The sequence below is a fragment of the Thermopetrobacter sp. TC1 genome, assembly GCF_000746275.1.
Taxonomy (GTDB): domain Bacteria; phylum Pseudomonadota; class Alphaproteobacteria; order Rhizobiales; family Aestuariivirgaceae; genus Thermopetrobacter.
This window is the reverse complement of record NZ_KN050828.1, coordinates 387,676-618,361: the sequence shown is the minus strand read 5'-3', so window position 1 is coordinate 618,361 and position 230,686 is coordinate 387,676. Positions and strand designations below refer to the sequence as shown.

General features: G+C 61.9%; 191 protein-coding genes, 8 tRNA genes and 1 riboswitch (2 of these 200 running past the window's edge). Of the genes, 100 read left to right on the top strand and 99 right to left on the bottom strand.

Features of this window, described 5'->3' with window-relative positions; genetic code table 11:
- The 3 genes from leuC to EK16_RS06470 form a co-directional block, all read right to left on the bottom strand.
- Positions 1 to 629, bottom strand: the start of a protein-coding gene (gene leuC, locus EK16_RS06480) for a 3-isopropylmalate dehydratase large subunit (protein ID WP_038035411.1). The gene continues 775 nt to the left of window position 1, outside the view; only the first 629 of its 1,404 coding nucleotides appear in the window; it begins with the start codon at positions 627 to 629; its stop codon lies beyond the left edge, outside the window.
- 229 nt (positions 630 to 858) lie between these two features.
- Positions 859 to 1,332, bottom strand: coding sequence for a 50S ribosomal protein L19 (gene rplS / locus EK16_RS06475; protein WP_038035409.1), 474 nt, complete (start codon positions 1,330 to 1,332; stop codon positions 859 to 861).
- Positions 1,333 to 1,522: 190 nt separating this feature from the next.
- The gene (locus EK16_RS06470) at positions 1,523 to 2,674 is read right to left on the bottom strand and encodes an outer membrane beta-barrel protein (RefSeq protein WP_038035407.1); all 1,152 of its coding nucleotides are present in this window, start codon (positions 2,672 to 2,674) and stop codon (positions 1,523 to 1,525) included.
- A 205-nt stretch (positions 2,675 to 2,879) separates the two neighbouring features.
- Between EK16_RS06470 and EK16_RS06465 the strand changes: the two genes are divergently transcribed.
- From EK16_RS06465 to EK16_RS06455, 3 genes are all read left to right on the top strand, one after another.
- Positions 2,880 to 3,932 (top strand): KpsF/GutQ family sugar-phosphate isomerase, encoded by a 1,053-nt coding sequence (locus EK16_RS06465; RefSeq protein WP_081910324.1) that lies wholly within the window; start codon positions 2,880 to 2,882, stop codon positions 3,930 to 3,932.
- A gap of 57 nt (positions 3,933 to 3,989) precedes the next feature.
- Positions 3,990 to 4,505 carry an MmcB family DNA repair protein gene (locus EK16_RS06460; protein ID WP_081910323.1) on the top strand — a complete coding sequence of 172 codons (516 nt, stop codon included), beginning with the start codon at positions 3,990 to 3,992 and terminating at the stop codon, positions 4,503 to 4,505.
- Between the two features lie 329 nt (positions 4,506 to 4,834).
- Positions 4,835 to 6,247 carry a TAXI family TRAP transporter solute-binding subunit gene (locus EK16_RS06455; protein ID WP_197059632.1) on the top strand — a complete coding sequence of 471 codons (1,413 nt, stop codon included), beginning with the start codon at positions 4,835 to 4,837 and terminating at the stop codon, positions 6,245 to 6,247.
- 57 nt (positions 6,248 to 6,304) lie between these two features.
- Here the strand turns inward: EK16_RS06455 and ccrA are convergent, their stop codons facing one another.
- Complete coding sequence (ccrA, locus tag EK16_RS06450; protein ID WP_038035404.1) at positions 6,305 to 7,576, bottom strand: crotonyl-CoA carboxylase/reductase; 1,272 nt, start codon at positions 7,574 to 7,576, stop codon at positions 6,305 to 6,307.
- Positions 7,577 to 7,798: 222 nt separating this feature from the next.
- Between ccrA and EK16_RS06445 the strand changes: the two genes are divergently transcribed.
- Positions 7,799 to 9,811 (top strand): methylmalonyl-CoA mutase family protein, encoded by a 2,013-nt coding sequence (locus EK16_RS06445; protein ID WP_038035401.1) that lies wholly within the window; start codon positions 7,799 to 7,801, stop codon positions 9,809 to 9,811.
- Between the two features lie 43 nt (positions 9,812 to 9,854).
- On the opposite strand, the gene EK16_RS06440 is transcribed toward EK16_RS06445, so the two are convergent.
- The 8 genes from EK16_RS06440 to mnmE form a co-directional block, all read right to left on the bottom strand.
- A complete protein-coding gene (locus EK16_RS06440) occupies positions 9,855 to 10,364 on the bottom strand; it encodes a disulfide bond formation protein B (protein WP_051929017.1) in 510 nt (169 codons plus the stop codon).
- 70 nt (positions 10,365 to 10,434) lie between these two features.
- Complete coding sequence (locus tag EK16_RS06435) at positions 10,435 to 11,013, bottom strand: YqaA family protein (RefSeq protein WP_038035399.1); 579 nt, start codon at positions 11,011 to 11,013, stop codon at positions 10,435 to 10,437.
- 63 nt (positions 11,014 to 11,076) lie between these two features.
- Positions 11,077 to 14,517 (bottom strand): indolepyruvate ferredoxin oxidoreductase family protein, encoded by a 3,441-nt coding sequence (locus EK16_RS06430; RefSeq protein ID WP_038035398.1) that lies wholly within the window; start codon positions 14,515 to 14,517, stop codon positions 11,077 to 11,079.
- Between the two features lie 210 nt (positions 14,518 to 14,727).
- Positions 14,728 to 15,639 carry a ParB/RepB/Spo0J family partition protein gene (locus EK16_RS06425; protein WP_038035396.1) on the bottom strand — a complete coding sequence of 304 codons (912 nt, stop codon included), beginning with the start codon at positions 15,637 to 15,639 and terminating at the stop codon, positions 14,728 to 14,730.
- A 100-nt stretch (positions 15,640 to 15,739) separates the two neighbouring features.
- A complete protein-coding gene (locus EK16_RS06420) occupies positions 15,740 to 16,546 on the bottom strand; it encodes a ParA family protein (RefSeq protein ID WP_304413568.1) in 807 nt (268 codons plus the stop codon).
- 40 nt (positions 16,547 to 16,586) lie between these two features.
- The gene (gene rsmG / locus EK16_RS06415) at positions 16,587 to 17,243 is read right to left on the bottom strand and encodes a 16S rRNA (guanine(527)-N(7))-methyltransferase RsmG (protein ID WP_051929016.1); all 657 of its coding nucleotides are present in this window, start codon (positions 17,241 to 17,243) and stop codon (positions 16,587 to 16,589) included.
- A gap of 131 nt (positions 17,244 to 17,374) precedes the next feature.
- Complete coding sequence (gene mnmG / locus EK16_RS06410) at positions 17,375 to 19,279, bottom strand: tRNA uridine-5-carboxymethylaminomethyl(34) synthesis enzyme MnmG (protein ID WP_081910322.1); 1,905 nt, start codon at positions 19,277 to 19,279, stop codon at positions 17,375 to 17,377.
- Between the two features lie 256 nt (positions 19,280 to 19,535).
- Complete coding sequence (gene mnmE / locus EK16_RS06405) at positions 19,536 to 20,945, bottom strand: tRNA uridine-5-carboxymethylaminomethyl(34) synthesis GTPase MnmE (protein WP_038035392.1); 1,410 nt, start codon at positions 20,943 to 20,945, stop codon at positions 19,536 to 19,538.
- A 106-nt stretch (positions 20,946 to 21,051) separates the two neighbouring features.
- Between mnmE and EK16_RS06400 the strand changes: the two genes are divergently transcribed.
- On the top strand, positions 21,052 to 23,091 hold the full coding sequence (locus EK16_RS06400) for a thioredoxin domain-containing protein (RefSeq protein ID WP_038036128.1): 2,040 nt from the start codon (positions 21,052 to 21,054) through the stop codon (positions 23,089 to 23,091).
- A gap of 86 nt (positions 23,092 to 23,177) precedes the next feature.
- Here the strand turns inward: EK16_RS06400 and rho are convergent, their stop codons facing one another.
- The 3 genes from rho to hemE all read right to left on the bottom strand — a co-directional run bounded on the left by rho (position 23,178) and on the right by hemE (position 26,388).
- Positions 23,178 to 24,470 (bottom strand): transcription termination factor Rho, encoded by a 1,293-nt coding sequence (gene rho, locus EK16_RS06395; RefSeq protein WP_038035390.1) that lies wholly within the window; start codon positions 24,468 to 24,470, stop codon positions 23,178 to 23,180.
- Positions 24,471 to 24,843: 373 nt separating this feature from the next.
- Entirely contained in the window at positions 24,844 to 25,284 is a 441-nt protein-coding gene (gene hemJ / locus EK16_RS06390) for a protoporphyrinogen oxidase HemJ (RefSeq protein ID WP_038035388.1), read from the bottom strand.
- 27 nt (positions 25,285 to 25,311) lie between these two features.
- Entirely contained in the window at positions 25,312 to 26,388 is a 1,077-nt protein-coding gene (hemE, locus tag EK16_RS06385; protein WP_231573625.1) for a uroporphyrinogen decarboxylase, read from the bottom strand.
- 368 nt (positions 26,389 to 26,756) lie between these two features.
- Here hemE and EK16_RS06380 point away from each other — a divergent pair, with 368 nt between their 5' ends.
- The 6 genes from EK16_RS06380 to EK16_RS06355 all read left to right on the top strand — a co-directional run bounded on the left by EK16_RS06380 (position 26,757) and on the right by EK16_RS06355 (position 31,773).
- The gene (locus tag EK16_RS06380) at positions 26,757 to 27,608 is read left to right on the top strand and encodes a pyruvate, water dikinase regulatory protein (RefSeq protein WP_038035387.1); all 852 of its coding nucleotides are present in this window, start codon (positions 26,757 to 26,759) and stop codon (positions 27,606 to 27,608) included.
- On the top strand, positions 27,605 to 28,204 hold the full coding sequence (locus EK16_RS06375; protein WP_038035386.1) for a Maf family protein: 600 nt from the start codon (positions 27,605 to 27,607) through the stop codon (positions 28,202 to 28,204). The genes EK16_RS06380 and EK16_RS06375 overlap by 4 nt, the downstream gene beginning before the upstream one ends.
- 37 nt (positions 28,205 to 28,241) lie before the next feature.
- Positions 28,242 to 29,093 carry a shikimate dehydrogenase gene (locus EK16_RS06370; protein WP_038036126.1) on the top strand — a complete coding sequence of 284 codons (852 nt, stop codon included), beginning with the start codon at positions 28,242 to 28,244 and terminating at the stop codon, positions 29,091 to 29,093.
- Complete coding sequence (gene coaE / locus EK16_RS06365; protein WP_231573624.1) at positions 29,090 to 29,713, top strand: dephospho-CoA kinase; 624 nt, start codon at positions 29,090 to 29,092, stop codon at positions 29,711 to 29,713. The genes EK16_RS06370 and coaE overlap by 4 nt, the downstream gene beginning before the upstream one ends.
- Before the next feature lie 123 nt (positions 29,714 to 29,836).
- Positions 29,837 to 30,391, top strand: a complete 555-nt coding sequence (locus EK16_RS06360; protein ID WP_038035385.1) for an ActR/PrrA/RegA family redox response regulator transcription factor — start codon at positions 29,837 to 29,839, stop codon at positions 30,389 to 30,391.
- A gap of 461 nt (positions 30,392 to 30,852) precedes the next feature.
- Positions 30,853 to 31,773, top strand: a complete 921-nt coding sequence (locus tag EK16_RS06355) for a LysR family transcriptional regulator (protein WP_038035384.1) — start codon at positions 30,853 to 30,855, stop codon at positions 31,771 to 31,773.
- 65 nt (positions 31,774 to 31,838) lie between these two features.
- Here EK16_RS06355 and EK16_RS06350 read toward each other — a convergent pair whose 3' ends face one another.
- From EK16_RS06350 to EK16_RS06335, 4 genes are all read right to left on the bottom strand, one after another.
- On the bottom strand, positions 31,839 to 33,164 hold the full coding sequence (locus EK16_RS06350) for a cation:proton antiporter (protein WP_038035383.1): 1,326 nt from the start codon (positions 33,162 to 33,164) through the stop codon (positions 31,839 to 31,841).
- A 55-nt stretch (positions 33,165 to 33,219) separates the two neighbouring features.
- Positions 33,220 to 35,547 (bottom strand): excinuclease ABC subunit UvrB, encoded by a 2,328-nt coding sequence (gene uvrB / locus EK16_RS06345; protein WP_081910321.1) that lies wholly within the window; start codon positions 35,545 to 35,547, stop codon positions 33,220 to 33,222.
- Between the two features lie 90 nt (positions 35,548 to 35,637).
- A tRNA-Arg gene (locus tag EK16_RS06340) sits at positions 35,638 to 35,714 on the bottom strand.
- Between the two features lie 36 nt (positions 35,715 to 35,750).
- Positions 35,751 to 37,220, bottom strand: coding sequence for an ActS/PrrB/RegB family redox-sensitive histidine kinase (locus EK16_RS06335; protein WP_156098507.1), 1,470 nt, complete (start codon positions 37,218 to 37,220; stop codon positions 35,751 to 35,753).
- Between the two features lie 134 nt (positions 37,221 to 37,354).
- Between EK16_RS06335 and EK16_RS06330 the strand changes: the two genes are divergently transcribed.
- Positions 37,355 to 38,026 (top strand): SCO family protein, encoded by a 672-nt coding sequence (locus EK16_RS06330; RefSeq protein WP_051929012.1) that lies wholly within the window; start codon positions 37,355 to 37,357, stop codon positions 38,024 to 38,026.
- Between the two features lie 93 nt (positions 38,027 to 38,119).
- Here EK16_RS06330 and EK16_RS06325 read toward each other — a convergent pair whose 3' ends face one another.
- The gene (locus EK16_RS06325; RefSeq protein WP_038035382.1) at positions 38,120 to 39,205 is read right to left on the bottom strand and encodes a YeeE/YedE family protein; all 1,086 of its coding nucleotides are present in this window, start codon (positions 39,203 to 39,205) and stop codon (positions 38,120 to 38,122) included.
- Positions 39,206 to 39,413: 208 nt separating this feature from the next.
- On the opposite strand from EK16_RS06325, the gene EK16_RS06320 reads away from it, so the two are divergent.
- Complete coding sequence (locus EK16_RS06320) at positions 39,414 to 40,406, top strand: M48 family metallopeptidase (RefSeq protein ID WP_038035379.1); 993 nt, start codon at positions 39,414 to 39,416, stop codon at positions 40,404 to 40,406.
- A gap of 107 nt (positions 40,407 to 40,513) precedes the next feature.
- On the opposite strand, the gene EK16_RS06315 is transcribed toward EK16_RS06320, so the two are convergent.
- Positions 40,514 to 40,589, bottom strand: a tRNA-Gly gene (locus EK16_RS06315).
- 214 nt (positions 40,590 to 40,803) lie between these two features.
- On the opposite strand from EK16_RS06315, the gene EK16_RS06310 reads away from it, so the two are divergent.
- From EK16_RS06310 to rimI, 4 genes are all read left to right on the top strand, one after another.
- Complete coding sequence (locus tag EK16_RS06310) at positions 40,804 to 41,376, top strand: NifU family protein (RefSeq protein WP_038035378.1); 573 nt, start codon at positions 40,804 to 40,806, stop codon at positions 41,374 to 41,376.
- 54 nt (positions 41,377 to 41,430) lie between these two features.
- The gene (locus tag EK16_RS06305; RefSeq protein ID WP_038035375.1) at positions 41,431 to 42,036 is read left to right on the top strand and encodes a malonic semialdehyde reductase; all 606 of its coding nucleotides are present in this window, start codon (positions 41,431 to 41,433) and stop codon (positions 42,034 to 42,036) included.
- Between the two features lie 102 nt (positions 42,037 to 42,138).
- Positions 42,139 to 42,807 carry a tRNA (adenosine(37)-N6)-threonylcarbamoyltransferase complex dimerization subunit type 1 TsaB gene (tsaB, locus tag EK16_RS06300; RefSeq protein ID WP_038035372.1) on the top strand — a complete coding sequence of 223 codons (669 nt, stop codon included), beginning with the start codon at positions 42,139 to 42,141 and terminating at the stop codon, positions 42,805 to 42,807.
- 92 nt (positions 42,808 to 42,899) lie between these two features.
- The gene (rimI, locus tag EK16_RS06295; protein ID WP_038036118.1) at positions 42,900 to 43,391 is read left to right on the top strand and encodes a ribosomal protein S18-alanine N-acetyltransferase; all 492 of its coding nucleotides are present in this window, start codon (positions 42,900 to 42,902) and stop codon (positions 43,389 to 43,391) included.
- Positions 43,392 to 43,473: 82 nt separating this feature from the next.
- On the opposite strand, the gene can is transcribed toward rimI, so the two are convergent.
- The 9 genes from can to EK16_RS06250 form a co-directional block, all read right to left on the bottom strand.
- A complete protein-coding gene (gene can / locus EK16_RS06290) occupies positions 43,474 to 44,139 on the bottom strand; it encodes a carbonate dehydratase (RefSeq protein ID WP_231573623.1) in 666 nt (221 codons plus the stop codon).
- 65 nt (positions 44,140 to 44,204) lie between these two features.
- A complete protein-coding gene (gene lepA, locus EK16_RS06285) occupies positions 44,205 to 46,007 on the bottom strand; it encodes a translation elongation factor 4 (protein WP_038035368.1) in 1,803 nt (600 codons plus the stop codon).
- A 55-nt stretch (positions 46,008 to 46,062) separates the two neighbouring features.
- Positions 46,063 to 46,872, bottom strand: a complete 810-nt coding sequence (locus EK16_RS06280) for an undecaprenyl-diphosphate phosphatase (RefSeq protein ID WP_038035366.1) — start codon at positions 46,870 to 46,872, stop codon at positions 46,063 to 46,065.
- A 97-nt stretch (positions 46,873 to 46,969) separates the two neighbouring features.
- Positions 46,970 to 48,592, bottom strand: a complete 1,623-nt coding sequence (locus tag EK16_RS12590) for an ABC transporter ATP-binding protein (RefSeq protein ID WP_051929011.1) — start codon at positions 48,590 to 48,592, stop codon at positions 46,970 to 46,972.
- Positions 48,589 to 49,395 (bottom strand): ABC transporter permease, encoded by an 807-nt coding sequence (locus EK16_RS06270; protein WP_231573622.1) that lies wholly within the window; start codon positions 49,393 to 49,395, stop codon positions 48,589 to 48,591. Before EK16_RS06270 ends, EK16_RS12590 begins: the two co-directional genes overlap by 4 nt.
- A 152-nt stretch (positions 49,396 to 49,547) precedes the next feature.
- Positions 49,548 to 50,531 carry an ABC transporter permease gene (locus tag EK16_RS06265; protein ID WP_369793087.1) on the bottom strand — a complete coding sequence of 328 codons (984 nt, stop codon included), beginning with the start codon at positions 50,529 to 50,531 and terminating at the stop codon, positions 49,548 to 49,550.
- A gap of 67 nt (positions 50,532 to 50,598) precedes the next feature.
- Positions 50,599 to 53,223: a fimbria/pilus outer membrane usher protein gene (locus EK16_RS06260; protein ID WP_197059630.1), complete on the bottom strand. Its 2,625-nt coding sequence runs from the start codon at positions 53,221 to 53,223 to the stop codon at positions 50,599 to 50,601.
- A gap of 16 nt (positions 53,224 to 53,239) precedes the next feature.
- Complete coding sequence (locus EK16_RS06255; RefSeq protein ID WP_038035364.1) at positions 53,240 to 53,956, bottom strand: fimbrial biogenesis chaperone; 717 nt, start codon at positions 53,954 to 53,956, stop codon at positions 53,240 to 53,242.
- Positions 53,957 to 54,084: 128 nt separating this feature from the next.
- On the bottom strand, positions 54,085 to 54,570 hold the full coding sequence (locus tag EK16_RS06250; RefSeq protein WP_038035362.1) for a Csu type fimbrial protein: 486 nt from the start codon (positions 54,568 to 54,570) through the stop codon (positions 54,085 to 54,087).
- A gap of 515 nt (positions 54,571 to 55,085) precedes the next feature.
- Between EK16_RS06250 and EK16_RS06245 the strand changes: the two genes are divergently transcribed.
- Positions 55,086 to 55,745, top strand: coding sequence for a response regulator (locus tag EK16_RS06245; RefSeq protein WP_038035361.1), 660 nt, complete (start codon positions 55,086 to 55,088; stop codon positions 55,743 to 55,745).
- Between the two features lie 77 nt (positions 55,746 to 55,822).
- Here EK16_RS06245 and EK16_RS06240 read toward each other — a convergent pair whose 3' ends face one another.
- From EK16_RS06240 to EK16_RS11495, 7 genes are all read right to left on the bottom strand, one after another.
- Positions 55,823 to 56,743: a DMT family transporter gene (locus EK16_RS06240; RefSeq protein WP_197059629.1), complete on the bottom strand. Its 921-nt coding sequence runs from the start codon at positions 56,741 to 56,743 to the stop codon at positions 55,823 to 55,825.
- Positions 56,740 to 57,651, bottom strand: a complete 912-nt coding sequence (locus tag EK16_RS06235) for an SDR family oxidoreductase (protein ID WP_038036110.1) — start codon at positions 57,649 to 57,651, stop codon at positions 56,740 to 56,742. Before EK16_RS06235 ends, EK16_RS06240 begins: the two co-directional genes overlap by 4 nt.
- Before the next feature lie 2 nt (positions 57,652 to 57,653).
- Positions 57,654 to 58,811 carry a tRNA epoxyqueuosine(34) reductase QueG gene (gene queG, locus EK16_RS06230; RefSeq protein ID WP_051929009.1) on the bottom strand — a complete coding sequence of 386 codons (1,158 nt, stop codon included), beginning with the start codon at positions 58,809 to 58,811 and terminating at the stop codon, positions 57,654 to 57,656.
- A gap of 61 nt (positions 58,812 to 58,872) precedes the next feature.
- Complete coding sequence (locus tag EK16_RS06225) at positions 58,873 to 59,559, bottom strand: glutathione S-transferase family protein (protein WP_038035358.1); 687 nt, start codon at positions 59,557 to 59,559, stop codon at positions 58,873 to 58,875.
- 124 nt (positions 59,560 to 59,683) lie between these two features.
- Complete coding sequence (locus EK16_RS06220; RefSeq protein ID WP_051929008.1) at positions 59,684 to 61,105, bottom strand: leucyl aminopeptidase family protein; 1,422 nt, start codon at positions 61,103 to 61,105, stop codon at positions 59,684 to 59,686.
- A 226-nt stretch (positions 61,106 to 61,331) separates the two neighbouring features.
- A complete protein-coding gene (locus EK16_RS06215; RefSeq protein ID WP_038035357.1) occupies positions 61,332 to 61,787 on the bottom strand; it encodes a DsrE family protein in 456 nt (151 codons plus the stop codon).
- A 295-nt stretch (positions 61,788 to 62,082) separates the two neighbouring features.
- Positions 62,083 to 63,549, bottom strand: a complete 1,467-nt coding sequence (locus EK16_RS11495) for a PhnD/SsuA/transferrin family substrate-binding protein (protein WP_197059628.1) — start codon at positions 63,547 to 63,549, stop codon at positions 62,083 to 62,085.
- A gap of 348 nt (positions 63,550 to 63,897) precedes the next feature.
- Between EK16_RS11495 and cobS the strand changes: the two genes are divergently transcribed.
- The 3 genes from cobS to EK16_RS06195 all read left to right on the top strand — a co-directional run bounded on the left by cobS (position 63,898) and on the right by EK16_RS06195 (position 68,546).
- Complete coding sequence (gene cobS, locus EK16_RS06205; RefSeq protein ID WP_038035356.1) at positions 63,898 to 64,890, top strand: cobaltochelatase subunit CobS; 993 nt, start codon at positions 63,898 to 63,900, stop codon at positions 64,888 to 64,890.
- A gap of 64 nt (positions 64,891 to 64,954) precedes the next feature.
- Positions 64,955 to 66,844, top strand: coding sequence for a cobaltochelatase subunit CobT (cobT, locus tag EK16_RS06200; RefSeq protein WP_051929006.1), 1,890 nt, complete (start codon positions 64,955 to 64,957; stop codon positions 66,842 to 66,844).
- A 112-nt stretch (positions 66,845 to 66,956) separates the two neighbouring features.
- The gene (locus EK16_RS06195; RefSeq protein ID WP_051929005.1) at positions 66,957 to 68,546 is read left to right on the top strand and encodes a sensor histidine kinase; all 1,590 of its coding nucleotides are present in this window, start codon (positions 66,957 to 66,959) and stop codon (positions 68,544 to 68,546) included.
- Between the two features lie 74 nt (positions 68,547 to 68,620).
- Here the strand turns inward: EK16_RS06195 and EK16_RS06190 are convergent, their stop codons facing one another.
- Complete coding sequence (locus tag EK16_RS06190; protein ID WP_038035354.1) at positions 68,621 to 70,906, bottom strand: NADP-dependent malic enzyme; 2,286 nt, start codon at positions 70,904 to 70,906, stop codon at positions 68,621 to 68,623.
- A 216-nt stretch (positions 70,907 to 71,122) separates the two neighbouring features.
- Here EK16_RS06190 and mutS point away from each other — a divergent pair, with 216 nt between their 5' ends.
- A complete protein-coding gene (gene mutS, locus EK16_RS06180; protein WP_038035348.1) occupies positions 71,123 to 73,996 on the top strand; it encodes a DNA mismatch repair protein MutS in 2,874 nt (957 codons plus the stop codon).
- 51 nt (positions 73,997 to 74,047) lie between these two features.
- Positions 74,048 to 76,912, top strand: coding sequence for a [protein-PII] uridylyltransferase (locus EK16_RS06175; protein WP_081910314.1), 2,865 nt, complete (start codon positions 74,048 to 74,050; stop codon positions 76,910 to 76,912).
- 88 nt (positions 76,913 to 77,000) lie between these two features.
- Here EK16_RS06175 and trmB read toward each other — a convergent pair whose 3' ends face one another.
- Positions 77,001 to 77,732 (bottom strand): tRNA (guanosine(46)-N7)-methyltransferase TrmB, encoded by a 732-nt coding sequence (trmB, locus tag EK16_RS06170; protein WP_231573621.1) that lies wholly within the window; start codon positions 77,730 to 77,732, stop codon positions 77,001 to 77,003.
- Positions 77,733 to 78,050: 318 nt separating this feature from the next.
- A complete protein-coding gene (gene metK, locus EK16_RS06165; RefSeq protein ID WP_038035345.1) occupies positions 78,051 to 79,244 on the bottom strand; it encodes a methionine adenosyltransferase in 1,194 nt (397 codons plus the stop codon).
- 266 nt (positions 79,245 to 79,510) lie between these two features.
- Here metK and EK16_RS06160 point away from each other — a divergent pair.
- Positions 79,511 to 79,586 (top strand) — tRNA-Ala (locus EK16_RS06160).
- A gap of 51 nt (positions 79,587 to 79,637) precedes the next feature.
- On the opposite strand, the gene EK16_RS06155 is transcribed toward EK16_RS06160, so the two are convergent.
- A complete protein-coding gene (locus tag EK16_RS06155) occupies positions 79,638 to 80,540 on the bottom strand; it encodes a zinc ABC transporter substrate-binding protein (protein WP_197059627.1) in 903 nt (300 codons plus the stop codon).
- A gap of 161 nt (positions 80,541 to 80,701) precedes the next feature.
- Here EK16_RS06155 and EK16_RS06150 point away from each other — a divergent pair, with 161 nt between their 5' ends.
- The 8 genes from EK16_RS06150 to EK16_RS06115 all read left to right on the top strand — a co-directional run bounded on the left by EK16_RS06150 (position 80,702) and on the right by EK16_RS06115 (position 91,551).
- Complete coding sequence (locus EK16_RS06150) at positions 80,702 to 81,628, top strand: metal ABC transporter ATP-binding protein (RefSeq protein ID WP_081910313.1); 927 nt, start codon at positions 80,702 to 80,704, stop codon at positions 81,626 to 81,628.
- Positions 81,625 to 82,434: a metal ABC transporter permease gene (locus EK16_RS06145; protein WP_231573620.1), complete on the top strand. Its 810-nt coding sequence runs from the start codon at positions 81,625 to 81,627 to the stop codon at positions 82,432 to 82,434. Before EK16_RS06150 ends, EK16_RS06145 begins: the two co-directional genes overlap by 4 nt.
- A gap of 135 nt (positions 82,435 to 82,569) precedes the next feature.
- On the top strand, positions 82,570 to 84,381 hold the full coding sequence (locus EK16_RS06140; RefSeq protein ID WP_051929002.1) for a 2-oxoacid:acceptor oxidoreductase subunit alpha: 1,812 nt from the start codon (positions 82,570 to 82,572) through the stop codon (positions 84,379 to 84,381).
- The gene (locus tag EK16_RS06135; RefSeq protein ID WP_038035343.1) at positions 84,378 to 85,202 is read left to right on the top strand and encodes a 2-oxoacid:ferredoxin oxidoreductase subunit beta; all 825 of its coding nucleotides are present in this window, start codon (positions 84,378 to 84,380) and stop codon (positions 85,200 to 85,202) included. Before EK16_RS06140 ends, EK16_RS06135 begins: the two co-directional genes overlap by 4 nt.
- A gap of 139 nt (positions 85,203 to 85,341) precedes the next feature.
- Positions 85,342 to 85,878, top strand: a complete 537-nt coding sequence (locus EK16_RS06130) for a ferritin family protein (RefSeq protein ID WP_038035340.1) — start codon at positions 85,342 to 85,344, stop codon at positions 85,876 to 85,878.
- A gap of 204 nt (positions 85,879 to 86,082) precedes the next feature.
- The gene (locus EK16_RS06125; protein ID WP_038035339.1) at positions 86,083 to 87,255 is read left to right on the top strand and encodes a ketose-bisphosphate aldolase; all 1,173 of its coding nucleotides are present in this window, start codon (positions 86,083 to 86,085) and stop codon (positions 87,253 to 87,255) included.
- 171 nt (positions 87,256 to 87,426) lie between these two features.
- Positions 87,427 to 89,199, top strand: a complete 1,773-nt coding sequence (locus EK16_RS06120; RefSeq protein WP_081910312.1) for a heparinase II/III family protein — start codon at positions 87,427 to 87,429, stop codon at positions 89,197 to 89,199.
- Between the two features lie 279 nt (positions 89,200 to 89,478).
- Positions 89,479 to 91,551, top strand: coding sequence for a transglycosylase domain-containing protein (locus tag EK16_RS06115; RefSeq protein ID WP_156098505.1), 2,073 nt, complete (start codon positions 89,479 to 89,481; stop codon positions 91,549 to 91,551).
- A 42-nt stretch (positions 91,552 to 91,593) separates the two neighbouring features.
- Here the strand turns inward: EK16_RS06115 and EK16_RS06110 are convergent.
- Positions 91,594 to 91,683, bottom strand: a tRNA-Ser gene (locus EK16_RS06110).
- Between the two features lie 491 nt (positions 91,684 to 92,174).
- Here EK16_RS06110 and EK16_RS06105 point away from each other — a divergent pair.
- The 8 genes from EK16_RS06105 (at position 92,175) to EK16_RS06070 (ending at position 99,525) form a co-directional block, all read left to right on the top strand.
- Positions 92,175 to 92,861 (top strand): 50S ribosomal protein L21, encoded by a 687-nt coding sequence (locus EK16_RS06105; RefSeq protein ID WP_038036089.1) that lies wholly within the window; start codon positions 92,175 to 92,177, stop codon positions 92,859 to 92,861.
- 187 nt (positions 92,862 to 93,048) lie between these two features.
- Entirely contained in the window at positions 93,049 to 93,306 is a 258-nt protein-coding gene (rpmA, locus tag EK16_RS06100; protein ID WP_038035335.1) for a 50S ribosomal protein L27, read from the top strand.
- 245 nt (positions 93,307 to 93,551) lie between these two features.
- Entirely contained in the window at positions 93,552 to 94,604 is a 1,053-nt protein-coding gene (gene obgE, locus EK16_RS06095; RefSeq protein WP_038035334.1) for a GTPase ObgE, read from the top strand.
- Positions 94,601 to 95,734 carry a glutamate 5-kinase gene (gene proB / locus EK16_RS06090; protein WP_038035333.1) on the top strand — a complete coding sequence of 378 codons (1,134 nt, stop codon included), beginning with the start codon at positions 94,601 to 94,603 and terminating at the stop codon, positions 95,732 to 95,734. Before obgE ends, proB begins: the two co-directional genes overlap by 4 nt.
- Positions 95,731 to 96,993, top strand: a complete 1,263-nt coding sequence (locus EK16_RS06085) for a glutamate-5-semialdehyde dehydrogenase (protein WP_038035332.1) — start codon at positions 95,731 to 95,733, stop codon at positions 96,991 to 96,993. The genes proB and EK16_RS06085 overlap by 4 nt, the downstream gene beginning before the upstream one ends.
- A gap of 111 nt (positions 96,994 to 97,104) precedes the next feature.
- On the top strand, positions 97,105 to 98,457 hold the full coding sequence (locus EK16_RS06080) for a TldD/PmbA family protein (RefSeq protein WP_038035331.1): 1,353 nt from the start codon (positions 97,105 to 97,107) through the stop codon (positions 98,455 to 98,457).
- 10 nt (positions 98,458 to 98,467) lie between these two features.
- Entirely contained in the window at positions 98,468 to 99,292 is an 825-nt protein-coding gene (locus EK16_RS06075) for an inositol monophosphatase family protein (RefSeq protein WP_156098504.1), read from the top strand.
- Positions 99,289 to 99,525, top strand: coding sequence for a DUF4170 domain-containing protein (locus EK16_RS06070; protein WP_038035329.1), 237 nt, complete (start codon positions 99,289 to 99,291; stop codon positions 99,523 to 99,525). The genes EK16_RS06075 and EK16_RS06070 overlap by 4 nt, the downstream gene beginning before the upstream one ends.
- Before the next feature lie 307 nt (positions 99,526 to 99,832).
- On the opposite strand, the gene purH is transcribed toward EK16_RS06070, so the two are convergent.
- On the bottom strand, positions 99,833 to 101,413 hold the full coding sequence (purH, locus tag EK16_RS06065) for a bifunctional phosphoribosylaminoimidazolecarboxamide formyltransferase/IMP cyclohydrolase (protein ID WP_038035328.1): 1,581 nt from the start codon (positions 101,411 to 101,413) through the stop codon (positions 99,833 to 99,835).
- A 267-nt stretch (positions 101,414 to 101,680) separates the two neighbouring features.
- The gene (locus EK16_RS06060) at positions 101,681 to 102,262 is read right to left on the bottom strand and encodes a DJ-1/PfpI family protein (protein ID WP_038035327.1); all 582 of its coding nucleotides are present in this window, start codon (positions 102,260 to 102,262) and stop codon (positions 101,681 to 101,683) included.
- A gap of 228 nt (positions 102,263 to 102,490) precedes the next feature.
- Here EK16_RS06060 and alr point away from each other — a divergent pair, with 228 nt between their 5' ends.
- From alr to radA, 4 genes are all read left to right on the top strand, one after another.
- Positions 102,491 to 103,672, top strand: coding sequence for an alanine racemase (gene alr, locus EK16_RS06055; RefSeq protein WP_081910311.1), 1,182 nt, complete (start codon positions 102,491 to 102,493; stop codon positions 103,670 to 103,672).
- Positions 103,673 to 103,765: 93 nt separating this feature from the next.
- Positions 103,766 to 104,539 carry an MlaE family ABC transporter permease gene (locus tag EK16_RS06050; RefSeq protein WP_038035325.1) on the top strand — a complete coding sequence of 258 codons (774 nt, stop codon included), beginning with the start codon at positions 103,766 to 103,768 and terminating at the stop codon, positions 104,537 to 104,539.
- Positions 104,540 to 104,563: 24 nt separating this feature from the next.
- Positions 104,564 to 105,370, top strand: coding sequence for an ABC transporter ATP-binding protein (locus tag EK16_RS06045; RefSeq protein WP_051928999.1), 807 nt, complete (start codon positions 104,564 to 104,566; stop codon positions 105,368 to 105,370).
- Positions 105,371 to 106,077: 707 nt separating this feature from the next.
- Positions 106,078 to 107,466: a DNA repair protein RadA gene (gene radA, locus EK16_RS06040; RefSeq protein ID WP_038036078.1), complete on the top strand. Its 1,389-nt coding sequence runs from the start codon at positions 106,078 to 106,080 to the stop codon at positions 107,464 to 107,466.
- 55 nt (positions 107,467 to 107,521) lie between these two features.
- On the opposite strand, the gene EK16_RS06035 is transcribed toward radA, so the two are convergent.
- The 3 genes from EK16_RS06035 to panB all read right to left on the bottom strand — a co-directional run bounded on the left by EK16_RS06035 (position 107,522) and on the right by panB (position 110,544).
- Positions 107,522 to 108,820 carry an outer membrane protein assembly factor BamB family protein gene (locus EK16_RS06035; protein ID WP_081910310.1) on the bottom strand — a complete coding sequence of 433 codons (1,299 nt, stop codon included), beginning with the start codon at positions 108,818 to 108,820 and terminating at the stop codon, positions 107,522 to 107,524.
- Positions 108,817 to 109,587: a tetratricopeptide repeat protein gene (locus EK16_RS06030; RefSeq protein WP_051928997.1), complete on the bottom strand. Its 771-nt coding sequence runs from the start codon at positions 109,585 to 109,587 to the stop codon at positions 108,817 to 108,819. The genes EK16_RS06035 and EK16_RS06030 overlap by 4 nt, the downstream gene beginning before the upstream one ends.
- A 141-nt stretch (positions 109,588 to 109,728) precedes the next feature.
- Positions 109,729 to 110,544, bottom strand: coding sequence for a 3-methyl-2-oxobutanoate hydroxymethyltransferase (gene panB / locus EK16_RS06025; RefSeq protein WP_038035324.1), 816 nt, complete (start codon positions 110,542 to 110,544; stop codon positions 109,729 to 109,731).
- A 196-nt stretch (positions 110,545 to 110,740) separates the two neighbouring features.
- On the opposite strand from panB, the gene EK16_RS06020 reads away from it, so the two are divergent.
- The 3 genes from EK16_RS06020 (at position 110,741) to EK16_RS06010 (ending at position 112,274) form a co-directional block, all read left to right on the top strand.
- Positions 110,741 to 111,301, top strand: a complete 561-nt coding sequence (locus tag EK16_RS06020; RefSeq protein ID WP_038035323.1) for a biotin transporter BioY — start codon at positions 110,741 to 110,743, stop codon at positions 111,299 to 111,301.
- Between the two features lie 44 nt (positions 111,302 to 111,345).
- A complete protein-coding gene (locus EK16_RS06015; protein WP_038035322.1) occupies positions 111,346 to 111,813 on the top strand; it encodes an NUDIX hydrolase in 468 nt (155 codons plus the stop codon).
- 188 nt (positions 111,814 to 112,001) lie between these two features.
- Positions 112,002 to 112,274 (top strand): hypothetical protein, encoded by a 273-nt coding sequence (locus tag EK16_RS06010; RefSeq protein ID WP_369793086.1) that lies wholly within the window; start codon positions 112,002 to 112,004, stop codon positions 112,272 to 112,274.
- Positions 112,275 to 112,374: 100 nt separating this feature from the next.
- Here EK16_RS06010 and EK16_RS06005 read toward each other — a convergent pair whose 3' ends face one another.
- From EK16_RS06005 to EK16_RS05995, 3 genes are all read right to left on the bottom strand, one after another.
- Complete coding sequence (locus tag EK16_RS06005; protein WP_038035320.1) at positions 112,375 to 113,037, bottom strand: hypothetical protein; 663 nt, start codon at positions 113,035 to 113,037, stop codon at positions 112,375 to 112,377.
- Complete coding sequence (locus tag EK16_RS11490) at positions 113,034 to 113,600, bottom strand: DUF1214 domain-containing protein (protein WP_197059626.1); 567 nt, start codon at positions 113,598 to 113,600, stop codon at positions 113,034 to 113,036. The genes EK16_RS06005 and EK16_RS11490 overlap by 4 nt, the downstream gene beginning before the upstream one ends.
- Positions 113,601 to 113,781: 181 nt before the next feature.
- Positions 113,782 to 116,280: a transglycosylase domain-containing protein gene (locus EK16_RS05995; protein ID WP_197059625.1), complete on the bottom strand. Its 2,499-nt coding sequence runs from the start codon at positions 116,278 to 116,280 to the stop codon at positions 113,782 to 113,784.
- Positions 116,281 to 116,624: 344 nt separating this feature from the next.
- Between EK16_RS05995 and EK16_RS05990 the strand changes: the two genes are divergently transcribed.
- The gene (locus EK16_RS05990) at positions 116,625 to 117,335 is read left to right on the top strand and encodes a phosphoribosyltransferase (protein WP_051929122.1); all 711 of its coding nucleotides are present in this window, start codon (positions 116,625 to 116,627) and stop codon (positions 117,333 to 117,335) included.
- Between the two features lie 41 nt (positions 117,336 to 117,376).
- Entirely contained in the window at positions 117,377 to 118,138 is a 762-nt protein-coding gene (locus tag EK16_RS05985; RefSeq protein ID WP_038035319.1) for a DUF72 domain-containing protein, read from the top strand.
- A 106-nt stretch (positions 118,139 to 118,244) separates the two neighbouring features.
- Here the strand turns inward: EK16_RS05985 and EK16_RS05980 are convergent, their stop codons facing one another.
- Entirely contained in the window at positions 118,245 to 119,408 is a 1,164-nt protein-coding gene (locus EK16_RS05980) for a PA0069 family radical SAM protein (RefSeq protein ID WP_051928994.1), read from the bottom strand.
- A gap of 232 nt (positions 119,409 to 119,640) precedes the next feature.
- Between EK16_RS05980 and EK16_RS05975 the strand changes: the two genes are divergently transcribed.
- Positions 119,641 to 120,183, top strand: coding sequence for a PAS domain-containing protein (locus tag EK16_RS05975; protein ID WP_051928993.1), 543 nt, complete (start codon positions 119,641 to 119,643; stop codon positions 120,181 to 120,183).
- Positions 120,184 to 120,274: 91 nt separating this feature from the next.
- Here EK16_RS05975 and EK16_RS05970 read toward each other — a convergent pair whose 3' ends face one another.
- Positions 120,275 to 122,371 carry a S9 family peptidase gene (locus EK16_RS05970; protein ID WP_038035317.1) on the bottom strand — a complete coding sequence of 699 codons (2,097 nt, stop codon included), beginning with the start codon at positions 122,369 to 122,371 and terminating at the stop codon, positions 120,275 to 120,277.
- Positions 122,372 to 122,390: 19 nt separating this feature from the next.
- Complete coding sequence (gene msrB / locus EK16_RS05965; protein ID WP_051928992.1) at positions 122,391 to 122,810, bottom strand: peptide-methionine (R)-S-oxide reductase MsrB; 420 nt, start codon at positions 122,808 to 122,810, stop codon at positions 122,391 to 122,393.
- A gap of 2,441 nt (positions 122,811 to 125,251) precedes the next feature.
- Here msrB and EK16_RS12415 point away from each other — a divergent pair.
- The gene (locus EK16_RS12415; RefSeq protein ID WP_197059624.1) at positions 125,252 to 126,628 is read left to right on the top strand and encodes a DUF2336 domain-containing protein; all 1,377 of its coding nucleotides are present in this window, start codon (positions 125,252 to 125,254) and stop codon (positions 126,626 to 126,628) included.
- A gap of 158 nt (positions 126,629 to 126,786) precedes the next feature.
- Complete coding sequence (locus EK16_RS05945; protein ID WP_081910306.1) at positions 126,787 to 127,725, top strand: LOG family protein; 939 nt, start codon at positions 126,787 to 126,789, stop codon at positions 127,723 to 127,725.
- A 67-nt stretch (positions 127,726 to 127,792) separates the two neighbouring features.
- Here the strand turns inward: EK16_RS05945 and rnhA are convergent, their stop codons facing one another.
- The 4 genes from rnhA to EK16_RS12240 form a co-directional block, all read right to left on the bottom strand.
- Complete coding sequence (rnhA, locus tag EK16_RS05940; RefSeq protein ID WP_038035311.1) at positions 127,793 to 128,263, bottom strand: ribonuclease HI; 471 nt, start codon at positions 128,261 to 128,263, stop codon at positions 127,793 to 127,795.
- Positions 128,260 to 129,246, bottom strand: coding sequence for a 4-hydroxy-3-methylbut-2-enyl diphosphate reductase (gene ispH / locus EK16_RS05935; protein WP_051928991.1), 987 nt, complete (start codon positions 129,244 to 129,246; stop codon positions 128,260 to 128,262). The genes rnhA and ispH overlap by 4 nt, the downstream gene beginning before the upstream one ends.
- A gap of 163 nt (positions 129,247 to 129,409) precedes the next feature.
- On the bottom strand, positions 129,410 to 130,606 hold the full coding sequence (locus EK16_RS05930; RefSeq protein WP_197059623.1) for a GNAT family N-acetyltransferase: 1,197 nt from the start codon (positions 130,604 to 130,606) through the stop codon (positions 129,410 to 129,412).
- 187 nt (positions 130,607 to 130,793) lie between these two features.
- Positions 130,794 to 131,783: a cupin-like domain-containing protein gene (locus EK16_RS12240; protein WP_038035307.1), complete on the bottom strand. Its 990-nt coding sequence runs from the start codon at positions 131,781 to 131,783 to the stop codon at positions 130,794 to 130,796.
- A gap of 187 nt (positions 131,784 to 131,970) precedes the next feature.
- A riboswitch (glycine riboswitch) is annotated at positions 131,971 to 132,103 on the top strand.
- 256 nt (positions 132,104 to 132,359) lie between these two features.
- Here EK16_RS12240 and gcvT point away from each other — a divergent pair.
- From gcvT to EK16_RS12230, 5 genes are all read left to right on the top strand, one after another.
- Positions 132,360 to 133,499, top strand: a complete 1,140-nt coding sequence (gene gcvT, locus EK16_RS05920; protein ID WP_051929121.1) for a glycine cleavage system aminomethyltransferase GcvT — start codon at positions 132,360 to 132,362, stop codon at positions 133,497 to 133,499.
- Positions 133,500 to 133,751: 252 nt separating this feature from the next.
- Positions 133,752 to 134,129 (top strand): glycine cleavage system protein GcvH, encoded by a 378-nt coding sequence (gcvH, locus tag EK16_RS05915; RefSeq protein WP_038035305.1) that lies wholly within the window; start codon positions 133,752 to 133,754, stop codon positions 134,127 to 134,129.
- 238 nt (positions 134,130 to 134,367) lie between these two features.
- Entirely contained in the window at positions 134,368 to 137,274 is a 2,907-nt protein-coding gene (gcvP, locus tag EK16_RS05910; protein WP_038035304.1) for an aminomethyl-transferring glycine dehydrogenase, read from the top strand.
- Between the two features lie 25 nt (positions 137,275 to 137,299).
- Entirely contained in the window at positions 137,300 to 137,668 is a 369-nt protein-coding gene (locus EK16_RS12235) for a hypothetical protein (protein WP_156098501.1), read from the top strand.
- Between the two features lie 92 nt (positions 137,669 to 137,760).
- Entirely contained in the window at positions 137,761 to 138,123 is a 363-nt protein-coding gene (locus EK16_RS12230) for a hypothetical protein (protein WP_156098500.1), read from the top strand.
- 372 nt (positions 138,124 to 138,495) lie between these two features.
- Here the strand turns inward: EK16_RS12230 and EK16_RS05905 are convergent, their stop codons facing one another.
- Positions 138,496 to 138,816, bottom strand: coding sequence for a hypothetical protein (locus EK16_RS05905; protein ID WP_038035302.1), 321 nt, complete (start codon positions 138,814 to 138,816; stop codon positions 138,496 to 138,498).
- Positions 138,817 to 138,994: 178 nt separating this feature from the next.
- Positions 138,995 to 139,069: transfer RNA gene (locus EK16_RS05900), tRNA-Gln, on the bottom strand.
- A 162-nt stretch (positions 139,070 to 139,231) separates the two neighbouring features.
- On the opposite strand from EK16_RS05900, the gene EK16_RS05895 reads away from it, so the two are divergent.
- The 3 genes from EK16_RS05895 (at position 139,232) to EK16_RS05885 (ending at position 140,767) form a co-directional block, all read left to right on the top strand.
- A tRNA-Pro gene (locus tag EK16_RS05895) sits at positions 139,232 to 139,308 on the top strand.
- Between the two features lie 203 nt (positions 139,309 to 139,511).
- Entirely contained in the window at positions 139,512 to 140,129 is a 618-nt protein-coding gene (locus tag EK16_RS05890; protein ID WP_038035301.1) for a DNA-3-methyladenine glycosylase I, read from the top strand.
- 23 nt (positions 140,130 to 140,152) lie between these two features.
- On the top strand, positions 140,153 to 140,767 hold the full coding sequence (locus tag EK16_RS05885) for an HD domain-containing protein (RefSeq protein WP_038035299.1): 615 nt from the start codon (positions 140,153 to 140,155) through the stop codon (positions 140,765 to 140,767).
- Positions 140,768 to 140,853: 86 nt separating this feature from the next.
- Here EK16_RS05885 and yacG read toward each other — a convergent pair whose 3' ends face one another.
- The 6 genes from yacG to ligD all read right to left on the bottom strand — a co-directional run bounded on the left by yacG (position 140,854) and on the right by ligD (position 145,201).
- Positions 140,854 to 141,096, bottom strand: a complete 243-nt coding sequence (gene yacG, locus EK16_RS05880) for a DNA gyrase inhibitor YacG (RefSeq protein ID WP_038036058.1) — start codon at positions 141,094 to 141,096, stop codon at positions 140,854 to 140,856.
- 79 nt (positions 141,097 to 141,175) lie between these two features.
- The gene (locus tag EK16_RS05875; RefSeq protein WP_038035298.1) at positions 141,176 to 141,823 is read right to left on the bottom strand and encodes a Maf family protein; all 648 of its coding nucleotides are present in this window, start codon (positions 141,821 to 141,823) and stop codon (positions 141,176 to 141,178) included.
- Between the two features lie 115 nt (positions 141,824 to 141,938).
- Entirely contained in the window at positions 141,939 to 142,157 is a 219-nt protein-coding gene (gene infA, locus EK16_RS05870) for a translation initiation factor IF-1 (protein ID WP_038035296.1), read from the bottom strand.
- A gap of 208 nt (positions 142,158 to 142,365) precedes the next feature.
- Positions 142,366 to 143,004: a protein-methionine-sulfoxide reductase heme-binding subunit MsrQ gene (gene msrQ / locus EK16_RS05865; RefSeq protein WP_051928990.1), complete on the bottom strand. Its 639-nt coding sequence runs from the start codon at positions 143,002 to 143,004 to the stop codon at positions 142,366 to 142,368.
- 78 nt (positions 143,005 to 143,082) lie between these two features.
- Positions 143,083 to 144,054, bottom strand: coding sequence for a protein-methionine-sulfoxide reductase catalytic subunit MsrP (gene msrP, locus EK16_RS05860; RefSeq protein WP_038036056.1), 972 nt, complete (start codon positions 144,052 to 144,054; stop codon positions 143,083 to 143,085).
- A gap of 187 nt (positions 144,055 to 144,241) precedes the next feature.
- Positions 144,242 to 145,201: a non-homologous end-joining DNA ligase gene (gene ligD, locus EK16_RS05855; RefSeq protein ID WP_197059622.1), complete on the bottom strand. Its 960-nt coding sequence runs from the start codon at positions 145,199 to 145,201 to the stop codon at positions 144,242 to 144,244.
- Positions 145,202 to 145,649: 448 nt separating this feature from the next.
- Here ligD and EK16_RS05850 point away from each other — a divergent pair, with 448 nt between their 5' ends.
- The 3 genes from EK16_RS05850 (at position 145,650) to EK16_RS05840 (ending at position 152,379) form a co-directional block, all read left to right on the top strand.
- Positions 145,650 to 147,725, top strand: a complete 2,076-nt coding sequence (locus EK16_RS05850) for an ATP-binding protein (RefSeq protein WP_038035295.1) — start codon at positions 145,650 to 145,652, stop codon at positions 147,723 to 147,725.
- A gap of 74 nt (positions 147,726 to 147,799) precedes the next feature.
- Entirely contained in the window at positions 147,800 to 149,245 is a 1,446-nt protein-coding gene (locus EK16_RS05845) for an efflux RND transporter periplasmic adaptor subunit (RefSeq protein ID WP_038035294.1), read from the top strand.
- Complete coding sequence (locus tag EK16_RS05840; protein WP_051928988.1) at positions 149,242 to 152,379, top strand: efflux RND transporter permease subunit; 3,138 nt, start codon at positions 149,242 to 149,244, stop codon at positions 152,377 to 152,379. Before EK16_RS05845 ends, EK16_RS05840 begins: the two co-directional genes overlap by 4 nt.
- An 87-nt stretch (positions 152,380 to 152,466) precedes the next feature.
- On the opposite strand, the gene EK16_RS05835 is transcribed toward EK16_RS05840, so the two are convergent.
- The 6 genes from EK16_RS05835 to EK16_RS05810 all read right to left on the bottom strand — a co-directional run bounded on the left by EK16_RS05835 (position 152,467) and on the right by EK16_RS05810 (position 156,406).
- Positions 152,467 to 152,556: transfer RNA gene (locus EK16_RS05835), tRNA-Ser, on the bottom strand.
- 218 nt (positions 152,557 to 152,774) lie between these two features.
- Positions 152,775 to 152,984: a hypothetical protein gene (locus EK16_RS05830; RefSeq protein WP_156098499.1), complete on the bottom strand. Its 210-nt coding sequence runs from the start codon at positions 152,982 to 152,984 to the stop codon at positions 152,775 to 152,777.
- Between the two features lie 57 nt (positions 152,985 to 153,041).
- Positions 153,042 to 153,461, bottom strand: a complete 420-nt coding sequence (mutT, locus tag EK16_RS05825; RefSeq protein ID WP_038035291.1) for an 8-oxo-dGTP diphosphatase MutT — start codon at positions 153,459 to 153,461, stop codon at positions 153,042 to 153,044.
- A gap of 227 nt (positions 153,462 to 153,688) precedes the next feature.
- Positions 153,689 to 154,087 carry a TIGR02300 family protein gene (locus EK16_RS05820; protein ID WP_038035289.1) on the bottom strand — a complete coding sequence of 133 codons (399 nt, stop codon included), beginning with the start codon at positions 154,085 to 154,087 and terminating at the stop codon, positions 153,689 to 153,691.
- A gap of 238 nt (positions 154,088 to 154,325) precedes the next feature.
- Positions 154,326 to 154,832: an ankyrin repeat domain-containing protein gene (locus EK16_RS11485; protein ID WP_051928987.1), complete on the bottom strand. Its 507-nt coding sequence runs from the start codon at positions 154,830 to 154,832 to the stop codon at positions 154,326 to 154,328.
- Between the two features lie 134 nt (positions 154,833 to 154,966).
- Entirely contained in the window at positions 154,967 to 156,406 is a 1,440-nt protein-coding gene (locus tag EK16_RS05810) for a mannose-1-phosphate guanylyltransferase/mannose-6-phosphate isomerase (protein WP_081910302.1), read from the bottom strand.
- Positions 156,407 to 156,677: 271 nt separating this feature from the next.
- Here EK16_RS05810 and EK16_RS05805 point away from each other — a divergent pair, with 271 nt between their 5' ends.
- Together EK16_RS05805 and EK16_RS12225 are read left to right on the top strand one after the other, a co-directional pair.
- Positions 156,678 to 158,147: an MBOAT family O-acyltransferase gene (locus EK16_RS05805; RefSeq protein WP_038035282.1), complete on the top strand. Its 1,470-nt coding sequence runs from the start codon at positions 156,678 to 156,680 to the stop codon at positions 158,145 to 158,147.
- A complete protein-coding gene (locus EK16_RS12225; RefSeq protein ID WP_156098498.1) occupies positions 158,122 to 159,450 on the top strand; it encodes a DNA polymerase III subunit alpha in 1,329 nt (442 codons plus the stop codon). Before EK16_RS05805 ends, EK16_RS12225 begins: the two co-directional genes overlap by 26 nt.
- 23 nt (positions 159,451 to 159,473) lie before the next feature.
- On the opposite strand, the gene EK16_RS05795 is transcribed toward EK16_RS12225, so the two are convergent.
- The 3 genes from EK16_RS05795 to EK16_RS05785 all read right to left on the bottom strand — a co-directional run bounded on the left by EK16_RS05795 (position 159,474) and on the right by EK16_RS05785 (position 164,387).
- Positions 159,474 to 161,240, bottom strand: a complete 1,767-nt coding sequence (locus tag EK16_RS05795; protein WP_231573619.1) for an extracellular solute-binding protein — start codon at positions 161,238 to 161,240, stop codon at positions 159,474 to 159,476.
- 305 nt (positions 161,241 to 161,545) lie between these two features.
- Complete coding sequence (locus tag EK16_RS05790; protein WP_156098497.1) at positions 161,546 to 162,460, bottom strand: hypothetical protein; 915 nt, start codon at positions 162,458 to 162,460, stop codon at positions 161,546 to 161,548.
- Between the two features lie 49 nt (positions 162,461 to 162,509).
- Positions 162,510 to 164,387 (bottom strand): extracellular solute-binding protein, encoded by a 1,878-nt coding sequence (locus EK16_RS05785; RefSeq protein WP_038036044.1) that lies wholly within the window; start codon positions 164,385 to 164,387, stop codon positions 162,510 to 162,512.
- 346 nt (positions 164,388 to 164,733) lie between these two features.
- On the opposite strand from EK16_RS05785, the gene EK16_RS11900 reads away from it, so the two are divergent.
- Entirely contained in the window at positions 164,734 to 165,786 is a 1,053-nt protein-coding gene (locus tag EK16_RS11900) for a DUF805 domain-containing protein (protein ID WP_197059620.1), read from the top strand.
- A gap of 127 nt (positions 165,787 to 165,913) precedes the next feature.
- Here the strand turns inward: EK16_RS11900 and EK16_RS11895 are convergent, their stop codons facing one another.
- On the bottom strand, positions 165,914 to 166,561 hold the full coding sequence (locus EK16_RS11895; protein ID WP_231573618.1) for a c-type cytochrome: 648 nt from the start codon (positions 166,559 to 166,561) through the stop codon (positions 165,914 to 165,916).
- A gap of 232 nt (positions 166,562 to 166,793) precedes the next feature.
- On the opposite strand from EK16_RS11895, the gene EK16_RS05760 reads away from it, so the two are divergent.
- Both EK16_RS05760 and EK16_RS05755 read left to right on the top strand, forming a co-directional pair.
- Complete coding sequence (locus EK16_RS05760; RefSeq protein WP_038035268.1) at positions 166,794 to 167,549, top strand: 3-deoxy-manno-octulosonate cytidylyltransferase; 756 nt, start codon at positions 166,794 to 166,796, stop codon at positions 167,547 to 167,549.
- A 68-nt stretch (positions 167,550 to 167,617) separates the two neighbouring features.
- A complete protein-coding gene (locus EK16_RS05755) occupies positions 167,618 to 168,484 on the top strand; it encodes a prephenate dehydratase (protein ID WP_038035266.1) in 867 nt (288 codons plus the stop codon).
- Between the two features lie 38 nt (positions 168,485 to 168,522).
- On the opposite strand, the gene EK16_RS05750 is transcribed toward EK16_RS05755, so the two are convergent.
- Together EK16_RS05750 and EK16_RS05745 are read right to left on the bottom strand one after the other, a co-directional pair.
- Positions 168,523 to 169,155 (bottom strand): S24 family peptidase, encoded by a 633-nt coding sequence (locus EK16_RS05750; RefSeq protein WP_038036040.1) that lies wholly within the window; start codon positions 169,153 to 169,155, stop codon positions 168,523 to 168,525.
- 264 nt (positions 169,156 to 169,419) lie between these two features.
- The gene (locus tag EK16_RS05745; protein WP_051929120.1) at positions 169,420 to 170,442 is read right to left on the bottom strand and encodes a complex I NDUFA9 subunit family protein; all 1,023 of its coding nucleotides are present in this window, start codon (positions 170,440 to 170,442) and stop codon (positions 169,420 to 169,422) included.
- A 174-nt stretch (positions 170,443 to 170,616) separates the two neighbouring features.
- Here EK16_RS05745 and EK16_RS05740 point away from each other — a divergent pair.
- The 3 genes from EK16_RS05740 (at position 170,617) to EK16_RS05730 (ending at position 172,845) form a co-directional block, all read left to right on the top strand.
- Positions 170,617 to 170,704: transfer RNA gene (locus EK16_RS05740), tRNA-Leu, on the top strand.
- Between the two features lie 142 nt (positions 170,705 to 170,846).
- Positions 170,847 to 171,461 carry a ribonuclease D gene (locus EK16_RS05735; protein ID WP_038035264.1) on the top strand — a complete coding sequence of 205 codons (615 nt, stop codon included), beginning with the start codon at positions 170,847 to 170,849 and terminating at the stop codon, positions 171,459 to 171,461.
- A 52-nt stretch (positions 171,462 to 171,513) separates the two neighbouring features.
- On the top strand, positions 171,514 to 172,845 hold the full coding sequence (locus EK16_RS05730) for a bifunctional folylpolyglutamate synthase/dihydrofolate synthase (protein ID WP_038035262.1): 1,332 nt from the start codon (positions 171,514 to 171,516) through the stop codon (positions 172,843 to 172,845).
- Between the two features lie 36 nt (positions 172,846 to 172,881).
- Here the strand turns inward: EK16_RS05730 and rlmH are convergent, their stop codons facing one another.
- The 9 genes from rlmH to rph all read right to left on the bottom strand — a co-directional run bounded on the left by rlmH (position 172,882) and on the right by rph (position 179,604).
- Entirely contained in the window at positions 172,882 to 173,364 is a 483-nt protein-coding gene (gene rlmH, locus EK16_RS05725; RefSeq protein ID WP_038035259.1) for a 23S rRNA (pseudouridine(1915)-N(3))-methyltransferase RlmH, read from the bottom strand.
- Positions 173,365 to 173,397: 33 nt separating this feature from the next.
- The gene (gene rsfS / locus EK16_RS05720) at positions 173,398 to 173,778 is read right to left on the bottom strand and encodes a ribosome silencing factor (RefSeq protein WP_051929119.1); all 381 of its coding nucleotides are present in this window, start codon (positions 173,776 to 173,778) and stop codon (positions 173,398 to 173,400) included.
- A gap of 161 nt (positions 173,779 to 173,939) precedes the next feature.
- Complete coding sequence (nadD, locus tag EK16_RS05715) at positions 173,940 to 174,641, bottom strand: nicotinate (nicotinamide) nucleotide adenylyltransferase (RefSeq protein ID WP_081910299.1); 702 nt, start codon at positions 174,639 to 174,641, stop codon at positions 173,940 to 173,942.
- A gap of 173 nt (positions 174,642 to 174,814) precedes the next feature.
- Complete coding sequence (locus EK16_RS05710; RefSeq protein WP_038035257.1) at positions 174,815 to 175,432, bottom strand: J domain-containing protein; 618 nt, start codon at positions 175,430 to 175,432, stop codon at positions 174,815 to 174,817.
- 174 nt (positions 175,433 to 175,606) lie between these two features.
- A complete protein-coding gene (locus EK16_RS05705) occupies positions 175,607 to 176,251 on the bottom strand; it encodes a phosphoribosylanthranilate isomerase (protein ID WP_038035256.1) in 645 nt (214 codons plus the stop codon).
- 75 nt (positions 176,252 to 176,326) lie between these two features.
- Positions 176,327 to 176,686 carry a hypothetical protein gene (locus EK16_RS05700; protein ID WP_038035255.1) on the bottom strand — a complete coding sequence of 120 codons (360 nt, stop codon included), beginning with the start codon at positions 176,684 to 176,686 and terminating at the stop codon, positions 176,327 to 176,329.
- Between the two features lie 263 nt (positions 176,687 to 176,949).
- Positions 176,950 to 178,221 carry a radical SAM family heme chaperone HemW gene (gene hemW, locus EK16_RS05695; protein ID WP_081910298.1) on the bottom strand — a complete coding sequence of 424 codons (1,272 nt, stop codon included), beginning with the start codon at positions 178,219 to 178,221 and terminating at the stop codon, positions 176,950 to 176,952.
- Complete coding sequence (gene rdgB / locus EK16_RS05690) at positions 178,211 to 178,861, bottom strand: RdgB/HAM1 family non-canonical purine NTP pyrophosphatase (RefSeq protein WP_231573617.1); 651 nt, start codon at positions 178,859 to 178,861, stop codon at positions 178,211 to 178,213. Before rdgB ends, hemW begins: the two co-directional genes overlap by 11 nt.
- The gene (gene rph, locus EK16_RS05685; protein ID WP_038036028.1) at positions 178,858 to 179,604 is read right to left on the bottom strand and encodes a ribonuclease PH; all 747 of its coding nucleotides are present in this window, start codon (positions 179,602 to 179,604) and stop codon (positions 178,858 to 178,860) included. Before rph ends, rdgB begins: the two co-directional genes overlap by 4 nt.
- Before the next feature lie 261 nt (positions 179,605 to 179,865).
- Between rph and EK16_RS05680 the strand changes: the two genes are divergently transcribed.
- From EK16_RS05680 to EK16_RS05640, 9 genes are all read left to right on the top strand, one after another.
- Entirely contained in the window at positions 179,866 to 180,564 is a 699-nt protein-coding gene (locus tag EK16_RS05680; RefSeq protein ID WP_038036025.1) for a response regulator transcription factor, read from the top strand.
- A gap of 93 nt (positions 180,565 to 180,657) precedes the next feature.
- Positions 180,658 to 182,625, top strand: coding sequence for a sensor histidine kinase (locus tag EK16_RS05675; RefSeq protein WP_081910297.1), 1,968 nt, complete (start codon positions 180,658 to 180,660; stop codon positions 182,623 to 182,625).
- Between the two features lie 111 nt (positions 182,626 to 182,736).
- Complete coding sequence (locus EK16_RS05670) at positions 182,737 to 183,285, top strand: HPr kinase/phosphorylase (protein ID WP_051928984.1); 549 nt, start codon at positions 182,737 to 182,739, stop codon at positions 183,283 to 183,285.
- 262 nt (positions 183,286 to 183,547) lie between these two features.
- Entirely contained in the window at positions 183,548 to 184,807 is a 1,260-nt protein-coding gene (locus EK16_RS05665) for a murein hydrolase activator EnvC family protein (RefSeq protein ID WP_038035253.1), read from the top strand.
- 5 nt (positions 184,808 to 184,812) lie between these two features.
- A complete protein-coding gene (locus EK16_RS05660; RefSeq protein ID WP_369793085.1) occupies positions 184,813 to 186,228 on the top strand; it encodes a S41 family peptidase in 1,416 nt (471 codons plus the stop codon).
- Between the two features lie 206 nt (positions 186,229 to 186,434).
- Positions 186,435 to 186,953, top strand: coding sequence for a 3-hydroxyacyl-[acyl-carrier-protein] dehydratase FabA (fabA, locus tag EK16_RS05655; RefSeq protein ID WP_038035252.1), 519 nt, complete (start codon positions 186,435 to 186,437; stop codon positions 186,951 to 186,953).
- Between the two features lie 122 nt (positions 186,954 to 187,075).
- A complete protein-coding gene (gene fabB / locus EK16_RS05650; RefSeq protein ID WP_038035251.1) occupies positions 187,076 to 188,293 on the top strand; it encodes a beta-ketoacyl-ACP synthase I in 1,218 nt (405 codons plus the stop codon).
- A 55-nt stretch (positions 188,294 to 188,348) separates the two neighbouring features.
- Positions 188,349 to 189,110 carry a M48 family metallopeptidase gene (locus EK16_RS05645; RefSeq protein WP_081910296.1) on the top strand — a complete coding sequence of 254 codons (762 nt, stop codon included), beginning with the start codon at positions 188,349 to 188,351 and terminating at the stop codon, positions 189,108 to 189,110.
- A gap of 26 nt (positions 189,111 to 189,136) precedes the next feature.
- Positions 189,137 to 190,324 (top strand): murein transglycosylase A, encoded by a 1,188-nt coding sequence (locus EK16_RS05640; RefSeq protein ID WP_051928983.1) that lies wholly within the window; start codon positions 189,137 to 189,139, stop codon positions 190,322 to 190,324.
- Positions 190,325 to 190,392: 68 nt separating this feature from the next.
- On the opposite strand, the gene EK16_RS05635 is transcribed toward EK16_RS05640, so the two are convergent.
- From EK16_RS05635 to EK16_RS05625, 3 genes are all read right to left on the bottom strand, one after another.
- Positions 190,393 to 191,190 (bottom strand): tetratricopeptide repeat protein, encoded by a 798-nt coding sequence (locus EK16_RS05635; RefSeq protein ID WP_051928982.1) that lies wholly within the window; start codon positions 191,188 to 191,190, stop codon positions 190,393 to 190,395.
- A gap of 360 nt (positions 191,191 to 191,550) precedes the next feature.
- On the bottom strand, positions 191,551 to 192,558 hold the full coding sequence (locus EK16_RS05630) for a YfdX family protein (RefSeq protein WP_038035250.1): 1,008 nt from the start codon (positions 192,556 to 192,558) through the stop codon (positions 191,551 to 191,553).
- Between the two features lie 323 nt (positions 192,559 to 192,881).
- Complete coding sequence (locus EK16_RS05625) at positions 192,882 to 193,493, bottom strand: hypothetical protein (protein WP_051928981.1); 612 nt, start codon at positions 193,491 to 193,493, stop codon at positions 192,882 to 192,884.
- A 149-nt stretch (positions 193,494 to 193,642) separates the two neighbouring features.
- On the opposite strand from EK16_RS05625, the gene polA reads away from it, so the two are divergent.
- Positions 193,643 to 196,612 (top strand): DNA polymerase I, encoded by a 2,970-nt coding sequence (gene polA / locus EK16_RS05620; RefSeq protein WP_081910409.1) that lies wholly within the window; start codon positions 193,643 to 193,645, stop codon positions 196,610 to 196,612.
- A gap of 117 nt (positions 196,613 to 196,729) precedes the next feature.
- Here the strand turns inward: polA and trxB are convergent, their stop codons facing one another.
- Positions 196,730 to 197,680 carry a thioredoxin-disulfide reductase gene (trxB, locus tag EK16_RS05615; protein WP_038035249.1) on the bottom strand — a complete coding sequence of 317 codons (951 nt, stop codon included), beginning with the start codon at positions 197,678 to 197,680 and terminating at the stop codon, positions 196,730 to 196,732.
- 172 nt (positions 197,681 to 197,852) lie between these two features.
- Positions 197,853 to 198,626, bottom strand: a complete 774-nt coding sequence (locus tag EK16_RS05610; RefSeq protein ID WP_038035247.1) for an ABC transporter substrate-binding protein — start codon at positions 198,624 to 198,626, stop codon at positions 197,853 to 197,855.
- Between the two features lie 336 nt (positions 198,627 to 198,962).
- Between EK16_RS05610 and EK16_RS05605 the strand changes: the two genes are divergently transcribed.
- Both EK16_RS05605 and EK16_RS05600 read left to right on the top strand, forming a co-directional pair.
- Positions 198,963 to 200,327 (top strand): TrpB-like pyridoxal phosphate-dependent enzyme, encoded by a 1,365-nt coding sequence (locus EK16_RS05605; protein ID WP_038036008.1) that lies wholly within the window; start codon positions 198,963 to 198,965, stop codon positions 200,325 to 200,327.
- Between the two features lie 130 nt (positions 200,328 to 200,457).
- Positions 200,458 to 200,988, top strand: a complete 531-nt coding sequence (locus EK16_RS05600; protein WP_038035246.1) for a YcxB family protein — start codon at positions 200,458 to 200,460, stop codon at positions 200,986 to 200,988.
- 35 nt (positions 200,989 to 201,023) lie between these two features.
- On the opposite strand, the gene EK16_RS05595 is transcribed toward EK16_RS05600, so the two are convergent.
- A complete protein-coding gene (locus EK16_RS05595; RefSeq protein ID WP_038035243.1) occupies positions 201,024 to 201,980 on the bottom strand; it encodes a LysR family transcriptional regulator in 957 nt (318 codons plus the stop codon).
- 214 nt (positions 201,981 to 202,194) lie between these two features.
- On the opposite strand from EK16_RS05595, the gene EK16_RS05590 reads away from it, so the two are divergent.
- The 3 genes from EK16_RS05590 to EK16_RS05580 all read left to right on the top strand — a co-directional run bounded on the left by EK16_RS05590 (position 202,195) and on the right by EK16_RS05580 (position 206,819).
- Positions 202,195 to 203,574, top strand: coding sequence for a ribulose-bisphosphate carboxylase (locus EK16_RS05590; RefSeq protein WP_038036007.1), 1,380 nt, complete (start codon positions 202,195 to 202,197; stop codon positions 203,572 to 203,574).
- 188 nt (positions 203,575 to 203,762) lie between these two features.
- Positions 203,763 to 204,581 carry a CbbQ/NirQ/NorQ/GpvN family protein gene (locus EK16_RS05585; protein WP_038035240.1) on the top strand — a complete coding sequence of 273 codons (819 nt, stop codon included), beginning with the start codon at positions 203,763 to 203,765 and terminating at the stop codon, positions 204,579 to 204,581.
- A 6-nt stretch (positions 204,582 to 204,587) separates the two neighbouring features.
- Positions 204,588 to 206,819: a nitric oxide reductase activation protein NorD gene (locus EK16_RS05580; protein ID WP_038035237.1), complete on the top strand. Its 2,232-nt coding sequence runs from the start codon at positions 204,588 to 204,590 to the stop codon at positions 206,817 to 206,819.
- Between the two features lie 63 nt (positions 206,820 to 206,882).
- On the opposite strand, the gene EK16_RS05575 is transcribed toward EK16_RS05580, so the two are convergent.
- Complete coding sequence (locus EK16_RS05575; RefSeq protein ID WP_038036006.1) at positions 206,883 to 207,554, bottom strand: YiaD family glycine zipper/OmpA-like lipoprotein; 672 nt, start codon at positions 207,552 to 207,554, stop codon at positions 206,883 to 206,885.
- A gap of 232 nt (positions 207,555 to 207,786) precedes the next feature.
- On the opposite strand from EK16_RS05575, the gene ribB reads away from it, so the two are divergent.
- On the top strand, positions 207,787 to 209,094 hold the full coding sequence (gene ribB, locus EK16_RS05570; protein ID WP_038036005.1) for a 3,4-dihydroxy-2-butanone-4-phosphate synthase: 1,308 nt from the start codon (positions 207,787 to 207,789) through the stop codon (positions 209,092 to 209,094).
- 83 nt (positions 209,095 to 209,177) lie between these two features.
- Here ribB and scpA read toward each other — a convergent pair whose 3' ends face one another.
- From scpA to EK16_RS05555, 3 genes are all read right to left on the bottom strand, one after another.
- A complete protein-coding gene (gene scpA, locus EK16_RS05565) occupies positions 209,178 to 211,343 on the bottom strand; it encodes a methylmalonyl-CoA mutase (protein WP_038035234.1) in 2,166 nt (721 codons plus the stop codon).
- The gene (locus EK16_RS05560) at positions 211,340 to 213,265 is read right to left on the bottom strand and encodes a methylmalonyl-CoA mutase family protein (RefSeq protein ID WP_051928980.1); all 1,926 of its coding nucleotides are present in this window, start codon (positions 213,263 to 213,265) and stop codon (positions 211,340 to 211,342) included. Before EK16_RS05560 ends, scpA begins: the two co-directional genes overlap by 4 nt.
- 270 nt (positions 213,266 to 213,535) lie before the next feature.
- Positions 213,536 to 213,946 (bottom strand): DUF2780 domain-containing protein, encoded by a 411-nt coding sequence (locus EK16_RS05555; RefSeq protein ID WP_038035230.1) that lies wholly within the window; start codon positions 213,944 to 213,946, stop codon positions 213,536 to 213,538.
- A 158-nt stretch (positions 213,947 to 214,104) separates the two neighbouring features.
- On the opposite strand from EK16_RS05555, the gene recQ reads away from it, so the two are divergent.
- The 9 genes from recQ to coaA all read left to right on the top strand — a co-directional run bounded on the left by recQ (position 214,105) and on the right by coaA (position 222,199).
- Positions 214,105 to 215,961 carry a DNA helicase RecQ gene (gene recQ, locus EK16_RS05550; RefSeq protein WP_231573616.1) on the top strand — a complete coding sequence of 619 codons (1,857 nt, stop codon included), beginning with the start codon at positions 214,105 to 214,107 and terminating at the stop codon, positions 215,959 to 215,961.
- Positions 215,958 to 216,749 (top strand): ABC transporter ATP-binding protein, encoded by a 792-nt coding sequence (locus EK16_RS05545; RefSeq protein ID WP_369793084.1) that lies wholly within the window; start codon positions 215,958 to 215,960, stop codon positions 216,747 to 216,749. The genes recQ and EK16_RS05545 overlap by 4 nt, the downstream gene beginning before the upstream one ends.
- A gap of 645 nt (positions 216,750 to 217,394) precedes the next feature.
- The gene (gene hisB, locus EK16_RS05540) at positions 217,395 to 217,982 is read left to right on the top strand and encodes an imidazoleglycerol-phosphate dehydratase HisB (protein ID WP_038035228.1); all 588 of its coding nucleotides are present in this window, start codon (positions 217,395 to 217,397) and stop codon (positions 217,980 to 217,982) included.
- 25 nt (positions 217,983 to 218,007) lie between these two features.
- Positions 218,008 to 218,433, top strand: a complete 426-nt coding sequence (locus tag EK16_RS05535; protein WP_051928979.1) for a DUF2628 domain-containing protein — start codon at positions 218,008 to 218,010, stop codon at positions 218,431 to 218,433.
- Complete coding sequence (hisH, locus tag EK16_RS05530) at positions 218,433 to 219,083, top strand: imidazole glycerol phosphate synthase subunit HisH (RefSeq protein WP_038035999.1); 651 nt, start codon at positions 218,433 to 218,435, stop codon at positions 219,081 to 219,083. The genes EK16_RS05535 and hisH overlap by 1 nt, the downstream gene beginning before the upstream one ends.
- A gap of 81 nt (positions 219,084 to 219,164) precedes the next feature.
- Positions 219,165 to 219,920, top strand: a complete 756-nt coding sequence (gene hisA / locus EK16_RS05525; RefSeq protein ID WP_038035226.1) for a 1-(5-phosphoribosyl)-5-[(5-phosphoribosylamino)methylideneamino]imidazole-4-carboxamide isomerase — start codon at positions 219,165 to 219,167, stop codon at positions 219,918 to 219,920.
- Positions 219,921 to 219,941: 21 nt separating this feature from the next.
- Complete coding sequence (hisF, locus tag EK16_RS05520; protein ID WP_038035224.1) at positions 219,942 to 220,727, top strand: imidazole glycerol phosphate synthase subunit HisF; 786 nt, start codon at positions 219,942 to 219,944, stop codon at positions 220,725 to 220,727.
- Positions 220,727 to 221,068 carry a phosphoribosyl-ATP diphosphatase gene (locus EK16_RS05515; protein ID WP_038035222.1) on the top strand — a complete coding sequence of 114 codons (342 nt, stop codon included), beginning with the start codon at positions 220,727 to 220,729 and terminating at the stop codon, positions 221,066 to 221,068. Before hisF ends, EK16_RS05515 begins: the two co-directional genes overlap by 1 nt.
- 108 nt (positions 221,069 to 221,176) lie before the next feature.
- Positions 221,177 to 222,199, top strand: coding sequence for a type I pantothenate kinase (coaA, locus tag EK16_RS05510; protein WP_081910291.1), 1,023 nt, complete (start codon positions 221,177 to 221,179; stop codon positions 222,197 to 222,199).
- Between the two features lie 108 nt (positions 222,200 to 222,307).
- Here coaA and EK16_RS05505 read toward each other — a convergent pair whose 3' ends face one another.
- The 3 genes from EK16_RS05505 to EK16_RS05500 form a co-directional block, all read right to left on the bottom strand.
- Positions 222,308 to 222,760 carry a helix-turn-helix domain-containing protein gene (locus EK16_RS05505; protein ID WP_051928978.1) on the bottom strand — a complete coding sequence of 151 codons (453 nt, stop codon included), beginning with the start codon at positions 222,758 to 222,760 and terminating at the stop codon, positions 222,308 to 222,310.
- Between the two features lie 9 nt (positions 222,761 to 222,769).
- On the bottom strand, positions 222,770 to 223,024 hold the full coding sequence (locus EK16_RS12645) for a type II toxin-antitoxin system RelE family toxin (RefSeq protein ID WP_081910290.1): 255 nt from the start codon (positions 223,022 to 223,024) through the stop codon (positions 222,770 to 222,772).
- Positions 223,025 to 223,174: 150 nt separating this feature from the next.
- Complete coding sequence (locus tag EK16_RS05500) at positions 223,175 to 228,043, bottom strand: NAD-glutamate dehydrogenase (RefSeq protein WP_051928977.1); 4,869 nt, start codon at positions 228,041 to 228,043, stop codon at positions 223,175 to 223,177.
- On the opposite strand from EK16_RS05500, the gene EK16_RS05495 reads away from it, so the two are divergent.
- The 4 genes from EK16_RS05495 to EK16_RS05480 form a co-directional block, all read left to right on the top strand.
- The gene (locus EK16_RS05495) at positions 228,042 to 228,278 is read left to right on the top strand and encodes a hypothetical protein (protein WP_038035220.1); all 237 of its coding nucleotides are present in this window, start codon (positions 228,042 to 228,044) and stop codon (positions 228,276 to 228,278) included. The genes EK16_RS05500 and EK16_RS05495 overlap by 2 nt on opposite strands.
- A gap of 17 nt (positions 228,279 to 228,295) precedes the next feature.
- Positions 228,296 to 228,871, top strand: coding sequence for an ATP-dependent protease subunit HslV (hslV, locus tag EK16_RS05490; protein WP_038035995.1), 576 nt, complete (start codon positions 228,296 to 228,298; stop codon positions 228,869 to 228,871).
- A 160-nt stretch (positions 228,872 to 229,031) separates the two neighbouring features.
- A complete protein-coding gene (locus EK16_RS05485) occupies positions 229,032 to 230,150 on the top strand; it encodes a microcin C ABC transporter permease YejB (protein WP_038035217.1) in 1,119 nt (372 codons plus the stop codon).
- Between the two features lie 4 nt (positions 230,151 to 230,154).
- Positions 230,155 to 230,686: the 5' end (the start) of an ABC transporter permease gene (locus EK16_RS05480; protein ID WP_231573615.1), read on the top strand. 692 nt of this gene lie beyond the right edge of the window; the window shows 532 of its 1,224 coding nt (coding positions 1-532); its start codon is at positions 230,155 to 230,157; the stop codon falls past the right edge of the window.

Genomic DNA, 230,686 nt, shown 5'->3' with positions numbered 1-230,686 from the left:
TCAAAGACCTTGCCGGCGTATTCGATGACATAGCCGGTACCGCCGGCTGTGCCGATCTCGCCGATGATGGCGAGAATGACATCCTTCGGGGTGACGCCATCGGGCAGGGTGCCGTTGACCCATACCCGCATGTTCTTCGCCTTTTTCTGAATCAGCGTCTGGGTGGCGAGCACGTGTTCCACCTCGGAGGTGCCGATGCCATGAGCAAGCGCACCGAAAGCGCCATGGGTGGAGGTGTGGGAATCGCCGCAGACGATGGTGGTTCCGGGCAGGGTGAAGCCCTGCTCGGGGCCGACGATATGCACGATGCCCTGCCGCGGGTCATGCTCGTTGAAATAGGTGATGCCGAATTCCTCGCAGTTCTTGCGCAGGGTCTCGATCTGCAGGGCGGATTCGGGATCGTCGATGCCCTTGCTGCGATCGGTGGTCGGCACGTTGTGATCAACGACCGCCAGGGTCTTCTCCGGATGCCGGACACGGCGGCCGCTCTGGCGCAGTCCTTCAAAGGCCTGCGGGCTTGTGACCTCATGAATGAGATGGCGATCGATCCAGATCAGGGACGTGCCGTCGTCCCGGTTCTCAATGACATGGGCATCCCAGATCTTGTCATAAAGCGTACGGCCGGTCATGTCGCTCCTGCCCTGATCGCGAGATCTGTTCTATGCGTTTCCCCGTGCTGCAGCGCATGCGGGAAACGGTTTTCAACCTTTCCGTTGAGAGAAATTAGGAACGATGGGCATGCCTGTCCATCGTTTCCGAATGCAAAAGAGGCGGATGACGCTTTTCGCATCCGCCCCTTTCTCATTGTTTCATTTTGCCTGTTTCATCTTGCCGGCAAACATCGGCGAAAAGGAGCGGTCAGCCCTCGTTGCCCTCTTCCTGCGCATCGCCGTTGTCCGCCTGCGCCGCTGCAGCCTTCTCGGCGTGGGCCTTGAGGATCTCCTCGTTGCGGGCGCGGCGCTTGCTCATGCGCTGCGGGCCGGGCTCGGGGATGCGTGCGGCCTTGCCGGTGCGGCCGCGGAGGTAATAGAGCTTGGCGCGGCGCACCTTGCCATAGCGCACCACCTTGATCTCCTCGATATTGGGAGAATAGAGCGGGAAGACACGCTCCACACCCTCGCCGTAGGAAATCTTGCGCACGGTGAAGCTCTCGTTGAGGCCGGAGCCGTTGCGGGCGATGACCACGCCTTCAAAGTTCTGAATGCGGGAGCGGTCACCTTCCTTCACGCGCACGGCCACCACGACGGTATCACCGGGGCGGAAATCCGGGATCGGGCGCTTGGCGGCGATCCGTTCCGCCTGCTCCTTCTCGATCTGTTCGATGATGTTCATGGCGCTGTCCTCGAAAAACGTGTTGCGGGCAGAAAAACTGCCACCGTGCCGCTATCCGCCCGGAAATGTCGGGCTCTTGCGGCGCGGTGGGTGCCATTCCTGCCGGAAATCCGTTCTGGCGCGATATAGACCGCACCTTGTGGAAAAGTCAACGGCCTTGCGCGCATTGGCGTGCGGGTTCTCGCAACCATCAGGGTTTCCAGCGCAAGCCGAGAGTGAAGCGGTTTTCCAGATAGTCTCCGCCCTTTTCGGTGCTGAACTGGCGTTCCAATGACCAGGCGGCAATGAGGGCAAGACCGTCATAGAAGCTGAGAGAGGCATCCAGCCCGGTTCGCAACACGGTTTCGCGCAAGGCGCTGCCCACGTAGTCATCATGCTCGATACCGAAGTTTCCCCCCACTTCGAAGTTTTGGCGCAGCGCATGGGTTATGCGGATGTTGGCGGTACTGCGCTTTACGGCGCGGGCGCCGGCAGTGGTGGTTTCATCGATGGCGAAACCGGCGGAGAAGTCCACGGTGGTCAGCCGCGTGGGGCGCCAGGCGAGTGCGGCATTGAGGCCCAGGCCACGAATGTCGGCATAGGCATCATCCTCATAATGGCGGATGGCGCCGCGCAGGCCAATGCGACCGCTCCAGACAGCATCGTCGAAGACAAGGCCGATTTCGCCATACATGCCATGGGTGTCGCGCTTATTGCCGCTGGAATCACGGGAGCGGTCATGCAGGCGCATATCCCCACCGGTTTCCACATAGGGGCGGATCATGGCGCCGGTGTCCCATTCCAGCCTCAATGCGGCGGAAGGCTCTATGTAATCCTCGTCACTCGGGTTGCGCAGCCGCCCCTCAAGGCCACGATCGTCATAGAACACGCGCATGACGCCCAGAGTCAGGGCCGGACGCAGGCGGCCTGCGCCGAATTCCGTTTCCACGGCGCCGGTGAGCGTATGAATGAGGCGTTTGGGACTGTCCTTCTCATGCCCGAGATCATATCCGGCGCGCAGGGTTGTTTTCAGATTGCGCCGGACATCGAGACGAAGCGCGGCAGTTGAGGAAAGCGTAAGTTCGTCCAGCCCGATGCGGGACCAGACGATATCCTGTCCCGTCAGGGAGAAGGAGAGGGCATGGCGCGACCAGTTGCTGTTCAGGCGCAGGCCGATGCTGGTGCGCTCGCCAATATCCGCCTTGCGGCCATGTTTTGTCTGGTTGACGTTATCGGTGACGATGGCATCGGCTTCAAGCTCGGGATAGAGAAGGAACGCGCCAGCGCGAAGCCCCAGGGGACGCACGCTTCCGGACGGAGAGCTCGCCTCCTGCGCGATGGCGGAAGACGAAGCAGCAATCATCACCCCTGCCGAAAGCAGCAAAGGCCTTAGCGCGGAATATGCCCTGATTGCGTGAACGTGCCGAAAGGTCATGCGTCGTTCCCGGATGCCCTGATTGTGCGAACGCTGCCGGTTGCCACGGCGAGGCGCGCTCTTTATCAATGCGGCCATGATTGCCCGTCATGGTTAACGGCCGGTTTAAGGCGCGACCGGGAACGGGACGGCCATGACGAGAACGCCCGATTTCGGAGAGGAAAGGATGAACGAGCCGAAACCTTCTGTGAGGACGGAAGAGGATGCACGAATCATCAATGCCGCGGTTCGTGCAGTAAAAGCAGAGTGCAAAGGCCTGCAGGACCTTCTTTCCGCCCTTGGCGATGGCATGGGGCATGTCTTTGCAGACGTGGTGCGGCTGATCCTGTCCTTACAGGGGCGCGTCATCCTCTCCGGCATGGGCAAGAGCGGCCATGTGGCGCGCAAGATTGCCGCCACGCTCGCCTCCACCGGCACGCCATCCTTCTATGTTCATCCGGCCGAGGCCAGTCATGGCGACATGGGCATGATCACCAACAAGGATGCGGTGCTCATGATCTCCAACTCTGGCGAGACGCCGGAGCTTGCCCCCATGATCCAGTATGTGCGCCGCCGTTCGATCCCCCTGATCGCGATGACAGCGCGGGCAAACAGCGCTCTGGCCAAGGAGGCGGATCATACCCTTCTGCTGCCCAAGAGCCCTGAGGCCTGTTCCATTGGCCTGGCGCCGACCACATCCACGACCATGCAGATGGCGCTGGGCGATGCCCTGGCCGTGACTCTGGCGGAACTTAAAGGTCTGACGAAGGAGGAATTTCATTCCTTCCACCCCGGGGGGAATCTCGGCGCGCTGCTGCAGCATTTGCGGGATATCATGCACACGGGAAAGGAGCTGCCGCTTGCCGGTCCTGAAACGCCCATGCGCGAGGCCTTGCTGGTCATGACCGGGCATCGTTTCGGCACGCTGGGCATCGTTGATGACAAGGGGCGGCTCATCGGCATCATCACTGATGGTGACCTGCGCCGGGCCATGGAACAGAACCCGGATCTGCTCTCGCGCACCACTGGCGAGATCATGACGAAAAATCCCAAGACCCTGCCACCGGACACGCTGGCGGTGGCGGCGCTGGATTTTCTGAACCGCAACAAGATCACGGTGGTGTTCGTGGTGGATGATGCCGACCGACCGATCGGCATTGTGCATGTGCATGATCTTCTGCGCCTTGAAGGCAGCGGAAGTGCCTGAGACGGGATCACATCCGACAGGCAATCGGGAAGAGACCAGTTCAGGTGGAATCATCTCATGGCGCGGACGGGCCGCAATAACGGCGATGGCACTCGTGCCTGGCTCACACGGGAGACCTGTGCCGGCGTGATGCGCCTGCTTTCGGCGGCGGGGCAGGCTGTGCTTTCGGAGGTGCCGCTTGCCAATGGTCGCCGCGCCGATGTCATGGCGGTGACCGCTCGCGGTGAAATCACGATCGTGGAAGTGAAATCCTCGGCGGAGGATTTCCGGGCCGATGGCAAGTGGCCCGACTATCTGCCCTTTTGCGACCGGTTTTACTTTGCCGTACCTGCGCACTTGCCGCATGATCTGACCCCTGTGGATGAGGGCCTGATCGTGGCCGACCGCTGGGGCGGCGAGATCATCCGTAAGGCCGTGCGCCGCACTCTGCCGGCGGCCCGGCGCAAGGCGCTGCTTATTCAGTTTGCCCATGTCTCGGCCACGCGCCTGCAACGGCTGCAGGACAGTCTGATCACTCAAAACAGGGAAAATGGAAAAACAGGGGCATTCCCCATACCTCGCGAAGAAATCTGACTCTTGCCGACAGCCGGATCTTGAAAAGGATCACATGCGTATTGCTTGACGCAAAACCGGCCCACACACAACAAAACCGCTTCAACATACCGTCGAAAAACAGAAAGTCGAATTATTCACCCCCGCGTTTTAAGGACAGAGCTTTCGGCCAAGGTTTGCGGTGGCGAGTAAAATGATGATGCCGCATCAGGGGCTGCAAAACCTATTGCGAAAATATCCACGCCTTTGACAGACTGGGGCTTTTGCAGCAAATTCGGCCCACTGAACCATCCCTGAAAACGATGGGTTCCCTGTCCGATGAAGATGCGGCAATTCGGCAAACGGAATTCATGACCGAACGCAGGCAAGAGCCCGCTCCTGCCGAGCCTGAGGATTCGGTTGAGGAGCATGAGCGCATAGAGGATACGGTCAATCGGCGCGGTCTTTTCCTTGCGCTGATTCCACTCATCCTGTCGCTGATGCTGGCGGGCGGGCTCTATTATTATTTCCATTATGTCGAAGGCGGCCCCATTACCGTCCGCATCGCTGCCGATCGCACGGGCAGTGACGTGCGCGAGCTTCTTGAGGCCGTTGCCAAGCTCGCCCACAAGCGCGATCCGGATGTGAACGTCGTTCTCATCCCCAGCGAGGATCCCGCCCACAACATCCAGCTTCTGGAAGACGGCGCGGTGGATTTCGCTGCCATTCCTTCCGATGCCGTCACCCGCCCGAGCTTCTCGCTCGTCGCCAATCTCTATCCCGATACCTATCATCTGGTGGTGCGGACCGATTCCGGTATCAAGTCCATCTACCAGCTGGAAGGACGGCGCATGGCGGTGCCCTCTTACAAGACCAGCGCCTTTCGCTCCTTCTGGTTTCTGATCGGGCAATATGGCCTCAACCCGGAAAAGATGCGGCCGATCACGCTTTCGCAGAAGGATGCCCTGCGCGCCCTGCGCCGCGGCGAGGTGGCCGGCATGTTCATGATGCTCCCGCCCGGCGACCGGCACATTCGCTGGCTCGCCGAAAGCACCGACATCCGCATCCTGCCCATCGAGCAGGCCGAGGCCATGACCAAGCGCCGCGCATCCTTGCAGGTGGTGGAAATCCCCGCCGGCCTTTACGCAGGCAAGCCGCCTCTTCCCGAAACGACAATCCCTTCCGTTGCCGCGCAGCGCATGCTGGTAACGCGCTCAGATGTCGATCCGGATATCGTGCGCCTGATCACCGCGGTTCTTTTTGAAAACCGCCGCGACCTGTCCATCTACTCCCATCTGGCCAACCTCGTCACCAAGCCGGATCTGGATGGCGGCACCATTCTGCCCGTGCACGAAGGCGCTTTGGCCTATTACAACCGCGACCAGCCTTCGTTCCTGCAGGAAAACGCCGAGGTCATCGGTGTGCTCTTCTCCATCGCCGCCGTTATGTTCTCATCCCTCATGTGGCTGCGCCGCCGCTGGCTGGAGCGCCAGAAAGGCCGTGTGGACGTCTATAACCTGGATCTCGTGCGGATAGCCGAACAGGCGAGAAAGACCGATGATCCGGACAAACTCGCCGCCCTGCGACAGGAGCTCTACGGCCTGTTGCAGAAGGTTGTGCACGATCTGGACGAGGACAAGATCGAGGGCGAGGGTTTCCACTATTTCTCCTTTACCTGGGAAGCCACCCTCAATGCCATCCGCGAAGCCGAGGAGCGTTTGGGCATTACGCCCTCCAACTGCCCTCCGCCCATGCCGCAAGAGGCCAAGGCGCCGGCATCCTGACCACGGCACCGCCCCCGCCGGAACCCGGCCTATTCATGCATGCTTGACCGGCCTTTTTTATCCGAAGCGGGCGCGCGAGGCCTCCAGCACGTCCTCGAAGGTCTTCAGCCCCGGCCGCGGTGATCCCACGAGCACGGCCATGTTTCCGGGCTTGTGCTCGTTGCGGTACATCTTCATGTGAGCCGCCGGGATCTGCTCCCAGGGAAACACCTCGGACATGCAGGGATCGATTCGCCGCTGGATAACGAGACGGTTGGCGCTGGCTGCCTGTTTCAGATGTGCGAAATGCGAGCCCTGGATGCGTTTCTGATGCATCCAGACATAGCGGGCATCAAACGTGATGTTATAGCCCGTGGTGCCCGCACAGAACACGACCATGCCGCCGCGCTTCACCACATAGCAGGAAACAGGAAACGTCGCCTCGCCCGGATGCTCAAAGACGATATCCGGATTGACTCCCTTGCCCGTATATTCCCAGATGGCCTTGCCGAACCGCCGTGTTTCCTTCAGCCATTCGGCATATTCCGGCGTGTTCACGTCCGGCATTCGCCCCCAGCAGGAGAAATCCCGCCGGTTGATTACGCCGCGCGCGCCTAAGGACAGCACGTAATCGCGCTTGGATTCATCGGAAATGATGCCAATGGCATTGGCGCCCGTGGCGGCGCACAGCTGTACCGCAAAGGAGCCCAGCCCGCCCGAGGCGCCCCAGACCAGCACGTTCTGTCCGGGCTTTAAGGTATGCGGCCTGTGTCCGAACAGCATGCGATAGGCCGTGGCCAGGGTTAGCGTATAGCAGGCGGATTCCTCCCAGGTGAGGTGCTTCGGCCGCGGCATCAGCTGGCGGGACTGCACCCGGGCGAACTGTGCAAAGGAGCCATCCGGCGTCTCATAGCCCCAGATGCGCTGGCTTGGCGAAAACATGGGATCGCCGCCGTTGCATTCCTCATCATCGCCGTCATCCTGGTTGCAGTGAACGACGACTTCATCGCCCACTTTCCAGCGCTTCACCCGCGAACCCACTTTCCACACGATACCCGCCGCATCCGATCCGGCAATGTGATAGGGATGCTTGTGCACGTCCAGAACCGAAATCGGCTTGCCTAAAGAGGCCCAGACGCCATTGTAATTGACGCCGGCAGCGAGAACGAGGATGAGCACCTCATCCTCGGCAATGTCCCACGTGGGCACGACCTCCACCTGCATGGCCTTGTCCGGCTCGCCGTGGCGCTCCTTGCGGATCGTCCACGCATACATTTTTTCCGGAACATGCCCCAGAGGCGGAATTTCGCCGATCTCGTAAAGATCCTTCTTCTCTCCCTCGTGCATCATGGCGGCGTTTTCTCCCGGCTTTGGCGCGCAAAATGGCTCCTTTGTCTTCCTCGGCCGGGAATATTAGGCAATCGGGCGGGGCTTGGTCAGCGCAACCTTCGTCGAGCCTTTTAATGCGCCTCTCCCTTCAGTGACGACGGAATACCAATGGCCGTCTTGCCGCATCTTGGTCCGCATGCTTGCATGAACGAGACAGGATGAACGAAAGACACGCGATCCATCATGAGCAGCGCGCGCCCCGACGAAAAAGAGAAAAAACGCGATCGCCCCTGGATCTTCCGCACCTATGCCGGACACTCCACTGCGGAAGCCAGCAACCGGTTGTTCCGCAAAAACCTGGCCAAGGGGCAAACGGGCCTCTCCGTGGCCTTCGATCTGCCAACGCAGGTGGCCCTCGATTCCGATCATCCCCTCGCACGGGGCGAGGTGGGCAAGGTGGGTGTACCCATCTGTCACATCGATGACATGCGCGCCCTTTTTGACGGCATTCCCCTTGCACGCATGAACACGTCCATGACCATCAACGCCCCGGCCGCCTGGCTGCTGGCGCTTTATGTGGCCGTGGCCGAGGAACAGGGCGCCTCCCGCAAGGAGCTTGCCGGCACCACCCAGAACGACATCGTCAAGGAATACCTCTCCCGCGGCACCTACATCTTTCCGCCCGGCCCCTCCCTGGAGCTCACGCGCCAGATCATCACTTGGTGCTATGCCGAAATGCCGAAATGGAACCCCACAAACGTCTGCTCCTATCACCTGCAGGAGGCAGGCGCGCGCCCGGAACAGGAGCTTGCCTATGCCCTGATGACCGCGATCACCGTGCTCGACATGGTGCGGGATTCCGGCACCGTGCCCGAGGCGGACTTTCCGCGCGTAGTGGGGCGCATTTCCTTTTTCGTCAACGCCGGTCTGCGCTTCATCACCGAGGTGTGCAAGATGCGCGCCTTCACCGAGATGTGGGATGAGATCTGCAAGGAACGCTACGGCGTTGAGGATCCGAAGTACCGTCGTTTCCGCTATGGCGTGCAGGTCAATTCCCTCGGCCTCACCGAAAGCCAGCCGGAGAACAACATTCACCGCATCCTTATCGAGATGCTGGGTGTTGTCCTTTCCAGGAAGGCGCGCGCCCGTGCCGTGCAGCTTCCGGCGTGGAACGAGGCCCTTGGCCTGCCGCGCCCGTGGGATCAGCAGTGGTCCCTGCGCATGCAGCAGATCATGGCCTTCGAGACCGACCTGCTCGAATACGACGACATTTTCGATGGCTCGCCTGTGATTGCCGAAACGGTGGAAAGCCTGAAAGCCGCCGCCAGGGAAGAGATACGCCGCATCGAGGAAATGGGCGGCTTGCTTCCGGCGCTGGAAAGCGGCTGGATCAAGCAACGGCTCGTTTCCGCCAATGCTGAACGCATGGCCGCCATCGAGACCGGCGAAATGACAGTTGTGGGTGTGAACGCCTTCACAGAAACCGAACCCTCGCCTTTGAACCCCGGCGAGGATGATGCAGCCATTCAGACCGTGCCCGAACATGTCGAGGCCGAACAGATCGCCCGCCTGCGCGCTTTCCGTGAGCGCCGTGATCCAAAGGCGGTAAAAAAGGCTCTTTCCGAACTGCGTCGCGCCGCAACGGAAGGCCGCAACATCATGGAGCCTTCCATCGCCTGCGCCCGCGCCGGCGTGACCACCGGCGAATGGGGCGAGATCTTGCGCGAGGTCTTTGGCGAATATCGCGCACCCACCGGCGTGACCACGGCCCCTGCCCGTGGCGAGGGCATGGAGCGGCTTAAAGAGCGCATCGCCGCCTGGAGAGAGCGTCACGGCCGCCCGCCGCGCCTGCTTGTGGGCAAACCGGGGCTGGATGGTCATTCCAACGGTGCGGAACAGATCGCCGCCCGTGCCCGGGCCGCCGGCTTTGACGTTCGCTATGACGGCATCCGCTTCACGCCGGAAGAGATCCTCGCCCAGGCCCGGGAACATGAGGCCGATGTCATCGGCCTGTCCATCCTCTCCGGCTCGCACGTGCCGCTAGTGCAGGAAATCATGGCGAAACGCCATGTCTTCGGCCTTGAGAACGTGCCTGTTGTGGTGGGCGGCATCATCCCGGCGCCAGACCGGCTGATCCTGAAGCAGTGCGGCGTCTCCCGCATCTACACGCCCAGCGACTATCGCATCAGCGACATCCTTCTGGAAATCCTAGACGAGCTGGAAAGCAAGGAAGAAAAGGAAGACGCCCCGGTCTGATCCACGCCGTTGCACCTCACGGCGCAGAAGGGGAGAAAAGGGATCACGCCTTTCTGTTGTCAAACGCGCCCCAGAAGGCAATGCCGGCACCAATCAGGGACATCACGAAATTCCAGCCGGCAAACGACAGGCCGAGAAAACGGAACGGAGCCTCGTCACACAGCACCACGCGCTGGTTCAGATCCGGCAGCGTGCCCAGTTGCAAACCGCCGCCACTCGTGCAGGAGGCCGGCCCCGGCCACCATTTCCATTCGATGCCCGCATGCCAGGCGCCCAAACCGGCGCTGATGAGCAGCACCACGCCTATGAGCATCAGGCCATAACGCACCCATGTTTCGCCCTTGCTGGCGAAAAAGACCATGAGAAGCCCGAAAGAAACAGTGAAATACCACGGCTTGCGCTGCAGAAAGCACAGTTCGCATGGCTGATATTTCATGATGTGCTCAAAGAACAGTGCCGTGAGAATGACGGCCGTGGCCAGCAAGAAAACGCCGACAGCGGCAAGAAACACTCTGTCCTTCACCATGGGCAGGTCGGAAAGCTTCTCGGCCATCTCTCTTAAAGCTCCTTAAAGAGACATCTGCGCCCCGCCCTGCCGGGGCTCCGAATTTCATTCCGGCCGATCATATATAGCGCAGAATGAGAAAACCACCGACCAGAAGAATTCCGGCCGCCAGCGTGATCCAGCCGAGATAGCGTTCGATGAAAACCCGCGCCTTCGGCCCGAACCAGTAGAGCAGCGCCGCCAGCAGATAGAACCGCGCCGCCCGCGCAACAACGGACGCAATCATAAACACCCAGATATTCAGCGCCACCGCCCCGCTGGCGATGGTGATCACTTTGTAGGGAAAGGGCGTGATCCCGGCGAAGAGAACAATTGCCGCGCCATTGTCCTGATACCACTGCGTGAAGGTGGCGAATTTCTCTTCCATTCCATAGAAGGCAAGCAGCGGCTGCCCGATGGCATCGAACAGAAAGTATCCGATCATGTAGCCCGCCAGCCCGCCCAGCACCGAAGCGATGGTGGACACGGTGGCATACCACCACACGCGCACATGCCGCGCCAGGCCCATCGGAATGAGCAGCGCATCCGGCGGGATGGGAAAGACGGAACTTTCGAGAAAGGCGACGACGAACAGCACCCACGTGGCGTTGTGGTGGGCGGACAGTCGCATCACCCAGTCATATGCGGCGCGAATCATGGGCCCGGTTTTAGCGCGAGAATATGAACGGAGAAATAAGAGACCCGAAATGTCATCCGGCATTCAAGCGCCGATGTGTTGCAATTGCTTCTCCGCTTCCGCCCGCCAGCGCTCGAACGCCTGCAACCGCACCGGCCCAAAACCGCGAATGCGATCGGCATCTGCCGCGATCTTCAAGACCGTCTCGTGCGTGTCAGAACCAAGAACCTTCATTGCGCGCCGGATAGCCTCCCGATAAACCTCGGCGATGCGCCTCTCTGCCCGCCGCTCTTTTGACCATCCGAACGGATCCAGCCTGCTGCCGCGCAAACTTTTCATGCGGGCAAGCAGCGGCATGACCTTCCAGATCCAGGGGCCAAACGCCCGTTTTTGCGGTCTTCTATTTTCATCACGCCGGCTCAGAAGCGGCGGCGCCAGCCAGGGCCGCACTTTCGCCTCTTCGCCAAACTGTTTCGCTATCGAATCGAAAAATGCGCGATCTTCTGTATATAACCGTGCCACTTCATATTCATCCTTCAGCGCCGTCAGACGGGCAAGCTGCCGCGCCACCATTCGGGCAATGTCATCCCGTCCCGTGCGCGCCCGCTCCTGCTCGGCCACGTTCGTCACGAAAGCGGCATAAGACTCGGCCACCTGCTCATCCTGCCATGCGGTCAGCAGCTTGCGTCCCTCTTCGAGAACATCCTTGAGGGAAAGCGCCTCGTCCTTATCGGTTTCAGGAATGAAACGCGTCCGCAGATCCGAATCATGCGCCAAAGCCCGCCCCCAGTGGAAGGCGGCGATGTTGCGGTCCACCGCCCGGCCGTTGAGACGGATCGCATCCTCAATGCTCTCCGCATCCACCGGCACCAGCCCCATTTGCCAGGCCGCACCCAGCAGCATCATGTTTGCAAAGATGCCATCCCCGAGCAGATCCTTGGCCGCCTTGGTCGTATCCACGGCCGTAAGCATATCGTTTCGGACATGACTCGATATGCGATTCAACAGGTCTGACACGGAAAAGTCCAAATCCGGGTTCGTCGCAAACTGACCCGGCATGACCTTGTGAAGGTTGACGGCAGCACCCGTGCGCTCATCATGAGCCATGCGCAAAATACGGCGCGAGGCCGTGGTCAGCACATCACAGCCCAGCAGAAGATCGGCCGATCCATCCGCGATACGAATGGACGGCACATCCTCCGGCCGCGCCGCGATCTTCACATGGCTGATCACCGTACCGTTCTTTTGCGAAATGCCCGACATGTCGATGACACCGGCGCCCAGGCCCGCGATATGGGCAGCATGGCCGATGATCTGCGAGATGGTGACAACGCCGGTGCCCCCAATGCCGGCGATGGCAATGGCCCACGGCCGTGCAAGCGATGGCAGGGCAGGGGCAGGCACTGGCGGTGGCGCAGGAATATCTCCCGATCCGGTTTTTCTGGCTTTCCTGCCCTCGCCCTGCGGCACCTCCACCGTGACCATGGCCGGACACAGGCCGTCCAGACAGGTATAATCGGCATTGCATACTGACTGATCGATCTGCCGCTTGCGCCCCCAGGACGTTTCCACCGGCACAATGGCCACACAGTTCGACTGTACGCCGCAATCGCCGCAGCCCTCGCACACCCGCTCATTGATCACCACGAAACGGGAAGGCTCGGGATAGGTGCCGCGCCGCCGCCGCCTGCGCTTCTCCGCTGCACAGACCTGATCATGAATGAGCACGGACACGCCCGGCACCTGCATCAGCTCCTTCTGCAGGGAATCCAGTTCGTTACGCTGATGAAACGTCGTGCCCGGCGGAAAGGCCGCCCGCGACCAGCGGCCGGGTTCTTCCATGACCACCGCAATGCGCTCAATACCTTCGGCCCGCACCTGCCAGGCAATATCCGGCACCGTGATCCCGCCATCGATCGCCTGACCGCCGGTCATGGCCACGGCATCGTTGTAGAGGATCTTGAAGGTAATGTTCACGCCGGCCGCCCGCGCCGCCCGGATGGCAAGAATGCCGGAATGGGCATAGGTACCATCACCCAGGTTCTGAAACACATGCGTTCTGCGCGAGAAGGGCGCCTCGCCAATCCAGTTCGCCCCCTCGCCGCCCATTTGCGTCGCGCCGAGAGTTCTGCGCTCCGGCATCAACTGCACCAGCCAGTGACAGCCAATGCCGGCATAACCCCGCGCCCCTTCTGGCAAACGGGTTGAGGTATTGTGCGGACATCCTGCACAGAACCACGGGCTGCGCGCCAGATCATCCGGAATGCGCTCAGCCCTCTCCTGCCGCCTTGCGATGTTCTTGAGCGCCTGCTCAAGATCGGTATCCAGTGCCCCCCGCAGGGAAAGAAGCGCGCCAATGGCCTGTGCCACCATGTTGGCATCAAGAATGCCATGCGACGGCAAAAGCGCCGCGCCTGCAGCATCCCGCTTGCCGATCACCACCGGCCTGTCATCCAGGCCATAGAGAATGTCGCGCACCTGCGGCTCCATGATGGCGCGCTTTTCCTCCACCACCAGGATCGCTTTCAGGCCCCTGGCAAATGCGCGTATCGTCTGTTCATCAAGCGGCCAGATCATGCCCGCCTTCAACAGACGCAGGCCTAAGGAACGCGCCCGCGCCTCGTCAATGCCGAGATCGATCAGCGCCTGGCGCACATCCAGCCAGCTCTTGCCAGCGGAAATGATGCCGATGACATCTCCATCACCGGCAGACCACACGGTGCGATACAGGTCATTGGCCCGGGCGAAAGCTTTCGCCGCCTCCAGCTTGTGCACATGCAGCCGCTTCTCTGCCGCCAGTCGTTCATCCGGCCAGCGTATGTTCAGGCCATCCGGCGGCAGGGCATGATCATCCGGCAGCACATAGCGCCCCCGATCCGGACCGGCATCGACAACGGCGGTGGATTCCACCGTATCATGCAGACACTTCAGCCCCACCCAGCAGCCGGAATAGCGCGACAGGCCATAGCCCAGCAGCCCAAAATCGATGATTTCCTGAACGCCACTGGGGTTCAGAATGGGGATCATGGCATCGATGAGCGCAAAATCGCTCTGATGCGCCACGGTGGAGGATTCTGCGGCATGATCATCCCCCATCAGCACGAGCACGCCGCCATGGCGCGCCGTGCCGGCAATGTTGGCATGACGAAACACATCGCCCGAGCGATCAACACCCGGCCCCTTGCCGTACCAGGCACAGAAAACGCCGTCCTTCGCCCCCTCGCCGAACAGATTGATCTGCTGCGCGCCCCAAATGGCCGTTGCCGCAAGCTCCTCGTTCAGTCCTGGCTGAAAAAGGATGTCCTTCGGCCGAAGCAGATCCTCGGCCTGCTCGAAATGCACATCCAGCGCCCCCAGAGGCGAACCGCGATAGCCGGTTACATAGCCGCCCGTATTCAGCCCGGCCGCCTCATCACGCGCCTTCTGCATGAGCATCAGACGCACGATCGCCTGCGAACCATTGAGCATGACCCGCGTCTTGCTCAGGTCATACCGATCGGAAAGCGAAACCACATGCCGGGCCATGGCCGACCTCGTTGTTGCAGCTCCTTGAAGGAGAGATGTGCTTGCAATAAAGGTCAGAATTATTGACCTGATAGTAGGTCCGAACACCGGCTCCTGTCAAAGCACATGATCACATGGATAAAATGGAAAGAGCCCGTTCCGCATAGAACGGGCTCTTGGTCGTTACGTTCATGAATCGATCCGGGCGCCTCGCTTATCACGCGTTAGCGCTTATCCGGCAAAGGCGCCCAGCAACCGGCGGCAGATTTCATCCAGCTGATCCATGCTGCGATAGGAGATGATCATGCGCCCGCCCTTGCGCCCCTTGTCCACGATTTCCACGGAAAGGCCAAGCGCATCCTCAATCTGTCGCTCCAGGGCCTTGATGTCCGCGCTTTTCGTCTCCAGCGGCGGCATTCCATCATCGGGCGCCGGCTGCTGGGGCTGCTTCTCTTCCTTTTTGCCTTCCTCGCGGGCCAGCTTTTCCGCCTCGCGCACGGAAAGACCCAGCTTGACGATCCGCCTCGCCAGCGCCGAGGCATCGCGCGTGGCAATCAATGCCCGGGCATGTCCGGCAGAGAGCTGCCCTTCCCGGATCATGGCCTTTACGTCATCGGGCAGATTGAGCAACCGCAAGGTATTGGCGATATGACTGCGGCTCTTGCCGATCACGTCGGCCAGCTGCTGCTGCGTATAGCCAAACTGCTCCATGAGCTGCGCATAGCCCATGGCCTCTTCCAGCGGATTGAGATCGGTGCGCTGAATATTCTCGATCAGCGCCACTTCGAGCGCCTCCGCCTCGGTAAGCTCGCGCACTACGACGGGCACCTCATGCAAGCCCGCCTTCTGCGCCGCACGCCAGCGCCGTTCACCGGCCACGATCTCATAGCGCCCGGGGCTATCCGTCGGCCGCACGACGATGGGCTGCAACACGCCCTTGTCCCGGATCGAGGCCGCCAGCTCGTTGAGCTCTTCCTCATCGAAGAACTGGCGCGGATTGTGCGGATTGGGGGAGAGATCGGCGATGCTCACCATTTTCAGCCCGCCGCCCCGCGCAGCCTCGATGACACTCTCTTCGCTCACGTCATCGCCGATAAGGGCGGCAAGCCCCCGTCCCAGCCGTTTCTTTGGTGCAGCGCTCATGATGAACGTCTCTCCTTCCTGCCCCTCGATTTTTCCTGCCTCAATTGCCCCGCATCTAGCTGCGGCATGATCATGTGATGGCGAACGGGCCCTTAAGTCGTCAGGCCGCGCGCAGATCGTTCTCCCGCCGGATGATTTCGGAAGCCAGCCGGATATAGGCCTGCGAACCGGCGCAGCGGCTGTCATAAAGCAGAACCGGCTTGCCATGCGACGGCGCCTCGGAAACGCGCACGTTTCGTGGAATGATCGTCTGATACACCTTGTCCCCCAGCACGGAGCGCACATCCTGCGCCACCTGCTCGGAGAGGGAATTGCGGCGGTCATACATGGTCAGGACCACGCCCTGGATCGTCAGCCGCGGATTGAGCGAATTGCGCACGCGCTCCACCGTCTTCAAAAGCTGCGACAGCCCCTCCAGCGCGAAATACTCACATTGCAGCGGCACCAGAACGGCATCCGCCGCGGCCAGGGCGTTGATCGTCAGCAAATTCAACGAGGGCGGGCAATCAACGAGAATGTACGTATACTGACGATTACCGTGTTCTACCATGGTTCTGATTGCATCGGCCAGGCGAAAGGCCTTGCGCGGAAAATCGGCCAGCTCCAGCTCCGCACCGAGCAGATCAAGAGAAGAAGGCGCGCAATCCAGCCCGGGAATGCCCGTTTCGCACACCACGAGATCCAGCGTCACCTCGCCGATGAGCATCTCGTAAGTGGAATGCACAAGCCGCCGCCGATCCACGCCAAGCCCCGTGGTGGCATTGCCCTGCGGATCCATGTCGATGACCAGCACCGTTTCGCCCACCGCCGCCAGGGCCGTACCGAGATTGATGGCTGTGGTCGTCTTGCCCACGCCACCCTTCTGATTGGCGATGGCCAGGATCCGTGGCATCTTCCGTTCGCTCATGACCCCCATCTCCCTGCCTCATGCTCAAGGCTCTTTCGACTCATGCCTGCGTCTGTGCGCGCCTCTTGGCCGATCGAACATGAAGGAGCACGCCACCTCCTTCGATCTCCGAAGGCAAAATATCCACATCCAAGTCCCAATATCTTGTGGCTTCCTTCAGTTCTTTATCAAAATCTTGACCCTTGTGCCAGAGGGCTTCCGCCCCCATTGCAAACCAGGGCGCGGCGAGCGTCAAAAGCCGCGTCAGCGGCGCAAGCGCCCGCGCCAAAAGCACGATCCGTTTCGCGCCCGTACAAACAGTCGCCGGATCCAAGGCCTCCACCCGCGCCTGCCTCACCTCGACACGGATCCCACACGTACGCGCTACATGACGCAAAAAGGCCACCTTCTTTGACGAACTCTCCACCAGCACCACACGCCCGCTGTTCACGACGGCCGCCACCACCAAACCCGGCACACCGCTGCCCGAACCGAAATCGACGAGGCAATCCGCATCCCTGGGCAGATGCGGGATCACTTGCAGCCCATCCGCCACATGCCGCGCCCAGACCCGGTCCAGCGTGCCCGGTCCGACCAGATTGATCCGGCGCTGCCATTTCTTCAGTTCGGATACGTAACAATGCAGGCGCGCGCATGATTCACGTGAAACATCGAAATGGCGGCACACCGCATCAGCATCCGAATCGGAAGAAAGCATAGCGACCTTCGTGACACTTGTGAATCGATTGCCTCTGCGCATCCGTTGACAACAGGGACTGTGCCGCGCGCCACGCCCCTTGCCAAGGGCGGGCACATGGCTCTTCCACAGGCTTGGCGCAAAGGAAGAAATCACGCAGCAGGATGTTTGGCTACAGGATGCTGTGTTTTGCTGCCCTGCCCCCGTGCCTCCCGCTTTACGGCGGCATAGATGAGCGCAAGCGCTGCCGGCGTCATGCCATCGATGCGCGCAGCCTGCGCCAGTGTTTCCGGACGCGTGGCCTCCAGCTTTTCCCGCAGCTCATTGGACAGGCCCGGCAGGGCTGCATAGTCAAACCCCGGCGGGATGCGCACGGCATGGTCCTTGAGATAGGCGGCGATATCCGCCTCCTGGCGTTTCATGATCCCGGCATAAACGGCCTCCACCTCCAGCCGCTCCAGCACATCGGCGGGAAAGCGGCCAAACTCCGGCCAGATACGCATGATCGTGCCGAGATCAACGGACGGCAGGGCCAAAAGGGCGATCACATCACGCCGCCGCCCGTCCTGATTGACCGCAATACCATGACGCTGCGCCTCGCCTGGCGTGAGCGTCCGCGCCCGTGCCATCTCGTGCACGGCCCTGATCATCTCCATCTTGCGCCGAAAAAGGCGCTGCCGCTCCGGCCCCACGATGCCGGCTGCAATACCGAGCGGCGTTAGACGCTCATCGGCATTGTCCGCCCGCAATTTCAGGCGATATTCCGCCCGGGACGTGAACATGCGATAGGGCTCCGTCACCCCGCGCGTGATCAGATCATCCACCATGACACCGAGATAACCATCCGCCCGCGAGACGGTCACGAACCCCTTGCCAGACGCAAACCGTGCCGCGTTCATCCCGGCTAGGACTCCTTGCGCCGCCGCTTCCTCATACCCGGTGGTGCCGTTGATCTGACCGGCCAGAAACAGGCCCGGCGCCTTCTCCACCATCAGCGCCGCATTGAGCACGCGCGGATCGACGTAATCATATTCGATGGCATAGCCCGGCCGGATCATCACCGCATTTTCCAATCCGGGGATCGACGCCACATAGGCCCTTTGCACCTCTTCCGGCAGGGACGTTGAAATCCCGTTGGGATAGACCGTGTGATCATCAAGCCCCTCCGGCTCCAGAAAGATCTGGTGCGAGGGCTTTTCGGCAAAGCGCACGATCTTGTCCTCGATCGAGGGACAATAGCGCGGCCCCCGGCTTTCGATACGGCCGGAATACATCGCCGAACGATGCAGATTGTCGCGGATGATGCGGTGAGTCTCTTCCGTCGTATGCGTGATGTGACAGACCACCTGCTCCCGCTCGATCCGCTCCGTGAGAAAGGAAAACGGCACCGGGTCCTCATCTCCCGGCTGTTCCTGCAGCCGCTCGTAATCAATGGTGCGGCCATCCAGCCGCGGGGGTGTTCCCGTTTTCAGCCGCCCGAGCGGCAGTTCCAGCCGGCGCAGGCTTTCCGAAAGCATCCGCGCCGGGGGATCGTCCATCCGCCCCGCCGGCCAGCTCTTTTCGCCAAGATGGATGAGCCCGTTGAGAAACGTGCCTGTGGTCAGCACCACCGCACGCGCATCAAGCAGACGCCCGTCAGCCAGTCTGACGCCCGTGACATGATCCTGAGGCGAAAATTCCAGCGCGGCCACCTCTCCCTCGATGACCGTCAATCCATCCTGCTCACGAATGGCCTGCTGCATGAAACGCCGATAAAGCGCCCGGTCCATCTGTGCCCGCGGCCCGCGCACCGCCGGCCCGCGCGAACGATTGAGCAGGCGAAACTGGATCCCGGCCTGATCGGCCACCCGGCCCATCAGCCCGTCGAGCGCATCCACCTCACGCACGAGATGCCCCTTGCCCAGGCCGCCGATGGCCGGGTTGCACGACATCTCGCCTATGCGATCAAACCGGTGCGTGATCAGCGCCACGTCCGCCCCGGCGCGCGCAGCTGCCGCCGCCGCCTCACATCCGGCATGACCACCACCAACGACAATGACGTCATAACCTTCTTTCATGCTGTCTCTGCCATTCATCCATTCACTGGATCAGGGCCGAATCCATTCGATGGCCTTAGGAGCATTTTGCAGGCCCCGGCACGCAATACCCGATTGCCGATCACAAGCCACGTTGTCCTGAGAGCATCATCTGTCCCCAAAATCCACAGATCATGGACTGTGGAAAAGAGGGGAAAACGCATTTTCCGCTTGACTCTCCGGATTTGTGTTTCACGTGAAACACTTCTCTAACCATCCGGCAACCATGCCCGGAAAATCATTTTCCGATGCAGAATTCTGAAAAGATTGAATCCAACAGGTCTTCCACATCTATCCGCCCAATCAGCCGCTCCAGCGCCCGCACTGTCAGGCGCACGTTTTCCGCCGCCAGTTCCAGCAGGCCGGCCTTCAGATCCTCCCGCGCCTGATCAAGCCGCGCCAGAGCCTCCTCCAGCGCCTGCTTCTGGCGTGCCCGTGTGATCAAGGAAGGCGCTTCCAGCACAAAACGATCCCGCAGGCAGGCGCCAATTCGCTCCTCCAATGCGCGCAAGCCTGTGCCCGTTTTCGCCGAGATCACCACATCCCAGTCCTGCCGATATCGTTCCGCATCAGAATCGATAAGATCGGCCTTGTTCAGAACCCGGATCGTTTCCGAATCCATGTGCGGCACATCGATGCCTTCCACATCTGGCGCTGACAGCCACAAGACAAGATCGGCCCGCTCAAGCACTTCCCGCGCCCGTTCCTGTCCGATCCGTTCGATATCCTCATGAGACAAAGGCTCGTCTGTTCCGCCCTCATTTTCAGCGTTTCGATCGCCATCATCGTCCCTGTCGGGCCATGCACTCAATCCCGCGGTGTCAACCAGCGTGACCGGAAGCCCGCCAATATCCAGCTGCACTTCGATCACATCCCGCGTCGTTCCCGCCAGCCTGGAAACAATCGCCACATCCCGGCGCGCCAGTGCGTTCAACAGGGAAGACTTGCCCGCATTACGCGGACCGGCAATGACCACGGTAAACCCTTCGCGCACCCTCTGCCCGCCTTCCGCCTCAGCCAGCGCCTTTTTCAAAGCGGCATACAGCGTCTCCAATTTGGCGTCGATCCCTTCCAGCGCCTGTTCCGCGATATCCTCTTCCTCGCAAAAGTCGATGGCCGCTTCCAACCGCGAAAGAATGTGGATCAGATCTTCCCGCCATCCCTCGAAAGTCTCCCGCCCCTTGCCGCGTGCCGCCAGCAGGGCCTGCCGCCTTTGCAGTTCTGTCTCCGCCTTGACAAGATCGGCAAGCCCTTCCACCTCATGCAGACTCAAGCGCCCGTTCTCGAAGGCGCGTCGGGTGAATTCTCCCGCTTCCGCCAGACGCAGGCCCGGCATGCCTTGCAGAATGCCCAGAACCCGGCGCACCACCGCCGGTGACCCATGCACATGAATTTCCGCACTGTCCTCGCCCGTAAAACTGCCCGGCCCCGGAAACCACAGCACCAGCGCCTCATCCACCACCTCACCAGTTTCCGGATCACGGATCGATCGCACCACGGCCTTGCGCGCCTCGGGCAAATTCCGGCCTGTGAGCGATCTTAAGACATCACCGGCCCGTGGCCCGCTGATGCGGATCACGGCGATTGCCGCCGCCCCCTGCCCCGTAGACAAGGCAAAAATCGTGTCCCGTTCCCGATCCTGCTGCATGCTGCCTGGTCCTGACTGATGAAATGACCCTTGTGCCCGCAAGCCCGCCATGCTCACCATGGCTGCCGTTTACAGGGATTCACGTGAAACGCTTGACACGCGCGCCATGACAAAAAACCGCCTCGCCAATGAAACCAGCCCATATCTGCGCCAGCATGCGGATAATCCCGTTCACTGGTACCCCTGGGGAGAGGAGGCATTTGAAGCCGCCCGCCGCCTCGATCGCCCCATTTTTCTCTCCATCGGCTATGCCGCCTGCCACTGGTGTCATGTCATGGCGCATGAAAGTTTCGAGGATCCTGAAACCGCCGCGGTGATGAACGAGCATTTCGTCAACGTCAAGGTTGATCGCGAGGAACGCCCGGATGTTGACCGCTATTACATGAAAGCGCTCCATCTCATGGGACTGCAGGGTGGCTGGCCCCTTTCCATGTTTCTGGCACCGGACGGTCGCCCGCTTTGGGGCGGCACCTATTTCCCTCCAAAGCCGCGGTTCGGCCGCCCCTCCTTTCGTCAGGTGCTTGAGGAAGTCGCCCGCCTCTGGCGCGAGGATCGCGACAAGCTTCTCAACAATGCCGAGGCCCTCACCAATGCCTTGAAACAGCGCGCTACAGAAGGACGATCGCAGCGCCAGCTCCCGCAGGATTTTCCTGCGCGTGCCGCCTATGCCCTGGCTGATCTTTATGATCATGACCATGGCGGCCTGCAAGGCGCACCAAAATTCCCGCAGGTGCCCTTGCTTGATCTGCTCTGGCGTGCCGGACGCAGCCATGAGCGTGCACTTGTGCTCCTCACCCTGCGCCATATCTGTCAGGGCGGCATCTATGATCATCTCGACGGTGGCTTTGCCCGTTACAGTACCGACTCGATCTGGCTGGTGCCACACTTCGAGAAGATGCTCTATGACAACGCCCTGCTGACGGACATGCTCGTGCGCGCCTGGCTGGATACGGGCGATGAACTGTTTCGTCAGCGAATCGAGGAAACGGTCTCCTTTGTCTTTCGTCGTCTGCTCATTCCCGGCGTCGGTTTTGCCTCCAGCCTCGATGCCGATTCCGAAGGCGAGGAAGGCCGGCATTATGTCTGGTCCTACACGGATCTGAAAAAAGCTGTTTCGGAAGAGAATCGAGACCTGTTTTTCCGCACATACGGCGTAACCCGTTCAGGAAACTGGGAAGGCAGGATCATTCTCAACCGCCTCAATGCCATGTCCCTTCTTGAAGAAGAGCAGGAAGAGCGCCTCGCCGCGGAGCGCCGCAGGCTTCTTGAAAGACGCAACCAGCGCCCTTTCCCCGCCCGTGACGACAAGGTTCTGGCATCCTGGAACGGCTTGATGATCAGCGCGCTCGTTCATGTCGCTTCCGTCTTCGATGACCCCGACCTGCTCAATCGAACGCAGGACATCATGACCGCTCTCATCGATCATCTTCAGGATGATGATCTCGGTCTTTGTCAGGCCTGGAACGAACGGCGCCTGACCTTCCCCGCCACCGCCGATGGTCTCGCCGCTATGATCCGTGCCGCCCTGGCATTGCATTCGGCCACGGGAAAATCAGACTGGCTTATCCGGGCCCTGTCCTGGCAGGAGGATTTGGACCGCTATCATTTCGTGCCCGAGGAAAACGCCTATGCCTTCGCCCGCCGTGGGGCAGATCCTCATATGGCGGACCAGATCTTCGCCGAAGATGATGCCTTGCCCAATTATCATGCGCTGATCATCGAAAATCTTGCCCATCTCGCCTTCGTGACCGGCAAGGCCGAATATCGCACCCGCGCCTTGGCATTGCTTGAGCGCTTTGCCCACGAAACCGCGCAAAATCCCCTTTCCCATGCCGCACTGCTTTCCGCCATGCATGCTTTGCTCAACGGCAGTCGCATCACCCTCTTTCTGCCTGACGATTCACGTGAAACGCGGCAGAAAGCCAATACACTTCTCTCTGCTGCCCTTTCGGCACTGACGGAATGTCCGCCCATTCTTCGCCTCTCACCACAGAAAACGCTCCCGGAACATCACCCGGCAGAATCCATGCTCTCTTCCCTCACAGACAGGAAAACACCGGCCCTTCTTCTCTGCAGGGGCGAAACCTGTTCGATCCCGGCGGAAACGCCTGAACAGGTCAATGACATCTGCGCCATGCTTACCTGATCATATGAAAAAGGGCACCCGATGCTTTCCAACGGGTGCCCCTTGAAGGCCTGACAACGGCCATGCATTCGGCAACGGCCAAATGCTTATGTGTTCATGGATTCGAAGAATTCCGCGTTGTTCTTGGTCTGCCGCAGCTTGTCCAGCAGGAACTCGATGGCGCTCACCGTGCCCATCGGCTGCAGGATACGCCGAAGCACATAGGTTTTCTTCAGGATGTCCGGCTCCACCAGCAGCTCTTCCTTGCGGGTACCGGAGCGGATGATGTCCACCGCCGGGAAGATGCGTTTGTCGGCGATCTTGCGATCCAGGACGATTTCCGCATTACCCGTGCCCTTGAATTCCTCAAAGATCACTTCATCCATGCGCGAGCCGGTATCAATCAGCGCCGTGGCGATGATGGTCAGCGATCCGCCTTCTTCGATATTGCGCGCCGCGCCAAAGAAACGCTTGGGCCTTTGCAGCGCATTGGCATCCACACCACCGGTAAGCACCTTGCCCGAAGACGGCACCACCGTATTGTAAGCGCGTCCCAGGCGCGTAATCGAATCGAGAAGGATGACCACATCCCGCTTGTGCTCCACCAAGCGCTTGGCCTTCTCGATCACCATCTCCGCCACTTGCACATGCCGTGCCGCCGGCTCGTCGAAAGTGGAGGAAATCACCTCGCCCTGCACGGAGCGCTGCATGTCGGTCACCTCTTCCGGGCGCTCGTCAATCAGCAGCACGATGAGATAGCACTCCGGATGATTGGCGGTAATCGCATGCGCAATATTCTGCAAAAGCACCGTTTTTCCTGTGCGCGGCGGTGCCACGATGAGCGCACGCTGACCCTTGCCAAGAGGTGTGACGATATCGATCACGCGCCCGGTGAGATCCTTGATCGTCGGATCCTCGATCTCCATCCGCAATCTTTCATTGGGATACAGCGGCGTGAGGTTGTCGAAATTGATCTTGTGCTTCGCCGCCTCCGGATCCTCGAAATTGATGGAATTCACCTTGATCAGGGCGAAATAGCGCTCGCCCTCCTTGGGGGAGCGGATTTCGCCCTCCACCGTATCACCGGTGCGCAGATTGAACTTCTTGATCTGCTTGGGCGAGATGTAGATGTCATCCGGCCCCGGCAGATAGTTGGAATCTGGCGACCGCAAGAACCCGAAGCCGTCCGGCAGAACCTCCACCACACCTTCGCCAATGATGGTGACGTCCTGCTCCGCAAGTTTCTTGAGAATGGCGAACATCAGCTCCTGCTTGCGCAGGCCCGAAGCATTCTCCACCTCCAGCGTTTCCGCAAGCGCAAGCAGTTCCGCCGGAGACTGCGACTTCAGCTCGTGCAGCTTGATTTCCTTGGCTTCGGAGATTTGTGCGATGTCGATCATGTCGTTCGTGTTTTTTCGGCTGACGATTTCAGGAAGTTGAACAGGAGACGCAGCCCGTGCTGGCTGCTGAGAGAGACCGATCTGATGCGATCCCGGAAAAAGGATCAGCCCTTTTTCTGCGACCCGCCTGTTCGGCGGCCGGTATACGTGAACGGAACTGACGCGCCGTTCAACCAGATCGGATACTGCCGGGAATTGGAATCACCGGAAGATGGCTGCGGCCTGTCTATCCCTCCCGCACACCGCAGCACTGTTTCCGTCAGCTCATATAAGCCATTGCGAACATTTTTGCAATGCCATGGGGCCGGATGCCGCAGCAACAGCACATGCACTTACGGCGTTCCCGAGCAAAAACGCAGAAATTCTGCCTGTTTCAGAAAGGCTTGACGATGACCATGATGACAATGACGATCATCAGCAGCGTCGGAATTTCATTGATCATCCGGTAGAATTTTTCCGGCTTGTCGTTCTCCCCGCGAGCGAATCGCACAACCATCCGCCCCAGCCAGAAATGATAGACCGTCAGCAGAATCACCATGGTCAGTTTCACATGCAGCCAGATGTCGGAAAACCCGATCACTGCAATCATCAGCAGCCCGGCGATCCAGCTGGCGATCATCGCCGGCTGCATGATGTATCTGTAAAGTTTTCTCTCCATCACAGGAAATGTTTCTGCACATTCCCCGTTATCCCTTGCAGATGCATGATAGACAAAAAGCCTCGGCAAATAGAACAGTCCCGCCATCCATGAAATGACCGCCATGACATGAAAGGCCTTGATCCAGAGATATATGGATGACAGAAAATCGATCATGGCAAGAATTCTAAAGATTGATCGTACTTAGTTGAGTTCCGCATCCAGTTCCCTGACGTAGCGCAACATCTTTTCCACGTTTTCAACCGGGGTATCCGGTTTGAACCCGTGACCGAGGTTGAAGATGTGCCGGTCCCGCGGCAATGTCCGCACGATGTGTTCCACACCCGCTTTCAGGGCCGGATCACCCGCCATCACCAGGGCCGGATCGAGATTGCCCTGCACGGCCACCTGCGGCACCAGCCGCTCCTTCATGTAGGACACCGGCAGGGACCATTCACAGCCCACCGCGCGCACACCCGTTGCCCTGGCAAAATCCTCCTGCGCAGCACCAATCCCGCGCGCAAAACCAATGACGGGCACCTCCACGCCTTTCTCCTTCAGCCCTTCGACTATGCGCCGAATGGGATCAAAGACATATTTTTCCCGCAGCCCGTCTCCAAGATCACCGGCCCAGGTATCAAACACCTGCAGCGCCTTCGCACCGGCCGCAGCCTGCCGGGCCAGATAGTCCACGGACACGCGCACAAGCATGTCCATCAGCTTCTCAAACCAGGCCTCACCGCGCGCCGCCGCCAGGCGTGTGCGCATCCGCTCCGCCGAGCCGCCGCCTTCCACCACATAGGTGGCCACCGTCCACGGCGCCCCACAGAAACCAATCAGCGCCACATGCGGCGGCAGGGCCTCCACGATCCGCTCCACCGTCTCATAGATTGGAGAAAGCCGCTCTGCTGCCCCTTCTGGATCCAGTCGTGCCAGATCCTCTTCCGAGCGCACAGGCTCAAGCACCGGCCCCTCGTTCTGCTTGAAACCGAGCTGAACACCCATTGCCTGCGGCACGAGCAGGATATCGGCAAAGAGAATGGCAGCATCGAGATCGAACCGCCGCAGGGGCTGTAGCGTTACTTCCGCTGCCAGATCCGGCCGGTAACAGAGATCGAGAAAACTTCCGGCCTCTGCCCGGGTCCTGCGGTATTCCTCAAGATAACGGCCGGCCTGACGCATGAACCAGACGGGACGCCTCCAGGGCTGCCGTCCCTCAAGGACGTCCATCAACGCCTGACCGGTTTCCGTGCCGTGATCGAATACCCCTTCATCCATCATGAAAAGAATCTCTTGTCGTTGTTGTTTGGAGCGGTGGAAACTGTGGAATGGCCCCCTTTCCCACAAGCCTTCCCATTTTCCACCAAACAGCGGAATTGTCCGCAGCCATTTCTCCCCAAGCGGGGGCCTAAGGCAACAGGCAAGGAATCACAAGCGTTTGATCGCCCCTTTCGGAAAATGATCCTCCCCTTTCATCCTCCGTCATCAACAGCCTGCAAACAGTCCGTGACAAAAAGCCCACCGGTGTGGATAGGCGCGTGCCCTGTGGAAGAGCCTGCGGGATCTGTCGGCATCGTCCGGGATATGGTAAACAGCCGGTTAAAACTGTCCACACACTTCAACAGTTATCCTTCAGGAACCATCAAGGCGTGCCCCGGACAGCGAGCAGATTTTTCCACATCCATCTGGTCTCCGATGCCACCGGCGAAACCCTCTCCCGCGTGAGCCGGGCCGTCATTGCCCATTTTGCCGAACATCACGCCATCGAACACATGCATTCCATGGTGCGCGACTACAAGCGCCTCGAGGAAGTGATTGCCGCCATGGAGGCCGAGCCGGGTATTGTGCTCTATACCCTGGCCGACGAACGCCTGATGAGCCGCCTTGAAAACGCCTGCAAGGAGCTGGGTCTGCCATGCGTGAACATCCTCAAGCCCGTCATCGATGCCTTTTCCGGCTATCTCAATGCCGACAGGGCCCCGCGTACCGGTGCCCAGCATGCGCTCAACGAGGACTATTTCGCACGCATTCGCGCGCTGGATTATGCCATGGCGCACGATGATGGCAGCAATCCCGAAACCCTTGATCAGGCCGATGTCATCCTCGTCGGCCTTTCCCGGACCTCAAAGACGCCAACGAGCATCTATCTCGCCAATCGCGGTATTAAGGCCGCGAACGTGCCTTTCGTCTCCGGCGTGCGCCTGCCTGATCAGCTTATGAAACTGAAGGGCAGGAAAGGGCCGCTCGTCGTCGGGCTTGTCGCCAATGCCTCCATGCTTGCCGACATCCGCCGCAAACGCATGGATCTGCTGACACAGCAGACGGCGGAATCATACGTGGATCGCCGCGAAATCGCACGTGAGATCAATGCGCTCAAAACCCTTTGCGCCCGCCGCGGCTGGCCGGTTATAGACGTGTCGCGCCGTTCCGTGGAAGAAACGGCGGCACTCATCCTCAATCTCCTCGAAGAGCGGGCGAGACAGGAAAGGACGCACTCATGAGCATCTTCGTTCTCGGGTCCGGCAGTGCCGGACGCTGCATGATCCTGAAAAACGCCGGCCTTGATTTCGAAGTCATCCGCCCGGACGTGGACGAGGATGCCATCCGCAATGCCTTTTCTCCGCCTGAAGGAGAAGATCCCTTCGCCGCTCTTGCCCTCGCTCTTGCCGAAGCCAAGGCGCGCGCGGTTTCCAAACGCACCGATCTGCCAGTCCTGGGTGCCGATCAGCTTCTCGTCTGCGAAGATGAGGTGTTCACCAAACCGGCTGACATGGCCGAAGCCCGGGAAAACCTTGAACGCCTGCGGGGCCGCACACACAGATTGATTTCCGCGCTCTGCATTGCCCGAAAAGGCGAAAGCGTCTGGACACATGTTGACGAAGCGCATCTGACCATGCGCAATTTCTCTGATGCCTTTCTTGACTGGTATCTGAACACGGCCGGTGAAAAAGTGCTGTCATCGGTCGGCTGCTATCAGATTGAAGGCCCAGGCATTCAGCTCTTCGAAAAAATCGAGGGAGACTGGTTCACCATCGTCGGCCTGCCCATCCTGCCGTTTCTGAACTGGCTGCGGCAGGAAGGCCTCATTCCGCAATGATTCCGGAAATGTCGCAGAAATTGTCATGACCTCCGAGATGAAAAAGGCATGTGTCATTGGCTGGCCCATCGCGCATTCGCGCTCGCCGCTCATTCATGGGTACTGGATCGAACGGCACGGGCTGAACGCGGCCTATGAAAAGGTGGCGGTCCGCCCGGAGGAGCTTGAGAATTTCCTGCTTGACCTGCCCAATTCCCCCTACCGGGGCTGCAACATCACGGTTCCGCATAAAGAAAAGGCTTTCGAGATCATCGAACGGGTCAACCCCGCAGGGCTTTCGCCCCTGGCCAGAAAACTGAAAGCCATCAACACGGTCTGGATCGAAGACGGGCGGCTTTATGCCGACAACACGGATGTTTATGGCTTCATGGCCAATTTCCGCTCTTGTGTGCCGGACTGGTCGCCCAACACCGCGCGTGTGCTCGTCATCGGGGCAGGCGGTGCTGCCCGCGCTGTCGTTGCCGGTTTTCTCGATGCCGGGGTCAGAAGCGTTTCGGTGGCGAATCGAACCGTTGAAAAGGCTGAGCGGCTGGTGGAAGAACTCGGGGCGCAAGAAGCGCTGCCTCTTTCAGACCTTGATGCGGCACTCTCCCGCTTCACCGTTCTCGTCAACACCACCGTTCTCGGCATGAAGGGGCAACCTCCCCTTGATCTCTCGCTGCAGAATTTGCCCGAGGACGCCATCGTTGCCGACATCGTCTACGTGCCCCTGATCACACCGTTGCTCGCCGCTGCCCGCGCCCGCGGATTAAGAACCGTGGAAGGGCTCGGCATGCTCCTGCATCAGGCCGTGCCCGGCTTTGAACGCTGGTTCGGCATCCGCCCCGCAGTGACTGAGGAGCTGCATGCGCGCATCGCCGCGGATATCGAAAAAGAGGACGGTGCATGATGCTCCGGGTCGGATTGACAGGATCCCTGGCCGCCGGCAAGAGCACCGTTGCCGACATGTTTCGATCACTGGGCATTCCTGTCATTTCCGCCGATGCGATCGTGCATGATCTTTACGCACCCGGGGGCAGGGCGGTTGGTCCTGTCGGCAGGGAATTTCCTCAGGCCCTCGATGACCACGGCGGCATCGATCGCCACATCCTCTCCCGTATCATTCATGCCGATGACAAGGCCCTGAAACGGCTGGAGGAAATCGTTCATCCCCTCGTTGCGGAAGAAAGAGAGCGGTTTTTTCGCAAGTGTGCCAAGGAAGGCCACCCTTATGCCATCGCTGAGATACCGCTTCTGTTTGAAACCGGTGCGGAAAAGGATTTCGACGTGATCATTGCTGTCCTCGCACCCGAGACCGAGCGTCTTGCCCGCGCCATGCAACGGCCCGGCATGACGGAGGAAAAGTTCCGGACACTTTCACGAAGACAACTGCCCCAGGATGAAAAGCGCCTGCGCGCGGATTACGTTCTGGACACATCCGGCGATCTCGAACGAACCCGAAAACAGGTCATCGCCCTGCATGAAACCCTTCTGAAAAGGGCTTCGGCCAACCAGGGCGAGAATGAGTAAGGACATGCTTTCCATGACGAGAAAATGCTTTGCCCGAGATTTGTGCAATGCCGCGCAAGGGGGTATAACCATATGCCAAAGGGCGAAGCTGGCGTTGTGTTCTGTAACAGCGGAGTGGTGGCCATGAGCGATCAGCCGCAATATCCCGTGGAGGGAAAGACCCTTCTTCTCGTTGATGACGATCGTCCGTTTCTGAACCGTCTTGCCCGCGCCATGGAGGCCCGCGGCTTCAAGGAAGTGCGCACGGCCGAGACGGTTGCCCAGGGCATGGCCGAGGCCACGGGCAACCCGCCGGACTATGCGGTGGTGGACATGCGCCTGGAAGACGGCAACGGTCTCGATGTCATCGAGGCGCTTCATCGCACCAAGCCGGATGCGCGTGCCATCGTGCTCACCGGTTATGGCAACATTGCAACGGCGGTCACCGCCGTAAAGCTCGGAGCCATCGATTATCTCGCCAAGCCCGCCGATGCCGATATGATCTTCAAGGCCCTGGTCGCCGAACCGGGCACCAAGGCGGCGCTGCCGGAAAATCCCATGTCCGCCGACAGGGTGCGCTGGGAGCACATTCAGCGGGTTTACGAGCTGTGCAACCGCAATGTTTCCGAAACAGCCCGGCGCCTGAACATGCATAGGCGAACCCTGCAGCGTATCCTTGCCAAGCGTGCGCCTCGCTGATTTTGGGCTGCAACACCGGATCCCACTTTTCCTCTTTCACGTCTTGCCCTGATCAGGGGCGAGCCCATCCTCTTGTGTGTCCTTTCAGACCAGCAAGTGCGAAGGACAGGCGTCTTGTTCCTTCATGACCGTGTGACGTGATCCTGATCATTGCATTTTTGTCAGGAGGGGCTTGCGATACATGCATTCCACTGGCATGCTGTGCTTCGCAGTTTCTGTTTTTGATGAGCGATGTGCGCATCGGCATCGTGTGTTTTAGGGATTTCGTGGAAACGGGCCGAAAGAACTTTTGCTTAGGCCCCGTTATCGTGCGCGACCTGTCCGGGGAAAATCCAAAGCGACGGAAAAGAAGCCGCCGCAACGTTATTTCGTTGAACATCGCGTGCTGATTGAAAACGGCGCCATTTGCAAGGGGCGCCTTGAGGAGCATTTGAACCCCATCAGCCATAGGCGAAAAAGCCATGCCCACCTCACCGACACCCGACCAGACGCTCGACTGGGATCGCCTTCGTATTTTTCACGAAGTCGCAAAAGCCGGAAGCCTCACGCGGGCCAGCGAAGTTCTTGGCCTGTCCCAGTCCGCCCTCTCCCGGCAGATTTCCGCACTGGAAAAGGAGCTCAACACACCGCTCTTTCACCGGCACGCCCGCGGCCTTGTGCTCACCGAGGCAGGAGAGCTTCTCTTTCGCACCGCCCATGAAATGGACACGCGCCTCGCTGCCGCCCGCACCCGCCTCATGGATGCGCGGCAGAAACCTTCCGGCCCTCTGCGCATCACCACCACCATCGGCCTCGGCACCATCTGGCTCACACCACGCCTGAAGGAATTCGTCGAGCTATATCCCGACATCCGTCTCAATATCCTGCTTTATGACGAGGAGCTGGATCTCACAGCCCGTGAGGCCGATGTGGCCATTCGCCTGCGCCGTCCCGTGCAGCCCGATCTCGTTCAGCGCAAGCTGTTCACGGTGCATCATCACATCTATGCATCACCCACCTACATCAAGACCCACGGTTTTCCGCGCAAGCTGGAGGATCTCGACCATCATCGCATCCTCTCCTTCGGTCCGGCGCCGTCCTATCTGGCCAATGTCAACTGGATCACCATGGTCGGCCGTCCGCCCGGACACCCGCGTGAACCCTTCCTGACGGTCAACAATGTCTATGGCCTGCGCCGCGCCGTGGAGGCGGGCATGGGCATTGCCTCATTGCCGGATTATATCGTCGGGCCGGACAGCCCGCTTGTACAGGTGGACATCAAGGGCGTGGAGCTGCCCTATTTCGACACCTATCTCGTCTATCCCCAGGAGCTGCGCAATTCCAAGCGCGTGCGCGTTTTCCGGGATTTCATCGTCTCCGAAGCGCGCGGCTGGAAATTCTGATCCCTTCACCGCTTGAAGGGAAACAGATCCCGGCCGTCCCCTCTGTCTGGTTGAGGAGCGGAGGGTCAGGACGGTTCCGGCTCCTTGCCCGCGCCGTGAAAGCTGTAGCGGGAAATGAGCCGCTTCATGCTCAGGCCCTGCACGATGATGGAGAAGACAACAACGGCATAGGTCGCCGTCAGCAACGCCGGTTTATACGCATTGTCCGGCAGGGAAAGCGCCAGCGCCACGGAAATGCCGCCTCTCAGCCCGCCCCAGGTGAGAATGGCAATGGTACCTTCCTCGAATTTTTCGCGGATGCTGAGCAGCCGGATGGGCATGGCCACGGAAACCAGCCGCCCGAAAAGCACGATGGGAATGGCCGCAAGCGCCAGAGGCAGGTTCACGCTGTTCCAGGATATGACCAGCACCTCCAGCCCGATGAGCAGGAACAGCACCGAATTGAGGATCTCATCCAGCAGCGTCCAGAACTGAAAGACATGCTGGCGCGTCTTCTTGCTCATGGCGAAACGGGCGCCGTGATTGCCGATCAGCAACCCGGCCACGACCATGGCGATCGGACCGGATATATGCAGATGCAGCGCCAGCGCATAGGTGGCGAACACAAGGGCAAGCGTGATGAGCACTTCGAGATTGTGCTCATCAATCTGGCGCATGCCAAGATAGGCAATCCACCCTGTAATGCCGCCAAGAAGCGCTCCTCCCAGGGCCTCAAGCGTAAAAAGCTTGATGATGGACCAAACGCTCACACTTTCCGCCGCATGATGTGCCGCCGCCGCTTCCTGCGGTGTCGGGTCGAGTAGGCCGGGATCCGCCGTCATGGCGATGGCCAGCATCACCGTGAAGACGACAACGCCAACGCCATCATTGAACAGGGATTCGCCGGCGATTTTCGCCCTCAGCAGCTTCGGAACCTTGATCGTTTTCAAAAGGCCAAGCACGGCCACGGGATCCGTCGGCGAAATGAGCGCGCCGAAAACCAGGGCCCAGACGAAAGGCACACACGCGCCCAGCATCTTGCTGGCGTAATAAATGCCGGCTGCGATGACAAAGGTGGAAATCAGCACCCCGAGCGTTGCCATCAGGCCAATGGCCCACTTGCGCGCCGCCAGCTCGGAAAAATCCACATGCACCGCACCGGCAAACAACAGAACGGCCAGCATGCCGTTCATCAGCACGTTGGCGAAATCCAGTTCCTTCAGTGTGTGAATGGTGGCCTGCGCAATGCCGAGAGAGGGAAAGACGAGATCGGCCCCGACGATGAGGGCAGACGCGATCAGGCCCATGACAACAAGCCCGATCGTGTGCGGCAGTTTCAGCCACACGTGATTGACGTATCCAAACAGGGCGGAAAGCAGAAGCAGAAGAGCGGCGATGTCAAAAATCGACATGATTTTTGCCCCCCGGTCCAGATGATCCCCGCTTTAAAGACCCGTAAAGGGCCGGTCAACGCCCGGCCTTGCCACGGGGCCGACCCGTCTTCGTCTTGCCACGCGCCTTTTTCCGGCCGTTGCGTGTCTGCGACTGATCTTTCGCAGTCGTGAATCCCGCCTCGCCCGCCGGCTGCTCGGCAGAGGATACCGGCCCCTCCATGCTTTCCATCAGCAACGCACGCAGGCGTCTGGCTTCATCGCGCAGCCGCGCCGCTTCCTCGAATTCCAGATTGGCCGCCGCTTCGCGCATGCGCTTTTCCAGATCGGCGATCACCTGCTCGATATTGTGTCCGGCCAGCGTGCCCTTTTCCTTGGCCGGGCCGATCCGCACCGTAACGTGATCGGCTTCATACGGGCTTTCAATGATGTCGTCGATGTTCCGCTTCACGCTTTCCGGCGTGATGCCGTGTTCCGCATTCCACTTCAGCTGCTTTTCACGGCGGCGCCTGGTTTCGGCGATGGCGCGTTCCAGCGAGCCGGTCATGGTATCGGCATAACAGATCACGCGGCCTTCCACATTGCGCGCCGCACGCCCGAAGGTCTGAATAAGCGAGGTTTCCGAACGCAGAAAACCCTCCTTGTCGGCATCGAGAATGGCCACCAGCGCACATTCAGGAATGTCCAGCCCCTCGCGCAACAGGTTGATGCCCACCAGCACATCAAAGGCACCCAGACGCAGATCGCGGATGATTTCAATGCGTTCGATGGTGTCGATGTCCGAATGCATATAGCGCACGCGCAGGCCCTGCTCATGCATGAATTCGGTCAGATCCTCGGCCATGCGCTTGGTCAGCACCGTGATTAAAGTGCGATAGCCGCGTTCGGCGGTGGCGCGCGCCTCGGCGATGACATCCTCCACCTGATTGGTGCAGGGCCGCACGATCACTTCCGGATCGACAAGCCCCGTCGGGCGAATGACCTGCTCGACGAAAACGCCGCCCGTCTGCTCCAGTTCCCAGGGCCCCGGCGTTGCCGAGACATAGATGGTCTGCGGCCGCATCATGTCCCATTCCTCGAACCGAAGCGGCCTGTTGTCCACGCAGGAGGGCAGACGGAACCCGTATTCCGCCAGTGTTGCCTTGCGGTTGTAGTCACCGCGGAACATGCCGCCCAGTTGTGGCACGGTCACGTGGCTTTCGTCCACGAACAGGATGGCATTCTCGGGCAGATACTCGAACAGTGTCGGCGGCGGCTCACCGGGGCGGCGGCCGGTAAGATAGCGTGAGTAGTTCTCAATACCCTTGCAGGTACCGGTGGCCAGCATCATTTCGATGTCGAACAGCGTGCGCTGTTCCAGCCGTTGCGCTTCCAGCTCGCGACCAAGCGCGCGGAACTGTTCCACCCGCTCGCGCAGCTCTTCCTTGATACGGGCGATGGCTTGTTCCAGCGTCGGTTTCGGTGTGACGTAATGCGAATTGGCGTAGACCTTCACCTGCTTCAGAAGGGCAGTGCGCTTGCCGGTCAGCGGATCGAACTCGACGATCTCCTCCACCTCATCACCGAACATGGAAATGCGCCACGCCCGGTCCTCAAGATGCGAGGGCCACACTTCGATCACATCACCGCGCACGCGGAAGGTCCCGCGCATGAAGGCGGCATCGTTGCGCTGGTATTGCAGCTTCACCAAGTCATCGAGAATCTGCTTTTGCGGCAGCACGTCTCCCACCGCCAGCGGCAGGGCCATGGCGGCATAGGTCTCCACATCGCCAATGCCGTAGATGCAGGAGACGGAGGCAACCACGATCACATCATCACGCTCCAGAAGCGCCCGCGTTGCCGCATGACGCATGCGGTCGATCTGCTCGTTGATTGCGCTGTCCTTCTCGATATAGGTGTCCGTCTTTGGCACATAGGCCTCGGGCTGGTAGTAGTCGTAATAGGAAACGAAATATTCGACGGCATTGTCTGGAAAGAAGGACTTGAATTCACCATAGAGCTGCGCTGCCAGGGTCTTGTTGGGTGCAAGAATCAGGGCCGGCCGCTGCGTGGCCTCGATGACCTTGGCCATGGTGAAGGTCTTGCCTGAGCCGGTCACGCCCAGCAGCACCTGATCGGACAGCCCGTCATTCAGGCCCGCCACCAGCTGCTTGATGGCTTCCGGCTGATCACCCCGGGGCTCGAACTCCGAAACCAGGCGGAAAGGCTTGCCGCCTTCGGATTTCTGCGGGCGCTGCGGCCTGTGCGGCCTGAAATCCGGACAAAATGGCGGCGGCGGCCGCAAACGCGCCAGAGCCTCCTGCCCGGCCCGGGCCCGCGCCAGGGGATCGTCCGGATGAAGCGCAGGCGCCGGAGCTTCCTCCATGCCCAGCGGTCGTATGCCGGATGTGCGCGAATGTCCCATGGTTGCGTCAACGACGGGCGCTGTCGTTACATTGATTCAAAGGGAACGGCCCGTCTTTTCTCGTGTCCCGATTTTTAATCCGGGGGAAACTGGCGCACCCGAGAGGATTCGAACCTCTGACCCCTGCCTTCGGAGGGCAGTGCTCTATCCAGCTGAGCTACGGGTGCTCATGCAATCGACAGCCGCGGATCGATCGCCTCCCCCTATACCGCACCCGGCTTCGTCTGTCCATCTGTATCGCCGTCACCGTTTGCCTGCGTGACGGAGGAGCCGGAAGCCTCCTCTTCCGCCTCGATGGCCTGCCGCGCCCAGGCCACGCGCACGATGGCGCCGTGTTCCGGCGCGGGGCGATTGGCCAGCCCGATCTGAGCACCGCTGCGCTCCAGCAGTGTCTTGGCAATGAAGAACCCGAGCCCCATGCCGGGAGAAAGTTCGCCGTCGATCTCGCCAATGTCCTCTTTTCGATAATAGCCGCCGCGGGTGGTGACGAACGGCTCGCCCAGCCGATCCATGATGTCCTCCGGAAAACCCGGGCCATCGTCCATGATGGTCACGGCGATTTCCTCCTCGTTCCATTCCGCGGTGATGATCACCTCGCTCTCGGCGAAATCGCAGGCGTTCTCCACCAGATTGCCCAGGCCATAAATGATGCCGGGACTGCGTTTCAGAACCGGCTCGGGCAGCGGATTGCCGGAAGCATCAAAATCGGGCTGCAGGACCATGCGCACGTCCAGATCCGGGCCGCGCACAGGTTCGATGATCTCTTCCAGCATGGCCCGGAGTTTTACCCGCGCCAGCATGGCATCACCCCCGCGCGTGTGATCGGCCAGTTGCGCCAGAATATGCCGGCAGCGTTCCGCCTGCGAGATGATGAGATCGAGATCGTCACAAAAACGGCCGTCCACCTCCTTTACGCCGGAATCTCCTTCATCGCCGCATTTCGGACATTCCCGCCGCATCTCCTTGGCAACGAGCGCGATGGTGGCCAGCGGCGTTCCCAGCTCGTGCGCTGCCGCCGCCGCCAGTCCGTCAAGCGCGTAAAGCTGTTGCTGACGCGCTAAAGCCAGCTCCGTTGCCTTCAGCGCTTCGGCCATCTCGCGGGATTCGAGAGCGATGCGGTGTGCATAAAAGGCGGTGAAGGCAATGCCGGAAACCAGGGCGCCCCACATGCCCAGGATATAGAGTTTCGGCAGCTCGAAGGGATGATCCGGCCACCAGGGCAGCGGCATGTGAAAGAAGGCCAGCAGGGTGATCATGGCCAGCGCCAGCATACCAAGCACGATGGTCCGCTGCCATGTGAGCGTGGTGGCCGCAATGGTCACCGGCGCCAGAAACAGGATGGAAAAGGGGTTTTGCAGCCCGCCGGTGAGAAACAGCAGCACCGACAGCTGAATGACATCGAACGCCAGCAGCGCCAGGGCATGCCGTTCCTCCAGCCGCGTGCCGGTGCGCCAGCGCAAGGCCAGGAACACGTTCAGCCAGGCCGTCAACGCAATCACGATCACCGCCGGCCAGAAGGGCATTTCAAACCCCAAAACCAGCGACACGAACAGAACGGCAATCAATTGGCCCAGCACGGCAAGCCAGCGCAGGCGCACAAGCGTCTGCAGCCGCACCCGCCGCGGCTTTGCATCGCCGTGCTGTCTGTGTGAAACTGCGCAACCCTGTGTCATGCCGTTCTGCATCCCGGATTTTCCATCTGGCGGATGCCTTTGTGTGCAACCATTTGCCACACGTCAAACCGGCACGCCGCAATCGTTATATATGGTTCAGGCATGAATGCGCTTTCCAGTGCGAGGGCTCCGTCATGGCGAAAAAGACGACCAGAACCGGAAAATCCGCCCTGCCCGTGATTGTTGGCGTGATCGTGGCGGCAGTGCTGACCATAGCCCTGCTCGTCTGGCTGGGGCAAAGAGGCGGAGACGCCAACAGGGCATCCACCGGCGAGAGCCTTATCGGCGGCAGTTTCACGCTCGTCAATCAGGATGGCAAGCCCTTTACCGACAAGGATCTGCGCGGGAAATACGCCCTTATCTATTTCGGTTACACCCATTGCCCCGATGTCTGCCCCACCTCGCTTCAGGCCATGTCGGACGCGCTGGACAAGCTGGGGCCTCTCGCCGACCGCATCCGCCCGGTCATGATTTCCGTTGATCCCGAGCGCGACACGCCCGAACAGATGAAGGACTATCTCAGCAACTTCCGCGAAGGTTTCATCGGCCTGACCGGCACTCCGGAACAGGTCCGGCAGGCAGCCCAGGCTTTCCGCGTCTTCTACCGCAAGGTTCTTGAAGACAAGGGCGAAGCGGAGAAGGCCGCCTCCGGCGATTACCTGATGGATCACTCCTCCATTATCTATCTCATGGATCCCGAAGGCCGCTATGTGGATCATTATCCTTCAAGCATAGATCCCGACCGCCTTGCAGAAGGCATCCGCAAGGCCATCGCCGAGCATGAAAAGAAAAACACATCAAGCTGAAAAAACATGGGGCGACAAGCGGCTCGAAAATCCGCTTTTTGTGCGAATTTTCGTTCGGGGGCCAGAAAGCTGCTGTTTTGAACCACCAAAAATTCACGAACGGGCAGCGTTTGCCTGCGGCAGGAAACACATCGCGCCACGATCCACCAGACAGTCGGTAATGCCCGCACCAACCCACATGCTCAAAAGCGCCGCCCAGGAAACAAGCGCAAAGACCGATCCGCCGGTAATGCCAGCGCCAACCGCGCATCCCCCCGCCAGCATGCCGCCAAAGCCCATCAGCGCCGCACCCGCGATATAGCGTTTCATTGAATGCGCGCCCTCAAAACCCTGAAGCTTCAACTCCTTGAACAGCCAGGCGCCGATGAACGAACCGAGGAAAACACCCGGCACGAGACCGATATCGAACTCGAAAGGATCTTCCGGCAAGGTCAGCGCCAGCATCAGCGTGTCAGCAGACGGTCCGGTGAAAGTGAGCGCCTTGACCGGTATGACGCGAAAGGCGCTGATCGACATGGAATAGGTAAAGAACCAGGCCAGCGCCACCATGGCCCCGACCATCACCGCCGTGAACGCCCAGCGCCAGCCGATGCGGTTGCGCAGCGAAAACCAGATGGCCGCCACCAGCCACACAAGGCCGATGGCCAGCCCCGCCGGCTGGGTGAGCCCGAGAAATTCGAGAAGATTTGTGCCCTCTTCCGGCGTGATCGTCCACAGGGCGGCAAGATGATCACGCAGGGGCGAAAGAATCCCGTGCAGGCTCGCCTGTGCCACCACTGCGAATATGAGCCCGGAAAGCAGGGCGCGCAGGTTTCCGGTCGCGGCCAGCACCAGCAGACGAGAGGAGCAGCCGCGAGCCAGGATCATGCCGATGCCGAACATCAGCCCGCCGATGATGGCGCCGGAAAGAGAGCCGGTGGAAGCCAGGTGCTTGGTCTGGGATACATCCAGAAGACCGGTGAGAATGAGCGCCTGTGTCAGTACCACCGCCGCCGAGAATGTCAGCAGCCAGATGGCAAGCGGCGATTTGTGCTCTCCCCGCACGAAGGTGATCACCGCCGAGCGCAGGCAGAAGCGGGAACGCTGGGCGAAGAAACCAAACAGGATTCCGATGACAAGTCCGCCAAGAACGATCAGGCGGTCTTCATCCACCAGATCGATCAGCCATACCAGATCCATGATGCTGCTCCTGCGCCCGGTCTCTTCGGTATGAATTTCTCCGCTTCTCCCCAAGCGTGGAAGTAATGGCTACTCTCATTCTTTCGGCAAAACCTTGATCCCAATCAAGCTGACCGGATGAAGCGGCTGAATTGGCCTGTCAGTGCGCCCTCTTGTTTGCCTTTCACCTGAGGAGTACTCTGCCAGCGGTGAAAGAACCGGCAAGGGCATGCTTGGCTGGATTTGGATCGTGCGGCGAACGGCGCTGACATATGTCTTCGGTTTCGTCCTGATCATGCCGCTTTCGGCATGTGTGCAGGATGGCACCGCCCCGCGCATCGAGGCCGCGGCCCAACAGCCCGGTGCCATTCCCGCCAGAAGTTTTTTCGCCCACATCAATGATCGCCTGCAAAAGGCCTTCGCCCCCCGGCGCATCACCCTCGAGGAGCGCCAGAAGCTGGGCGATGCGCTCACTGATGCCATGCTCAAGCAGGTCAAGCTCTCCACGGATGAGAAGAAACTTGAGAGAGTGCGCGCCATTATGCGCCGCCTTGCCGCGGCAGACGATTCCGGCCTGAGATGGCAGGTCTATCTTGTGGATGATCCCAAACCCAACGCCTTCACCACCGGCGGCGGCCACCTCTTCATCACCACCGGCATGCTGGACGTTCTGGAAAACGATGACCAGATCGCCACGGTTCTGGCGCATGAAATGGCGCACAATCGGCTGGCGCACGTGGTTCTGGCCGAGGAGAAGCGTCAGATGGCGCGCAAGGCGCATGAATTCTCCAGGGAAGTGCTGGAAAAGCGCTGGAACATGGCCTGGCTTGGCAAGTCGCTCTCCTTTATCGTCAACACCTCGCTGAACACCTATTCGCGGGCACAGGAAGACGAGGCGGATGAGGAGGGCATGGCCCTGCTGGTGAAAGCCGGATACAAACCGCAGGTGATGCTCGAAACCTTTGACCGCATGCGGAAAATCTATAGGGAAAGGCCGGGTCTGGCCAATTTCTTCTATGGCAATCACCCGCTTTACAAGGATCGGCGCTGGCACATCGAAAATCTCATTCGCGCCCATTACCGCGCTCAGGCCGGCCTGCCGCCGCCGCGTCCACCCAATTTCGGCCCGCGCCGCCGGAAAACGCAGAAAAGCGCGGATCAGACTCCTGCGCGCACCGGAAAATCCGAAACGCCGCCCCTTTCGGCATCCACTGTCTACTGAACGGCACGCAGGAGATTGCACGTGAAAGATTGAACGCGAGTGATTGAATGTGCCGGAATGCTGGTCCGTTCTTGGGTGGGAAGAAAAGATCGGAAAAGGAAAAAGATTGGAGCGGGCGACGGGAATCGAACCCGCGACACCGAGCTTGGGAAGCTCGTGCTCTGCCAACTGAGCTACGCCCGCATCCGACGTCAAAATAGATACTCATTCGGCGCCCGATTGTAAATCCTGTACCTGCCCGCGTTTGTGTCTGACCTGCATCACCGGCAGGCGAAATCCGCTGTTGAACGCTCGCGGGTTTTCTGACACACAAAGGGCCAGATCCGAAAGGGCGCGCAAGGGCCCGTGAGAGGGCCCACGCCCGAAAACCCGAAGAGACAACGGCGAAGAAAGAGCCATGTTCATTCAGACGGAAGCGACTCCCAATCCCAATACCTTAAAGTTCCTGCCCGGTCAGCCGGTGGTATCCGGCCCGCCGCGCGATTTCACCTCGAAGGAAGAGGCCGAGGCCTCACCCCTTGCCCGCCGCTTATTCGAGCTGGAAGGCGTGCGCGGCGTTTTTCTCGGGCCGGACTTCATTTCCGTCACTCGTTCCGATGATGCCGAGTGGACCACGCTGAAACCCGCCATTCTCGGCGTCATCATGGAACACTATCTCTCCGGCGAGCCGGCGGTGGAGGGTGAATCCGCAGGCGTGAAGGAATTCTACGACGAGAAGGACGCCGAAATCGTCCGCCAGATCAAGGAGCTTCTCGACACCCGCGTGCGCCCGGCCGTGGCACAGGATGGCGGCGACATCACCTTTCAGGGTTACAAGGACGGTGTTGTCTACCTTCAGATGGTGGGCGCCTGCTCCGGCTGCCCTTCGGCAACGGCCACCCTCAAGCAGGGCGTGGAAAATCTTCTGCGACACTTCATTCCGCAGATCCAGGAGGTGCAGGAGGTGTCCGGCCCCATGCCCGGGCGCTGAGCGGAAATATCCCCGCCGGGCTCGGGCGATCCACAGGCGTGTAATGGAGGAATCATGGACTGGCAGGCGTGTGGCAATCCCATCGATCAGCGGGCGCTTGATCAGATCTTTCTTCAGGCGCGCAGTTTCAACGGCTGGCAGGACAAGCCGGTCAGCGACGAATGCCTGCGCCAGATCGTCGATCTCATGAAGATGGGCCCCACCTCGGCCAACTGTCAGCCCATCCGCATCATCTTTCTCAAGTCAAAGGACGCCAAGAAGCGCTTAAAGCCCCATCTCATGGAAGGCAACGTCCACAAGGCGATGACCGCTCCCGTCGTTGCCATTCTCGGCCATGATCTTGAGTTTTATGAGCGCCTGCCCCGCTATTTTCCCCACACGGATGCCAGGAGCTGGTTCGTCGGCAATCAGCCGCTGATCGAGGAAACCGCCTTTCGCAATGGCACGCTGCAGGCGGCCTATCTGATCATTGCCGCGCGGGCCCTCGGCCTTGATGCCGGCCCCATGTCCGGATTCGATCAGGATGGCGTGAACAAGGAATTCTTCAAGGGCACCAGCATCCGCGTGAATTTCATCTGCGCGCTGGGATATGGCGATCCCGCCTCGCTGTTTCCGCGCTCACCGCGCCCAGAGTTCGAGGAGATCGCCGAGATCATCTGACGGCGCAGGGAGAGGCTCCGTATCCTCAGCCAGAGCGCACGAGCGGGCGCGGCAGAAACGGCGGCCGGATGAAGCCGAAAGCCGCAAGAAGGAGACAAATCCATGCTCATTCTCGGTATGGACAGCTGCCTGCAAGCCTGCTCAGTCGCTCTCTGTGATCGCGCCTCCGGTCAGGTGCTCAGCCACCGCCGCGAGGAACTGGAGCGCGGCCATGCCGAGATCCTCCCGGACATGGTGGATGCCGTTATGATGGATGCCGGCGATCCCTATGAGCGGCTTGCGTTCATTGCCGTCACCCGTGGTCCCGGATCCTTCACCGGTGTGCGCATTGGCCTCTCCTTTGCCCGCGCCCTGGGTGTCACCCTCGAGATACCGGTCACCGCCATGACCACGCTGGAGGCCATAGCCCGCAATGTCGGGGCCAATCCCGAGCGCCTGCCCGTCGCTTCGGTCATCGATGCCCGCCGCGATGAGGTGTATATCCAGGTTTTCGATGCCGATTATGCACCGCTGACTGATGCCATGGCCGTGCGTGCGGATGAGGCGGCGGCCATCCTGCCGCCGGGGCCCTGCCTGCTCATCGGCACCGGTGCCGAATTCCTCGCCGATGAGGACACCGGTCGGTTTCTCGCCGATGCCAGCCCTCTTCCCGATGCCGAAGTCGTGGCCATGCACAGCCTGGTGGAACCGGCGCCGCAGACCCTGCCGGAGCCGCTCTATCTGCGCCCGCCCGATGCCAAGCCGCAGGGCCCCCTGAACAACGTCAAGTAACTCAAAAAACAAAGGGCCGCCGCCACGATGCGCATGGTTCATGCGCGTGTTATGCGCCGCATTGTCCGTGACCATGATCCGAGGAAATGATCATGCCGCCGGAGTCCGCAATTTCCCTGCGTCCGTTGAAACCGGATGATGCGGCCTCCTTGGCGCGCATGCATGCGCTGTCCTTTGCGCAGGAACGCCCCTGGTCTGCCGAGGAGTTCGCACGCCTGCTTGCCATGCCCACCTGCCGGGGACTGCTGCTTGAGGAAGACGGCAGGCTTGCAGGCTTCATCCTCTGTCAGGTTGCCGACCGCGAAGGCGAAATCCTCACGCTCGCCGTCGTGCCCGAAAGCCGCCGCCGCGGTCATGCCAGCCGCCTGCTTGCCACGGCCATGGCCGATATGGTCATGAGCGGTGTTCAGCGCGTTATTCTGGAAGTGGCCGTGAACAACAAACCCGCCCGCGCCCTGTATGAATCACACGGCTTTCGCCCCGCCGGGCGTCGGCCGAATTATTACCTCACGCAATCCGGTGAGCGTGTGGATGCCCTGATCATGGTGCACATTTCCGGCGCCGGCTGCGGTTGTGATGATTGATTCTAAGGCTTGCGCAATGGCCGGCTGATGAGGGCTATTGAATGCATTTGGGCATGGGGAGTCCAAAACGGATCCATTTCCCTCATGTCTCATCGCTGTTGAGCCTGAAGGCCGGATGCAAATCATTACGGCTGCGAATCGTAATGCCAAGGTCGCGCAACAGCCCGTCGGCAATGTCATAGACCCAGCCGTGCACGGCAAGCGCGCGCCCGTCCGCCCAGGCTTTCTGCACACTGGCCGTGCGCGCCACATTGTGCACCTGCGCCATGACATTCAGCTCCACCAGCCGCCGTGGCCGCTCTTCTTCCGGCAATGCGGCAATTTCATCATAATGCGCCCGCCACACGTCGCGGATGTGGGCAAGCCAGTTGTCAATGGCGCCGAGTTTGCAACCGGAAAGCGCCGCCTGCACGCCGCCGCATCCGTAATGCCCCACCACGAGGATGTGCCGCACTTCGAGGATTTCCACCGCATACTGGATGACGGACAGCACGTTGAGATCCGAATGCGGCACCACATTGGCGATGTTGCGGTGCACGAAGACCTCGCCGGGCTTGAGCCCCACGATCGTATTCGCCGGAACCCGGGAATCCGAACAGCCGATCCAGAGAAACGCCGGCTTCTGCACCGCCGCCAGCCGGCTGAAATAATCCGCATCTTCGTTCAGAATGCCCTGAACCCAGCGCCGGTTGTTTTCCAGAAGATCAGCCGGGGAAAGCATACGTCCCTCATGGTCATGATCCGCCATGGCAACCTCTTTTCAAACCGCCCGGCGAACGGATTTTCAAATCAACCGTCTGCCCGGAGGCGCCATCAGTTGTCATCCATCTTCAGCGCCTTGATGAAGGCATCCTGCGGAATGTTCACCTTGCCGAACTCCCGCATGCGCTTCTTGCCCGCCTTCTGCTTTTCCAGAAGCTTGCGCTTGCGCGAAACGTCGCCGCCATAGCACTTGGCGGTCACATCCTTGCGCAGGGCGGGAATGGTCTCGCGCGCGATGATCTTGCCGCCGATGGCTGCCTGAATGGGGATCTTGAACAGATGCCGCGGGATCAGCTCCTTCAGCTTCTCGCACATGGCACGGCCGCGGCTCTGGGCGCGATCGCGATGCACGATCACGGAAAGCGCATCCACCGGCTCGCCATTGACCAGGATCTGCATCTTGACGAGATCGCCCGGCCGATAGCCGATCATGTGATAGTCAAAGCTGGCATAGCCGCGGGTGACGGACTTCAGCCGGTCGTAGAAATCGAAAACCACCTCATTAAGCGGCAGCTCATAGACCACCATGGCGCGGCTGCCGGCATAGGTGAGATCCTTCTGAATGCCGCGCCGGTCCTGACACAGCTTGAGAACGTCGCCGAGATAGTCGTCCGGAACCAGGATGGTGGCCTCGATCCACGGCTCCTCGATGTGATCGATCTTGACCACATCGGGCATGTCCGCCGGGTTGTGCAGCTCTTTCATCGTGCCGTCGGTCATGTGCACGCGGTAGATCACTGAAGGCGCGGTGGTGATGATATCGATTCCGAACTCCCGCTCCAGCCGCTCGCGCACGATCTCCAGATGCAACAGGCCCAGAAAGCCGCAGCGGAAGCCAAAGCCCAACGCGGCGGAGGTCTCCATCTCGTATTCGAAGCTGGCATCATTCAGCCGCAGCTTCGCCATGGCATCGCGCAGGTCCTCGAACTCCGCAGAATCCACCGGAAAGAAGCCGGCAAAGACCACAGGCTGCGCCGGCTTGAACCCGGGCAGGGGCTCTTCCGTGGGGCGTTGCGCATCCGTAATGGTATCGCCAACGCGCGTATCGGCCACTTCCTTGATGGAGGCGGTGATAAACCCGATCTCACCCGGCCCCAGGCTTTCCACCTGTTCCTTCTTGGGCGTGAACACGCCTACGCGGTCAATCACGTATTCCGCGCCCGAGGACATCAGGCGGATCTTCTGTCCCTTCTTCAGCCGGCCATCAAAGACGCGCACGAGAACGACAACACCGAGATAGGGATCGTACCAGGAGTCAACGAGCAGGGCCTTCAGCGGCGCCTCCTCGTCGCCCTCCGGCGGCGGCAGACGATGGACAATGGCCTCCAGCACCTCTTCCACGCCCTGTCCGGTCTTGGCCGAAATCTCGATGGCTTCGGACGCATCCAGCCCGATCACGTCCTCGATCTGCTGTTTCACGCGCTCCGGCTCCGCCGCCGGCAGGTCGATCTTGTTGAGGACGGGAATGATCTCGTGATCGTGCTCGATGGCCTGATAGACATTGGCCAGCGTCTGCGCCTCCACGCCCTGCGAGGCATCCACCACAAGCAGCGATCCCTCCACGGCGGAAAGCGAGCGCGACACCTCATAGGCAAAGTCCACGTGCCCCGGCGTGTCGATGAGATTGAGCACGTAGGTCTGACCATCACGCGCGGTATAGTTCAGGCGCACGGTCTGCGCCTTGATGGTGATGCCGCGCTCGCGCTCCAGCTCCATGTTGTCCAGCACCTGCTCCTTCATCTCGCGGTCGGAAAGGCCGCCGCAGATCTGGATCAGGCGATCGGCGAGCGTGGACTTACCGTGATCGATATGCGCGATGATGGAGAAGTTGCGTATGTTCTTTTGCCTGCTCATGTGCGGGCAGATGGCATGCCCTCTCAAGCCCGTCAAGAGCGGGCATGCCTTCGCGTCAGGAGAAGTAGCCGGCGGCGATGAGCCAGAAGAGCACAGCGCCCAGCACGAAGCGATAGATCACGAAGGGAACCAGCCCCACTTTCGTGATCACCCGCATGAGAAAGGCAATGGCCCCCAGCGCCACCACAAAGGTGAGCGCACCGGTAAGCAGGGCATCGTTGGAGATGCGCGCACCGCTGGAAATGGCCTCGCCCAGCACCAGAATACCGGCGCCGGCAATGGCGGGAATGCCGAGCAGGAAGGAGAAGCGCGCCGCTTCCACCCGCGTCATGCCAAGAAAGCGCCCCGCCGACATGGTGATGCCGGAGCGCGATGTGCCGGGAATGATGGCTATGGCCTGCGCAATACCGATGATGAAACTCTGCGCAAGGGAAAGATCCTCGGTGCGCTTGACCTGACGCCCCACGAGATCCGCAACCAGCATGACGATGCCGAAAAGAATGGCATTGACGGCCACGAGCATCGGCGTGCGAAAACTTTCCTGCAGCCCGCTTTTCTTCAGGGCCAGCCCGAAGACGACGGCGGGGATCGTCGCAATGACGATGTAAAGCGCAAGCTTCGCCCGCGCCGTCATGCGCCCGCGCAAAAGCTCCAGCCCGCCGAGGAACAGCTGCCACACATCCCGGTGAAAATAGACGAGCACGGCCAGAAACGAGCCCATGTGCACCATGACGTCCACGATCAGGCCCTGATCCTGCCAGTGCATCAGCTTCGGCACCAAAATGAGATGCCCCGAAGAGGAGATCGGCAGAAATTCCGTGATGCCCTGCACCAGGGCAAGAACGATGATCTGTTCGATGGTCATGGATCAGGGCCCGTGTTTGCCGTGCGCTGATGTCTTTCGCGGTTGAAACGTGCCGGAAATCGGTTGGCACAGTTCCATGATGGCGGTTAAGAGCGGCTTAACCTTGCTGAATCCTTTCCGCAACGAAACCCACCCCGGAATCCGTCATTGGCCGGCTGGCCTTCAGCAGCCGTTTCGCCGCTTCTGACTTCGGATTGAGCAGAACACTGGCCGCATGGCGCAGCTCCGCGATCCGCCCCTTCTCCATGACGGCCACTTCATCGGCAATCAGACGCACCATCTCCAGATCATGGGTGATGAACAACACGGTCAGATCATGCTGTTCCTGGAGCCTTTTCAGCAAAGAAACGACATCTCGCCGGGTAATGGCATCCAGCGCCGAGGTAATTTCATCGCAGATCATCACCACCGGTTCGGCCGCCAGCGCCCGCGCAATGGCCAGCCGCTGCTTCTGTCCGCCGGAAAGGGTGCGCACCGGCCGGTTTAAGGGGATGTCGGCAAGTTCCACATCCTTCAAAAGCGCCTGTATCCGTTCCGTCAGGGCCGGTTTCGACAGTCTGAAAAAAAGTTTCAGGGGGCGCGCCAGAATGTCGCCCACCCGATGCGCCGGATTGAGGGAAAGATCGGCGGCCTGATGCACCAGCTGGATTTTCTGACGCAAGCTTTTGTCCCGTTTGTCCAGCCGGGGCGGCAATGCCCGCCCTTCAAGCAGAACCTGCCCGGAACGCGGCGGCAGCAGCCCGCAGATGACCCGGGCCAGCGTGCTCTTGCCGGAGCCCGATTCACCCACCAATGCCAGCGTCCGCCCCTTTTCAAGCCGGAAGGCAACATTGCGCACCACATCCGGTCCGTTTTCATAGCCGGCGGTGACATCGCGCACTTCAAGCACGGGCTCAGCCGGCAGTTTCGGCACCGGAACGTGTTCGTCGCTTCGCACCAGGGCCTGCGTGTAGGGATGACGCGGCGCGCGCAGGATTTGCCGCGCTTCTCCGGCTTCGACGATTCGCCCGCGATGCAGAACAAGGATGCGCTGCGCCATGCGCGCCACCACGGAAAGATCATGGCTGATGAACAAGGCCGCAGCCCCGCTTTGCCGCAGCCGTTCCGCAATGGCTGAGAGCACTTCCTCCTGCGTGGCCACATCCAGGGCGGATGTCGGCTCGTCGAACACGATGAGATCGGGCCCGCAGATCATGGCCATGGCCGTCATCGCCCGCTGCAATTGCCCGCCTGAAAGCTGATGCGGATAGCGGTTCAGCAATACATCCGGGTCCGGCAGTTTCAGGGCGGCATATTCCGCTTCCGCCTGGCGCAGGCCCGTTGTTTCGTCCATCAGCCCGTGCACGACACCGCGATCGATGGTCTGCCTGCCCAGCCGCAAAGCGGGATTGAAGGAAGCCGCCGCATGCTGCGCCACATAGGCCATGCGCCCCGCCCGCAACGCACGCAGCTCGTTTTCGCTCACCGAGAGCAGGTCAAGCCCGTCGAACCACACCTCGCCCGAAACAATCCGCAGCCCTTCCCGAACATGCCCCAGACAGGCAAGGCCCAGCGTGCTCTTGCCTGCGCCCGATTCGCCGACGATCCCCAGAATTTCACCGCGCTTCAGCGAAAAAGAGACATCATCGAGGATCTGTCGCCCGTTTTCGGCCCATATCGACACATGGCGCACCCGCAGCAGCGATCCGGATCTGTGCGGCGGACAGGCGATGCGCGTCATGATCCCGGCCCCTCCTCCTTGAGCGCCAGAACGTCCCTGTCCTGCTCTAAAGCATCAATGAGCAGGTTCACGATCAGGGCGATTGCGGCGATCAGCGCGGCGGGAATCAGCGGCGTGATGTCGCCATAAGTGATGAGCTGAGCATTTTCCCGCACCAGCGAGCCCAGATCGGCCGCCGGCGGCTGCAGGCCAAGGCCGAGAAAGGCGAGCGTGGCGATGGTCAGAAAGACGAAGGAAAACCGCATGCCCGCTTCCGCTGCCAGCGGGATGCGGATGTTGGGCAGAATTTCCCGCCACATGATCCAGGGCAGATGCTCGCCCCGCAGCCGGGCCGCCTCCACATAATCCAGCGCCGTTTCGCGCAAGGCCAGCGCGCGGGTGAGCCTGAACACCCGCGTCGAATCCAGCAAACCGATGATTGCCACCAGCTGAAACGATCCCGTGCCGACTATGGCCAGCATCACCAGGGCAAAAATCAGCGCCGGCAGGGCCATGAGCGCATCCACCAGACGCGAAAGCACCTGATCGACAAGCCGTCCGCCACTGGCGGCAAGCAGGCCGAGATTGACGCCGATGAGAAAGGACAAGGCCGTTGCCGCAATCGCCAGCCCCAAGGAATTGCGCAAACCAAACAGCAGACGGGAGAAAAAGTCGCGCCCCAGCTGATCCGTGCCCAGCCAGTGTGTCGCGCTCCAGGGTTCGAAAGGTCCGCCAACGATCTCCGCTTCGCCATAGGGCGCAAGCAAAGGCGCAAACAGCCCCGCAATCAGGATTGCGCCGAGCAGCCCTTCCAGAACCAGCACCCGCAGGGATCCAGGTTTGGCCGCTTTAAGCCCGTGTTTTGCAGGCGCGGAATATGACGGTCTGAATCGCGTTCGTAACAGGAATGCATGTCGCCAGCGCCGCACTTTGCGCGGTATGCGCCGAATTCGTGCGAAACGTTCGCCTGCCGCGCTCATGTCGCCGCCTCCGTGCGCAGGCGCGGGTTGGCAAGGATGGTCACGATATCGGCCAGGAGATTGAGGCCGATATAGACCGAGGCGAAAACAAGGGCGCAGGCCTGCACCACCGGAATGTCCCGCGCCGCCACCGCATCCACCATCAATCGCCCCGCTCCGGGATAGACGAACACCGTCTCGGTCACCACCACGCCGGTGATCAGCCAGGCGAGATTGAACGCGACGATATTGGCCAGCGGCCCCGCCGTGTTGGGCAGGGCGTGATGCAACAGGCGATAGCGCGGCGGCAATCCTTTCAGCACGGCCATTTCCATCCACGGCTTGCCAAAGGTTTCCACGACGCTCGCCCGCGTCATGCGCAGGATATGTGCCGTTACCACGAAGGAGAGCGTCAGCGTGGGCAGGATCAGCCGCTCCGCCTGCTCCAGTAGCGGCCGGGCCGGATCAAGCGTGGCCAGCGACGGCAGCAAGCGCCATTTCACCGCCAGCCAGGTGATCAGGACATATCCGATGAGAAATTCCGGCATCGCCATAAAGACAAGCGCCATGAAGGTGATGATCTTGTCCGGCCAGCGTCCGCGATAGCGGGCGGCGAGTAGCCCGAGCGCAAGGGCGCTCGGCACCGCCACCAGCGCCGCCAGCAGGGCAAGCAGAAAGGTATTGCCAAGCCGCGGCAGCAGAATTGCCGCAACCGGCCGCCCCCCGTCTGCCGTGCGCCCGGAAAAGGACAGGCCAAAATCTCCCTGCAAGGCGCCAGTCAGCCATTCGAAATAGCGCACCACCGCCGACTTGTTCAGGCCCAGCGCCTCACGCAGGGCCTGCACCGCCTCTTCGGTGGCGTTCTGCCCGAGGATGGCGCGCGCAAAATCCCCCGGCAGCAGCTCCACGGAAAAGAAGATGATCGCGGAAACCACCACCAGCGTCATCGCGCCCAGCAAGAGCCGGCGTATGATCATGCGCACAAGGGGAGACATGCCCATCTCTTCACGCCCTGCCTGCAATAGGTGTGGCATGGGCGAAAGTTCGGGTCAATCCATCCCGCCGGTCTTATCCTTCGGGACGACAGGGCACCGGTCCGATGAACACCTGCTCGCCTGGCTTGGGCGTGAAATCGAATTCCGCAATGCACGTGCCGGCATCGCTGACGATGCGCACCCGGTTGTGCGCCTTTAAGTTTTCCAGGAAAGCCTGACCGTCATAGCCAACGATGGCCGGTTCCGCTCCGTCGCCCGCATCCTCCGGGTAGACCTCCGAGCCTACCGCGATGGGCGCACCCTTGTCGTCGACGAAACTTACCAACGCCGCCGAGGCCTGCATCTTGATGCCGAAGTCCACCACCACGCCGGATTTCTGCGGCGGCACGACATAGGCCTTATCACGCGGGATTTGGGCATCGACCGGCAGGGTTTCCGGATCAATGGAAATCTTGTTGCGCTCAAACGTGCGCACGGTGGGAATGAGCAGTCGCCCGTCCCGCCCCGTCTTGCCAATCACGCGGTTTTCATAGCGCACGGTCACCCCCGGCGCACCGGCGTTCACAATGGCGAAGGAATCATCGATGCGGTTGCTGGCAAAAATGCTGCGATCCGCCACCACGAGCGCCCCGTCCACGCTGGCGTGGCCATAGGTGTTGTCTTCCATCTGCATGGCCGTGGCCCGGAAGGTGGCCTTCGGCGTGCGCCATGCCAGAGAGGCCTGCGCAGACTTCAGGTCACCATAAGTGGCCCGCGCCCGCCAGCCCACGCTGTAATCCTCCTGCTTCAGCGCCTTGTCATAACTGGCGCTGACACGCCAGCGCCCGGCCTCATCATAGGAACCGCCGGTGGACACCGTGCCCTTATCCCCGCCCAACGGAATGGTGACACCGACAAAAACGGAAGGCCGCTTCGGCTTCTTCAGGTCGATCACGGCCGTCGCATACAGTTGGGCGGCGCCGAAGAGCTTCTGGCTGTAGTTGAGAGACAGCGAATGCGTGTGTTCTCCGGCGGCATCCTGATTGTGGATGTATCCGGCCGAGATGGACGCGCCGATCTCGTCAAAACCGTAACCCAGGCTAACCGTATCCAGCGCTTTCGGCATGCGCGCGCCGGTGGTCACCGCGCCTTTCGGCGCACCGGTTTCAGGGGCTGGTGCCGTGATCGAGGCCAGATCGAGATAGTCCCCAAACGTACGCTGACTGGACGCGTTGAAGCTGAAGGATGCAATTCGCGTTTCCGCCTGCGCATGGAAAAGCAGGCCATCGCCGATGCTGTTGTGTGAATAGGCCACCGCAGCGCCCAGCAGCAGGCGGTCGAAAAGCACGCCGGTGAGCCCGCCGCCGACAAGCTGCACATCCTGGGCCAGCTCGGTGTGACCATGAACCGTCAGCGCATCGAACAGGCCGTAACGTACCGAGGCGCTGCCCACCGGGTCCTTGCCATAGTCGAAAGACTTGGCCCCGTAATTGCGGCGTGCCACGCCGGCGGCGGCGGAGAATTCCAAAAGCCCCTTGCGCAGCAGCGATGGGGAAACATAGAACTTGCGCCGCGCCACCACCGTCTTGCCCGTGGCATCATGCATCACCAGGCGTGCTTCGCCGCTGCCGGAAATGGCCGGAATGTTGGCGATCGTGAATGGTCCCGGCGCCACCTCCTGGCTGTGCACCTTGATGTTGTTCAGATAGACATCCACCGTGGTCGGCACCGCCGCCGTGCCCGAAAGCGAAGGCAAGGGTGTGGTGATGATATCCGGGCGCACCTTGAAGTTCCGCGAGATGCGAACACCGCCAAGGCGGATCGGCCGCGCCCAGGCCGGCCCTGCCGTGATCACGTCGCCCGCCGCATAGGTCATCGCGCGCTCAAGATCCGTATAGCGCCAGGTGGTATTCAGGCGGATGACCTGTGCCTTGCGAAATTCATCAACACGCAAGATTCCGGCAGCGGAGAGCGTGCCATAGGGTGAATAGATCCAGCCGTCGAGATTGGCGGAAAAGCCTTCGAAGGTCGTGGCGGCAAAGGCGTGTTCCGCCCGGGCCGAGGCGAAGAGGGAATAGTTCACGACAAGCCCCGTTCCCGGCGTGCTGACGGAGAAGGTGCGGGCGGCATTGCCGCCGTGCAGGTCATAAACCTTGGCCAGCCGTCGCCCTTCCGGCACCGTGATGCGTAGCTGCTGTGCGCTTTCGTCATATTCGGCCTCAGCCTCCATGTCGGAAAGCGCAACCCAGTCCTCATCCTTTGCGCCTTTGGGCGGCACAAGCCCCAGTTCGCGCAGCTCCTTGGCCCGGGCGGAAAACGTGCCGTCGGGATTGCGTCTGAATTCGCCGACAAGATGGGTGGGCTGCCCGTTGATGAAGACCTCGAGATAGAGAAGATCATCGCCCGCCTGCGCCAGGGCCGGATCCACCGGCGGCAGGGCGTTCATGTCGAAAGCCCTTTCGGAAATCAGCAGATCGCCCTTGCCCGCAGCGGCAGAATCGAGGCGGTCTCCCTTGCCGTCCGCCGCTTTCTGCGCGCCTTGGTCTGCAGAGGACGCCGCTTCCGGGCGGGCAAGCACCGCATCCGGCGAGGCCAGCGGCACGATCCCCTGTGCCTGAACGGCACGGTTTGCGAGCAAAGGGTGGAAGAAAGCGAAGGACAGACTCAGGGCCCATGCGGCAATCCGTGCCGGAAGCGTGTTGTGCATCCTCTGCCGCATGATGGCGTTCATGCGTTTAACGCACCCGCACCTTTGCGGTGAAGGGCCCATTCTGCCTCTTTCCCCTGATCACGAGCGTTGCGGGAATTTTCCGGGCCGAAACGACCCAGGCCTTGGAAGACTTGCCCAGCACATAACCGGCCAGACCTTTCATCCGGGCGATCACGCCCCCTCCGGCGGCGGAAATGGTCATGTCGCTTAAGCGTGCATGTTTATCGCCCAGATTGCGCACACGAATGATCAGCCGCCGTCCCTTTTTCTGCGCCTGCCAGGACAGCTTGGGGGGCTTGGCGTTCCGCGCGGTGAAGAACACCGGAATGGAGTAACGCACGGCGAACACCACGCCCTGTTTCACCTTGCGCCGATCCGGGATCTCATCGACGATCAGCCGATAGCTCTCCTCGCCGCGCACCGCGCGCTTGACCGTGCGCACGATGCGCACGACGTTTTCCCGGCCTGGCCGCAGGCGCAAAAGCGGCGGGCTGGCCACAACCTCGCGCGTGGGCAGAAGCTGATCGCGGCCGTCCTTCTGTATCCAGCGGAAGACGCGCACCTGCGCCGTGATGGGCGTGCGCCCCATGTTCTTGAGCGTCAGCCGGCTCGCCGCGGCCGGTGCCATGACCTGAACGTTCACAGGCCGAACGTGCACCTGTGCGGCTTCTGAGCTGATGGAGCCGGTCGCCAGTCCGGCGAAAACGGCGAATACAGCGAAGGAACGCGCGAACGTCTTCATGCCGTACCCCTTGGAAATCGGAAATCAAGCTGATCGAACGACGGGGCGAAGAGCTTGCAACCCGGACAGCGGCGCTCCGGCCGCCGCAAGGGGACAAAGACCCTGCGACGGCCGGAACGGATCTGTCATCAGTAGGTGACCGTGATGGTCACGGTGTCCGTGTAGGTGCCGGCCGGCGGCGTGGCCTGCGGCGGCACGCGGCCATAGACCGTGAAGGTCTGGTCAACGCCCGTGCCCGTGGAGGACACCGTGTTGGTATCGTCCCACAGGGTGGTGCGGCCGCTGTCCTGATACAGCTCGTAGGTCACGAACTTGGTGCCATCGCTGTTGGCCATGCGCGAAGTGCCGCCCGAGGCATTCTGACCATTGTCCAGCGCGATGGTGTAATCGGTGTTCTCCGTGCAGCGGACCACGAAGGTGGAGGTGGCGTCCACATTGCTGTTCAGCAGACCCACCGAGCCGAAGTTCATGTCCGTCGGCGAGGTGATCTCGCAGTCATCCTCGATGGTGATCTGCGTTTGGAAGGTGGACGTAACCGTCGAAGCGGCCTGAGCCGCAGAGGCCATGGCTGCCACGGCGGCAGCCGCAAGGATGCCGTGAAGGATCTTCTTCATTGCTCTTACTCCGTCTACTCACTGTCCGTCTTGCAACGCCGGGCCTTCCGTTTTGTCTTTTTGTGAAGGCCCCGGTGAGATGGGTTTTTTGTCTGGTTTTCCCCCATCCGCATTCGAGACTCGCAGCCAATTCTGAATCGGATGTTAAACGGCAGTGAGTACTGACCCCCGGCTAATCCTGCATTTGCGAAGATTTGAATTTATGTTTTCTCAAAGTTTAACGGCTTTTGGTTTCCTGTTAGTTAATTATCATCTGTAAGTAGATTTGACCATTTGATATATGCAATCATGGAGAGAGAAGAATTGTACCGAAATGCAAGAGAACTCGGGCGAGAAACATCTCACCATGCGCATTTCTTCCGTGCACGGATTTGTCTTCGCGCCAGAGAGTGGTATATGGAGGTTGCCGGGGGTGCGACAGATTGGATACGACAGACGGGAGAGGACATCCGTCTGAGCGAGGAATGGAAACGCAACAAGCGCCGTCTTGGGCGAGAACAAGGACGGGAGCACCCATGGCCAGCCAGCATTTCATCATCGCCGACGATCATCCCCTGTTCCGCACGGCTCTCAAGCAGGTTCTCGCGCGCGAGATGCCGGATGTGGCCCTGTCGGAGGCGGGCACGCTGGAGGAAATCATCTCTCTGCTCGCAAACGGTCCGGAACCGGATCTGATCCTGCTGGACCTGAAGATGCCCGGTGTTCAGGGGTTCTCCGGCCTGGCCTATTTGCGGGCGCAGTATCCGGGCATTCCGGTGGTGGTCATTTCCGCCGTGGAGGAACCGTCGGTCATTCGCCGTGCCATTTCGCTGGGCGCTTCCGGTTTCATTCCCAAGTCAGCCTCGGCGGAGCAGATGCAGAAGGCCCTTCAGGACGTGCTGGCCGGCGAGGTGGCCGTACCGGAGGATGTTTCCCTCGATGTCGCCGATGATGAGGAGCTTGAGGAGATGGCCCGCCGGCTCTCCACCCTCACACCCCAGCAGATGCGCGTGCTTATGATGCTGCGCGAAGGATTGCTGAACAAGCAGATCGCCTATGAACTCGGCGTATCGGAAGCCACCATCAAGGCCCATGTCTCGGCCATTCTCCAGAAACTGAACGTGGAAAGCCGCACGCAGGCCGTCATTGCCGCTTCCCGCGTCGATGGTGTGCTCATCGCGCCGGACCGTATCTGATCAATCATCCCGCTTCACCGGCTGATTGCTCCGGTTTGCGGATCGTCTAGAAGGGCGCCCGCACCCTTCACCTCTTGTCATCTCCTGGCGTTCGCGCGCCATTGTGACAGGGCCACGCCTGCCAGTGTCACCGCGGCAAAGGCGATCTGCAGAAGGTTGAGCGTCTCACCGAGCGTGGCCCAGCTCATGATCACGGCCAGCACCGGGATCAGATTGACAAGAGCAGCGGCCTGTGCCGCCGGCAGCCTGGCCACGCCCGTGTTGTAAAGCCCATAGGCCAGAACGGTCACGCCCACGCCGAGATAGACGAGAAGAGAGAGATCGAACAGGCTGGAAAAGAGGGGTTCGGGCTGGGTGAACAGCGTCACCGCTCCGGGAAGAAACAGGAAAAAACCGCCCGTCATCTGAATGCCGGTCAGCAGCCAGATGTCATAGCGCTGCCCCAGGCGCTTCACGATCATGATGTAACCCACCGCACACACCATGGCGAGGAATTCCAGAAGATTGCCCAGCCATGGCGCGGGCGCATGAATATCGGCCTCTCCCGCCAGGGTCAGCCCCACCACGCCAAGAACGGACAGAATCAGCCCTGCCACCATCTGCCCGCTCAGCCGCTCCCGGAAGAACAGGGCGCCGCCCGCCGCGGCCATGAGGGGGAAAAGGGCCACGACCATGCCGGCCTGTGCGGCGGAGGTATATTGAAGCGCTTTTGTTTCCAGGAGAAAATAAAGCCCCGGCTCGAAGATCACCAGGGCGAGAAGCCACCAGCCATCTCCCCTTTCTCTCTGCGCACGCGGCCAGCTGCGCACCATCAGCGGCAACAGGACCAGGCTGGCAATGGCCATGCGCACCCAGACCATGGCCATGGGATCCATGCGCGCCAGCAGGGATTTCATGGCGGGAAAGGCACTGGCCCACAGAAACACGGCGCCAAATACGGCGATCAATGCCCGCCGTCTGTGCGTGGCCGATGCCGGCGAAGAAACCAGGACACTCATGAGCCATCCTTTCCGCATTCTTCCTCGGCCAGGATGGCCCGCAATCCGCTGCGATAGTCCGCATACCGGGGCTGCCAGCCCAGCCGCGCCTTGAGCTTGCGATTGCTGACGCGCTTGGATTCTCCATAAAACGAGCGGGCCATGGGCGAAAGCGTATCGGCAACCTCCTCGTAAGACTTCAGCGGCGGCGGTGTCATGCCAAGCAGCGCATGGGCAAAAAGGGCCACGTCATGTGGTGGCGCCGGCAGGTCATCAGTGACGTTATAGATCTCACCCGGCGTTGGCGACTGCATGGACAGCATCAGCGCCTCGATAAGATCATCCACATGAATGCGCGAGAACACCTGTCCTTCCTTCACGATCAGGGCAGAGCGCGCACCGGCCCGGGCCTTGTCAAGCGGGCTGCGTCCAGGGCCATAGATGCCGGGCAGGCGAAAGATGTGAACCGGCAACCCATATTCCGCATGCAGAGCCAGCCAGGCCCGTTCTGCCGCCAGGCGCCTTTGTCCGCGCATCGTGAGCGGGCGTGGCTTCGTTGTTTCATCCACCCATGCCCCGCCATGATCGCCATAGACACCGACAGTGGAGAGATAGCCCACCCACATCAGGTGCTCCTTGTGCGCGATCAGCTGATCCCTCAGCACGCGCAGCGCGGGATCGCCGGCATCATCCGGCGGGATGGAGCTGAGAACGTGTGTAATGCCTTCCCAGGCCGCATCGGGAAGGGGCGTGCTGGCATCAAAAATGAAGGCGCGTGCCCCTTCCCGGGCGATGGCCTCAAGACCCGTTTCATCCCGGGCCGTGCCTGTCACCGCCCAGCCCGCCGCGCGCAGCCGCCGCGCAAGCCGTGTGGCGACATAGCCCATGCCCAGGGCGAGAAGCCCTTTGTTTTCAGAACCGTTGGCCATGATCATGCATCGTGATGTCCGTTCTCAATTTCCGCTGTGGCGGCCTGCCATTCCGCACGCACCAGCGGATCTGCATCCTGCTCCATCCGCGCCTGCTTCAGGGCCAGAAAGTCCCTCCGATCCATCAGTCGCGAAAGGGACCATACCGCCATGGCGCGAACAAGGGGGCTTTCGTCTGACAATCGCTCCATCACCACATCGATGAGACTGGGCAGGCCACTGTTGCCCATGGCGATGACGACATTGGCCACGAACCGCTCGCGCCCCGCCCGCCGCACCGGCGTCTTGGCAAAACGCTTGCGAAAGGCGGCATCATCCAGACCCGCAAGCTCCGCCAGCGGCGGATCAAGCAGCGCTTCACGGGGCAGAAAACGCTCTTCCCGGGTCATCCTGGCGAAACGGTTCCAGGGGCAAACGGCAAGACAGTCATCACAGCCGAAGATGCGATTGCCCATCAGCGGCCGCAGTGCGCGCGGGATAGGCCCCTTGTGCTCGATGGTGAGATAGGAGATGCAGCGGCGCGCATCGATGCGGCGCGGCCCGAGAAAGGCACCGGTGGGGCAGATGTCGAGACAGCGGCGGCAACTGCCGCAATGGGCGGAGGCCGGAGCATCCGGTTCCATCTCGAAGGTCGTGAGGATCACGCAGAGAAACAGCCAGTTTCCCCACTGCCGCGAAAGAATGCAGGTGTGCTTGCCGGCCCAGCCGATGCCCGCCTGTTCGGCCAGGGGCTTTTCCATGAGCGGTGCGGTATCGACGAACACCTTCACCGCCGCCCGGGTTTGCGCCACGAACCATTGCGCCAGGTGCTTCAGCCGCCCCTTGACCACATCGTGATAATCCCGCCCCAGGGCGTAAACGGAAATGACGCCCCTGTCGCGTCGTCTGATGCGGCTAAGCGGCTTTACATCCGGCGGCGGGCCATAGTTCATGGCACACACGATCGCCGTGCGCGCCTCGGGCCATAGGGCGCGCGGATCCTTGCGCCGGTCAAGTGTTGTCGCCATCCAGTCCATGGTGCCGTGCAGACCGGCGGCCACAAAGCCTTCCAGCTCCTGCTGCACGGCAACAGGCAGCGCCGCCCGGGTGATGCCCACCGCATCGAAGCCCAGGGCATGGGCCTTGTCCTTCAGCCGATTCTTGAGAGGGCGTTTGCTCATGCGCAAGGGATCCGCCAGCAGGCCGCGCGCGTCAAGTGCGCCGGTCTGGCATGGGGCCGGTTCAGAAATCCAGGGCCGTATAGAGAGAGGGCGGCGCGATTCCCCGCACCCGGTCGCTCAGGAGCGGGCGAAAGGCCGGACGGGATTTCATGCGCTGATACCAGAGCTTGGCGCTTTCCAGCCCGTTCCAGTCCAGCGCGTCGAGATAATCCAGAACCGAAATCTGCGCCGCCGCCGCCAGATCCGCCGCGCTCAAGAAATCCCCGGCCAACCATTTGCGCTCATCGGCAAGCTGCCCCAGGCGCGTCAGATGATCCTTCTTGCGCTCCATGGCTGCCCGCACCCGCCGCGTATCGGGCGCGCCGCCGCCCTTCTCCCGCGGCAAAAGCCGGCGCAGGGCCTTTTCCATGTAGATCGGCCCTGTCACCTCATGAAAGAAACGCCCTTCAAACCAGGAGAGCAGCATGCGGGTTTCCGCCTTTTCCGCCGCCGTGGTGCCATAAAGCGTCCGCTCCGGCGTGCCGCGCGTCTCTTCGAGATATTCACCGGCGGCGACAATGCCTGAAACCACGGTGCCATTATCGTCCATGAAGACGGGCACGTCTCCAAAGGGGCTGATGCGCAAAAACTCCGGTGGCGCCTCCCAGGGACGCACCTCGATCAGCTCGGCCTCCATGCCGAATTCCCCCAGCATCAGCCGCAATCGGCGACAGAAGGGATCCAGCGCGAAATGATAGACTTTCGGCATGCGTTCCTGCCCCTTGTGCTTGCCCCACGCGACGTTATGAGACTCTCGCCTTCCGGTTTTCTTTCCCCCCGGCGGCGAATCGTTTTGGCCCGACTTACGGTGTTCCTATGCCCTCAATATGGCGTCAGGCTTGCCCTTTCTCTTTGACGAATTTTTCCAGATAGGCGAACACGGCCCGCGCCGCCTGCAGCTCGCCGCCTTTCGGACGCGCAGGCTTGTCCTTCGGATTCCAGGCGAACAGATCGACGTGCACCCATGCCGGAATGCCTTCGGCAAAGCGGGACAGAAACAGCGCCGCGGTGATGGCGCCGGCATGGCCGTGCGCACTGATGTTGCACAGATCGGCCACCGTGCTCTTGAGATCCTCAAGATACGGCCGCCACAGCGGCATGTGCCACAGCGGATCATCCAGCGCCCGCCCTGCCGCCATGAGAGCGTTGGCGATATCCTCGCCTGTGCTGAACAGGGCCGGAAGCTCCGGGCCCAATGCCGCCCGTGCCGCCCCGGTCAGGGTGGCGAAGTCGAAGGCGATCTCGGGCTTCTCCTCCGCTGCGCGTGCAAGGGCATCGGCAAGGATCAGCCGCCCTTCCGCATCGGTGTTGCCCACCTCCACACTCAGGCCCTTGCGCGACCGCAATACATCGGAAGGCCGCATTGCCGATCCCGAAACGGCATTTTCCACGGCCGGAATGAGCACATGCAGCCGCAAAGGCAGCCGCGCGCGCATGATCATGCGCGCAAGCGCCAGCGCCGCCGCCGCACCGCCCATGTCCTTCTTCATCAGCTGCATGGCCGAAGGCGGCTTCAGGTCCAGTCCACCGGTGTCAAAGCACACACCCTTGCCGATGATGGCCACGCGCGGCGCATCGTTTGGTCCCCAGAACATCTCGATCAGCCGGGGCGCGCGATCAGGACTTGCCCCGGCACCCACCGCATGGATCAAGGGATACCCGCGCTTCAAGGCCGCCCCCTTGATCACGCGGATGCGGGCGTCTGCACTCTCCGCAAGCGTGCGGGCATGGTCTTCCAGTTCTGCCGGTCCCAGATCCCGCGCCGGTGTGTTGATAAGATTGCGCGCGAAATAGACCGCTTCCGCCAGATTGAGAATGCGCGCGCGTGATGCGCCCTCTGGCAGAAGCAATTGCGCAGGCCGCTGCGCAGCGGGCTTGCGATAGACATCGAATTGATAGGCGGAAAGCAGCCAGCCCAGCACCGCGGTGTTCACGCAGGGCAGCGCCTTCGTTGAGGCAAGGCGCCAGCAGCCTTCCGGCAGGGCGCGGGCAAAGGCGCCATGCGCCAGCTGCGGGCGGCGGGCAGGGCCGATTCCGCCCAGCGCACCGATGATCCGGCCCTCTGCATCAGGCAGGAGCAGGATATCACCCGTCTTTCCGGAAAAGCCGCGGTTTTCGGCAAACGTGCGCGCCGGTTCCGGCAGTTCAGGCAGAACCTCGGCAAGGCCATCCTTTTTCACCAGATAGAGCGGCCGCACCTGGGCCTCTTCGCAAGCCCCGGCCTCAAGAAGAAGGTTTTCCGGAGTAACCTGCATGCTGCCATCTCCGATCGAATCGTGACCCACGGCAGAGTATGGGCGCGCTGGCCGGGAGGCAATCCCGAGAAACACTTAAATCACAGGGCGAGACCCTCCATCACGCGAAAAAAGGCGCCCGTCCTGCCGGGGGAGATGCAGGAGCGGACGCTTCAAGGTCTGGCGGCGGGCCAGGAGGAAGTCCTTTGGATGATCAGTCAGATTTTCGGCTTGAACCCTTGAAGGCTTAAGGCTTGATATAGGCGTAGCCCATCAGTTGCAGGCGCCCCAGTTCCGCAACGCCCGAGGGCACGATGTCCTCCTTGAAGACATCGAAGAGATCCTTCTCGTAGTCGATCTTGCGCCCGCGCAACGTGTTGGCGCAGACGAGAAACTCCACATTTTGCGATTTCAGCGCCGTGATGCGGGTTTTCAGGCCGTCGTCCTTCAGCGCTTCCTTGAGCAGGTTCACGCCATTGCCATGCAGAACCACCCGCAGTTCGAGATTGTCCTGACCGACGGCGTTGATGTGGTTCTGGATATTGCGCAAGGCGCCGCGATAACGCTTGTTGCCGGGGCCGCCGTTGTAGTTGATGTGATAGACGACCTTCTGCTTGCCATACCGCTCTCCCGCCGATGCCGGCGCGAGGCTGAACAGCGCCGCTGCCAGCAGCGCCGTCAGATAGACCATGATCCGTCTCATGCGTTCCCTCCCATGAACAGCTGTCGCTTCGTTTCGGATGCAGGACGTTTCCTCGATGTGTTTTTGAAAACCGCCTCTTTTCGCGGGCGGTTCTTGAAACGGGAGGAGCCCGGCTGTGTGACAGGTGCCGTGAATGGTGCGGGGGAGTTCCCATTCGTGCCGGCTCCCGTCGCGCCGGGCTCCCACATGAAACGGTGCCACATCGCGCCGGTTTCGGCCATTCGGGGAGATCACCGGGCTGATATGGGGGATTTGCCCGGGCTTGCGAATCGGAAGGCGAAATCACGCGGCCGCTTCAGGACGGCGAGTTGTGATAAATGCGGTCATTGGCATGTGCGCCATTCTCCGGCTTCGAATCGCACATGCGGTCAAACCCCTGCCGTGTTGCCAGCCACACGAGACTGGTTGCCGATTTCACGCCGGTCTTCTTGAGCAGGCTGGCGCGGTAATGCTCCACGGTCTTGGGGCTGATGGCCAGCTCCTGTGCGATGGCCTTGGTGGACTTGCCCTGACACAGCAAAGACAGCACCTGCTGTTCGCGCGGGGTGAGCTTGCGGAAGGCTTCCCGGATGCGGGGATCCATGGCGGATTCGCCCATGCCGGATTTGGCGGCCGCCAGGCTGCCCATTGCCCCGCCTTCCGTTTTTCCGGCCATTGAAGGACGTGATCTGCCAGCGCCGGCGCTGCGCATCAGCAGATAGACAATAAGTCCGCCGGCGAGCAGCAGCGCCAGCAGCAATGGCGCGGCGATGCGAAGCCCGGAAAGCACGCCACCGGAAGCCGCTCTATTCCGCCAGGCCTCATAGGCGAGCACGAGCTGCCGCACGTCCTCATAGGGCTGAGGCGTCGTCCAGGCCACGCGCAAATCATGCGCCTTTCGCACCTGTTCATCTTGCGTATCAAGAAGCGCCCGTGCGATGTGCTCAGTGAGATGTTTGTTCACGCCGCCACGCGCCAGAAAGGGCCATTCGGGATAGAGACGGGTGGAGACCAGCAGCGGCCATTCCGGATAGCGCCCCGCCTGCAGCACGCGGATGCGGGAAAGGTCAAGCCGGCCTTCCCGCGCCATGGATTCGAGCAAGCCGGTGCGCACAATCCCCGCGTCCGTCTCGCCACGCAGCACGGCCTCGACGATGGCATCCTGCGGAAAGCCCGTGAAACGCAGCGTGCCAAAGTCCTGGAAAGGATCGATGTCCTGTGAGACGAATTCCGCCCAGGCAATCTGAAAACCGCCGAAGGCCTCCGGGCTTACCGCGGTCACACTGCGTCCTTTCAGATCGGCCAGGGTCTTGATTGCCGTATTGTCCGCCCGCGTGAAAATGACGCTGCCGAAACGGATCAGGCCACGGCCATCCGCCGCGAAACGCTCCATTGTGGCGATGGGGGCAAGCGGCACCTCTCGCGCCAATGAGACATAATGACCGGGATTGGTGAGCAGATAATCGATCTGCCCCGCCTCAAGCAGCACGCGCGCCGATTCCAGCGTGACTGGATGCAGAGCAAGACGCACCGCCAGCCCCGCCTTGCGCAAAGAAGCGTTGAGATAGGCGATCAGGGGCTGCCAGCGCTTTGAGGCCGCTTGCGCCCCGCGATAGGCGAGCACGCCGACATGCACCGTCCGCACCGCCGCATCAGACGGCGCCCCTGGTGTCGATTCAATCGCCGCCGCCCAGCCCCGGTTCAAGAACCCGTGCTGCACAATCAGCGGCAGGACCAGCACCAGGGCCCACAAAGCGCGCCATATCCGTTTATCAAGCGTCATGATAATACGCCAGGACCACACTTTTTGCATCGCCACCCTGGCGAAAACCTCCTCTCGCCATGTCAAGGCCTTCAGCCCCTTACGATCCTTGGCGATGGCCCGCCAGCATAGTTATTTTTAATCATTATAGTCTTTTTGCATCCTTCATACCATCGAAGAGAAAAAAGGCCCATCCGTGACCAATGAAAATAACGCGTTATCCTTCCTTCTTCCGTCGTATGGGCACGACTGGAAAAGGGCCGTGACAAGCCCCATGTCTATGGCGTATCACCGCCAGCGAAGAGAAGAGGTGTGCTGCCGGCCGGCCCCGGCAGAAGGCATGCTTCATGCTTAAACGTCGGAGTGTCCATGACGGAGAACGCCAATCAGACCCTTGCCCCCCTGCCCGATACCGAAGTTTCGGTGCGTGAGGTGTTCGGCATCGACACCGACATGCGGGTGCCTGCCTATTCCGAGCCCAATGAGCATGTGCCCGATCTCGATCCGGACTACCTCTTTGATCGGCAGACGACGCTGGCGATCCTGGCCGGGTTCAAGCACAACCGCCGGGTCATGATCACCGGCTATCACGGCACGGGAAAATCCACGCATATCGAACAGGTGGCCGCGCGGCTCAACTGGCCCTGCATCCGTGTCAACCTCGACAGCCACATTTCCCGCATCGACCTGGTGGGCAAGGATGCCATCGTGTTGCGTGATGGCAAGCAGGTGACCGAATTTCGCGAGGGCATCCTGCCCTGGGCGCTGCAGCACAATGTGGCGCTGGTCTTCGACGAATACGACGCCGGCCGTCCCGATGTCATGTTCGTCATCCAGCGCGTGCTGGAGGTGCAGGGCAAGCTCACCCTGCTCGATCAGAACCGGGTCATTCGCCCGCATCCGGCCTTCCGCCTCTTTGCCACGGCCAACACCGTGGGCCTGGGCGATACGTCCGGCCTCTATCACGGCACCCAGCAGATCAACCAGGGCCAGATGGACCGCTGGTCCATCGTCGTCAATCTCAACTATCTGCCTCACGACGATGAAGTGAACATCGTGCTGGCCAAGGTAAAATCCTTCGCCGAGAGTGAGGAAGGCCGCCAGACCGTCTCGCGCATGGTTCGCGTTGCCGACATGACACGCAATGCCTTCATGCAGGGTGATCTCTCCACGGTAATGAGCCCGCGCACGGTCATCACCTGGGCCCAGAACACGGAAATCTTCGGCGATGTCGGTTTCGCCTTCCGGGTGAGCTTCCTCAACAAGTGCGACGAGCTGGAGCGCCCGCTCGTTGCCGAATTCTATCAGCGTTGCTTCGGCGAGGAGCTGCCCGAATCCGCCGCGCATATTGCCGTGGCCTGACCGGCCTGGGCCGGGCGGCTCTGCGCCATGGCCGGCTGCGGCATCGCCTTGACGTGAAGGGTGCATGACAACACACGCCAGAAATAACAGACCTTCCGCTGCAAAGGACAATCCGCTCAACACCGTGGAGCGGGCCATTTCCGTGTGTCTGCGCACCATTTCCGGCCGTCCTGACATTCAGGTGCACTATTCCGCCGAGCGGCCCATCCTCGGCGAAACCAAGGTGCGCCTGCCGCTGATGTCGCGGGATCTCACCAAGGAGGAGCTTGCCGTTACCCGTGGCGTGGCGGACCGGTTCGCCATGCGGCTTGCCCATCATGATGTGACGCTGCATCTGGACCGGCTGCCGCGTTCGCCCAAGGCCCGTGAGATTTTCGATGCGCTGGAGGACGCCCGCATCGACGCCCTGGGCAGCCGCGCCATGCCCGGCATGGCCCGCAACATCGAGGCGGCACTGGAAAAGGAATACGCCGCGCGCAATCTGCCGGCTCATCCTTCCATGAATGATGGTGAAGGCCTTGCCGAGGCGCTGGGCCTCATCGTGCGCGAACGCCTGGCCGGTCTGTCCATTCCGGAGGCGGCCCGCCCCATTGCCGAGGCCTGGCGCCCGCATATCGAAAGCCGCCTGAAGGACCTTTTGCCACAGCTGGAAGAGCGCCTGCACGATCAGGCCTCTTATGCCGAGCTCGTGCATGAAATGATCATGGCCCTCGATGATGGCGCCGGCCAGCAGGAGGAGACCGAAAGCGAAGGCACCGGCGAGGAGGGAGACGAAGGCGAGGTGGGCGCCAACGACAATGGCGATGCCGACAGCGCCCCGCCCGTGGATATCTCCCAGCCTGCCATGGGCGATCGTGTCTCCGGCGAGGATGCCGAAATGGAAGCCGACACCGGCGAGGTGGATGCGCTTGTGGATCTCGAACCCGGCGAGGCGGAAGGCGAGGCACCGCCGCAGGCCCGGCCACAGGCCAACGAGCCGCAGACGGACACGCAATATCGTGTCTACACCACGGAATTCGACGAGGTGGTGGCGGCGGAGGATCTGTGCGATCCCGAAGAGCTCACTCGCCTGCGTGCCCTGCTCGATGCCCAGCTTGCGCCTCTGCAGGGCACGGTGGCGCGTCTGGCCAACCGCCTGCAGCGCAAGCTGATGGCCCAGCAGAATCGTGCCTGGGAGTTCGATCTGGAGGAAGGCATTCTCGATACCGCGCGCCTCTCCCGGGTTCTGGTCGATCCGCTCGCGCCACTGTCCTTCAAGCAGGAGAAGGAGACGGATTTTCGCGATACCGTCGTCACCCTGCTCATCGACAATTCCGGTTCCATGCGCGGCCGGCCGATCACCATCGCCGCCCTGTGCACGGACATCCTCGCCCGCACGCTTGAACGCTGCGGGGTGAAGGTGGAGATCCTCGGCTTCACCACCCGCCACTGGAAGGGCGGTGAATCCCGGAAAAAATGGATGCGCGAGGGCCGCCCGCCCAATCCCGGCCGCCTCAATGACCTGCGCCACATCATCTACAAGGCCGCCGATGCGCCCTGGCGCCGCGCCCGGCGCAATCTCGGCCTGATGATGCGTGAGGGCCTGCTTAAGGAAAATATCGACGGCGAGGCCCTGCAATGGGCCCATGCCCGCCTGCTGGCGCGGCCTGAACAGCGCCGCATCCTCATGGTCATTTCCGATGGCGCGCCGGTGGATGATTCCACGCTTTCGGCCAATTCCGGAACCTATCTCGAACGTCATCTGCGGCAGGTGATCGACGAGATCGAAAACCGCTCGCCGGTGGAGCTTCTCGCCATTGGCATCGGCCATGACGTGACCCGCTATTACCGGCGCGCTGTCACCATTGTCGATGTCGAAGAGCTGGGCACGGTGATGATCAATCAGCTCACCGAACTGTTCGATGAACAAGGCGCCCGGCGCCGCACGCCACCCTTCCTGCGCCGCGCCGTGTGATGATCATCGCAGGCCTTGCGCACCCTCGTGATGATGCCCGGCTTTATTCCCGCCTTGGCCTCTGCCGGTGGCTTGCGGTAGGATGATCGGGCAAACTCCTCTGGAGGCCGCAATGGCACGCCAAGGCGAGATGCATCACACGGATCCGGCCGCACCGGCGAAAAAGGCTGCGCGCGATAAAGAGCGGAGCGCGCTTCAGTGCGTTGATGAGGAGGGGGGCGGTTCCCCCCGGCCGGAAGAGGTGCCCGGACATTCAGCCGTGCGCTGGAGCCGTTCGCTTTCTGCCCGTGTCCTGACGCTCACCGTTCTTTTCATCCTTGTCAGCGTGGCCTTTGTTTTCATGCCTTCCATCGCCGAATTTCGCATCACATGGCTGAAGAACCGGCTGGCCATGGCGGAAGTCGCCTCGCTTGCCGTGGAGGCGGCGCCGGACATGAAGGTCTCCGATCGCCTGCGCAAGGAATTGTTGAAGAGCGCTGGTGTCCGCGTTGTTGCCATTCGCCGCGGCGGCGCCCGTCGTCTCATTCTGCATGACGGCCTGCCTCTCATGGCCGAGGCCCGCTATGACTTGCGCGGCCTGTCCTGGCCCGGGGCGATCCGTGATGCCTTCGTCACCCTCCTGCATCGCGGCAACCGCGTCATCACCGTGGTGGACAGACCGCCCAACATCGAGGCTGAGTTCATCGAGCTGGCCATGGACGAACGCCCGCTGTTTGAGGCCATGGTCGGCCATTCGCTGACCATTCTCAATTATTCGCTCGCCCTCTCCCTGATGGTGGCAGCATTGCTCTATCTCGCCATTCACTGGCTCCTGATCCGCCCCATCCGCCGCATGACCGGCAGCATGGCCCGCTTTGCCCGGGATCCCGAAAATCCCGCTGCGGTGCTCAATCCCTCCGACCGCAGCGATGAGCTGGGCGAGGCGGAACGCCACCTTGCCTACATGCAGCGACAGACGGCCGCGCTTCTGCGTCAGAAGTCGCGGCTGGCCGCTCTGGGGCTGGCCGTGTCGAAGATCAGTCACGAGCTGCGCAACATGCTGGCGCAGGCGCAGATGATCTCCGACCGCCTCGCCATGGTTGACGATCCCACCGTTCAGCGCTTCGCCCCCAAGTTGATCGCGTCCCTGGATCGGGCCATCAACTTCTGCGTCAACACCTTGAAATATGGCAAGGCGCAGGAAAGCCCGCCCCGGCGCCAGACGGTGCTTTTGCGGCCGCTCGTTGCCGAGCTCTTCGAGAACCTGCCGGAAGCGGATGCGCGTGTGGTGAAGCTGATCAACGCCGTGCCGGAAGGGCTGGCGGCCGATGCCGATCCGGAACAGCTCTCCCGCATTCTGGCCAATCTCGCACGCAATGCCTGTCAGGCCATCGCTGGCCAGAAGGGACGCATGGAACCGGGCCGTGTCGAGATCGCCGCCTGGCGCGAGGGCGCCGTCGTGACCATCCGCATCAGTGATGACGGCCCCGGCCTGCCGCCGAAGGCGCGCGAACATCTCTTCGAGGCCTTCACCGGCTCGGCCCGCCGGGGCGGCACCGGCCTTGGCCTGTCCATCGCGCGCGAGCTGGCCCGCGCCCATGGCGGCGACATCGTGCTTGCCCCCCATGACGGACCGGGAACCATCTTTCACGTCATCATCCCCGACCGCGTCATCGATCTCTCCTCCGCCCGCGAAACCCGCACCGCCACGGGCGACCGCTGAAGGCCCATCGATCCGGCGTACCGGTGCGTGGCCTTTACGGTTCCCCTGTAGCCGCCCTCATCGGACGGATGGCATTAACGATGCGAATCATGCGCCGCGATCACCGCCAGATTCATCACATCCGACGCGGTTGCCGACATGGAAGCGATCTGCACCGCCCGGTCCAGCCCCGCCAGCAGCGGCCCGAGCACGCGCACACCCCCCACTCTTTGCAGAAGCTGCGTGGAAATGGAGGCGGAATGGGCCGCCGGCATGATCAGAACATTGGCCGGCCCTGAAAGGCGACAGAAGGGATAGAGCTTCATCGCTTCCGCCGAAAGCGCCACCTCCACCGCCATTTCACCGTCGTATTCGAAGCCCGGCTGGCGCCTGTCCAGCTCGGCCACGGCATCGCGCGTGTTCTGTACGCGATCACCGCCCGGATGGCCGAAGGTGGAATAGGACAGAAGCGCCACCCGCGGCCGATAGCCGAACCGGCGCATCACGGCCGCTGCCTCTTCCGCGATATCGGCCAGCGCGCTCGCATCCGGCATTTCCTGAATGGAGGTATCGGCAACGAGAATGGGCTCGCCCGGAGTGAGGATCACCGAATAGCCGATGGCGCGATGACCCGGGCGCGGGTCGATGGCAAGCCGGATGTTCTCCAGCGCGATGGAGAATTTCCGGGTCAGGCCGGTGACCATGGCATCCGCCTCGCCCAGCGCCACCATGCAGGCGGCGAAGACGTTGCGGTCGGTGCTGACCAATCGTTTGCAGTCGCGATAGAGAAAACCGTTGCGCTGCAGGCGCTCATAGAGATAGGTGGCGTAATCCTCCCGCTTGGGGCTGGAGCCGGGATGGATGACATGCACGCCTTCGTGCAGCTCCTGCCCTGTGGTTTCCAGCACCTGCTCGATCACATCTTTGCGCCCGATGAGAATGGCCTTGCCATAGCCGCCGGCCACATAGGCATTGGCGGCGCGGATCATCCGGTCCTCCTCGCCCTCGGCGAAAATGACGGTGCGCTTGTTGTGGCGCACGAAATCGAAAATTCCCTGGAACGTGGCAATGAAGGGATCGAAGCGCGCCGAGAGCTGGGCGGCGTAATGATCGAAGTCCTCAATGGTGCGGCGGGCCACGCCGGTTTCGATGGCCGCCCGCGCCACCGCCACCGGAATGCGCGAGATCAGGCGCGGATCAAAGGGCGTGGGAATGAGATAATCCCGCCCGAAGGAGAGCTTCAGCCCGTGATAGGCGGCGGCCACCTCATCGGGCACATCCTCCCGGGCCAGTTCCGCCAGCGCCCGTGCCGCTGCCAGTTTCATCTCGTCGTTGATGGCCCGCGCCCGCACATCCAGCGCGCCGCGGAAGATGTAGGGAAACCCGAGAACATTGTTGATCTGATTGGGATAGTCCGAGCGGCCGGTGGCCATGATCGCATCATCGCGCACCGCCGCCACCTCTTCCGGCGTGATCTCCGGATCCGGATTGGCCATGGCGAAGATGATGGGATCCCTGGCCATGGATTTCACCATCTCCTGCGTCACCGCGCCTTTCACGGAAAGGCCGAAGAAAATGTCGGCGCCCTCCATGGCCTCCTTGAGCGTGCGGGCCTTGGTATGCGGATTGGCCCATTGCGCCTTCCATTCGTTCATTCCCTCCTTGCGGCCGGGATAGATCACACCCTTGGTGTCGATGAGGATGATGTTTTCCTTCGGCAGCCCCAGCTTGTGCACCAGATGCAGCGTGGCAAGCGCCGCCGCCCCGGCGCCGAGGCAGACGAGCTTGACCTTCTTGATATCCTTGCCCGTCAGCTCCAGCGCGTTGATCAGCCCTGCGGTGGCGATGATGGCGGTGCCGTGCTGGTCGTCATGAAAGACGGGGATATCCAGCATCTCCTGCAGGCGCTGCTCGATGATAAAGCACTGCGGCGCCTTGATGTCCTCAAGGTTGATGCCGCCAAAGGTGGGCGCCAGACATTTCACCGCCGTGATGAATTCTTCCGGATCCTCCGTGCACAGCTCGATGTCGAAGGCATCAACATCGGCAAAACGCTTGAACAGGACAGCCTTGCCCTCCATCACCGGCTTGGCCGCCAGCGCCCCGAGGTTGCCCATGCCCAGGATTGCCGTGCCGTTGGTGATCACGGCGACGAAATTGCCCTTGGCCGTATAGTCATAGGCCGCTTCCGGATTGTCGGCGATGGCCCGAACCGGTGCGGCCACGCCCGGCGAATAGGCCAGCGAAAGATCATGGCGCGTGGCCATGGGCTTCGTGGCACGAATGGCCACCTTTCCGGGCTGCGGCTTGGCGTGATATTCAAGTGCCTCTTCATCGGTGATGCTGAGGCGCTGGGCCTTGTCGGTCTGATCCTGGGACATGGCGTTTCCGTTCATTCGTGAATGCGGCACGGCCGCCCGCAAGCCCCTTGCGGAGGGCATGTGGATGAGCGGCCGGTGTTTCTGGTTTCCGTTCGTGCAAACGAGTATTCAGAAGGATGGTTTCCTGTCGCTTGTCGTGTCAGGCGTCACCAAGGCCGCAGACATGAAGGCGACCTTGCCGATGTGGATGATTGTCCCGCTCACCACGAGGCGTCAATGCATAACTCGGATGAAACGCTAACGTCTGCTTCTTCTGACCGCGACACGCCCCGTGCCGCGCGCGATCCGCTGGCGGAGGCCAGGCGCGCCACCCCCGCCATGGCCCAGTATTTCGAGCTCAAGGCCGCCAACCCCGGCTATCTCCTGTTTTACCGCATGGGCGATTTCTATGAGCTCTTCTTCGAGGATGCCGAAATCGCCTCGCGCATCCTCGGCATCGCGCTGACCAAAAGGGGCAAGCACGCCGGCGCCGACATTCCCATGTGTGGCGTGCCCGTGCATGCCGCGGAGGAATATCTGCACAAGCTCATCAAGGCCGGACAGCGCGTTGCCGTTTGCGAGCAGATGGAGGATCCGGCGGAAGCGAAGAAGCGCGGATCCAAGGCCGTGGTCCGGCGCGAGGTCGTGCGCCTCGTCACCCCCGGCACCATTACCGAGGACAGCCTGCTGGCCCCGCGGCAGCACAATTTCCTCATCGCCCTGACGCGGGTGAAGGCGGATGGCCTTTTCGGCCTTGCCCGCGCGGATATCTCCACCGGCGCCTTTTCCGTCATGGCCTTGGCACCTGAGGATCTGGAGGCGGAAATTGCCCGCATCGATCCCGGCGAGATTATCCTGCCCGAAAGCCTCCTTGACGATCCCGCCGTGGCCAGGGCGCTCAAGCAGGTTCCGCCCGCCGCCATAACGCCCCTGCCCGCGCCGCGTTTTGATTCCGTTACCGGAGAGAAGCGGCTGAAGGAGCATTTCGAGGTGGCGGCCCTTGAGGCCTTTGGCGCCTTTTCCCGTGCCGAGATTGCTGCCGCCGGTGCCCTGCTCGATTACATCGCGCTCACGCAGGTGGGCGCCCTGCCCGCCCTGCGTCCGCCACGGCGCGAAAACCGCGGCACCCACATGCAGATCGATGCCGCCACCCGCGCCTCTTTGGAAATCTTGCGCACCACATCGGGCAAACGCGCAGGCTCCCTGCTGGCCACCGTTGATCTCACCCTCACCGCTGCGGGCGCGCGCACCCTCGCCGAACGTCTCGCTTCGCCCCTTGCCGATGTCGAGGCCATCAACGCCCGCCTCGATGCCGTGCAATGGCTGGTGGAAGAAGGGGCCCTGCGCGAAACCCTCCGTGAGCGTCTTGCCGCCGTACCCGACATGGAGCGGGCCCTTTCCCGCCTGACCCTCGGCCGTGGCGGCCCACGTGATCTTGCCGCCATTCGCGATGGTCTCATCGCCGCCCGCAATCTCGCCATCGCAATCGACAAGGCCGCGGCCCTGGCCTCTCCGCCGGAGAATTTGGCGCGGGACATGGCGATCCTGTCGGCCACCGATGACGGTCTGGCCGATGAACTGACGGCGGCGCTAGCCGATGATTTGCCCCTGCTGGCGCGGGATGGCGGCTTCGTGCGCCCCGGCTATGCGCCCGAGCTGGACGAACAGCGCCGCCTGCGCGATGAGACGCGCAGCGTCATTGCCTCCCTGCAGGCCAAGTATGCCGAACTTACCGGCGTGAAATCCCTGAAGGTGAAGCACAACAACGTCCTTGGCTATTTCGTGGAGGTCACCGCGGCCAATGCGCCGCGCCTGCAGGAGATGAAGGATGTCTTCATCCATCGCCAGACCATGGCCAACGCCATGCGCTTCACCACCACCGAGCTTGCCGATCTGGAAGGGCGTATCACCGCGGCCGCTGACAGGGCGCTCGCCCTGGAACGGGAGATCTTTGCGAAACTGGTCTCGGCTGTGGAACGCGCCGCCGCCTTGATTGCGGAAAAGGCCGCGGCCCTGGCGCGGCTTGATGTCACCGCCGCTTTGGCCGAGCTTGCCGTGCGCCGCCGCTGGACGCGTCCGCATATTGACGCCGGCACCTGCTTTTTCGTGCGGGGTGGCCGTCATCCCGTGGTGGAAGCGGCGCTGGAACGGGAGAGCGGCCATTTCGTGCCCAATGACTGCCTGCTCGTTGCCGATGTCGCCGATCTGCCCTGCAAGCCCCCTTCGTCCGATGCCTCGCCCGGCCTGCAGGATGGTGCCGGAGAAGAGGATGAAGAGAGGAAAGCCGATACCACTATGCCCGCCGCCACCATCTGGCTGGTTACCGGGCCCAACATGGCGGGCAAGTCCACTTATCTGCGTCAGAACGCCCTGATTGCCATATTGGCGCAGGCCGGTGCCTTTGTACCGGCGGAAGAGGCGCGCATCGGCGTCATTGACCGGCTCTTCTGCCGCGTTGGTGCCGCCGATGATCTGGCGCGCGGCCGCTCCACCTTCATGGTGGAAATGGTGGAGACCGCCGCCATCCTCAATCAGGCCACGTCACGCTCCCTCGTCATTCTCGACGAGATCGGCCGCGGCACCGCCACCTTCGACGGTCTGGCCATCGCCTGGGCCTGTGTGGAGCATCTCTCGCGCGTCATTGGGGCGCGCACGCTTTTTGCCACGCATTATCACGAGCTCACCGGCCTTGCCGAACGTCTCGATAACGTCGCCAATGTCACGATGAAGGTGCGTGAATGGCAGGGAGACGTCATTTTCCTGCACGAGGTGATTCCCGGCCGGGCCGATCGCTCCTATGGCATTCAGGTGGCCCGTCTCGCCGGGCTTCCGCAGGCGGTGGTCGCCCGGGCGCAAGAGGTTCTGCGCACGCTGGAAGAAGGGGGCACGCAAAACCCCGCTGAAAGACTGCTTGATGATCTTCCGCTTTTTTCCGCGGCCGCCCGGGCGCGGCCTTCCCCTGCGGCTGCCGATGCCGCCCCCATATCGGAAGAGGAACAGGCCGTGCTGAAGGCCATTGAAGAGCTGGTTCCGGACGATCTCACGCCCCGGCAGGCCCTGGAACGGCTCTATGCGCTGAAGGAGATGCTTGCCAAACGCCCCGGGAAATAGGAAGACTTGCCTGAAAACGGACATCAAGCATGAGACAGGGGGCCGCCTGGCATGAGCCTCGTTGCGCCGGAGACGCCGGATACGGAACACGCAGTTGTCGAACCCGTCATTCCCTGGCCGGAAAGCGATATCGTTGATATCGATGCCATTAACTGGTCAGATCCCGAAGCCATCGGCCACGCCGTGGAAGACCTGGCCGATCGGCTCATTGAGGAACACGGAGCCAGCTCCTCCGCCTTCAGGCGGGATTTTCTTGCCGGCTGCAAGGCCATCGTCAAGGCCTCGCGCGCTCATGCCGAGCGCATGTTGCTGAAAGAACGCAAGGGCCTGCCCTGCGCCACCTATCTCTCCGAAGTGCAGGATGAGCTTGTCACCGCGCTTTACACCGTGGCCGCCACCCGCCTTTATCCGGCCATGAACCCCACCGCCGCCGAACGGGTCAGCATCGTTGCCGTGGGCGGATATGGCCGCGGCACCCTGGCGCCGGGATCGGACATCGATCTTCTCTTTCTTCTGCCCTTCCGCAAGTCATCCTGGGGCGAGACAATTGCGGAATTTCTCCTCTACATGCTGTGGGATCTGGGCTTCAAGGTGGGGCATTCCACCCGCACCGTGGAGGAATGCATCCGCTTGGCGGATGAGGACAACACCATCCTCACCGCCATGCTCGAAGCCCGTTACATCTGCGGCGATGAGGCCCTCTATGCCGATCTCGCCCGCCGTTTCCGCGAGGAAGTCGTCGCCTCCGATCCTGCCCGTTTCATCGCCCAGAAGCTCGCCGAGCGCGATGAGCGTCACCGCCGCCAGGGCGAAAGCCGCTATCTTGTCGAGCCCGACGTCAAGGAGGGCAAGGGGGGCTTGCGCGACCTGCACACGCTGTTCTGGATCGGCAAGTATCTCTACGGGGTTCAGGACGTGTCCGGCCTGGTCGATCACGGCGTCTTCACCAGGGGCGAGCTGAAGCGCTTTCTCCGCGCCGAGGATTTCTTCTGGGCCGTGCGTTGCCACCTGCATTTCCTGTCCGGCCGCGGTGACGACAAGCTCTCCTTCGAGATGCAGCCGCAGGTGGCCGAGCGCATGGGCTATGTGGTCTCCCATGGCCGCATGAAGCACGTGGAGCGCTTCATGCGCCAGTATTTCCTTTACGCCAAGGAAGTGGGCGATTTGACCCGCATCTTCTGCGCCGTTCTTGAGGAACAGCAGATGAAGGAGGCGCCGGGCTTTTCGCGCTTCCTGCCCGGCTTTCTCAAGGGACAGGCCAGAAAGACCCGCAAACGCGTTCTGAAGGATCATCCGGGGTTCGTCATCGAGAACGGCCGCCTGTCCGTGGAAGGCAAGGAGGTGTTCGAGAACGATCCGGTCAACCTGCTCCGTCTGTTCTCCCTGGCGGCAGATCTCGATCTCGGCGTGCATCCCCGCGCCCTGCGCCATGTGCGGCGTTCCCTGAAGCTCATCGACGATGATCTGCGCAACGATCCGCAGGCCAATGCGCTCTTCCTGCACATGCTGTGCGATTCGCGGGATCCGGAAGGGGTTCTGCGACAGCTCAACGAGGCCGATGTTCTGGGGCGCTTCATCCCGGATTTCGGGCGCATCGTCGCCCTGATGCAGTTCAACATGTATCATCACTACACCGTGGATGAGCATCTCATCCGCACCGTGGGCTGGCTCTCCCGCATAGACCGCGGCGAACTGGCTAAGGAACATCCCCTCTCCACCGAGCTCATCCGCAAAATCGAGAACCGCCGTGCCCTCTATGTCGCCGCCTTTCTCCATGACATCGCCAAGGGCCGGCCGGAGAGTCATTCCGTGGCCGGGGAGCGCGTGGCCCGCAAGCTCTGCCCGCGCTTGGGGCTAACCGAGGCCGAGACCGAGACCGTGGCCTGGCTTGTCCGTCATCATCTGCTCATGTCGGAGGTCTCGCAAATGCGTGATCTTTCCGACTTCAAGACCATCCTCGACTTCGCCGAGGTGGTGCAAAGCCCGGAGCGCCTGCGCCTGCTGCTCATACTCACCGTTGTGGACATCCGTGCCGTCGGCCCCGGTGTGTGGAACGGCTGGAAAGGCCAGTTGCTGCGCACGCTCTATCACGAGACCGAACCGGTGGTCTCCGGCGGTCATGCCTCCATCCCGTTGAAACAGCGTGTCGCCGCCGCGCAGGAAGCCTTCATTGAACGCATCGACTGGCCGCCTGAAAAGGCCAGGGCCTATGTCGGACGCTTCTACGATCCCTATTGGCTGACCACCGACATCGAGCATCAGCTGCGCCATGCCGCCCTCATCGAAAGGGCCGAACGCGAAAACGAGAAGATCGCCATCGACATTCATACGGATGCCTTTCAGGCGATCACGGAAATCACCGTCTACACCCCCGATCACCCCTATCTCCTCGGCATGCTCACCGGCGCCTGCGCCGCTGCCGAGGCCAATATCGCCGGCGCCAAGATCTTCACCCTCGCCAATGGCTGGGCGCTGGACACCATTCTGCTGCAACGGCAGTTCACCGAGGATACCGACGAATTGCGCCGGGCCGAGCGCGTTGCCGCCATGATCCGCAAGGTGCTCACCGGCGAGGCGCGGGTGGAGCGTCTGCTGAGCGGAAAGCGGGAGAAGCGCGCGCGCCGCATGAAAGCCTTCACCGTGGCGCCGCAGGTGGCAATCGACAACGAATCCTCCAACCGCTTCACCATCATCGAGGTGGCGGGCAAGGACCGCATTGGCCTGCTCTATGATCTCACTTCGGCCCTTTATGACCTCAATCTCAACATCGTCTCCGCCCACATCACCACCTATGGCGAACGGGCCGTTGACGTCTTCTATGTCACCGATCTCACCGGCGCCAAGATCACCTCGGAAACGCGCCGAAAGGCCATCACCCAGCGCCTGCTCTCCGTTCTTGAGGGAAACAGCGCGTAAAAAGACCACTTAAACCGCCGCATATGGTGATCGGGCTATTGGGCCAAAGGGCCAGTCTCATGCTGCATGGTCCGGACGGGAAGCAGCTTCATTCCGGCTTGGCGAAAATGAGATAGGCAGGCGTGCGCCCTTCGCGCAGGGCCTTGGCCTCATAGCGGGTGGATTGCCAGCCGGGCCAGGGCTGGCGCCAGTCTTCCGGCCGCTCCGCCAGCCACATCAGCTTGCCATGCCGCCGCACGTGTTCCAGCGTCCAGGCCACATAGTCGGGTATATCGCTGGCAAAGAAGAAGCGTCCGCCCGGCTTGAGGATGCGGTGAATGTCTTCAAGCGTTTCTGGCCCCACAAAGCGGCGCTTGCGATGTTTCTTCTTGGGCCAGGGATCGGGATAGAGCAGATAGATCTCGTCGAACTGCTCCGAACCGAGCAGCGGCAGCAGCAGGCGGGCGTCGTCATCCCAGATGCGGATGTTGTCCAGGCCCGCATCGGCGATCTGGGAAAGCAGTTTGGCCACGCCATTGATGAAGGGTTCACAGCCGATAAAGCCCCAGTCCGGCCGCTGGGCGGCAAGCCGCGCCAGATGTTCGCCGCCGCCAAAGCCGATTTCCAGCGCCATGTGTTCAGGCGGCGGCGCAAAAAGGTGCGCAGGCGCTTTCATCCATGCATCATCATCGGCCGCAATGCGCAGCGCCGGCAGCAGCTCCTCCATCAGCCGCTGCTGTCGCGGCTTCAACGGCCGGGACTTTCGCCGCCCGAAAAAACGCGGCTCTGTTATGCGGTTCCTGTCCGTCATCAGCTCGGACACCGGTAAGGTTCTTTTCATACACGGCGCGCCGCTTTTCTTCCCTCCCCCTGGCAGGGAGAGGGCAGGGAGGAGGTCGGGCAACTTGGCTTTACGTTTGTGGCCCGACCCCCACCCGGCGCTTCGCGCCGACCTCCCCCTATCAGGGGGAGGATGCGAACATGCTTTTTGGCATGCCGTACACGTGTCATTCCGGTCCTTCCGTAATCATAACCGGACCCGCTTCGCCTTCGCTTCTCTTTCGCGCATGCGCACGCTGCCGGAAGGCCATGGCCTTCTTGGCATGAAGAAGGGCAGGCGAAAAGCCTGGGGAAGGAAAGTGCTGAACGTCTGGCGGAATCAGGCGAGCGCGCCTTTCAAGGCCTCAACCAGATCCGTGCGCTCCCAGGAGAAGCCGCCGTCCTCCTCCGGCGGGCGGCCAAAATGGCCATAGGCCGAGGTGCGCGCATAGATCGGCCGGTTGAGCCCCAGCCTCTCGCGAATGGCGCGCGGCCTCAAATCCATGACCTCGCGCAACACCGCTTCCAGCTTCTCCTCGGGCACTTCGCCGGTGCCGTGCAGATCCACATAAAGCGAAAGCGGCTCGGCAACACCGATGGCGTAGGAAATCTGGATCGTGCAGCGCTGCGCCAGCCCGGCGGCAACCACGTTCTTGGCGAGATAGCGGGCGGCGTAGGCCGCGGAACGGTCCACCTTGGTCGGGTCCTTGCCGGAGAAGGCACCGCCGCCATGCGGGGCCGCGCCACCGTAGGTGTCCACAATAATTTTGCGCCCCGTCAGGCCGCAGTCCCCATCCGGGCCGCCGATATAGAACTTGCCGGTGGGGTTCACGTGCCAGACGGTCTTTTCCGTCAGCCAGCCCTCGGGCAGCACCTCGCGCACATAGGGCTCGATGATGGCGCGCACGTCATCGGAGGACAGGTTCTCATCGAGATGCTGATGGGAAACGACGATCTGCTCCACCGCCACCGGCTTGCCGTTCTCGTAGCGCAAGGTGAGCTGGCTTTTGGAATCGGGGCCCAGCTTGGGCTCCGCGCCGGAGTGCCGCGCCTGGGCCAGCCGCTGCAGAATGCGATGCGCATAATAGATCGGTGCCGGCATCAGCGCTTCCGTCTCCGTGCAGGCATAGCCAAACATGATGCCCTGATCGCCCGCACCCTCGTCCTTGTTGCCGGAGGCATCCACACCCTGCGCGATATCCGGAGACTGCTCGTGCAGCAGCACTTCCACATCCATCTTCGCCCAGTGAAAGCCGGCCTGCTCATAGCCTATGTCACGCACCGCCTCCCGCGCGGTCTCGATGATGCGGTCGCGGGTGATGCTTTCCGGTCCGCGTGTTTCGCCGGCAATCACCACCTTGTTCGTGGTGGCCAGAGTCTCCGCGGCGACACGCACCGAGGCCGGATCCAGCCCCGTCGCCTCGGCCTCGCGGAAGAAAAGATCGACGATCTCGTCGGAAATGCGGTCGCATACCTTGTCGGGATGCCCTTCCGAAACGGATTCGCTCGTGAACAGATAATTCTGGCGCGGCACGGTTCGCGTACTCCCTGCAGATCGAATGCGGTTGCCCTGTCAGCCCCTGCGGCCCGAGAGCCGCCGGCGAATTTGAAATGCATTCATAAAGTTTTCTTTATATCCCCGCAAGGCCCTGTATTGGAGAAGGTCCAACGGACAGCAGCGCCATGAGGGCAAGATTTTGCTTTTCCCCTCTTGCATCCCGGCGCGTTTGGCACTATGTAACCCCGCACGAAACGGATGGTCCCAACCAAAGCCCGTTTCGCAATCTGCTTTCTGGATACGGGGCCGTAGCTCAGTTGGGAGAGCGCCTGAATGGCATTCAGGAGGTCGGCGGTTCGATTCCGCCCGGCTCCACCAGATCCTCCTTCTGAAATCCCCGACGCAAAATTAAAGCCACAGGCTGACTTATCACAGGCGGCCTTTCAGGCAGCGCACGTGCGCCGTGCCCAGCCCATCATAGTAGCGCTCAAGAAACGCCGCGCCTTCTTCCCGGATGCCGTAACCGAGCACGTCCACCTCAATTGCGCGCGCGCCGGCCTCCCGTCTCAGCAATTGTGCCCAGCGCCTGTCATGCCCGGGGCCATGCAGAACACATAACCCCTCATGCTGCCGCGCCAGACGCAAAATCGCGCTCATCCGCCGCGGGCCGGGCAGGGTTTCGTCATCGGGCTGCACCGCCGCCAGAGGAGAAAGACCGAAGCGCACATCGAAATACTGAAAGGCATCATGGGTGACGATGAACGGACGGCCAGCAAGCGGCTTCAGCCGTTTTGCCCATGCCTTGGTCAGGGCGGAAAGCCGTTGTTTGAGCGCCGCGGCATTCTTCCGGTACAGGGCGGCATGAGCGGCATCCTGCCTGGCCAGTACCTCTGCCGCCGCCTCGGCCATGGCCGCCGCCGCCAGCGGATCGGTCCACACATGCCAGTCTGTTACCGCATGCCCGTCCCTGCCTGAACTTCCCGCTCCCGGCGGATCAAGACGCCGATGGGGCAAAAGCCGGATGTTCGCGATGCGCGCAAGTTCCACCACCGCGCCATCCCGGGCAAGGGCGGCAAGCGGCCGCTTGAGAAACCGCTCAAGATCGCGCGAGACGATGAAAATGACATCCGCCTGCGCCAGCAGCCGCGCCTGCGAAGGCCGCAGGCTGGCATGATGCGGATCCACCCGCCGTGTGAGCAGAAGCTGCGGCTTGCCCGCGCCAGCCATCACCGCGGCCACGATCCCCTGCAAGGGCCGCAGGCTGGTCACCACCGTCATATCCCGCGCCTTGGCCATGGGCATGTAAACGCCCAGCGTCAGAAGCGCCGTCATGACAACAAGCAGGGCCTGCCTCCCGCCGGAGAAGAGAAGGCGGACAGGACGCGTAAGGAAACACCGAAACCGGATCATCGGATCACTCCTGATCGGGAAAGACGCTGGCAAGACCGTGCCATGCCTGCCATATAGGCGGCATGATGGAAAGGAAAAGCGACATGATCACCACCGGCACCATACGCCGCGAAGAGAAAGGAGGCGCAAGGCCCGCGGAGGCGCATGATGCAAAGGCCGCCACCACGCGCGGTGAGGAGCTCCTGCGGCTGGAGAATGTCGGGGTGCGCACGGCCGATGGCCGCTGGCTCATCCGGCATGTCACCTTCTCGGTGCATCGCGGCGAGCTTGTCACCATCATCGGGCCCAACGGCGGCGGAAAGACCACCACCGTGCGCGCCGCCCTTGGCGTGATTACGCCGGTGGAAGGCCGGCGCATCCTCAAGCCCGACGTGGTCATCGCCTATGTGCCGCAGCGTTTTCATGTCGATCCCTCGCTGCCGCTCACCGTGGATCGTCTGCTGTCCCTTGCCGCATCGTCCACCCGCCGCCAGCGCAGAAAGGCCCTTGAGAGCACAGGCGTGCACGGCTGTCTTGACAAGCCGGTGCAGTCTCTTTCCGGCGGCGAACTGCAGCGGGTGCTCATCGCCCGCGCCCTTTTGCGCAAACCCGATCTGCTCATTCTCGACGAGCCGGTTCAGGGCGTGGACTTCGCCGGCGAGGCCGAGCTCTATGCCCTCATCGCCCGCCTGCGGGAAGAGCTGAACTGCGGCATCCTCATGGTCTCGCATGATCTGCATATGGTCATGGCCGGCACCGATCACGTGGTGTGCATCAACCGCCATGTCTGCTGCGAAGGCAAGCCGGCGGAAGTAACAGGCAGCGAGGCGTGGGTGCAGGTATTCGGCACCGCGGTGTCACCGCTGCAGGCGCCCTATGTGCACAGGCACGATCATGTTCATGGCGCGGATGGCCATGTCTGCCCCCTGCCGCTCGCACAAAGGGGCGAAACCGAAAAAACCACCCGCGGCCAGAACGCGCATGAGGCCGGAACGACCGGGAAGGAAACGCACGAAAAGGGAGAGGAATGATGGGCCTGCCCGGTTTTGACCCTCTTCTTTTGCGCGCGCTTGTCTCCGGCCTGGCGCTGGCCATCGTCGCCGCGCCGCTGGGATCGGTCATCGTCTGGCGCCGCACTGCCTTCTTCGGCGATGCCCTGGCGCATGCCGCCGTTCTTGGCGCCAGCCTGGCCCTGATCCTGAACGTGTCCGTCTCCTGGGGTGTTCTGGCCATCGCCGTGCTGATTGCCCTTGCCGTGCATCTGGCCCGGCCTGCCCGCAGCCTGCCGGAAGACGCCCTGCTGGGCATTTTCGCCCATGGCGCCCTTGCCGCCGGTCTTGTCATGGCCGCCCTGTTTCTCCCGGCCGGGCAGGATGTCATGGCGCTGCTTTTCGGCGACATTCTTGCCGTCTCGCCCGCGCAGGCCTGGCTTGCGCCCCTGTTTGCCGGGATCGCCATTGTCCTGCTCGCCATGGTCTGGCGGCCGCTGCTCATGGCCTGTGTGCATGAGGAAATGGCCATTGCCGAAGGGCTCAATCCCGCCCGCGCCCGCCTTGTGCATGCCCTGCTGCTGGCCGTGGCTCTGGCGCTGGCGCTGCCTCTGGTCGGCGCTTTGCTGTTCACCGCCCTGCTGGTCTTGCCGCCCGCCGCCGCGCGCGCCCTGGCCCGCTCGCCGGAAGGCATGGTTGCGCTCGCCGCGCTCGCCGGCGTGGTCTCCGTTATCCTCGGTCTCTGGGGCGCCTGGACATGGGATGCGCCGCCGGGCCCTGCCATCGTGCTGGCGGCGCTCGTTCTCTTCGCCTTTTTTCACATGGCGGCAAGAATTCTCGGGCGATAATCTCCATATCGTTGCAGGGCTTGATCCAGGGCAAGGCCGCCGCGCGCATGCGGGGCTATCGCCTTGGGATCAAAGAGACGGCCCCTTTGCCCTTCTTTGCGCAACGGGTCGCAATTCTCGATGAGGACCTGATCCATGTCCGACACTCCCCAAGACAACGCTGCTGCACGTGAGAGCGTCTCTGTGGCCATCACCGGCTCCGGCGGCGCCGGTGTCATCACCGCCGGTGAAATGCTGCTCGCCGCCGCCGCGCACGCCGGCTGGCACGGCATTCAGACACGCTCCGTCGGCCCGCAGATCCGCGGGGGCGAAGCGGTCTCTATGGTGCGGCTCGCCACCTTTCCCGTTGAGGCGCACGATGACGCCTTTCATCTGCTCGTGGCGGTGGACTGGCGCAATTTCGACCGCTTCGCTGCCGAGGTCCTGCTGGCGCAGGGCGGGCTTGTGATCATGGATAAGGCCGCAGGCGATGTGCCCCCGCCCTTGAAGGAGCGCGCCGGCAAAATCCTTTCCCTGCCCTTGTCAAAAGCCGCCAAGGAAGCGGGCTCGCGCGTCAACATGGTGGCGCTCGGCTGCATTGCCGCGCTTCTTGGCATTCCGGAATCCAGTCTGGAGCACGCCGCCCGCCGCCGTTTTGCCGCCAAGGGCGAAAAACTCGTCGAGGCCTCTCTTGCCGGCCTGCGCGCCGGACGGGATCTGACGATGCAAGAGGATCTTGCCGATCACATCGCCAATCTGCGCCTTGATCGGCCGGAAAAACCGGATAAACCCCGCTGGATCGTCAGCGGCAATCAGATGGCCGGTCTCGGGGCTGTGCACGCCGGCGTGCGGTTCGTCGCCGCCTATCCCATCACCCCGGCCAGCGACCTTCTCGAATGGATGACACCGGTGTTGTCCGCAGAGGGCGGCATGCTGGTTCAGGCCGAGGACGAGCTGGCCTCCATCAACATGATCATCGGCAGCTCCTTCGGCGGGGTGCCGTCCATGACGGCGACCTCCGGTCCCGGCCTTGCCCTGATGATGGAAGGGTTGGGCCTTGCCGTCTCCGCCGAAATCCCGGTGGTGGTCGTCAATGTGCAGCGCGGCGGCCCTTCCACCGGCATTCCCACCAAATCCGAACAGACGGATCTCAACATCGCCCTCTGCGGCATGCACGGCGAGGCGCCGCATCTCGTTCTGGCGCCGCTTTCCGCCGCCGATTGCCTGTTCACCACCGCCTGGGCCGTTGAGCTTGCCGAGGCCCTGCAGGCACCGGCCATCGTCCTTTCCGATCAGAAAATCGCCCAGATGAAGGCCATCAGCGATCCTTTGCCTTTGCCGGCGGTGAAGGTGGCGCGCAAGGTGAGTGAAGCCTGCGCACCGCATGCCTACAAGCGCTACGCGCTCACCGAAGACGGCGTCTCCCCCATGGCCCTGCCGGGAACGCCCGGCTGCATGTATACCGCCGACGGCCTGGAGCATGGCGAGAATGCCGTTCCCTCCTCCCGCGCGGAGGATCATGCTGCCATGCTGGAAAAGCGCGCCCGCAAGCTGCGCAATCATGATTACGGGCCTGCCTGGGCGGAGGTGAATGGTGAGGGAGAGATCGCCGTGATCTGCTGGGGCTCGACAGCCGGCCCCGTGCATGAGGCCGCGCGCGTTCTGGCTCGCGAGGGGATTTCCATCCGCACCGTTTCCATGCGCCTGCTCTCACCCCTGCCCATTGAGGCGCTTGAAGAGACCCTTGCCGGCGTGAAAACGCTGATCGTCGCCGAAAACAGCCATTCCGGCCAGTTCCTGCATTATCTGCGCGCCTGGTGTGATCTGCCGCAAGAGGTGATCTCCTTGAAACACGCCGGCCCGCGGCCGATCACCGCCCCGGAGGTGCGCCGCGCCGTTATCGACGCCATTGGCGGCGGACGCATGCAGGAAAGCAACATTGCGCTGAAGGAGGCGCCGGTGTCATGAACGAAGCCATGCGCAAGCCGAACGATTTCAAAAGCGGTGTGAAGCCCATCTGGTGCCCGGGCTGCGGGGATTATGGCGTGCTCTCCGCCTTGACCAAGGCCTTTGCCCGCTTGAACTGCGCACCGGAGAAAATCGCCGTGGTCTCCGGCATCGGCTGTGCCGCCCGCATTCCGGCCTATGTCAATGCCTATGGCCTGCACGGCCTGCATGGCCGCGCCCTGCCCGCGGCCGCGGGGCTGAAGCTGGCGCGCCCTGAGCTTACGGTCATCGCCGCCGGTGGTGACGGTGACATTTATTCCATCGGCGGCAATCATTTCATCCACGCCTGCCGCCGCAACGTGGACATGACGCTCATCGTCATGGACAACCGCATTTACGGCATGACCAAGGGCCAGCCCTCACCGACCACCGAGCCGGACTATCCCACACATCTCTATCCTGCCGGCACCCATGTTCAGCCACTGGACGGCATGTCGCTTGCCCTCGTCGCCGGCGCCAATTTCGTTGCCCGCGCTTTCACCGGCGATCCCAATGATCTTGCCGAGATCATCGTCGAGGCCATTCGTCATCCCGGCTTTTCGGTCATCGAGGTCTTAAGCCCCTGCGTCACTTTCCGCCCCGAGGAGCGCGAGTGGAAGCATCAGATCGCGCGCCATGCCCTCACGCCGGCGGGCAGTGTTGCTGAGGCGCTGGCGGCGGTGGCATCTGCGCCGGAACTGTCCACCGGCATCGTCTGGAAGGGAAACAGGCCGCCCTATACCGGCCCGGGCGATCAGGCCGGCAAACGCGTGCAGGATGTGCTAGACTCCTTCGTGGCATGAAATTCGGCCAGCTTAATCGCCACCAGGCCGCTTGCACCCGGGCATCAGGGGTTTCCGGGCCTGGGCGAAGAATGATGCATCAGTGAAGCCAGGTGAGCGCCCCGTGCGATTGGGGACGGGGCGCGCGAAGGGAGGGAGCATGACCCGTCGCATCCAGAAAACGGTGCCGGATATCGAAACACTGGAGGATTTTCATATCGCCGCCTATCTGGTGGAAGACGAATGCGGCGAATGCCTGCTTTCGCTCGCGCACCAGATGGAGGTGCATCACAATCCACTCATGGCCGAGCTTTTCGAGCGCCTCGCCGATATGCGCAAGCGCTCTGCCGCGGAGATCTTCGCGGCCATGGAGCCGGAATGGCGCAAGAACATCTATATGCGCGATCTGCGCTGGCTTGGCGAAAGCTGCCCCGGCGCGGTGGATATTCTCTCCGCCCACTATCGCATGCAGCCCTGGCATGGATACAGGCTGGCGCTTTCCGCTTTTGATCGCATCCATGATTTCTATGACGAAATCGCCGTGGAGACCGAAAACGACGCCGTGCGCCGGCATGCCATCGACCTGCGCGCCCGCATAGCCGCCGACATCCGCGCGCTGGAAGAAGAACTGGCCACCATTCCTGAGCCGGAAGCGGCCTGGGATCATGACGATGATCCCCCCATGATTCAGGAATGACTGCTTCACGCACGCGATTTTCAGGGGCGTTTCTTGCGGCTTTTTAAGAAACGCTTCGTGGAAAAGCCGCCCCGGCCAGCTTGATTTTCGCCCGTCATCCGAAAGACTGACAGCGCAAAATGCCGTAACGGGCCGTGGCGGGAGCATACATCCCTGCTGCGCACAGATCAGGGCTTTTGGGCAGAGAAAACCGGAGGTCAGGCCATGCCGCTTGTGCACATGAAGGACATGCTCACGCATGCCCATGAAAACGGCTATGCGATTGCCGCATTTGATCTCGTCTCTCTGCATTTCCTGGAAGCGATCATGCAGGCGGCGGAAGAGACCGAGGCGCCGGTGATCCTGAGCCTTGCCGAATCCCATTTCGACTATTTCGATTTCGAGCTGGCCATGGCCGCCACCGTCGCTGCCGCCCGCCGCGCCAGCGTGCCCGTCGCCATTCATCTCGATCATGGCCACTCGCTGGACTCGGCCGTGCGCGGGATCAATCTCGGCTGCACCGGCGTCATGGTCGATGCCTCCCATCATCCCTTTGACGAGAACGTGCGCATCACCCGCGAGGTGGTGGACATGGCCCATGCCTGTGGCGTGCCCGTGGAAGGCGAGCTGGGGTATGTGCCCGGTGTCGAGGGCGAGGATGCCGAACGCCATCCGGGAGAGATCGCCTACACCACCCCAGAGGAAGCGGAGCGCTTCGTGGCCGAAACAGGCGTGGATTTTCTCGCCGTTTCCATCGGCACGGTGCATGGCCGCATGAAGGGAGAGCCGCGCCTGGATTTCGAACGCCTCGCCGCCATCAACGAGCGGCTGGGCATTCCCCTCGTCATTCACGGAGGCACCGGCCTGTCCGATGAACAGTTCCGGCGCCTGATCGCGCACGGGGTCAGCAAGATCAACTATTATACGGCCCTGTCCGATGCCGCCGCCCGTATCATCGCCGCCAATGTCCGGGACAATGCCCAGGGCTATACCGGTCTGATGAAAGGCGTGCGCCGGGCGATCGCCGAGGAATGCATCCGCTGCATTCGCCTCTGGGGCAGCGCCGGCAGGGCCGGAGAGGTTCTGAAAGCGGCACAGCCCTGGCGGGAGGTGGAGCACCTCATCATCTACAACGTCGAAGGCATCGACGAGGAGGAAACCCGGCGGCGCATCGAGGAAGGCCGCAAGGTGCTTTCGCGCATTCCGGGCGTGCGGCGGGTGGATACCGGCACGGCGGTCAGGCCCGATGCCCGCTATCGCCATGCCTGGCTGATCCGTTTCGCGCACGAGGAGGTTATCGCCAGCTACCGCGATCATCCGGATCACGTGCGCTACGCTGATGAAAAATTCCGCCCCGTCGCCGCGGACCGCATCAGTATCGACTATCTCCTGGACTGATCCGGGCCTGATCTTCAGCGTATCGATGCCAGTCGCAGAGACCCGGATCACCGCTTTCGGTTAACGGAATCTTTCCGTTATCCATTCGTTAACCCTGGCTGTCGTTCAATCGGCATGCGCAATGCAGGGGGCTGAAGTGATTCGCCTCCATATCAGCCAGGGAAACCGTCCATGTCTCGCGCACAGGCCATAACGCCCGCCTTGCAGGGAGCGCCCGGATCCGCGCTCGCCCTTTGGGGCAGCGCATTGCGGCAATATGCTTCCGAGGTCATGGCGCGGCTGCGCCCGCAGACGGCGCTGGCTATACGGGTTGCCGGCCTGGCCCAGCCGCTGGCGCCGCCTGCGCCGGCTCATCGTTATGACGCCGATGCGCTCTATGCCGGGCACTTCGCCTTTGCCGGTGGGGAGGTTGCCTGTGCGGGCGAGATCATCTTTGACGTAACCCCGCCCACGCCGGAATTTGCCCGCGCGCTTCATGGCTTTGAATGGCTGCATGCCCTGCTTGACGGCGAACGCATCCTCTGGCGGGTTCATGCCCGCACCCTGGTGGCGGAATGGGCCACGCGCCGCGCCCGCCTGCCGCGCGAGGCTTACGAGCCTGCGGTCATGGCCCGGCGGCTTGTGCATCTCATCAGCGCCGCACCGCGCCTGCTTGCCGGCGCGTCCGAAGCCTATGCCGAGACCTTCTTCCGCCTGCTCGCCTGGCATGTGCGCCGTCTCCTGCGGGTGCTGCCGCGCATCACCGTGCCGCATGAGCGGCTTTTGGCCGCCATTGCTCTGGCCAATGCCAGCATCGCGCTCAACGGCCTTGCGAATTTGCGCGAACGCTCGTTGAAGGAGCTCGGCACGCTGCTTTCCGAGCAGATCCTGCCCGATGGCGGCCACATTTCGCGCTCGCCTGCCATTCTGCTGGAAATCGTGGCCCACCTCCTTCCTCTGCGTCGCGCGATGAAGGAGGCGCGCCTGCCGCTTCCCGCCGCTCTGACTTCCGCGCTGGAAAGGGCCATGCCCGCGCTGCGGTTTTTCCGTCATGGCGATGGCGGCCTTGCGCTGTTTCATGGTGTTTCCGATCTCCTGGCCGCGCGTCTCACCGCGGTTCTGGAGGAGGATGACGTCTGCGGCCTGCCGCTTGTGCATGCCTGTCATGCCGGATATGCCCGCCTGCAGCAGGGGCAGTCCCTGCTGATTGCCGATGTCGGCTATCCGGCGCCGTCCCATGTCAATCCGCAGGCGGCGCTTTCCACGCTCGCCTTCGAGTTTTCCCATGGCGGCCATCGCGTAATCACCTCCTGCGGCGCGCCGCGCTTTCCGTCTGCTGAATGGCGCCGTGCCGCGCGACGCACCGCGGCCCATTCCGCCCCCACTTTGGGCGACCGTGATGCCGGCCGTTTGCTCACGGGCCGTTTCTGGCGTCTTCTCATGCGCGAGGATCCCATCATCGGCCCGCGCACGGTGCAAGCCGAAGTCACCTCTTCCGCGCAGGGCCAGCTCCTTCAGGCCGAACACGATGCCTGGGCGGCGCAGGATGGATACGAATGCCGCCGCCGCATCTATCTCCATGCCGATGGCACGCAGCTCGTGGGAGAAGATGCGCTGGTGCCTGCGGGCACGGGGCGCCCCGCGGCGCGGGATCTCTTCATCATCCGCTTTCATCTCCATCCCGCGGTTCAGGCGGCGCCGGCGCGAGACGGCAAGTCCGTGCTTCTCGTGTTGCCAGACAAGAGCGTATGGCGCTTTGAGGCCCGCAACAGCGACCTGATGCTGGAAAACAGCGTCTACCTCACCTCATCGATGGGTTTGCGGCGCACCAAACAGATCGTCCTTCAGGCGCTTGTCGGTGAGAACGGTGCCCTTCTTCGCTGGCGCTTGCAGCGGGATCCGGCCGCAGAAAAGCGCCGCCGCACCCGCCGTGCCGAACCCGGCCCGGAGCTGCCGCTTGCATAAGAACCCCTTCATGAAACAGCCGCCCTCCTGCATGAAAGGCGGGACCCCTTCAAAAATCGCAGAAAGGGATACAGATACCTGCATAAGACAGGCGCGGCAGCCACACGGGATCGCTCATCAACGGTTCATCTTCGCTCTGCCATGTTGCTGACACGATCGCCGACGAGTCAGTCCATGAAGGCCAGCCGTCATTGACGAGGAACATCCGTGGCACGCAAGACGACAGGCAAAAAGGGCAGGACGAAAACGGCGAAAGCCGGCAGCGCGGGCAGAAAGGCCATGAGCCGCCGTGAACGCCGGCGCCGCCGTCCTCTCGTTTTCCGCCTGCTTGGCTGGATGTTCACCCTTGCCATCTGGGGCGCGATCCTGCTGGGCGCGGCCACGGTCTATGTCTTCATGACCATCGATTCCGACGGCCTGTTCAGGATTCCGGAACGCAAGCCCGGCATCATGCTCGTTTCCGCCGATGGTCAGGTCATCGCCGAGCGCGGATCGTTCTTCGGCGACGAGGCCAGGCTTTCGGAACTGCCACGCTATGTGCCCCAGGCCGTCATCGCCATCGAGGATCGCCGCTTCTATCATCATTTCGGCGTCGATCCGCTTGGCCTGGCCCGTGCCGCCTGGGTCAATTTCCGGGCCGGGCGCGTGGTGCAGGGCGGCTCCACCTTGACGCAGCAGCTGGCCAAGAACCTGTTCCTCAAGCCGGAGCGCACCCTCAAGCGCAAGTTCCAGGAAGCCATCCTCGCCCTGTGGCTGGAAAGCCGCTATTCCAAGGACGAGATCCTGCAGCTTTACCTCAACCGCGTCTATTTCGGCGCCGGTGCGGTGGGCATTGAAAAGGCGGCGCAGAAATATTTCGGCAAGTCGGCGCGTGAGCTGACACTTGGCGAAGCGGCCATCCTCGCCGGCATGCTCAAGGCGCCGGCGCGATACAACCCCATTCTCCATCCCGAGAGAGCGAAAAAACGCGCAGCCCTCGTCATTGAGGCCATGCGCGAGCAGGGCTTCATCACCGAGGAAGAGGCCCGTAATGCCCTGAAGGGCGCCAACCCCGTCAAGCCATCCGCCTATGTTTCGGCCACGCAATACATCGTGGACTGGGTGGTGGATCAGCTGCCTGATCTCATAGGTGATTTCAAGCAGTCGATCGTGGTGGAAACCACGCTCGATGCCGCCATTCAGCGCAAGGCCGAACAAACGCTCGTGCGCACGGTTCGCAAGTATGGCAAAAAACGGCGCTTTTCGCAGGGGGCGATGGTGGTCATGGCCGCCGATGGCGCTGTCAAGGCCATGGTCGGCGGTGTTTCCTACAAGCGCAGTCAGTTCAATCGTGCCGTCAAGGCCCGCCGTCAGCCCGGTTCGGCCTTCAAGCCCTTCGTCTATCTCACGGCGCTGGAAATGGGCTGGACGCCGGACAGCATCGTGCTCGATGCGCCCTTGCAGATCGGCAAGTATCGGCCGGAAAACTATGGCCGCAAATATTATGGCGAGGTCACCCTGAAGAAGGCGCTGGCCCTGTCGCTGAATACCGTGGCGGTGCGGTTGTGCGTGGCCGTGGGGCCGGAGAACGTGGCGGCGACGGCCTATCGCCTCGGCATCACCTCTCCGCTCAATCCCGTTCCCGCGCTGGCCCTTGGCGTGTCCGAGGTTTCGCTGCTGGAGCTGGTGGGCGCCTATGCGCCTTTTGCCAACGGCGGCAAGGCGGTGGTGCCCTATATCGTCACCCGCATCACCACCCGTGACGGCAAGGTGCTCTATGAACGCAAGGGCTCCGGTCTCGGTCAGGTGATCGAACCGGCGGATCTTGGCGCCATGAACGAGATGATGCGCGGGGTCGTCGCCTATGGCACGGGCAAGGCCGCGCGAATTCCGGGGCGTGACATTGGCGGCAAGACCGGCACCACCCAGAACTATCGCGATGCCTGGTTCGTCGGCTACACCTCAGGGCTTGTTGCCGGTGTCTGGCTTGGCAACGATGACAACACGCCCATGCGCCGGGTCACGGGGGGCTCATTTCCCGCCCGCATCTGGAAAGCCGTCATGGAAAGGGCCCTGAAAAACCGTCCGGCCACGCCGCTTCCCGGCACGTATGCGCCCGAGACCGATCTGGCTCCCTGGGAGGAGGAAAGACGGGTGGCGCAAAGGAACAATGGCGGCCTCGTTGGTTTTCTCACCCGCATCTTTGGCGGCACCCCGCAGCCGGAACCCCGGGCAGATATGCCAACGGCACCGGAATTCCGGCCTGAAAGGCAGCCGCGCGAAAAGCGCTACAACTTCCGCCCCGCCCGCCGCACCATCAGCCGCGGAGCAGACGGCCGCCGCCGCATCCAGAACTTCGGCCCGGCCCGATAGACCATCCGCCCTGATCAGGAAAATACAGCCCAGCACAGTGAATGGCGGAGAGGGTGGGATTCGAACCCACGGTGCCCGAAAGGGCACAACGGTTTTCGAGACCGCCCCGTTCAACCACTCCGGCACCTCTCCGGTCAAGGAAACGATCGTTCCGCGGGGCGAAGAGGGACATAGCGCAGCTTGTGCCGTTTCTCAAGGGGGCGCCTTTTGGCGTTCTCCTTAAATATCATTGAGGCTGAAGGCACTGGAAAGCCCATTCTCTTTCCAGTTGGCCGCGCCCGGCTGCCTCAGCTTGGCTGCCGGGGAATGATCTTTCGCATCGCGCACGTGTTTATGCGCTTGACCGGCAAAAGGGCTTTGTGGCATATCTCCGCGCAACCTGCGGCGGGCTTTTTATTCAAGGCCTGCCGTTTTTGTGCTTGTTTCGCCGCCTTGCCTTCCCGTCCGCGGGAAGTGCCTGAAGCGGAAAAACGAGTGAAATCCGGCCTGCTGCCCCAGGCAAGAACAACAACGATACAAGTCCGCCCCTTGCATGTGGTGGCCTCTTCCTGGCCCCGAAAAGCGGCGGCGCCGTGCGGCGCAGGCGAAAACAAAAGGCAAGAAAGAAGGAAGGACACTTCGCCATGTATGCAATCGTGAAAACCGGCGGCAAGCAGTATCGGGTGGCGCCGCAGGATGTGATCGAGGTTGAGAAACTTAAGGGCGAGCCGGGCGCCACGGTCGTTCTCGATCAGGTGCTGATGGTGGCGACCGATTCCGGGCTGCACGTGGGCACGCCTTTCGTGGACGGCGCCTCCGTGGCCTGCGAGCTTGTGGAGCAGAAGCGCGGGCCGAAGATCATCATCTTCAAGAAGAAGCGCCGCAAGCATTATCGCCGCAAGAAGGGCCATCGCCAGCACTATACGGTGCTGCGGGTGCTGGAGATCCTCACCGACGGCAAGAAGCCGTCCGTCAGCCCCAAGAAAGCCGCCTCCGGCAAGAAGGATGCGGAAAAGGCCAAGGCCGATGCCGCAGCCGCAAAGGACAAGCCTGCCAGCAAGGAGGCGGCCAAGGCCGAGGGCGGTGATGACCTTTCGCTGCTGTCCGGCGTCGGTCCGGTGCTGGAGAAGAAGCTGCGCGAGGCCGGCATCACCACCTTCAAGCAGATTGCGGAGCTCACGCCGGAACAGGCCAAGGAACTTGATGAGAAGCTCAAGCTCGGCGGCCGCATCGAGCGTGAGGAATGGATCGAGCAGGCCAAGGAGCTGATGGCCGGCAAGGCGCCGCGGGCGAAGGTGGATCAGAAGAAGGCGGCAAAGAAGGATTCATGACCTGCCTTGATCAGCCCGCCCTGCCCCTCTTGAAGAAAAGGTATTGAGCGGGCACATTCCCGGCAGGTTGAACAGAAAGGCGATCATCCGGAGCGAAAGGCGCCGTGCAAAAGGGCTGTTCAGGCCTCCCATGGCCAGCCAGAAAGCGGCCCCGCTCCAGAGGAAAACACTGCAGGAGGCTTGAGCCATGGCACACAAGAAAGCAGGCGGCTCGTCTCGCAACGGGCGCGATTCGGTTGGCAAGCGCCTGGGCGTGAAGAAGTTCGGTGGCGAGCATGTCATTCCCGGCAACATCATCGTGCGCCAGCGGGGCACGAAGTGGCATCCCGGCGAGAACGTGGGCATGGGCAAGGATCATACGCTCTTTGCCCTCGTGGAAGGCACGGTGAAGTTTCACACGTCCCGTGGCGGGCGTTCCTACGTGTCGGTGATCCCGGCGGAGTGAGCCGCCGGCGTCATCCCGGCCCGTGCCCGCATGCGTAAGGGACGGGCCTGAAGACATCTCATGCAAGGCCGGCGGTCTTTGCCCCATCGGGAAAGATCGGCCGGCCTTTGCTTTTTCATGTCATGCGCATAACGTGGCACGCAGGATGAAAAAACGCGTCATCGCACCCATATTCTGGCAAAACCGCAACCAGAGACGAACAGGAAACAACCGGGTCGCCCAAAGGGCGGCGGAATGAAACGATCATGAAATTTCTCGATCAGGCCAAGGTCTACATCCGCTCCGGCGACGGCGGCGCGGGATGCGTCAGCTTCCGTCGCGAGAAATACATCGAGTTCGGCGGCCCCGACGGTGGCGACGGTGGCCGCGGCGGTGACGTGTGGGTGGAGGCGGTGGACGGCCTGAACACCCTCATCGATTACCGCTACCAGCAGCATTTCAAGGCCGGCAAGGGCATGCACGGCATGGGCAAGAACCGCACCGGCGCCAAGGGGCGCGATGTGGTGCTAAAAGTACCGGTGGGCACGCAGGTTCTGGACGAAGACAAGAAAACCGTGCTTGCCGATCTCACGCGGCCGGGGCAGCGCGTCTTGCTGCTGAAGGGCGGCAATGGCGGCTTCGGCAATGCCCGCTTCAAGTCGCCCACCAATCGCGCGCCAAGACATGCCAATCCGGGACAGCCCGGCGAGGAACGCTGGATCTGGCTGCGGCTGAAACTCATCGCCGATGCCGGCATCGTCGGCCTGCCCAATGCCGGAAAGTCCACCCTGCTTTCGGTGGTGTCCGCGGCGCGGCCGGAAATCGCCGACTATCCCTTCACCACGTTGCATCCCAACCTCGGCGTGGTGAAACGGGGCACCGATTCCTTCGTGTTGGCCGACATCCCCGGGCTGATCGAAGGCGCGCATGAGGGGGCGGGGCTGGGCACGCGCTTTCTTGGTCATGTGGAGCGCACCGCCGTGCTCCTGCATCTGATCGACATCAATCACGAGGATTGCGTTTCGGCCTATGAAACCGTGCGCAAGGAACTGGCCGCCTATGAGGACGGCAGCCTCGCCGAGAAACCGGAGATCGTGGCCCTGTCCAAGATCGATCTCGTCGATGAGGAGACGCGCCATCTCATCGCCGAGGACTTTCGCGAGCGCACGGGCAAGGCGCCCTTGCTGCTTTCTGCGGCCACGGGCGAGGGAGTGAAGGAGGCGATGGGCCGCCTGCTGGAGACCATCAAATCCGTGCGCGCGGAGGAACGGATCCTCGAGGACGAGGCGGAGACTGCGCAAAAGGGCTGGCAGCCATGAGCGAACGACTGGCCCGGGCACGCCGGATCGTGGTCAAGATCGGATCCGCCCTGCTCGTGGATACATCGACCGGGCGGCTGAAACAGGCCTGGCTGGAAACCCTGGCGGACGATCTCGCCGCCCTGCATCGGCAAGGGGCGGATATCCTCGTGGTCTCTTCCGGCTCCATCGCACTGGGCGCACGCCTGCTCAAACTCCCGCCCCGCGCCCGGCAGAAGCGCCTGGAAGAAAGCCAGGCGGCGGCCGCCGTGGGGCAGATCGTGCTGGCGCGGGCCTGGGCGGAGGCTTTAGGCCGGCATGACATCGTGGCCGGGCAGATCCTGCTCACGCTCATGGATACCGAGGAGCGGCGGCGTTATCTCAACGCGCGCGCCACGTTGAATACGCTGCTGAAACACCGGGCAGTGCCGGTGATCAACGAGAATGACACGGTGGCCACCGACGAGATCCGCTATGGTGACAACGATCGCCTCGCCGCCCGGGTGGCCTCCATGATGCATGCCGATTGTCTGGTGCTTCTGTCCGACGTGGACGGGCTTTACAGCGCTCCGCCCGGCACGGAAGGCGCCCGGCATATCCCTGAAGTCTCCCGCATCACGCCCCGGATCATGGCCATGGCCGGCGATGCCGAAACCGAGGTAGGCTCCGGCGGCATGCGCACCAAGCTGGAGGCGGCGCGCATCGCCACGCAGGCGGGCGTGAACATGGTCATCGCCTCCGGGCGCGAGATGCATCCGATCCGGCGCATCCTTGACGGGGCCCGGTGCACATGGTTTACCTCCTCGGCAAACCCGGTTGCCGCCCGCAAACGCTGGATCGCCGGTAGCCTGGTTCCGGCAGGCGACATCGTGGTGGATGCCGGTGCTGCCGCGGCGCTCAAGCGCAACAAGAGCCTTCTGCCTGTAGGCGTGATTGCGGCGCGCGGGCGTTTCAGCCGCGGCGATGCCGTGCGCATCCTCGATGAGGCGGGCAATGAACTGGGGCGGGGGCTGGTCAATTACGATCATGCGGAAGTGGACCGCATCCGCGGGCTGAAATCCGACGAGATCGCCGCCGCGCTCGGCTATGCGGGGCGAGACGTGCTCATCCACAAGGACGATCTGGTGCTGACGGGAGCGCAGGAAGCATGAAGGACATCACCGCCCTCATGGCGGACGTGGGCCAGAAGGCGCGCGCCGCCGCCGAAGCCCTGGCCCATGCGGCCACGGAGGCGAAGGATGCTGCGCTGAAAGCCATGGCGCGCATCATCCGTTCGCGCAAGGACGAGATCATCAAGGCCAATGCCGAAGACGTGCAGGCCGCCCGGGACGCGGGCCGCACCGATGCCTTCATCGACCGGCTCATGCTTGATGACAACCGGGTGGAGGCCATCGCCGCCGGGCTTGAGGCCATCGCCGCCCTGCCGGATCCGGTGGGCTCGGTCATGGCGGAATGGGAGCGGCCCAATGGCCTGAAGATCGCGCGGGTGCGCGTGCCGATCGGCGTGATCGGCATCATTTATGAATCCCGCCCCAATGTGACGGCCGATGCCGGCGCCTTGTGCATGAAGTCGGGCAACGCCGCGATCTTGCGCGGCGGTTCGGATTCGTTCCGCTCTTCCACCATTCTCGTGGAATGCCTGCAGCAGGGGCTGGAGGAGGCCGGCCTGCCGCGAGAGGCCATCCAGATGGTGCCGACGACGGATCGCGCCGCGGTGGGCGAGATGCTGAAAGGGCTCAATGGCGCCATTGACGTCATCGTGCCGCGCGGCGGCAAGTCCCTGGTGGCGCGGGTGCAGGAGGAGGCGCGCGTGCCCGTTTTCGCCCATCTCGAGGGCCTGTGCCACACCTATATCGACCGCGACGCCGATGTTGAGAAGGCCGTGGCCGTGACCGTGAATGCCAAGATGCGCCGCCCCGGCATCTGCGGTGCCACGGAAACCGCCCTCGTGGATGCTGCGGCGCGGGATACGCTGCTGGCGCCGGTGGTCAAGGCTCTGCTCGATGCCGGCTGCGAAGTGCGCGGCGATGAGGCCACGCAGGCGGTGGATCCGCGCGTGAAGCCGGCGAGCGAGGAAGACTGGTCCACGGAATATCTGGCGCCCATCATCTCGGTGAAGCTCGTGGATGGCGTGAAAGGCGCCATTGAGCACATCCGCCGCTATGGCTCGCAGCATACCGACGCCATCATTACCGAAAATGACGAGACCGCCGAGACCTTCTTGCGCGAGGTGGACAGCGCCATTGTCATGCGCAATGCCTCCACCCAGTTTGCCGATGGCGGCGAATTCGGCTTCGGTGCCGAAATCGGCATCGCCACCGGCCGCATTCACGCCCGCGGACCGGTGGGGCTGGAACAGCTCACCACCTTCAAGTATCAAGTGCGGGGAGACGGCCAGACACGCCCGTAAGGACATCCGGATTTTCAAGCGGGCTGTTTGCTTAAAGCGCACGGAGCTTTTGCGGGAAGGCACGTTTTCCGCCCGTTGGGCGCACATTCAGCGTGGCAGGGATTTAAGAGCATGAGCGAGATCGACACCGGCCCGTATGAACGCGTGGCGGAAGAGGCCCTGCAGAAGGCCCGGCAGGCGGGCGCGGATGCCGCCGATGTTGTGGTGGCGGGCGGTGAAAGTGTCGAGGTCTCCGTGCGCGACGGCGCCCTGGAGCATCTGGAGCGCTCTGACGGGCTGTCCATGGGCTTGCGCGTGTTTTGCGGCAAGCGCCAGGCAGTGGTTTCCCTGGGCGATCCCCTGCATGCCGATCTTGCGGAAGCGGCGGAACGTGCCGTGGCCATGGCCAGGGTGGCGCCGGAGGATCCGCATGCGGCGCTGGCGCCGGAGGAGATGCTGGCGCGCGATCTGCCGGATCTGGATATCGACGACGGCTTTGCCGTTTCTGAAAACCGGCTGGAAGAGCTGGCGCTGAGCTGCGAAGCGGCGGCGCTTGCCGTGGATGGTGTGAGCAAGTCTTCCGGTGCGGGGGCTTCCGCTTCCCGCCGTGTGGTGGTTCTTGCCGCCAGCAACGGCTTTCTCGGCAGTTACAGCCGCACGTCCTATGGCGTTTACGCCTCCGTCATCGCCGGCACCGGCGCGGACATGCAGCGCGACTGGGATTATGACAGCCGCTGCCATTTTCAGGATCTGGAGAATCCGCAGCAGATCGGGCGCCAGGCGGGCGAACGGGCGGTGCGGCGGCTGCATCCCAGAAAGCCTGACTCTTTAAGCGGCGCACCGGTCATTTTCGAGGCGCGCGTGGCCGCTTCTCTGGCCGGGCATCTTGCCGCCGCCATCAATGGTCAGAACATTGCGCGCGGCGGCTCCTTCCTCAAGGACAGGATGGGTGCGCGCATTCTGGCAGAAGGCGTTTCCGTCATCGACGATCCGTTCATGACACGCGGGCTGGCCAGCAAGCCCTTCGATGGCGAGGGGCTAAAACCGGAGCGGCTGGCTGTTGTTGATGATGGTGTTCTTGCCCACTGGCTGCTGGATCTGGCAACGGCGCGCCAGCTTTCAATGAAGAGCAACGGACATGCCAGCCGCAGCGTCGGCGGGCCGCCTTCGCCGGCTTCCACCAATTTCTATATCGCCGCCGGCCGGGAAACGCCGGATGCCCTGATCAAGAACGTGCGGCAGGGGCTTTTGGTCACCGAGCTGATCGGCATGGGCGTGAACATCGTCACCGGCGATTATTCGCGCGGTGCTTCCGGCTTCTGGATCGAGAACGGGGAGATCACCCATCCGGTCAGCGAAGCGACGATTGCGGGCAATCTCGCGGAGATGTTCTTGCATCTCACCCCTGCCAACGACCTGCAGTTCCGTGATGCGCGCAATGCGCCCACATGTCTTGTGGAGGGCATGACCATTGCCGGGCGCTGAGGACAGCGACATGGACCTGGCCCTCGCCGCCATCCGGCGCGGCGGCGAAATCGCGCTGTCCTACTTCCGAAAAGGCCCGCGCTGGCATCGCAAGCCGGACAACACACCCGTGTGCGAAGCGGATCTCGCCGTGGATGAAGCGCTGCGCACCATGCTCCTTCAGGCGCGGCCGGACTATGGCTGGCTCTCGGAGGAAACGCGCGACGATGCCGCGCGCCTGCATAAAAAGCGGGTATGGGTGCTCGATCCGGTGGATGGCACGCGCAGCTATCTCTCCGGCGAGGCGACCTGGTGCATTTCCCTGGCGCTGGTGGAGGACGGCAAGCCCGTCATCGGCCTTATCTGGGCCCCGGCGCTTGACAGGTTGTGGCAGGCTAAGGCCGGGGACGGCGCTTTTGAGAACGGGCGGGCCGTTCATGTCAGCTCCAGGGAAAATCTGAAAAGCGCGCGCCTGATCGCGCCCGCCTTCGTGCATGATCCGGCCCGCTGGCAGACCCCCTGGCCGGAGGATGTCTTCACCATGCGCCTGCCCTCGCTGGCGCTGCGGCTGGCCTTCGTCGCCTCGGCGGAGGTGGACGGCATGTTCGCCCCCGGGCGCAAGAGCGAATGGGACCTGGCGGCGGGCGATCTCATTGTGCGTGAGGCCGGCGGTGTCATCAGCGATGCCAGGGGCCGGCCCATCGTCTACAACAGGGAAGATCCCCATCCCTATGGCGTGGTTGCCGCAAACCCTTCCTTGCATGAAAAGATCGTGCAACGGCTGGCGGGGCTGAAGCCCCCTGCGCGCCATGGAAAACGGAAAACGCACGCGACGGAGAAAAAGAGGCCCTCATGAGCGATCATGTCTATGAATCGAAGCAGTATCTGCACCTCGTTTTCGGCGGACGGCTGAAGGATGTGCAGGGCGTTGAATTCGCCGATCCCTATAATCTCGATATCGTGGGCATCTTTCCTTCCTATGCAGAGGCGCACAAGGCATGGGAGGAAAAGGCCCGCGCCACCATCGACGACGCTGAGGTGCGTTATTTCATCGTGCACATTCACCGCCTGCTGGAGCCGGAGGACTGATTGTTTCACCGGTCCACCAGACGTTAAGAACGGGATTTCATCCCGGTCCGAACCGTTTTGGCGGGTCATGTGACCTACCGCATTCGCACAAATGATTCATGTTTAAAAACCAATAATTTCACCCGCTTATGAATTATGTGATGCGATCATGCCGAACCACGCTACACAACATAAGGCTACCATCTTCCTCATCACCCCGGCGTAAGCCTTAGGTCTCGGGCCACAAACTCATGAATTTGTGGTCTGAGATACCGGCTGATCTACGGTATGACGATATGGGGCTCGCGTTAAAGTTTGGGGGGCGCAGTCAGTGCCGGAAATGGCGCATGCCGGTGAAGACCATGGCCAGCCCCGCCTTGTTGGCGGCCTCGATGACTTCCTGATCACGAATGGAGCCACCGGGCTGGATGACGGCGGTGCAGCCGGCGCCGGCCGCTTCCAGAAGGCCATCGGCGAAGGGGAAGAAGGCATCGGACGCCACCACCGAGCCCTTCACCTCCAGCCCCGCCTGCTCCGCCTTGATGCGGGCGATGCGGGCGGAATTGACCCGGCTCATCTGCCCGGCGCCAACGCCGATGGTGTGGTTGTCTTTGGCATAGACGATGGCGTTGGATTTCACGAACTTGCAGACCTTCCAGGCGAAGATCAGATCGCGCATCTCCTCCTCGGTGGGGGCGCGCTCGGTGACGACCTCCAGCTTGTCAAACAGGGAAAGATCGGCATCCTGAATGAGCAGGCCGCCGTTCACCCGCTTGAAATCCAGCCGCGGTGCCGGCTCCTGCTGCCACTGCCCGCAGGCGAGCAGGCGCACGTTCTTCTTGCGGGCAACGACTTCGGCCGCATCTTCGCTCACCTCCGGCGCGATGATGACCTCCACAAACTGCCGATCGATGATCGCCGCCGCGGTTTCCGCATCCAGCGGCCGGTTGAAGGCGATGATACCGCCAAAGGCCGATTCCGGATCGGTCTCATAGGCGCGGTCATAGGCCTCAAGCAGGCTTTCGCCCAGGGCCACGCCACAGGGGTTGGCATGCTTGACAATGACACAGGCCGGCGCTTCGTCGAACTGCTTGACGCATTCCAGCGCCGCGTCGGTATCGGCGATGTTGTTGTAGGAGAGCTCCTTGCCCTGAAGCTGTCGGGCGGTGGCCACGGAAGGCTCCTGCGGCCCCTGTGAATCCACATAGAAGGCGGCCCGCTGATGCGGGTTTTCGCCATAGCGCATGTCCTGCTTCTTGACGAACTGGGCGGTGAAGGTCACCGGCCAGGCCGTCTCCGGCTGTTCCGGATCCGCCACCACGCGGCCGAGCCAGTTGGAGATGGCGGCGTCATAGGCGGCGGTGCGGGCGAATGCCTTCTGCGCCAGCTTGCGGCGGAACTTGGCACAGGTGGCGCCGTCATGCTGGGCCATGTCGCCAAGCAGCTTTTCATAATCGGCCGGATCGACAACCACGGTGACGGAGGCGTGATTCTTGGCCGCGGCGCGGATCATGGCCGGCCCGCCAATGTCGATGTTCTCCACACAGGTGTCATAATCGGCGCCGGACGCCAGCGTCTCCTCGAAGGGATAGAGATTGACCACGAGCAGATCGATTGGCGCGATGCCATGCTCGGCCATGGCCGCTTCATGTTCCGCATTGCCGCGCACGGCGAGCAGACCGCCATGTACCTTGGGATGCAGGGTTTTCACCCGGCCGTCCATGATCTCGGGAAAGCCGGTGATGTCGGACACGTCGGTGACCGGAATGCCGGCTTCCTTCAGCGTGCGTGCCGTGCCGCCGGTGGAGACGATCTCAACCCCGAAACGGTCAACAAGCGCACGGGCAAGATCGACAAGGCCCGTCTTGTCGGACACGGAAAGCAGGGCACGGCGGATCGGCTGCGACATGGCTCTTCTCCGGAAATTGGCTTGTCCTGATCACATGCGGAATGTTCGGGGCTGCTGATAGCAGATCCTTCCCGCGCAGGTAAACGCTTCCACAGAGGTTCCGTCAAATTCTTTGCGGAAAACCGCTCTTTCCTTGCGCACCTTTCCGGTTGGCTTTCCTGCCTTCAAAAGAAGGGGCGCGCCGGTAAAAAGCGCGCCTTGATATAAGGGGGCACGGATGCCCGTGCCGGTTATGCCTGATATTGCTGCACCAGGGGCTTGTGGTGATTATTCATGTGAGATGCGCGTGCCCAGGGCCTGAAGGAACTGCGCCATCCATGCCGGATGCGCCGGCCAGGCGGGGGCGGTGATCAGGTTGCCGTCGGTGTGGGCGGCATCGATGGGAATGTCGGCGTATTTGCCGCCTGCCGACTTCAGATCGGGCGCGCAGGCCGGATAGCAGGACACTTCCCGGTCGCGCACGATGTCCGCCGCCGCCAGGATCTGCACGCCATGACAGATGGCCGCGATGGGCTTGCCCTGCTCGTGAAATGCCCGCACCAGATCGATCACCCGCTGATCAAGCCGCAGGTATTCCGGCGCGCGCCCGCCGGGGATGACCAGCGCATCGTAATCATCGGCCTTGACCTTGTCGAAATCGGCATTCAGGGTGAAGTTATGCCCCGGTTTTTCGGAATAGGTCTGATGCCCCTCGAAATCATGCACGGCGGTGGCGATCTGATCCCCCGCCTTCTTGTCCGGACAGACGGCATGCACCTCATGCCCCACCGCCTGCAGTGTCTGGAACGGCACCATGGTTTCGTAATCCTCGGCAAAGTCGCCGCAGAGGAGTAGGATCTTCTTGGCCATCTCGCTTTCCTCCCTGATGGTGAATGAAGCGGACACGTTCATGGTTCTGGCCTGCCACGCGCACAGGGTATCGCAGCCGCCGGCGCTTGCCCAGAGCGGGAAAGGGTGAGGCCATAATTATGACAATCTGGCAATGTTCATCTATTAGCGTGCTGCGGGGGCGCCTCGCCCACGTTTTCGCCAGACCGCAAGGGCTTGCGAAACCGGGCGCCAGCCGAGGGGAAGATCGTGAGCAAGGGGACGGTCAGCGAAGTTCATGCGTTTACACCACCGCCGGAGGATCCGGCCCGCGCCGGCGGCATTCTCACCATCGATCTGGGCCAGGTCGTTGCCAACTGGCGCCATCTGAAGGAGAAGGCGGCAAGCGCCATCTGCGCCGCCGTGGTCAAGGCCGATGCCTATGGCCTTGGCGCGGTGCCGGTCGCGCAGGCGCTGTTTGATGCCGGATGCCGGCATTTCTTCGTGGCCCTGCCGCAGGAGGGCGCCCATCTGCGCGCAGCTCTGGGGGCGGAGGCCAAAATCTGGGTCCTCAACGGCTTGTTGCCGGGAGAAGCCGCCTTCTATGCGGACCATGGGCTGCGGCCGGTGCTGTCTTCGCTGCCGGAGGTGACGGAATGGGCCGCCTTCTGTCGCATGCGCGAGATGCGGCTGCCGGCGGCGGTGCATGTGGATACCGGCATGAACCGCCTGGGCCTTAACCTCGATGAGGCGCACAGGCTGGCGGGCGATCGTGATCTGCTCGGTGCCTGCCGGCTTGAGCTGGTCATGAGCCATCTGGCCTGTGCCGATGAACCCGGTGATCCCATGAATGAGCGGCAGCGCGAAACCTTCGCCGAGATTCGCGCTCTTTTCCCGGATGTGCCCGCCTCGCTGGCCAATTCGGCCGGCACGCTCATCGGTTCGGCCTATCATTTCGACATGGTGCGCCCCGGCATTGCCCTGTATGGCGGCAATCCTTTCTCCGACAGGCCCAATCCCATGCGGGCGGTGGTCTCGCTTTATGCGCCCGTGCTCATGGTGCGCCGCCTGCGCAAGGGCGAAACGGTGGGGTATGGCGCCACCTGGCGGGCGGAACGGCCATCGCGGGTTGCGGTGCTGGGGCTGGGCTATGCCGACGGCTATTTGCGTTCCTTGAGCTGGCCGGCGCGCAATGGTCCGGCGCAGGTGATGATTGGCGGGCATTACGCCCCGGTGATCGGGCGCGTGTCCATGGACAGCATCTGCGTGGATGTCACCGATGTTCCGGAGGATTTCGTGGAACGGGGCGTGCGGGCGGAAGTGCTTGGCCCCAATGTGACCGTTGATGAGGTGGCCAAATGGGCCGGCACCATTTCCTATGAGATTTTGACTTCCCTGGGAGGGCGCTATACACGTCTGTACGTGCCGGCGGGAAACGGCGCGCGGTCGTGATCCCTTCTCGCCGGTGCTCAGGAACGATGCGGACGTCTCGCCGGAAGGGGGAGGCGGGCACGTCCGGCCAGCCGGGAGTTCAAGGGACGATCCGTGAATCCGCTCGCCCAGATAGGCCGCGTCGTGCTGCATCTGCTCGCAGAGACGGGCCGGCTCGCCTTTTTCCTGAAAAACGCGCTGCTGATCGGGCTGACGCCGCGCTGGTATCCGCGGCAGATTCTCATCCAGATGATCCGGATGGGCTATAACTCCCTGCCGGTGATCGGATTGACGGCCTTTTTCACCGGCGGGGTGCTGGCGCTGCAGATCTATATCGGCGGCACGCGCTTCAATGCCGAATCACTTGTGGCCTCCATCGTCGCGCTCGGGATTACGCGCGAGCTGGGGCCCGTGCTTGCCGGGCTGATGGTGGCCGGGCGTGTTTCCGCCGCCATCGCGGCGGAGCTTGGCACCATGCGGGTGACGGAACAGATCGATGCGCTTGTGACCCTCTCCACCAATCCCTATCGCTATCTGGTGGGGCCACGCATCGTCGCCGGGGTGATCACTTTGCCGCTTCTGGTGATCATCGCCGATATCATCGGCATCATGGGCGGCTATATCGTCGGCACCCGCTCGCTGGGCTTCAATGCCGGCGCCTATCTGAAGAACACGGTTGATTTCCTCGAGATGCAGGATATCACCTCCGGCCTGATCAAGGCGGCGGTCTTCGGTTTCATCATCGCACTGATGGGCTGCTATCACGGCTTCAACTCGCGCGGCGGCGCCCAGGGCGTGGGCCGCGCCACCACCAATGCGGTGGTCTCTGCCTCCATCCTCATTCTCGCCGCGAATTACGTGCTCACCTCGTTGTTGTTCGCCGATTGAATCCATTTCTCAAAAGCCAGGGCCATGAGCGAAAAGCAGACACATGCCGCACCACCCCCGGACGATATCCATGTGGAGCTGAAAGGCCTGCGCAAGGCCTTTGGCGACAAGGTGGTGCTTGATGGCATTGACCTGAAGGTGCGGCGGCGCTCCTCGCTGGTGGTCATCGGCGGTTCCGGCACCGGCAAGTCGGTCATGCTCAAGTGTCTGATCGGCCTTCTGGAGCCGGACGGCGGGCAGGTGATCATCGACGGTGAGGACACCACCCACTTGAGGGGCCGCGCGCGCGATCGCGTCATGCGCAAGTTCGGCATGCTCTTTCAGTCCGCGGCCCTGTTCGATTCCCTGCCCGTATGGGAAAACGTGGCCTTCGGCCTTATCCAGGGCCGGGGCATGCGCCGGCGGCAGGCGCGGGAAAAGGCGATCGAGACCCTGGCCAAGGTGGGGCTGGGGCCGGAGGTGGCCGATCTCTATCCGGCGGAGCTTTCCGGCGGCATGCAAAAGCGCGTCGGTCTGGCGCGGGCGATCGCACACCAGCCGGACATCATCCTCTTCGACGAACCCACAACGGGGCTCGATCCCATCATGGCCGCCATCATCGACGAACTCATCGTCTCCACCGTGCGAGATGTGGGCGCCACTGCCATTTCAATTACCCATGACATGGCCTCGGTGCGGCGCATCGCCGATGAAGTGGCCATGATCTACAAGGGCCGCATCATCTGGCACGGCCCCGTCTCCGAGATCGACCATTCCGGCAATCCTTACGTCGATCAGTTCATCCACGGGCGCGCCGAAGGCCCGATCAAGATGGACGTTTCGCAAAAGTGAACCTGTTCAGCTTGCGTCAGAATGACGCATTTTTCTTGTCGACACACATTACACACCACCTTCCCTGGATGTTCGGGACAAGGATCCTGCACAGCACCCCCATCGTCATACCGGCGAAAGCCGGTATCTAAGGCCACAAACGCATGAGTTTGCGGCACGAGACCTAAGGCTTTCACCCAAGCGAGTCCGAGGAAATTCAGAAAGCGTGCTGTTGCCGTCAAATTGACCGAGGAAAAAAGCTTTCCATGAGTTGGAGCTAGTTGTTTAACTCATTGATAAACCATAATAAAGTGTCATTGCCGGGCCCCGTCCCGGCAATCTAGGGCCACGGATGATGTGGTTTTGGTTAGCGATGGCATTTGCCAACAGGCTTGGTCTGAACCGTATGTTCTTTGATGGAAAGTTCCTCTTGAAAGTCAGAGCCCGGAAGAACCGTTTCTACTTGCCATTCCTGCATGCGAAAAACGCCCCTGGATGCCCGGGACACGCCCGGGCATGACGTAACATGTTGATATTTAAGATAAAAACAACACACTCCTAGTTTGGGCGATGGTGGGAGAATGACTTGGTAAAAGCATCTATGAGGGGTGACGAAAAATACAGCGATTTTGTGTCGTGTAGTGTTCAAACCATAGCCCCGCATGGCCGGGGTATGCTAGGCCTCTCTTGGGGTGCTGATGCATTTGCATTCGGGATTTGTCTGCTTCATGGCGCGCAATCGCACATCGTTTATCTGTCAGGCCTGCGGGGCCGTGCATCCGCGCTGGGTGGGGCGGTGCGATGCCTGTGGCGAGTGGAACACCCTCGTGGAAGACACCAGCGCCACCGCCCAGCCGCTTTCCGGCGCCAAGGGCAAGCGCCTGCCAAAGGGAAGGGCGCAGGCCTTGCAGCCGCTTTCCGGTGGAGGGGAAAGTCCGCCACGCTTGAGCACGGGGCTTGCGGAGCTGGATCGCGTCGCCGGCGGTGGTCTTGTTCCGGGCTCGGTCATTCTCATCGGCGGCGATCCCGGCATTGGCAAGTCCACCCTTCTTCTGCAGGCTCTGGCCGCCATGGCCGAGAACGGACGGCGCTGCGTTTATGTCTCCGGTGAGGAGGCGCTGGATCAGATCCGCCTGCGGGCGCAGCGGCTCGGGGTGGCGCAGGCGCCGGTGCAGCTGCTGGCGGAGACCAATGTCGCCGACATCATCGCCACCCTCTCCGACGAGGGAGCGCCGGATGTGGTGGTCATCGATTCCATCCAGACCCTGTGGTCGGACGTGATCGAATCGGCGCCGGGAACAGTAACACAGCTGCGCGCCGGCACTGAGGCCCTCATCCGCTTTGCCAAGAAAAGCGGCACGGTGATGCTGCTGGTGGGGCACGTGACCAAGGAGGGGCAGATCGCCGGTCCGCGCGTGGTGGAGCATATGGTGGATACGGTGCTCTATTTCGAGGGAGACCGCGGCCATCAGTATCGCATTCTCCGCGCGGTGAAGAATCGCTTCGGCCCCACGGATGAGATCGGCGTGTTCGAAATGGCGGAAAGCGGCCTCATTGAGGTGCGCAATCCCTCCCTGCTCTTTCTGGGCGACAGCGGAGAGCGGGCGGCGGGCTCCGCCGTTTTCGCCGGCATGGAAGGTGCGCGTCCCCTTCTGGTGGAGGTTCAGGCCCTGGCCGCCCCCACGCCGCTGGGCACGCCGCGACGGGCGGTCGTGGGCTGGGATGCGGCACGGCTGGCCATGATCCTCGCCGTTCTGGAAACCCATGCCGGGGCCCGCTTCGCCGGGCATGATGTCTATCTCAATGTGGCGGGCGGTCTGAAAATCCGCGAACCGGGGGCTGATCTCGCGGCAGCGGCGGCGCTGGTCTCCTCGCTCAGTGGTCAGCCGCTGCCGGCGGGCATGGTGATATTTGGCGAGATTGCCCTTTCCGGTGTCATCCGTCCGGTGGGACATGTGGAACAGCGCTTGCGCGAGGCGGCCAAGCTGGGATTTGCGGAAGTGCTCACCGCCCCCCTGCCCCGCCGGCCGAAGACGGAAGGGCTGAACATCCGCGAAATCGGCCATGTCACGGATCTGGTGGCCATGATCGCAACCGGAGGCGGCGGGGGCTCATGATCGATCCTGCAAGGCAGGCCTGTCAATAACGCCACAGGACAAATGGCGCATTTCCTTAGCGGAAGGCGATCAGGCTGCCGTCGTTGGCAAGCACATAGAGGGTGGCATTGGCGATGACAGGGGCGATGAAGGCTTTTTCGCCGATGTCATGCTCGTTCATCAGCTGCCCGGTCTGGGGCGAGAATTCGGCAAGCACGCCCTTGGAGGATACCGCAAGCAGACGGCCGCCGCCCATGACCGGGCCGCTCCAGGCGCCTTCCGGCATGGCGATTGTCCAGCGCACGCCGCCGGTGCGGCGGTTGACAGCAGAGAGGCGCTTCTTTCCGGTAATGACGAACAGATAGTCTCCGGCAAGCCAGGGTGTGTTGCGCCCGCCGGTGCGCAGGCTCCATACCTCCTGTCCGCTGCGCAGGCGAAAGGTGGTGAAACTGCCGGCCGCCGGAATGACATGCACAAGTCCCTTGTAGATCACGGGGCGGCCGGCGATGTCGCTGATGGCATCCGGCGCGCCGATGTTTTCCGACCACAGGCTGGCGCCTGCCGGCGTGAAAGCGGCGACATCGCCTGTGGAGAAAGGCGCAACGACCACGCCCTCGCCCACCGCCGGCGCCGAGGCGGAGATGATGGAGGCGCGGGCCCTGTCTCCCTGCTGGCGCCATTGTTCCGCACCGCCCGCAGCGGAGAGGCAGTAAAGCGTATTGCCAAGGTCCCGCACATAGATGCGGCCACTGGCCACCACCGGCGCGGTGCGAAACGGCATCTCCAGCTTCTGTCGCCAGAGCACGCGGCCCGTGGCCGGATCAAGGGCCACAACCTCGCCAAATCCGGTCGCGGCATACAGCGCGCCGCCATCGGAGCAGAGCCCGCCGCCAAACCCCACATCCGCATCCTCGCCCTTGGGCACAAGGGAGGTGCGCCACAGCCGTTTGCCGGAGGCGGCCGACAGGCCCGTGACATTTCCCTTGGCATCCAGCACGAAAATGCGCCCGCCTATGACGATCGGGGGCGCGGAGAGGCTGCCATCGGAATCAGAACCCACTCCGGCAGAAACCGAAAAGGCCTTGCGAATGGGCCGGCCGAGCGCGAGATTGTGATTGGCATTGCTGGCGCGGCCGCCGGGCTGGGCCCAACTGGTGTTGCGCACCGCCGGCGGCACCACGACCGGCTCGTCAGAGATGCGCGCGCCGCTGGTTGCGAAAATGTCCTCGCGCTTGCCTGGCAGGCGCACGTCCTTCTCGCCAAGCAGGCCTTCCACGATCTCGCTCGTCTGCGAACAGGCAGAGAGAACAGCCCCGCCCGCCGCGGCGGCCAGGCCGCGCAGAAGGGTGCGTCTGTCGCTGCGCATAGTGGTCATTGCGCACTCTTCTGCTGCGAATCGCCGCTTGCCTTGCCGCCAGCCTTGGCTTGTCCGGCTGGTGTGGCCGGTTCTGCCATTGAGGCCGCCTTGCCGTTTTCGTCGGCGGCAAGGCGCGGCGTGATCGTTTCCATCAGGATGCGGGCGCGCTGACGGGCGCCGGGCGGCGTTTCCGGATCCAGCAAAATCTTTTCGGCGAGATTGCGCGCCGTTTTCAGATCACCGGCACGCCAGGCGGAAAGGGCAAGAATTTCCCAGGCCGCGGCCCGCCAGGGGCTTCCGGGCACATCAAGCCCGCCAAGCAGTTTTTTCAGGCTCTCGTGATCGGCGGTATCGACAATGAGCCAGGCATGGCGGATGCGGGCCGCATTGCGCAGGGGCAGATCGAGCGATTCGTCCTTTTCCACCTTTTCATAAAGGGCGATGGCATCCTTTATTTTTCCCGCCTTGGCATCGAGGGCGGCCAGCTTCAGGCGCGCTAGAGCCGCCGCCCCCTTGTGCGATCCCTCGGCGAGCGCGGTGAGCTTCAGGCGGCCTTCCTCCTGCTTTCCGGTGACGAGGAGATCAAGGGCGGAGGCATAGGCCTCGCCTGCGGCCTGCGCCTGTTTGGTCTGATAGTACTGCCAGCCCTTGTAGCCGGCCACGGCGGCGACGATGCCGAAGGAGAAGGCTATGAACCAGTTGCCATAGCGCTTCCAGAGCTTTTCCAGCTGCTCGCGCCTGAGCTCCTCGTCGACTTCACGCAGGAGGGCATCTTCTTCGCTCATGATCCCGTGCCCCAAGTTCGGCCCTGAAATCCGGGCTCCGCATCCATGAGGGCGGAAAGCTCTCCCGCCCGGCGATCGCGGCTAAACTAGTCTCTTGGCGGGATCATGGCAATCTCCGGTTTTTCATGCCGCCGGACCTGATCAGTCGAGGCCATAGACATGATCCTCGTCGGGGAAGGTGCGGCTGCGCACCTCATCGGCATATGTGGCGATGGCCTTCTCGATGGCGCCGGCGAGATCGGCATAGGTCTTGACGAACTTTGGCGGACGCGGATTGAGGCCGAGCATGTCCTCCATGACCAGGATCTGACCGTCACAGGCGGGCGAGGCGCCAATGCCGATGGTGGGAATGGGCACCTGCTCGGTGATGCGGCGGGCGAGCGGTTCGGCCACCGCCTCAATGACCACGCAAAACGCCCCGGCCTCGGCCACGGCCTTTGCGTCCTTCTCAATGGCGGCCCATTGCGCCTGCTTGCGCCCCTGCACGAAAAAGCCGCCCAGGGCGTTGACCGACTGAGGGGTCAGCCCGATGTGGGCCATGACCGGAATGCCGCGTTCGACGAGAAAGCGGATGGTCTCGGCCATGCGCACGCCGCCTTCCAGCTTCACCGCGCCACAGCCCGTTTCCTTCATGATGCGGGCGGCGTTGCGGAAAGCCTGCTGCGGGCTTTCCTCATAGGAGCCAAAGGGCATGTCCACCACCACCAGCGCATGCTTGACCGCGGAGGCCACGACGCGGCCATGCACGATCATCATCTCCAGGGTGACGGGCAGGGTCGAACCATGGCCATAAAGCACCATGCCCACCGAATCGCCGACGAGAAGCAGATCCACGTGCGGGTCAGCCAGGCGGGCGGTGTGGGCATGATAGGCGGTGAGCGCAACGATCGGTTCTCCGCCCTTGCGGGCGGCGATGCGCGGGGCGGTCATGCGGCGGTTTGGGCTGTGGGTGCTCATGGCGATACTCCGCGAAGATACAAGGCCGGGAAAGGGTCTTGATGAGGGCGGCCTCTTGTCGGTTCGTGCTGGCCGGAATATACCAAGGCGGACAGCAGGCGGCGATCATCCAAATGGCCCTGCGGCGAAGCGCGCGGGGCGGCAATGCCAGAATGCGCCGCCGATGGGACGAACATGAGGATGGAGGCCCCGATCGATGACTGTTTCCGCAACACGGCTTCTCGTCACCTCCCGCTCCCGGCTCGTGCAGCTTTCGCTGGCGGTGGCCGGCTCCCTGTTGCTGTGGCTTTCGGCCAAGGTGCAGGTGCCCTTCTATCCGGTGCCGATGACGATGCAGACCTTCGCCCTTCTCCTGCTGGCCGCGAGCACGGGGCGCATAGGCGTTGCGGCAGTCGCGCTCTATCTGCTGGAAGGGGCCTTTGGCCTTCCCGTCTTTGCCGGCACGCCGGAAAAGGGGCTTGGCCTTGCCTACATGACCGGGCCGACGGGCGGCTATCTCCTCGGCTTTCTGCTGGCGGCCGCCTTTGTCGCCTGGATGGCGGAAAAGGGATGGATGCAGGGCTTTGTCTCCCGTCTTGTGGTCATGGGCATCGGCGCCGCGCTCATTTATCTGCCGGGGCTGGCCTGGCTGTCCGCCTTCATCGGATTTGACAAGGCCGTCGCCTTTGGCCTGATGCCGTTCATCTATGGCGATCTGCTCAAGGTCCTGCTCGCTGCCGTGGCCCTGCAGGCCGCCTGGCGCCTGAAGAAGGCGTGAGCTTTCACCCCGCCTGGGCTGTTTTCTGCAACGGATGGGCGCCGATGTCGCCTTCATCACAGGATCCGGCGCTCTGCCCGCCACAGCCGGTGGCGGGCGTGAGCGTGTGTGTCATCCGTGACGATTCGGTGCTTCTTGTACGGCGGGCACATCCGCCATGGCCGAATGTATGGAGCCTGCCCGGCGGCAAGGTGGAGCTGGGCGAGCCGGTGCGCACCGCCGCCTTGCGCGAGCTGCGCGAGGAAACAGGGGTAACCGCTGAGATCGTGCGCCTGCTCGATGTCATCGACATCATCCACAAGGATCCGGAGGGGCGCATTCTGGATCACTTCGTGCTCACGGTTTTTGCCGCGCGCTGGGTACATGGCGAGCCTGAGCCCGCGAGCGATGCGGACGAAGCCGCCTGGATTCCCATCGAGGTGCTGGATGAAATCCGCCTCACCCCCGGCACGGCGGACCTGATCCGCCGCGTGGCGGCCGATCTTGCCGAGGATGACACCGCCCTCGGCTGAACGGATCATCACATTGGCCTTAAGTTGCCGCGGGTTCGTGGTTGTCTTCGCCGGAATTAACCCTTTTTTCACGGATCGGTGGCCCCAGGCCGCAGCTGGGGGTATCTATGATCAAGACCAAACCAGGAGCGTCAGAGCGGAAGGAACGTTAAGGCTCCAAGACGATGCGTGACGGAGGCACAAGGGACGTGACGCGCAGATTCGACGACTGGGCCACGCAGGCAGAAGAGGCCATGGGCGAACAGAAAACGCGGCATGCCGCCCTGCGCTACATCGTGGAGGCCTGGGAAGAGGCAGTCTATGACGGGCTGCATCCCGATCAGGTGGCTTCCGCCGCGCTGTTCGCCGCCGTCTCGGAGATGGTGACCGCCTATGGCGAGGAAGCCGTGGCCCGCATGCTGGAGGATTTGCCGGAGCGGATTCGTCGCGGCGAATTCACGCTCTACTACTCCCGGCAGTGAGCTTAAGCCACCAGCAACGGCAAAACGGATTTTTCAGCATTCCGAACCCCTCGAAGAGACCCGCACCCAGCACCGAGAAATCCAAAAGGGCCCGGCCGGATCACTGGCCGGGCCTTTCGCGCGGCAGCGGCACGGCGAAGGTGCGCTTCATCCGTTCTTCGGAAGAGGAGAGTTTTTGTTTTCCTGTTCCCTGCAGAAACGCCGGCAAAGGAATGCGGCGGCATTGCGTCTGGCGCAGGGTGTTTAGCAATCGCGGCTCCATGCCGGGATAGGGCGCATGCACCTTCACCACAGCCAGAACCGTTTGGGTGGCCATCGGGATGAACAGACTGTCGCCGCGGATGGTGGCGGTGCGCAGCCCCGTGTTGGTCATGTCAGATCCCGCCGCGGCATGGGCAAAGATCATGCGCATTTCCCGGCCGAGGGCATGACGATCATCGAGGGCGAAAACGACGCTGCCATCTGGGCCATAGGCGGCGATCGACCAGTATCCGCCATCAAGTGGAGCACGAATTTCCACGGCCTGATCGCCGGGGCGGATGAGACAGAGGCCAGCCCGCGTGCCTTGTGGCAAGGGTCTGAGAAATTCGGGCTCCTTGCCCGAAGGGAGCAGCACGAAGGTGTTTTCCGCGCCCAGGGCCGCGGCCTGTTCAAAGAGACCGGCCATGATCCGTCGCGGTAGCCAGACGGCCAGCCCGGCATGCACGGCAAGTGCACCGAGCAGCACCACGAGGGTCCAGAAAGCAAAATCCCGCAGCTTCACGAGCAGCCCTCCCTGATGATCCGCGGCATCGTCAGGGTGTTCAGGCGTTCCCTGAGCAGGGGGCTGATGCCATGAAGAGACAGGATGATGCGAAAGTGGCCTTCCCTTGGCGTTGGCAGCCAGTTGCCGGACTGAAACAGCCGGCTGATTGCCACTGAAACAGAGCCGTCAGGCAGGATCATCGCATCTTCCGAGGAAAGGGAGGCAGCGCTTTGCATATGTGCGTCATCATCGACGGCCTCGATGTTCAGGCTCCACCACCGCGTCGGTGGCAAGCGGCCGGTAAGGCGATAGACGCATGCGGCGGAGAGGACACGGCCTTCATCATCGCTTTCTGCGATGAATACAGTGCTCAGAAAGCGGCTGGGCGGCAGGCGATCCTGAAGAAGAAAATGAAGCCGTGCATAGGGCCAGGAATCCGGATCAGCCGGGTTCTTCCAGCTTCGCCAGACCCCGGATTCAACGGCTCCGAGGCCGTCAGTGCCCGAAAGGGTATAAAGGCTCGTCACTCCCAGCAGGGCCGAGAGCACCAAGGCGATGGTTATCCTGACGAGCTCGCTCAAGACCTTTCGCCCCCGCTCGGCCTGCCCCATCAGGGCGCGGCGCGGCCCTGTTGCATGGCCGGCAAGACCATGTGCATTCCCTTTCGGCAACAGGTGTAATCGCTGCGCTGCCCTTGCGCAACAGGCCGGCGCATTGAAACGCGTTGCTTGAAAAAGACAGTCGCCAGCCCCGATGGCATCTTCAGCGGAAGATGCTCCAGAACTTGCGTACCTTGCGGGCATTGCGGCGCGCACGCGTGCGGCGCGCATCGTTGCGGGCGCGGAAGTTTCTGGCCGGCCGCACGCGGCGATTGTCTGTACGGAACAGGCTGAACATGTTGCGCAGGGTGCTGACCACCGGATCCTTGCGCACACGCCGCAGCTTGCGCCGTTTGCCGGATTTTTGCAGGGCGGCGGTCTTCACGCCTTTGCGCGGATGCACATTGAGTTTGCGTGATACACCCTTGGCGGCAGCAACTCCGGCGGCGGTTGCACCGGCGGACAACAGGATGTCGCCTTCGCTCAATGCCGCCACGGCATCAGGCCCGGCCTGTGCCGCATCTCCGGTGGCGGGTGAGGATCCCGTGCTTCCGCGCAGACCTTTCAGGGTTTCGCGCAATGCAGCATAGGCCTTGCGATGGTCCTTGCTGACGGGAACGCCCGGCAAAGGCAGCGGCGGCTTGTCAGCCAGGGCATAGGTCATGAACTCCTTCCAGGTCTGCGCCGGCAGGGAGCCGCCAGTCATGCGTCGGGTGGGCGTGTAGTCGTCGTTGCCGAACCAGATGCCGGTGACGAGGTGTCCCGTGTAGCCGATGAACCAGGCATCGCGATAGCTGGAGGTGGTGCCGGTTTTGCCGGCCTGCGGCGTGAAGCCGAGGAAGGCGCGTCTGGCCGTACCCTTGATCGGCACAAGAGACAGCATGCGGTTGAGTTGTTCCACCTTGTCACGCGGCAGGGTCTGTTCCGGCACCGGGCCGTCGCTCGCACGCGAATAGATGAGCGTGCCATCCGGACGGCGGATCTCCAGAACCGTGTAGGGCGTAATACGCTTGCCCCCGTTGGCAAAAGCCGCATAGGCCGCGGTGATGTCTAACACCGTCACCTCGTTGGATCCCAGCGGCATGGAAGGCACAGGCCGGATCGGCGAGGTCAGCCCGGCCTTGCGGGCCGCCTCGATGATCGCCTTGCGGCCAATGCGGGTCATCAGGCGAACCGGCACGGTGTTGTAGGAATGCACAAGGGCTGTGGTGAGTGTCACGCGCCCGTGATAGCGGCGCGAATAGTTGTGCGGCGTCCAGCGCCCGATGGTGATCGGTGCATCATCAATGAGTGAATTGGGCTTGTAGCCGTGCATGAGCGCGGCGAGATAGACGAATGGCTTGAACGCCGAACCGGGCTGGCGCATGGCGTCCGTGGCCCGGTTGAACTGGCTGCTCTCGTAGTCGCGCCCCCCCACGATGGCCTTGACCGCACCTTCGGGTGTAAGCGCCACCAGCGCCCCCTGACTGGCGCGATAGCGCTTTCCGTCCCTGGCCAGGGCTTCCCGGATGACTTCGGCGGCCTTGCGCTGCAGGGCGGGATCCATGGTGGTTTTCACTTCCACCACGAAATTCTTCTCCAGACTGTGTTCCTTCAGGGTCTCGATGGTCTCGCGATAGACCCAGTCAAGGAAATGGTCGGGAGTGGTATCCTGCTTGCCGCCGACGACATGCACAGGCTGGCGCAGGGCCTTGAGCATCTCGCCGGGCGAGATGAAGCCGGCGTCGCGCATGCGGGCGAGCACAACGCTGGCGCGGGCGAGCGCGGCCTCCTTGTGCAGATGTGGGGCATATTTCGAGGGTGCCTTGAACAGACCGGCGAGAATGGCCGCCTCGTGCATGTTGATGTCGCGCACCGACTTGCCGAAATAGAATTGCGCGGCCGCTTCCACGCCATAGTTGCCCGCCCCGAGGTAGGAGCGATCGAGATACATCTTCAGGATCTCGTCCTTGCTCAGGCGGGCCTCGATCCACAGGGCGAGGAAGGCTTCGTGTATCTTGCGGCGGAAGGAGCGCTCCGGGGTCAGAAACAGGTTCTTGGCGAGCTGCTGGGTGAGGGTGGAGCCGCCCTGAACAATGCCCTGGGCTTTGGCATTGGCCACCGCGGCACGCAATGTGCCGATCACATCGACGCCGAAATGATCATAAAAGCGCGCGTCTTCCGTGGCGAGAACGGCCTTGATCAGATGCGGCGGGATCTCCTCAAGCGGCACGGCGTCATCCTGCCGGATGCCGCGGCGGCCGATGATGTTGCCGTTTTCGTCAGTGATGGTGACGGCGTATTGGCGATTGTTGTTCCAGACATCACCCTCGCCCGAGAAGGGCGGCAGGGCGAAAGCAACGAGCACGAAGGCGAAAGCCAGGGAGAAGGTCAGGCCGTCATCGACGATATCCACCAGAAAACGCTTGAAGAAACCGCGAACCCGGAAACGTTCCAGAAACGAGGCATAGGCCAGCCACCCGCGGCGCAACAGAACGCGCGCGGAATAGAGCGCGGCGCTGAACCAGGAATCCAGCATCCAGAAGGCATCGAGGATCATGGCGAGCACGCCACGGCGGCGCGGGCGCGCAGAGGCTTTCTTTCCGGAATCCTCAGATGCCGGCCCATGTGTCTGGCCCGGTTGTTCGGATGGGGTCATGCCATTGGGTTCACGATCGGTCATGCGCACGTCCATTCAGGGCTGTCGTTTGCGGCTCTCGCCCGGGTCGGGCCCTTGGCGGCCCGGCCTTCGCACATCATGCGGCGTCCACGAGACAGGGACAACCTCAGGTGATGCATCATTCGCGCCTGAAACACCCATAACACGAAAAGCATTGCAAAAGAATTGCCGAACCGAAAGGAGCGATACCGCTGTTTCCGGTCGGGATTTCATGCACCATTCCAGGCGATCCCTAGCGCATATTTTCCGCCTTCGCCATGGCACACAGGCGGGATGCATCCCATATTCAATGAGAGAATGTAGGAATTGTGACGGATTTTGCCATCACGCATGGCAAGGAGGCGGCCATGGGCACCATCATCACGGAACCCGCCCTGTCGCAGGCGGTGGGCGTTTTTGATGACCGCAACGATGCCGGCCTGGTGACCGCGGCGCTCATTCTGCGCCATTTCGACGAGGAGACTCTGAAAAATGCCGCGGTGGTTGCCATTCCGGCCGGGGGTGTGCCCGTCGGCCTGATGCTGGCGCGGCGGCTGAACGTGCCCTTCGATCTCATTTTTATCCGCAAGCTGCATTTTCCCGACAATCCGGAAGCCGGCTTCGGCGCGGTGACAGAGCATGGCGCGCTCATGATCAACGAGGCGCTGGCGGCGCGGCTGTCCCGGCAGACCCTGGAGCGGGTGATTGCGCTGGAACGCGAGGCACTGGCAGAGCGTATCCAAACCTTGCGCCGGCATGTGCCGCCCCTGTCCCTGACGGGGCGCACGGCGATTATCGCCGATGACGGTCTGGCCTCCGGCTTCACCATGCTGGCCGCCATCGAGGAGGCGCGGCGCCGTGGGGCGGAACGCGTGATCGTTGCGGTACCCACCGCTTCGGAACAGGCGGCGCGGCGGGTGGCGGCAGCGGCCGATGCGGTCGTTGTGCCCAATTTGCGCGGTGGGCCCTGGTTTGCGGTGGCGGAGGCCTACCGCCACTGGCGCGATCTCACCCTGGATGAAGTGGCGGCGATGCTGGATGCCTGGCAACAGGAACACGGCGAAAAGACCTCGAGCTAGGCGATTGCTGCAAAAAGCAAGACGCAACAGGATGCAAGGCCATGGAGCTGCGCATCGGCACCAGCGGCTACAGCTATCGGCACTGGCGGGGCGCCTTCTATCCCGCCGGGCTCTCGCCGGGCAAATGGCTGCGCTATTATGCCGGCGTGTTCGATACGGTGGAGATCAACGCCACCTTCTATCGTCTGCCGGATGCCGAACGGCTGCTTTCGTGGCGGGAAAAGACGCCCGATGATTTTCTCTTCGTGGTGAAGGCTTCCCGCCTGATCACTCACGTGCACCGCCTGAAGGACTGTGCGGAGGCCCTGCACACGTTTCTTGAGCGTGTCTCGCTGCTTGCGCCCAAGCTGGGGCCCGTTCTCTATCAGCTTCCGCCTTCCCTGCACCGGGATGACGGCCTTTTGCGCGCTTTCCTTGATCTGCTGCCCGAAACCTTCACGCACGTTTTCGAATTCCGTCATGAGAGCTGGTATGCAGACGCGGTGCGCGCCATGCTTGCCAAAAAGGGCGCTGGCTTTTGCATTCATGATCATGGCGGGCGGGAGACGCCGCTGTGGGTTACGGGGCCGTTGCTTTATGCACGCTTTCACGGCATCCGCCGCGGCGTCTGTTATGATGAGACGGATCTGCAGGAAAAGGCGGCACGATTGTTAGCCGCTGCCCGCGAAAGCGGGGTTGGGCGATTGTACGCCTATTTCAACAACGACGCGGCCGCCTGCGCGCCACGGGATGCCCAAATCCTGCGCGCCGCATTGCAGGCCATGAACGCCCCCGCCGGCAAAAACAACTCGCTAGAGCCTTGAAAAAACGGCCTGTTCGAGAAGGATGCCGGATAGGACGTGGACTTAATTCAAAGACGACGATGCCGACCTCAAAGGGCTGGCACGTCGGATTTTATGAGGACACGCCCTAAGCCCTTTCATCCTCTTCACGCTCTTCAAGCAGGCCGGGCAGCGTGAGCTGTTCGCCGGTGCGGGCCGGCGGGCGGAAATGGTGCAGCGCCATCTTCATCTGCCGCTTCATCAGCCCCAGGCGCCTGGCCGCCTTCTCGAAACGGCGGCCAATGGCCCAGGCGTAGGGGCCGGAACCGACCAGCCGGCGACCGAAACGGGGGTCATAGTCGCGCCCGCCCTGCATGCCGCGCACAAGGCTCATGATGCGCACGGCCCGCTCCGGAAAATGATCCACCAGCCATTCCCGGAAGAGGCCGGAGACCTCCGCCGGCAACCGCAGCATGACATAGCCGGCCTGACGCGCCCCGGCGCCGGCGGCCCGGGAGAGGATGGTCTCGATCTCGTGATCGGTGAGCGCCGGAATGACCGGCGCGACCATGACCGCCACGGGCACGCCGGCATCGGCAAGCGCGCCGATGGTCTCCAGCCGTTTCGCCGGCGTGGCCGCGCGCGGCTCCATGATGCGGGCCAGCGCGGCATCAAGCGTGGTGATGGAAATGGCAACCCGCACCAGATCCCGCTTCGCCAGACGGGCGAGAATGTCGATGTCCCGTTGCACCAGCGCTGATTTGGTGATGATCGAAACCGGTTGGCCGAATTCCTCGGCCACCTCCAGCAGGCGGCGGGTGAGGCGATAGCGCTTCTCGGCGGGCTGATAGGCATCCGTGTTGGGGGCGATGGCTATCGGCGCCGGCTTCCAGGCCGGATGCCTCAGCTCCCGGGCGAAAAGCTGCGGGGCGTTGACCTTGGCGCTGATGCGGGTTTCGAAATCCAGGCCCGGTGAAAGGCCAAGCCAGGCATGCGTGGGGCGGGCATAACAGTAGATGCAGCCATGCTCGCAGCCGCGATAGGGGTTTACCGACCGGTCGAAACAGATGTCGGGCGAGGTGTTGCGGGTGATGATGGTGCGGGCCTGCTCCTCCTGAATGCGCGTGGGCAGACGCTCCTGCGCCAGCTCGGCGATGGTGCCCCAGCCGTCATCCACGATCTCGCGCTGCTGGTGTTCATGGCGCCCGCTGCGGGCGGAACGGGCACCGCGGCCCTTGAGCGCACGGGCATTTTCACAGGCGAGCAGCCCCCGGGATTTCGGTGTGGCAATGGGCGTGGGCGCGTTGCTCATGGCTCTTCAAATGCCTTGAAGGATCATTCGCTCTTTCGTGTCGTGGTCGATATGGTTCCAGAAGGAAAAGAACATGTCAAGAACATATCGTGATTATAGCGGGATGGTGAAAGATAAGGGCATTCGCAGCGCCCTGATGCGCCTGTTGGCCAACGCCTCTTGCCAGCCGCGAAACCGGCGGTCATAGTGCTCCTGCTTTTTGGGTGAATCGGAAACGATTCGGGGGCAGAGCATGGAAACAACGGGGCCGGGTGATGTGCGCACCTTGCGCGCACAGCTGATGCTGCCCGAACAGCAGGACTTGTTCGACTACTGGCTTTCCCTGAAAGGGAAGCGGGATCTGCCACGGCGCGAAGACATCTCACCGGCAGCCATGCGCCGGCTGTTGCCGCATGTCAGCCTCATCGAACTGCAAGAGGATGCGGAACACGCGCGTTTTCGCTTGGCGGGCAGCGCCTTGCGCGACATTTTCGGCGTGGAGCTGACGAACCGCACGCTGGCCGATCCCTGCTGGGGCAGACATGCCGAATACTGGCAGAGGGTCTGCCGTCAACTCTGGCAGGAGCGGGCGCCGCTTTTCGGCATGCTGCGCGCACCCGGCGCCGGGCGCGAGCATCTGGTGCTGTTCTGGCTGCGTCTGCCGCTTTCAAGCAACGATGGCCAGGGCCTCATGGCCCTGGGGCTGGACATCGCCCGCTCCGCCCGCGATTCTGGAAAAAGAGGCATCACCGAGGAGGCGGATTCCTTCCTGCTCATGCAGGGCGGCGGGCTTTGATAATCGCCGGCAAATGGCTCATAAGACATGCACATCCGGACTTGAGGGGAGACTCTCCGGACATTCCCTCTTATAAACGCACTGTGAACATTCAGCCCGCTTCGCCGGCAAGGCCGAGGATCTTCAGCCCGAAGGCCTGGGCGAAGGCCACGTCCTTTAAATGATCGAAGCGCCCGGGTTGACCGGCATGGCCGGCGCCCATGTCCGTTTTCAGCAAAAGGAGCGAAGCGTTGCGCTTTTTCTCGCGCAGGCGGGCCACCCATTTGGCCGGCTCCCAGTAGGTGACGCGCGGATCGGTCAGCCCGGCCGTGGCGAGAATGGCGGGATACTCCTGTTCCTTCACGTTATCATAGGGGCTGTAGCTGGCGATGGTGAGATAGTCCTCGCGGCTTTCGATGGGATTGCCCCATTCCGGCCATTCCGGCGGCGTCAGCGGCAGGGTGGGATCGAGCATGGTGCTGAGCACGTCCACAAAGGGCACTTCCGCAATCACGGCGGCGAACAGCTCCGGCGCCATGTTGGCCACCGCCCCCATGAGCATGCCTCCGGCAGAGCCGCCCTGCGCCACGATGCGGCCCATGCGTGTGTAACCTTCCTCGATCAGGTGTTCGGCCACGGAAATGAAATCGCGGAAGGTGTTCATCTTGTGCTCGCGTTTGCCGAGGCGATACCAGCGATAGCCCTTGTCCTTGCCGCCGCGGACATGGGCAATGGCATAGATGACACCGCGATCAAGCAATGAAAGCCGGCTGATGGAAAAGCTGGCGGGAATGGTGATGCCATAGGCGCCATAGCCATAGAGCCACAAGGGCGCGGAGCCATCGAGCGGCGTATTCTTGTGCCACACAAGGGTGACCGGAATAGTTTCGCCATCGTGTGCCGGGGCGAAAATGCGGCGGGTGACGTAATTTTCCGGATTGTGGCCGGAAGGTATCTCCTGCTCCTTGCGCAGGGTGCGTTCCCGGGTGGCCATGTCATAGTCATAGATGCGTTCCGGCGTCGTTGGCGAGGAATAGCTGAAACGCACAAGCGTGCTGTCAAAATCGCGGCTGGCCAGCGACAGGCCAAGGGCGTAGGCCTCCTCGGAAAAGGCGATTTCGTGCTCACGCCCCGTGTGCAGATCGGTGATCACAATGGCAGGAAGGCCGTTTTCCCGTTCCAGGCGGGCCATGTGCGCGGACATGACCAGATGGGAGAGAATGAGCCGCCCCTGCCTGTGGCCGACGATGTCGCGCCAATGATCGCGCCCCGGCTGATCGAGAGGGGTCACCACGATCTTGAAGTCCTCGGCATCATCGGCATTGGTGCGGATGAACAGGGTGCCGTGCGCTTCCTCCACATCATATTCCACCCCGCGCTCGCGTGGCGCGATGAGCACGGGATCCGCCAGCGGATCATCGGCCGGGATGAAACGGATCTCGGAGGTTTCGTGATCATGGGCGTCGATGAGGATGAGCCGGCGCGATGTGGTCTCGGCAATGGAGACGAAAAAGCCGGGATCCGCCTCCTCATAGACGATGACATCCTTTGCGGGATCCGTGCCGATCTCGTGTCGGCAGACGTAGCGGGGGCGGTGGTTCTCATCCAGGCGCACATAGAACAGATGCCGTGAATCCGCCGACCAGACGACATTGCCGCCCGTATCCGGAATGACGTAATCCAGATCCTCGCCCGTGGTGAGATTGCGCAGGCGCAGATCATAATATTCCGAGCCGCGCACATCCGCGCTCCAGGCCAGCCAGCGATGATCGGGCGAGTGTTCGGCGGTGCCGAGGCGGAAAAAGTCATGGGCTTTCGCCAGTTTATCAGCATCGAGAAGAACCTGTTCCGCGCCGCCTTCCCGGGCTGTGCGCACAAGGCGGGGATGCTGAGCCCCCTCGGCATAATGAAAGGCATAGGCAAAGGGGCCGTCCGTGACCGGCACGGTGCTGTCATCCTCGCGGATGCGCCCTCTCATTTCCGCATACAGGCGTTCGCGCAAGGCCTTGGTATCGGCCATCATCGCTTCCTGATAGGCGTTTTCCGCCTCGAGATAGGCGCGAATATCGGCTGGCAGCGCCTCGGGATTCTTCATCACCTCCTGCCAGTTTTCGGCACGCAGCCAGGCGTAATCATCCACGCGCTCAATGCCGTGATGGACACTTTTCACCGGGCGCTTTTCAGCCTTTGGCGGCTTCGGCGTGGTCATGGTGTTCGTTTCCCTGCCGTTAGCGTTCATGGTTTTTCAGATGATCCTGATCGGAGCCCCGCTCATGAGGGCGAAAGAGAAGGGCAGTGCCGTTGATGCAGAAGCGCAGACCCGTCGGCGGCGGACCATCGGGAAAGACATGGCCGAGATGCGCATCACACCGGGCGCAGCGCACCTCGATGCGGCGCATGCCATGGGAGAGATCCTCCCGCTCTTTCAAGGCATCCGCTGAAATGGGGGCGAAGAAGCTGGGCCAGCCCGTTCCGGATTCGAATTTGGCATCGGAAGTGAAAAGAGGAGCCTCGCACACCACGCAATGGTAGGTGCCGGGGCGCTTTTCCGTATACAGGGGATGCGAAAACGGCGGTTCCGTGCCGCACTGTTGGGTGATGCGATATTGCTCCGGCGTGAGTTTCCGGCGGCGATCGTCGAGATCCATGGATACCTCCCGTTCACGCTTTTCATGATAGTGCGCCCTTGCGCCGGTGCAACGGGATTTTGCTCTTCAAACCCTCAAAAACCGCCTTTCAGGACGGCTTGCATTTTCCTTCCCTGCACGCGATCCGAAGGTTTTGCGCGTTCCAATGGGCGGAAATGCCAGTCATTACTCGCAATGGTCGCATTTCATTGGGGCGATTAAACCCTTGTTCACGAGTATCGATGTAGGCTTTGCGCACGTTGGCCATGATGGCCGACCGGGGGAGTGTTTTGTCCGCCATGTCTTTGGAGAAGAACATCGTTCGTCGACCGCAGGCCGGTCAGCCGCGAGGGACGCCGCAGCCCCCTCAAACGGGGCAGACGCCGATGCAGGCACCGGGCGCCATGGCAATGCCTTCATCACAGGCCGGCGGAATGACGCAGGGCATGCCGCAAGGCATGCAGCCACCCCACCCGGCGGGCACCATGCCGGGGGGTGAAGGGCCTGCTGTGCCCTCTTCCACATCACAGCAGACACCACAGATGCCCAACACGGGCGCCATGCCACAGCAGACGCCCCATGGCGCCCTGCGCGGTATTCAGGTCGGCGGGCCACAAGCGGCCGCGCCCAATCAGCCGAAAAACAATGCCTCTCCCAAAGGCATGCCGGGGGCCAGGGCGATGCCGCCGCAGGGGCGGATGCAAACACCGCCTCGCATGGCCGGGCCGGTGACCAATCCGGCGCCTTCAAACGTGCCGCCTCAGGGGCAACAGCCTGTCACACCGGGCATGATGCCGCAGGGCACGTCGCAGGGCATGCCGCCGCATATGGCCGCTCAGAACACGCCTGTCTCTTCTGCTTCTGCTCCGCAGGACGCTGCTCCGGCAGGTGCTGGCATGCATGGTGCCATGCCTGCAGGCAATGCCCCCGCCCAAGGGGCGCAAGCATCTGCCGGCGGCACTCAACCCCCATCACCTCAGGGGCAAATGCCACAGGGCGCCTCCGCACCGCAGACTGCAGAAGCCCGAATGCATGGGCAGGCTCCGCAACAGCAGGCCAAACCGGCTCAGCCGCAGGTTGAGGCTCAACAGCCTGTGCCGCAAGGCACTGCACAGCAGGCTCAGGCCGCTCATGCTCATGCCATGCCGTCCGCGGCCATGCAGGTCCAGCAGGGGGGCATGCAGGCGCAACAGGAGGCCATGGCTCATCCTGCATCTTCCGGCGTGGCTCCGGTGAATACAGCTGCTGAGGAAGACGGCAGCTCGACGGTCAGCCCGGCGCAAACGGCTCAGCCGGCCACTCCGGTGCAAGAGGCTCAGCCGGCCGTTCATGCTGAAAACGAAGCCTCACCGCCTGCGGCTGCTGACATGCAGTCGGAGCAGCCTGTCGCCTCGTCGGAACAGAACGTTTCGGAAAATGCATCGCCAGACTTCGAAACGGCAGCAAACGCCGCAGAAGCGCACTCTGCAATGGCGCATGAGGCGGCGGTGACGGAAGCCGTTGGAGAACCTGTGGAGGCGGCCAAGCCGGAAGCACCGCAGGCCACCAAAAAAGCAGCAAATGATGAAGAAGTCGCAGGCATTGCGTCCGAAGCCGCCGAAGAGGCTGCTTCAGAGGCTTCAGGGACAGATTCGGCGCAGAAGGAGAGCGCCTCTGATGCAGAGCAGGCGGTCAATACGAATGTGACGGCCCAGGCACCGGCGAGCGCATCTGCCGATGTGCATGAGGATGCAGACGCGGCTGAAGAAGAAGATAAAGAGACTTCAGAGGCGGAAGAACATGCGTCATCCGCCGCGGAGTCTCATGAGTCCGATACTGCGGTGAGCGCCGATGCCTTCCGGGCGTTGCTCGGCCGGCTGGAACGCAAGAAGAAAGGCGCTGACAAGACCGCGCCGGCCAAAAAGGAGAATGCGGGCGAAAACCAGGCGGCGCCAACAGCCCAGGCATCCGCAAACGCAGATTCCTCCAAAGCCGCAGGCGAAACAGAATCGACGACAGCTTCGGAGACCACTGGCAGCGCTGAGGCGGGCGCATCCTCCGGTGCGGCGGCAACCGAAAGCGATTCTGCTGTCTTCGATCAGGCGGAAAGCACGAATGTCCCGGACTGGCAACGGGCCTGGGAGGCTCAGAAGGATGCCCTGACGCAAACCAGTGAAACCGTTGGCGGCAATGAGGCATCCTTAGAGAATGCTAGTCAGCCCGGTGAAGATGTCCAGCCCGGAGATAATCAGGAAGCACCGGCCATGGAATCGCCCGGGCAGACGATGCCCCCGGTGCAGCCTACCGAAGCCTCAGCGCCCGGGAGCGCGGCCATCGCGCATGATGGGTCTTCAGCGCCGCAGGCTGATGTAGAAGCGGATGGCAGTGCCGCTGATACATCGCAGCCGGCAGCGGCCGCGACCCAAAATGATCCCGGCTCTTCCTCAGCGGTGTCCATGGAGACCGCGACACCGCAACCAGCCATGAGTGCCGGGCCTGATCCGATGCAGGCGGCAGGCCAGCCTGCTCCCCCGGCCTGGCAGGAAGGTCAGGGCGCGCCCGTTGCCCCGGGCGAGCCGGTTCAGCGCCCCATTGCTCCGGAGCAGCCTGTGACCACACCAGGCGCACCGGAACAATTCGCCATGCCGCCGGCCGGTGATGGGGCTGTTCCGGGTCAGATCCCTGAGGGGCCACAGGCACCGATGATCCAGCCCGTTGCCGCGCCAGGCATGGGTCAGCCCGTGCCGGACATGCCGCAGGCCGCTGGTGCATCGCCCATGATGGGGCAAACACCGGCCATTGACGGCATGACTGGACAACCGAAACAGGAGACGGAAACGAGCGATCCCAAAGTCCTGCAGCGGCTGGAGCGGCTTTTGCGGATCATGGGCATGCCGGACAGCAGGGCGCAGATTGCGGAACGGGCCCTGGCCACCGACGGCATCCTCATCCTCATGGAAGAGGCGGATGTGCCGATGACGGTGCTGGCCCGGCGCCTGTGCCTGATGGAACGCCCGCCGGAGGCCCTGGTCAAGGAAGTGCTCGACCGGGCTGATACGCGTATCCGCGTGGAGGTTCTGGAAAATGCCCGGTTACCTTCCGCCCGTCTGCTGGAGATGGTGGAAAAGGGCGGCCCCGATGAATTGTGTGCCATTGCCCGCCGCCGGCGTTTGCCCGAGCTCGTTTGTTCTGCTCTGGCAAAACGGGGCGAACCTGCCGCATTGCTAGAGCTTGCGCGCAATACGCAGGTGACCTTGAGCGAGGGAATCCTCTTCGATCTCGTCGAAGCCAGCCGGGATGATGAGGAGCTGCAGGCGGCACTCAGCACGCGGGCCGATCTGGTGCCGGCGGTGGCCTTCCGCCTGTTCCGTTATGTGGCGCCGCCGCTGCGCCGGCATCTGATCGGGCGGTTCCTGAGCGATTCCCTGTTGCTGGATGAAGTGCTGGATCTGGTCATGGAGCCGCTGCCGCCGGCGGATACCGATCGGTTGCTGCGCATCGAGGCCATGATCGACACCCTCGCCCAGGGGGATGTGGAGACGGCGGCCATGACCCTTGTGCGCCTTCTCGGGCTGCATGAGAACACGGCACGCTGGGCACTCACCGATCCCACCGGTGAGCCGCTGGTCGTGGTGCTGCGGGTGCTCGGTTATGTGCGCAACACCTTCATGCAGGCGATCACGCGCCTGCTCTCCTCGCCGGCGCTTGCTCTGTCACGTCATCGCAAGGCGGAGGATTTGCAGAATCTCTTTGACCTTCTGTCCTTCAACAAGGCGCGGCTTATGCTCCTTTATTGGGACTGGGATTTCTGGGGCACAGGGCCCTATGCGCCGTTTTCGTCTGCCAGGGAAGATTCGTAAAAGCGTGTCTCATACGCGCATGCCCGCGCCCGTTCTGACAAAGGGCAACCTTCTTGTGCATTGAAGGGCAAAAGGGTTGGCGCTGAACTCTTTCATCATGCGCCCTCCTTGTGCAAGATCGCGAATCGAAGCGTTCATCATTGGCGGATAAGAAATCCATGGCCACCAAATCCGGCAACAACCACAAGAAACACGGGCGCGAGACGAAAAACGGCAACGGCGAGAAAGCCAATCTCGAAAAACTCGAACCGCGCGAAGGGATTGATCGCTGCATTCAGTCTCCCAGCTATCGCCTCGCCTTCGAGGACATGGACTATCTCCATGCCCCATTCCTGCGCGGCACGCGCCTGCTGCTTGAATACAACAAGCCCGAGCGCATCATGCGCGAGCAGGGGGTGCGGGCCACTGTGGTCGTGTTCGGTTCGGCGCGCATTCTCTCCCGGGAGGAGGCGCAACGCCGCCTGCAGGAGGCGGAAAAGGCGCTTCAGATCGCCCCGGATGATCCGCACCGGCAGGAGGCGATGCGCAAGGCGAAGCGGGATTTTGAGATGTCGCACTGGTACGAGGAGGCGCGCCGCTTCGCCGCCATCATCTCCCGCCATGCCGAGGAAGCGGGCCGCGATGATTTCGTGATCATGACCGGCGGCGGCCCCGGCATCATGGAAGCGGCCAACCGCGGAGCATGGGAGACGGGCATGCGCTCCGTGGGCCTGAACATCACGCTGGAGCATGAGCAGCATCCGAACCCCTACATCACGCCGGAATTGTGCTTCCGTTTCCATTATTTCGCCATCCGCAAGATGCACTTCACCCTGCGGGCGCGGGCGATGGTGGCTTTCCCCGGTGGATTCGGCACGCTGGATGAGGTGTTCAAGATCCTCACCCTGGTGCAGACGGGCAAGGCGCGGCGCATGCCCATTGTGCTCGTGGGACGCGATTTCTGGACCCGGCTGATCGATTTCGACTTTCTCGTCGAGGTCGGCACCATAAGCCCGGAGGATCTCGATCTGTTCGAGATCGTGGATTCGGCCGAGGAAGCGGTAAAGGTGATCCGGGATTTCTATGGCGGCAACCCCAGAAAATGGAACAAGCGCTGAAGACGGGCACTCAGCGCGCCAGGGCGTTTGCCGGGATACATCATGAGGAAAGGCGAGCAGGCGCCCGTTAATCTTTCGGCTTTGCCTGCATCAGCTGACGCATCGCCTTGCGGGCAAGAGCATCGACCCGCTCATTCTCGGCATGGCCGGCATGGCCGCGCACCCAGTGCCAATGCACCTCATGCGGCGCCATGGCCTGCAGCAGACGCTGCCACAGGTCGGCATTCTTGACGGGCTTCTTGCCGGCGGTGCGCCAGCCGTTGTTCTGCCAGGTATGGATCCACTCGGTCATGCCTTTTCGCAAATATTCGGAATCGGTGTAGAGATCCACTTCACATGGCTCTTTCAGGGCCTCCAGCGCAGCAATGGCGGCCATGAGCTCCATGCGGTTGTTGGTGGTCTGGGCTTCCGCGCCGGAGATTTCCTTTTCGTGCGGGCCATAACGCAACAGCGCCGCCCACCCTCCCGGGCCGGGATTGCCGGAACAGGCGCCATCGGTGAAAATCTCCACGCGTTTGCGTGGCCGCTCCCCCGTCATGATGCGGCTCCTTTCTCGCCCGCCGCCTTGCGCAACGCGCGCGGCAGCTTGAAGGAGACATGTTCCTCCTTGAGCGCGAGAAGCTCCACGATCGTATCAAAGCGGGTGCGAAAGGCCTCGATCACGCCTTCGACAAGAACCTCCGGCGCCGAGGCCCCGGCGGTGAGCCCCACGGTCATGCCGGGGCGGATGTCCTGCCAGCTTACATCCTCGGCGGACTGCACGAGAAAGGCCTTCTCGCAGCCGCTGCTTTTCGCCACTTCCACAAGACGGCGGGAGTTGGAGGAATTGGGCGCCCCAACCACCAGCACCACGTCACATTGCGGCGCCATCTCCCGCACCACCTGCTGACGGTTGGTCGTGGCATAGCAGATGTCGTCTTTGACCGGTTCGCGTATGGCCGGAAAGCGCCGCTTCAGCTCCTCCACGATCGCCTGTGTATCAAAAACCGAAAGCGTGGTCTGGGTGATATAGGCGAGATTTTCCGGATCCGGCGGCTGAACCGTGCGCGCATCCTCCAGGGTCTCGATCAGGGTGATGGCGCCTTCCGGCAGCTGCCCCATGGTGCCAATGACTTCCGGATGGCCGGCATGACCGATGAGCAGAACGTGTCGCCCGGCCTCGTGATGGCGTATGGCCTCCGAGTGCACCTTGGACACGAGAGGGCAGGTGGCATCGATCCACATCATGCCGCGGGCATCCGCCGCCTGCGGCACACTTTTAGGCACGCCATGAGCGGAAAAGATGACCGGACGGGAAGGATCCGCAATTTCGTCCAGTTCATCCACAAATACCGCGCCCTTGCGTTTCAGGCCATCGACGACGAAGCGGTTGTGCACGATCTCATGACGGACATAGACAGGCGCGCCATAGATCTCCAGCGCGCGCTCCACGATGGATATGGCGCGCACCACACCGGCACAGAACCCCCGGGGCTGGGCGAGAAGGATGCGAACGGGCTGTTCCTTGCCGGATATCTGCACGAGGCACCTCCTTAAGGTCGAATGTGGGTCGGAGGCGAAGGTGCCGTGTGCGGCCTATGACGTCAAGCGTCGTTCATCCATGCGGGAAGGGCAAGCCGGAAAGACCGGCAAATCTATCTGGCCTGCCGAACGATACCTGAATGCTGATAACGGCCGGCCCCGGCTAGCCATTCTTGGCCACGCCGCCGCGAAGACGGCGCAGATAGCCGCTTAAAGGCGCGCGCACATTTTCCGGCAGGGTGTGATAGCACTGCGCGGCCACATCACGCAGCCGGGAGGCCCAGAGGGCATAGGCCCGCCCGCCCATGCTCAATGGCAGAATGTACTGATCCAGCGGCCGTGTGCGATTGGCCCAGTCCTCCTTGTAGGGCGCGGGATTGGCCAGCATGTCATAGGCGGATAACCCCTGCTCCATGCACCATTGCAGCATCAGCCACAGGGCGATCTTGCCGGGCGAATGCGTCCGCAAGCCTTCATCATAGGCAGACAGATAGGCGTGAAAGACGCCGTTGGCGATGGCGCCAAAATCCACGGCGGCGGGGCGGCCGTTGAAGGACAGTTCGGCTATCACCCAGCGGGCATTACCGGTATTCGTTTCCGGCAAGGCCTTGAGAAAGGCAGCAAACCAGGGGCGCTCGGGCAGGGCATCCTCCACCCCTCGCTCCTTGAGCCACTGCCGCTTCCAGCCCAGGGCAACATCGAGCAGTCGGGCAATCTCTCGTGGATCCTCATGCACGATAAAGCGCACCTCGCCGGCCTTGCGCATGCGATTGAGCCGTTTTTTACGCGAACGCCGCGCGGAGGATTTCAGCGAGAGTTCAAAGGCGCGCCAGTCGGAGAATTCTGAGAAATCCACAAGATAGGCGGCGTTATCCATGCCCTTGCGGCAACGGCTGGCAAGCCACGAGGCCACAGGGCCATCTTGGGCCATCAGGCGGAAATCGAGAAAGTCTGCCGGCGCCTGCTTCATGGCGGCTAGGGCGGCCTCCAATGCCGCCTGCCGCTTTTCTTCCGGCATGGGCACGGCGATGATGCCGCCTTCCTGCAGGGCGGGCACGGAAAACCATGTGAGCCTTTTCAAGCCGATGTGGCGGTCCAGCTGCATGGGACAGATCATGAGGGGAGATGCCGTTTCCCGCTCACGCACGATCACGAACCAGGGATGCAGGGACCTCTTCGTCTTACGGCGGTCAGCAGACGTGTCCTCCTCATCCACCGCATGATCGATCCAGGCCCTGATCCAGGGCCAGTCCTGAAACGGGCCGGGGCGGGCACCGGCGGCGATAAGCGCTGTCCAGTCCGCCCTCAGCCTTTCGACGGACCGGATCGTATCGGCAACCTCCACCAGCAGTTCCGGCATGGCGGCATGCTCCCTCTTGCAGGCTTTCGTCATCATCCCGCCCCCTAAAGTGCTTCGCCCCTGTTTGGTTGCGGCCGGCATGGCGGGCCGTTTCATGCCCCCTGCCGGCCGCTGCGTGGTTGTGGTTCCCGGTCGTGCGCCTGATGGTGTTTTGCCTGGTTCTGTGTCCCGTTCGTTTCGGCGCCGGTTACTTGCGCAACACGGGCGCATGCTCCGGCGGCAGACGGCGGATGAAATCGGGCGCATCCTTGTCCACAACGAAGGCCGCCAGCACCTGACGCCGGTTGCCGCCGTCGATGTGCAGCTTCTTGGCGGCCAGTCCGGCGGCGGCGCGCAGGCTCTCGCCAAGAACGCCCGGGCCGGTGTCCTTTGGCTCCACGCCAAGGCGCCGGCGCAGCAGACCGTTGGCATAAAGTGCGCCATAGCGGCGGATGGTTGCTGGATGGTGATATTCCGTCTGCAGGGAGACGTTGAGATCACCAAGGTTGTCCACCGAATGCGGCCACAGATAGGGGAAGCTCACGCCCTGCCCCGGCGCCAGCTCATAGGAATCACCGCCGCTTTTCCATTCCTCGGGGATTTCGATGTCCTCAAGCGTTTCGCGTAAGATGATCGCCTCGCTCAGCTCATCGGGAACGGGATAGCGCTCCGGATCCCACAGCGTCATGCGCTTGTGTCCGCGAATGTGAAACAGGATCACCTCCGCCACGTCGATGTGCGGCGTCACACGCGCTTCCGGCCCGGAAATCAGCAGGTTGCAGTAGAGATTGCGATAGCTGAAGTTCGGCAGCCGCTCCGCCAGCTCGTCATAGGCCCGCTTGAGCAGCCCATACAGATGCGGCGCGAGATAATAGAGGTTCTCAACCTGCAGCCAGAGCTTGCCGGCCTTGATGAGATCGAGAACGGCATGCCCGTCCACCTTGCCGTCTTCCGATAGCAGGCCCTGAACCCAGTGCTCCCGGCCCTCTTCATCGATATCGACGGTGGAGAGGTTGTAGGACATGGGGCCGGCCGCGGCGGCGCGCTCGATGATCATGGCCAGATGCTCATCCGTCATCATGGCCAGATCGGCCAGCGCATGCTCGAAGATGATGGGCTTGTCATGAATGCCCTCAAAGGCCTCCACGCTGTCCCGGATCAGGTGGGCGGCCTGCAGATTCATCTCGAAGTGTGTCATTTTCGGATCCCCTTTCCTCGTGCGACACCTATCGCCCCTGATCATTCCAAGAAGCATGCCAGTTTCACTTGGCGGAAAGCGCCGGAACGTCTGTCGATTGAAAGCCTGTGTGTTTTCCGGGATTTGACGAACGTGGCGCTTGACTTGGCAAAAAGGCGCAGACAGTCTTTCTCTTGGCAAATCCCGATGATCCCGCGCGGGAGAGAGCGCCAAAAGGGATGTATCGTTTTGCGCGTGTTGCAATTCGATACAACCATGCGGCGCCGCCGAAGGAGCAACCGCCCCAGGAAACTCTCAGGCAAAAGGACCGCACGGGAGATGGGAACTCTGGAGAGTGGTTGTCTCTGGTGCGAGCGGGAACCGACAGGTTTCCCGCACCGGGGATCAACCCACCGAAGGGGGTAAGCCCGTTGCGCTCAAGCCGCGGGTGATTCTCTCAGGTTCCGGACAGAGTGGGGCAGCCAGCGTAGGCCATACATTTCCCTGCCGTTTGGATGGGATTGGTCTGTTGCGACTGCCACGAAGTGATGGCGCGGAGGCTTGGAAGATCTCGCGCCCGCTCTGAAGGAGCCTGACATGGCCGCTGACAGTGAAAACCTGAAGAAAACGCCCCTGTTTGCGCTGCATGAGCGCTTGGGCGCGCGCATGGTGCCCTTCGCCGGTTATGCCATGCCGGTGCAATACGAGGGCATCATCGCCGAACACCAGCACACGCGCGAATCCGCTTCTCTCTTTGATGTCTCCCACATGGGGCAGGCCTCTCTCGTGGGGCCGGACTGGGAAACCGTGGCCGCTGCCATGGAGCGGCTCAATCCGGCAGCGCTGAAGGAGCTTGCGCCCGGGCGCATGCGCTATGGTTTCCTGCTCAATGAGGAAGGCGGCATCATCGATGATCTGATGGTCACCCGCCCGCCGCATGAGGACGGGCGGCTGATGGTGGTGTTCAATGCCGCCCGCAAGGATGTGGATGCGGAGGCATTGCGCGCCGTGCTGCCGGAAGGCGTGGAACTTCTCATGCACGAAGACCGCGCGCTGCTGGCCCTGCAGGGGCCGAAGGCGGAAGCGGCGCTGGCCCGCCATTGTCCCGAGGTTGCCGATCTCTACTTCATGGAGGCCATGCCAGCGAAAATCGCGGGCATTGATGTGTTTCTCTCCCGCTCCGGCTATACCGGCGAGGACGGCTTTGAGATTTCCGTGCCCGCGGAGCGCGCGGAAGAGCTGGCCGAGCTGCTCTTGAACGAGCCAGAGGTGAAGCCCGCAGGCCTTGGCGCGCGCGATACGCTCAGGCTGGAGGCGGGCCTGTGCCTTTATGGCAACGACATCGACGAGACCACCTCGCCGGTGGAAGCGGCGCTGACCTGGGCCATTGGCAAGCGCCGCCGCGAGGCCGGCGATTTTCCCGGTGCGGCACGTATTCTTAAGGAACTGGCTGAAGGTCCGGCGCGCAAGCGCGTGGGCTTTGCCATTCAGGGCCGGGCGCCTGTGCGCGCCGGTGCGGAGGTGCTGAACGAGGCGGGCGAGGTGATCGGCCGCATCACCTCCGGCGGATTTGGCCCCACCGTGGGCGGTCCGGTGGCCATGGGCTATGTGGCGGCAGCCTGCGCGGAACAGGGCACGCCCGTGACCCTGCGTTCCGGCAGGCGCGAAGCGGCGGCCACCGTCGCCTCGCCCACTTTCACCCAACCCGGCTACAGGCGCCGCCCGAAGGGGAAGTGAGCATGCGTCAGATGAGGGAGCGAGTGACCAGTCAACGGATGTACAATTTAAGTCCCCTCCCCCTGGCAGGGGGAGGGACAGGGAGGGGGTCGGGCCGCTTGCTCCGGCGGTTGGGGCCCGACCCCCTCCCGGCGCTGCGCATCTGACGATGCTGCGCGCCGACCTCCCCCTATCAGGGGGAGGTGAGAGGGGGAAAGACGTCTCCATGACGGAGTAAGGGAAGCTAGCGGATTTATTGCGGGAGAAACGGTGATGGCGGATATCTACTATACGAAAGAGCACGAGTGGATCAGCGTCGAGGGTGACATCGGCACCGTGGGCATTACGAAGCACGCCGCCGAGCAGCTGGGCGATATCGTGTTCGTGGAAACCCCGGAGGTAGGCACGCAGGTGGAGCAGGGCGGTGAATCCGGCGTGGTGGAATCGGTGAAGGCGGCTTCCGATGTCTATGCTCCGGTTTCCGGCGAGGTTGTCGAGGTCAATCCGGTGGTGAGCGAGGACCCCGGCCGCGTCAACGAGGATCCGGAAGGGCAGGGATGGTTCTACAAGGTGAAGCTGTCCAACCCGGATGAGCTGAAAGACCTCATGGACAAGGCGGCTTATGAGGCCTTCGTTGCCTCGGAGGCGTAAAAAACATCGAAGATGATACCGTCTGGGCCATTTAAGCTTTCCATCTTGCTCGCCCGAACGAGCCGTAGTCGTCCCCTCCCCCTGGTAGGGGGAGGGACAGGGAGGGGGTCGGGCGGCAAGTTTGGACGCCTGTGGCCCGACCCCCTTCCCGGCGCTTGCGCGCCGGACTTCCCCCTGTCAGGGGGAAGAGGGGGTAACTCAGGCGGAAATAAAGACTTGCATCAGGAGCAAGCTGGCCATGACCAAGCCCGATCGCCCCACTTTGCGTGACCTGCAGCCCGGTGCCAATCTCATTCCGCGCCACATCGGCCCGCGCGATGAGGATCTGCCGGAGATGCTCGAGGTGGTGGGGGCCGAAAGCCTCGATGATCTGATCGACAAGGTCATTCCGCCGCATATTCGCACGGAGCGCCCTTTTTGCCTGCCTTCCGGCCTTTCGGAGCGCAATTGCATCTCCGAGCTGCTGGCCATGGCCCGGCGCAACCGGGTGATGGTGTCCATGGTGGGGCAGGGCTATTACGGCTCCATCATGCCCAAGGTCATCCAGCGCCGCGTGTTGGAAAATCCGGGCTGGTACACCGCCTACACACCCTATCAGGCCGAGGTCAGCCAGGGGCGGCTGGAGGCGCTGCTTACCTTCCAGCACATGATTTCCGATCTATCCGGCCTTGATGTGGCCAATGCCTCGCTGCTGGACGAGGCCACCGCCGCGGCGGAAGCCATGGCCATGGCCCATCGCGTCACCCGCGGCAAGAAGGGCAATGTCTTCTTTGTGGACAAGGACATCTTCCCGCAGACCCTGGCGGTGGTGAAAACGCGGGCGGAAAATTTCGGCTTTGAGGTCAGGGTGGGCGATCCCTTCACCGATCTCGATCCGGATGAGGTCTTCGCCGCCTTGTTTCAGTATCCCGGCAGCTCCGGCGAAATCCGCGATTTCACGCCCGTGTGCGACGCGTTGAGACAGGCCGGCGCGCTCTCCATCATCGCTGCCGATATTCTGGGGCTGGTGCTGCTGAAATCTCCCGGAGAAATGGGCGCGGACATTGCCGTGGGCTCCGCCCAGCGCTTTGGCGTGCCCATGGGCTATGGCGGCCCGCATGCCGGTTGGTTCGCCACGCGCATGGATCACGTGCGCCAGATGCCGGGCCGGGTCATTGGTGTCTCACGCGATGCGGAAGGCAGGCTGGCCCTGCGCATGGCCCTGCAAACGCGCGAGCAGCACATCCGCCGCGAAAAGGCCACATCCAACATCTGCACCGCACAAGTGCTGCTGGCCAATCTCGCCGCCTTCTTCGCCGTCTATCACGGCCCGGAGAAACTGAGGCAGATTGCCCAGCGCACCAACCGCTATGCCGAAATCATCGCCACCGCCCTTGCCGAATACGGCTTTGAGGTGGTGAACGAGAGCTTTTTCGACACCATTACCGTGAAGGTGCCGGGCCGTGCGCAGTGGTATGCGGCCCGCGCCCGCGAGCAGCGCATCAACATCCATGTGGTGGATGCCGATCATGTCTCCATCACCACGGATGAAACCACCCGCCGCTCCGAGGTGGTGCGCCTCTTGAAGGTGTTCTTCCCCCATGGCGTGCAGCACCCGGATGAGCTTTATGACATCGATGCGCGCGCCCGGCAGGGCATTCCGGCCAACATGCTGCGCACCGATGAGATCCTCACTCATCCCGTCTTCAACAGCTATCATTCCGAGACGGAGATGATGCGCTATCTGCGCCGGCTGCAGCAGAAGGACATCGCGCTGGACCGCTCCATGATCCCGCTCGGCTCCTGCACCATGAAGCTCAATGCCGCCACGGAGATGCAGGCGCTGAGCTGGCGCGAGTTCGCCCACATTCATCCTTTCGCCCCGCTGGAGCAGGCGCAAGGGTATCAGCAGCTGATCGAGGAGCTGGAGCATTACCTGTGCACGCTCACCGGCTTTGATGCCTTCAGCTTCCAGCCCAACGCCGGCAGCCAGGGCGAATACGCAGGCCTTCTCGTCATCAAGCGCTATCATGCCGAGCGCGGGCAGGGTCAGCGCGATGTCGTGCTCATCCCCACCTCCGCGCACGGCACCAACCCGGCCTCGGCCGGCATGGCGGGCCTGAAGGTGGTGCCTGTGGGCTGTGACGATCAGGGCAACATCGACCTTGATGATCTGAAGAAGAAGGCCGCGCAGCATGAGGAGCGGCTGGCGGCGCTGATGATCACCTATCCGTCCACCCACGGCGTGTTCGAGGAATCGGTGAAGGAGATTTGCGACATCGTGCATGCGCACGGCGGGCAGGTCTATTTCGATGGTGCGAACATGAACGCGCTGGTGGGCTATGTGCGCCCGGCCGAATTGGGGGCGGATGTCTGTCACCTGAACCTGCACAAGACCTTCGCCATTCCCCATGGCGGCGGCGGCCCGGGCGTCGGCCCCGTCGGCGTGAAGGCGCATCTGGCCAAGTATCTGCCGGCGCATGTGGTGGTGGATGGCGTGAACCCGGCGGCCGCGCGCTATGAGGACACCATCGGTCAGGTGGCCGCCGCCCCCTGGGGCAGCGCGCTCATTCTCACCATTTCCTGGGCCTACATCCGCATGATGGGCCCGGAGGGCCTGAAGAAGGCTACACAGGTGGCGATCCTCAACGCCAACTACATCGCCCGCAAGCTGGAGCCCTATTATCCGGTGGTCTACAAGGGCCGCGGCGGCTACGTGGCACACGAATGCATCATCGACCTGCGCCAGATCCGCAAGGAGACGGGTATTACCGTGGAGGACGTGGCCAAGCGCCTGGTGGATTATGGCTATCACGCGCCCACCATGAGCTGGCCGGTGCCCGACACCTTCATGATCGAACCCACCGAATCCGAAAGCCGCGAGGAGCTGGACCGCTTCATCGAAGCCATGATCTCCATCCGCGCCGAAATCGACAAGGTGGCGAAGGGCGAATGGGACCGCGACAACAACCCGCTGAAAAACGCCCCGCATACGCCGCACCTGTTGAACAACGGCGCCTGGCCCTACCCGTATACAAAGCAAGAAGCCTACTTCCCCCTCCCCTGGGTCGAACTTGACAAATTCTGGCCCCCTGTTGCTAGAGTGGATAACGCATGGGGAGATAGGCACCTCATCCCACACTGGCAGAGGGAAGGGGGGAATTAAATATAAGGAATAGGGGGTTAAGCATATGAAAGAAGAAATAGTTAATACTGCTGTTGATATATTAAAAAATGGAAAATATACAATAGATAAAACTAAAGGTATGCCGCTTGCAAATTTATTAAAAAAAATTAAAGAAAAACTAGATAAGCAAAATCCTGATTTAAATATAAAAGAAAGTGCTATATATAAAATATTAAGAGAAGAAGCAAAAAAAGAAGGAAGCAATATTTTAAGTGGCGGGCCTCACAGGGGATATTATTATATAGAAACGGTAGTTGATGAAGAAGAATCTAACGAATCGGATGATTCGCAAGCAATATCTGAAAAGGATTTATATCCTATGGTTGAATTGTGGCTCAGTGAGAAAAAGCAATATGGCGTTATTTCTGAATAATACATAATAAAACTAAAAATAAAAAATGGGGAAATCCTGATATAGTTGGGGTAAATTTATATGATGATTTTGGAATTAGGCATTTGGAGGTGGTGACTATCGAAGTAAAACCAAACCTAAAAGATTGGAGGCAGTATATCTTTGAAGCAGTTTCTCATAAACGTTTTGCGGATAGAGCATATTTTATGTTTTGGGTTACAGAAACAGAGGCTATGAAGGAATTAGAAGAGATGTATATGTACGCAGATAAATATAAGATAGGATTATGTCAAATAACTGTAGAAGAAAAAGATGTGCGGGATTGGGAGAAAAAGACAGAAGGAGAAAAATTAGAAATAATAGATAGTTGTATAATAGAATTATTTCCGGCGCCTATAGATGATGCAAGCATGAGGGAAAAATTATCTTTTTTAAAAAGATTAGGGGTGATAAGCAAGGTACATTTTAATGTATAAGGTATTTTAATATATAAGGTATTAAACTAAAATTATATTAAGTGGTTTAATTTTTTTTGTGATAGCCTTTGGAGATATGAAACAGACAGGATCATGATGACTTGTATTGAAATCACTCATTAACAGTATGACAAATTTGAATCCTACGTATCTCTAAGTAATTGAACGGATGAAAAATGGACTCTTGAGTATCGTACGGAAAAGCTCATGCATTTGGAGTCTGAGATTGCAACTTATATTAGTATAGCATGGAAATAAAGCACATTCCGCTGCTTTTATATAAATGTTTGATATGCTCTTTGGCTAGGAGATATGCCAAAAACTGTTAGCCTTTGTGCTGAGTGGAAAAGCCCCGCCGGAGCCCTTGAACCATCACCAGCCGCGGTTGGAGCGGCTGCGGCGCCAGCGGCGCCAGGTGACGAGGTCGGGATCGCCGCGGAAATCATCGATTTCCTCGATCTCGCAGGTGGCATTGGGCGGCAGGTTCAGCGCATCGAGCAGATAGGGCGAGATGCCGCCGGTGAACTGCACGGGATGGCCGCAGACATCGCAGAGAATATAGGCGCGGTGATTGATGATCCGCCGCTTCCAGCGCCGGGGCAGCGCCGCCTCGATCTCGGCAATGCCCTCGATTCGGGCCTCCGCCTCCGCCCCGCAGGCCTCGCAGCGAACGGTGATGGTGCGCGTGGTCATGGCTGTCGCCTCGCCCCTGTCTGATCACGATCATTCCCGCCCCTTATCGCACAGGCCCTGCGCGCAAGGCCAGCCCCCTTTCCATCAGGAGAACTCAGGCAGCCCCCTGTCCATAATCACGGCATGAAAGGCCGGATGAACGCAGCATTTGGCCGTGTTGGCGGGAAAACGGAGAGGATGGCTGGGGCGGCAGGATTCGAACCTGCGAATGACGGGACCAAAACCCGTTGCCTTACCACTTGGCGACGCCCCAAAACACGTGCGGCTTGCGCCGGATGAGATAGCTCAAGTTCGCATGCGGTTCAATGGTCATGTCCACCGATTTTTTGACGCCCAAAGTGCAGCGATGCCCTTGCGGCGGCGGCGCGGCGGCGCTATATACCCTTGTGCCTGATGCGCGCGAACTTTGAGCTGACGGAGTGTAGCGCAGCCTGGTAGCGCACCTGCTTCGGGAGCAGGGGGTCGGCAGTTCGAATCTGCCCACTCCGACCAATTCGGCGGCGCTTCTGCCTCATCCATTGCAAGGAAGGCAGAAAGCGCCGCCTTTTTCATGCCCGCTCCTGCCGGCAGGCCGCATCCATATCGATCATGTCGATGAAAACGCTCTTTTCCGCGCCTTTGGGCTCTGTCATACGAAAAAGGCAGGACGGTTTGCAGTCCGAGCGGCAGGATCGGACGGGAGCAGACGTGAAGTCATGGGCATTGCCTGGGAAGAGGACGTGATCGTGCATGCGGACGGCCGCGCGCGCTGTGGCTGGTGCGGGCGAGATCCGCTTTATGTGCGCTATCACGACGAGGAATGGGGCGTGCCGGAGCGGGATGGTCAAAAGCTGTTTGAAAAGCTCGTGCTCGATACCTTTCAGGCGGGGCTGTCCTGGCTGACGATCCTGCGAAAGCGCACGGCCTTTCGCCGCGCCTTCGCCGGTTTCGATCCCGAGGTCATCGCCGCCTGGGGAGATGCGGAAGTGAATAGGCTGATGCAAAATGCGGGCATTGTGCGCAATCGCGCCAAGATCGAGGCCGCCATCACCAATGCCCGCGCCGTGTGCGCCATGGGCGGGCCTGTGGCCTTTTCCCGCTTTCTGTGGGAATTCGTCGATGGAACGCCCGTGATCAACGCGCCGCGGACTAGGGCGGAGGTGCCGGCGCAAAGCCCGCTGTCGCGCAAGGTGGCCGGGGCCCTGAAGGCCAGGGGATTTGCCTTTTGCGGGCCGGTGGTGGTGCAGGCCTTTCTGCAGGCGGCGGGCCTGATCAATGATCATCTCATTTCATGCCATCGTCACCCCTGGCATGACCAAAACGGCAAGACATAGACAAAACGGAACATACGGCATTTATGGGCGCAACACGCGAGAAAAAGGAGCCGGTGCGGGCCTGGCAGCGCATGCTTTCCGGGCGGCGGCTTGATCTGCTTGATCCTTCGCCGGTGGATATCGAGATCGAGGACATCGCCCACGGCCTTTCGCGCGTGGCCCGCTGGAACGGGCAGACGGCCGGGGAGCATGCCTTTTCCGTGGCGCAGCATTGCGTGCTGGTGGAGCGGCTGGTCAGCATCTTCAGGCCGCGCATCGAGCGGCGCTGGCGGCTAGCGGCGCTGTTGCACGATGCCCCCGAATATGTGATCGGCGACATGATCAGTCCGTTCAAGGCCGCTTTGGGGCTTGATTACAAGGACTTCGAGAAACGCCTGGAATGCGCCATTCACATCCGTTTCGGCCTGCCGGCCACATTGCCTGCAGAGATCGCGGCTCTTATCAAGCGGGCCGATCGCGCCAGCGCCTTTCTGGAAGCCACGCAGCTTGCCGGCTTCAGCGACGAAGAGGCCGCGCGCTTCTTTGGCCGGCCGCGCGGACTGAAGGGCCCGGGCATTGATGATCTGTTCCGCCTCAGCCCCTGGCCGGCGGAGCGGGCCAAGGCCGAATTCCTGCGCCGTTTCCGCACCCTGCGTTGAGAAAACACGCTGCCCGGGCCTTTGAGGCCGGAGTGCGCGGGCACCGGTCCGTGGAGATTTTCGTTTCCGCTCGGGCCAAAACGGGATCAGGCGCTCTTGTCTTCCTCCTCACCGGAAGCCTCCGGAAGGCCACCGTCCTCTTCCACGACCGGGATGGCATAACTGCCGCTGAGCCAGCGGTTGAGATCGATATCGGCGCAGCGCTTGGAACAGAAAGGATGATAGGCGCGCACGCTCATCTTGCCGCAGATCGGGCAGGGGCGCGGCGGCCGCAGGGGCGTGACCGTATCCGTCTTCTGTTTTCCCGTCGTGTCTTTTGGTGTTGTCACGGCCCCACCATCCGGTTTCACGCAGAAATTCAAGATCTTGGCATGCCGGCCATGAGATGGCCAAGTTCATGCAGCTTCCTTAGGAGGTTACAACCTCGGCCGGGTTTTCGCGCCAGGCCTGAAGCACAGGATAGCCATTGCCGGCGAGAAGGGAAACGGTTTCATACAGCGGCAGGCCGACAACACTGGAATACGAGCCGTTGATGTGACGCACGAAGACGCCCGCCCGCCCCTGAATGGCATAGGCGCCGGCCTTGCCGCGCCATTCGTCGGTATCGAGATAGGCGTCGATCTCTTCCCGTGAGAGGCGCTTGAAACGCACCTTGGTGTCGATGATGCGGGTGCGCATGCTGCCTTTCGGCGTGATCAGGGCAAGCCCCGTCCAGACACGATGCGCCCGCCCGGAAAGCAGGCGCAGCATGTGACGCGCCTCCTCGCGGTCGGCCGGCTTGCCCATGATGCGCCGCCCAAGCGCCACCACCGTATCCGCGGCGAGCACAAAAACTTCGCCCTCAAGCCCGCGCACCGCCGGTGCGTTCCATGCCGCCTGCGCCTTTTCCTGCGCCATGCGCAGGGCGAAAGCGCGTGGCGTTTCGCGGCGGTGAGGCGTTTCGTCAATGTCGGTGGGATTGAGCAGGTCGGGCTTCAGCCCGGCCTGTTCCAGAAGGGCAAGCCGCCGGGGAGAGGCGCTGGCAAGAACCAGTCGCTTGGGCGCGGTGTCGGTCATGCGGGCCTCGTGAAGGTCGTAAACGATGCGGGCCGCGAACCTGATCCGTATAAGGCACACCGCCCGCGCATCACGGCACCGGGCGATGCCCTGGCCCCCGCATCCACAATTTCGTTCACTTGAAGCGATAGGTGATGCGCCCGCGGCTTAGGTCATAGGGCGTCATCTCCACGAGCACGCGGTCACCGGCCAGAACGCGGATGCGGTTCTTGCGCATGCGCCCCGCCGTGTGGGCGATGATCTCGTGGCCATTGTCCAGTTTCACGCGAAAGGTGGCGTTGGGCAGAAGCTCCGTAACCGTGCCCTCGAATTCCAGCAGTTCCTCTTTTGCCATGCCTCTTCTTCCGTCTCCCTCATGTCCCGGACTATCGCCAATCCGTCACGCATCCATTCAAAGGCGCGCCCGTTGCGGCGATACATGTTCAGCGCATCATGATCGGCTGCCCCGTATGTAGGACGTTTTTATCTCAAGGCCAAGTTTTCCGTTTCGGATGAATGCTTCGGCGCGCAATTTCCATGCATCCTGCCAGGGTGCTGTCCAATCAGGCGCTCTTTTTCGCCCCTTCGCCTGCCTCCCCTGAAAAGATTGGCGGGAAAGGCAAACGGGCGGCGAGCAGGAGAAGGAGGATGAAGAGATACATGAGCGGCTCCGGCTGCCAGCCCTTGCGCACCATGATGAAATGCACAACCGCCAGAAGGGCGATGGCATAGACCAGGCGATGCAGCCGCCGCCAGCGCTTCGCGCCCAGACGGCGCATGGCCGACTGCGTTGAGGTGAGCGCCAGCGGCACCATGGCGAGAAAGGCGGCCATGCCGATGGTGATGTAGGGGCGCCTGGCTATGTCGGCGAAGATGCGCGAAAAGCTTGCGACATCGATCACTGCCCAAGCGAGCAGATGGGCAAGGGCGACAAAGAATGCGGAAAGCCCCAAAGCACGGCGAAAACGCAGAAGATTGATGCCGAACAGGCGGCGCAAGGGCGTGAGTGCCAGGGTGAGGAGCAGAAGCTGCAGGGCGGCCCGGCCGAGATCGCGCTCCAGGGTGTTGACGGGATTGGGGCCGGACATCCCGTTGAGCGCCAGCCAGAAGTGATAGCCGATGATTGCCGGCGCCAAGGCGTAAAGCGGCCAGGCGGGCATGCGGGCCACAAGCCGGTTGAGCTGTCTGATCGGCGGGATCATGCGGGCACCGTCTTCGTTACAGGGAGCGGATGCTCGTTTTTTCGGAGAGGGAAGTTTCGCGGGCGCGAGGAGGGGTGTTCAGAAGAACCTGCGCAGGTCCATGCCCTCATAAAGACGGGCCACCTCCTTTTCATAGCCGTTGAACATCAGCGTGGGGATGCGCGGGGCGAACAGGCCGCCGCCCAGGCGACGCTCCGTGGCCTGCGACCAGCGCGGATGATCCACATGCGGATTGACGTTGGCGTAAAAGCCGTATTCATCCGGCGCGGCCATGTTCCAGCTGGTGACAGGCTGCTCCTTCACCAGTGAAATGCGCACCACCGACTTGATGGACTTGAACCCATACTTCCAGGGCACGACCAGACGCAGCGGCGCGCCGTTCTGTTTGGGCAGGGGTTTGCCGTACATTCCCGTGGCCATGAGAGTGAGCGGATGCAGGGCCTCGTCCAGTCGCAGGCCTTCGCGGTAGGGCCACTTGAGCAGGGGATATTTCTGCCCCGGCATTTCCGAAGGGCGATAGAGGGTTTCGAACGCAACGAAACGGGCTTGCGGCTTCACCCCGACCCAGGCGAGAAGGTCCTTGAGCATGAAGCCGCGCCAGGGCAGCACCATCGACCAGCCCTCCACGCAGCGGAAGCGATAGATACGCTCCTCCTGCGGCAGGCGCTTGAGAATGTCGTTGAGGTCATAGGTACCGGGCTTGTCGACAAGACCGTCGATGCGCACCTGCCAGGGGGCGATGGTCAGGCGGCCGGCGCGGCGGGCGGGGTCGGACTTGTTCAGCCCGAATTCGTAGAAGTTGTTGTAGGTGGTCGCGGCCTCATAGGGCGTTATGGGCGAAAGCGCATTCTGCGCCGTCTCTTTTGCCTGGGTCTCCTCAGGCAGCTCCGAGCGGCTCATGGCCCGGGCGATGCGCCCGCGGGCAAGGGCCATGGCGCCCCCGGTCGCGGCGGCGCCAGCGAGCATTTTCATGATGCGGCGGCGATCCCGATAAACTTCTTCAGGTGTAACATCCCTTTCCGTCAGATCCGTGCGAAACCGCCACGTCATGGTTTTTTCCACTCCTGCCATATACCGCGCGCAGAAAAGAGAACTTACGGCCAGCCTTTCATGCGACTTCAAACAAGAATGTTTCTAATCAAAGATGCTTATTGGACAAGACACGATCCATCACAATCCCGTGTCACTTTTGAAAGGTGTCTTCCGGGAGGAACCCCGGATCTGAATGAAGCAACGTTCAGGAGTTGTCTTTACGAGCGGACTGCGTTGTCTCCTCGGCCTTGAGAAGAAAAGCAGCCAAATCGGAAGGGGCGTCCTTGGCCCAGGCGGTCAGATCCACGGCAAGCGACCGCATGTCCTGCCAGGGGCAGGGTTCGGCAAGCCACTCCTCGGCATTGGCAAGGGTGTAGCGCCGCGGATGGATGTCCGGCGTTTGCAGCGCCTCCCACGGCAGGGGCCGGGCAACGGGCGCATGCAGCCGGGCACGGGTGGAATAAGGCGCAACGGCTGTCTGTGCATAGGCATTGCGCCAGATGTCGATAAGGATGCGCCCCTTGCGCTCGGCCTTGCGGGGCGTGAGGGTGAGGCGCTCGGGATCCCTTGCGATCATGCGTTCGGCAAGGGCGCGGGCGAAGGGGCGGATCACGTCGAAGGCATAGCGGGGGCGGATGGGAATGGTGACGTGAAAGCCGCGTGAGCCTGTGGTCTTGACGAAGACAGCCAGCCCCAGATCCGCCAGCATGGCGCGGAAGTTGAGCGCCGTTGTGCGCACGGCATCCACATAGTCCCGCGGCGGATCGAGATCGAAGATGATGAGATCCGGCACATCGGGCGCATCGGCGTGAGCGAGGCTGGCGTGGATCTCCAGGGCGCCGATGTTGACGAGAAAAACGAGCGTGGCGGGATGATCGATCACCGCCTCGCGCACCACCTGCGCGGGATCCTCCTTCATGGGCAGATCCGCGGTTCTCACCCAGGGCGGAAACCATTCCTGCACACGCCGCTGATAAAAGCCGCCGGCGCCGAGGCCACGCGGGTAGCGCTTGATGGTCACGGGGCGGTCGGCAAGGTGCGCCTTCATGCGCGGCCAGAGGCGCAGGTAATACTGCGCCAGCCTCTCCTTGGTGATGCCATCCGCCGGCCAGAAAAGCTTGTCGGGATGGGTGAACGGCACTTCCCGCCCTTCGATAACGCGCACGCCAGGTTCATTTTCCGCGTCAGTCACAGTCGCTTTTTCCGATGACAAGACTGCGCCATCCTTCATCTCCGTCCGGCCGGCGTTTTCAGATGCGCCTGGCTTCGCTTCGGCATTGCCGTCCTTTCTGGTTTCATCCCCGGCCATGGCCTCGTCCTTGGTTGATTGCCCCGTTCTTTATGCCCGCGTGCTCACCTGAGCCTGCAAGGACAATCCTAGGCGTGAATAAGGCTCCTGTGCATCCCGGGATCGGAATTCCGGTGAAAATCCGGCGAATGAGCGGCATTTGAATAGAATTGTTTCCTTTGCCGCAATCGCTTTCCAACCTCTCTGCACGAAAATGGCCTTCGGGGATTGCTGCGTTAACCCCTCGCCTACGGGGGCAGGCACAGAACATGTGACACATGCGGTCCATCCGGGCCGGGGGAGGAAGATGGCAAGGGATGCAATCATGAGCCAGGACGCCAAGAAGGCCACTACCCATTCGCTGGATCGTCCCAATTCCCGCCTGAACCGGCTGTTCGGGGCCTCGGTTACGGGCATGCTCCTGTCCGCGCTGCTGGCCTTTCTGCTGGTCTATCTCGCCGGGGGTCAGGAACAGGCCGTGCCGCACTTTTTGCAGCTGGCCACTGCCGCCCTTCTCATCGGTTATGCCTTGATCTCGGCCTTTCTCGGCTGGCGCATGCAGCGGCGGCAAATGGCGGAACTGAAAAAGGCGCTTGATGCGCTGAAAAAAGCGCGCGACCGCGCGGAAGCGGAAGCGGAAGGCCGCCTTCATCTTCTCGCTGCGATCACACACGAGCTGCGCACGCCCATGAACGGCGTCATCGGCATGGCCGGCTTGTTGCGCACCACGGAGCTGACGCCGGAACAGCAGAACTATGCGGCCACCATCGAGGCCTCCGGCCGCGCCCTGTTGTCCATCATCGACGAGATTCTGGACGTGGCGCGCCCTGAGGCGGACGAGGAAAAGACAGCCCCTGCGCCCTTTGCCGTGGATCGTCTGGTGGAGGAAGTCTGCGAGGTGATGAGCCCGCGCGCTCATGCTCGCGGCATCGATCTTGCCTGCTATGTGGATCCGGAGCTGCCGGAAACACTGATCGGCGAGGCCGGGCGCATCCGGCAAGTGCTGTTCAATCTCATCGGCAATGCCATCCGCTTCACCGATGTCGGCGGTGTGTTCGTGCGGGTTCAGGCGGCGACCGGGCAGAAGGATCGCGTGCAGTTCATGGTGCGGGATACCGGCATCGGCATGATGCCGGAGGATCTCGACCGGATCTTCGCCCCCTTCGTGCAGGGCAGAAACGCGCACGGACGCGGCGGCACCGGGCTGGGGCTGGCCATCTGCCGCCGGCTGGTGGAGCGTATGGGTGGTTCGATCTCGGCAAAAAGCACACCCGGCAAGGGCAGCACGTTCACCTTCGAACTGCCGCTGCCCGCCGCATGTGAAGAAGAGGCGGAAGCGGCGAAGAGTTCCGAAAATGCCCTGCGGCCCAAGCCACATGTCTGGCTTGAGGGGGTGCATATCCACCTGCTGATGCCGCCTCTGCCGCGGCGGGAGGCACTGACGGCGCTGGCCACGGCCTATGGCGCGAAGGTTTCGCTAATCGATGCTTCCCTTGATTCGCAGGGTCCCCTCGCGCTGCCGCCGCTTGAAGAGGACGCCTGCCTGATCGTCGATGCCGCGCATGCCCATGTTCTGCATCAGGCCCTGGCGGAAGGGCGCGCGGATGCGGCCCGTATGTGGCTGATGCTGCGCCCGGAAGACAGGGGCGAGCATGAGGCCCTGATGCACGATCCGCGGCTGGGCGGCTTTCTGCTCACACCGCTCAGGCGCCGCACCTTCATTGCGCAGCTGGGCAACGCCATGCGGCCGCTGTTTCCATCCCGGGACAGCGAAGACACGGAGGTAAAAAAGGAGGCTGCCGTTTCAAGTGAGGATTCTTCCGGAGAAGATGCGCCCGAAGCGGCTTCTTCCCAGCCGGAGGGGGCTGAAGAGAGCACGCAAGTGACAACGCCTGCATCGTATTCGGAAGAAACCCGCCATGAGAATGCAGCCATTTGCACCGATGATCACCCCGTGGCCTATCTGGCCGAGGATGAGCCCGTGAACGCCATGCTGGCGCGCACCCTGCTTGAGCGGGCGGGATTTGCCGTGAAAGCCTTTGAGAACGGTCAGGCGCTGCTTTCCGCCCTGGAATCAGTGGAAAAGAACGGAGAAATATGGCCGACGCTGGTGTTGATGGATGTGAACATGCCGGTTCTGGACGGTCTTGAAGCCACGCAGCGCCTGCGCCGGCTGGAAGCGCGCTCGGGCCGGCCGCGCACGCCTGTGATTGCGCTGACCGCTGCCAGCAGTGACAGCGAACGGGAGCGTTGCCTTGCGGCGGGTATGGATGCCTTTCTGAAGAAACCCTTCGATGTGCAGGATCTTCAGGATGTCCTGCATGATCTTCTGTGCAATTCCGTGCCGCAGGCATCTCGTGAGCCCATGATGCAGGCCGAGGACCGGCAGGCGGTTTCGTGATGCGGTTACCGACAGGAACGGTTCTGAAATGATTTTCATTTTTCCGAAGCCCGTTTGGGTGTAGGAATCGGAACATGAACCGCATGCCGGCAGATGATGAACTGCGCGGCGCCGCTGCTGAGAACAAGGACGTGCACGCCGCGCTGGCCGAAGGCCATGCCCTGCCCCCCTCGCCCCGGGGGGCGGGATGGTTTCTTGTGCGTGCGCTCATGGCGGTGCTGCTGCTGGCGGCGGCCGTTCTTGCCTGGAAGTGGATGATGGCCACCGCGCCGCATCATGCGCCGCGTCCAGCACCGGAAAAGAGCGAGCCGGTGCGCATCGCCCCTGTGCAGCTGACCAGCGTCCGGCCGGAATGGGTGCTTTACGGAACCGCACAGGCGCCGCGAAAGGTGAGCCTGCGCATGGGGGTCTCCGGACAGGTAGTGGAGACGGCCCCGGATCTGAAGGGCGGTCTGGCGGTAAAAAAGGGGCAGCTGCTCGTGCGCGTGGATGATCTGCCCTATCGCGCCACGCTGAAGGAGACCGAGGCACAGCTTGCGGAAACCCGGGCACTCAGGGAGGAACTGAACGCGAAGCTGGCGCTTGAGAAAACGGCGCTTGCCAACGCCCGCGAGCAGCTGGCCATTGCCCGCCGCGAATACGATCGGGCCGCGCGCCTGTTCAAGCGGGGCGTGGTGGCGCAGGCGGAAGTGGACAAACGCCGCACCACCCTGGCCGCAAAGGAGCTGGCCGTGGCCCAGCGCGAGGCCAACGTGAAGGGGCTGATGGCTCAGATGCGCAAGACGGAAGCGACGATCTCGCGTCTGGAATGGGCCCGCCAGCGCGCGCAGCGCAATGTGGGCGATACGGTGTTGCGCGCGCCCTTCTCCGGGGTGATCACGGAGGCGCAGGTGGACGTGGGCCAGCATGTCTCGCCCAGCGACCGCCTGATCACGCTGGTGGATGAGAAGGGGCGGGAAGTGACGCTGTCGCTTTCCGAGCGGCGCTACGGGGCCCTGAAGGCAGTGGGAGAAAAGATCGTCGGCCGAGCCGTGTCCGTGATCTGGGATACGGTGGACGGGCCCGTCACGATGAGCGGACATGTCGTGCGCGTCACGCCCGCTGTTGCCAGCGGCAAAGGCAGTGTGACGCTGCATGTGCGCCTGAAGGATGCTGAGAAGGCCCGCTGGCTGCCGGATGGCGCCTTCATTGCCGCCCGCATGCAGGGGCCACTGAAGGATAAAATCGCCCTGCTGCCGGAGGCGGCGGTACATGACGCGGCAAAGGTGTTCATTGTGCGTGCGGACGGGCGCATGCATGCCATGCCGGTGCGCATTGTCGGATATGTGGGAAATCAGGTGGCGGTCACGGGGCTGAAGGAGGGCATGCGCGTGATCATCAGCCGCATCGCCGAGCCGGTGGAAGGCCGCAAGGTGCGGATCCTGAATGAAAAACAGGCCGCTCTTTCCTCTCCAGCCGCCACGCACAGGAAGGAGGCGGCCGCGGCCGCTGATGCGGCCCTGGCCGAAAGGCGGCCATGACTCCTTCGTCCGAGGACCGGCTCTCCCCGCTGGCGGCGCTGGTGCGGTTCTTCGCCCGGCATGCCACGGCCGCCAACCTGCTCATGATCATGCTGCTGATCGCCGGCGCTTTATCCCTGCAGCGCATCAACACCCAGTTCTTCCCGGACATCGACATCCCGCGCATTTCCGTATCCGTGACCTGGGCGGGCGCAACCCCGGCCGACATGGAGCGCACCGTCATCCGCAATCTGGAGCCGGCCTTGCGCAACATTTCCGGCCTTGAGGATTTCTACGGCGTGGCGCGCGAGGGCTATGCCTATATCTCGCTGCGTTTTCGCGAAGGCACGGACATGCGCCAGGCGCTGGACGATGTGAAGCGCGCCGTGGATACGGTGACCACCCTGCCGGAAGATGCGGACGAGCCGGAAGTGAAGCGGGTGATCCGCTATGAGATCGTGGGCAAGGTTCTGATCACCGGCCCCTATTCCGAGGCCACCCTGCGCGATCATGCCCGGCGCATCCGCGATGCCCTGCTCGATGCCGGTATCGAGCGGGTGACCTTCGCCGGGGCGCGCACGCCGGAGCTGGTGGTGACGTTGCCGGAAAGGCGCCTGATCGATCTCGACATAACCGTCTCGCAAGTGGCCGACATCGTGCGGCGCGAGACCGTGGACGTCCCGGCGGGGGCCATCACCGGCGGGCAGGACCGCACGGTGCATGGTGCCTCGCGCCCGCGCACGCCGGAAGGGATCGGGCGCATCGTGCTGAAGGAGGCGCCGGACGGGGCGCGCACGCGCATTTCCGATGTGGGGCGGGTGGTCACCGGCTTCGATCCCGATCAGGAAAGAGGCTATGCCCAGGGGCGGCCGGCAATTCAGCTGGTGGTCTGGCGCACGCCCACGGCCGATACGCTGGAAGTGGCCGCGCTCATGGAGCGCACTCTTGAGAAGGTGCGCACCACGCTGCCGCCCGATGTGCAACTGAAGGTTTTCGATCTGCGCGCGCGTTACGTGAAGGGGCGCATCGGGCTTTTGCTGGTCAATGGCATTCAGGGGCTTGTCATTGTTCTCATCGTGCTGTTCCTGTTTCTTAACGGGCGCATTGCCTTCTGGGTGGCGGCGGGCATTCCGGTCTCGCTGATGGCGGCGATGTCGGTGATGTATTTCAGCGGGCAGACCATCAACATGGTCTCGCTCTTCGCCCTCATTCTCACCCTGGGCATCATCGTGGACGATGCCATCGTCGTGGGCGAGCACACCGCCAGCCTGCGTGAACGCGGCCTGCCGCCGGCCCTGGCCGCCGAACAGGGCGCCCTGCGCATGCTGGGGCCGGTGATTGCCGCCTCGCTGACCACCATGGCCGCCTTCCTGCCCCTGTTCTTCTTCTCCGGGCGCATCGGCAGCATCATCATCGCCCTGCCGCTGGTGGTCATTTCCGTGCTCATTGCGTCATTGATCGAATGCTTCCTGATCCTGCCGGCGCATCTTAGGCACGCTTTGCGTCATGCCGGTCCGCCCTCGCGCTTTAGGCGCCGGTTTGATGCCCTCTTCGCCGCTTTTCGCGACGGACCCTTCATCCGTCTGGTCAGCCTCGCCTATGACTGGCGCTATGCCACCTGGGCGATGATGGTGCTGTTGCTGGCAATTTCCGTGGGTCTTGCCGCTTCCGGGCGCATACGCTTCAATTTCTTCCCCGCGCCTGAGGCTGAGTTCATTCAGGCGAAAATCATCATGGCCGCCGGCACGCCCGAGGCACAGACGCTAAAGGCCGTGGAACGGGTAGAACGGGCGCTGCGCCGCGTGGAAAAGGAGCTGGGGAAGGGCGAGAAGCTCGTGGTCGTCACCTTCGCCCGCGTGGGCAAGATGGGCTATTCCCGCGGCGATCATCTGGCACAGCTCGATGTGCAGCTCACATCCTCGGAAGAACGCACGGTGCGCACCCGCGACATTCTGCGGGCCTGGCGCAGGGCGCTTCCCGCCATTCCGGGGGTGGAGCGCATCACCTTCGGGCGGCGGCATGCCGCTTCTGCCCCCAGTGATCTCGAGATCGAACTGAAGAGCGAGGATCCTTATGTTTTAAAGGCGGCGGCGGCGGAGGTGGCCGCGCTCTTGAAACGCATTCCGGGTGTGCAGAGTGTTTCGGATGATCTGCCGTGGGGGCGGGCGGATGTGCGCATCGTGATCACGCCGCGCGGCCGCGCCCTTGGCTTTACCGAGAGCGCGGTGGCCAAGCAGGTGCGTGCTGCCTTGCGGGGCGTGAAGGCGCGCACCTTTGCCCGCAATCTGGAAGAAGTGAGCCTGCGTGTGCGGCGGGCGGATCCGGTCTCTTCCCTGGCGGCGTTGCGTGAAATCTACGTGCGTTCGCCAAAGGGCACGTGGCTGCCGCTGTCGGATATTGCCACATTAAAGGAAGTGCCGGGCTTTTCCGTCATCTATCGGCGGGACGGGCGCGCGACCATGAGTGTGATGGCCGATCTCGACACGGAAGCGACCTCCATCGCCCAGGTGACGAAGGCCCTGCATGCCGGCGGGCTGGACAAGATTCTTTCCAGCCATGGCATCACCGCTAATATCGCCGGCGGGGCGGAAGAGCAGCGCAAGAACCTTGCCGATCTGCGCGTGGGCACTTTCGTGGCGCTGGCGCTCATCTACATCATTCTCGCCTGGATTTTCGGCAGCTATACGCAGCCTTTCGTCATCATGTCGGTGATCCCCTTCGGGGTCACCGGCGCCATCTTTGGTCACTGGCTGATGGGCTATGCCCTGACCATCTTGAGCCTCATCGGGCTTTTGGGGTTGTCTGGCATCATCGTCAACGATTCCATCATTCTCGTGGCCCGCGCCAGCGAGCGGCGCCAGCATGGCGAGGATGCGCGCACGGCCACGATCCGGGCAGCGGCAGACAGGTTCCGGGCGGTGCTGCTGACCTCACTCACCACCGTTGGCGGCCTCTTGCCGCTGATGTTCGAGCGCTCGCTTCAGGCCCAGTTCCTCCTGCCCATGGCCATCACCATCGTTTTCGGCCTGGCAGGCAGCACGATCATCGTCCTGCTGCTGGTGCCGGCAACATTGGGCATTCTTGAGGATCTGAGAAAAGCCGGCCGCTTCGTGCTCGGAAGCCTCCTCCCACACGCCCGCACCCTCAGATCATGAAGGATGCATCCAAGGCCATGCGAATTCTGATCGCGCGTGAGAGGTTGCAGTCAGGTGCAAATGTTTTGTCCGGAAAGACAAGAGGAATGGCGGAGAGGGAGGGATTCGAACCCTCGAGGCGGTTGCCCGCCTACACGCGTTCCAGGCGTGCGCCTTCGACCGCTCGGCCACCTCTCCATGCCTGTTTGCTGCCCCAATTGCCTCTGCCGCAGAAAGGTCCGGTAGGCAAGCTTTGAGGGGCAGGCTTGCCAATAGCGGAATCGGCCGCGGCGTTCAAGCGGAATGTATCGGCTCATGCGGCGGATTTCACCATCAGCTGCGCCTTTGGCCGTGAAACGGATCAACGGCCCTTTGCTCCTTCCACAGGGAACAATCGGCGCCCATGGTGCAATCGCTCAGAACAACCCCGAAGCCTGCGCAAGATCGCGGATGTGCCCCGCCAGAATCACGGCGGCCGTCAGCATGATCAGGAGAGCCAGAACGAGCTCCCGCGGCATCTTGCGTGCATCGTCGCCAGGCTCCCCACAAACCTTCGTAGTGCGCATGCCCGCAACCTTGATGGCGTTCAGCTCGGGAACGCCGGAATTGTCAAATCGACTGGCCATTGTCCACCTCGCCCCTCTTTGTCTCTCTTCTTTACCCTTGCTCATCGCCCTGCGCTCTCACAAAAGAGCGTCCTGAATGTGCGCGATCAGCGGTTCATCCGCCGGCGGCATGGGATAGTCGCGCAAGGCTTGCGGCTTCACCCATTTCAGCGTCTGTCCCTCACGCGCCTGCGCGAACCCCTGCCATTTGCGGCAGATGTAAAGCGGCATCAGGAGATGGAAGCGCGCATAAGCATGGCTGGCGAAGGTCAGCGGTGCCAGACAGGCGGGTTTCACCACGATGCCTAGCTCTTCCTCAAGCTCGCGGATCAGGGCCTCTTCCGGGCTTTCGCCGGGGTGCACCTTGCCGCCGGGAAATTCCCAAAGCCCCGCCATGTCCTTGCCTTCGGGGCGACGGGCGAGAAGAACACGCCCGTCAGCATCCACAAGGGCGCAGGCCACAACGAGCACCAAGGGGCGATCATCACCAGCCGGCATGTGCACGATCCCTCACCAGAAGCCTCCTTCCCCCGATACCCGAAAATCAGCATGCGCCATGCCGGTTAACGGCATTTTTCGGCGACAGGAACGATTGCTGGCAGGGTTAATCGAAGCTTTCCCCGTCAACGGGATCACCAGAAAGCGGACATGAAAAGACCGGCGCAAGGCTTTTGGGCTACCGCCGGTCCGGGTGATGTCATGTGCGAGATGGGATGAGGCGAAAGTCAGCTTTCTTCGTCGTCCTTCTCGATGGTGGTGGGAATGATGTCCTCCACCGGAGCATCGTCCTCCTCGAGGAAGGCGTTTTCGTCGGGATCGACGGTGACGTCCACGTCCACCTCCTCGAGGTCCACATCGACATCCGCAACCGATTCCACCTCGTCCACGTCTTCGGCCGCCAGCTCGACAGCCTCGGCCACCACGTCCTCGGCCACCTCTTCGGCCGGCTCCGGCGCCGGGGCCTCTTCCGGCTTGGCTTCATGATCCTGCTTGGAGGGCAAGATGGGTTCCACGGTGAAGGTGTGATGGCACTTCGGACACTCGATCGGGTCCTTGTTCAGATCATAGAAGCGCGCCTCGCAATTCGGGCATGTGCGCTTGGTGCCAAGGCTTTTGTCGACCACGGTTCAGGCTCCCCTGATGCGCTGTTCCTTCGCTGTGCACGTCCCGCCCATGGCCAGAGCCGCTTGTGGGCGAGAGAGGGTGCGTCAAGACCAAATCGCCGGATGGCCTCCCCATGCCACGGGCCTTGCCGCATGTCAAAAGCAAAAATGGCATTGCCGATTTGAGAAGATCACCGGCGTACACAAAAGCCCTGCGGCAAGGCCAAAGCCGATTGCTCCTGCGGACCGCAAGGCAGGATCAGGATGTGCCAGACAGCGCCTTTTCCAGAATGGCGGCAATGTCCTCGCGCTTGCGCCGGCGGGCCACATCGAGCGGTGTCAAGCCATGGGAATCCTTTGCGGCCGCGTCCGCGCCGCGTTCCAGCAGCAGAGAGACAATCTCCGGATGGCCGCCGCCCACCGCCCAGTGCAGGGCCGTTCCGCCCTGACGGTCCCGGGCATTGACGGAGGCGCCCTTCTCCAGAAAGGCAATAACGATGGGCAGCTTGCCGCGCTTGACCGCCTCGATCAGATCCCGGTCGAGCATGTCCGGCTTGCCGGTATCCCAGCCGGAAACGCCGGCAATCACCACTTCCCCGTCCATGACCACTTGCAGCATCGGCTGATAGTTCTTGGCGAGCGTATCGACCACGAAGGTGCCCTCGCCATGATCAATCGCCGCCGCTTCCGCCGCACCCGGGATGTCAAGCCCGACGATGACGCGTCCATCCGGGGCGATGACGTAAAATCGATGCTGTTTAGCCATGATCGCCGTTGCGCTCCCTGCCATGGATTGAGCCTGTTCCTCTAGCATGTCCCGAAGAGGCAGACCAGTGAGTCTTTCATGGCGCGGAGGCGGGCCTCAAGCCCGGGAGAAGACTGCAATGGATGGTAAGCGGCTCAGAGGTCCTCCAGCATGGGGCTGGCCCGCCCATAGACGTCTTCATGGCGGATGATGTCGTTATCCTCCAGGCGATCCCCAAGCTGAAGCTCAATGACGATGGCGGTATGGGATGTCGGGTTTTCCAGGCGATGGCGGACCTGCTTGGGGATATGCGCCGTATGTCCGGGCAGGAGAGTCAGCACATCATCGCCGATCGTGGCGCGCACCTTTCCCTGAGCGATCATCCAGGTTTCGGACCGGAAGCGATGGGTCTGCAGGGAAAGGGAGGCGCCGGGGCGGATGACCAGTTGCTTTATGATGAAGCCGAGGCCTTCGCCCAGGATCGTTTCCATTCCCCATGGACGGCTGACGTGGGCGGGACGAAAGGCCTGCGCCCGGCGCTGGGCAGCGAGCTTGCGGGCGAGCAGTGCGACATCTTCCGGCCGCTCGCCATGGCTGAGCAGCACGGCATCAGGCGTGGACACTGCAACGATGTTCTGAAGTCCGGCGACAGCCAGCAGCGGGCCGCCATGGTTCCAGACGATGCTGTCGAACACGCCATGAACCTCGACATCGCCATGCAAGACGTTGCCTTGGGCATTGCTGCGCTCCGCCTTGCGCAAGGTGCTCCAGCTACCAAGGTCATGCCATCCGCAATCCACGGCCATGCAACGAAGATCACGGGCCTTTTCCAGAATGGCACGATCAAGAGACACGGGTTTGAAGCCATGCACATACACAGGCGCCAGACGGATGCCGATGCCGTCTCGCCGCGCCAGCGCCAGCCCATGGCGGGCGATGGCAAGAAGCTGCGGTGCATGGATGCGGAAGGCCTGCAAAAGCACATCAGCGCGGGAAAGAACAATGCCCGCATTCCACAATGCCTTACCGGATTTGATCAATTCAGCGGCCGTTTTTCGGTCTGGCTTCTCGACGAACCGAATGACCTTGGCGGCAGATCCGTCCGGTATCTCGGCCAGTTCGATATAACCGAACTGTGTCTCCGGTTCCTGTGGCTGGATGCCAAAGAGCACGATCTGCTTGTCCTGCACGGACGGGAGCGCCTGTTGCACGGCGGACATGAAGGCTTCCGGCCTGTCCATGTGCTGGTCGGCAGGCATGAGCAGCAATGGGATGTCGGGGCGGGTTTCGATGGCGATAAGTGCGGCGGAGGCAGCGGCCACGGCCGTGCCAAGGGGATTGGGCTCAAGAATCAGGCGCGCGCGCCCGAGCAGCCCTTCGGCACGCAAGTCTTCGCGAACGATATGATCGGCGCTGTTGGAGGCCAGAACCATGGGCGGGCGCATGATATGCCCGCGCAGACGTCGACAGGCCTGACGGAAGGGGGAGAGCCGCCCTCGCAAAGGTATGAACGGCTTGGGATACAGACGCCGCGATACCGGCCAGAGCCTCTCGCCCACTCCGCCGGCCAATATGACAGGCCAGACTTCCCGCATGATGTGCTCACTCCCCGCCCGACAGCTAACATGTCAAGCGGAGAAAATCCATATCTTTCACGCCCTATGCGGGAATTTTTTACGGAATGGTTGACGCGGCAATGAAAGGCGCAACCCGAAAGGAGCTGGTGTAAAAGAGGTTTCTCTTGCTTTCTTTTTGTATTCAACTAAAAAGAATGGCGCAACAATCACAAGTATGGTGCGTGGAGAGGCTTCGAGGCACTACTATAGCTTTAAAAAGGTTATATGTCGTTGGTGTGTGGAGTAAAAAATGTTATTTAGCTCTCCAGTATTCATTTTTGGATTTTTGCCTATAGTGTTATTGCTTTTATTCACATTTTTCAAATCCAGTAAAAGTTTGCAAAAATATTTACTGATTTTTGCTTCGCTATTTTTTTATGGCTGGTGGAACAGCAATTACGTTGCTTTGATTTTGTTTTCCGTTTTGGCTAATTTTATATTTGGATATTTGGTTCTGACCCAGAAAAATCCATCAAGCTTTAAGTGGATGCTGGCAGGAGTTGGCTTTAATCTCATTTTGCTTGGATACTATAAATATTTTGATTTCTTCATCGAGAATTTGAATTTTCTATTTTCGAGTAACTTTTCGCTCATGCACATTATTTTGCCTCTGGGAATATCTTTCTTTACTTTCCAGCAAATTGCATATCTTGTTGATGCCTGGAAGGGAGAGATAAAAAAGGAAAATCATAAGTTCGGTGATTACATGTTGTTTGTTACATTTTTTCCACAACTGATAGCGGGGCCCATAGTTCATCATAAGGAGATGATGCCCCAGTTTGCCAAGAATCTTAAACTGAACATAGATTACTTTCTGGCTGGGTGCAGTTTGTTTACTATAGGCCTGTTCAAGAAGCTTATTATTGCCGATAGCCTCGGGCCTATTGCCAATAATGTCTTTGCCCGTGCGGATGCTGGAGAAACTCTTCTCGCTGTCGAATCGGCCATAGGTGTTTTGGCCTACACATTTCAGCTGTATTTCGATTTTTCAGGATATTCCGATATGGCACTCGGGCTTGGTCTGATGATGGGCATTCGCCTGCCTATCAACTTCAATTCCCCTTACAAGGCCACCAGTATCATTGATTTCTGGCGCCGCTGGCATATGACGTTATCGCGCTTCTTGCGTGATTATCTCTACATTCCCCTCGGTGGAAACATAAAAGGTGAAGCCCGACGCTATGTGAATATCATGATTACCATGCTTTTGGGCGGGCTGTGGCATGGTGCCAGCTGGAACTTCGTCATTTGGGGCGGATTGCATGGTCTGATGCTCCTGTTCAATCATGCATGGCTGAATGTGCGAAAGAGCATGCAGTTGAAAGGCTTGCCCAAGGTTCTGGCCGTGGTGATAACGTTTGTGGCCGTTGCAATGGCCTGGACGTTTTTCAGGGCTGAAACCTTTTCTGGGGCTTTGAATATATTAAAATCATTGATTAATCCGGAGATGTACTGGGTTGATCTTGATACCATTAAAAGCTTGCTTGCATCTAATAAACGAAAAATAGAATTTACTCTGGGGATTTTTGCCATAGCATTCATTGTAACATTCTTTCTTCCGCCGGCATCACCATATCATATGCGTTATGTGGAAGAAATGCGCCCAAAACGTAATAGCTTCAAACCTGATATATGGCACATGATCCTGTTTATCGTATTGTGGTATATAATCGTCAGGAAGGCGGGAGTGTCAAATGAATTTCTTTACTTTCAATTCTGAGCTAATTAAAAAAATATTTTTAGGAATTATTATATTAATAATTTTATTTATTTCTTCAATTTATTGGTTTACTAGATTATATTTTACTAAAACAGGAGATTTGCTACCTATAGATAAGGCTGCAAAGTTTATAATTACTCATGGTAAAACTAAGTTATGTTATTATAATAATTTGATTACTTCAAATACAGACGGGGATTTAAAATTTTCCTTACTAAATAATATTGATAGCAAACCTGAGATTACCATTTTAGGCTCTTCAAGAGTTCTTGAATATTTTCAGCCTATGTTTAAAAGGCCTTTTATCAATATGGGAAGAGCTATTCAGTATCCTTGGATGGTGAAAAAATTTATACAAAATCTGGACAAGAATAATAATTATCCTAAAATAATATTATTTGGTTTGGATTTTTGGTGGTTTAATCCTAATCATATATTGTGGAAAAATAGAGAAGGGTTCAAGTTAAAAAAGGTCAAGATAATAGATCCTGAAAACATATATCAAATAAGGTCGCTTTTAAAAAGGTCTTTCAAGAATAAGGAATATTTTTCATATGTGAAAGATTGGTTTAAGTTGCCTTCATGTCCGTTGGGGGTTCCTGCCAAATTATGGAAGACTGGATTTCTCCCAGATGGTTCAGAATTGTATGGTGCGTTTAGTTTTCCCACATATAAATTCTCTGAAATAAATTTTAATAAAACAATTGAAAAGATAATAAAAGGAAAAGAACAATTTATGTGGGGAAGTAAAATAGATAATAAAATGATAAATCTTATTATTAATATTAAAAATGAATTTGAGAAAAAGAATGTGAAGCTTATTCTATTTATTCCCCCGTTGGCGCCAAAGATATATAAAAAAATGAAAAAATCTAATAATTATGAATATATTAAACAAGCAGTAAATGCTTTAAATAAACGTGAGATTAAGGTTTATAATTATTTAAATCCAAATAAATTGGGCTTGTGTGATTGCGAATTTATTGATGGATTGCATCATGGGGATGTTGTTAGTGCTTTAATACTTCTAGATTTAGCCAAAAAAGAGCCGGTGTTGCGTGCTTATTTGGATATGTTCTTTTTGACTAAACTTGCTGCAAATAGAGGTAATGCGACAGTAATTTTCTCGCAGCTATTTAACAAACCAGAACGTGATTTTCTAAAGCTGGGCTGCAAGAAGAAAATCACCACACCCCTCTGGCCTACGCCAGAGGAAAAGAAACTGGCGCGCAAGCTGTTTTACACGGGGGCAACGACGGATCATGCCGAAGAGCTTCGTCGTTTGAGAAAGAAAGCGCCTTAAGCCGCCTTGCTTTCATATTTCACTCAACGCATCTCTTCCAGGCGTTTGGCGCGCTCCTGATCGAACCACCAGGTATCAAGTATGCCGCGGGCGTATTTCGGCTTTACGGGCGGGCGGCCGAACTTGTCCCACCAGGCCACGGTATGGCTGGCCTTGTACCAGTGCGGCACCCAGAAATGCAGGCTGCGCAGGGCCCTGTCCAGCGCCCGTGCCGCCGTTATCATCTCCTGGCGGCCTTTTGCGGCGATGACCTTCTCGATGAGGGCGTCAACCGCCGGATTGGCGATGCCGGCGATGTTGTAACTGCCGGGTAGATCCGCCGCCCTGGAGCCGAACAAAGCCCGCAGTTCCACGCCGGGCGTCAGCGACAGCACATAGCGCTGTGTGGTGATGTCGAAATCGAAATCCTTCAGCCGCCGCTGATATTGCGCCGATTCCACAAGCCGCATGCGCGCCTTGATCCCCAGCAGCCTGAGATTGCGCACATAAGGAGCGATCACCCGTTCGAAGGCGGGTGAATACATGAGAAACTCGATCTCGAACGGCTTGCCCGTCTTGTCCACCAGCCATTCGCCCCGGCGCCGCCAGCCCGCTTCCCGCAACAAACGGTGCGCCATGCGTAACAGCCGCCGATCCTGCCCCGAACCGTCCGAAACAGGCGGACGCACGGCTTCTCCAAATGCTTCCGGGGGTAAAACCTTGCGCCAGGGCATAAGCAGGGCTTTCTCCTCCGGGCTGGGCTTTCCTTTCGCCTTCAGCGGCGAATTTTCAAAGACCGATTCCGTGCGTTTATAAAGCCCGTAAAAAAGGTTCTTGTTGGCCCATTCGAAGTCATAGGCATAGAGCAGCGCCTTGCGCGTGCGGATGTCTGCAAACTGCGGGCGCCTGAGATTGATGAAGAAGCCCTGCGCGCCGGAAGGACGCTGATCGGGCAGCACGCCCTTGATCAGAAGCCCCTTGCGCACCGCCGGAATATCATAGGCCGTGGCCCAGTCGCGCGAGGTGAATTCCTCGCGCAAGTCCAGGGTGCCGGCCTTCAGGGCCTCCAGTTCCGCTGTGCGGTCGCGGAAATAGAGAAACTTGATCTCGTCGAAATTCCACCGACCCACATTCACCGGCAGGTCCTTCGCCCAATAATCCTGCCGCCGCGCGTATGTGATGAAACTGCCCGCCTTGAAAGCGGCCACCCGATAGGGCCCGGAGCCGATGAAAGGCTTCAAGGTGCTGCGGGCGAAATCCCGCTGTTTCAGCTCCTCGGCCTTGAAGATCGGCAGGGTGGCCACGGTGCGCGGCAAGTCGCGCACAAGACCGCCGGAAAAACGATAGCGCACCGTCAGTGCATCCGGCGCCTCACAGGCGGCAACATCTTTCAGTGCCAGACGATAGCGGGGATGGCCCTTTTCTTTCAGCGTGCGGAAGCTGGCGCAGATATCTTCGGCGCGCACTGGCGTGCCGTCCGAAAAGCGGGCCGCCTTGCGCAAGCGAAAGACGACCGTGCGGCCATCGGCAGAAACGTCCGCCCTCTTGGCAACAAGGCCATAAACGGCATCCGGCTCGTCATGGGCCCGCACCATGAGGGAATCATAAAGCATCTCCAGCCCGTCGGCCGCATCGCCTTTCAGGATGAAAGGGTTGAGTGAATCGAAGCTGGTCAGCCCCGAGGTGCCGACGGTAACGATGCGCCCGCCCTTGGGCGCCTTCGGATTGACATAGTCGAAGTGCTTGAAATCAGCGGGATATTTGAGATCGCCAAAGGCGGAAAGGCCATGCCGTTCTGCCCCCGTTGCCAACGCGCACCCCACAAAGAGGGAAAGAACGCCCGCGATCAGCCCGGAGACTGTCGGCAATGGTGGGCATCTGATGCCTCGCTTTGCAAGGAACTGCCGCAACCTGTCTTTATATGGGCTCATCCCGCGCACACTCCATGACATCAATTTCGTCATGCGGGCGAAAGCCGGCATCTCAGGCCATGAACGCATAAGTTTGCAGCTTAAGCCCCCGGCTTTCGCCGGGGTGATGAGAATGATGGTCATATTGTGTCGTGGCGTGTGCATTGCGAGCGTCCTTCCCCTCCGTGACCGCTTTCAGGAATGATTCATTTCCTGCCGGGGATATAGCCCGTTTCGCGCAGGAATATGGACAGGTGCAACGGGAAGGACAGCCTATAGCCGCGCACCGGACAGTCGCCATAGGGATCTTCGCCCGGAACCGGACAGAAGTCATAGCGTTCCCGCCGCTGATGCAGGGCCAGCATGCGCCTCCAGCCGTCAATGCCCTCACCGATGCGTAATTTCAGCGCCACATAACCCGCCAGCATGCCGTTTTCGATCTTCTCCCGCCGTTGCCGTGCCTTGCGGAACATCTTCTCAAGACGCCGCGCTTCTTTCACCAGCAGCGGGCGCATCAAGGCATTGCCGGTGAGATCCGCCTTCTTGCCATTGCGCACGCTCAAGATCAGCGGCGGTGCATAGGAACAGGCATAGCAGCCATAAGCGTAGAGAAAGCGATCGTCCTTGAGCAGAAATTCCGCCTGCCCGTCTCCATCAAAGTCCTGAGGATCTTCCACCGTGCCGTCGAATTCTCCCAAGTCCACAACCTTCCAGGCAGTGCCGCCCTTATCAGATGCGGCCGTGATCACCCTGATGAGGGTGCAGCAATGCGCCCCGCCGCTGTAGCCCGTCACCACAAGTTCAGGGAAAGCATTGCCCGCATCAAGCTCTGCTGTAATCACCTGCGGCTTGCCGATGGCACCATCGAGCCTGACCATGGCAATGGGCGCGCCGGAGAAAGCCACCGCCACACTCGGCGCATAGTCGAAATCGTCTTCCTTGTAGGTGATCGTGATCTTGAACGGTCCGTACTCGACCACCTCGGTTTTTTCATCACCCGCTTGCCCGGAGCCGGGATGTGCGAGAATGAACAGGGCGGAAAGCACCAGGGCCATAAACGATGAAGCCTTCAGTGCCCTGCGATAAGGAAGCTTGGCTCTATTCCATGTGTGCCAGGACATGGTTTCTCTCCTCTTCATTGTCCCGGCGGGCACCCCCTCTCGCAGCCTGTCACTGCCCGCGGGGTGATGTGATGCGCTTGGCCTTCTCCTCGTCCCACCACCAGATGTCGGGAAAACCGACGGAATAATCGGGAATTTTCGCCGGCTTGCCGAAACGGTTCCAGCGCGCGGTGCGCTCATAGGTGATGTGCCACATCGGCAGCACATAGAAGTTCCACAGCAGCACCCGGTCCAGCGCTCGTGTTGCCGCAATCAGTTCCTTGCGGCTCTTTGCGAAAATGATGCGCTCGATGAGATAGTCCACCGCTGGGTCCTTGATCCCGGCATAGTTGCGCGAGCCGGGGCGGTCCGCTGCCGCCGACCCCCAATAGTTGCGCTGCTCATTACCCGGGCTTAGGGACTGCCCCCAGCTGGCGACGATGATGTCGAAATCGAAATTCTTCACCCGTCGCTCGTATTGGGCAGAATCGATAGTACGCACGCTTGCGCGAATGCCAAGGCGTTTCAGCGTGCGCACATAGGGCAGCACGATCCGTTCGAAAGCAGGCGACACCAGCAGGAATTCCACCGTGAACGGCTCACCGGCCGCATTGCGCAAAACGCCGTCCGCTCCCGGTTTCCAGCCCGCTTCCTGCAACAGGCGATAGGCCCGGCGCAGGTTTGCCCGCTTCTGCTGCGGCTCGGCATTGACGGGGTTGCGATATTCCTTGCTGAACACTTCCGGCGGCACCTTGTCCTTCACCTTCTCCAGAATCTTCAGCTCCTCATGCCCGGGCAGGCCCTTGGCCGCCAGCTCCGAGTTGGAGAAGAAGGAATTGGTGCGCGTATATTGGCCATAGAAGAGATTGCGGTTCGCCCATTCGAAATCGAAGGCGAGATTGAAGGCCTCGCGCACGCGCCGGTCCTGAAACTTCTTGCGGCGCAGATTGAACACGAAGGCCTGCATGCCCTGCGAATTTTTCAGGTGGAATTTCTCCAGGATCACATCCCCGCGCTTAACAGCCGGAAAGTCATAGGCCGTGGCCCAGTTCTTGGAGTTGTTTTCGTTGCGCCAGTCGTATTCATCGGCCTTGAAGGCCTCCAGCGCCACCGTGTCGTCGCGGAAATAGATGACCTCGATCTCGTCAAAATTGTCATAGCCTACATTCACCGGCAGATCGCGCCCCCAGTAATCCTTCACCCGTTCAAGCACGATGCGCTCGCCGGGCTTGAAGCTCTTGATGCGATAGGCCCCGGATCCCAAGGGCACTTCCAGCGTCGGCCTGCTTAAGTCACGCGGCTTGCCGTCCTTGCCGGCGGCCGTCCACCAATGCTTTGGCAACACGGGCATCTGCCCGGTGATCTGCGGCAGTTCGCGGTTGCCCTTCATGGAGAAGACGAAGCGCACCTCCCGCTCGCCCGTCTGTTCCACGCGTTCAATATTGCCGTAATAGAAGGCATAGAAGGGGTGCGCCTTCTTGAGGTTCTCCATGGACCAGATCACATCCTCCGGCGTGATCGGCTGCCCGTCATGAAAGCGGGCCTCCTTGCGCAGCCGGTAGGCGACGAAGGAGCGATCCTCCGGATAGGCCACGGCCTCGGCGATCAGACCGTATTCCGAGGCGGGCTCATCCAGCGCCGGTTTGATCAGCCGGTCGAAAATGGTGCCAACAGCGCCGGCCGCCTCGCCCTTGAAGGTGAAGGGATTGAGGGAATCGAAGGAGCCAAGGGCATACAGCCGCACGCGCCCGCCCTTGGGGGCGTCCGGCTTGACATAGTCGAAGTGCTTGAAATCCGGCCCATACTTGAGATCACCGAACAATGATAACCCATGCCGCCAAACGAGCATGGCGTTATCTGTCTTGGCAATGGCCCCCAACACGCGCAGTCCGGGCAGGCCGGCAAAAAGCCCCAGCGCCTTCAGCACCATTCGACGTGAAGCGGTCATGAGCGTTTCCTCATTGAAAACCGGCAATCATCCAGCCGGGATGGTATTCGTAAGGGTAGCATACAGAAAGTCATGCCCCATCAAAAGACAACGACCACATGGGGCCTTCACCTGCGCTGCGAACAATCCAAACGGTTTTCCGCATCACTTCGTGGATCAATCGGGCGGGTGGAATGAACGCATGCATTCATGGCTTAAGGTGCTTGCCGATTCCGCGACATGCCGGTCTGCTTTGCCTGTGCGAATTTGCGCCCGATACACGCGCAGATTTAAAGGTTCCTTCACGAAACACACCTATCAATGAAATCAGTGTGGGATGGGGGCAATCCATGCTGAGGATGTAGTGATGTTGGCAAACATGTTCAGTTTCAGTGGGCGCGCGCCGCGCGCTGAGTACTGGCTTATCACCGTTTTGTCCACGATTGGCGTCGTTTTAGGGGTAGTGCTCCTATTTCAGAAACAATTGTTGCATGCAGTGCTTGGGTTGTTTTTGATTTTGACCAGCAGCTTTGTTTCATGGGCTGTAATGATCCGCCGTTTTCACGATCTTGGACAAACCGGCTGGTTCAGCTTGCTCGTTTTCTTGCCGGGCATTGGCTGGCTTGTTCCCATTATTATCGGAGTACTCCCGGGGCAGAAAGAGGCAAACAAATATGGTCCTCCTGCTTCTGCATCACGCGCGCATTATCACCTCGATGATGCTGGGGAAAATTATGGCACCCCTTATGACGGCATGATGCGTAACAATGGCTTGCATCCACAGAACCAGCCCTGGGGTGGCAACATGCCTGCAGGGGGCGGGATGGCTGCAAGAGACGCCGGCATGGGCGAGGGCATCGGCGGCATGCCCTGGAATGATCAGCGGCAATTCGCCGGACAGCCCGACATGATCCCTGAAAGTCCGGTCCATGGAGCATTCGGAAGCCGCCGTGAAGAGACATGGACCATGCCTCCGCAGCAGCCGCATGAACAGGAAAGAGCTGGCATGAATGGCATAAGGCCGGCGTTCGGCGCGCGTCGCATGGAAAACACCATGGGCCATCCGGGGCATGTCGGTCATGCAAACCCTGCAGGCTTTGGCATGAGCAGAAACACTGGCCTCGATATGGAAAAACCTGCAGGGCGTGGGCCATTTGCCTCTGCGGCGCCGCATCCGCAGATGGCTGCCGCCACTGCCTCCATGCCGCAGAACGCACTGCCAGGAAGCACCCAGGTGACAGCGCCTCAGAACATGGGCGGCAATGCCAATCCCTCTTGGGGCATGCAGCCCAATGCCAATGCTTCCGAAATGGGCGGACATCCCGCCGCTTCATTGCCGCCCCGGCATAACGGTGCCGCCATGGCGCCATCACCCGCCGGAGAAGCGTTGGCGGACATGCACCCCTTGCGCGAGGACTGAGCGGAAGGGCGAGCCAAGTCCCCTTGACGGGCAATGAGATGCAAAAACCCGCCGGCCTTCGCGCCGGCGGGTTCTGCTTTTGCGGATCCCGAATTTCCTTCGGGGCTGTTTCACGCCGCCGATATGATCATTCTTTCATGCTCTTCAGATAGGCGATCACATCGGCGATGTCCTTGTCCTTCTTCAGGCCGGCGAAGGCCATCTTGTTGCCTGGCACGAACTTCTTCGGCGCCTTCAGGTACTTGGCGATGTTCTCCTCGGTCCACACCAGGCCTTCCTCGCCCTTGGCCTTCATGGCCGCCGAATACTTGAAGTCGGCAACCGCGCCGGCCTTGCGACCGACAACACCGAGCAGATAGGGGCCGACCTTGTTCTTCTTCTTGTCAGCGAAGTGACAGGCCTTGCACTTGTTGAACACCTTCTTGCCGGCCTCCGGATCGCCAGCGGCCGGTGCCGCCGCGGCCTGCTGCTGTTCGGCAGGCTGTGCCTGTTCGGCCGGTTGCGCCGGCTGCTCCGCTTGCTGCTCTGCCGGCTGTGCAGCGGGCTGCTGTTCAGCGGCGGCCGTCTTCTGCTCGGCGGGCGCCTCTTCCTTAGCCGGCTCTTGTGCTGCGGCCTCTTCCTTCTTCTCCTCCTCTTCCGTCACCGGCACGGCGATGGCGGGCTTGGCCGGTTTTTCGACGGCGAAGATGACATTGGCCAGCCCCCTGATGACGAAGATGAGGACCAGCGTGATCACGATGGAAACGGCGAAATTGATCAAGGTGCGCATGCTCATGGTCTTGTCCCGAAAGCTGATGGATCGATCCACGAAAGAGCAAGACGCATCCGAAAAGGGACATGGCCTGCCCCGTAAAGCCGGATGCGCTTTTTCGCGATCGATATCGTCCCCGCTTTTGACTACCCGCGCCGGAAACTATCGGTTTCTCCTTTTCTGCGCAACATGTATAAGGCGGGCCTAAGGCGATTTGCCGCGCCCTGGTGTCTTCTGCCCCGCAAGGAGTGTGGTCATGAGCGCTGATAATGCCGCTCCCATCGTGATGATTCCCGCACGCATGGCGTCCTCCCGCCTGCCGGGCAAGCCTCTGGCCGATATCGCCGGCCTGCCCATGATCGTGCATGTATACAGGCGCGCGGTTGAAAGCGGCCTGGGCCCCGTGGTGGTGGCCGCGGCCGAGCAGGAAATCGCTGAGGCCGTTGAGCGGGAAGGGGGCAGTGCTGTGCTCACCGATCCTGCGCTCCCTTCCGGATCGGACAGGATCGCCGCCGCCCTCAAGGAGGTGGATCCCGAGGGGCGCCATCGCATCATCGTCAATCTTCAGGGAGACCTGCCCACCATCGAACCTGCGGACATCCGCCGCTGCGCCATGGCCCTTTTGGAAACGGGCGCGGACATGGCCACGCTGGCCGCGCCCATAACCAGCGAGAGCGAGGCGGCCAACCCCAATGTCGTCAAGGTTATCGCCGCCGCTCTCGCCGATGGGGACATCGCCCTGGCCGAGGATTTCGTGCGTGAGCTGCCGCATGATCTGCCGCCGCCTTGGTTCCATCATGTGGGGATTTATGCTTACACGCGCCCGGCGCTGGAACGCTTTGTCGCCCTGCCGCCATCGGAGCGTGAAAGGGCGCTGCGGCTGGAGCAACTGCGTGCGCTTGATAATGGCATGCGCATCGCGGTTGCCCGCATCGCCCGCGCGCCCCATGGTGTGGACACGCCTGAGGATCTGGAGATTGCGCGTCGCCGGCTGGGCAGCGCCGAGGCCTGATTTCGCCGAGGTGCCATGCCGCATGGAGTGACGAACGAAAAGACACGGAACACGGGAAGCTGAAAACCATGTCAGCCCGCAGGAAAATCGCCTATCAGGGCGAACCGGGATCAAACTCCCACATCGCCTGCATCGAGGTGCACCCCGATCTGGAACCCATGGCCTGCCGCACATTCGAGGACGTGTTTGCGGCCGTGCATGCCGGCGAGGCCGAGCTGGCCATGATCCCCATTGAAAACACCCTGGCCGGTCGCGTTGCCGATATTCATCATCTGCTGCCGGTTTCCGATCTTTTCATCATCGGCGAGCATTTCCTGCCCGTGCATCATCAGCTGATGGCTCCGAAAGGCGCAACCCTGGAGACCATCCGCTATGTGCATTCACATGTGCATGCGCTCGGGCAATGCCGCAGTCTGATCCGCCGTCTGGGAGTGGAGGCCGTCGTCGCCGGCGATACTGCAGGAGCGGCCCGTCTGGTTGCGGAAATGAACGATCCGAAGCATGCCGCGCTCGCCCCGGCGCTCGCCGCGGAGATCTACGGCCTGAACATCCTGCAGGAAAACGTGGAGGACGAGGCCCACAACACCACACGTTTCATCATCATGGCCCGTCATCCTCTCACCATGCGGCCGGAGGACGGGCCGGCCATCACCAGCTTCGTCTTCCGCGTGCGCAACGTGCCGGCGGCTTTGTACAAGGCGCTGGGCGGTTTCGCCACCAATGGCGTCAACATGACGCGGCTGGAATCCTATCAGATCGGCGGCCGTTTCAACGCCACCCAGTTCTATGCCGATGTGGAAGGCCACCCCGAGGAGCGCCCTTTACGCCTGGCGCTGGAAGAGCTGGATTTCTTCTCCACGAGCGTGAAGATGCTGGGCACCTATCCCGCATCGCCCCTGCGCGCCCGTCTGATGCACGGGGATGACCTCTCCTGACAGGCGTGCTTGCGGTTTCGCGGAGGCTTCAAGCTTGTTTATTGCGTCGCCCAGAGGATGCGCGCGATCCAGGCGATGCGTGCCGTTTCCAGCTTTATGGGATTGTGCGCTTTCGCCGTCAGGGGATGCAGCATCAGGTGCTGCGGGGTTTGTTCCTGCAGACGCATGAGAAGCCCGCGCCCGTCGCCAAGCGCAAGGATGATGCGATCTCCCGGACGGGCAGGGACATTGACCGAGGCGATGAGCACATCCCCGTCGCGATAAACGGGCAGGAAACCATCCCCGCGAATGCGCAAGGCAAAGGCCCCGGCATCATCCATGCCCGGGCAGGGCATACTGCGCCACTCCGCTCCTGCAGGTCTGCCGGTTTCATCGAAACGCTGCCCCAGCCCTTCCGGCGCCGCAAGATCGGTGATCGGCAGCTCAAGACGCATGTCCGCGCTGCCGCTCATCAGCAGTGTGAACTCGGCCAGGCTCGTATTGGTGCAGCGCAGGACCTTGGCCAGGCTCTCCGAGGAGGGCCAGCGCGGCCGTCCGTTGGTGGTGACACGCTTGGACCGGTTGAAAGATGTGGCATCCAGCCCCGCCTTGCGGGCAAGCGCTGATGTGGACAGGCCATGCCGCTCGGCCAGAAGGTCGATCGCCCGCCAGACATCCTCGTGCGTGAACATGGCCGGAAAGCCCCCCTTGTCCGAAACGCCTGCGCCCTCTTTGGCCGGCGCAGGCTTGGTCCCCGCCAGGATCAACAGGATCCAAAGGCCCTTTGTAGTGAAATGCGCGCCCGGAGTCGAATCCGAAAGCAATCGCGCCTTGCAAAACACCTGGCGCGCGTGCTCAACGAAACATGAAACCGCACGAATGGGGTGTCATCCCGCCGTGGTCGTTCAAGTCCTGACGGTTGTTCTGGACGATGATCGATAAAAAGTGACTGAAGATCAGCGGGCGGTCTGTTCCTGTTCGCTGAGTTCGGCTAGGGCTTCCTGCACGATGGTGAACTGGCCCGCCGGCCGGTAGCGCACAAGGTAATCCGGCACCACCGCCTCGATGCCGTCCGGTTCGATGCCGATGCCCTCCAGCGTTCGTCCCTCTGCGCGCGCCTTGTCGCTGACCACATTATTACGCATCAGCATCTTCACCTGATCAGGCGTCAGCGGCGGCCCGGGCAGAAACTGCGCCGGCCAGGCCATGACCTTCGCCACCCCGAAGGGAACGGAGACCAGCATGCGCCGCCGCCGGATCACCATCAGCATGTATTCCATCAGCTCGCGGAAGGTCCACACTTCCGGCCCGCCCAGCTCCAGCGTCTTGCCCGAAAGCGTCTCGTCCTCCAGGGCCTTGACCGCCGCCTTGGCCACGTCCTCCACATAGACGGGCTGAAAACGCGTCTTTCCGCCGCCGATCAGGGGCAGAACCGGCGAAAAACGCGCCATTTCCGCAAACTTGTTGAAAAAGGAATCCTCAGGCCCCACCACGACCGAAGGCCGCAGGATCACGGCCTGCGGCATGGCGGCGCGCACGCGCCGTTCGCCTTCCGCCTTGGTGCGGCCATAGCGGGAGGGCGAGCCAAAATCGGCCCCCAGGGCAGACATGTGAATGAAACGGTCAACCCCGGCCTCGCGTGCGGCGCGTGCGGCCTTTTCCGCGCCATGCACATGAATGGCCTCGAACGTCTGCGCGCCACGCTCTGCGATGATGCCGACGAGATTCATCACCGCATGGGATCCGGCGAGTGCCGATTTCAGCGAGGCGAGCTTGCGGACATTGGCCTGCACCAGGGCGATCTGCCCGGGAATGCCAAGCGGCTGCAGAAAATAGGCGAGATCGGGCCGGCGGCAGAGCACACGGACGCGATAGCCGCTCCTCGCCAGGGCGGCAACGACATGACGCCCGATGAAGCCCGAGCCTCCGATCACGGAGACGATTTCATCCTTGAGCTGTGTGGTTGCGGCCGTGTGCATGACTGCCAGCCCCCTCTTGAAATGACCGAAGGCGAAACCCATGTTCGAGATGCATTGATACCCTCCCCAAGGCCTGCTTGCCAAGGGGCGTTGGGGAGAGGAAACGGGGCGGCAAGACCGGGTGGCTCCTCTTGACAAAAGCCGCCGGATTCGTATATCTCCGCCCTCGGAAGTGCCCAGGTGGCGGAATTGGTAGACGCGCTGGCTTCAGGTGCCAGTGGCCATTACGGCCGTGGAAGTTCGAGTCTTCTCCTGGGCACCATTCATTAGGCCCTTTTTAAGGAAAACAGGCCTTGTCGAGACGCCGGCGCCAAGCCGGTTTTTTCTTTTCTCGCGCCGCCCTTGCGGAACCCGTCTTTTCCGTCATGGGCCGGCGCCCATGCTTTCGGAGGCGGCTTAAATCCATGGCCATCAAGCTCTATAAAGGCGATCTGCCAGCGGATCTGGATCTGGGCAATACGGTCGCGGTGGATACCGAGACCATGGGCCTCAATCCCTTTCGCGACAAGCTCTGTCTCGTGCAGCTCTCCGCCGGCGACGGCAACGCCGTTCTCGTTCAGCTGGACCGCGAGACCTATCACGCCCCCAATCTCAAGCGCCTGCTGGAAGACGAGAATGTGCTGAAGATCTTCCATTACGCCCGGTTTGACATGGTGGCGCTGAAACGCTGGCTGGGTGCGGACGTGAAACCCGTCTATTGCACCAAGATCGCCTCCAAGCTCGTGCGCACCTATACCGACAGGCACGGCCTGAAGGACCTGGTCAAGGAAATGCTGGGCATAGACATGTCCAAGCAGCAGCAGAGCTCGGACTGGGGCACACCCGTGCTTTCCGAGGCGCAGAAACAGTATGCCGCCTCCGACGTGCTCTATCTGCACGAGCTGAAAATCCGCCTCGATCAGATGCTCGCCCGCGAAGGCCGCGCGGAACTGGCCCAGAAGTGTTTTGACTTCCTGCCCGTTCGGGCCGAGCTGGATCTTGCCGGCTGGGCGGATGTGGACATTTTCGCCCATTCCTGATGTAAGGACGTTCGAGATACGGCAAAGTCCGCTTTTTCCTTGCCGCACGCCCATGGCCCAGTCTGATGTTCTTCTCGAGCGTTTGCTGAAGCTGCATCCCAGGCGCATCGATCTGTCGCTGGACAGGATGCACAGGCTTCTTGCCGCCCTTGATCATCCCGAACGGCGTCTGCCGCCGGTGATCCACGTGGCCGGCACCAATGGCAAGGGTTCCACCATCGCCTTCATGAAGGCCATGGCCGAGGCTGCCGGGCTGGCCGTGCATGTCTATACCTCTCCTCATCTCGTGCGCTTTCACGAACGCATCTGGCTGGGCCGCCGCGGTGGCAAGGGCGGCTTCATTGCCGAGCCGCATCTGGCAGAAGTGCTGGAGGAATGTGAACGGGCCAACGCCGGCAAGCCCATCACCTTTTTCGAGATCACCACCGCCGCCGCCTTTCTCGCCTTCTCAAGGCGCCCGGCCGATCTTCTGCTTCTGGAAGTGGGCCTGGGCGGCAGGCTCGATGCCACCAATGTCATTGAACAGCCCGCCGTTTCCGTCATCACGCCGGTGGCGCTGGATCATGCCGAGTTCCTCGGCCAGGATCTCGCCGCCGTTGCTGCGGAAAAGGCCGGGATCATCAAGCACGGCGCGCCTGTGGTTCTCGCGCCGCAGCCGGATGAGGTCCTTGCCGTCATGGACCGGGAGGCGCGCCGAAAGGGGGCGCCCCTTTATGCTGCCCAGCATCACTGGCAGTGTTATGAGCAGCACGGGCGGCTCGTCTGGGAGGATGAGGAAAGCCTGTTCGATCTGCCCCTGCCCGCGCTGCCCGGCCGCTTTCAGGTGGAAAACGCCGGCACGGCCATCGCCGCCCTGCGCCTGTTCGCTGAGCGCACCGGCCGGCCGCCCTTCGCGGAAAAGGATCTGGCCAGAGGCCTTCGCAAGGCGCGCTGGCCCGGGCGCTTGCAGCCGATCTTGCGCGGCCCCTTGCGCCGCCACATCGGCTTTGATGACGAACTGTGGCTGGATGGCGCCCACAATCCCCATGCCGCCCGGGCGCTTGCTGCCGCGCTCGCCGAGTTCGAGGAGGTGGACGAAAAGCCCCTTGTGCTCATCATCGGGCTTCTCAAGACAAAGGATGCCGAGGAATGGCTGAAGGCCTTCACCGGCCTGGCCGCCCAGGTGATCTGTCTCACCATTCCCGGTCAGGATGCCGCCATGCCGGCGGAAGAGCTGGCCGCGCTCGCCTGCCGGGTTGGCCTCTCCGCCCGCACGGCGGCCACGCTTGAGGAGGCCCTGCGCGCTGCCTCCCATTGCCGCCCGGAGCTGCCGGTGCGCATTGTCATTGCCGGCTCTCTCTATCTCGTTGGCCATGCCCTCGCCCTCAACGGCGACAGGGCATGATCGCATGCACCCTGCGCGGCATGCGGAGCCTTTCATTCAGTCACGATGATAGGGGTGACCGGCAGCGATGCTGGCGGCGCGATAGAGCTGTTCGGCCAGCATCAGGCGCACCAGCTGATGCGGCCAGGTCATGCGCCCGAAGGAAATGAGCGCCTCAGCCTCCCGTTTCAGGGATTCATCAAGCCCGTCCGGCCCGCCGATGACGATGGCCAGACGTTTTTCTCCGCTTCGTGACAACCGGATAAGCCGCTGCGCAAATGCGCGCGAGTCCGGGCTTTCTCCTCTCTCATCCAGAAGCAGCAGGGCAGCGTTTTTGCCCGCCGCCTTGCGGATGGCAGCCGCTTCCTCCGCCTTGCGCTCCGCAGCCGTGCGCTTTCGGGATTCCACAAGCTCCCGCACCGCAATGCCTGTAAAGCCCAGGCGCGGCAGCAGGGGGCGCAGGCGCTTCAGATAGTCGTCGATGAGCCGGGCGATGCAGGCCTCCTTCAGCTTGCCCACGGCAATGATCAGGATGTCCATCGCAACCGGCCGTTATCGGAGCGGGCGGAGGCTTCAGCCGTTGCCGGCCGCGCGCGCATGCGGCGCCCACAGTTTCTCGAGGTTGTAGAACTCGCGCACTTCCGGGCGGAAGATATGCACGATCACATCGCCGGCGTCCACCAGCACCCAGTCGGCATGCTCCAGCCCCTCCACCGAGAACTGACGGAAACCGGCCTTCTTCATGTCTTCCATCAGGTGTTCGGCGATGGCGGCCACATGCCGGTTGGAGCGGCCGGAGGCGATGATCATGGCATCGGCCAGGGCCGCGCCGGGTTCCAGCGGAATGGTCACCACATCTTCCGCTTTCGAGTCCTCGAGGCTTGAAAGGATGACATTCATGAGACGACGCGTGTCTTCATGGGGGATTTCGGAAAGGGTGGAAGCGAGAGTCATGGAAGAGGCCCCCGCCTTGCGGGGCTGCATGTCCGCCGCATCATTCCGGGCTGCGGCGCTCGTCTGGCTGTTCATCTTCGCAGTCAGTCGTATCTGTCCTGTCTGCCGATGGTTTCGCAGTCCAATGCATGAGGCGGGATCACGTCCTGCCTGCGGCACAATTATGGAACATCGAAAAGGCCCCTTGCAAGGGAAATTTCCCGCATGGTTTCCCCGGGACGGAAATGCGCGGGATCGCGCAGGGCACTGGAGCTGATGGCACGATGCGGCATCTCCACATAGGCCCAGGCCGGCGCCGGCATATCGGGCAGCATGCGGATCCGGTGAACGGGAATGCGGGCATCGCGCAAGATATGCGCCGCCGGAGAGAACAGGGCCCGTTCCGTCCACTCCGGCCGTGCAAACACGGCGATGGGCAGGCGCGCCGTGATCATCTGCCAGTCTTTCCAGAAATGGAGGGTGGCGAAGGTATCCGCCCCCATGAGCCAGACGAACCGGCCGCGTTCCAGAACCGGCGAGAGACGCCGCAACAGATCGGCGGTATAGGTCACGCCCAGGCGTGCTTCCAGATCCAGCACACGAAAGCAGGGCGCACGCGCCATTTGGCGGGTCATGGCCATGCGTGCGTGCAAGTCCCCGGGATCGGTCGTTTCCTTGAGAGGATTGCGCGCCGCCACCAGCCACCAGACGAAATCGAGCCCAAGCCGCCGGCAGGCTTCCTGCGCCAGGGCCAGATGCCCCGCATGCGGCGGATTGAACGATCCTCCCAGCAGACCAATGCGCAGGCCCTGAAAAGGCGGAAGCCGCAGCGTGGAAAGAGGCGTGCGCAAGCGCGGAAGCCGGCTTTGCAATCCTTTTTTCATGAGGTCACTCGTTCGCACGCCTCTGGCAACGTTCAAAGCGGTAATGGCTGGATGGCGGTGTGCCACGCCTTTCACGCGTGGATGAAGCGCCGGCCCCGCACAAAGGCTTTAAGGAACTGCACGCTCATATCCTGCCGGATGTATCTTTCGCAGATCATTTCATCCTATCCGGTTCAGCACAGGCCGGATTTCTTCAGCACCTGATAGGCGGCGATGATCTCGCGCAGATATTTCTCCTTGTCCTTGTCACCGCCGTTGACATCCGGGTGATAGCGCTTCACCAGCATCTTGTAGCGGGCCTTGATCGCCTCCTTGTCCGCGGTTTCGTCAAGCCCCAGCCGTTCCAGTGCCTGCCGCTGCATGGGCGGTAGGGTGCGCCGCGGCCGCCGCGGGCCTTGTTCGGCACCCTCGCCAAAGAGATCAAAATGATCCTGCCAGGGGCGATTGTGTCTGAAGCCGCCATGGCGCGGCCGCCGTCCCGTGGGGTTGAAGGCCCAGGCATTGGCACCGACGCGCCAGGTGGGGCGATGGCCGGTAACGTTGTTCTCCAGCCACTCGCGCAGGTCCTCGTCGGCCATGCCCTCGAAGTAGTTGTAGCTCTTGTTGTATTTCTTCACGTGCTCCAGGCAGAAGTGATAGTACTCGCCCTCCCGGTCGCGCCCCTTCGGCGCCGGATGACGCCCAAGCGCAGTGCACCCCGGCCAGTCGCATTCGGGCACGCGCCCGCGCAGCATCTCTTCCTCGTTCGGGCGCAGACGGATGCGGTCGAAATATTTTGAATGCAGTTTCATCACTCCCGCGTGTCACGTTTCTCGTCCTGGTCCGAACCGGCGCACCATACTATCGTAACCGCAATCTTGTGTGAAACACCCCGATCCTTGCCGATGTGTTAACAGGCGGAAAATGCCCGGCTTTTGCCTCCTTTGGCGCCGATGGCTGTTGTCGCCAGCCCTGATGAAAGGCGATCAGGCCAAGTCTTTCGCGGCGGTGATAAAGGCGCGAATCAGGGCAGGATCCTTTTCGCCCCGGCGGCGCTCCACGCCTGAAGAAACATCCACCATTGGCGCTTCCGTTTTCTCGATCGCCGCGCGCACGTTTTCCGGGGTCAGCCCGCCGGCCAGCATGAACGGCTCCTTGCGTCCGGTTAGTAACGACCAGTCGAAGCTGTGACCGGTGCCGCCGGTCAACCCGTGCGCCTTTGCAGGATCCACCCAAGCGTCGAAAAGCGGAAAGGCGATCGCATCCGCATAGGCTTCGGCCTTGGTGATGTCGGCCTCCGTGCGCACGCGAAAGGCCTTGATCACGCCGCATCCCGTCCGTTCGGCAATGGCACGGATGCGCTCCGGGCTTTCCGAACCGTGGCACTGAATATAATCCGGCTGCACCGAGCGGATGATGTCATTGATCTGGCCATCATCCGCATCCACAACCAGAGAGACGATGCGCACCCGGCCCCGGGCCTGACTGGCAAGCTTCGCCGCCGCATCCGGAGAGACAAAACGGGGCGAAACCGGCACATGCACAAGCCCGATGAAATCCGCCCCCGCCTCGATGGCGGCCGTGAGGGCCTCTTCGGTGCGAATGCCGCAGATCTTTACTTGAACGGTCATGAACAGGCCTGATCTTTCTCGGGAAACGACGGGACAAGCAGATTTCCCTCCTGCCCCATCCGTCATCGCTCTTTTTCAATCTTCTGCGAGATCCTGCTGCATGCGCGCCGTTATTTCCTCCAGCACCGCATCATGAAAGCGTGCGCCGGGATAGTCGTAGAACTGCACCATGCAGGGCATGTCCTCATGCAGACCGGTGCGCGACTCACTTGCGAATTCCAGCCACAAAATCAGGGGCACGCCCTGTTGCGCCATGTCGATCATCACCCAGTAGTCATCGGTGGCGAGAAAGGCCGTGCCGCGCTGGCAGGTCAGCGCATGTTCAAGGCGCGTGCCGAAACGCTTTCGCCACCGCCGCCACAGGTTCCATGTCTGCGCCGGAATGGCGCCCTCGGTGCGGCGCAGAAAGGGCATGCCGGCAAAGATGTCGCTCATCGTTCCCCCGTTTGAACCAGCTGACGGTTTTCTTGAAAATATGTTCATGCCGCCTGTTGATATGAATAGGCAAGGGGACAAGGCACATGTCCCTCTCCGGCATCAGTGGCCACACTACACGACACTTATACCGTCATACCGGCGAAAGCCGGTATCTCAAGCCAGTTACTCATGCGTTTGTGGCTCGAGACCTAAGGCTTTCGCCGGGGTGACGAGAAAGATGGCACCGTTGCGTTGTGCAATGTGATCAGTGGCATGTGTCTTCAGCCGGTTTCATCGCCGGGGCGGGAGAGCCATTCTTCCGGCAGCAGGGTTTCCGTCACCGTTTCCAGCAGCACAAGCCCTTGATCGGTCAGGCGCAGTCGCTCCTCCTCGCTGTTCAAAACGGCAAGACCTGCCTCTGCAAGCCTTCTTGCCGCGGCATGAAACGATGCGGGCAGCATTTGAGCGCTTTTCAGCCCCGCCCGCCTGGCCAGACGCGAAAGATCAAGCCCCTCCGCTGTGCGCAGGCCCATCAGCAGGCATTCCATCGCCGCCTCATAGGGATGCAGGGGCTCTTTCGCCATCAGCCCCCCTTGTGCCGCCGTTTTCAGCCATTGCGCAGGGCTGCGCCAGGCCTGCGTGGCCACAATGGTGCCGTCGCGGCGATGCAGTCGCCCGTGTGCGCCCGGCCCGATTCCCAGATAGGCGCCATGTCGCCAGTAGAGAAGATTGTGCCGGCATTCCGCCCCGGGGCGGGCATGATTGGACACCTCGTAGCGCAACAGGCCGGCTGCGGCGAGACGCTCTTTCGTGATCTCGAACATCTTCAGCGCCGTCTCTTCATCCGGCAAGGAAAGCCGTCCCTTCTGGTGCAGACGGTAAAAGGGCGTTTCCGGTTCCATGGTCAGCTGATAGGCCGAAAGATGATCCGGCGCCCATAACAGCGCTTCCTTAAGCTCCCGCTCCCAGGCGGATGCCGTCTGATGGGGCCGCGCATAGATCAGATCGAAAGAGGCGCGCGCAAACGTCTTGCGGGCGCATGTCCAGGCCTGCCGCGCTTCCTTGACCGTGTGCACCCGCCCCAGCTGTTTGAGCGCTGCATCATCCAGGGCCTGAACACCCAGCGAGAGGCGATTGACGCCGGCCAGGGCATAGGCCGAGAAGCGTTCGGCGTCGCTGCTGTTCGGGTTGGCCTCCAGGGTGATTTCCACATCTTCGGCAAGTGGCCAGTAGCGGGCGGCCGTGTCGATGATCCGCTCAACCAGCTCAGGCGGCATCAGGGAAGGCGTGCCGCCGCCGAAGAAAATGCTGCCGATCGGTATCTGCCGCGGCAGATCCTCGCGCTCTGCGAAATGGGCAAGCGCCGCCTCATACCCTTGGCGCCACTGTTCGAAGTCGATGTTTTCGGCAACGTGCGAATTGAAGTCGCAATAGGGGCACTTGGCGACACAAAAGGGCCAGTGCACGTAAAGCCCGAAAGCGTTTTCTGCCGTCTCCTTTTCAGTGCCCTTTTCAGGAAATGCGGCGCGCTCTTTTGCGTTTTCAGCCGCCATTGCGCAGCCATTCCACCAGTTTCTCGAAAGCGCGGGCACGGTGGCTCATGGCGTGCTTCTTCTCCGGCTCCATTTCAGCGAAGGTGATGTCATGCCCTTCCGGCACGAATATGGGATCGTAGCCAAAGCCCTTCGTGCCCCGCGGCGGCCAGACGAGATGACCATAAACCTTCCCCTCGAAGACCTTCACCGCACCATCAGGCGCCGCCAGAGCCAGCGCACAGACGAAATGGGCCTTGCGCTGATCAGGTGTGCGCGCTCCCTTTTCCTGCAGCTTTTCCTCAATCAGCGCCATCGCCTTGTTGAAATCCTTCTCCGGCCCGCCCCAGCGGGCAGAATGAATGCCGGGCGCACCGTCAAGCGCGTCCACGCACAGCCCGGAATCATCGGCCAGCGCGAAGGCATTGGCGCCTTCAGCCGCCGCCTGCGCCTTGATAATGGCGTTTTCCGCAAATGTAGTGCCCGTCTCCTCGGGCTCCGGCAAGTCCAGTTCACCGGCAGAGACAACGGAATACCCCAGCGGTTCCAAAAGCGCGGCGATCTCGCGCACCTTGCCGGGATTGTGCGAGGCGATGATGATGCGCGCGCCTTTGGCGGGCCTTTGCGGTTCCATGTTCGGGGTCTCGCTCCCTGCGTTCATGCCGTCTGTCCTCCTTCAGGCTTGCCCGCCGCCTCAAGCGCCGCTTTCTGGATCTCGACAAGCTCGCCAATCCCCTTCCGCGCCAAGGCGAGCATCTCCATGAACTGATCCTCGCTGAAAGGCACCTCTTCCGCCGTCGCCTGGATTTCAACGAGACCACCGCTGCCGGTGATCACGAAATTGGCATCCGTTTCCGCTTCCGAATCCTCGATATATTCCAGGTCCAGGATCACTTCCCCGCCCCAGATGCCGCAGGAGACGGCGGCCACATGATCACGGATGGGATCCTGCGTGATCATCTCCCGGGCCAGCATCCAGTCGATGCACTGGCGCAGGGCAACAAAACCCCCGGTGATGGAGGCGCACCGCGTGCCGCCATCCGCCTGCAGCACGTCGCAGTCGATGACGATCTGGTTCTCGCCCAGGGCATCCAGATCCACCACCGCCCGCAGGGAACGTCCGATCAGGCGCTGGATCTCCTGCGTGCGGCCGCTCTGCCCGCCGCTCTTGGCCTCGCGGCGCATGCGCTCTCCGGTGGCGCGCGGCAGCATGCCATATTCGGCCGTCACCCAGCCGCGCCCCAGCCCTTTCATCCAGCTGGGCACGCCCTCCTGCAGGGAGGCGGTGCACAAAACCCGCGTATGCCCCACCGAAATCAGGCATGAGCCCTCCGCATGCCTGGAAACGCCCGTCTCAATGGTCACGGGCCGCATTTCATCATTCTTCCGCCCGGATGGCCGCATGATCAGATCCTTCCCTTCTCGCTTCTCATGATGTCCGCTCAATCGCTGCGGCTGGCGATACGGCATGCATCCTGACAGGTCAACTCCGCCCGTACCCTTCTGATCTTGCGCAAGCACGCTTGATTGTGTCCGCGCCCGCAGCCATCTACAATGGCGGCAGCGCACAAGGCGGGTTCCTGCTGGCCTTGCCACAATTTCTCCCGCTTGTGCTGGTTTCAAGAGCGCCAGAATGCCAGGACGGAAACAACGATGAGCAGGAAGATGCCGACCATCGCACTCGTGGATGACGATCGCAACATCCTCACGTCCGTGTCCATGGCGCTCGAGGCCGAGGGCTTTCGCACCCGCACCTATACCGACGGGGTCTCGGCCTTGAAAGGCCTTGAGGAAAACCCGCCCGACATGGCCATTCTCGATATCAAGATGCCGCGGATGGACGGCATGGAGCTTCTGCGGCGTCTGCGTCAGAAATCCAACTTGCCCGTGATCTTCCTCACCTCGAAGGATGATGAGATCGATGAGCTCTTCGGCCTGAAGATGGGCGCGGATGACTATATCCGCAAGCCCTTCTCGCAACGGCTGCTGGTGGAGCGGGTCAAGGCCGTGCTGCGGCGGGCCCAGTATCGCCCCGAACAGCAGGACGAGGAGGAAGGCTCCCGCGTTATCGAGCGCGGGCGGCTGGTCATGGACCCGGACAGGCATTCCTGCACATGGGACGGCAAGCCCGTGACACTGACCGTGACCGAATTCCTCATCCTGCAGGCGCTGGCGCAGCGGCCCGGCATCGTCAAGTCGCGCGATGCCCTGATGGACGCCGCCTATGATGATCAGGTCTATGTGGACGATCGCACCATCGATTCCCACATCAAGCGCCTGCGCAAGAAGTTCAAGGCTGTCGATCCGGAGTTCTCGGCCATCGAGACGCTTTATGGCGTCGGCTACCGCTTCCGGGAGGAATGAGAGCGAAAGGAATGGCCGGCGCCCCCGTTGCTGGCAGCGAGAGCCGTTCAGGGCCGTTTGTAGGAAGAAACGGAGCGCGCCGCTGACCTGATTATGGAAGTGAGGATTCAAAAACCGCCGCCGGGTGCCTCTGCCGGTGAAGAGTCCCGTGCATCCGCTCCTGCGGAGGAAGCACGCGCGCGCCCTGCCGCCCCTTCCACGGATCAGGCGGAAGCGGAAACGGAGGCGAGGACGGAGGCGGTTTCCGAGGCGGCAGAGAATGAGATTGCCGTCGAGAGCGCCGATGCGCCTGACGAGGAAGAGCGGAACGTGCACGGGCCCCTGCATTGGCTTGCGCGATTGAAGCCGCGCTCTTTGCTGGCGCGCATCGTGCTGACCAATCTCGTCGGCCTTGTCATTCTCGTTGCCGGCATTCTCTACTTCAATCAGTTGCGCGAAAATCTCATCGACGCCCGCGTCGATTCCCTCATGACGCAGGCTCGCATCATGGCCGCTGCCGTGGCCTCCTCGGCGACGGTGGATACCGGCGAGATCACCCTGGATCCCGACCGCCTCGCCGGCATGGCCGAGGAGGACCCCAGCCCGCCGCTGGACGACATCTCCCGCCTCGACTTTCTCATCCGCCCGGAACAGGCCGGCCCGGTTCTGCGCCGCCTGGTGAAGCAGACCGGCACCATCGCCCGCATCTATGACCGCGAAGGCGTGCTCACCGTCGATACGCGCCATCTCTATGGCTACGGCGGCATTCTGCGGCTGGATCTGCCGCCTGTGGGTGAGCAGAACCCCTCGCTCATGGAGCGGATCGAGGCCCTTTGGGACCGCGTCAAGAAATGGATCTTCGGGCACGACTATCCCCTGCAGAAGGAATACGGCCTTGAGAACGGCAAGGAATTCCCCGAGGTGGTCGCCGCTTTGCAGGGGGCGTCCGTATCTGTGGTACGCGTGAACAAGAAGGGACAGATCATCGTTACCGTTGCCGTGCCCATTCAGCGCTACAAGGCGGTGCTCGGCGCACTGGTGCTGTCCACGCGCGGCGGCGAGATCGACGCCGTTCTGGACAAGGAGCGGCGCACGCTGCTTTTCCTCTTCCTGGTGGCCGGCCTTGTCACGCTCTTGCTTTCGGTGTCCCTGGCCGGGCAGATTGCCGAACCCATCCGGCGCCTGGCGGCGGCGGCGGAGAAGGTGCGCCGGCGGGTGGACAACCGGCGGGTGGAGATCCCGGACTTTTCGGATCGCGATGACGAGATCGGCCATCTCTCCGGCGCCCTGCGCGAGATGACCGAGGCGCTCTATAACCGCATCGATGCCATCGAATCCTTCGCCGCCGACGTGGCGCACGAACTGAAGAACCCGCTCACATCCCTGCGCTCCGCGGTGGAAACCCTGAAACTGGCGAAAACAGAGGAGCAGCGCCAGCGCCTGGTGGAGATTGTCAATCAGGACGTCAAACGTCTCGACCGGCTGATTTCCGACATTTCGGACGCCTCGCGTCTGGATGCCGAACTTGCCCGTTCGCAGGCAGCGCCTGTGGATGTGAAGGTGCTTTTGGAAACGCTCGTGACCGTCGCCAATGAAACCGCCCGCCCCGGTGAGGCGCGCGTGCGCCTGATTGTGCGCAGGCCGAGAGGTATGCCTGAGGAGAAGGCCTTCCGCGTGCTGGGACATGACACGCGCCTGGCCCAGGTGGTTCAGAATCTCCTGGCCAATGCCCGCTCCTTTTCGCCCGAAAATGGCGAGATTCGCGTTATCCTGCGCCGGCACGGGCGCTTTGTCGAATTCCTCGTTGAGGATGAAGGCCCCGGCATTCCCGAGGACAATCTCGAAAAGATCTTCGAACGCTTCTACACCGATCGCCCGCCTCAGGCTTTTGGCCAGAATTCCGGACTGGGGCTTGCCATTTCCCGCCAGATCGTCGAAGCCCACCAGGGCACCATCCATGCCGAAAACATCTATGCCTCCGATCCCGTGAAGGGCCGCAAGGTGAAAGGCGCCCGCTTCGTCGTTCGCCTGCCCGCCATGCCCGCGGAACGCACGGGCCGCGGCGGCCGTCACCGCAATTAAATCGCACCGGCGCGAATGGTGTATGGCAAGGTGGGCGCAAGACCGCTATCCCTCTAGAGCTTTCACGAATCCTAAATTCAGGCGGCAGCCACATTTTTGAAAAGAGGCGTCATGCACGAAACATCTCACGAAACCGGAACACCGGCCCAGGCGGCGGAAACCGGCGATTCGACCGGAAAGCAGGCGGAGGAATTGCCCAACGGCTGTGTGCATGCCACCTGTGTGGCTCTCAACTCCAGCGGCGTGCTCCTGCTTGGTGCGCCGGGGGCAGGCAAGTCCACGCTCGCCCTGCGCCTGCTGGATGAGCCGGGCCGCGGCCTGCAGGAGGATCCCGTTCGCACCCGCCTGGTCGCCGATGATCAGGTGGAAATCCGGCGCATGGGCGATGTGCTGCTTGCGCGGGCGCCGGAACGACTCATGGGCCTTCTGGAAGTGCGCGGCGTGGGCATCATGCGCCTGCCGGTTTCGCGCCTTGCCGAGGACATCCCTGTTGAGGCGGTGGTGCGTCTGGTTTCTCTGGAAGAGATCGAACGTTTGCCCCCTGTAAACCAATCCGAGACCATCATGGGGCTGTCCTTGCGCTGTCTGCATCTGGACGCGCGCGATCCCGCCGCGCCTGCCCGCCTGCGGGCCTGGCTGTTCGGAGAGCGGCGGGCATGACACCCTTACCGGCCTGGCCCCGGCCCATGGGGGCGGGATGATGAGATGCGAGCATTGCATGCCGGCATGTAAGACCAGGAGCATCACGATCAGCACCGCCCGGCAAAAGACCGGGTCGAGAGGAGTTGCCGCTGCCGCGCATGCCCCTGGCGCGCGCTGCCAGAGGTTTTTGTCTCTTCCGTTTGCCTTTGTCCTTCTTTTTCCGGTTCTGAGTGCTGCACGTCCGGTCGCCGCCGAAGAATCCGGAGCGAATGCGCCTGCTATGCGGGATAGCCAGCAGATCAGGCGCATCGAGGAACGTCTGCAGCAGGAACAGAAACGGCGCGAAGCCCTCATGCGCGAGCGCAAGGCCCTGCAGGCGGAAATGGCGGAGGTCTCCACCCGTCTGCAGGCCCTGGCGGCGCGGCGGCAGGCCCTGGAAGTGCGCCTGCGGGATATCGATCGCCGCATGCGGGACATGCGCAAGGAAAAGACCGCGCTGGAAAGGCATCTGCGCAAGAACCGCGCCGCCATCAGCCGCCTTCTCGCCGCCCTGCAGCGCATGCGCCGGGATCCGCCGCCGCCCTTCGTCACCCGGCCGGAGGACGTTCTGGCGGCCGTGCGCGGGGCGATGATGCTCTCCGTGACCATTCCGGCGCTGGATGCCCGTGCCCGCGCCCTTCTGGAAAAACTGCGCCGGCTGGCCGAAGTGCGTGAAGAGCTGAAGGCGGCACGCGAGGAGCTGAACGTCACCTTGCGCCGCCTCATGGAATCGCGCAGTGCCATGATGGAGCTGGCCGCGCGCAAGAAGACATTGCTGTCCAGACTGGATGCGCGATTGAAGGAACAGGATGCGCGTGTACGCGCCCTGGCCCGCAAGGCGAAGACCTTGAAGGAGCTGCTTGCCGCCATCCGCCGCGAGGAAGAGCGGCGCCGCAGGGCGGAGCTGGAACGCCAAAAACAGCAACAGGCCCGGCTGGAAGAGCAACACCGCAGAGAGGAAACAAAGCCGGTTGCCGATTCCGGATTGAACAGGCCCACGGTGAAAAAACCGCGCATCTCGCCCGAGAAAGGGCGCACCGCCTGGAAACCGAAGGTCAATCTCGGCCGCCTGCGGCGCCTGCCCTGGCCGGCGCAGGGGCGTCTCGTTGCCGGCTATGGGGATGGCCTTCCCTCGGGCGGACGCGCCCGCGGCATCTATCTCGCCACTATGCCGCGCGCTGCCGTTGTAGCGCCTGTGGATGCGCGGGTGGTCATGGCCGGGCCGTTCAGAAGCTATGGACAACTTTTAATTCTGGATGCAGGACACGGATATCATATACTCTTGGCAGGACTGGACAGGACCGACGTGATGACGGGACAGGTCGTCAAGGCGGGAGACCCCTTGGGCGAAATGGGCAACAGACCGGCCCTGGCGGTCTCTGTCGGATCCTCCATGGAACAGAAGCGTCCCATCCTTTATATGGAAGTCAGACGCAAGGGCCGGACGCTGAATGCCGGCCACTGGTGGCGTGAAGCCCGCAAGGAAGCACGCAGGAGATGAACTTGATGAAATATCTTCGCCCCTTCTCCTACATGGCGCTCGGCGCCCTCATGATGATCGGGGTCTGGCAGGCCCTGCACAGCGCGCGCGCCGGTGAGGACAATCTGAAGGTCTATCGGCAGCTTGATCTGTTCGGCGATGTGTTTGACCGCGTGCGGGCCAACTACGTGGAGAAACCGGATGAGGAGAAGCTGGTCGAGGCGGCCATCAACGGCATGCTCCAGTCCCTCGATCCGCACTCCAGCTATCTCAACCCCAAGAATTTCCGGGACATGCAGGTGCAGACCCGCGGTGAATTCGGCGGGCTCGGCATCGAGGTCACCATGGAAAACGGGGTGATCAAGGTGGTTTCGCCCATTGACGACACCCCGGCGGCCCGCGCCGGCATCATGGCCGGAGACTACATCATCAAGATCGACGGCAAGTCCGTTCAGGGCATGACGCTCAACCAGGCCGTGGAGAAGATGCGCGGCAAGGTGGGCACGCCCATCACCATCACCGTGCTGCGCAAGGGCCGAAAGAAGCCCTTCGATGTCAAGATCATCCGCGACATCATCCGCATCAAGTCGGTAAAGCATTCCATCGAGGGCGGCGACATTGGCTATATCCGCATCACCTCCTTCAATGAGCAGACCGGCCCCGGGCTCGAGGAAGCGATCAAGGACATCAAGAAGAAGCTCGGCGACAAGGTGAAGGGCTACATCATCGATCTGCGCAACAATCCGGGCGGCCTGCTCGATCAGGCCATTCAGGTGGCCGATGATTTCCTCGAGCATGGCGAAATTGTCTCCACCCGCGGCCGCACGGAGCAGGAGCGCTATAACGCCACGCCCGGTGACCTTACCGACGGCAAGCCCATCGTCGTGCTGATCAACGGCGGATCGGCTTCCGCCTCGGAGATCGTCGCCGGCGCGCTGCAGGATCACAAGCGGGCCACCATCATCGGCACCCGTTCCTTCGGCAAGGGCTCGGTGCAGACCATCATCCCGCTTGGGCCCCGGGGCGGCGCCATCCGCCTCACCACCGCCCGCTACTACACGCCCAAGGGCCGCTCCATCCAGGCCAAGGGTATTGAGCCGGATTACGTGATCGAGGAGGAGCTGCCGCCGGAGCTCAAGGACAAGATCGATCAGCTGCGCACCCGCGGCGAGGCGGCCCTGCCTGGTCATCTCAAGAACGACAAGCACAAGGGCAAGGAGGAATCCGGCTCACTCGCCTACGTGCCGAAGGACAAGGCCAAGGACACCCAGCTGCAGGCGGCCATCAAGTTCCTGCATGGTCAGGACATCGCCATGATGGTCAAGAAACCCGCCGCAAAAGAGAAGGACACGCAGGCTAAGGCGTCTGAAAAGCCGGCGTCCCGGGAAGCGCAGAAGCCTGCGGCCGAGAAGAAGGAGGCCCCGAAACAGAAGGCGGAATGAGGCCTGCCTTCCATCGCACGGGCTGCATCTGCAGCGTTCGGGATGTAAATGACCAGGCCGGTGAGGCCCGCTGAACAGGCTTCACCGGCCTTTTTTATGTCCCTTGTCCATTGAAGAGCCCTTGCTTTCGGACCGGCCATCCGGCAAGAGAGGCCGCAAGGAGACCCGCCCCGGTTTTGCGGGCGCATCATGGTACGGAAGGATTCATGAAGGAACGCAAGAACAGCTACGATTACGAAGAGCTTCTGGCCTGCGGCCGCGGCCAGCTGTTTGGCCCGGGCAACGCACAGCTGCCCCTGCCGCCCATGCTCATGTTCGACCGCATCACCAAAATCACCGATGAGGGCGGCCCGCATGGCAAGGGCGAGATCCGCGCCGAGCTGGACATCAAGTCCGATCTCTGGTTCTTCGCCTGCCATTTCAACGAGGATCCGGTCATGCCCGGCTGCCTGGGGCTGGATGCCATGTGGCAGCTTCTGGGCTTCTATCTGGGCTGGATCGGTGGCCCGGGGCGTGGCCGCGCGCTGGGCTGCGGCGAAGTGAAGTTCACCGGTCAGGTGCTGCCCGATGCGAAGCTGGTGGAATATGCCGTCTATCCCAAGCGGGTGATCACCCGGCGGCTGTTCATGGGCATCGCCGATGCCGAGCTCTACTGCGATGGCAGGCTCATCTACACCGCCAGGGACTTGCGCGTCGGCCTGTTCAGGCCGGAGGAAATGCGCTGACCGGGCCGCTTCCCGCGCGCTTGTGCGGCATTGCCCCGGCGGATGGCTGCGATACAATGTGCCGAAAAATTCCATTCCTTCCGAAAGTGCCGGTTCACGTTAGCTGAGCGAAAGAGCAGGACATGAGACGGGTCGTCGTCACAGGCTTGGGCATCGTCTCCAGCATCGGCAATGATGCGCGGGAAGTGACCGAATCCCTGCGCAATGCCCGATCCGGGATCGTGCGCGCCGAGGACTATGCCCGCATGGGCTTCCGCTCTCAGGTTCACGGCGAACCCAAATTGCGCCCCGAGGAGGTGATCGACCGGCGCAAGATGCGTTTCATGGGCGATGGTGCCGCCTGGGCTTATATCGCCATGGAACAGGCCATTGCCGATGCCGGGCTGGAGGAAGGCGAAATCAGTAACGAACGCACCGGCCTCATTGTCGGCACTGGCGGCCCCTCCACCCGCGCCATTGTGGAAGCGGCGGACATCGCCCGCGAAAAGGGGCCAAAGCGCGTTGGTCCCTTCGTTGTGCCCAAGGCCATGAGCTCCACCGCCTCCGCCACGCTCTCCACCTATTTCAAGATTCGCGGCGTGAACTATTCCATCTCCTCGGCCTGCTCCACCTCGGCCCACTGCATCGGCAATGCCGCCGAGCTCATCCAGTGGGGCAAGCAGGACATCATCTTCGCCGGCGGTGGCGAGGAGCTGCACTGGACGCTCTCGGTGCTCTTCGACGCCATGGGCGCCATGTCCAGCAAGTACAACGACACACCAGAGAAGGCCTCCCGCGCCTATGACGCCGGGCGCGACGGCTTTGTCATAGCCGGCGGCGGCGGCATTCTCGTGCTGGAGGAGCTGGAACACGCCAAAGCCAGAGGCGCGAAGATCTATGCCGAGCTGGTGGGCTATGGCGCGACATCAGACGGCTTCGACATGGTGCAGCCCTCCGGCGAAGGCGCGGTGCGCTGCATGAAACAGGCGCTTGCCACCGTTGACGAGCCCGTCGATTACATCAACCCACACGCCACCTCCACGCCCATTGGCGATGTGAAGGAGATCGAGGCCATCCGCGAGGTCTTCGGCGATAACATTCCGCCCATTTCCGCCACCAAGTCACTCACCGGGCATTCCCTGGGCGCGGCCGGCGTGCATGAGGCCATCTATTCCCTGCTCATGATGCAGGAGGATTTCATCTGCGAATCCGCCAATATCGAGGAGCTCGATCCGGCCTTCGCTGATGTGCCCATCGTGCGTGAGCGCATCGACAATGCCAATCTGAACGTGGTCATGTCCAACTCTTTCGGCTTCGGCGGCACCAACGCCACGCTCGTTTTCCGTCGCTATCCCGGCTGAGGGCTTGAGAATCCACAAGCCGGAGCGGCTGTATTATGCTCCGGCCATGCGAATCATGCGCAGAAAAGAGAAGGCCGCACAGGCCGAGGCGGCGGATTCACTCCCCGTAATTCATGTCGAGGGGCATCGCCTTCCCGTGCATGCGCGCGTGCATGCGCGGGCGCGGCGCATCATCCTGCGCTTGAGCCCGGACAGAACCGCCCTTCGCCTCACGCTGCCGCACAATGTGCCTATCGCGGAAGGCCTGCGCTTTGTCGAAACCCGGCGGGAGTGGATTGCCCGTCAGCTGAAAAATCGCCCTTTGCCCCAGCCCTTTCGCCACGGGCTTGTCATTCCCTTTCAAGGTGAGCCGCATCTGATCGTTCACGTGCCGGGCGCCCGCGGCACCGTCTGGCGGGAAGGCTCAGGGGCTGCGGCGCGGATCTGCGTGGCCGGGAATGAGCGTTTTCTCCCCCGCCGCCTCACCGACTGGCTGAAAACGCAGGCGCGCACCGCACTCCTTCAGGCCTGTCAGCACTATGCCGCCGCCATGGACTTGAAATTCTCCCGCGTCGTGGTGAGAGACCAGAAAAGCCGCTGGGGCTCGTGCTCATCCGCCGGCACGCTCAGCTTCTCCTGGCGCCTCATTCTCGCGCCGCCTTTCGTGCTGGATTATCTCGCTGCCCACGAAGTGGCCCATCTTGCCGAAATGAATCATTCCGCGCGCTTCTGGCAGCTTGTGCGCACGCATTGCCCGCATGTGGACGAAGCCGAGGCCTGGCTGAAGCGCCATGGCGGCGATCTGCACATCTGGGGCGCGCAAGCGCCGTCATCATGATGCGGTCATACTCACGAAACAGGGGAATGTTTGCGGGCATTCTCGCTTTCGTGCTTGCCCTGTTGCCGCCTTTTGCGGCACAAACCGCGGCCATGAGCACGAAAGCCAATGTCCGTCTGCACCTGTTGCGTTTTTCCGATCTGCCCGGCTGGGGCGATGCGGATCATGCCGCCGCGCTCGCCGCCTTTAAGCGTTCCTGTCAGGCAATCCGCTCCGGCAAGAGAAAGGAGCGCGCCCGTTTTGCTCCCCCGCGCCACCTGTGGCTGAACATCTGCGCCGAAGCCGACAGGGTTGCGGGCAACACCAGGGCGGCCAGACTGTTCTTCGAGCGGCATTTCCTGCCCGTCTCACCGCTTTTCTCACGCAGGCCCGCCGGCCTGTTCACCGGCTATTACGAGCCGGAGGTGGAAGGAAGCCTCACCCGTCATGGTCCTTATCAGTATCCCCTGCTGGCCCGGCCCGATGATCTCGTGCGCTTCACGCCCCGGCAGGCCCGCCTGGCCGGAACGCCGTTCGGCCGCATTGTTCGTGGCCGTCCCGTTCCCTATTTCACCCGACGCGAGATCGAGGAAGGGGCGCTGTCCGGCCGCGGGCTGGAAATCGTCTGGCTGAAATCGCTGGCGGATGCTTTCTTCGTGCAGATCCAGGGCTCGGCCCGTGTTCGCCTTGTCGAAGGCGGCGTCATCCGTCTGGCCTTTGCCGGCAAGAGCGGGCGGCCCTATACGCCCGTTGGCCGCGTGCTTGTCGAGCGTGGCGAGATTCCCCGCGAGGAGATGTCCATGCAGGCCATCCGCCGCTGGCTGGCCGCCCATCCCGACAAGGCGCGCGCGCTGTTATGGGAAAACGAATCCTATGTCTTCTTCCGCCGGGTCGATCTGCCTGATCCGCGCCTGGGGGCCTATGGCGCGCAGGGCGTGCAGCTTGCGCCTTTCGTTTCTCTCGCGGTGGACAACCGCTTCTGGCCCTATGGCGCCCCGGTCTGGCTGGAAACGCGCATTCCCGATCCCGGGGCCTTGGCCAAAGGGAAAACCCGGCCCTTCAGGCGGCTGATGATCGCGCAGGATACGGGCAGCGCCATTCGCGGCATTGTCCGCGGCGATATCTTTTTCGGCTTTGGCGAGAAGGCGGCGGCATTGGCCGGACGCATGAACGCGCCGGGCTTCATGGCCGTGCTGCTGCCGCGCGCTCATGCCAGACGGCTCACCCGCCGCTGATCAAGCGCACAAAAAGCCCACCGGCTGTTGCCGGTCATACAGCCGCAAAGGGTATGGGCTTTTGCGCCTCAGCCCTTCTGCAGCTCTTTCCAGGTATCGGTGGCGCCAAGCATGCGGCGCAGATAGGCCATGTTCTCCTCCACTTCCGCCGGAGAGAGATCCTGACTGGCCACATAGCGCGCTTCCTTGAACCGCCCCTGAAGCCCCAGTGCCAGCGCGAGATTCTGCCGCAGCTTCCTGGCGGCCGGATCCTCCTGCGGCACTTTTTGCAGGGCTGTGCGCAGCATCTTCTCGGCGCGGGCGGGATTGCCCTCCAGGATGTAGCTCAAGGCGATATTGTTGATGATCTTGGGATTGCCGGGCGAACGCTTCAGCGCCTCGTCATAAGCCGAGCGCGCCTCCTTGAACCGGCCCTGATCGGCCAGGGCAGAGCCCAAAGCATTGTAGGCCTTCCAGTCATTGCGTCCCTGGCGGATCATGGTGCGGAACTGCACTTCCGCCGGCACCGGCCGCCCCGCCGCCAGCAGGGCCTTGCCATAGATATCGCGCAGGCGATTGTCTCTGGGATGGCGCTCCACCAGCACCTTCAGCACATTGAGCTGATCATTCACCTGCCCCAGTTTTTTCAGCCTTTCCGCATAAGCAAGGCCAAGGCGCACATTGCCCGGATCGGCCTGCCATTTGCGGCCCAATTTCGCCGTTTCCTTCACTGAAGGCGTGGCACTGGATGCAGCGCCGATGCTGCCGGTAATCGTAGGATCGGTTCCATTGAGGGATTGCGAACCAAGGCAACCCGAGAGTGCCATCCCCAAGAGGCCAAGCAAGGCGATCTGCTTGACATGCCGCATTGCGGTCTGTGCCTGCATGCCCCCGCCTCTCCTGCCAGTCGCGTCAGCCATGATCAGCCATCTCCCGCAAGGTAATCCGTAAAAACGGGCATTTTCGCCCCTCATGCGGCCAGCATGCCATCAAGCTCTCAACAGTTCGTTAACCATGATTTTTTTCAGGCGTTTTTTCCTGTGCGCCCATGTAATTCCAAGTTGCGTAAAGACTGACCGGTGAAATCGCCCCGCGCCCCACCCAAGCCCTTGTTTTTCATAATTGGGGGGTTGGGTGGGGGCGCGGGGCGGTGGGTGGTTCATTATGCAGGGTGGTATAAGCCCACATGAAAAGGGCTCCGGAAAACCTGTGTCCGGAGCCCTGCGTGCAGCGTTTCTGTTTTGGGATCAGAACAGCTTGGCGCGGAAATCGGCCAGCGCCTTCTTGAGCGTATCGAAGAAGCCCTTGCCATGGCCGCCGCCGCGGGTCTTCTTCGCGATCTTGTCCAGTTCCTCGTAGAAGGGCTTGAAATCGCCCTCCTTGCCATAGCCCAATGCCTCGGCGAACTTCAGCTCGCGGCGCACGGCCTTGAGGATACCGGTCAGTTCCTTTTCCTCCGCCTTGCTGCGGTTGGCCTTTTCCGCCAGCGTTTCCGCCCGTTTCAGCATCTGCTCGGCCCGCACGATGGGCAGCGGGATGATGTGCCGCGTCACCACCAGGGTGTTCAGGGCAGTCACGAGCGCCGCCTTTGCTTCCTTGAACTTGCCGGCCTCGATCAGCGGCACCACCGCGCGGATGGCGTCAGGATAGGTGGCGAGCGGAATGTTGAGCACCTCGATCACGATCTCGCTCGCCAGTCCGGAAACCAGCGCCCGCGCATCCTGAACCCGCCCTTTCTTGAGCAGGGCAATGGCCTCTTTCACCGCCTTGCGCACCGATTCGACATCGGCGTAGATGTCCAGCGTCTGCGTGGTCACATCCACGGGCGCCAGCGCCAGATTGGGATCCCGCGCCAGCACCAGCTCCAGCTTGCCGATGGCCTTTTCCAGCGCGGCAAGAGCCTTTTCCTTGTCCTTCTTGTCCAGGGCAACAATGGCATTCTGCGTCTCACGCAGGGCGACGACGGCATCCTGGAAAATCTTCTGCCGCTGAATATCCGCCTTGGCCGCTCCTTCCGCCTTCACCTTCTTCTCAATGGCCTCGCGCGCCGCCTTGCGGATCTTGGCGGCATCCATGGTCTTGCCCTTGGCCTTTTGCTGTTTCTGATCGGCGGCTTTCTGCGTTTCGGTCTTGGCCGCAGCGGGCTTCTCCTTCACCGCTTCCGCGCTCTTTGTGTTGCCGGCCAATGCCGGGCCCGCCATCAGCGTCAGCGCCGCAACGGCCGGCACCAGCCATGTTTTCAGTTTCATGCTCATGGTCGCAATCTCCTCCTCTCGTCTCGATCTGTTTCAATGCCGCATGCACACTTGCGCCACGCTTTTTCAGAACGACGAGAAAGCCTTCACACGCATTTTCCCGCTTCCATCACGACAGCGGGCGCAAAAAGCCTCCCTTCCGGCCAGACGGATGTCCGGGCCGGTTCTCTTGTGCTGTCGTCTTCGTCGTTCCGGTGTGCTGGCCGGGTCTCAGGGGATCCCCCGCTCCCATCCCTTGAGATGGCATCGAAACGGCGATTTTGAAGAGCAGATGCGCCCTTTTTGGGAATTAATTCTTGTTAAGCTGCTGTGAGAGGGAGACATCAGGCCTCCGGATGATGCAGATGGCGGGTATTGTCGAGGATCTGTTCGCGAATGGCCGCCTCCGTGTATCCGGAGCGCGCATCCGTTTCGCCCACCAGATCCTTGCGGATTTCGGCCGTTAGCCGTGCCAGGGCATCGTGAATCTGGTCCGCCTCCTCTTTGGTGAAGACCGCATCGCTTCCTGCCTTGCTGAACACGTCCAGAAACCGCTCGTATTCCTCCAGCACATTGGGCGCTGCCACCAGCGCAAGCTTGTGGGTCAGAAACTGAAGCCGCACGCGCTCTTCCGGTGTAATGCCCCCGGAAGCGAGGTGTTTCTCGATATGATCCAGCAGGGAGAGGTAAATCTCCGCCTTCAGGTCCGTGAACTTGATGGACCATTCTTTCTCAAGCTCCACCTCCGTCTGCTTGTTCAGCAACAGCGCCGTGATCAGCACCGTGGCGACAATGCCGAGAATGACCAGAAGGATCTCCTGCGTAAACGGCCAGTCGCGCGCCACCGTATAGGACGCCCGCAGCCACAGATAACCGCCAAGAACAAGGGCGACGGAAAGCAGCAGATATAGGACGTTCTGGCGTTTCAGCTGTCGAATGCGGCTGTCGTTTTTCATCTCACCGTTCCGCAGGACCAAGAAGGTTTCGGCGCCTTGAAGGGATTATCAATCGGGCGGAATATTCCCTTGCACATTCACGCGGTGCGCCATACTGAGGCTTCAAACTGCCGCGCGGCAGTGGCATATTGCCGGACATGGACAGGAAAATGCAAACGCATGCGCACCCGGCCGAAGAGACGCATGCATCCGATGCCGCATCGGCGCCCGCCGCTGCCGCAGCGGAACAGGAAGAAGGCCGCCCCGTCAAGCCCGGAGATCACGTCTGGCTGGTGGACGGATCCGGGTTCATTTTCCGCGCCTATCACGCCCTGCCGCCGCTGACCCGCAAGTCCGACGGTCTGCCCGTGGGGGCGGTGCATGGCTTTGCCGCCATGCTGCACAAGTTGCTCATGTCGATGAACGCCGGCAAGAAGCCGACGCATCTTGCCGTCATTTTCGATGCCGGGCGCGAGACCTTCCGCAATGAGATCTATCCGGAATACAAGGCCAACCGCCCCGAGCCGCCGGAGGATCTGGTCCCGCAGTTCGAGCTCATCCGCAAGGTCACGGAGGCCTTCGGCGTGCCAGCCGTGGAGCAGGAGGGGTTTGAGGCCGATGATCTCATCGCCACCTACGCCCGTCAGGCGCGCGAGGCCGGGGCCACGGTGCACATCGTCTCGTCCGACAAGGATCTCATGCAGCTGGTCCGCGATGGCGTCACCCTCTATGACGCCATGAAGGACCGCGAGATCGGCCCGGATGAGGTGATGAAACGCTTCGGCGTGCCGCCGGAGAAGGTGCCGGATGTGCAGGCGCTCGCCGGTGATTCCACCGACAACATCCCCGGTGTGCCCGGCATCGGGGTGAAGACCGCCGCCCAGCTCATCAACGAATACGGCAGCCTGGAAAACCTTCTTGAACACGCCGGCGAGATCAGGCAGCCCAAGCGGCGCGAACGCCTGATTGAACATGCCGAGGATGCGCGCCTGTCCAAGAAACTGGTCACGCTGGATGATCACGTGCCCGTTGCCGTGCCGCTTTCCGCCTTCGCGGTGAAAAAGCCGGATCCGGAAAAGCTCATCGGCTTTCTGAAAGGGCTGGAGTTCACCACGCTCACCTCACGCATCGCCCGCGATCTTGGCGTGGATGCCGCCAAGATCCCGGCACAGGAGGTGACGGTCTCCTCCTGGCAGCCGCCGAAGGAGGAAGAGCCGGAAGAGGAGGCGGAAGAAACCCGTCAGTTCAGCCCCTTGCACGTGGCGCTTGAGAGGGCGCGCGTGCCCTTCACCCATGAGGGCTATGAATTGATCACCGATCTGGAGACACTGCGCGCCTGGCTGCATGAGGCGCGCGCCCAGGGCTATTTCGCCTTCGACATCGAGACCACCAGCCTCGATGCCATGCAGGCCGACATCGTGGGCTTTGCCCTCGCCCTGGCGCCGGATCGCGCGGCCTACGTGCCGGTGGGGCATGTGAAAGCGGGCGGCGGTCTGGATCTGGAAGGGGGCGGCAGCGATATGGCCCAGCTTGATCTGGACACGGCCCTTGCCGAGCTAAAGCCTCTTCTTGAGGATCCCGCCGTGCTCAAGCTGGCGCAGAACGTCAAGTATGACGATCTTGTGCTGTCCCGCCATGGCATCCGCATCCGCCCCTTCGACGACACCATGCTCATCTCCTACGTGCTTGATGCAGGGCGCTGGAGCCATGGTATGGACGAGCTGGCCAAGCGCCATCTCGATCACATCCCCATCTCCTTCAAGGACGTGGCCGGTCGCGGCAAGAAGGCGGTGACCTTTGACAAGGTCGATCCCCGCCGTGCCTGCGAATACGCGGGCGAGGATGCCGACATCACCCTGCGCCTGTGGCTGATCCTCAAGGCGCGCCTGTGGCAGGAATGCAAGTGCACCGTTTATGAGACCCTGGAAAGGCCGCTGGCGCCGGTGCTGGTGGACATGGAGCGCGCAGGCGTGCTCGTGGACAGGGCGGCGCTGGCGCGGCTTTCGAAGGAATTCACCGAAAAGATCCACGAGCTGGAAAGAGAGATCTACGATCTCGCCGGCATGGAGTTCAATGTGGGCTCCACGCGGCAGCTGGCCGAGGTGCTGTTTGACCGTCTGGGCCTGAAATCGGAGAAAAAGACCGCCCGCGGCGCCCGCAGCACCGACAATGAGGTTCTGGAAGAGCTGGCAGCCAATGGTGTGGAGATTGCTGCCAAGGTTCTGCAGTGGCGCCAGCTGACCAAGCTGCGCTCCACCTATACCGAGGCGCTTGTGAAGCATATCAACCCGCAGACGGGGCGGGTGCACACCTCCTTTTCCATGGCCGCTACCAACACCGGGCGCCTGGCCTCCACCGATCCCAACCTTCAGAACATCCCCGTGCGCACACCGGAAGGGCGCAAGATCCGCGCCGCCTTCATCGCGCCAGAAGGCGCACGGCTCATCTCCGCCGACTATTCACAGATCGAGCTGCGCGTGCTGGCGCATGTCGCCGATGTCAAGCGCCTGCAGCAGGCCTTCCGCGAGGGCCTGGACATTCATACCATGACTGCCTCGGAGATGTTTGGCGTGCCGATTGAGGGCATGGATCCGCTCATCCGCCGCAAGGCCAAGGCCATCAATTTCGGCATCATCTATGGCATCTCCGCCCATGGGCTGTCTCGCCAGCTTGGCATTCCCAAGGAAGAGGCGGCGGACTACATCAAGACCTATTTTGAGCGCTTCCCTGAAATCCGCGATTACATGGACCGCACCAAGGCCTTTGTGCGTGAACACGGCTATGTCGAGACCATCTTCGGCCGCCGTGTGCATTTCCCCAACATTCATGCCAAGAACCCCACCATCCGCGCCTTCAACGAGCGCGCCGCCATCAACGCGCCCATTCAGGGATCCGCGGCCGATATCATCCGCCGCGCCATGATCCGCATGCCCGAAGCGCTAAAAGAACAGGGCCTTAACGCCAAAATGCTCCTGCAGGTGCATGACGAGCTGGTCTTTGAGGTGCCCGAGAAGGAAGTGGAGCGCACCATGGAGACGGTGGTGCGCGTCATGGAGCATGCGCCGGAGCCGGCGGTGCACATGAAAGTCCCGCTGAAGGTGGATGCCCGCGCCGCCAGCAACTGGGAGGAGGCGCACTAACCAGGGCGCTTATCCCCCTCCCTTATATCAGGCCGATGCGCAGCACCGTCTGATCGCGCATGGAGGGGCTGCGGGTTTGACCCAGGCCCGCAAGGCGGTGAATGGGGCAGCTTTCAGCTACTCGCCGGCCTCCTGTTCGGCCAGCCAGTGCTCGGCCTCCAGTGCCGCCATGCAGCCCATGCCGGCGGCGGTCACCGCCTGACGATATTTCTCATCGGCCACGTCACCGGCGGCGAACACGCCATCCACCGAGGTCTTCGTGCTCCAGCAGGCGATCTTGATATAGCCGCGTTCGTTCATCTCCACCTGCCCCTTGAACACCTCTGTTGCCGGTGCATGACCAATGGCGATGAAGATGCCGTCCACGGCGATCTCGGTGATCTCGCCGGTTTTCACGTTCTTCAGCCTCGCGCCGGTCACCGCCTTCGGCATCTCCGTGCCCAGCACCTCTTCCAGCACGGTATCCCACATCACCTTGATCTTGGGGTTTTCAAACAGGCGCTTCTGCAAGACCTTCTCCGCCCTGAGCTCATCGCGCCGGTGCACGAGGATCACCTCGGAGGCGAAGTTTGTGAGAAACAGCGCCTCCTCCACCGCCGTATTGCCGCCGCCCACCACGATCACCTTCTTGTCGCGATAGAAGAAGCCATCACACGTGGCGCAGGCGGAAACGCCGAAGCCCTTGAAATTCTCTTCCGACGGCAGCCCCAGCCATTTCGCCTGTGCGCCGGTGGCGATGATGACGGCATCGGCGGTGTATTCCGTGCCGGAATCGCCCTTCATGCGGAAGGGGCGCTGAGAGAAATCCACCTCGGTGATGAGATCGGAGACGATCTCGGTGCCCACGTTCTCCGCCTGCTGGCGCATGGCCTCCATCAGTTCCGGGCCCTGCACCGGCTCGGCAAAGCCGGGATAGTTCTCCACCTCCGTGGTGATGGTCAGCTGCCCGCCCGGCTGCATGCCCGTGATCAGAAGCGGCTTGAGCATGGCGCGCGCCGCATAGATGCTGGCGGTATAACCGGCCGGTCCGGAACCAATGATGATGAGCTTGGCGTGACGGCTGGACATGGGACGTTCTCCATTACGCTGGCGATGAGGATGAGTCTTTTGGCGCCTTTTGCCCTATGCTTGCGGCGCCTTCTTCGCCGCAAGAGCTATTCGCCCGGGATCGAGAATGCAAGAGGCCCTGCGCCAGACGGTCGCAGGGCCGCAATGCGTTGTGCCTTAACTTCCCGCTTTATCAGTAGATGGAGAAGGGGAAGTATTTCTTGTTGATCTTGGCATAGGTGCCGTCGGCCAGGATCTCCTTCAAGGCCTTGTTCAGCATCTGCTTCAGATCCTGATCCTCCTTGCGCACGGCAATGCCGGCGCCAATGCCGAACCATTTGGGATCCTTGATGTCGGGGCCGATGAACTTGCAGCACTGGCCGTCCTTGGTCTTCAGCCACTCAAACAGAACAAGCTTGTCGGCCAGCGCCGCATCGAGACGGCCGGCGGCGAGATCGGCGTTCACCTCATCCTGCGTCTTGTAGAGCTTGATGGTGGAGTCCTTGTAATTGTCCTCCAGATAGTTGGCATGAATGGTGGAGGACTGCGCGCCGATCACCTTGCCCTTCATGCCCTTGGGCGAAACGTCGGTGATGTCGGTGTTCTTGGGCGCAACGAAGATCGCCGGCGAACGATAGTAGGGATCGGTGAAATCCACCTTCTTCTTGCGCTCCTCGGTGATCGACATCGAAGCGACGATGGCATCATATTTCTTGGCCAGAAGCCCCGGAATGATGCCATCCCAGTCCTGCGCGACGAAGACGCACTTCACCTTCATCTTGTCGCACAGGGCCTTGGCGATATCGATGTCGAACCCCTGCAGCTTGCCCGAGGAATCGAAGTAGTTGAACGGCGGGTAGGCGCCCTCGGTGCCGATGCGCACCACTTTCCATTCCTTCGCCAGCGCGGCACCGGCCATGACCCCCAGGGCCACGAGGCTGACGGCGAGAGTGCGAAGTTTTTTCATGGAATTCCTCCCTCCTTGTCGAAATCGACTTTGCCCGGAGCCAAACCGAACCATTCAGTGCACGGATATGCGTGATGGCGGCGGGCCCGAGCCCGAATACGCCAGGTTCCGCCCCTCAATCAGAAAAGGGCGGAAGGGCATGGAGCGCACTACAGCATGAAAACCTGCGCTTGAAAATCCCCGAAAGGGCAAGGCAGGTCATGCCATAAACGACCAATGACGGCTTGCCCCGCGCCCGCGGACATGCACAATGCCCTCAAGGAAAATCTGGGCGAAAACGGGGCCATCCGTTCCACGGCGGCCATTTCGCCCGTGACGCCGAGAAGGGGAGGAGAGATGTCTGAGTCCGTGAAGTATCTGCTCGATGAAAGCCGTATTCCGAAATTCTGGTACAACATCCAAGCCGACCTGCCTGAGCCGCTGGCCCCGCCGCTCAATCCGCAAACGGGCGAGCCCGTCGGGCCGGAGGCCCTGGCGCCCATTTTTCCCATGGCTCTCATCCAGCAGGAGGTGACCACAGAGCGCGAAGTGGAGATTCCGGAGCCGGTGCGCGATGCCTATCGTCTCTGGCGGCCCTCGCCGCTGTTCCGCGCGCGCAGGCTGGAGAAGGCGCTCGATACACCAGCTCATATCTATTACAAATATGAAGGTGTGTCTCCCGCCGGCTCCCACAAGCCCAACACCGCCGTGCCCCAGGCCTTCTACAATCGCGAAGAGGGGGTGAAGAAACTCTCCACCGAAACCGGCGCCGGGCAATGGGGCTCTTCGCTCGCTTTCGCCGGTGCGCTATTTGGTCTTGAAGTGCTCGTCTTCATGGTGAAGGTCTCCTATCACCAGAAGCCCTATCGCCGCACGCTGATGGAGACCTATGGCGCCAGGTGCCTGGCCTCGCCCACGGACCTGACCGAAGCGGGGCGTGCCGTGCTCGCCGAGGATCCCGACAGCCCGGGCTCCCTTGGCATCGCCATTTCCGAGGCGGTGGAGATCGCCGCGAAGAACGACGATACCAAATACGCTTTGGGCAGCGTGCTCAATCACGTGCTCCTGCACCAGACAGTGATCGGTCAGGAGGCCATGGCCCAGATGGAAATGGCCGGGGAATATCCCGATGTCGTCATCGGTTGCGCCGGCGGCGGCTCCAATTTCGCCGGCCTTGCCTTCCCCTTTATCGGCGCAGGCTTGCGTGGCGATGCGCCCAAGGTGCGGGCCGTGGCCGTGGAACCGGCCGCCTGCCCCACCATGACCCGCGGCAAGTATGCCTATGATTTCGGCGACACTCAGAAGCTCACACCATTGATGAAGATGCACACCCTCGGCCATTCCTTCATGCCGCCGGGCTTTCATGCCGGTGGTCTGCGGTATCACGGCATGGCGCCGCTGGTTTCCCATCTCGTCGAGCTCGGAGAGGTCACACCCATCGCCGTGCATCAGAACCCCAGCTTCGAGGCCGGTGTGCTCTTTGCGCGGGCGGAAGGTATCGTGCCGGCGCCGGAGAGCACCCATGCGGTGCGCGCCGCCATCGACGAGGCGCTCGATGCCAGGGAGAAGGGCGAGAAGCGCGTCATTCTCTTCAACCTCTCTGGCCACGGCTTCCTCGATCTTTCCGCTTATGAGGACTATCTCGCCGGTCGCCTCGAGGATCGCGACTACGACGAAGAGGCCCTAAACGAGGCCCTGGCCGAATTGCCGCAGGTCGGCTGAAGAAAACGCAGTCATTTCGCATTGCATGTTGGCGCTTTGCCCGGGCCGCCTTACGATCTGAGCAAACAGCGAAAGCGGCCCGGGCATCCTGACGCCCTGGCGCCCTAAAGGAAAGAATCGCGCATCGCTCATGTCCGATCAGCCCATTCGCATCAGCTATGTGTTTGACGAGGATGTTTTCCTGCAGGCGCACCGTGCCCTGTGGGAAAAGCGCCGGCAGGAGCCGCGAAGCCGCCTGTTCGGTCTGTTGTGGGCGGCGGGCCTGCCACTGTCCACCTGGCTGATGCTGCAATACGGCATGGTCTTTACCTTCCTTGCCGTCGTTGGCGGCAATCTCGTCTACTGGATCTTCGACTGGCCGATCACCCGCACCATCCTGCGCCGGCGTTTCCCGAACATGCCCGGCGCCAACACCCGCTTCACCTGGGAGATTTCCGAGGAAGGGCTGAGAGTGAAGGGGGCGAATGGGGAAGGTGGCCTCATCCGCTGGCAGGATGTGCGCGCCCTGCAAGAGGAGCGCGATGGGTTTCTTCTGGCGCAGGATTACAACGTCAATCAGTGGCTGCCAAAAGCGGCCTTCCGCTCCGAGGAAGACGTGCAGGCTTTCCGGGCCCTGATCGCCAGAAAAGTGAAGACGGAATCCGCATCCGCAAAAGCCTGACTTTGCGTGTGTGTGCTGGCTTGTTACGCGGAATGTCAGGCTGAACGTTTGGGCAGGCGGCGCATGTCCTGCGCCAGAAGTTGCGCGCCTTCATGGGTGAGGAACGACAGGAAGGTGCGGGCAACAAGAGAAAGGCGCCGCCCTTTCAGATGCACGGCGTACCATTTGCGCCGCAGCGGGAAGTGTTCCACATCAAGAACGATGATATCGCCGCTGGCCAGCTCGCGCTGAATATTGTGCAGCGGCAGAACGGAGACGCCAAGCCCCGCCAGCACCGCCTGCTTGATGGCTTCCGATGATCCCAGCTCCATGGTCGGCCGCACGGTCAGCCCGTGTTCGGCGAAGAGATTGTCCACCGCCGTGCGCGTTCCCGAGCCCGGTTCACGCACGAGAAAGCGCGCCTCAGCGATGCGCGCCAGCGGGATTTCCCTGGCATCGCGCAAGGGATGATCCGGCGGCGCCACTACGACGAGCTCGTTTTCCAGGAAGGCATGCGCCTCCACCTCCAGCCCAGCCGGCACACGGCCCATGACGATGAGATCCTCCGCGCCGCTGTGCAGAAGCTCGATCACCCGTGCGCGATTGGTAATGGCCAGATGCGGCTCCACATCCGGATGCACGGCGAGAAACTCTCCTAAAAGCCGCGGCAGGAAATATTTCGCCGTCGTCACTGCCGCGATGCGCAAATTACCGCGCACCTCGCCGCTTAAGGCCTGACAGTCCTCCTCCAGCTGTTCCAGCCGGTCGAAAATGTCATCGGCGGCCGCAAGCAGCTTTTCGCCCTCCGGCGTCAGCACTAAAGACCGCCCCCGGGTCTCGAACAGATTCGCGCCAAGGGCTTCTGCCAGCTTGCGCACCTGCATGGACACGGTGGGCTGGGTGAGATGCAGCGCTTCCGCCGCCGCCGTGAACCCGCCAAGGCGGGCAACGGCGGAGAAGATTTCCAGCTGCCTCAAGGTGATGCGCCGGGCGAGCGGCGACAGCCTGCGCATAGATGAATTCCTATGAATTGCATCGAAACAATCGATTTTTCTTATAACTCTTTTTGTGCTTGAAAACCAGCATCCCAGGGCGCCCGGCATGGGCGTTCAAGGCGGAGACGCCCTTCAATTGCGTGCCCCTCGCAATGCCGCGTCTCCGGCAACGGCAGAGGCGTCGAATGCGGCGCTGAAAGGACAGTCACTCGGGAGGGACCAGAAAATGGCCATTGACCAGTCGAATCGCTATGCGGACTTGAGCCTCAAGGAGGAGGATCTGATCGAGGGCGGCCGTCATGTGCTTGCCGCCTACAGGATGAAGCCCATGCCGGGCTATGACTATCTCGCCACTGCCGCGCACGTGGCCGCCGAGTCCTCCACCGGCACCAACGTGGAGGTGGTGACCACCGACGATTTCACCCGCTCCGTGGACGCCCTCGTCTATGAGATCGACGAGGAAAAGGAGCTGATGAAGATCGCCTATCCCATCGAGCTGTTCGACCGCAACGTCAAGGACGGCCGTGCCATGGTCGTCTCCATGATGACGCTGATGGTCGGCAACAACCAGGGCATGGGCGACGTTGAATACCTCAAGCTTCTGGACTTCTACGTGCCGCATGCGCTGATGAAGCTTTTCGACGGCCCATCCAAGAACATCGTCGACATGTGGCGCGTGCTCGGCCGCGATCTGGACAACGGCGGCATGGTGGTGGGCACCATCATCAAGCCGAAGCTGGGCCTGCGGCCGAAGCCCTTCGCCGACGCCTGCTATCAATTCTGGCTCGGTGGCGACTTCATCAAGAACGACGAGCCGCAGGGCAACCAGGTGTTCGCGCCGCTGAAGGAGATCATTCCGCTCATTGCCGATGCCATGCGCCGCGCTCAGGACGAGACCGGCCAGGCCAAGCTCTTCTCCGCCAACATCACCGCCGATGATCCTTTCGAGATGATCCGCCGCGGCGAGTTCATCCTCGAGGCCTTCGGCGAGAACGCCGATCACGTCGCCTTCCTGGTGGACGGCTTCGTCGGCGGCCCGACGGCCGTGACCCTGGCGCGCCGCTACTTCCCCAACCAGTTCCTGCACTATCACCGCGCCGGTCACGGCATGGTCACCTCCGAGCGCTCCAACCGCGGCTATTCCATGCTCTGCCACATGAAGTGGGCCCGCATGCTGGGCGCGTCCGGCATCCACACCGGCACCATGGGCTTCGGCAAGATGGAGGGCAAGCCGGAGGACAAGAAGGTGGCCTACATGCTCACCGAGGACGAGGCCGACGGCATCTTCTTCCGTCAGCCCTGGTGGAAGATGAAGGCCACCACCCCGATTATCTCCGGCGGCATGAACGCCCTGCGTCTGCCCGGCTTCTTCGAGAACCTTGGCCATGCCAACATCATCCAGACCTCCGGCGGCGGCGCCCTTGGCCACAAGGACGGCATTGTTGCCGGCGCCAAGTCGCTGCGTCAGGCTTATGAGGCCTGGAGCAAGGGCGTGGACCTTGTGGAGTACGCCAAGGATCATCCGGAACTGGCGGGTGCCTTCGAGAGCTTCCCGCACGACGCCGACCGGCTGTATCCGGGCTGGCGTGAGAAGCTGGGCAAGCACGCCTGATCCCCATGAAGGCCGGGATGGCGGCTTCTTCCGGCTCTTGCTCTTGCCCGGCAGGAAGCCGCCGCCCGCTAAGAGGTTTGAAGTGGCGTTTCATCGGGCGCCTTGGACAAGGGGGAGATGCAAGGGGGCAGGAAAGGCATCTCCCCCTTTCCGCTTCATGAAGATGCGATTGAGAAGCAGGTGCAAAAATGGCCGACGATGCGCACATCGACATCTCGCAATACATGATCGAGGAAGAGCCCTTCTATCAGCCCACGGGGGATGAAGTGGCGCTTTACGAGGCGGCCTATGCCCGGCGTCTGCCGGTGATGCTGAAGGGGCCGACGGGCTGCGGCAAGTCGCGCTTTGTGGAATACATGGCGTGGAAGCTGAAAAAGCCACTCATCACCGTGGCCTGCAACGAGGACATGACTGCCGCCGACCTGGTGGGCCGCTTTCTGCTCGATGCCGAAGGCACGCGCTGGGCCGACGGCCCGCTCACCATCGCCGCGCGCATCGGCGCCATCTGCTATCTCGATGAGGTGGTGGAGGCGCGGCAGGATACCACTGTGGTCATCCATCCGCTCACCGATCATCGCCGCACTCTGCCGCTGGACAAGAAGGGCGAGCTGGTGAAGGCGCATCCGGACTTTCAGCTGGTCATCTCCTACAACCCCGGCTACCAGAGCCTGATGAAGGACCTGAAACAGTCCACCAAGCAGCGCTTCACTGCGCTCGATTTCGATTATCCGGAGCCTGAGGTGGAAACCGGCATTGTGGCGCGCGAAGCCGGCATCGATACCGAAACGGCGGCCAAACTGGTGGAGCTGGCCGGACGCGCCCGCGCGCTGAAAGGCCATGGTCTGGACGAGGGCATTTCCACCCGTCTCATCGTCTATGCCGCCCAGCTCATCGCCACGGGCGTGGAGCCGAAGGCCGCCGCCGCCATGGCCATGGTGAGGCCCATCACCGACGATGCCGACATTCGCGACACCCTGATGCATGCCATCGACATGGTCCTGGGCTGATCGGCCATGACACTGCGCGAGGAAGATATTGCCGCCTGGCGCGCGCGGCTGAAGTGTTCGGTCTCGAAGATCGACGACATTTTCGCCGATGCGCTCGCTGATGCCATGAGCGCCATGAGCAACGACGGCGTGGCCAAGTGGCTTGAAGGCGCGGACATTGTCTGCGCCCTTGGCCGCGGGCGCGACTTGCCGGTGATCTTCCTGGAGGAGATGCCGGAAGTGGCGCGGCATTGCGGCGAGGGTGTCGTTCTCGCCGCCGCTGATACTGCCCGTTCGCTGTCCATGCTCACTGCGCCGAAGGCCATCGCGCCGTTTCTGCAGAACCTGCCCTTCGTTGCCCGCCGCCTGCGGGATGCCGAGCTGTTGCGCGACTGGATGCGCATCCTTCTGCACACGGCCAAGGTGGCCAGGGAGGCGGCGGAGCCGCTGGCCCGTTCCGCGCCGCAGCTGTTTGCGCAGGTCTCCATTGCCGGAGTGAAGAACTGGGTGGAATACGGCATCCGCGTCTATGCCTCACAGCCCTGGCGTTTGCCGGACTATTTCGGCCTGCAAACGGCCGATGCCCATGCGGCGCTTCAGCGCGAGCGTTCCGGCACGCTCTATATCGACAATGAACGCCGCCTGCGCCTTTACTTGCGCAGCTTCTGGGGGCTTGATGCCGATTTCCGCCCCTATTCGGAAATCTTCGACACCACGCGTAAGCCGCGCCCTTATCTCGATCGCCTGGGGTTTCACATCCCCGATGTGTATGAAGATGCGTTCGGGGTCTCCGGCATCGACCGTTATCGGGCCGCCATCGCCCACATGGCGGCGCACGCCTTGTGGACACGCCCGTTCCTGGCCGACAATTTCAGCCCCTTTCAGCACCTGGCCATTGAGATCTTCGAGGATGCGCGCGTGGAGTGGCTGGCCATGGCCCGCTATCCGGGCCTGCGCGCTTTATGGAAGAAGATGCACCCGCGCCCGGAGCCGGACGCCTGCCCTGAGGGCTATTCCTGCATCCGCCACAAGCTGGCCATGCTCTCCTATGCCCTGCTGGATCCTGAGCATGGCTATGACGATCCGATGATTGCGCGCTATACGGCGCTGTTCGCCGAGCGCATGGCGGCGGATCCGCATGACACCAAGATCGCGCCGGAGCTGGGCGTGAAATGGCTCACAGAGAATTACACCCACGATTTCCGCTCGCCGAACATCTGGTTTCAGGACACCGAGGTGCCCTACCGCGATGACAATCGCTATCTCTGGATCTTTCTGGAGGACACTGACGACGAGGATGATTTCCATTCCGATCATGGCGCCCGCGATCACATAAAAGGGCCCGCCGCGCCCGATGACGGCATTCCGCCGCGGCATTATCCGGAATGGGACTATACGGCACAGACCTACCGCCCCGACTGGGTGACGGTGTTCGAGCGCATCCAGCCCGCCGGCGATGCCGCCCATATCGATGAGCTTCTTAAAAAACACGAGTTACTCGCCCGCCGCCTGAAAAAGGTGGTGGATCTGCTCAAGCCACAGCTGCGCCGCCGCATCCGCTATCAGGAGATGGGCGATGAGCTGGATGTGGACATGGCCGTGCGCGCTGCCATAGATCTGCGCATGAATGTTGCGCCCGATCCGCGTGTGTTTCAGTCATACGAGCAACACGGGCGCGACATCGCCATGCTGCTGCTGATCGACCTCTCCGAATCGGTGAAGGAGAAGATCCCGGGCGGTGATGTCACCCTGCTGCAGCTGGCGCAGGAATCCACCGCCCTGCTCTCGGAGGCGGTGCAGGCGCTGGGCGATCCCTTCGCCATTGCCGGCTTTCATTCCAACACCCGCTTTGAGGTGCGCTATACTCACGTCAAGGGCTTTGCCGAACCCTGGGGCGAGGAGGCGAAGGCGCGTCTGGCGGCCATGGAGGCGGGGCTGTCCACCCGCATGGGGGCGGCGCTGCGCTGTGCGGGAGATCAGTTGCGCAACCGCCGCGAGGAAAAGCGCATCCTCATGGTTCTCACCGACGGTGCGCCGCACGATATCGACGTGGCCGATCCGCAATACCTGCGCGAGGATGCGCGCAAGGCGGTCATCGAATTGCAGGCGGACGGCATTTCGCCCTTCTGCATCTCGCTCGATCCCAAGGCCGATGAATACGTCACCGACATTTTCGGCCAGACGGGCTATACCGTCATCGACCATATCGAGCGCCTGCCCGAACGCCTGCCCACGCTCTTCCTGAACCTCACAAAATGATGCACCCGGCCTTCTGCGGCCGGGCGCGTTGCACGTGTTCTCCTGCGTTGATCAGGCCCGCCATCAGCCGCGGCGATGGGGATGGATACGGATTTCCACCCGGCGGTTGCGCGCGCGGCCCTCTTCGGTGGCGTTGGAGGCGATCGGCATGCTCTCGCCCATGCCCTGAGCGCGGATGCGGGCGGGATTGACACCCTGCGCCTGCAGATAGCGGGCCACGGCCAGTGCCCGCCGCTCGGAGAGACGCTGGTTGTAGGCGGCCGATCCGGTGGAGTCGGTGTGACCGGTCACGATGACATCGGTTTCGGGAAAGCCGTTCAGCACCGTGGCCACGGCGTTCAGGGTCCGGTAGAAACGAGGCTTGATGCTGGCCCTGTCCACATCGAAGGTGATGTCGGAAGGCATGACCAGCCGGATATCATCACCCTCGCGCACGATGCGCACGCCGGTGCCCGCCAGCTTCTTGCGCAGCAGGGCCTCCTGCCGGTCCATGTAGGCGCCGATACCCAGTCCGGCGATGCCGCCCACCGCCGCGCCGATCGCCGCGCCCTTGCCCGCATCGCCGGCAATGGCGCCGCCAATGGCCCCCACCGCCGCGCCGGCGGCAGCGCCGCCCAGTGCGCCAATGGCGGAATTGGCAACCTTCTCCTCGCCCGTGTAGGGATCCGTTGTGCATCCCGCCAGCAGCGCGGTGGCGAAAGCGGCGGGCAGGATGACGAAAGCGGCCTTGCGCATGAAAGTCTCCTCTTTCCGGCTCATGTTCCCGAATGTCGCAGCAGCACCTGATATGAATCATGCCTTATCATGAGCGCCCATCCTTGCCTTTTCCTGTGGCAGCATCATGGAAAGCTGAAGAAAGATTGGCGCCATTTCCTTCACTTTTTCTCAACCATGGTTCACATCGGGTTAATGCCACGCTGCGCAAAAACGACTCGACCTCATTATTAGCTCTGCTAATATGCCGCGCATGAAACTGCAGGCGTGGCTGAAAAAGAGCGGCATGACCCAGGCCGCGCTGGCCGGGCGACTGGGCGTCAGTCAGGGGCGCATCTCGCAGCTGATTGCGGGAGATGTGCCCTCTCTCGAACTGGCGCTGAAGATCGAGAGCCTCACCAAGGGGGCCGTCACCCCGGCCGATTTCGCCCCGGAAGGACTGACAGGCATGAATCCGAAACAGAACAGCGAACTTGATACCGTGGACGAGGCGGTGCAGGCCCTGCGTGAAGGGCAGATGGTGGTGGTCGTTGATGACGATGATCGCGAAAACGAAGGCGATCTCATCGCCGCTGCCAGCCTGATCACGCCGGAGCAGATGGCCTTCATGATCCGCCATACCTCCGGCATCATCTGTGCGCCCATGACCGAGGAAGATGCGCGCCGGCTGCATCTCGATCCCATGGTCGCCACCAATGACGCGCCACTATCCACCGCCTTCACCGTATCCGTGGACTATCGCAAGGGCCTGACCACGGGCATCTCCGCCGCGGAACGCACCAACACCGTGCGCGCGCTTGCCGATCCGGAATCCACGGCGGAGGATTTCGTCCGGCCCGGACACGTCTTTCCTCTGGTGGCGCGCAAGGGCGGCGTGCTCATCCGCTCCGGCCACACGGAGGCGGCGGTGGATCTCTGCCGGCTGGCCGACTTGCCGCCCGTGGGCGTCATCTCCGAGCTCGTCAACGATGACGGCACGGTAAAGCGCGGTGCGGAAGTGCTGGCCTTCGCCCGCGAACACGGGCTGAAGATCATCTCGGTGGCCGATCTCATTGCCTGGCGTCGCACGCGCGAGCGTCTGGTGGAGCGTCTGGAAAGCTTCGAGCTGGAAACACCCGCCGGGCCGGCCCGGGCCATCGCCTATGCCACGCCCTTCGATCCGGTGCAGCACCTGGCTCTCGTTGTGGGAGACAGGCCGGTAACGCCGGACGAAGCGGTTCTCGTGCGCCTGCATCGCGAGAATGTGCTGGAGGATGTCTTTGGCTCCCGCGATACGCTGGAGAAGGTCTTTGCCCGTTTCCGCAAGGAGGGCGGTGGCGTTCTTGTCTATCTTCGCGAAGGCGCAACCGGCGTTCCCGCCGCCCCGCTGGGCGGACAGGTTTCGGGCGAGGATACGGAAAGCGCCCGCGCCCGCGAGAAGGCCTGGCGCGATGTCGGCTTGGGCGCCCAGATCCTGCGTGATCTCGGTGCCAAGCGCATCCGCCTGCTCGCCTCGTCCGAACGGCATTACGTGGGCCTTTCCGGCTTCGGCATCGAGATCGTGGAAACCATCATGATGTGAGCGTCTCAAGCCCCGCTGCCGCTTCAGCAAATTTCTCATCGGCAGCGGGAAGCGGCATCGAAGGCAAACCTGCTCCGGCCTGTTTATATCACCGGCGGCTGGGCATAGCCGCGGGCGCGGTTGAGCGCTTCCACCAGCTCGGCGGCCGCTTCCGGAATGCGCGTGCCGGGCGGAAAGATGGCCACGGCTCCCGCTTTCTTCAGGGCCTCGAAATCCTGCGGCGGAATGACACCGCCCACCACGATGAGCACATCCTTTCGCCCGCGTTCATCCAGGGCCTTGCGCAGGGCGGGCACCAGCGTCAGATGCCCGGCCGCCAGGGTGGAGACACCAACGATATCCACATTCTCCTTCACCGCCAGATCCGCCACCTCTTCCGGCGTGGCAAACAGCGGCCCGGCGATGGCCTCAAAACCGAGATCCGACAGGGCGGAGGCCACCACCTTCTGCCCGCGGTCGTGCCCGTCCTGCCCCACCTTGGCCACGAGAATGCGCGGCGGCCGCCCTTCCCATTCGGCAAAGGCCCGCACCTTCTCCTGCGTGGCCAGCATCTCCGGCTGCTCACGCCCCGCTTCCTCGGCATAAATTCCGGTCAGCACCCTGATCGGCGGCTCATGCCGGCCCCAGACCTTTTCCAGCGCCTGGGTGATCTCGCCGACAGTGGCATGCGCGCGGGCAGCCTCAACCGCACCCTCCAGCAGGTTGCCCTCGCCCGTTTCCGCCATGCGCGTGAGCGCATGAAGCGCGGCATGCACCCTTTCCTCATCCCGTTCCGCCCGCAGTTTCTTCAGTTTCTCGATCTGGCGGGCGCGCACCGCGGCGTTGTCCACCTTGAGAATGTCGATCTCGGGCTCGCCTTCCACCTGATAGCGATTGACGCCGACAATGGTCTGCTGGCCGGTATCGATGCGGGCCTGGGTGCGGGCGGCGGCCTCCTCGATGCGCTGTTTGGGGATGCCCTCGGCGATGGCCCTGGCCATGCCGCCCATGGCCTCCACGTCCTCGATGTGCCGCAGCGCCCGCGCCGCCAGATCGGCCGTGAGCCGCTCGATGTAATAACTGCCGCCCCAGGGATCCGCCGGCTGCAGAACCCCCGCCTCTTCCTGCAGGAAGATCTGGGTATTGCGGGCGATGCGGGCGGAAAAGTCCGTGGGCAGGGCCAGCGCCTCGTCCAGCGCGTTGGTGTGCAGGGATTGCGTATGCCCATGCACGGCGGCCGTTGCCTCAAGCGCGGTGCGGATGACGTTGTTGAAGACATCGCGCGAGGTCAGCGACCAGCCCGAGGTCTGACAATGCGTGCGCAAGACAAGCGAGCGCTCCTTCTTCGGCGCGAAGTGCGTCTTCATCAGATAGGCCCACAACAGCCGCGCCGCCCTCAGCTTGGCGATCTCCATGGCCACGTTCATGCCAATGGCAAAGAAGAAGGAAAGCCGCGGCGCGAAACTGTCCACATCCAGCCCGGCATGGATGCCGGCACGCACGTATTCCAGCCCGTCAGCCAGCGTATAGGCCAGCTCCAGATCGGCCGTGGCGCCCGCCTCCTGCATGTGATAGCCGGAAATGGAAATGGAGTTGAACCGCGGCATCTCGCGCGCGGTGTAGGCGAAAATGTCGGAAATGATGCGCATGGAGGGTTCCGGCGGATAGATGAAGGTGTTGCGCACCATGAATTCCTTGAGAATGTCGTTCTGAATGGTGCCGGTGAGCGCATGATGCGGCACGCCCTGTTCCTCGGCGGCGACAATGTAAAGCGCCATCACCGGCAGCACCGCCCCGTTCATGGTCATGGACACACTCATCTTCTCCAGCGGAATGCCATCGAAGAGCGTGCGCATGTCCAGGATGGAATCGATGGCCACGCCCGCCATGCCCACGTCCGCCGCCACGCGCGGATCATCGGAATCGTAGCCGCGATGGGTGGGCAGATCGAAGGCGATGGACAGCCCCTTCTGCCCGGCGGCCAGATTGCGGCGGTAGAAGGCGTTGGATTCCTCGGCCGTGGAAAAGCCGGCATACTGCCGGATGGTCCATGGCCGGGTAACGTACATGGTGGGGTAGGGGCCGCGGTGCCACGGCGCCAGGCCGGGATAGCCGGGCAGCCAGGGCAGCCTTGCGCTGTCCGCTGCATCATAGCGCGCGCGGATGGCAATGCCCTCCGGTGTGTCCGTTGCGCCTTCGGGCCGGGCCTTTTCGCCTATTCCTTCCGGTAAGGCGAAGGGGACCCGGAAGAGATCGGAAAGTCTGCTCATGCCCGCACCTTTCTGCCTGCATCCGCATCCGGCACCGGTATGTTCAAGCGGCGGTGCACATCATTCAGGAAGGCAAGCACATCCATGCCTTCATGCAGTGCTTGCGCAATGCCCGCCTCCTGCCAGGCCGCATCGAGCGGCGGCCGCGCCACGATGAACACTGCATCCGCCCCCCGTTCTGTCAGAAGGCGCGCCAGGGCGGGCGCCTGCTCGGCATAGTCATCATCGCTTCCTGTCAGAACCACCAGAGGAGAAATGGCGGGGGCATAGTCTTCTGCCGGACCTTCCGCGCTGGCAATGCCGCCTGCGGCCAGCAGGTTGCGCGCCCAGGTGGACCGGGCCCCGTGCGCGGCGATGCGCCCGATCTGGGCGATATAGATGCGCGGGCGCTCGCCCGTTTCAGAAAAAGCGGCATCGGCGGCATCGCGCAGGGCCTCGAACGGCTCGGCTAGACGCCGGGGCTCAAGCGGCGTGAAGCGGCCCTCATCGGCCTCCTCGCCGGGCCTTTCCCTGTAAGAGGCCGCTTCGATATGGAGTGCGCCGCTTCCCTTTTGGAGAACGTCCGGCATGTGCTCATCCAGAAGCGGGTAGGTGCTCACCCCCGTAATCGGCATATCCCGGCGGGCGATCGCCCGGGCGCGCTTTTCGGCGATTTCGCCAATGCGCTTCTGAATGACCCCCGCATTGAGCGCGGCAAGAAAGCCACCATGACTTTCGATTTCGGTGAAGAAAGCCCAGGCCTTTTCTGCAAGCGCGTGGGTGGCTGTCTCCACCCAGGCGGATCCGCCTGCCGGATCCTGCACCCTGTCCAGCCCCGCTTCTTCCAGCGCGATGATCTGGGCATTGCGCGCCATGCGCCGGGCGAATTCATCCGCCAGCCCCAGCGCTGCCGTGAATGGCAGCAGGGTGATGGCATCCGCACCCGCCGTTCCGGCGGCGAAGGCGGCCGAAGTGATGCGCAGGAGATTCACCCAGGGGTCCCGCCGGGTCAGCATGCGCCAGGCGCTTTCCGCCTGCAACAACAGCGGCCGGAAGGGAACATCGAGCACTTCCGCCAGCCGGGCATGCAAAAGCCTTGCTGCCCGCAGCTTGGCCATGGTCAGGAACTGATCGGCATCGGCAATCAGCAGCCAGGAAATCAGGGGCAGCATGCGCGCGGGCGCAAGGCCGACTTTTTCTGCCAGGCGCAAGAGTTCCACGGTCATCGCCAGCGCCAGGCCCAGCTCCTGGGCCTCGCCACAGCCGGCGGCATGAAAGGCCCGCGTATCGGCAACGAAAAGGCATCCCGCCATGGGCTGCCCGGCCATGCGCTCAACAAACGCGTTAACGTTCCGCACAAGATCCGCCGTTTTAGGGCGCTGCCCCGCCAGCGCCGCCGGGCCGAAACAGTCCACGTTCAACAGTGCGCGCACAAGGCCAGGGTCGGCATGCACAGCTTCAATCCTGTCCAATGCCGCATGCGCGGCGGCAAAGCCGGCCGCACCTGCATCCAGCCGCAGGGGTGAGCGATCCACATCCCATTCGGCAAGAAGGGCTTCAAACCCCTCCTCTGTCAGGCCAAAGCCGAGCGAAAAGGGGCTTTCCGCCCGCACCAGAACCAGCCCGTCCGCGCCCATGCGCCGCTCAGTGCCGGCCTGGGTTCTGGCTGCGGTGATGTCGGGATGATCAATGCGCTGCATCACGGCCCAGCCCCGCCCCTTCACCAGCGGCCGCGGCCGTGGCATGCGCGGCAGGGGCGTTACGGCATCGGCGGCATAGACGGGCGCAATGGCAATCCCCTCCAGCGTGTGCCGCACCAGATTTTCGGGATCGCGCCCTTTCAGGCTTTCCCGGGCCTTTTCCTCCCATTCCTCGCGCGTCGCCGGCGGAAAGGGGAAATCCGCGATCAGGCGAGTGAGGAAATCCGCATCCGATGCCGTCATGTCCGTCCCCATTGCGGTTTTCGCCACAAAAAGGATAGTCGCTTGCGAAGGCGGGAGAAACCGGCCATTGGGCTTAAGCGAATTGGAGGTTCCGGCTTCTTTCCCTCTTTAAGCCCGGCAAATGCGCCCCTTTCCGGTGAACGATGGGCTCAACGCAAGAAAAAAAGAGCCCGCAAGGCCGTCCTTTCGGGCATGCGGGCTCTTCATCTGTGCTTTTAAGTGCAAGTTGGCTGCGCAAGACTGCGCGCATACACAAAGGCTCCCGGAGTTTCAGAGCAGCTGATCAAGCCCCGGCACGTTTTCCGCCACCTGCTTGATCACGGTATCCGCAACCTCCGTATCGGCCTTCTCGCGGGCGTAATTGAACACTTCCGTGCCCAGTTCCTTGATCTGATCCATATCGAGGCCGACGTTCTTCAGCGCGCCGAGTGCCCCCAGGGCCGAGCCCATGCCGCCGCCCAGCATGCCGCCGATCGCACCCATCAGGCCGCCGCCTTCTTCCGTGGCGTCGGCGTATTTCTCCGCCAGGTCGGACGCGCCCGGCAACTGCTCGAACAACTGGCTGACCGCGCCGTCATCGGCGTTCTGCTGCACCAAGGACATGATGATGCCCACGGCCTTCTCGGCCATCTCCTCGTCCAGCCCCAGGCGCGTGGCAATGGAAATGATGAGATCCTGCATCGTGATGTTACCCCCGTTGTTGATGAACGGTCTTTGCGCTTATGTTTCCGCACATCATGCGCGACGAATCAAGCATAACCTGCCCGGATGCCGCTCTTTTCCCGCACACACAGGCGGTATCGCCCGCTTCCGCAAGGCATGAAGGCGTGTGCGCAAACTTGAGCCGGGCGAGAGAACTCCTGCATGCGGTCTTTGGTCACGACACCTTTCGCCCCCTGCAGGAGGAGATCGTGCAGGCCCTCCTTTCCGGGAAGGACGTTTTCGCCCTCATGCCCACCGGCGGCGGCAAGTCCCTGTGTTATCAGCTGCCCGCGCTTGTGCGAGAAGGCACCGGCCTGGTCATTTCTCCGCTGATTGCGCTGATGGAGGATCAGGTCCTTGCACTGAAGGAGCTTGGCGTTGCCGCCGCCTTTCTCAATTCCACCCTGCCGCCGGATCACCTGCGCGCCACCGAGAAGGCCCTGCGCGAAGGCCGCATCGACATCCTCTATCTCGCGCCAGAACGCCTGTTACAGCCCCGCACGCTCGCTTTGCTGGCCGAGGTGCCGCTGTCGCTCATCGCCATCGACGAGGCCCACTGCGTTTCGCAATGGGGGCATGACTTCCGCCCCGAATATCGCGGGCTGCACATCCTGCCCGAGCGCTTTCCCGGTGTGCCCCGCATCGCCCTGACCGCCACCGCCGATGCCCGCACCCGCGAGGATATCCGCCGGCATCTGCGGCTTGAAGGCGCGGCCACCTTCATCGCATCCTTCGATCGTCCGAACATTCACTATGCGGTGGAGAGCGAAGACAAGGGCCGCCAGGGCCTGTTGCGCTTCATCCGTGAACGGCATGCGGGCAAGGCCGGCATTGTCTATTGCCTCTCCCGCCGGCAGACGGAGGAGACCGCCGCCTGGCTTGCCGCAAAGGGCATTCCGGCCCTGGCCTATCATGCCGGTCTGCCGCCTGAAGAGCGCGCGGAGCGCCAGCGCCGGTTTCTTCATGAGGAAGGGCTGGTCATGGTGGCGACCATCGCCTTCGGCATGGGGGTGAACAAGCCGGATGTGCGCTTTGTCGCCCATCTTTCCCTGCCGCGTTCGCTGGAATCCTATTATCAGGAAACCGGCCGCGCCGGGCGTGACGGCCTGCCGGCCGAAACCTGGATGAGCTTTTCCGCCCGGGATGTTGCCCTGCAGAGACGGTTCATCGAGGAAAGCCCCGCTTCCGCCGAGCGCAAGCGCATCATGCACGCCCAGCTTCAGGCCCTGCTTGCCTATGTGGAAACGCCGCGCTGCCGCCGGCAGGTGCTGCTTGCCCATTTCGGCGAGAAGCGGGAAGAACCCTGCGGCCGCTGTGACAATTGCCTCAACCCGCCACGAATTGAGGATGTCACGGAACCCGCGCGCAAGGCGCTCTCCTGCATCTATCGCACCGGGCAGCGCTATGGCGTGGGGCATCTGGTGGATGTGCTGCTTGGGCGCACCACGGAAAAGGTCTTGCGCGCCGGGCATGATCGCGTCAGCACCTTCGGCATCGGCCGCGAGCTCAAGCCCGCCCAATGGCGACGGCTGTTTCGCCAGCTAGTGATCGATGGCCATGCCGATATCGACGATGCCCGCCATGGCGCCCTCGTGCTCACCGAGCGCGCCCGCCCGCTCCTGCGTGGCGAGGAGAAATTCTTCATGCGTGTTGCGAACACCTCATCCCGGCAGGCTAAAGGCAAGGGCCGAAGCCGCGCCCGTGCCGATCATGATCGCGCGGATGATCCCCTGGCCGCCCTGACCGCAGCGGAACGCCGCCTGTTCGACCGTCTGCGCGCCTGGCGCACACGGCAGGCGCGCCTGCAGAACAAGCCGCCCTACGTCATTTTGCATGATTCCGCCCTCATTGAGATTGCCGTGCTCAAACCCGTCACGGCGCAGGCCCTTGCCACCGTCAGCGGCATTGGTGATGCCAAGCTGGCCCGTTATGGCCGGGAGCTGCTCGCACTCGTAAAAGAGCATCTGAACGAGGAAAGAGACACGCCGTCATGACCCCGCAAATCGCAGATCCGTCAGGTGCCCCCGCCATGGACATGAAGGCGCAGACACAAGCGCAAGCGCAGGAGCCCGTTCTCCGCCTTGAGGACGTGCATGCCGGCTATGGCGAGGCTCAGGTTCTGTTCGGGGTTGATCTTGAGGTGCCCCCTTCTGCCGCCGTGGGCCTGATCGGCCGCAACGGCATGGGCAAGACCACCCTGATCAAGGCCGTCTGCGGCCTCATCCCTCTCATGCGGGGCACCATCCTGTTTGCAGGGCGTCCCATCCATGAGATGAAACCGCACAAACGCGCGCGTCTCGGCATCGGCCTGGTCCCGGAAGGGCGGCAGATCTTTCCCACCCTGACCGTGCGGGAAAACCTGCTGGTGGCCGCCCGCGCCACCGATGCGGAATCAGGCCGCTGGACGCCTGAAACGCTGGAAAGGCTGTTTCCGGAACTGGCCAGCCGCCGAAACACGCCGGGCGCCCTTCTTTCCGGCGGCGAGCAGCAGATGCTCGCCATTGCCCGCGCCCTGATGACACATCCGCGCCTGCTTATTCTCGACGAGGCCACGGAAGGCTTAGCCCCCCGCATCCGCCAGCGCATTCATGACACGCTCGCCAGGCTGAAAGGCGAGGGGCTCTCCCTGCTCGTTGTCGATCATGACATTCAGGCACTTGCCGGCTATTGCGACCTCTTCGTGATCATGGAAAAGGGCCGCATCGTCTGGCAGGGAGAGCCTGCGCATCTTCTGGCCGATGAAAGCCTGCAGCACCGCCACCTCGGCCTTGGTCAGGCCTGAGCAGGCATCACACCAATCTGCATAATGAACCGCCCATCGCCCCGCGCCCACCACCCCAATTAGAACAAGACCTTGAGCGGGGTCCGGGGCGATTTCCACGCAACACGACACAAAATAGCCATTGTTCTCGTCACCCCGGCGAAAGCCGGGGTCTTGAGCCACAGACGCATGAGTAACTGGCTTGAGATACCGGCTTTCGCCGGTATGACGATTCATGTGTCGTGTGGGTGATTTCACCGGTCAGCCTTTGCGCAACTTGGTATCACGGCGCCGGATCAGGCCGAACCTGACAATTCCCTGACATGTCCTGTCAGACGGCTTTGAGCTGATGCCGGCTAAAACGTATCAACGCCCAAATCCGGCATGTAAAAGTCCGGCAGATTGGGCAGGCATGATTGCCGCATCAGAACGCACCCTCAAGCCCCGTCGGCCGGGTTCAATCAGCCCCTGCCCCCAAACCCGGCCCAAAAGACCACCGGTTCGTTGCTCCGAGCCGGTGGTCCTTTCTCATCAGTGACGATGAATATTCAAAGCCTTTTCCGGAAATGAACGGGAAGAAAGGGGCGTTTTTGCATTTGGCCTAAAGACAGGCATGCGATAAAAGGCATGCGAAACGTCTGAACCCCTTGAAGACCGGAGGGCCTCATGCGCACGGGCCGGGTTACGCGAAAAACCAGGGAAACGGAAATTGAGCTGTCCATCGATCTTGATGGCAGCGGCCGCGCCGATATTGACACCGGCATCGGTTTTCTCGATCACATGCTGGATCAGATCGCCCGCCATGGCCTGATGGACTTGAGCGTTCGCGCCCGGGGCGATCTGCACATCGATGCCCATCACACCACCGAAGATGTCGGCATCGTTCTCGGCCAGGCCCTGCGCGAGGCGCTCGGTGACAAGCGCGGCATCGTCCGCTATGGCCATGCCTATGTGCCGCTGGACGAGGCGCTGACCCGTGTGGTCATCGATGTCTCCGGGCGGCCGTGGCTGGTGTGGAAGGTGGTTTTCCCCACCGAGAAGATCGGCACCTTCGATACCGAGCTGGTGCATGAATTCTTCTACGCCCTGGCCATAAACGCCGGGCTCACCCTGCATGTGGAGACGCTCTACGGCCGCAATTCCCACCACATTGCCGAAACCTGCTTCAAGGCCTTCGCCCGCGCTCTGCGCATGGCCGTATCGCACGATCCGCGGCAGGGCGATGCCGTGCCCTCCACCAAGGGCGCCCTGTGAAGCGGCAAGGAAAGGGGGTGAGACCATGCGCTATTACATGGTTCTGCAGCGGGAAAAGCCCGGGCGCGCGCCGCAGGTGCGGCTGCTCAAGGACGGGTTTTCCTGGTGGGCCTTTGCCTTCGGGCCGCTGTGGCTGGCGTGGCACCGCTCCTGGCGCGCCTTTCTTGCCAGCATCGCCGTGCTGATCGTTGCCGCCATTGTTTCAAGGGAGCTTTCGGCCTGGGCATCGATTGCCATGTCCATCATCATCGGTTTCGAGGGCGCGGCAATTGCGGCGGAAGCCATGCAGCGCCGCGGCTGGCGATTTCTCGGCATGATCGCGGCGCCGGACATGGATGCGGCCGAGTTGCGGCTGGCGGAAGGCCTTCTGATTTCGGACAAGACGGAGAAGGCGGCAACGCCTGAGAAAAACACCGCCCCGCTGGCCGTGAAGGGAGGGCAGCCGGCATGATGCGCGTGGCCATCGTCGATTATGGATCCGGAAACCTGCGCTCGGCGGAGAAGGCCTTTCAGCGGGCCGCGCAGGAGGCGGCGATCCCGGCGGACATCTATCTCGCCCGCGATGCCGATTCCGTGCATATGGCCGATCGTGTCGTTCTGCCTGGCGTGGGCGCTTTTGCCGATTGCCGGCACGGGATCGAATCCATCCCCGGCATGCATGAAGCTCTGAAAGAGGCCGCCCTGACCCGCGCCGTGCCGTTTCTCGGCATTTGCGTGGGCATGCAGCTGATGGCCACAACAGGGCACGAACATGGCGAATGGCCGGGTTTTGACTGGATTCCCGGCACGGTTGAACCGATCGTGCCATCCGATCCGTCCCTGAAAATTCCGCACATGGGCTGGAACACGCTTAATCTGTGCAGGCCCCATCCCGTTTTCGCCGATCTGCCTTTGGGGGCGGATGGCTGGCATGCCTATTTCGTGCATTCCTATCACTTCGTGCCTGCCAATCCCGCCCATTGCATCGCGCAAACCGACTATGGCGGGCCGATCACCGCGGCGGTGGGACGTGACAACCTGCTGGGCTTTCAGTTCCACCCGGAAAAGAGCCAGAAACTGGGGCTTGAATTGATCCGGCGCTTCCTGCAATGGAACCCGTGAAACAAGGGGCCATGACCAGGCGGCCGATCCGGTGCGGATTGGCGCCATCATCCGTTCAAGCCCCGAGATGAGAGAGGAACGATGATTCTCTTTCCCGCCATCGACTTGAAGGACGGGCAGTGCGTCCGCCTCGAACTGGGCGAGATGGACCGCGCCACCGTTTTCAACGACGATCCGGCCGCGCAGGCGCGTGCCTTTGAGGATGCCGGCTTTGAATGGCTGCATATTGTTGATCTCAACGGCGCTTTTGCCGGCCGCCCGGTCAATGCGGAAGCCGTGGATGCGATCCTGCACGCGGTGAGCATTCCGGTGCAGCTCGGCGGCGGCATTCGTGACATGCAGACCATCGAACACTGGCTGTCTGCCGGCGTGCGCCGCGTCATCCTCGGCACGGTGGCGGTGCGCAATCCCGATCTCGTGCGCGAGGCCTGCCGCGCCTTTCCCGGCCGCATTGCCGTAGGCATTGATGCGCGAAAGGGGCGGGTTGCCGTTCAGGGCTGGGCGGAGACTGAGGACATGACCGCCCTCGAACTTGCCAAACGCTTTGAGGACGCCGGGGTTTCGGCCATCATTCACACGGACATCGATCGCGACGGCGTACTGAAAGGGCTGAATGTTGAGGCCTCTCTTGAGCTGGCCCGCAATGTCTCCATTCCCGTCATCGCCTCCGGCGGTCTGGCCTCTCTGGACGATATTCGCCGCCTGCTTGAACCGGACTGCGCCATTCTCGAGGGCGCCATCTCAGGCCGCGCGCTCTATGACGGCCGGCTGGACTGGAAGGAGGCGCTCGATCTCATCCGCGCGGCGCGGGCGCGGGAAAATGCGGCGCAATCGTGAGAATGTCAGGGAGAAACGGTCATGATGAAGGCGCGGATCATCCCCTGCCTGGATGTGAAGGACGGCCGGGTCGTCAAGGGGGTGAATTTCGTCAACCTGCGCGATGCCGGCGATCCGGTGGAAATCGCCCGCGCCTATGACGAAGCCGGGGCGGACGAGCTGTGTTTCCTCGACATCACCGCCAGCCATGAAAACCGCGGCATCATCCTCGATGTGGTGAAGCGTACCGCCGAACAGTGCTTCATGCCGCTGACCGTGGGCGGCGGCGTGCGTACTACCGAAGACATCCGCAAGCTTCTGCTGGCGGGGGCGGACAAGGTTTCCATCAACACCGCCGCCGTTTTCAATCGCGATTTCGTGCGCGAGGCGGCGGAGAAATTCGGCTCGCAGTGCATTGTCATCGCCATCGATGCCAAGCAGACCGGCCCGGGGAAATGGGAGATCTTCACCCATGGCGGCCGCAAACCCACCGGAATTGATGCGGTGGAATACGCCAGGGAAGTCGTCTCGTTAGGCGCCGGAGAGATCCTGCTTACCTCCATGGACCGGGACGGCACCGGCGAGGGCTTTGACATCGCCCTGACCCGCACAATTGCCGATGCCGTGTCCGTGCCGGTCATCGCTTCCGGCGGTGTTGGCACGCTCGATCACCTGGTGGAAGGGATTCGCGAGGGGCACGCCACCGCCGTGCTCGCCGCGTCCATCTTCCATTTCGGCACCTACTCCATTCCCGAGGCCAAGCGTTACATGGCCCGCCATGGCGTGCCGGTGCGGCTGGACGGCATTGACGAGAAGGAGGCAGCCTGATGGGCAGCGTGAAAGACCACCGGCTCGACATTCTGGCGCAGCTGATCGACATCCTGGCGCTGCGCAAGCATGCCTCGCCCAAGGAATCCTACACGGCCAAGCTCCTCTCCCAGGGTGTGCACAAATGCGCCAAGAAGCTGGGTGAGGAATCGGTGGAGCTGGCGCTGGCGCTTGTCGATGGCAAGAAAAAGCATGTGCGCTCCGAGGCGGCGGATGTTCTTTATCATTTCCTCGTGGCGCTGATGGCGCGCGGGGTGCCGCTTTCCGACGTGATGGAAGAGTTGCAGTCCCGCTTCGGGCTTTCCGGGCTGGAGGAGAAGGCGCGGCGCAAGGAGGACTGAGCCGGTTATCGGTGCGGGCGATGGCTCTTGCGGCATGCCCGCTTCAGAGGATTAAGGCTTTCCCACCGATCAGGCGAGGGTTTGCCGGGCAGGAAGGCGCAAACAGACATGACCCCTCAAGACCACCTCCGGGCCGCTGAGGAAGCTGCGCGTGCGGACGATCATCCGCCGCCGTTGGATGCCCTTTCGCCCTATCTGCGGTTCACCCGGCAGGAATGGGCGCGCCTGCGCGCCGACACACCGCTCACCTTGAGCGAGGAAGATGTGCGCGCCGTGCGCTCCCTGACTGATCGCATCGATCTGAAGGAAGTCGAGGAGATCTACCTGCCGTTATCGCGCCTGCTCAATCTGCATGTCGCCGCCGTACAGCGGCTCTATGCCGCGCGCAAGGCCTTTCTCGGCGGCAACGGCAACGCGGGCGGCAATGGGCGCAAGGTGCCGTTCATCATCGGCATGGCCGGCTCGGTGGCGGCCGGCAAATCCACCACCGCCCGCATCCTCAAAAAACTGCTCTCCCGCTGGCAGGATCACCCGCGCGTGGCGCTTCTGCCCACGGACGGCTTTCTGCTGCCCAATGCGGAGCTTGAAAAGCGCGGGCTGATGGAGCGCAAGGGCTTTCCCGAATCCTACGACCTGCCGAAACTCCTGCGCTTTCTCTCCGACGTGAAAGCAGGAAGGCGACATGTGAAGGCGCCGGTCTATGATCATCTCACCTATGACATCGTGCCTGATGCCTTCATTGAGATCGATCAGCCGGATATTCTCATCGTGGAGGGGCTCAATGTGCTGCAGACGGGGCGCATGCCACGCGACGGCCGCGCTGTGCCCTATGTTTCGGATTTCTTCGATTTCTCCATTTTCCTCGATGCCGACGAAACCCTGCTCGAGGAATGGTACGTGAGGCGCTTTTTCCGTCTGCGCGAGACTGCCTTCCGTGATCCGCGCTCCTATTTCCACCGTTATGCCAGCCTTTCGGATGCCGAGGCGGAACGCACCGCCCGCCGCCTGTGGCGCACCATCAACCTCGTCAACCTGAGGGAAAACATCCTGCCCACGCGCCCGCGCGCCACGCTCATTCTCTACAAGGGCGCCGATCACCGCATCACGCATGTGGACCTGCGCAAGATCTGAGCCGCTTAGGTTTTGCATGCGCGCCATGCTCCTGGTTTTGCTCAAGGGCGCTTGCCCTCCTGCTCCCGGTGCAAGGGCGTTCATCAGCATGTTCTGGCCTGGCAGACATCAGGCGGCATCATCTGTGGGCGAAGAGCCCCTCTCATCGCCTCCACATTCGGCAAGCATGTCCACCAGAACATCCAGCGGTGCATTCAAGGCGGCGGCCAAAGCTCTGGTCAGTGCAAGGGCGGGTTGACGCAGGCCCCGCTCGATGTGGCTGATGTAGGCCTTGGACGTACCGGTGCGGCGGGCCAATTCTTCCTGAGTAAGGCCACGATAGTTTCGCCAGGCCTTCACCGGATGCGTTCCTTGCACGATGGCATGCATGACTTCGCCCGGTACGGTGGGAGCATCAGGCAAGCGCCGCTGCATGGCGCGGGCCGCGAGCATTTCATCCTCGAGATCTTCCAGATCCTCTACCGCTGCCAGCAGACGTAAGGGTATGAGAGCGTATTCCTCCCCTCCCACCTCGAGAAACTGAATGGGCGGCATGCTCGTATTATTCATGATCTTGTTCATGAGGTTCCTCTATTTTCGGTAGATCTGGCGGCGATGATCAATTGCGATTATCTCAACCACGAGTGTATCGCCAAAAACATTGAAGATGATGCGCCAGTCACCCACACGACGGCGATAACTTGATACGTTTTTGAGCCGTTTCACATCTCCTGCAAAAGGATCGAGAGACATCGCTTCAATTACGCGCACGATACGTATCGCAATTTGCTGATCCCGTTTGCGGAGTTTGCTGAGCTGACGCGCAGCCTCTTTTGTATATACGATTGTGTACCGCGCGACTGCGTTATATCATATGATAATCATAGAATCTATCTTATGGTTGTCTGCTTTGGCGATTTTTAGCATGCAGGGGGAGATAGCATAGAAAATGCTATCATGAATTGCATAAAGGGTAATGATGAAACTGTAAATTTTTTATTCCGCCGCGCGGGGGGTAGCGGTGGCGGAATCGCCGCATTCCAGGCGGGTTTCGGCGGCCAGTTCATCAAAGACGCCAACGGCCAGCGCCAGCCGTGAAAGGTCCATGCTGCCGGTGGCGAGAAGGTCGTTGAGCCGGGTCATGGCGCGGCTGAGCGCTTCGTCATGCTGAATGCGCCAGGCGCGCAAGCCCGCCTCGCCCGGGGCAATGGCCGCCATGGCCGCGGCCAGCTCACGGTGCAGGGCAGAAAGCCGCGCCGCCAGCTGGGCGGCGGCCATGCGCTCGTGATGATCCTTGAGGTTGAGGCGGCGCGCGGCCATCATCAGCGGGCTGATGCCCAGTTCATGTCCGGCGAGGAAATAGACCTCCGCCGCCTCTTTCAGCGAACGCCCCGAGGCGCGGGCGATCTCGATGATGTCCAGCCCCCTGAGCATATAGGGCAGCCGCGCCAGTGCCCGCGCCAGCGGTTCCGGCGCGCCCTGTTTCATGAAATCCTCCCGCCTGATCTTCAGGCGATGCCGGGCATGCGGCGTGGCCACGTCTCGCAGCAGGGCGGCGAATTCCGCAAGCTTGCCTTCATATTCGGAAATCTTTTCCTCAAGCCCGTCGGGCAGGGAGACATTGCGCAAGAACCAGGCGGCGCCGTGGCGCAAGATGCGCTGCACCATGCCATAGAAGCCGAGCTGCACCTGCCCGGACACACGCCCGTCCAGCCGGTCGATGCGGGCAAAGAGTTCCGGCAGATGCAGCGTATGCATGGCCAGGGTCCAGGCGGCGGCGATCTCGGCCACGGAGCGGCCGGTCTCTTCCTCCAGACGCGAGACGAAAGCCGGCCCGCCGAAATTGATCATGGCGTTGCCGATGCGGTTGGCGATGATCTCCCGCCGCAGCCGGTGATCGCGAATCTCCTCGGCGAACCGCTCCTGCATCAGGGCCGGGAAATAGGCAAAGAGCTCGTGCCGGAACCAGGGATCGTCCACGATGCCGCAATCGAGAAGATCATCGAAAAGGACGATCTTGGCGAAAGACATGAGAACGGCGATTTCCGGCCGGGTGAGCGGCTGGCCGCGGGCTGTGCGTTCGGCCAGTTCCGCATCCGAGGGCAAATCCTCCAGCTTGCGATCCAGCGCGCCGCGCTTCTCCAGCCGCTGCATCAGGCGCTGCAGATTGCCATTCTCCTTCACACCCTGCGCCTGCGTCATGGAGATGCACAAGGTCTGCAGATAGTTGTTGCGCAAGACCAGCCGCGCCACATCCTCTTCCATCTCCTCAAGCAGGCGGTTGCGCTCCGGACGGGTCAGACGCCCCTTTCGCTCCGCTTCCTTCAGCGCGATCTTCATGTTCACCTCCATGTCGGAGGTGTTCACGCCAGCGGAATTGTCGATGGCGTCCATGTTGATGCGCCCACCATTGGCCGCGTATTCGATGCGCGCCTTCTGCGTGAAGCCGAGGTTGGCCCCCTCGCCCACCACCTTCGCCCGCACCTCCGGTGCGGTAATGCGCACCGCATCATTGGCCGGATCGCCCACATCCGCATCGCGCTCGCTTGTGGCCCGGACATAGGTGCCAATGCCCCCCAGCCACATCAGGTCCACCGGCGCCTTGAGAATGGCGCGGATCAGTTCTTCGGGCGTCAGTTCCTTCGCATCGATGTCAAGGGCACGCCGGGCCTCCTCGCTCAAGGTGATAGACTTCGCCTTGCGGGAATAGACGCCGCCGCCTTTGGACAGCTTGCGCCGGTCATAGTCCTGCCAGCTGGAACGCGGTTTCTCAAACAGGCGCTTGCGTTCGCGGTAGGCAACGGCCGGATCGGGGTCGGGATCAATGAAAATGTCGCGATGATCGAAGGCGGCAATCAGCTTGATCGTGCGCGACAGCAGCATGCCGTTGCCAAAGACGTCTCCCGACATGTCGCCGATGCCGACGGCGGTGAAGCTCTCCCGCTCGATGTTGCGCCCCATCTCGCGGAAATGCCGTTTCACCGCCTCCCAGGCACCGCGGGCGGTAATACCCATCTTCTTGTGATCGTATCCGGCCGATCCGCCCGAGGCGAAGGCATCATCCAGCCAGAAGCCATGTTCGGCGGCAATCTCATTGGCCATGTCAGAGAAGGTGGCCGTGCCCTTGTCGGCGGCCACGACAAGATAGGGATCATCGCCATCATGGCGCACCACTCTGGGCGGCGGCACGATCTTGCCGTCCACGATGTTGTCAGTGACATCGAGCAAAACGGAGATGAAGCGCCTGTAGGCCCGCTTGCCCATCTTGAGCCAGGCGTCACGATCGCCGTTGAGGCGGGTGCGCACAACAAAGCCTCCCTTGGCCCCCACCGGCACGATCACGGCGTTCTTCACCGTCTGCGCCTTCACAAGGCCCAGGATTTCCGTGCGGAAATCCTGCAGCCGGTCCGACCAGCGAATGCCGCCGCGGGCGATGGGGCCACCGCGCAGATGCACACCGGCAACATCCGCCGCATGCACATAGATCTCCGCCCAGGGGCGGGGTTCGACAATGAAGTCCACCTTATCGGACGCAATCTTGAGCGCCAGCGGCCCGGCCAGCCCTTCAATGGTGCGCTCCTGCCAGAAGTTGGTGCGCTCAATGGCAAACAGGACCGAAAGCGCCTGACGGAAAATGCGGTCCTCATCCAGGGACTGCACGGCATTCAGGGCACGGATCATATCCTGCCGCATCTGCCGCGCCTTGCGCCGCCGTGTCTCCACCTTGGCCCGCCCTGGCCTGAACAGGGTGTTAAAAATCTCCCACAGACGCCGGGCGAGATCGGGATGGCGGCCAAAGGTGGCGGCCACGTAACCGGGGGTATAGGGGGCGCCCGCCTGCCGCATCCAGTGGGCCAGCGCGCGCAGCACGTTGGCTTCTCGCCAGGTGAGCCCGGCCTTGAGCATCAGGGCATTGAAGCCGTCGTTTTCGGCAAGGCCGTTCCAGACGGCAAGAAAGCCCTCCTCCAGCACCGGGCGCAGGCGCTCAAGCTCAATGTTCCGGCCATCCGCCGTTTTCAGAACCATCTCGTGAATGAAGATCTCACGGGCATCATCGTGATGCATGCCGCGGCAGATGGTGAAGGTGCGCTCCTCGATGGCCGAAAAACCGGCGTTGGCAAGAATGGGAACACGCACCGAAAGCGGCACCGCCGCATCAAAGTGATAGAGTTTCAGCCGCACCACGTCCCGGGCATCTCCCCCGGCCCGGTAAAGCCAGACGGCAACGGCCTGCCCTTCGTTGAGGGATTCGATCACCTCGATGTCATCAAGCGCGGTGCGCGGCGAGAAGGCCTCCTGATAGGCCTGCGAGAAGGCGCCGCGGTATAGCGGCAGCAGGCGCTCGGTTTTCTCCTCGCCCCAGACGCGGCGCATTTCCTCTTCCAGACGATCCTCCCAGGTGCGCACGATATCGGCCACCTGTGCGGATAAGGCCTCGATATTGAGCCCTTCCACATCCACCTCGGGATCGATGAGCTCCAGGCGATAGTGCACCCGCACCATCACGCCATCGGGAAAACTGGGGCGGAAACCGATGATGCGGGCGGAAAGCGCCGTTTCCAGCAGTTCGCCCACCCGCTCGCGCACCTGGGAATTGAAACGGTCGCGCGGAATGAAGGCGAAGGCGGAAGCAAACCGCGCCGAACAGCCGCGCCAGACGAGCACGGCCGGGTGCGGCCGCTCCAGCAGGCGCAGGATTTTCAGCGCGATATTGGAAAGCGTCTCGACATCCAGCTCGAACAGCTCATCGCGGGGGAAGGTCTGCAGAATATTGAGCAGCACCTTGCCGAGATGGTTTTCCGGATCCATGCCGGCGCGGCGCATCACCTCACTGATCTTGCGCCGCACCAACGGAATGTCGCGCGCCGCCCGCACATAGGCCGGAGAGGCGAAAAGACCGAGCACGCGCACCTCGCCGTTGATATGTCCGTGGGCATCAAATGTCTTGATGATGATCAGGTCCATGGGCACCCGCCGGTGCACCTGAGAGGTCTCGGCGGACTTGGTGATGAGAATGGTTTCCGCGCTCATTTCCGAACGGCAGATGATGCCGTCCGCGGCCCGGGTCATCGCCTCCGATGCATCCGCCCCCTTTTCCGCAATCAGCCGCAAAATGCCCAGGCCCTTGCCCTCCGGGGTCAGCCCGTCCTTCTTGAAGGCATAGCGCTTCAGGCCCAGGAAGACGAAGTTGTCGGCAAGCAGCCATTGCAGAAAGGCGATGACTTCCGTGAGCTCCTCCACCGGCATGGGCGGGGGCGCGGTCTGATAGGCGGTGATCACATCCTCGATCGCCTGCCGCATGGCCGGCCAGTCAAGCACCGCTGCCCGCACCTGTTCGAAGATGCCCTCGATGTCCCGGGCCAGGCGCTCCTTCTCCTCTTCCGTAAGCCGCGGCAGATGCAGGTGAATGAGGCTTTCTGAGCGCATGTGGCGGGCATCCTCATCGGAAGGATCCGCAGCAATGCGCAGAAGACGGCCGTCATCGTCCCGCTTCACATGCAGCACGGGATGCATAAGCAGGCGAATGGGCAGTCCCTGCTCCGCCAGGTAGCCAAGCAGGGAATCCACCAGAAAGGGCATGTTGTCGTTGAGTGTCTGCAAGGCGGTGATGCGGGAAAGCTCAACGGAAGCGATTTCCGGATCCCGCAGGGAGATGAGCGGACGGCCGGGTGTGCGCTGCAAGAGCAGTGCATGGGCCGTTCGGGTGATCCAGGCCATGTCCGCAGGTTCCAGCCGCTCCAGATCGGCCGGAGGCACGCCGGCAAAAAGAATTCTGGCCAGATCGATCAGGGCCGCATCGGCCCTTTCCCGTTTCAGGTGGCGGATGAGGCGGGAAATCGGATCATCCTTGGCGGAACGGGACATGGTTCTTTTCCTGCAGGCTGATTTGAGGACGATGCCGGATGAAGGAGAATGTGCCCCGCGTGTTGACCATGAAACCGGTGTGTTTCCGAATGCGGGTTTTCAAGCCTGGATGCATCTGACAGTCTGGCGCAAGAATGCCGGCGTTGCAATGCCCGCCGCTTCTGAAAAAGCCGTCACTTTGCCAGACTGTTCCTGCGTGCTACATCTGCCGCCAACAGAAAAACCCAAAATGTGAAACAGGAAGCAAAGCCCATGATGCATTCGGCCGATGACAGGCCACATGCGGCCGCCTCCGCCTGGGATGGCACCACCATTCTCGCCGTGCGCAAGAACGGCCGGGTGGTTCTGGCCGGTGACGGGCAGGTCTCGCTGGGCAACACGGTGATCAAGGCCTCGGCCCGCAAGGTGCGGCGCCTGGCGGAAGGAAAGGTGCTGGCCGGTTTCGCCGGCGCAACCGCGGATGCCTTCACCCTGCTGGAGCGGCTGGAAGCGAAACTGGAGATGCACCCCGGCCAGCTTGTGCGCGCCTGCGTGGAGCTGGCCAAGGACTGGCGCACCGACCGTTATCTCCGGCGGCTGGAGGCGATGATGATCGTCGCCGATAAGCACAACACCCTGGTGCTGACGGGCAATGGCGACGTTCTTGAGCCGGAAGGCGGCGTTGCCGGTATCGGCTCCGGCGGCAGCTATGCCCTGGCGGCGGCCCGCGCGCTGATGGATACGGAGCTCGATGCCGAGGAGATCGCCCGCCGCGCCATGCGCATTGCCGCCGACATCTGCGTCTATACCAACGACAACGTGATCATCGAAAGCCTGCCCGCGGAATGAGGGCGAACATCGCCATGCATGCAGGCGCTGCGGCATCTGCTACTATCGCGGGCGCGAATCGCCGGCATGAAGCCGCAAGCGGGGCACGATCCGGGCGCATGCGGATGCACGCCGCCCAAGCGAGAAACAACCGGGGCAGGAGAGACAAAGCGCGGGATCCATGGGCGTTTACATCCTGAAACGGCTGGGGCTGATGATCCCCACCCTCATCGGCATCATGCTGATCAACTTCATCATCGTGCAGTTTCTGCCCGGTGGACCGGTGGAGCGCGTGCTGGCGCAGCTGCAGGGGCATGACATTTCCGCCACCGCCCGCATTGGCGGCGGAGGCGGTGGCGAGATGGCGCCCTCCGCAGGCGCGGAAGGCACCGCTGGCGGCGGGGGCGAGGGCGGCTTTACCTATCGCGGCGCGCAAGGATTGGATCCTGAGTTCATCAAGCAGCTGGAAAAGCAGTTCGGCTTCGACCGCCCGGCGCATGAGCGCTTTCTCAAGATGCTGTGGGACTATGCCCGCTTCGACTTCGGCAACAGCTATTTCCGCGACCGGCCGGTCATTGATCTGATCAAGGATGCCCTGCCCGTTTCCGCCTCTCTCGGTCTGTGGCTGACGTTCATATCCTATGCCGTGTCCATCCCGCTGGGCATTGCCAAGGCGGTGCGGGACGGATCGCGCTTCGATGTCTGGACTTCGGCGGTGATTATCGTCGGCTACGCCATCCCCTCGTTTCTCTTCGCCATTCTGCTCATCGTCCTTTTCGCGGGCGGAAGCTTCTGGAACATCTTTCCCCTGCGCGGGCTGGTCTCGGACAATTTCGATCAGCTCACCTGGTGGCAGAAGATCCTTGATTACGCCTGGCATCTGGTGCTGCCGCTCACGGCGCTGGCCATTTCCTCCTTCGCCACCATGACCTTGCTGACCAAGAACTCCTTCCTTGACGAGATCAAGAAACAATACGTCATGACCGCCCGCGCCAAGGGACTCACCGAGCGGCGCGTGCTGTACGGCCATGTCTTCCGCAATGCCATGCTCATCGTCATCGCCGGCTTTCCCGGCGCTTTCATTTCCGCCTTTTTCGCCGGCTCGCTGCTCATCGAGCAGATCTTCTCGCTGGACGGTCTGGGGCTTTTGGGTTTCAAGGCGGCGATTGACCGTGATTACCCGGTGGTGTTCGCCACGCTCTACATTTTCTCGCTGCTCGGGCTTTTGACCAATCTCATCACCGATGTCGTATACACCCTCATCGATCCGCGCATCGATTTCGAGAAGAGGGAGCTTTAGGGGCATGACCATGGCTGCGCACGGGGCAGGGCAGGAGAACAGCAACGCGGCTCTTGATGTACGCGACATTCGCGAGATCGCCCGCGAGGCGGCCGCCGCCGGCGTGCCCGTGCCGGAGGCCGTGGCCAGCCGCGGCTGGCTCTCGCCCATCAACCGCCGCCGTCTCGCCCTGTTCAAGGCCAATCGCCGCGGCTACTGGTCGTTCTGGATATTCCTCGCCCTGTTCGTGATCACCCTGTTCGCCGAATTCATTGCCAACGATAAGCCGCTCATCGTGCAGTACAAGGGCGAGTATCTGTTTCCCGTGTTCAAGGACTATCCGGAATCGAAATTCGGCGGCTTTCTCGCCCGCACCGATTTTCGCGATCCCTTCATCCAGGAGGAGATCAGCAAGCACGGCTGGATGATCTGGCCGCCGATCCGCTATTCCTATGACACCGTCAACAACGAGCTGCCTCATCCCGCGCCGTCGAAACCGGCCTTTCTCATGAGCTGGCAGGAAGCGTGCAAGAAGTATCCGAAAGGGGTTGAGGATC

Coding starts and splice junctions, on each gene's coding strand:
- rplS (WP_038035409.1), bottom strand. CDS start 1,332: ATGAACATCATCGAACAGATCGAGAAGGAGCAGGCGGAACGGATCGCC.
- EK16_RS06470 (WP_038035407.1), bottom strand. CDS start 2,674: ATGATTGCTGCTTCGTCTTCCGCCATCGCGCAGGAGGCGAGCTCTCCG.
- EK16_RS06465 (WP_081910324.1), top strand. CDS start 2,880: ATGACGAGAACGCCCGATTTCGGAGAGGAAAGGATGAACGAGCCGAAA.
- EK16_RS06460 (WP_081910323.1), top strand. CDS start 3,990: ATGGCGCGGACGGGCCGCAATAACGGCGATGGCACTCGTGCCTGGCTC.
- EK16_RS06455 (WP_197059632.1), top strand. CDS start 4,835: ATGACCGAACGCAGGCAAGAGCCCGCTCCTGCCGAGCCTGAGGATTCG.
- ccrA (WP_038035404.1), bottom strand. CDS start 7,576: ATGATGCACGAGGGAGAGAAGAAGGATCTTTACGAGATCGGCGAAATT.
- EK16_RS06445 (WP_038035401.1), top strand. CDS start 7,799: ATGAGCAGCGCGCGCCCCGACGAAAAAGAGAAAAAACGCGATCGCCCC.
- EK16_RS06440 (WP_051929017.1), bottom strand. CDS start 10,364: ATGGCCGAGAAGCTTTCCGACCTGCCCATGGTGAAGGACAGAGTGTTT.
- EK16_RS06435 (WP_038035399.1), bottom strand. CDS start 11,013: ATGATTCGCGCCGCATATGACTGGGTGATGCGACTGTCCGCCCACCAC.
- EK16_RS06430 (WP_038035398.1), bottom strand. CDS start 14,517: ATGGCCCGGCATGTGGTTTCGCTTTCCGATCGGTATGACCTGAGCAAG.
- EK16_RS06425 (WP_038035396.1), bottom strand. CDS start 15,639: ATGAGCGCTGCACCAAAGAAACGGCTGGGACGGGGGCTTGCCGCCCTT.
- EK16_RS06420 (WP_304413568.1), bottom strand. CDS start 16,546: ATGAGCGAACGGAAGATGCCACGGATCCTGGCCATCGCCAATCAGAAG.
- rsmG (WP_051929016.1), bottom strand. CDS start 17,243: ATGCTTTCTTCCGATTCGGATGCTGATGCGGTGTGCCGCCATTTCGAT.
- mnmG (WP_081910322.1), bottom strand. CDS start 19,279: ATGAAAGAAGGTTATGACGTCATTGTCGTTGGTGGTGGTCATGCCGGA.
- mnmE (WP_038035392.1), bottom strand. CDS start 20,945: ATGCAGCAGGATCGGGAACGGGACACGATTTTTGCCTTGTCTACGGGG.
- EK16_RS06400 (WP_038036128.1), top strand. CDS start 21,052: ATGACAAAAAACCGCCTCGCCAATGAAACCAGCCCATATCTGCGCCAG.
- rho (WP_038035390.1), bottom strand. CDS start 24,470: ATGATCGACATCGCACAAATCTCCGAAGCCAAGGAAATCAAGCTGCAC.
- hemJ (WP_038035388.1), bottom strand. CDS start 25,284: ATGATCGATTTTCTGTCATCCATATATCTCTGGATCAAGGCCTTTCAT.
- hemE (WP_231573625.1), bottom strand. CDS start 26,388: ATGATGGATGAAGGGGTATTCGATCACGGCACGGAAACCGGTCAGGCG.
- EK16_RS06375 (WP_038035386.1), top strand. CDS start 27,605: ATGAGCATCTTCGTTCTCGGGTCCGGCAGTGCCGGACGCTGCATGATC.
- EK16_RS06370 (WP_038036126.1), top strand. CDS start 28,242: ATGAAAAAGGCATGTGTCATTGGCTGGCCCATCGCGCATTCGCGCTCG.
- coaE (WP_231573624.1), top strand. CDS start 29,090: ATGATGCTCCGGGTCGGATTGACAGGATCCCTGGCCGCCGGCAAGAGC.
- EK16_RS06360 (WP_038035385.1), top strand. CDS start 29,837: ATGAGCGATCAGCCGCAATATCCCGTGGAGGGAAAGACCCTTCTTCTC.
- EK16_RS06355 (WP_038035384.1), top strand. CDS start 30,853: ATGCCCACCTCACCGACACCCGACCAGACGCTCGACTGGGATCGCCTT.
- EK16_RS06350 (WP_038035383.1), bottom strand. CDS start 33,164: ATGTCGATTTTTGACATCGCCGCTCTTCTGCTTCTGCTTTCCGCCCTG.
- uvrB (WP_081910321.1), bottom strand. CDS start 35,547: ATGGGACATTCGCGCACATCCGGCATACGACCGCTGGGCATGGAGGAA.
- EK16_RS06335 (WP_156098507.1), bottom strand. CDS start 37,220: ATGACACAGGGTTGCGCAGTTTCACACAGACAGCACGGCGATGCAAAG.
- EK16_RS06330 (WP_051929012.1), top strand. CDS start 37,355: ATGGCGAAAAAGACGACCAGAACCGGAAAATCCGCCCTGCCCGTGATT.
- EK16_RS06325 (WP_038035382.1), bottom strand. CDS start 39,205: ATGGATCTGGTATGGCTGATCGATCTGGTGGATGAAGACCGCCTGATC.
- EK16_RS06320 (WP_038035379.1), top strand. CDS start 39,414: ATGCTTGGCTGGATTTGGATCGTGCGGCGAACGGCGCTGACATATGTC.
- EK16_RS06310 (WP_038035378.1), top strand. CDS start 40,804: ATGTTCATTCAGACGGAAGCGACTCCCAATCCCAATACCTTAAAGTTC.
- EK16_RS06305 (WP_038035375.1), top strand. CDS start 41,431: ATGGACTGGCAGGCGTGTGGCAATCCCATCGATCAGCGGGCGCTTGAT.
- tsaB (WP_038035372.1), top strand. CDS start 42,139: ATGCTCATTCTCGGTATGGACAGCTGCCTGCAAGCCTGCTCAGTCGCT.
- rimI (WP_038036118.1), top strand. CDS start 42,900: ATGCCGCCGGAGTCCGCAATTTCCCTGCGTCCGTTGAAACCGGATGAT.
- can (WP_231573623.1), bottom strand. CDS start 44,139: ATGGCGGATCATGACCATGAGGGACGTATGCTTTCCCCGGCTGATCTT.
- lepA (WP_038035368.1), bottom strand. CDS start 46,007: ATGAGCAGGCAAAAGAACATACGCAACTTCTCCATCATCGCGCATATC.
- EK16_RS06280 (WP_038035366.1), bottom strand. CDS start 46,872: ATGACCATCGAACAGATCATCGTTCTTGCCCTGGTGCAGGGCATCACG.
- EK16_RS12590 (WP_051929011.1), bottom strand. CDS start 48,592: ATGACGCGCATCGCCTGTCCGCCGCACAGATCCGGATCGCTGCTGCGG.
- EK16_RS06265 (WP_369793087.1), bottom strand. CDS start 50,531: ATGGGCATGTCTCCCCTTGTGCGCATGATCATACGCCGGCTCTTGCTG.
- EK16_RS06260 (WP_197059630.1), bottom strand. CDS start 53,223: ATGCGGCAGAGGATGCACAACACGCTTCCGGCACGGATTGCCGCATGG.
- EK16_RS06255 (WP_038035364.1), bottom strand. CDS start 53,956: ATGAAGACGTTCGCGCGTTCCTTCGCTGTATTCGCCGTTTTCGCCGGA.
- EK16_RS06250 (WP_038035362.1), bottom strand. CDS start 54,570: ATGAAGAAGATCCTTCACGGCATCCTTGCGGCTGCCGCCGTGGCAGCC.
- EK16_RS06245 (WP_038035361.1), top strand. CDS start 55,086: ATGGCCAGCCAGCATTTCATCATCGCCGACGATCATCCCCTGTTCCGC.
- EK16_RS06240 (WP_197059629.1), bottom strand. CDS start 56,743: ATGAGTGTCCTGGTTTCTTCGCCGGCATCGGCCACGCACAGACGGCGG.
- EK16_RS06235 (WP_038036110.1), bottom strand. CDS start 57,651: ATGGCCAACGGTTCTGAAAACAAAGGGCTTCTCGCCCTGGGCATGGGC.
- queG (WP_051929009.1), bottom strand. CDS start 58,811: ATGAGCAAACGCCCTCTCAAGAATCGGCTGAAGGACAAGGCCCATGCC.
- EK16_RS06225 (WP_038035358.1), bottom strand. CDS start 59,559: ATGCCGAAAGTCTATCATTTCGCGCTGGATCCCTTCTGTCGCCGATTG.
- EK16_RS06220 (WP_051929008.1), bottom strand. CDS start 61,105: ATGCAGGTTACTCCGGAAAACCTTCTTCTTGAGGCCGGGGCTTGCGAA.
- EK16_RS06215 (WP_038035357.1), bottom strand. CDS start 61,787: ATGAGACGGATCATGGTCTATCTGACGGCGCTGCTGGCAGCGGCGCTG.
- EK16_RS11495 (WP_197059628.1), bottom strand. CDS start 63,549: ATGACGCTTGATAAACGGATATGGCGCGCTTTGTGGGCCCTGGTGCTG.
- cobS (WP_038035356.1), top strand. CDS start 63,898: ATGACGGAGAACGCCAATCAGACCCTTGCCCCCCTGCCCGATACCGAA.
- cobT (WP_051929006.1), top strand. CDS start 64,955: ATGACAACACACGCCAGAAATAACAGACCTTCCGCTGCAAAGGACAAT.
- EK16_RS06195 (WP_051929005.1), top strand. CDS start 66,957: ATGGCACGCCAAGGCGAGATGCATCACACGGATCCGGCCGCACCGGCG.
- EK16_RS06190 (WP_038035354.1), bottom strand. CDS start 70,906: ATGTCCCAGGATCAGACCGACAAGGCCCAGCGCCTCAGCATCACCGAT.
- mutS (WP_038035348.1), top strand. CDS start 71,123: ATGCATAACTCGGATGAAACGCTAACGTCTGCTTCTTCTGACCGCGAC.
- EK16_RS06175 (WP_081910314.1), top strand. CDS start 74,048: ATGAGCCTCGTTGCGCCGGAGACGCCGGATACGGAACACGCAGTTGTC.
- trmB (WP_231573621.1), bottom strand. CDS start 77,732: ATGAAAAGAACCTTACCGGTGTCCGAGCTGATGACGGACAGGAACCGC.
- EK16_RS06155 (WP_197059627.1), bottom strand. CDS start 80,540: ATGACGGCGCTTCTGACGCTGGGCGTTTACATGCCCATGGCCAAGGCG.
- EK16_RS06150 (WP_081910313.1), top strand. CDS start 80,702: ATGATCACCACCGGCACCATACGCCGCGAAGAGAAAGGAGGCGCAAGG.
- EK16_RS06145 (WP_231573620.1), top strand. CDS start 81,625: ATGATGGGCCTGCCCGGTTTTGACCCTCTTCTTTTGCGCGCGCTTGTC.
- EK16_RS06140 (WP_051929002.1), top strand. CDS start 82,570: ATGTCCGACACTCCCCAAGACAACGCTGCTGCACGTGAGAGCGTCTCT.
- EK16_RS06135 (WP_038035343.1), top strand. CDS start 84,378: ATGAACGAAGCCATGCGCAAGCCGAACGATTTCAAAAGCGGTGTGAAG.
- EK16_RS06130 (WP_038035340.1), top strand. CDS start 85,342: ATGACCCGTCGCATCCAGAAAACGGTGCCGGATATCGAAACACTGGAG.
- EK16_RS06125 (WP_038035339.1), top strand. CDS start 86,083: ATGCCGCTTGTGCACATGAAGGACATGCTCACGCATGCCCATGAAAAC.
- EK16_RS06120 (WP_081910312.1), top strand. CDS start 87,427: ATGTCTCGCGCACAGGCCATAACGCCCGCCTTGCAGGGAGCGCCCGGA.
- EK16_RS06115 (WP_156098505.1), top strand. CDS start 89,479: ATGAGCCGCCGTGAACGCCGGCGCCGCCGTCCTCTCGTTTTCCGCCTG.
- EK16_RS06105 (WP_038036089.1), top strand. CDS start 92,175: ATGTATGCAATCGTGAAAACCGGCGGCAAGCAGTATCGGGTGGCGCCG.
- rpmA (WP_038035335.1), top strand. CDS start 93,049: ATGGCACACAAGAAAGCAGGCGGCTCGTCTCGCAACGGGCGCGATTCG.
- obgE (WP_038035334.1), top strand. CDS start 93,552: ATGAAATTTCTCGATCAGGCCAAGGTCTACATCCGCTCCGGCGACGGC.
- proB (WP_038035333.1), top strand. CDS start 94,601: ATGAGCGAACGACTGGCCCGGGCACGCCGGATCGTGGTCAAGATCGGA.
- EK16_RS06085 (WP_038035332.1), top strand. CDS start 95,731: ATGAAGGACATCACCGCCCTCATGGCGGACGTGGGCCAGAAGGCGCGC.
- EK16_RS06080 (WP_038035331.1), top strand. CDS start 97,105: ATGAGCGAGATCGACACCGGCCCGTATGAACGCGTGGCGGAAGAGGCC.
- EK16_RS06075 (WP_156098504.1), top strand. CDS start 98,468: ATGGACCTGGCCCTCGCCGCCATCCGGCGCGGCGGCGAAATCGCGCTG.
- EK16_RS06070 (WP_038035329.1), top strand. CDS start 99,289: ATGAGCGATCATGTCTATGAATCGAAGCAGTATCTGCACCTCGTTTTC.
- purH (WP_038035328.1), bottom strand. CDS start 101,413: ATGTCGCAGCCGATCCGCCGTGCCCTGCTTTCCGTGTCCGACAAGACG.
- EK16_RS06060 (WP_038035327.1), bottom strand. CDS start 102,262: ATGGCCAAGAAGATCCTACTCCTCTGCGGCGACTTTGCCGAGGATTAC.
- EK16_RS06045 (WP_051928999.1), top strand. CDS start 104,564: ATGAGCGAAAAGCAGACACATGCCGCACCACCCCCGGACGATATCCAT.
- radA (WP_038036078.1), top strand. CDS start 106,078: ATGGCGCGCAATCGCACATCGTTTATCTGTCAGGCCTGCGGGGCCGTG.
- EK16_RS06035 (WP_081910310.1), bottom strand. CDS start 108,820: ATGACCACTATGCGCAGCGACAGACGCACCCTTCTGCGCGGCCTGGCC.
- EK16_RS06030 (WP_051928997.1), bottom strand. CDS start 109,587: ATGAGCGAAGAAGATGCCCTCCTGCGTGAAGTCGACGAGGAGCTCAGG.
- panB (WP_038035324.1), bottom strand. CDS start 110,544: ATGAGCACCCACAGCCCAAACCGCCGCATGACCGCCCCGCGCATCGCC.
- EK16_RS06020 (WP_038035323.1), top strand. CDS start 110,741: ATGACTGTTTCCGCAACACGGCTTCTCGTCACCTCCCGCTCCCGGCTC.
- EK16_RS06015 (WP_038035322.1), top strand. CDS start 111,346: ATGTCGCCTTCATCACAGGATCCGGCGCTCTGCCCGCCACAGCCGGTG.
- EK16_RS05995 (WP_197059625.1), bottom strand. CDS start 116,280: ATGACCGATCGTGAACCCAATGGCATGACCCCATCCGAACAACCGGGC.
- EK16_RS05990 (WP_051929122.1), top strand. CDS start 116,625: ATGGGCACCATCATCACGGAACCCGCCCTGTCGCAGGCGGTGGGCGTT.
- EK16_RS05985 (WP_038035319.1), top strand. CDS start 117,377: ATGGAGCTGCGCATCGGCACCAGCGGCTACAGCTATCGGCACTGGCGG.
- EK16_RS05980 (WP_051928994.1), bottom strand. CDS start 119,408: ATGAGCAACGCGCCCACGCCCATTGCCACACCGAAATCCCGGGGGCTG.
- EK16_RS05975 (WP_051928993.1), top strand. CDS start 119,641: ATGGAAACAACGGGGCCGGGTGATGTGCGCACCTTGCGCGCACAGCTG.
- EK16_RS05970 (WP_038035317.1), bottom strand. CDS start 122,371: ATGACCACGCCGAAGCCGCCAAAGGCTGAAAAGCGCCCGGTGAAAAGT.
- msrB (WP_051928992.1), bottom strand. CDS start 122,810: ATGGATCTCGACGATCGCCGCCGGAAACTCACGCCGGAGCAATATCGC.
- EK16_RS12415 (WP_197059624.1), top strand. CDS start 125,252: ATGAGTGCCGGGCCTGATCCGATGCAGGCGGCAGGCCAGCCTGCTCCC.
- EK16_RS05945 (WP_081910306.1), top strand. CDS start 126,787: ATGGCCACCAAATCCGGCAACAACCACAAGAAACACGGGCGCGAGACG.
- rnhA (WP_038035311.1), bottom strand. CDS start 128,263: ATGACGGGGGAGCGGCCACGCAAACGCGTGGAGATTTTCACCGATGGC.
- EK16_RS05930 (WP_197059623.1), bottom strand. CDS start 130,606: ATGCCGGAACTGCTGGTGGAGGTTGCCGATACGATCCGGTCCGTCGAA.
- EK16_RS12240 (WP_038035307.1), bottom strand. CDS start 131,783: ATGACACACTTCGAGATGAATCTGCAGGCCGCCCACCTGATCCGGGAC.
- gcvT (WP_051929121.1), top strand. CDS start 132,360: ATGGCCGCTGACAGTGAAAACCTGAAGAAAACGCCCCTGTTTGCGCTG.
- gcvH (WP_038035305.1), top strand. CDS start 133,752: ATGGCGGATATCTACTATACGAAAGAGCACGAGTGGATCAGCGTCGAG.
- gcvP (WP_038035304.1), top strand. CDS start 134,368: ATGACCAAGCCCGATCGCCCCACTTTGCGTGACCTGCAGCCCGGTGCC.
- EK16_RS12235 (WP_156098501.1), top strand. CDS start 137,300: ATGAAAGAAGAAATAGTTAATACTGCTGTTGATATATTAAAAAATGGA.
- EK16_RS05905 (WP_038035302.1), bottom strand. CDS start 138,816: ATGACCACGCGCACCATCACCGTTCGCTGCGAGGCCTGCGGGGCGGAG.
- EK16_RS05890 (WP_038035301.1), top strand. CDS start 139,512: ATGGGCATTGCCTGGGAAGAGGACGTGATCGTGCATGCGGACGGCCGC.
- EK16_RS05885 (WP_038035299.1), top strand. CDS start 140,153: ATGGGCGCAACACGCGAGAAAAAGGAGCCGGTGCGGGCCTGGCAGCGC.
- EK16_RS05875 (WP_038035298.1), bottom strand. CDS start 141,823: ATGACCGACACCGCGCCCAAGCGACTGGTTCTTGCCAGCGCCTCTCCC.
- infA (WP_038035296.1), bottom strand. CDS start 142,157: ATGGCAAAAGAGGAACTGCTGGAATTCGAGGGCACGGTTACGGAGCTT.
- msrQ (WP_051928990.1), bottom strand. CDS start 143,004: ATGATCCCGCCGATCAGACAGCTCAACCGGCTTGTGGCCCGCATGCCC.
- msrP (WP_038036056.1), bottom strand. CDS start 144,054: ATGACGTGGCGGTTTCGCACGGATCTGACGGAAAGGGATGTTACACCT.
- EK16_RS05850 (WP_038035295.1), top strand. CDS start 145,650: ATGAGCCAGGACGCCAAGAAGGCCACTACCCATTCGCTGGATCGTCCC.
- EK16_RS05845 (WP_038035294.1), top strand. CDS start 147,800: ATGAACCGCATGCCGGCAGATGATGAACTGCGCGGCGCCGCTGCTGAG.
- EK16_RS05840 (WP_051928988.1), top strand. CDS start 149,242: ATGACTCCTTCGTCCGAGGACCGGCTCTCCCCGCTGGCGGCGCTGGTG.
- EK16_RS05830 (WP_156098499.1), bottom strand. CDS start 152,984: ATGGCCAGTCGATTTGACAATTCCGGCGTTCCCGAGCTGAACGCCATC.
- mutT (WP_038035291.1), bottom strand. CDS start 153,461: ATGCCGGCTGGTGATGATCGCCCCTTGGTGCTCGTTGTGGCCTGCGCC.
- EK16_RS11485 (WP_051928987.1), bottom strand. CDS start 154,832: ATGGCTAAACAGCATCGATTTTACGTCATCGCCCCGGATGGACGCGTC.
- EK16_RS05810 (WP_081910302.1), bottom strand. CDS start 156,406: ATGCGGGAAGTCTGGCCTGTCATATTGGCCGGCGGAGTGGGCGAGAGG.
- EK16_RS05805 (WP_038035282.1), top strand. CDS start 156,678: ATGTTATTTAGCTCTCCAGTATTCATTTTTGGATTTTTGCCTATAGTG.
- EK16_RS12225 (WP_156098498.1), top strand. CDS start 158,122: ATGAATTTCTTTACTTTCAATTCTGAGCTAATTAAAAAAATATTTTTA.
- EK16_RS05790 (WP_156098497.1), bottom strand. CDS start 162,460: ATGTCCTGGCACACATGGAATAGAGCCAAGCTTCCTTATCGCAGGGCA.
- EK16_RS05785 (WP_038036044.1), bottom strand. CDS start 164,387: ATGACCGCTTCACGTCGAATGGTGCTGAAGGCGCTGGGGCTTTTTGCC.
- EK16_RS11900 (WP_197059620.1), top strand. CDS start 164,734: ATGTTGGCAAACATGTTCAGTTTCAGTGGGCGCGCGCCGCGCGCTGAG.
- EK16_RS11895 (WP_231573618.1), bottom strand. CDS start 166,561: ATGAGCATGCGCACCTTGATCAATTTCGCCGTTTCCATCGTGATCACG.
- EK16_RS05760 (WP_038035268.1), top strand. CDS start 166,794: ATGAGCGCTGATAATGCCGCTCCCATCGTGATGATTCCCGCACGCATG.
- EK16_RS05755 (WP_038035266.1), top strand. CDS start 167,618: ATGTCAGCCCGCAGGAAAATCGCCTATCAGGGCGAACCGGGATCAAAC.
- EK16_RS05750 (WP_038036040.1), bottom strand. CDS start 169,155: ATGTTCACGCACGAGGATGTCTGGCGGGCGATCGACCTTCTGGCCGAG.
- EK16_RS05745 (WP_051929120.1), bottom strand. CDS start 170,442: ATGCACACGGCCGCAACCACACAGCTCAAGGATGAAATCGTCTCCGTG.
- EK16_RS05735 (WP_038035264.1), top strand. CDS start 170,847: ATGGCCATCAAGCTCTATAAAGGCGATCTGCCAGCGGATCTGGATCTG.
- EK16_RS05730 (WP_038035262.1), top strand. CDS start 171,514: ATGGCCCAGTCTGATGTTCTTCTCGAGCGTTTGCTGAAGCTGCATCCC.
- rlmH (WP_038035259.1), bottom strand. CDS start 173,364: ATGGACATCCTGATCATTGCCGTGGGCAAGCTGAAGGAGGCCTGCATC.
- rsfS (WP_051929119.1), bottom strand. CDS start 173,778: ATGACTCTCGCTTCCACCCTTTCCGAAATCCCCCATGAAGACACGCGT.
- nadD (WP_081910299.1), bottom strand. CDS start 174,641: ATGAAAAAAGGATTGCAAAGCCGGCTTCCGCGCTTGCGCACGCCTCTT.
- EK16_RS05710 (WP_038035257.1), bottom strand. CDS start 175,432: ATGAAACTGCATTCAAAATATTTCGACCGCATCCGTCTGCGCCCGAAC.
- EK16_RS05705 (WP_038035256.1), bottom strand. CDS start 176,251: ATGACCGTTCAAGTAAAGATCTGCGGCATTCGCACCGAAGAGGCCCTC.
- EK16_RS05700 (WP_038035255.1), bottom strand. CDS start 176,686: ATGAGCGACATCTTTGCCGGCATGCCCTTTCTGCGCCGCACCGAGGGC.
- hemW (WP_081910298.1), bottom strand. CDS start 178,221: ATGGCGGCTGAAAACGCAAAAGAGCGCGCCGCATTTCCTGAAAAGGGC.
- rdgB (WP_231573617.1), bottom strand. CDS start 178,861: ATGAACGCAGGGAGCGAGACCCCGAACATGGAACCGCAAAGGCCCGCC.
- rph (WP_038036028.1), bottom strand. CDS start 179,604: ATGCGGCCATCCGGGCGGAAGAATGATGAAATGCGGCCCGTGACCATT.
- EK16_RS05680 (WP_038036025.1), top strand. CDS start 179,866: ATGCCGACCATCGCACTCGTGGATGACGATCGCAACATCCTCACGTCC.
- EK16_RS05675 (WP_081910297.1), top strand. CDS start 180,658: ATGGAAGTGAGGATTCAAAAACCGCCGCCGGGTGCCTCTGCCGGTGAA.
- EK16_RS05670 (WP_051928984.1), top strand. CDS start 182,737: ATGCACGAAACATCTCACGAAACCGGAACACCGGCCCAGGCGGCGGAA.
- EK16_RS05665 (WP_038035253.1), top strand. CDS start 183,548: ATGCGGGATAGCCAGCAGATCAGGCGCATCGAGGAACGTCTGCAGCAG.
- EK16_RS05660 (WP_369793085.1), top strand. CDS start 184,813: ATGAAATATCTTCGCCCCTTCTCCTACATGGCGCTCGGCGCCCTCATG.
- fabA (WP_038035252.1), top strand. CDS start 186,435: ATGAAGGAACGCAAGAACAGCTACGATTACGAAGAGCTTCTGGCCTGC.
- fabB (WP_038035251.1), top strand. CDS start 187,076: ATGAGACGGGTCGTCGTCACAGGCTTGGGCATCGTCTCCAGCATCGGC.
- EK16_RS05645 (WP_081910296.1), top strand. CDS start 188,349: ATGCGCAGAAAAGAGAAGGCCGCACAGGCCGAGGCGGCGGATTCACTC.
- EK16_RS05640 (WP_051928983.1), top strand. CDS start 189,137: ATGTTTGCGGGCATTCTCGCTTTCGTGCTTGCCCTGTTGCCGCCTTTT.
- EK16_RS05635 (WP_051928982.1), bottom strand. CDS start 191,190: ATGCAGGCACAGACCGCAATGCGGCATGTCAAGCAGATCGCCTTGCTT.
- EK16_RS05630 (WP_038035250.1), bottom strand. CDS start 192,558: ATGAGCATGAAACTGAAAACATGGCTGGTGCCGGCCGTTGCGGCGCTG.
- EK16_RS05625 (WP_051928981.1), bottom strand. CDS start 193,493: ATGAAAAACGACAGCCGCATTCGACAGCTGAAACGCCAGAACGTCCTA.
- polA (WP_081910409.1), top strand. CDS start 193,643: ATGCAAACGCATGCGCACCCGGCCGAAGAGACGCATGCATCCGATGCC.
- trxB (WP_038035249.1), bottom strand. CDS start 197,680: ATGTCCAGCCGTCACGCCAAGCTCATCATCATTGGTTCCGGACCGGCC.
- EK16_RS05610 (WP_038035247.1), bottom strand. CDS start 198,626: ATGAAAAAACTTCGCACTCTCGCCGTCAGCCTCGTGGCCCTGGGGGTC.
- EK16_RS05605 (WP_038036008.1), top strand. CDS start 198,963: ATGTCTGAGTCCGTGAAGTATCTGCTCGATGAAAGCCGTATTCCGAAA.
- EK16_RS05600 (WP_038035246.1), top strand. CDS start 200,458: ATGTCCGATCAGCCCATTCGCATCAGCTATGTGTTTGACGAGGATGTT.
- EK16_RS05595 (WP_038035243.1), bottom strand. CDS start 201,980: ATGCGCAGGCTGTCGCCGCTCGCCCGGCGCATCACCTTGAGGCAGCTG.
- EK16_RS05585 (WP_038035240.1), top strand. CDS start 203,763: ATGGCCGACGATGCGCACATCGACATCTCGCAATACATGATCGAGGAA.
- EK16_RS05580 (WP_038035237.1), top strand. CDS start 204,588: ATGACACTGCGCGAGGAAGATATTGCCGCCTGGCGCGCGCGGCTGAAG.
- EK16_RS05575 (WP_038036006.1), bottom strand. CDS start 207,554: ATGCGCAAGGCCGCTTTCGTCATCCTGCCCGCCGCTTTCGCCACCGCG.
- ribB (WP_038036005.1), top strand. CDS start 207,787: ATGAAACTGCAGGCGTGGCTGAAAAAGAGCGGCATGACCCAGGCCGCG.
- scpA (WP_038035234.1), bottom strand. CDS start 211,343: ATGAGCAGACTTTCCGATCTCTTCCGGGTCCCCTTCGCCTTACCGGAA.
- EK16_RS05560 (WP_051928980.1), bottom strand. CDS start 213,265: ATGACGGCATCGGATGCGGATTTCCTCACTCGCCTGATCGCGGATTTC.
- EK16_RS05555 (WP_038035230.1), bottom strand. CDS start 213,946: ATGCAGGATCTCATCATTTCCATTGCCACGCGCCTGGGGCTGGACGAG.
- EK16_RS05545 (WP_369793084.1), top strand. CDS start 215,958: ATGACCCCGCAAATCGCAGATCCGTCAGGTGCCCCCGCCATGGACATG.
- hisB (WP_038035228.1), top strand. CDS start 217,395: ATGCGCACGGGCCGGGTTACGCGAAAAACCAGGGAAACGGAAATTGAG.
- EK16_RS05535 (WP_051928979.1), top strand. CDS start 218,008: ATGCGCTATTACATGGTTCTGCAGCGGGAAAAGCCCGGGCGCGCGCCG.
- hisH (WP_038035999.1), top strand. CDS start 218,433: ATGCGCGTGGCCATCGTCGATTATGGATCCGGAAACCTGCGCTCGGCG.
- hisA (WP_038035226.1), top strand. CDS start 219,165: ATGATTCTCTTTCCCGCCATCGACTTGAAGGACGGGCAGTGCGTCCGC.
- hisF (WP_038035224.1), top strand. CDS start 219,942: ATGATGAAGGCGCGGATCATCCCCTGCCTGGATGTGAAGGACGGCCGG.
- EK16_RS05515 (WP_038035222.1), top strand. CDS start 220,727: ATGGGCAGCGTGAAAGACCACCGGCTCGACATTCTGGCGCAGCTGATC.
- coaA (WP_081910291.1), top strand. CDS start 221,177: ATGACCCCTCAAGACCACCTCCGGGCCGCTGAGGAAGCTGCGCGTGCG.
- EK16_RS05505 (WP_051928978.1), bottom strand. CDS start 222,760: ATGAACAAGATCATGAATAATACGAGCATGCCGCCCATTCAGTTTCTC.
- EK16_RS05495 (WP_038035220.1), top strand. CDS start 228,042: ATGGTTCTTTTCCTGCAGGCTGATTTGAGGACGATGCCGGATGAAGGA.
- EK16_RS05500 (WP_051928977.1), bottom strand. CDS start 228,043: ATGTCCCGTTCCGCCAAGGATGATCCGATTTCCCGCCTCATCCGCCAC.
- hslV (WP_038035995.1), top strand. CDS start 228,296: ATGATGCATTCGGCCGATGACAGGCCACATGCGGCCGCCTCCGCCTGG.
- EK16_RS05485 (WP_038035217.1), top strand. CDS start 229,032: ATGGGCGTTTACATCCTGAAACGGCTGGGGCTGATGATCCCCACCCTC.